Below are 227882 nucleotides of genomic sequence, written 5' to 3' on the forward strand. Positions count from 1 at the left end.
CGCCAACGCTCCGCGTTGACTCCCTCCTCCGCCTTGCGATCCACGGCACCAGACGCCGCTCCCTGATCCGGCCTGATCGACAAGACACCCCCTAGGCGCGCGGGGGCTCCGGTGCGGCCGGCCCCGATACCTTTTCCGCTTCCGTCTTCTCCGCCTTTCTCTCCGGATTTTCCGCCTTCTCCGGCTTCTCCGGCCGCAGTTCCCGCGGGAGCTCGTCCGACGGTTCGCCCAGCGCCGCCACCGCCTCCGCCGCCTTCGGCGCGAGCAGGGGCGAGAAGCGGGGGTTGATCCGCAGCGCCTCGGCCAGATGGCGGCGGGCCGGTCCGTGCAGCTCCAGGGCCCGTTCGATCTCCCCCCGGTGGTACGCGAAGGGCGCGCTCCGCAGCCCTTCGTCCGTGGCCCGCTTCGCGAACTCCAGCGCCTGCTTCGGCTGGCCGGCCCGGTACAGCGCCCACCCCAGCGCGTCCGCCACCGCCACCGAGCGGTGCCCGCGCGCCCATTCCGCCCGCAGCCGCGTGACCGCCGCCGCCGGGTCGCCGTGGTCCGCGTCGAGCAGCCCCAGAGCGACCTCCGCCCGCACCCACGTGCCCGTCCGCAGCCGCTCGTACAGCGCCCGCGCGTCCCCGTCCAGGCCCATCGCCTCGTACAGCTCACCGGCCTCCAGGACGTACTCCGGCAGCGGCAGCCGGGCCAGCGCCGCCCGCCAGTCCCGCAGGGCCTCGTCCGGACGGTCCAGGGCCGCGAGCGCCCGCGCACGCCCCGCGAGCGACGGCCCGTGGTCCCGTACGAGCCGCAGCGCCGCGCCGTACGAGGCAACGGCCTCCGCCGCCTCGCCCCGCTCCCACGCCAGGTCCCCGAGCCGCGCGTGTGACGCGGCCTTCTCCGCGTCCGTCTCCGCCAGCGCCACCGCGTCCAGCGCCGCCGCGTCGGCGTCCTCGCGCCAGCCCCGGTTCCGGTACGTCTGCGCGGCACGCGCGCGCACGACCGCGCCCGCGTGCAGCTCGCCCAGCTTCTCCGTCGCCTTCCCTGCGGCCTCGTAGTCGCCGAGGCCGTTGTACGCGTCGATCAGGACCGGATACGCGGGCCAGCGCCCCGGCGCCGCCTTCCGTACCCGCTCGCCCCACTCCTTGGCGGACCGCCAGTCGCCACGCGCCCCCGCGAGGGCCCCGAGACCCAGCTGCGCGTCGACGTTGCCCCGGGCGGCGGGCCGTTCGGCCAGGGAGCGCTTCAGCGCCCGCTCGGCCCTCGGGTAGTCCCGTACGTCACCGATCCGCGTCCCGCGCTCCGTGTACGCCGCGCCGAGCGCCGCCCAGGACGCGTCGTCGTCGGGGTGGGCCCGCAGCCACGTCTCGCGGTCGGTGATCAGCGCCGCCAGATCCGGCAGCGCGGCCTGCGCGCCGGCGTGCGCCGCGATCGTCGCCCGCTCCGCCGGACCGGGCGGGCGCGGCGGCCCCTGGCCGACGAGCTCGGGGACGTACAGCAGGGCCGTCGCCGCGAGGACCGCGCCCACACCTGCCGCCAGGACCGTCCTCGACACGTTCTGGGTCTTCATGGCGCTCACTGTGCGCCCGTACGCGCCTGTACGAAGAGCACACGAAGCGCCCGCCCCGGCGGGTTCACACCGATGGCCCCGGGTGCCACGCTGGAGGCATGGACGATCTTCTGACGCGGCTGCGCGCCGGGCTCCCGGCCGAGGCGCTCCTCACCGACCCGGACGTGACGGCCTCCTACTCCCGCGACATGGCGAGCTTCTGCGCGGCCGGCACCCCCGCGGCCGTCGTGCTCCCCCGCACCGTCGAACAGGTCCAGCACGTCATGCGGACCGCGACCGAACTCCGTGTCCCCGTCGTCCCCCAGGGAGCCCGCACGGGCCTGTCCGGCGGCGCCAACGCCTCCGACGGCTGCATCGTGCTCTCCCTGGTGAAGATGGACCGCATCCTGGAGATCAACCCGGTCGACCGCATCGCCGTCGTCGAACCGGGCGTCGTCAACGCCGTGCTGTCACGGGCCGTCGCCGAACACGGCCTGTACTACCCGCCGGACCCCTCCAGCTGGGAGACGTGCACCATCGGCGGGAACATCGGCACCGCCTCCGGAGGTCTGTGCTGCGTGAAGTACGGCGTCACCGCGGAGTACGTCCTCGGCCTCGACGTCGTCCTCGCCGACGGCCGGCTCCTGACCACCGGCCGCCGCACCGCCAAGGGCGTCGCCGGATATGACCTGACCAGGCTCTTCGTCGGCTCCGAGGGCAGCCTCGGCATCGTCGTCGGGGCGGTCCTCGCGCTCCGGCCGCAGCCCCCTGCGCAGCTCGCGCTCGCCGCCGAGTTCCCCTCCGCGGCCGCCGCCTGCGAGGCCGTCTGCGCGATCATGGAGCGCGGCCACACCCCGTCGCTGCTCGAACTCATGGACCGCACCACCGTCCAGGCCGTCAACAAGCTGGCGCGCATGGGTCTGCCCGACACCACGGAGTCGCTTCTCCTGTGTGCCTTCGACAGCCCGGACCCGGCCGCCGATCTGGCCGCCGTCGGGGAGCTGTGCACGGCCGCGGGCGCCACCGAGGTCGTGCCGGCCGCGGACGTCGCCGAGTCCGAACTCCTCCTCCAGGCACGCCGGCTCTCCCTCACGGCCCTGGAGACGATCAGGCCCGCGACGATGATCGACGACGTGTGCGTGCCGCGGACGAAGCTGGCCGCGATGCTGGAGGGCACGTCGGCGATCGCGGAGAAGTACGACCTGACCATCGGCGTCTGCGCGCACGCGGGGGACGGCAACACCCATCCCGTCGTCTGCTTCGACCACGCCGACGAGGACGAGTCGCGGCGGGCGCGGGAGTCCTTCGACGAGATCATGGCGCTCGGGCTCGCCCTCGGCGGCACGATCACCGGCGAGCACGGCGTGGGCGTCCTCAAGAAGGAGTGGCTGGCCAGGGAGTTGGGTCCGGTCGGCGTCGAGCTCCAGCGCGGGATCAAGCACACCTTCGACCCCCTGGGGCTGCTCAACCCCGGAAAGCTGTTCTGAGAGCTCCGGTACGAGGGTGAGGTAGGGCACCCGGCTCACAGCTCGCCGTCCTGCGACTCGTCCGACGGCCACGGGTCGCGCAGCCACAGCTCGTCGGTGATCACGGTGGTCGCCAGGAGTTCGGCGAGCCCGTCCTCCATGCCGAGCCGCTCGGACTCGGTGCCCGGCGGCACCGCGCGCAGGGTCCGCTCCAGCCAGGCGGACACCTGCGCGGAGGGGGCTTCGAGCAGGGCGTCGCCGTCGGGGGAGGAGAGCGCCATCAGGACGACGCTGCGGCCGTCGACCTTCGTCGGCCAGATGCGGACGTCGCCGTGGCCGCACGCCCGGAAGACGCCCTCGACGAGCAGCTCGCGCGCGAAGGTCCAGTTGACCGGGTGGTCCGTGCCGACGTGGAAGGTGATGTGGACGGCGTACGGGTCGTCGGTGCGGTAGGCAAGGCGGGCGGGGACGGGAACGGCGCGCTCGGGGGAGAGCACCAGCTTGAGCTCCAGCTCGCGCTCGACGGTGGTGTTGTCGGTGTTCTGCATGGTCGGACGTCCTCTCGCGATGGGCCCCGAACGGGCCTTCACCTGGAGAGAGCGGGGTCCACGCCGTTCATTACGCGACTTCGGGAAGTTTTTTTCGGAAAGTTTTTGAGGGACCCCACCGACCCCGGAGGTCTCGGCCCGAACATCACGGTGAGTGATCAATTCCGGCCTCTGTCGCCCGAAGGCGGTCTTTCTCGTGGGCTCTTTCTTCCCTCGGGGACGTTCTTCGTTACTGTCCTCCTTGGGCGCGGCATGCCCGGGGGTGCGGCCGTGGGATCAAAGGCGTTGTGACTGAACGGAGTCGGGGCAGTGGCTACTCCTCCTGGAGGCGGCGGAGAGGTACCGCAGGCGGGGTACTACCCGGACCCGTCCATTCCCGGGTACATCCGGTACTGGAACGGGGGCGCCTGGGTGCCCGGTACGAGCCGGCCGGCCCCCAAGGACGGCGAGGGCGCACCGAACCCGCCCGCCGGGGCGGTCCCCGCCGGTCCGATCCTGGCCTCCGGCCCGGCGCCCGCGCCGGTGGTCGCGGAGTACCCGGCGGCGGCGCGGAACCTCGCGCCGGCCCAACACCACGCTCCCGTACCGAGCCAGAACCAGGCCCAGAACCAGGCCCAGCACCAGGCCCAGAACCAGGCTCAGCATCAGGCCCCGAGCGCGGCGCAGCACCAGGCCCACAGCCCGGCTCTGGCCCCGGCGCCCGTCCCGGCGGCCCTTCCCGCGGCTCCCGTGCCGGCGGTCGAGGAGACGGGACCCGTCTTCTTCGACGAGGCGCCGGCGACGCCGGAGCCCTCCTCGGCCTGGCAGGCGGACACCTCCCGGCAGACCGGCTTCGGCGGCGACCGCGACCAGAAGGTCGCCTGGGGCGCGCCCCAGGCGCAGCCGGAGGCCCAGGCCCCGGCTCAAGCCCCGGCGGCCCAGGCCCCGGCCCAGGCCCTGCCGCAGCGGCAGGCCCCTGCCGTCCCCGACCCCCGCAGCCCGGCCGAGTGGCCCGTGGCGGGCGCGGGCGAGCCGGTCGAGCCCCGCGCCGCCGCGCCGGCTCCCGCGCCCGCTCCGGCCCCCGCCCCGGCGGCGGACCCCCGGTCGGCCGGGGGAGCCGCGCGCCTCGGCGGCATGCCCGTCACCCCCGCACCCGCGCCCGCCCCCGTGCCGCAGCCGCAGCCGGCCCCCGAGCCCGTGGCCCAGGCGCCCGCCCCCGCCCCCTCCACACCCTCCTGGGCCCAGCAGCCCCAGCGCCAGGCTCAACCCCAGCCCCGACCTCAGCCCCAGCCCCAGCCCCAGGCGCAACAGGAGCCGCAGCAGCCGGTCCTGCCGTGGAAGCCGCCGGTCGAGGACGTGTTCCAGCAGGCGGCCCGCGCCCAGGCCTCCGCCCGCCCCGCGGGTCTCGGCAGGCGCCTGCTGGCCCGGCTGATCGACACCCTCGTCCTGGGCGCGCTCGTCGGCGCCGCGGCCGTCCCCTTCGTGACCGCAGCCCTCGACCACATCGACGGCAAGATCGAGGCGGCCAAGCAGTCCGGCACCACCGTCCAGGTCTGGCTCCTGGACTCGACGACCTCCGTGCAGTTCGGCATCGCGCTCGCTTCGCTGTTCGTCATCGGCGTCCTGTACGAGGCGCTGCCCACCGCCAAGTGGGGGCGCACCCTGGGCAAGAAGCTGTGCGGGCTCGAGGTGCGGGACATCGAGTCGCACCAGCCGCCGCGGTTCGGCGCGGCCCTGCGGCGCTGGCTCGTCTACAGCGTCCTGGGCCTCCTGGTCATCGGCGTCCTCAACGTCCTGTGGTGCCTCTTCGACCGGCCCTGGCGCCAGTGCTGGCACGACAAGGCGGCCCGCACCTTCGTCGCCCGCTAGAGGGCGTCCAGGGCGTCCGGGGCCGGCCAGTTCGAGCCGGTCGGTCCGTTGGTCCGCCGGTCCGCCGGTCCGCCGGTTCAGGGCCGGTCGGCGGAGGCGGTCCCCCGAACGGGCGATGATTCCTTGCGGGGTGGTCGCCCCCGGGATGCACTGCCCCCATGAGCACCGACCAGCCGCCGTCCGGCCAGCCGCCCGAGGAGGACCCGTTCCTCAAGAGGCCGCAGGAGCCCAACCCGCCCTCCGCCGGCCAGCCACCGCCCGACGGAACGCCCCCGCCGGGCCGGCCGCCGGGCGGACCGCCCCCGTCCGGACCGCCCCCGGGCGGACCCCCTCCGTCGGGCCCGCCCCCGGGCGGTCCCCCGCCCGGGAACCCCTACGGCTCCCCGCCCGGTTCCCCGTACGACAACATGCCGCCGCCCCCGCCTCCGTACGGGAGCGGTTACGGCGGTGGCTACGGCGGGACCGATCCGCTCTCCGGGATGCCGCCGCTCGCCGAGTCCGGCCGGCGCATCCTGGCCCGCCTGATCGACTGGCTGATCGTCGCGGTGCCGCTGGCGCTCATCGGCATCCCATTCGACGTCTACAAGCGCGTGACCGACGACGGCAACGACTTCGGCGACACGGTCAACAGCTTCAACGGCGGCAGCCAGCTGGTCTTCCAGCTCCTCACGATCGTCGCGTTCGTCGCCTACGACACCGTGATGGTGGCCAAGGGCGGCCAGACGCTCGGCAAGAAGCTGCTGAAGCTCCGGGTCGCGATGCTCAACGACGGCTCGACGCCCCCGATGAACCAGTCGCTGCTGCGGGCCGTCGTGCTGTGGGTGCCCGCGCTGGTCTGCTGCGCCTGCCTGTGGCCGTTGCTCCTGCTGATCCTCATCCTGGTCGACAAGCCCTACAAGCAGGGTCTGCACGACAAGGCGGCGAAGACGGTGGTGGTCGTCACCGCGCAGTAGAACCCGTCCGGTACGAGTACGGACGAACCGTCACGAACCGATCCGGGTATCGGCGCCCGCGCCCACGCGCGCGGCCGGTATCCGGATCTCTTCGTTCCCGAGGGCGGCGGGAGCGGTCGGAACCGGCGCCGCGGAGGTCTTGACGGGTCTCGTCCGTACCGGCATCGTCACCGCCACGAGCACGCCCAGCAGCAGGCCCGCGGCGCAGATCACCGCGATCCCGAGGGTCGTCGTCGTACGGGAGAGCAACAGCAGGGCGACGGTCGCGAGGACGACGGTGGCCGAACCGTAGGCGAGCTGTGCGGCGTTCGGTCGCTGCATGACAGGTACCGCCCCCTCAGGACATCGGTTCGACTCTATGACGGTGGATGCCCGGAGGGAACCAGTGGTAAGCGTGACCTAACCCACCGTGCCGGTGCACGGGGGGCGCACAGAGTCACGCAAACCCCCGTCGTCCGCCGCGATGCGCCCGTTGGATGCCCGATTATCGGAAATCCGCTCCCACATAGTGCAGTTGGTCTGTGCAAGTCAAGATCTGTCTTTTCTTGCGCCACTCCGGTCAAATGTCGTCACTTGTGACGCGCGACCCCCGCCGGCCGGACTCCCCACCTCGGTCCGGGTGCGTGGGCGCCGGGGAGGACTACATCAAGTGACCAACAGACGACGGGCGATCAGAGCGTCCGCAGTCGTCGTGGCGCTCGCGGCCACCGCCGCCACCGCCTCGACTTTCTCCACCGCCTGGGCCGACAGCAACGGAAACGTGTCGCCGGCCGGCATCCAGACCGTCGACAAGACGACGGTCGACCACGACCTCGACGGTCCGTTCAGCAAGCAGCAGGAGCAGCAGCGCAAGGCTGCCCTGGAGCAGGTGCTGAGCGGCGAGGCCAAGGTCGAGAGCCGCGGCGGCTCGAAGGTGGTCAAGCTCGACAGCAAGAAGTACGTCGAGCTGGGCCGCGAGAAGACCGACAAGATCTTCACGATCCTCGTCGAGTTCGGCGACAAGGTGGACAACACCACCCTCGTCGACCGTGACGACGACGACACGACCGAGCTGAAGCCGAAGTACGGCGGCGAGCCCGGCCCCCTGCACAACGCCATAGCCGAGCCGGACCGTGCGAACGACAACTCCACGGCCTGGCAGGCGGACTTCAACCAGAAGCACTTCCAGGACCTGTACTTCGGCACCGGCAAGGACGCCAAGGGACAGCCCAAGCAGTCGCTGAAGACCTACTACGAGAAGACCTCGTCCGGCCGTTACTCGGTCGACGGCACGGTCTCCGACTGGGTCAAGGTCGATTACAACGAGGCCCGTTACGGCTCGAACTGGTGCGGCGACACCAACTGCTCCAACGTCTGGGACACCGTCCGTGACGGCGTCACCGCCTGGGCCGCCGCCCAGAAGGCCGCCGGCAAGACCGACGCCCAGATCAAGGCCGAGCTGGCGCAGTACGACCAGTGGGACCGCTACGACTTCGACGCCGACGGCAACTTCAACGAGCCCGACGGCTACATCGACCACTTCCAGATCGTCCACGCGGGCGAGGACGAGTCGGCCGGTGGCGGCGCCGAGGGCACCAACGCGCTGTGGGCCCACCGCTGGTACGCGTACGGCACCAACGCGGGCAAGACCGGTCCGGCGAACAACAAGTCCGGTGGCACGCAGATCGGCGACACCGGCATCTGGGTCGGCGACTACACGATGCAGCCGGAGAACGGCGGCCTCGGCGTCTTCGCGCACGAGTACGGCCACGACCTCGGTCTGCCGGACCACTACGACACCTCGGGCGGCGAGAACTCGACCGGGTTCTGGACCCTGATGTCGTCCGGTTCCTGGCTCGGCCAGGGCAAGGACGCCATCGGCGACCTGCCCGGCGACATGACCGCCTGGGACAAGCTCCAGCTCGGCTGGCTGAACTACGCCAAGGTCAACGACTGGCAGCGTGGCACCAAGACCACCCACAAGCTGGGCGTCTCGGAGTACAACACCAAGAACCCGCAGGCGCTCGTCGTCGAGCTGCCGAAGAAGTCCGTCCCCACCGATGTCGTGGCCCCCGCCGAGGGTGCCACCCAGTGGTGGAGCAACATGGGCGACGACCTCAAGAACACCCTGACCCGGCCGGTCGACCTGACCGGCAAGTCCTCGGCCTCCCTGGAACTCCAGGGCTGGTGGGACATCGAGAAGGGGTACGACTTCCTCTACGCCGAGGTCTCGACCGACGGCGGCGCCAACTGGACCGCCCTCGACGGCACCGCCGACGGCGTGGCGCTCCCGCGCGACGCGGCCGGCTCCCCGTCGCTGACGGACGTCTCCGGTGCGCACAAGAAGCTCGTCTACGGCCTCGACGCCTACGCGGGCAAGAAGTTCGACCTCCGCTTCCGCTACCAGACGGACGGCGGCGCGGGCGGCAAGGGCTTCACCGCCGACGCCATCACCCTCGCCGCGGACGGTGCCAACGTCTTCTCGGACAACGCCGAGAACGGTGACAACGGCTGGGTCTCGAAGGGCTTCTCGCGCATCGGGAAGGGCTTCAGCAAGGACTACGAGCAGTACTACATCGCGGAGAACCGCCAGTACGTCTCGTACGACGCGACCCTCAAGGTCGGCCCGTACAACTTCGGTTTCACGGGTGACAAGTCCAGCTGGGTCGAGCACTACCCGTACCAGAACGGTCTGCTCATCTGGAAGTGGGACCTGTCCCAGAAGGACAACAACACCTCGAAGCACCCGGGCGTGGGTCGGATCCTCCCGATCGACGCGCACCCGAGCCCGCTGAAGTGGTCCGACGGCACGCTGATGCGCAACCGCGTCCAGGCGTACGACTCTCCCTTCAGCCTCTCCCGCACCGACGGCTTCCAGCTGCACAAGGCGGGCGTGGGCACGTGGGTTCCGTCGCAGGCCGGCAACCCGGTCTTCGACGACCGCAAGGGCACCTACTGGTACCCGGAGACCGAGCGGGCCGGTGTGAAGGTAACTGACACCAACACCAAGATCCAGGTCGTCAAGGAGCCGAAGAACGGCCAGACGATCACGGTTCAGGTTGGCCCGTCGACCAAGTAGTCGATAAAACTGCAGGTCAAAGCACGATCGGCCGTCGCCCCCTAGCGGGCGGCGGCCGATCGTGTTTAGGTGCGTCTGACGCAGTTCTTATTGACATCTGATCCACGGGGGAGTGGTTCCGCATGCCCAACGGAGGGTTCTGCAAGCTGCCGGGAGGCAGTGTGGTCGTCGCGATAGGGCTGCCCAGCCCGGCCCGCGACGGGGCCTCGGTACGTTTCCTGGTCCACGCCGCCAACCGTGCCCGCGCCCTGACCCGGCTGCGGAACCTCGGCCTGCGCGCGGTCTACCTCCGCGGCAACAGCGAGCCGCCCACCCCGGACGAGATCACGGCCGTCCTGCACCACCCCGACGGCCTGCTCTGGAGATCCGCCCCGGGCGCCGCCCAGGAACTCTGGCACCCGGTCCGCACCCTCCCGAAGGAGCCCGCGGCGTAGGCCGCCCGGCGGATCAAGGTCAGGACAGAGCCCGGCGCACCGCAGGACAGGGCCTGACGCACCACACGACAGGGCCCGGTGCGGCGCTCACACCACCGGTTCGCCCGTCAGCTCCACGCCGGCCGCCCGCAGCTCCTCCAGGGCCTTCTCCGTCGTCGCCTTCGCGACCCCGGCCGTCAGATCGAGCAGCACGAGGGTCCGGAAGCCCTCCCGCACCGCGTCCAGGGCCGTCGCCCGGACGCAGTGGTCGGTGGCGATACCCACCACGTCGACCTCGGTGACGTCCCGCTCCCGCAGCCACCCCGCGAGCGTCCGCCCGTTCTCGTCGAGACCCTCGAAGCCGCTGTACGCCGCGTCGTAGGCGCCCTTGTCGAAGACGGAGTCGATCGCCCCGCTGGCGACGGCCGGCGCGAAGTTCGGATGGAAGCCGACCCCCTCCGTACCGGCCACGCAGTGCACCGGCCAGGAGGACACGTAGTCCGGCTCCTCGCCCTCCGGCGCGAAGTGCGCGCCCGGGTCGACGTGGTGGTCCCGGGTGGCCACGACGTACCGGTAGGAGGAGCCCGCCGTCTGGCCGACCAGGTCGGTGATGGCGGCGGCGACGTCCGCGCCGCCCGTCACCGCGAGGCTGCCGCCCTCGCAGAAGTCGTTCTGAACGTCCACAACGATCAATGCGCGGTGCATGGCGGGTGTCCTTAGCGCGTCGGATAGGGGTGGCTTCGAGCCTAGAGACTTCCCTCTCCGCAGGGGAGGGGAAGCCCCAAGGCTTCCAGGGCCTGTCCGGCGGATCACGGCCGGGGCCGCGGGGTCCGATCCGCCCGACAGGCCCTAGACGTACTCCGTCGGCAGCACCGGCTCGCCGCGCGAGAGCTGGATCGCCGACATCGGCAGCCCGGCGCGGGCCGCGATGTGGCGGGACCTGGCGGCCTCCAGCGGCTCCCGGGCCACGACCTCGCCGCCCTTGACCAGCTCGACCAGGAGCTGGTGGTCCATGAGCTCCGGCGGGACCGGTCCGGTGCCCACGACCTCCGTCTCGGCGATCCCGGACGCGTCGGGCCGCCGGGCCGCCCACTTGCGTCCGCCGACCGAGGCCTTGCCGCCCATGGACTTCTTCGCGACCGGCACCAGGGGCGCCTTCGGGTCGGCCGAGCGGGCCCGGGCGACCAGCTTGTAGACCATGGAGCAGGTCGGGTGGCCGCTGCCGGTGACCAGCTGCGTGCCCACCCCGTACGCGTCGACCGGCGCCGCCGCGAGCGAGGCGATGGCGTACTCGTCGAGGTCCGAGGTGACGACGATCCTCGTGTCCCGGGCGCCCAGCTCGTCGAGCTGCGCCCGCACCCGGTGCGCGACGAGCAGCAGGTCGCCCGAGTCGATGCGGACGGCTCCCAGCTCGGGCCCCGCCACCTCGACGGCGGTACGGACGGCCTCGGTCACGTCGTACGTGTCGACGAGCAGGGTCGTACCCCGTCCGAGGGTCTCGACCTGCGCCCGGAAGGCGTCCCGCTCGCTGTCGTGGAGCAGGGTGAAGGCGTGGGCGGAGGTGCCGACGGTCGGGATGCCGTAGCGGAAGCCGGCCGCGAGGTCCGAGGTGGAGTCGAAGCCGCCGACGTACGCGGCACGGGAGGCGGCGACGGCCGCCAGCTCGTGGGTGCGCCGGGCGCCCATCTCGATGAGGCGGCGCCCGCCGGCCGCGGCCGACATGCGGGAGGCGGCGGCCGCGATCGCCGAGTCGTGGTTGAGGATGGAGAGGATCACCGTCTCCAGGAGCACGCACTCGGCGAAGGAGCCCTCGACGCGCAGCACGGGCGAGCCGGGGAAGTACACCTCGCCCTCGGGGTAGCCCCAGATGTCCCCGGAGAAGCGGTATTCGGCCAGCCAGGCGAGGGTCGGCTCGTCGACGATGCCGCGCTCGCGCAGGAAGCCGAGGACGGCGGGGTCGAACCGGAAGTTCTCGACGGCGTCCAGGACCCGGCCGACACCCGCGAGGACGCCGTAGCGGCGCCCCTCGGGCAGCCGCCGGGTGAAGACCTCGAAGACCGAGTGCCGGTCGGCGGTGCCGGCCCGCAGGGCCGCCTGGAGCATGGTCAGCTCGTACTGATCGGTGAAGAGCGCGGTCGACGGCACGTCCACCGGCAGCCCAAGGTCCGCAGCGTTCATGTCAGCGATGCTAGCGCAGAAATCGTCAGAGTGACGAATAGGGGGGCGGTACGGGTGACCCGTTTGTGCGATGGGGCCCTCGGGGTGGCAGCATGGGGTGAGTGAGCGTCGCGCCTATTGAGATCGAACGTACGGAATCGGCCGAGGAGGTCTCCGCGGTCGTCGAACCGGACGTGCCCTGGGTGACCCTCGTGCACAACGATCCGGTCAACCTGATGAGCTATGTGACCTACGTCTTCCAGTCGTACTTCGGTTACTCCAAGGGCAAGGCGCACAAACTGATGCTCGACGTGCACGAGAAGGGGAAGGCGGTCGTCTCCGCCGGTACCCGCGAGGAGATGGAACGGGACGTGCAGGCGATGCACGGCTACGGACTGTGGGCGACGCTCTCCCAGGACCGCTTCTGATGGCCGGCCGTTTCGAGGCCCTGCCCGGCGGCGGTGCGGCCGTCGCGCTCGACGAGGTCGAGGTCTCCATCCTCCGCTCCCTCACCGTCCAGCTGATGGAGCTGATCGGCCCCGGCGACGAGCCCGCGGCCGACGCCGACCCGCTGGCCGCGCTCTTCGCCGAGGGCCCGAGCGAGCCCCCGTCCGACCCCGCCCTCCGGCGCCTCTTCCCCGACGCGTACGGGGACGACAGCGAGGAGCTGCGGGCGTCCGCCGCCGACTTCCGCCGCTACACGGAGAACGACCTGCGGGCCCGCAAGCGCGAGGACGCCCTCGTGGTCGTGCGCGCCCTGGACGCGCTCTCCGGCGACGCGATCGGCGAGGGCGGCGTCGTCCTGAAGCTCACGCCGGACGAGTCCCGGGCCTGGCTCGGCTCGCTCAACGACCTCCGGCTGACCATCGGCACCCGTCTGGAGCTCACGGACGAGGAGAGCGAGCAGCTGTACCGGCTGCCGGACTCCGACCCGCGCAAGCCGATGGTGATGGCGTACCTCTGGCTCGGTGCGCTCCAGGAGTCCCTCGTCGAGACCCTGATGTCGTAGTCGCAGTCGATGCGGTGGCCGATGTAGTGGCCGATGCGGTGGCCGCACCCTCGGGCGTGCGGGATGTTCGCTCAGCGGACGCTCAAATCCGGATAACGAATGCGTTATCAGAGCGTCCGCCTTTGCCGTCTTGAGTCCTTTTTGTCCGTCTTTTTCTGTGGCCCACGCCACACGCACCTCCGTCGATCACCCCCCACCCCGTGATAAATCTTCACGACCACTCGGGCACGCCACCCATGTTCCCGAGGGCGCTTCGACCGGCTGACCGCCGGTGGCACTCCATTCCACATCCGGGGGGATCAGGACCTGATCCGCGGCAGACGCACTCGCAGTCGCGCGGATCAGCATGGAGAAAGGCGCACCACCATGACCTCAGTGCAGGTCGACAAGCAGCACGACGGCAATGAGGCCGAGGACTCCGCATCGGGCGAGGGTTACCACCGGGCACTCGGCGCCCGCCAGATCCAGATGATCGCGATCGGCGGCGCCATCGGCACCGGCCTGTTCCTCGGGGCGGGCAAGGGCATCTCCATCGCGGGACCCAGCCTGATCCTCGCGTACGCCGTCGCGGGCCTCGTCATCTTCTTCATCATGCGGGCGCTCGGCGAGCTCCTCATGTACCGCCCGGTCTCGGGCTCCTTCTCCGAGTACGCACGGGAGTTCATCGGTCCGTTCGCGGGCTTCGCGACCGGCTGGACGTACTGGCTCTTCTGGGTCGTCACCGGCATCACCGAGGTCACCGCCGCCGCGACCTACATGACGTACTGGTGGGACATCCCCCAGTGGCTCTCCGCGCTCGTCTTCACCGTGATCCTCTACGGCGCCAACCTGATCTCCGTGAAGCTCTTCGGTGAGCTGGAGTTCTGGTTCTCCATGGTCAAGGTCACCGCGATCGTCGGCATGATCCTGATCTGCGCCGGCATCCTCACCCTCGGCTTCTCCGACGCCGGCGACACCGCCTCCGTCACCCACCTGTGGGACCTCGGCGGCTTCTTCGCCGGCAAGGACGGCATCTTCTCGACCCTGATGACCCTCCAGATGGTCATGTTCGCCTTCCTCGCCGTCGAGCTCGTCGGCGTCACCGCGGGCGAGTCCAAGGACCCGAAGACGGTCCTGCCCAAGGCGATCAACACCGTCCCGTGGCGCATCGCGGTCTTCTACGTCGGCGCGCTGATCATGATCCTGTCGGTCGTCCCCTGGACCGAGTTCAAGCCGGGCGTCAGCCCGTTCGTCGCCGCCTTCGAGAAGATGGGCCTCGGCGTCGGCGCCGCCATCGTCAACTTCGTCGTCCTGACCGCGGCCCTGTCCTCCTGCAACTCGGGCATGTACTCCACCGGCCGCATGCTGCGCGACCTCGCGCTCAACGGCCAGGGCCCGAAGGCCTTCACCAAGCTGACCAGGTCCGGCACCCCGCTGATCGGCACCACGGTCTCGGCCGCGCTCATGATGGTCGGCGTCTGGATCAACTACCAGTGGCCCGGCGAGGCGTTCAACTACGTCGTCTCCTTCGCCACCATCTCCGGCATGTGGGCCTGGATCGTCATCCTGATCTGTCAGATCCGCTACCGCCTCAAGGCCGACCGGGGCGAGCTCCCGCAGTCGCCGTTCAAGGCGCCGGGCGGCATCTGGTTCAGCGTCTTCTCGCTCGCCTTCATCGCCATGGTCGTCGTGACCATGGGCATGGACAAGGACAACCGGGTCGCCCTCTACGGCGCGCCGGTGTGGGGCCTGATCCTCGCCGTCTCGTACCTGGTCCTGAAGGCCCGCAACCCCGAGGGCGCCGCCTTCGCCAAGCGCTCCTGACCGACCCCTGTCCAGCATCCGGGCCGTCCCGTACCACTCCTCGGTACGGGACGGCCCGTCTGCTTATCCTGTCGGCATGCTGACCATCACCCGGGCCCTGTACGACCAGATCGTGGAACACTCCCGCGCGGACCACCCCGACGAGGCCTGCGGCGTGGTCGCGGGCCCGGCCGGCACCGGCCGCCCCGAGCGCTTCATCCCGATGCTGAACGCCGCCCGCTCGCCCACCTTCTACGAGTTCGACTCCGCGGACCTGCTCAAGCTCTACCGCGACATGGACGACCGGGACGAGGAGCCCGTCATCGTCTACCACTCGCACACCGCCACCGAGGCCTACCCGTCCCGCACGGACATCTCGTACGCGAACGAGCCGCAGGCCCACTACGTCCTCGTCTCCACCGCCGACACCGACGGCGCGGGCCCCTTCCAGTTCCGCTCCTTCACGATCGTCGAGGGCGTCGTGACCGAGGAGGACGTCGAGATCGTCGAGGCCTACGCGTAGGCCTTGCCCCCCGTCGTACGGAAACGGGCCAGGTAGGCGGAGGGCGTCACCCCGAAGTGCCGGGCGAACGCCCTCCGCAGGCTCTCGTCGCTGCCGAGCCCGCTCCGCGCCGCCGCCCCCGTCACGCTCGCCCCGCCCTCCAGCAGCATCCGCGCCGCCTCCACCCGTACGCGCTCCACGTACGCCGCCGGGGTCGCCCCGATCTGCTCCCGGAACAGCCGGGCCAGATGCCGGGCGCTGACCCCCGCCCGCCGGGCCAGCGCCGACGCGCTGTGGTCCGCCGCCGGATCCGCCGCCACCGCGTCCAGGAGCGGACGGACCACCGGATGCCCGGTCGGGGGCGTGCGCGAGGCCGCCGAGAACTGCGACTGCCCGCCCGGCCGCTGGAGGAAGACCACCAGGTCCCGCGCCACCGCACGGGCCTCCGCCGGCCCCCGGTCCTCCTCCACCAGGGCCAGACACAGGTCGATCCCGGCCGTCACCCCCGCCGAGGTCCACACCTCGCCGTCCCGCACGTGGATCGCGTCCGCCGTCACCTCCACGTCCGGATACCGCCGGGCCAGCCCCGCCGCGTGCTCCCAGTGCGTCGTCGCCCGCCGCCCGGCCAGCAGCCCCGCCGCCCCGAGCGCGAACGCGCCCGTACAGACGGACGCCACCCGCCGCGAGCGCGCCGCCAGGGCCGCCACCGTCGGCGCCAGCGCCGTACACAGCTCCACGTCCACCGCCCCCGGCACGATCAGCGTGTCCGCGCCCGACGCCTCCCCGGCCGCGAGGTCGGCACCGATCCGCAGCCCGCACGAGGTACGGACGTCCCGCCCACCGGGCGAGCACACCCGCACCTCGTAGCCCGCCCCCGCCGCCCCCGCCGCTCCCGCCGTGGAGAACACCTCAAGGGGAGCGGAGACGTCGAGGAGCCGGACCCCGTCGAAGGCGAGCACCAGCACAGAGTGGAGAGTCATGTGTCCGATTCTGTGGGATGCCTGTCCGTGAGGACATGGCGAGGGTACGGGCCGGGCGGCGAGGCTGGTCCGCATGAACGCACTCGCGCTGATCCCCGACAGCAAGCTCGCCACCGCCGCCACCGCACTCGTCCGCGACACCGCGAGCGAGCTCGTCTACCACCACTCCCGCCGCGTCTACCTCTTCGGAGCCCTCCGGGGCCGCGCCCTCGGCCTCGCCTTCGACCCCGAACTCCTCTACGTCGGCGCGATGTTCCACGACCTCGGCCTCGGCGAGGTCCACCGGTCCAGCGGCCGCCGCTTCGAGGTCGACGGCGCCGAGGAGGCCGCCGCCTTCCTGCGCGCACAGGGCGCCGACGAGGACGCCGTCCGCCGCGTCTGGACCGCGATCGCCCTCCACACCACCCCCGGGATCCCGGAGTTCATGGAACCCGAGGTCGCGCTCGTCACCGCCGGCGTCGAGTACGACGTCCTCGGCATCGGCTACGACGACCCCGCCGCCGTCACACCCCAGGACCGGGCCGCGATCGTCGCCGCCCACCCTCGCCCCGACTTCAAGCGCCGCATCCTGGAGGCCTTCGCCGAAGGCATCGCCCCCAAGCCCGACACCACCTTCGGCAACGTCAAGGCCGACGTCCTGCGCCACTACGTCCCCGGCTTCACGCCCGGCGACTTCGTGGAGACCATCCGGAACTCCGCCTGGCCCGAGTGACGGACGACCCGGGTGAGAGACTGGCCCGGACCAACGGGCGGCAGGACCCAGGAAGCCGGTGTGAATCCGGCACGGTCCCGCCACTGTGACCGGCGCCCTCGGGCGCCGGGAGCCAGGAACTGACCTGCCGCCTCCACCACCGATCGGGGACGTGGAAATCCCCGGAGGAGGCTCGAACCGTCATGTCCCGGCCCCGCCGCACCCTGCTGCCCGCGCTCGCGCTCGTCCCGCTCCTCGCCGCCTGCTCGGCCCCGGCGGAGCAGACCTCCTCGGCGAAGCCCGCCCCGGGATTCCCGTACACCGTCGACAACTGCGGCGTGAAGACCACCTACCAGGCCCCGCCGAAGCGCGTCGTCACCATGAACCAGCACGTCACCGAGGTGATGCTCGCCCTGGGCCTGGAGAAGTCGCTCGTCGGCACCGCCTACCTCGACGACGCGGTCCTCCCCGCCTACAAGAAGGCCTACGACGCCGTCCCCGTCCTCGCGAAGGAGTACCCCTCCAAGGAGGCCCTGCTCGCCGCCAACCCCGACTTCGTGTACGGCGGTTACGCCTCCGCCTTCGACGCCAAGGACGGCCGTAGCCGCGACGACCTCAAGCGCACCGGCATCGCGACCCGCCTCAACACCGAGTACTGCCCGACCGGTTCGACCTCGATCGACGACCTCTACCGCGAAGTCCGGGAGATCGGAAGGACCTTCGGCGTCGCCGACCGCGCCGAGACCTGGACCCGCGGGGCGCGCACGACCGTGACCGCCACGGAGAAGCGCCTCAAGGGCACCCCGCCGGTCTCCGTCTTCGTCTACGACAGCGGCGACAAGACCGCGTTCACGGCGGGCGGCAAGGGCATCGGCAACGAGCTCATCACCCGGGCCGGCGGCCGGAACGTCTTCGCCGACCTCGACAAGTCCTTCGGCGACGCCACCTGGGAACAGGTCGTGGACCGGAAGCCCGAGGTCATCGTCATCTACGACTACGGCTCCACCACCGTCGAGCAGAAGAAGAAGCGGCTCCTCGACGACCCCGCCCTCAAGGACGTGCCCGCCGTCAAGAACCGCCGGTTCGCCGTCATGCCGCTCTCCGACACCGTCCTCGGCGTCCGCGTCCCCGCCGCCGTCGACAAGCTCGCCGCCCAGCTCCACCCGGCCCGGTGACCACGACCCTCGACAGGGCCGAGGAGAAGACCGACGCGAAGGCTGCGCAGACCTCCGGGACGTCCGCCTCCGGGACGTCGCGGTACGTCCTCGTCGTCGCCGGACTCGCCCTGGCCCTCGCCCTCGCCGGGCTCGCCTCCCTCGCCCTCGGCTCCGTCCGCATCCCGCCCGGCCAGGTGCTCGACGCCCTGACCGGGCGGGCGGCCCCCTCCCCGTACCGCACGATCGTCCTCGACGTCCGGCTGCCCCGGGTCCTCCTCGGCGTCGTCGTCGGCGCCGGGCTCGCCGTCGTCGGCGCCGTCCTCCAGGCCCTCGTCAACAACCGGCTCGCCGACCCCTTCCTCCTCGGGATCTCCTCCGGCGCCTCCGCCGGAGCCGTCCTCGTGCTCGTCCTCGGCGTCGGGGGAGGGGTGACGACCACGATCGCCCTGCCCGGCGGCGCCTTCGCCGGCGCCCTCGTCGCCCTCGTCCTCGTCTACGGGCTCGCGCGCCGCGGCGGGACCATGACCGGCGCCCGGCTCGTCCTCGCCGGGGTCGCCGTCTCGTACGTCCTCTCCGCCCTCGCCACCCTGCTCCTCGTCGTCGCCGGGCGGCCCGAACAGTTCCAGGAAGCCCTCTTCTGGTCGCTCGGCGGCCTCGGCAGCGCCCGCTGGGACACCCTCGCCCTGCCCGCCGCCGTCCTCGTCCTCGGCGTCGGCGCCCTCCTCACCCTCTCCCGCCCCCTCGACCTCCTCCTCGTCGGCGAGGAGGGCGCCACCGTCCTCGGCCTGGACACCGCCCGCTTCCGCGCCGCCGTCTTCGTCCTCGCCTCCCTCGTCACCGCCGTCATGGTCGCGGCCAGCGGCGCCGTCGGCTTCATCGGACTCATGGCCCCGCACGCCGCCCGGCTCGCCGTCGGCGCCCCGCACCGCCGGCTCCTCCCGGTCGCCGCGCTCGGCGGGGCACTCGCCCTCGTCCTCGCCGACCTCGCCGCCCGGACCGTCGCCGCACCCCAGGACATCCCCGTCGGCGTCCTCACCGCACTCACCGGCGGCCCGTTCTTCCTCTGGCTGATGCGCCGCCGTCCGGAAGGGGCACCCCTGTGACCGAAGGAGCACCCCGGTGACCGAACTGCGCCTGGAAGGCCTCTCGTACGAGGAACGCCTCCGCTCCGTCGACCTCACCGTCCGCCCCGGCGAGACCGTCGGCCTCATCGGCCCCAACGGCAGCGGCAAGACCACCCTCCTGCGCTGCGTCTACGGCACCCTCGCCCCCACCGCCGGCCGCGCCACGCTCGACGGCGACGACCTCCACGCCCTCGGCCCCAAGGCCCGCGCCCGCCGCGTCGCCACCGTCCCGCAGGACGGCGGCACCGAGTTCGACCTCACCGTCCGCGAACTCGTCGCCCTCGGCCGCTCCCCGCACAAACGGTTCTGGGAGGGCGACACCGGCGCCGACCGGGAGCGCGCCGGGGCCGCCCTCGCCCGCGTCGGCCTCACGGAGCTCGCCGACCGCCCGTACCCCACCCTCTCCGGCGGCGAACGCCAGCGCGCCCTCGTCGCCCGCGCCCTCGTCCAGGACCCGGCCCTGCTCGTCCTCGACGAGCCCACCAACCACCTGGACATCCGCCACCAGCTCGACGTCCTCCAGCTCGTGCGGACCCTGGGCACCACCAATCTGCTCGCCCTGCACGACCTCAACCTCGCGGGGGCGTACTGCGACCGCCTCTACGTCCTCGAACGTGGCCGGGTCGTCACCGGCGGCACCCCCGCCGAGGTCCTCACCCCCGCCCTCCTCGACGCCGTCTACGGGGTGGACGCCGAGGTCATCCCGCATCCGAGGACCGGCAGCCCGACCGTCGTCTACCTGCACAGTCCGGCAGTCGGTCAGAAACTATCCACCATGTGAGATCACATTCCGGAACCCGGACCGGGAATCGATACGATGAGCCCATGGTTTCCCACGACGTGAGCGAAGAGACTCCGGGCACACCCCTGCTCGTGGCACGCCTGCACGTCGACCTGTGCCGCCTCTCCAGCGCGATGTGTACGTCCCGCGCTGCGCTCTGAGCGACCCACGCGACATCGAGCGCACTCCCGTACGACCCCCCTCCGCGCGGGGGCCCCCGCCACGCGCCGATCACGCCACTTCCGACAGGAGCCCACGTCATGGCCATCGAGGTCCGCATCCCGACCATCCTCCGCACCTACACCGACGGCGAGAAGGCCGTCCAGGGCAGCGGCGACACCCTCGCCCACCTCTTCGCCGACCTGGAGTCCCGCCACACCGGCATCGAGGCCCGCATCGTCGACGACGGCAAGCTCCGCCGCTTCGTCAACGTCTACCTGAACGACGAGGACGTCCGCTTCCTCGACGGCATCGACACCAAGCTCACCGACGGCGACAGCGTCACGATCCTGCCGGCCGTCGCCGGCGGCATGGTCTGATCCACATGCGCTACGACTCCTCGCTGGCGGCGGTCGGCAACACGCCGCTGGTCCGCCTCCCCCGGCTCTCGCCCTCGGACTCCGTCCGCATCTGGGCGAAGCTGGAGGACCGCAACCCGACCGGCTCGGTCAAGGACCGCCCCGCGCTCCACATGATCGAGCGGGCGGAGAAGGACGGCCGGCTCACGCCCGGCTGCACCATCCTGGAGCCGACCAGCGGCAACACCGGCATCTCCCTCGCCATGGCCGCCAAGCTCAAGGGCTACCGCATCGTCTGCGTCATGCCCGAGAACACCAGCGAGGAGCGCCGCCAGCTGCTCGCCATGTGGGGCGCGGAGATCGTCTCGTCCCCCGCGGCGGGCGGATCGAACACGGCGGTACGCGTCGCCAAGGAGATCGCCGCCGAGAACCCGTCCTGGGTGATGCTCTACCAGTACGGCAACCCGGACAACGCGGGCGCCCACTACGCCACCACGGGCCCCGAGATCCTCGCCGACCTCCCCTCGATCACCCACTTCGTCGCCGGCCTCGGCACGACGGGGACGCTCATGGGCGTCGGCCGCTACCTGCGCGAGCACAAGCCGGACGTCAAGATCGTCGCCGCCGAACCGCGGTACGACGACCTCGTCTACGGCCTGCGGAACCTGGACGAGGGCTTCGTACCCGAGCTGTACGACGCCTCCGTCCTCACCACCCGCTTCTCGGTCGGCTCCGCCGACGCGGTCACCCGCACCCGGGAACTCCTCCAGCAGGAGGGCATCTTCGCGGGCGTCTCCACGGGCGCCGCCCTGCACGCGGCCATCGGCGTCGGCAACAAGGCGGTCAAGGCCGGCGAGAGCGCCGACATCGCGTTCGTCGTCGCCGACGGCGGCTGGAAGTACCTGTCGACCGGCCTCTACACGGCCGCGACGACCGAAGAGGCGATCAAGACGGTCCAGGGTCAGCTCTGGGCCTGAGCCTCCTCCGGCTCCATCAGCTACAGCTACATCAGCTACATCCGCTGCATCAGCGCGCCAGATGGCGGACCTGGTCCCATACGACCGGGTCCGCCGTTCCCGCTTTCCGGCGGAAGTCCCGCACCGGAACGTCCCGCAGCTCGTCCGTCTCCAGGAAGCTCGGCCGCCCCTGAGCGTCGCCCACCGCCCCCGGCGGCAGCGCGATCACGCCCGGCCGCTCGTCGTGGTACTTGCTGGTGATCTTGGCGACGAGCACGCTGTCACCGCGGAGCGAGAGCACCAGACACGGCCGGTCCTTCGAACCGGGACCGTCCTCGAAGGGCACGTCCGCCCACCAGATCTCGCCCGCCCGCGGCAGCCGCGACGGAGCCTTCCGCGGCCCGGTCGGCCGGCCCGGCGGCCGGGTCCGCTGCGGCGCCCGGCCCCGCCCCGAGGGCCGCCGGCCCGTGGGCTTGTTCGACGAACTCTTCCGTCCGCCGGCGACCACCACGACCAGCGCGATCACCACGACCGCGACCAGCGCGGGCCACCATGACGTGTCCATACCTCAAGACGGTACCGGCGTGCGACTCACTCCGCCGTGGCGCCCCGCCATCCATCCGAACCGGTGACAGAGCCCGTGAGTTCGCCCACAACGGGCCGCCGCGAAGGAGCGACAGGCCCAGGTGCGCCTTACGCTCGACAGACCGCACAGCCTCCCCCTCCCTCAGCGCGCTTTCCGCACCCGTCCACGGAGGTTCACGCTCCATGAAGCTCACCGTCGTCGGTTGCTCCGGGTCGTTCCCGTCCGCGGATTCGGCCTGTTCGAGCTACCTCGTCGAGGCCGACGGCTTCCGGTTGCTCCTCGACATGGGCAACGGCGCCCTCGGCGAGCTGCAACGACACATCGGTCTGTACGACCTCGACGCGATCTTCCTCAGCCATCTGCACGCGGACCACTGCATCGACATGTGCGGCTACTTCGTCGCCCGCTACTACCGGCACGAGGGCGGACGCTGCGACGCGATTCCCGTCTACGCGCCGGAGGGCGCCGAGCAGCGGCTGACCACGGCGTACGCGGACACCCCCTCGCCCACCTCGATGAGCGAGGTCTTCGACTTCCGCACGCTGAAGTCGGGCACCTTCGAGATCGGCCCGTTCACGGTCCGTACGGAGAAGGTGTGCCACCCGGTCGAGGCGTACGGCATCCGCGTCGAGCACGGCGGCCGTTCGCTCACGTACTCCGGTGACACCGGGGTCTGCGACGCGCTGCACGAGCTCGCCGAGGGCACCGACCTCTTCCTCTGCGAGGCCTCCTTCACCCACGGCAAGGAGGACATCCCGGCGCTCCACCTCAACGGCCGCGAGGCCGGGGCGCAGGCGGCCCGCGCCGATGTGGGCCGGCTGGTCCTCACCCACATCCCGCCGTGGACGGACGGCGAGCAGAACCTGGCGGACGCGCGCGAGGTGTACACGGGCCCGTCGGAGCTGGCGAGACCGGGCGCGGTCTACGAGATCTGAGCACACGGGAAGAGCCCCGGAACCGTACGGTTCCGGGGCTCTTCCGCGTTGCGGGTGAGGATCACGCCTTGGTGAGGTCCTCGAGCTCCTCGTCGGACTCGCGGCCCGGGGTGGGGAGGTTGAACTTGGTGATCGCGAAGCGGAAGACCACGTAGTAGATCGCCGCGAAGACGAGACCGATCGGGATGATCAGCCAGGGCTTGGTCGCGAGGTTCCAGTTGAGCAGGTAGTCGATGCCGCCGGCGGAGAAGGTGAAGCCCGCGTGGACACCGAACGCCCAGGTGACGGCCATCGAGACGGCGGTCAGGACCGCGTGGATCGCGTAGAGGACCGGCGCGATGAACATGAAGGTGAACTCGATCGGCTCGGTGATACCGGTGACGAAGGAGGTCAGCGCGAGGGACACCATCATGCCCATGACGGCCTTGCGGCGCTCGGGGCGAGCGGCGTGGGCGATGGCGATCGCGGCGGCCGGGAGGCCGAACATCATGATCGGGAAGAAGCCGGACATGAAGATTCCGGCGCTCGGGTCACCGGCGAAGAAGCGGTTGAGGTCACCGTGGACGACCTCGCCGGCCGCGTTGGTGAAGTCACCGATCTGGAACCAGGAGACGGTGTTCACGAACTGGTGCATGCCGACCGGGATCAGCGCGCGGTTGATGAGGCCGAAGAGGCCGGCGCCACCGGCGCCGAGGCCGGTCATCCACTCGCCGAAGCTGGAGATGCCCTCACCGATGGGCTCCCAGATCAGGCCGAAGAGGACACCCATGGCGGTGCCGACGAAGGCCATGATGATCGGGACGAGACGGCGGCCGTTGAAGAAGCCGAGCCAGTCGACGAGCTTGGTGCGGTGGAACTTCTGCCACAGGACGGCGGAGATGAGACCCATCAGGATGCCGCCGAGGACACCGGGGTTGTTGAACGTCGCGGCGACGTCGACACCCTTGTTGGCGGTCGTGTTGACGACGGCCTCGGTGATCGGGAAGGCCTTCAGCACGTTGCTGTAGACCAGGAAGCCGACGAGCGCGGCCAGGGCGGTGGAGCCGTCCGCCTTCTTGGCGAAGCCGATGGCGACGCCGATACAGAAGAGCAGGGGCAGGTTGTCGAAGACCGCGCCGCCGGCGGTGGCGAAGACGGAAGCGACCTTGTCCCAGCCGAGACCGTCCTTTCCGAAGACGTCGGCCTGGCCGAGACGGAGCAAGATACCCGCGGCCGGCAGAACGGCGATCGGCAGCTGCAGGCTGCGACCGACCTTCTGCAGGCCCTGGAACAGGCCGGATCCGCGCTTCTTCGCGGGAGCGGCGGCCTGGGCGGTGGCCGTACTCATCAACTTCCTCCAGTAAGGCAAGGCGCCGCCAGGGACAGTGAACACGGGGGGAGGCGACGTCTCGTGGAACGCGGTGGTCTGGACCGCGTGGTCTACACCAATCAGTGGTGTAGACCAGTTTTAGCACGTGAGACTTAGATAAGGAACCTGCGAATTTTGTGTGCTCGGCCATAGCTGGAAATGCACGACATAAGGCCCCCGGACCGTCAGGTCCAGGGGCCTTGTGCAGGGCTTACGAGGGGGGCGAAAGCCCCGAATCGGTCAGGTTCTCCAGGGTGACCGCAGCGCTACTTGACGTTCTCCCGCTCCATCTCGTCCCCGATCTCGTCCGGCTCGCGGCCGGGCGTCTGGAGGTTGAACTTGGTGATCGCGAAACGGAAGATCGCGTAGTACACGACCGCGAAGGCGAGACCGATCGGAATGATCAGCCACGGTTTCGTCGCGAGGCCCCAGTTGATCACGTAGTCGATCAGACCCGCCGAGAAGCTGAAGCCGTCCTTCACGCCGAACGCCCACGTCACCGCCATCGAGACACCCGTCAGCACCGCGTGGATCGCGAACAGGGCCGGCGCGATGAAGAGGAACGAGTACTCCAGCGGCTCCGTGATGCCCGTGACGAACGAGGTCAGCGCCACCGAGAGCATCAGGCCCCCGATCTCCTTGCGGCGGTGCGGCTTCGCACAGTGGGTGATCGCGAGCGCCGCCGCCGGCAGCGCGAACATCATGATCGGGAAGAAGCCCGTCAGGAACTGGCCCGCGTTCGGGTCGCCCGCCAGGAACATGGGGATGTCGCCATGGACCACCGTGCCGTCCGGCTTCTCGTACGTGCCGAACTGGAACCAGATCGGCACGTTCAGGAACTGGTGCAGGCCGATGACGAGCAGCGCACGGTTCGCCACACCGAAGATGCCGGAACCCCAGGCGCCGAGGCCGACCAGCCAGTCGCTGAAGTTCTCCAGGGCGTCACCGATCGGCGGCCAGACCCACAGGCAGAGCGAGGCGAACACGATCGCCACGAACGTCATGATGATCGGGACGAGACGGCGGCCGTTGAAGAAGCCCAGCCAGTCGACCAGCTTCGTCCGGTGGTACCGCTGCCACAGGTACGCGGTCATCAGACCCATGACGATGCCACCGAAGACACCGGGGTTCTGGTACGTGTAGGCGGCGAAGGCCTCCCCGGGCGCCAGGCAGCCGCCGCCGATGTCCCTCGTACCCGGCGGGCAGTCCTTCGGGAACTGACGCAGGACCGTGTAGTAGACGAGGAAGCCGACGACGGCCGCGAGCGCGGTCGAGCCGTCCGACTTCTTCGCCATGCCGATGGCGACACCGACGCAGAACAGCAGCGGCAGACCGAGGTTGCCGTCGAGCAGGGCGCCGCCCGCGCCCGCCATCACCGCGGCGACCTTGTCCCAGCCGAGACCCTCCGCGCCGAAGACGTCCGGCTGGCCGAGCCGGTTGATGATGCCCGCGGCCGGCAGCACCGCGATGGGGAGCTGAAGGCTGCGCCCCATCTTCTGCAGCCCCTGGAAGAGCCCGCCCCACAGGGACTTCTGCGGCCGCGCCGCGGCGCTGTCCGTACTCATCGGCGTCCTCCCTGCCCGGAACATGCCGGGTCCGCATTCCGTTGCACACTGGTGTAGACCAGTTGCGATAGGCTCCGGGAGCCCGCTGAGGACAGGCCGCCGGTGATCGTCATCATTCGGCAGAACGGCGGCACTCGCTCGCGAAGTTGGGCCAACCGTGGGTTACCGTGACAAAGCGGACCACAGGTGCGCCGAGATTCGCGCTCGCGCGAACGGAACGGACAGGGAGAAACACATGGCCAGCAAGGCTGAGAAGATCGTCGCCGGGCTCGGCGGCATCGACAACATCGAAGAGGTCGAGGGCTGCATCACCCGCCTGCGCACCGAGGTCATCAACGCCGACCTCGTCGACGAGGCCGCGCTCAAGGCCGCCGGCGCCCACGGCGTCGTGAAGATGGGCACCGCCATCCAGGTCGTCATCGGCACCGACGCGGACCCGATCGCCGCGGAGATCGAAGACCTGATGTGAGACCTGATGCGAGCGACTGACTCGCATCGACAAGGGCCCGTTCCGGCAGGGGAACGGGCCCTTCGTCATGGGCGAGGCCCTCCGCCGTCTCCGGCTACCCTCGTCCCATGTCTCGTATCGACGGCCGTACCCCCGAACAGCTCCGCCCCGTCACCATCGAACGCGGATGGAGCAAGCACGCCGAGGGCTCCGTCCTCATCTCCTTCGGCGACACCAAGGTCTTCTGCACCGCCTCCGTCACCGAAGGCGTCCCGCGCTGGCGCAAGGGCAGCGGCGAAGGCTGGGTCACCGGCGAGTACTCCATGCTGCCCCGGGCCACCAACACCCGCGGCGACCGCGAGTCCGTCCGCGGCAAGATCGGCGGCCGCACGCACGAGATCTCCCGCCTCATCGGCCGCTCGCTCCGCGCCGTCATCGACTACAAGGCCCTCGGCGAGAACACCGTCGTCCTCGACTGCGACGTCCTCCAGGCCGACGGCGGCACCCGCACCGCCGCCATCACCGGCGCGTACGTCGCCCTCGCCGACGCCGTCGCCTGGGCCCAGGGCAAGAAGCTCGTCAAGGCCGGCCGCCAGCCCCTCGTCGGAACCGTCGGCGCCGTCTCCGTCGGCATCGTCGACGGCGTACCCCTCCTCGACCTCTGCTACGAGGAGGACGTCCGCGCCGACACCGACATGAACGTCGTCTGCACCGGCGACGGCCGCTTCGTCGAGGTCCAGGGCACCGCCGAGGCCGAGCCCTTCGACCGCGAGGAGCTCAACGCGCTCCTCGACCTCGCCTCCGGCGGCTGCGCCGAACTGGCCGAGATCCAGCGCAAGGCGCTCGAAGGAACCCTCTGACCCCTCGCTGCGTCATGACGGGCGGGCACACGGATAAGCTCCGTGCGCCCGCCCGTCGTTCGTCCTACGTACCTGGGGGAGAACCCGCCGTGAAGCGCCGTCTCGCACTCGCCGTGGCCACCGCCGCCGCACTCACCACCGTCCTGAGCGGCTGCGGAGCCCTCGACACCGCCATGGACTGCGTCAAGACCGCCGACGCGATAGCCACGTCGGTCGACAAGCTCAGCCAGGCCGTCTCCAACGCCTCGAACGACCCGACGCAGATCGAGGAGTCCCTGAACTCGATCAGCACCGAGCTCGGCAACCTCAAGGACACCACGGACAACGCCGACCTCAAGAAGGCGGTGGACGACCTCACGAAGGGCGTCGAGTCCGTCCGTACAGCGGTCAAGAACGGCGACACGACCCCGGACATCCAGCCGATCACGGACGGGGCGAGCGAAGTGGCGAAGGTCTGCACCCCGGGCTAGAGGTCCAACGGACCGCGCCAGCCCCGGATAATCGGGGCATGACCCGTCTGATCCTCGCCACCCGCAACGCGGGCAAGATCACCGAACTCCACGCGATCCTCGCCGACGCGGGCCTCGACCTCGAACTCGTCGGCGCGGACGCGTACCCCGACGTGCCCGACGTCAAGGAAACCGGCGTCACCTTCGCCGAGAACGCGCTCCTCAAGGCCCACGCCCTGGCCCGGGCCACCGGCCTCCCGGCGGTCGCCGACGACTCCGGCCTCTGCGTCGACGTCCTCAACGGCGCCCCCGGCATCTTCTCGGCCCGCTGGTCCGGCACCCACGGCAACGACCGCGCCAACCTGGACCTGCTCCTGGCCCAACTGTCCGACATCGACGACTCCCACCGCGCGGCCCACTTCGCCTGCGCGGCGGCCCTGGCCCTCCCGGACGGCACGGAACGAGTCGTCGAGGGCCAGATGCGCGGCACCCTCCGCCACGCCCCGGTCGGCACGAACGGCTTCGGCTACGACCCGATCCTCCAGCCGGACGGCCACGAGGTGACCTGCGCGGAACTGACCCCGGCGGAGAAGAACGCGATCAGCCACCGAGGCAAGGCCTTCCGAGCACTCGTACCGGTGGTTCGGGAGCTGCTGGGCTGAGAACGGTCGGACGAGGGCGCGACACCTAGTGGTGACGCGCCCCTCGTCGGCGTGGGCCCGGTGGGACTCGAACCCACGACATACCGGACCTAAACCGGCACCCTCTGGCCAGCTGGGGTACGGGCCCATCGCCACCACTCTACTGGGCTGATGCGGTCTCCCTTCTGCCTCCCCTGCACCAGGTGCTCGTGACCGCATGGCAGTTGGGGCACAGCAGCCGCAGGTTCTCGCGCCGGTCGTCGCGCCAGTCCCCATTGATGTGGTCGACCTCCAGGGTCATTGGCATGCCGAGCCACGCGGGGCCGACGCCGCATCGAGCGCACTCTTCGGGCACACCGAGTTCGCTCAGAGCGCGGTGCAGCCGCTTGGTGGTCGTCCGGTACGTGTTGTCGTGGTGTACCAGAATGTCTTCCGCGCGTTTGGCGGTCGGACTCGGCTTGCCGCGCTGGTGGGCCTGCCCCAGGAAGTGGGCGGTTGACAGGCCTTCTTCCGTGATCCATCTCCGTAGATTCGCGCGCTGCGTAGCGTTGCCTGTTCGGCCCAGACGTTGCAGAGTCATCCTCACGGAGGTCGACTGCGCGACCGCCTCCCGCAGGTCATGTGCACTCGGGCGGGCGAGTCTCCCGAAGGGCGGGAAGTGTGAGACGTCGATGCCGAAGTGGGTGAAGCGCCTCATGAGGTAGCGGGGGAGTGCGTTGTACGGCTTTGTACCCAGGAAGGCGATCGCCTCGTCGATGTCGGCGCACCGCGCCGCCGCTTCGGTCAGGCGCTCGCGGGTGTACCGCGTGCCGCTCGTCATCGTGTGCGACCCTTGCCCCGGCCTCGGTAGCTGTCCGTCGTCGAGTGGCAGTTGGGGCAGAGTAGCCGCAGGTTCTCGATCTGATTGTTCCGCCAGTTGCCGTCGATGTGATCAACCTCCAGCGGCAGCGGATCGCCCAGCCACTTGGCTTCAATCCCGCACAGGGCACATCGCTCCTCATGGCCGAGCTCCTGGATGGCCCTCCTGAGCCGCCGGCCGGGGATGCGCTGTGCATGAGCCGAGCCGTTCGCGACGAGGATCTCCTCGGCCGTCCGGCGCCGTTGGTTGAATCGCATGTTCCCGGTTCGGACCGAGGGTGTGAAGTGCGAGGTGTCGATCCCGTACGCCTTGATCCGTCGGCTGATGTGGGTGTGCTGCCCGCCGACGACCTCCACCCCGAGGTGCCGCAGCACCTCGGACATGTTCGTCGAGGCGGCCACGGCCTGCGTCAGGACGTCACGCGTCCAACGTGTCCCCTCCTGCTCGAAGTGCGAGATGTCCACCCCCAGCTTCCGCATCCGCTCCCGCACGTACCTTCGCGACGAGCTCTTCGGATCCACCGCCAGCCGCTCCAGCGCCTCCGTCAGCGTCCGCGCTCCCCGCGCCGCCGCTTCGAGGCGCTCCTTCGTGTACGCGCTCGTTCCCATCGGGCCCCCTCCGCTCCGGCCACCAGTTCGTGGCCTCGCACGGAGTAACGAGCCGAATATCGGACGGTTACGCCATATCGCGTACTGTCGCGTCCGGTAAGCGGAACGGGCCGCACCGCCCCGGAAGGCGGTACGGCCCGTTCGGCATCGCAGGGCGAGGGCTCAGATGCCCAGGTCCCTGATGATCTTGGCTACGTGGCCCGTCGCCTTCACGTTGTAGAAGGCGTGCTCGACCAGGCCGTTCTCGTCGACGACGATCGTCGAGCGGATGACGCCCGTCACCGTCTTGCCGTACAGCTTCTTCTCGCCGAAGGCGCCGTACGCCTCCAGGGTCGTCTTCTCCGGGTCGCCGACCAGCGTGACCTTCAGGTTCTCCTTCTCGCGGAACTTCGCGAGCTTCTCCGGCTTGTCGGGGGAGACGCCGATGACGTCGTAGCCCGCACCTGCCAGCAGGTCCAGGTTGTCGGTGAAGTCGCAGGCCTGCTTCGTGCAGCCGGGGGTGAGGGCCGCCGGGTAGAAGTAGACGATGACCTTGCGGCCCTTGTGCTCCGCGAGCGAGACGTCGTTGCCGTCCGCGTCGGGCAGGGTGAAGGCGGGGGCGGTGTCGCCGGTCTGCAGTCGCTCGCTCATGGCTCTCCTCAGGAAAGTGCGCTTACGCGTTCAGAGCCTAATGGGGGTCGCCTAATAGGGGTCGGGGGCGGCCCATCGGCGGTGGAGCTGACAGACTGTCCGTCAACGACCGGATACACGACTACGGAGGCAGCGCGGTGTCGGACGCCAGGACCCCTGCGCAGATCGAGGCGGACATCGTCCGCCGGCGCGAGCAGCTCGCCGTCACTCTCGACGAGATCGGCATTCGGGTGCACCCCAAGACGATCATCGGGGACGCCAAGGCCAAGGTCGCCTCGACGGTCGACCAGACCGCCGGCCGCGCCTTCGTCGCCGTCAACCGGGTCGTCTCGGACGTGAAGGCCCGTTTCACCCATGAGGACGGCGCACCCCGCCTGGAGCGGGTCGTGCCGGTGGCGCTCGTCGCCGTCGCGGTGGTCGGGCTGATCGCCGCGTCCTCCCGCAGGAGCAAGGGATAGCGGTCGATGGCCCCTCCCGGCCGCGGGCGACACGCCCGGGCAGGTAGGTTCGGACCGTGAGCGAGAACACGCACGACAAGCTGCCCATCCGGATGCTCCACGACCGGGTCCTGGTCCGCACCGACTCCCCCGAGGGGGAGCGGCGCTCCGGCGGCGGCATCCTGATCCCGGCGACCGCCGCCGTCGGCCGTCGCCTGTCCTGGGCCGAGGTGGTCGCGGTCGGTCAGAACGTCCGGACCGTCGAGATCGGCGACCGCGTGCTGTACGACCCCGAGGACCGCGCCGAGGTCGAGGTGCGGGGCACCGCGTACGTACTGATGCGGGAGCGGGACCTGCACGCGGTGGCCGCGGACCGGTTCCAGGGCGCTACGGACTCGACCGGGTTGTATCTGTAGACGTAGAGCTGCCGGCCCTGGTGACCATCGTCACCAGGGCCTTTGCATGTTCTTTGCTAGCCTGGAGACACACCCGACGAGACGCGCCGTACCGGGATGACGACAAGACGACGCACCCCCTGTTGTTCCGTCTCGCGGAGGTGTCGTCGTCATGGCCTGGGTTCTTCTCGTGGTCGCGGGTCTGCTCGAAGTCGGCTGGTCGATCGGTATGAAGTACACCGACGGCTTCACGCGGCTCTGGCCCAGCGTGTTCACCGGCGCCGGGATCGTCGCCTCCATGCTGCTGCTCTCGCACGCCGCCAAGACGCTGCCCATCGGTACCGCGTACGGCGTGTGGGTCGGTATCGGCGCGGCCGGTGCGGCGGTGCTCGGCATGGTGGTGCTCGGTGAGCCGGCGACCGCCGCCCGGATCTTCTTCGTCTGTCTGCTGCTCGTCGCGGTGGTGGGTCTGAAGGCGACCTCCGGTCACTGACGAGGGCTGCTGCCGGGCGGGTGGGTACTGCCGGGTGGTTGGGGACTTCCAGGCGGTAGGGGACTGCCGGGCGGTTGGGGGCTGCGGGGCGGCAGGGGGCTGCGGGAGACCGCTGACCCCGGGCCCGCCTCGCCGGTCAGGTAGAGGTCTTCCTCGCCGCCCGAGCCGCCCGGCCCGTCCGGTCCGCCTGGGCCACTTGGGTCACCCGATCCGCCTGGGCCCCCCGGTCCTTCCGGGCCCTCCGGGCCGTCCGGCATCGGCGGTACCGGTGGCAGTGCCTCCGCCCCCGCCATCAGCTGGAGGTCGAAGTCGCGCGGTGGCGTTCCCGCCAGCGCCTCCCGGGTGAACCGGGCCCAGATCTCGGCCGGTGCCCCGCCGCCGTTGATCCGGGGCAGTCCGAGCGCCCCGTACAGCGGTTCCTGCCGGCCCGACTCGGGGTCCTGGCCCATCAGCGCGACGACCGTCGCGAGTTCCGGGGTGTAGCCCGCGAACCAGGCGGCCTTGTCGTCCTCCGCCGTGCCCGTCTTGCCCGCCGCCGGCCGCCCCGCGGCCTGCGCCGCCGTGCCCGTACCCGCTTCGACGACGCTCCGCAGGATCGACGTGGTCGTGTCGGCGGCCTCCCTGGTGACCGCCTGCCCGGCCGGGCGGGACGGCAGGTCCACCGTCTCGCCGCCCTTCGTGACGCCCTCGACGAGCGTGTACGTGCCGTGCCGGCCGTGCGCGGCGAGCGTCGCGTACGCCGAGGCCATGTCGAGGACGCTGGCGGTGGCGGGACCGAGGGCGATGGACGGGGAGGCGGTGAGGTCGGGGGTGGAGCCGGGCAGGCCGAGGGCGATGGCGGTCCGCCGTACGTGCGCGGGGCCGACGTCCACGGCCATCTGGGCGTACACCGCGTTCACCGACAGACCGGTGGCCTCGCCGACGGCGATCTCGCCGTAGCTGGTGTCGTCCTCGTTGGCGGGGTCGTACGGGCTGCCGTTCCAGCCCTCGACCGGGCGCCGGTTGGTCCCGTCGTACAGGGTGTACGGGGTGATCGGCAGGCCGTACTGGGTCTGCGCCCCGCTCTGCACGGCCGCCGTGAAGACGAAGGGCTTGAAGGTGGAGCCGACCTGGTAGTCGCGGCGCGTGGCGTTGTTGACGTACTGCCGGGTGTAGTCGATGCCGCCGTACATCGCGACGACCTTCCCGGTCGCCGGGTCGACGGCGGCCGCCCCGACCCGTACGTAGCGGTCGACGGGGTCGCGTGCCGGGTCGAGCCGGGAGATGACCCGGTCCTCGACGGCCTGCACGAGCGTCTCCTGCTGGGCGCGGTCCAGTGTGGTGGTGATGCGGTAGCCGCCGGCGGCGAGGGTGTTCTCGTCGATGACGTCGTGGCCGGTCAGGTACTCCTCGACGGCCTGGACGAGATAGCCGCGCTGTCCGGAGAGGCCGGTGGCGGGGCGGGCGGTCTGGGGGAGGGGGAAGCGGGCGGCGGCGCGTTCGGCGCGGCCGAGCCAGCCCTCGGTGACCATGCCGTCGAGGACGTAGTTCCAGCGCGCGACGGCCGTGGCCCGGTTCTCGGGGTGGGTGGTGACGTCGTAGGCGCTGGGGGCCTTGAGGAGGGAGGCGAGGTACGCGCCCTCGGCGGTGTCGAGCTGCTCGACGTCCTTGCCGTAGTAGGCGCGGGCGGCGGCCTGGATCCCGTAGGCGTTCCGGCCGAAGTAGCTGGTGTTCAGGTAGCCCTGGAGGATCTCCTCCGCGGTCTTCTCGCGGCCCAGCTTGATCGCGATGAAGAACTCCTTGGCCTTGCGGGTGAGGGTCTGTTCCTGGCCGAGGTAGTAGTTCTTGACGTACTGCTGGGTGATGGTGGAGCCGGACTGGCGGCCCTTGCCGGTGACGGTGTTCCAGGCGGCGCGGACCATGGCCTTGGGGTCGACGGCGCGTGAGGTGTGGAAGTCGCGGTCCTCGGCGGCGAGGACGGCCTGGCGGACGCCGAGGGGGACCTGGTCGAGCCGGACGTTCTCGCGGTTGACCTCGCCGTCGCGGGCGATGGGGCTGCCGTCGCGGTAGAGGTAGACGTTGGACTGGGCGACGGCGGCGGCGTTGGCGGGCGGGATGTCCACCAGGAGGTAGCCGGCGGCGAAGGCTCCGGCGAGGAGCAGGACGCCGAGCAGGCAGAGGCCGAACAGGGTCCGCAGGACGCGCCGGACGCGTCCCGCGCGTCGGGGCCGGTTCGGCGCGGGGGGTGGCGGAGCGGAGAGGGTGGGGTCCCTCGGCTCCCAGCCCGGTCGGGATGGCCGGGGGGTGTCGCTCGTACCGGAGGAAGGGGGCATGGCACCTCATATTGCACGTCATGCGATGAAACTCCTGAATGCGACCCGAATGTGAGGGCAAGGCGGCGAGAAAACCGCTCGCGGTGCGGAGTCGCTCCTCGCTAGGGTCGTGCGCTTCGGCGTTTTTCGGCGCATTGTGCACGTTTCCGGGGAGGAGAGGCATGCTGCGGCTGTACGCGACGGTGGCCGCGGGTGGCTTCCGGCGCCATGCGACCTATCGGGTGGCGACGGCGGCGGGGGTGTTCACCAACACCGTCTTCGGCTTCATCCTGTCGTACACGTACATCGCTCTCTGGGACGAACGGCCGCAGCTCGGCGGCTACTCCATGGACGACGCCCTCGCCTATGTGTGGATCGGACAGGGGCTGATCACCGTCTGCGGGCTGATGGGCGGCGGCTTCGAGGACGAGCTGATCGAGCGGATCAGGACCGGGGACATCGCGGTCGACCTCTACCGCCCCGCCGACCTCCAGACCTGGTGGTTCTCGGCCAACCTGGGCCGGTCGGCCTACCAGCTGCTCGGCCGCGGGGTCGTCCCGATGGCGGTCGGCGCGCTCGTCTTCGACTTCACGCTGCCGTCGGGCCCGGGGACGTGGCTCGCGTTCCTGGTGGCGGTGGCGCTCGGCTCGATCGTCAGTTTCGCGATCTGGTACCTGGTCGCGATGAGCGCGTTCTGGCTGCTCGACGGCCAGGGCGTGGTGCAGGTGGCGTGGCTGGGCGGCCTGTTCTTCTCGGGGATGCTGCTCCCGCTGACCGTCTTCCCGGGCGCGCTGGGCGAGCTGGCGCGGGTGCTGCCGTGGGCGTCGATGCTCCAGGTGCCGGCCGACGTGTACCTGGGGAAGTACGCGGGCGGGCGGGAGCTGGCGGGGGCGTACGCCTTCCAGGGGTGCTGGGCGCTGGTGCTGTTCGGGGCGGGTCGGCTGGTGCAGGCGGCGGCGACGCGGAAGGTGGTGGTGCAGGGTGGCTGAGACGCTCCGCGCGAAGGAGGAGCCCCGGGGCGCGCACCTGGGCGCGCACCTGGGCGGGCCACGACAGGTGCCGGACTCCTGGCGTCCGTACCGGTGGGTGTCGGAGTCCTGGCGTACGTACCGGATGGTGGCCGGGATGTGGATCCGGTCGACGATGACGTACCGCTCCTCCTTCGCCCTGACCCTGGCCACCAGCTTCTGCGTCACCTTCTTCGACTTCGTCGTCATCCTCCTGATGTTCGGTCAGGTGAAGGGCCTGGGCGGCTTCGCCTTCGCGGAGGTCGCGCTGCTGTACGGGACGGCGGGCACGTCCTTCGGGCTGGCGGACCTGACGATGGGCTCGGTCCAGCGGATGGGGAAGCGGGTCAGGGACGGCTCGCTCGACATGTTCCTGATGCGTCCGGCGCCGCTGCTCGCGCAGGTCGCGGCGGACAAGTTCGCGCTGCGCCGGTTCGGCCGGGTCGCCCAGGGCCTGCTGGTCCTGGTGTGGTCGCTCGTCCTGCTGGACGTGGACTGGACGCCGGTGAAGGTGCTGCTCCTGCCGGTGATGCTGCTCTGCGGGGCGGTGATCTTCTCGGCGGTGATGGTGCTGGGCGCGTCCGCGCTGTTCTGGGTGCAGGACGCGGCCGAGGTCACGAGCTCGTTCACGTACGGCGGGAACACGCTGCTCGGGTACCCGCCGACGATTTTCGCGCAGGAGCTGGTGCGGGGGGTCGTGTACGTCGTACCGCTGGCGTTCGTGAACTGGCTGCCCGCGCTGTACGTGCTCGACCGGCCGGCCCCGGCGGGCGTGCCGGGCTGGGCGGTGTTCGCGTCGCCGCTGGTGGCGGCGGTCTGCTGCGGGGTGGCGGGGCTCGCGTGGCGGGCCGGAATCCGTTCGTACCGATCGACAGGAAGCTGAGGCCGTGCCGTTCATCGAGTTGGAGTCACTGGAGAAGACCTTCACGATCCGCCGGAGGACGGGCCTGCTGCGGCGGTCGAAACGCGAGGTCAGGGCGGTCGACGGCATCAGCTTCGGTGTGGAGCGCGGGGAGATGGTCGGCTACATCGGTCCGAACGGGGCCGGGAAGTCGACCACGATCAAGATGCTGACCGGCATCCTCACGCCCAGCGGGGGCCGGCTGCGGGTCGCGGGCATCGACCCGGCGCGGGAGCGGACCCGGCTGGCCCAGCGGATAGGGGTGGTCTTCGGGCAGCGGACGACGCTCTGGTGGGACCTGCCGCTGAAGGACTCGTACCGGCTGATGCACCGCATGTACCGGATCCCCGACGACCGCTTCCGCGAGAACCTCGCTCGCTGCGTGGAGCTCCTGGAGCTGGGCGACCTCCTCGACGTACCCGTCCGGCAGCTCTCCCTCGGGCAGCGGATGCGCGGCGACATCGCGGCGGCCCTGCTGCACGACCCGGAGGTGCTGTACCTGGACGAGCCGACGATCGGTCTGGACGTCGTGTCGAAGGCGAGGGTGCGGGAGTTCCTGAAGGACCTGAACGCGGCGCAGGGCACCACGGTCTTGTTGACCACCCACGACCTGACCGACATCGAGCAGCTGTGCTCGCGGGTGATGGTGATCGACCACGGGAAGCTGATGTACGACGGGCAGCTGGCCGGGCTGCACGCGGTCGGGGAGAGCGAGCGGCTCCTGGTGGTCGACCTGGAGCGGGAGCTGCCGCCGATCGAGGTGCCGGGGGCGCGCTTCGTACGGAGGGAGGGCCCCCGCCAGTGGCTGGCCTTCCCGGCCTCCGCCTCGGCGGCGCCACTGGTGGCGGCGGTGGCGGCGAGGTACCCCCTTCTCGACCTGTCGGTGCGGGAGCCGGACATCGAGGCGGTGATCGCGAAGATGTACGGGGGAACTCGGGAGGGTCGCCGGGAGTCCCTGATGTAGGGACGTAGGAGGTCGAGTCCATTGGTGAGTTTCTCGTACACGGCGGCTGACGAGGAGAAGAGCAGAGGCGTCCGGCGGATGAAAACGCTGGCGACGTCTCTGCTGCTGGCGGTGGCCGTGATCTACGGTCTCGCGACCTGGGCGCGGAGCTCGGGGGCGGGGCCCTGGGCGGGGTACGTGGCAGCGGCGGCGGAGGCGGGCATGGTCGGCGCGCTCGCGGACTGGTTCGCGGTGACGGCGCTCTTCCGCCGGCCCCTGGGACTCCCCATCCCCCACACGGCGATCATCCCGACGAAGAAGGACCAGCTGGGCGCCTCACTGGGCTCGTTCGTGGGCGAGAACTTCCTCTCCGCGGACGTCGTACGGGGAAGGCTCCAGGCCTTCGGCATCGGCAGCCGGCTGGGGGCGTGGCTGGCGGACCCGGCGCACGCGGACCGGGTGACGGCGGAGGCGTCGACGGCGCTGCGGGGGGCACTGACGGTCCTCCGCGACTCGGACGTGCAGGCGGTCGTGGGCGAGGCCATCACGCGCCGGGCGGAGTCGGCGGAGATCGCCCCAGGACTCGGGAAGACCCTCGAAAAGATCGTCGGGGACGGCGCGCACCACCGGGCGGTGGACCTCGTCTGCACCCGCGCGCACGACTGGCTGGTCACGCACGGCGACTCGGTCATGGACGCGGTGCAGGGCGGCGCGCCGGGCTGGACCCCGCGCTTCGTCGACAAGCGCATCGGCGAGCGGGTCTACAAGGAGCTGCTCCGCTTCGTGACGGAGATGCGGGACATGCCGGCGCATCCGGCGCGCGGCGCGATCGACCGCTTCCTGACGGACTTCGCGGCCGACCTCCAGGCGGACACGGACACGCGGGCCCGCGTCGAGCGCCTGAAGGCGGACCTCCTGGCCCGCCCGGAGATCCAGGACATCATCGCCTCGGCATGGTCCTCGATCCGCACCCTCATCATCGCGGCGGCCGACGACGACCGCAGCCAACTCCGCCTGCGCGCACGCACCTCACTGATGTCCCTGGGCAACCGCCTGGCGACGGACCCCCGCCTCCAGCGGAAGGTCGACGGCTGGGCGGAGGACGCGGCGTCGTACGTCGTCACGACGTACCGGGACGAGATCACGTCCCTGATCACGGACACGGTCGCCGGCTGGGACGCCACCCAGACCTCGAAGAAGATCGAGGCGAACATCGGCCGCGACCTCCAGTTCATCCGCATCAACGGCACGGTGGTGGGCGCGCTGGCGGGCCTCTTGATCTATACCTTCAGCCACGCACTGGGAGGCTGAGGGCCTCAGCCCTTCTCACGGGTGACGGCCCAGGAGGCCGCGGCGACACCCCCGGCGACGGAGAATACGGCGGGCCAGGCGCCGATCTTCTTCGCGAGCGGATGCGACCCGGCGAACGCGGCGACGTAGGCGGTGGTGAGCCCGGCGGCCACCTTCCCCCCACCGACCTGCTGCCACTCCCGAGCGGCAAGCGCCCCGGCCCCGGCAAGCACGACCCCACCGAGCGGCCGCTTCTTGGTCCACCGAGCAACGGCATATCCCCCGACGAGTCCGGCGGCGGCTATGGCGGGGGAGGGGATGCGGGGCATGGCGAAGGTCCCTTTCGATCGGTGAGGTATCGGCGCATACGAGCCTAACGAGGAGGCTCGCAGGGCTGAGGGACAGGTCTGCTTCTGGTGGGGCCGCCCTCTTTCCGAGTGTGGCGGCCTCCACCACCGCGTCAAGGGCGCTCCTTCGTCGCGTCGGCTTCGCCGATGGGCTGTGCCCACCCTTGACCCGGCGGCGGAGGCCGCCTTTTCACACTCGGAGGGCGGCCGGGGGCGTGGCCACGCGGGGGCCCGGGTATCGGCCGGGGCTGGACGGCGCCTGACGGGCCGGTGGGTGGGGGCTTGGTTTGCGGTGGGGCAGGGTGGGCTCCCTTGGCTTGGTAGGGGTGCGCGGTTGTTGAATGGGGCGGCCCGGCTTGGCTTAGCGGGGGCAAGGCCGGTGGGTGGTGGGGATTCAGGCCCCGCTGGTCTGTCTTGGTGGGTGGCGGGGTGCTGTCGGCGAGACATTCGTGCACTTTCGCGGCCCGATGAGGGTGAAATGTGCCCTTTGTCGCTTATTTCGAGGGCTGTTACCTGGAGTAGTTGCGGGTTAGGCGTGCCCCTAACCACCGGGAGTGATCAGCGGGGCCTGAATCCCCACCACCCACCGGCCGTGGCCCGCTTAGCTCGGCCCGGCTGCCCCATTCAACGACCGCGCACCCCGAACCGACGGAAGGTGCCCACCCGCCCCAGGCGCGGACCAAGCCCCCACCCACCGGCCTGCCACCCGCTCCCGCTACCCCGGCCCCCGGACCGCCCTCCGAGAGGTTTTTCGCTCCTGGAGCCGCCGGGTCAAGGGTGGGCGCAGCCCATCGCGTAGCGACGCCGAAGGCGCCCTTGACGCGGTGGTGGAAGGTGCGACTCTCGGAAAGAGGGCGGTCCCACCAGAAGCTCACCGGAAACGACCACCCTCAGAGCCCCGCCCGGCATGAAGCCGCTACCTCGCCTCAGCGTTCGGAGGCGTTTCTCCAGTAGTCCGCGAGCATCTCGCCCGGCCAGGTCGGCTGAGTGACGGGCCCACGGGGGAGCATTTCTTGGAACACCGCTACAAGATCGACGACCTCCGTGCCGTCGTCGGCGTCGAGGTCCGCGACGTGCAGGTCACGTCCTTCGACCTTGAGTAGTGTCGGAAAAGACGTGGCGAGCCGTGCCGGGCGCCGATGGTTGTGGTGGACGAAAGTGCCAGTCGCTGGCCATGCGGGGTTGTCGCGGGGGCTGCGTGCGTGAAGCGCGACATCGTCCGGGGAGCCGAGGTTGAAGAACCACGTGACCTGGAGGTGGGAGAATTCCTCGATGCCCTGAAGGGTCTCCACGGGGAATTCCGGCCGCAGACGGATGATCGATTCCACCCCGCCCTTGAAGTCGTCGAGCCGTCCGGTGTGGCCTCCGACTACGTCGGCGATGACCGGCACCTCGATGGACTGTGCAGGCACGGTTTGCCCTTCTTCCTTCTCGGCAACGCCCCTTGTGGGATACGGGACTTCGGCGCTGTCAGGTTACTCGCAGGAGTGCGGCCCGAGCTCGTTCGTCGATAGCGGAGGCGGAGGGGATTCCGCGGTTGCGAAACGGGGACAGGATTGTCCGCATGGTGACGGCCGCTTCCCGAGCTCTGCCGGACTGAACCCCGTCCATCGCGTCCAGGGCCCGGGACCAGGTCGTGCAGGCCGCGTCGATGTTGCCCTGTCCGGCTTGGACCGCACCCATATATCCGAGCGTGACGGCGTGGGTTCGACTGAAGGAGTCGGCCCTACGGTGTCGGACGCTGGTACGGAAGTGGTGCAGCGCACCGTCCAGGTCGCCCAGGGCCCACAGAGTGCGGGCTGTTTCATGTGCGAGGGACGCTTCCTGGAAGAACCAGACCCGATGCGGCTCGTCGTCGCCCGCTGTTGCCCCAGCAAGGTCGGTCTCGGCCTGGTGGATCGCGGCGATGGCGTTGCCTCTCTGACCGTCCACGGCCAACGCTCGCGCACGTACGACACCGATCAAGGCTCTTTCACGCGGGGTGGCGCGGGTGTATCGCTTGCGCTCGATGGAGGCGGTGGCAAGGTCCAGGGCCGCCCTGCCGTGTCCCAGGTCTATGGCCTGATGAGCCATCGCCCGCAGGATGTGCCCCGCGAGGGGAGCGTCGTCGGCTTCGGCGGCCAGCTTGAGCGCGAGGGTGAAGTAGCGTCGCGCGGGCTCGTGCTGGGAGGCGTCGAAACTCATCCAGCCGGCCACGTACACGGCCTCGGCTGCCGCCGAATACAGAGATCGACGCGAGTGCTCATTGCTGAACACTCCGCTGACGTACCTGGCGACATCGTCGACGATGTACTGGTAGAGGGCTGTCCGACCGTCGACGCCGCCGTGCCGTTGATCGCGTCGGGCGAAGAACTCGGTCATCTCGCGAACGGCCCGCACTTCGGTCTCGCCAACCCTTCGGTTCGGGCCGACCGTGCGGGAGCGCGCCCGCTGTGGGGCTTCGTCCCACCATGGCTCCCTGGGTAGGACCAATCCGCCGACGGAGTAGGCGGCGACGCCGGTGAAGAGCCGGCGGCGGTCGCGGTCCATGCTGTTCCTCCCCAAGTCGACCAGAGTCGTCAGCGTGTCGGTGTCCCACTCGGACGGGGTGACCGTATCCGAGCCATGTCCCGCGAGGCCGAGCTCCGCGAGCGTGAGGGGACGCCCCAATCGCCGCGACAGAGTCTCGCGCAGGATGTCGGCCGCCCGGCCCCGGGGTCGGGTACCCGCGACCCACATGGCGATGTGTGAGCGCTTGACGGTGAGGAGTTCATCGATGCCGGCCTCTGCCGCGACACGCACTACCGCGGCAGCCACGACGGGCTGCGACCAGCCGGTCTCTGCGATCACCGCGGCCAGTTCAACGTTCCTGCGCGCCATGCTGCGCCCCTGTTCACAAGAGAACAATCTTTGACGGGTTTGACGGCATCGGAGCCCGAACGGGGATGCCCGCCCACCGCGAATCGCGGTTCGCTGAGAGAACACGAAACCACCAACCGGCTACGGCGGGAGGGCAACTAGTGACTTTCAGCCACGCGGGTGATGACGACGGTGGAGCGGCGGGGATGTCCGCACGCGAGTGGCTCACACCTCCTTCCATCGGGCGCCCTACAGCTGCGGTTGTCACGTCTCGCCCCACGGGGTACCCCGCCTACTCGCAGACGCTCCCGCGTGAGGCGCGGAGCGCGGGAGTCGCTCGCCGGCTGGTCTGCACGGCGCTGACTCTCTGGGGCCTGGATTCGTTGGCTGAGGACGCCACGCTCGTGATGACCGAGCTGGTCTCCAACGCGGTCGACCACAGTCGACTTCCGTCGATCCGCGTGATTGTCTCCCGGCCCTCCGCGCATGGGGTTCGCGTGGGCGTGGTCGACCGCTCCAGGGTTGTCCCGATCCTGAATACGGACCCCAACGGTGACCAAGTCCGGGGGCGAGGTCTGCTTCTGGTCGAGACGCTCACGGAGAGATGGGATACCGAGCTGTACCGGTGGGGCAAGCAGGTCTGGGCCGAGCTGAAGGAGGAGCGGGCGTGAAGGACGGGAAGCCCTGGGTGGGCGATCAGGTACGCGACGAGGTCACCAACCGGAAGGCCATCGTGACCGACGTCCGAGGGGGCTCCGTCTACGTCCTGCGCCACGTTTGGGGCGGGGGCGGCACATGGGAGGCCGAGGACGCCGAGAGACTCACGGTGACAGAGCCCGCTGGAGGTGGCGAGCGGGAGGAGGCGATGTGAACCAGGACGCGTGCATGCTGCGGAAGCCGTGGGAGTTCTCGTTCTTGGCCGAGCCTCAGGAAGTTGCCGCGTTGCGGCGTATCGTGCGGCTTCACCTCAGGGCCTGGGGCTTGCCACGGCAGATCGAGGTGGCTCAACTCTGCGTGAGTGAACTCGTCACGAACGTGATTCGGCACGCGGGTCCGGGGACGCCGGCGGTGCTGATTTTGGCGATGAATGGCACCTACCTGCGGATCGAAATGCGCGATTCGGACAGCCAGTCGCTGCCGGCGCTGATCACCGCTGGTCCTGACTCCGAGTCCGGCTGGGGCATGGCGCTGCTGGACGCGATGGCTGACCGCTGGGGCGTTTCGCTGGGGACGGAAGGAAAGGTGACGTGGTGTGAAATTGCCACCGATCTCAATTCACCCAACGGGCACGGGGGAGGCGCGCGCGTCACACGAGCGGAGGCGATGATCTTGCTCTACGGCGCTGTCGCATCCCCGAGATCAGTCAACGCCAGTCGACTGGCCCTTCCCGTGGCCCAGGACGCGGCGATTGATGTGATCGTGGACCTCCTCCATTGGATGGGAGCCCACGGCTACGACACCGACGATGTACTGGACATGGCCCAGACACGGTTCGAATCCGGCCTGTGAAGGGTGCGCGACTTGACGAGGTGGAGCGAGCGCCGCTCAGCGGGGTGACCTCCTGATCTAGATTCTCCGTATGGGGATTCGAGACTTGCTCAGCGAGGTCGCGAGCACATACGACCGCATGGCTGGTTCGACACGCGATGTGAAGGGTCAGCAGGTCTTGCGGGGGGTAGCGGACCGAACGGATCTGGCTCTCCCGCCGGGGTTCCGGGCCAAGGGGCACGGAGGGCAAACGACTCCGGCCGCGACACCGTGGATCGGCATCTTCGACGAGCGCGGCCAGACCGACCCCAAGAAGGGGTTGTATCTCGCCTACATCTTCAGTGCCGATCTGAAGCACGTGTCTCTGACCTTGCAGCAAGGGATCACCTGGTTGGAGGAGCGATTGGGTAGGGGCACCTCGCGCGAGGTGCACCTTCGTCGACATGCGGCGCGACTCCGCCGCGCTGTGTCGCGACAGGAGCGGCACGGTTGGGTAGACGAGCCGGAACTCCGGGACAAGGCGGCGCGCCCTCGGGCTTATGAGGCGGCCAGTGTCATTGCTAAGTCGTACGACACGGCTGCCCTGCCGAGTGATGTCGCGCTGATGGAGGACTTGCTGGTCGCTATCACGTTGCTGCGACGGGCTGAGGAGGCCGACCGCGTTTGGTGGATGAGCGACGACGCGGATGCGCTGGAGATGTCGTACGACCCTGGTGGCCACGCTCACTCGGTCGCCGATCCTCTTGCCGGCTTCCAACCGAAGAGCAGCGGCGAATACATCGCGCAGATCAAGGCCCGCCAGCAAGTCAAGAAGCGCAGCCATGAGGGGCTGATCGAGGACTTCGGCATCCATATCGCGGAGCGCGGATACGTCCCCATCACGCTAGGGCAGCACCCCAAGGACCTTGTCCTGCGGTGTCCGGGTGCCGGGACAGAGGCGCGTGAGGAATGGCTCATCGAAGCCAAGGTTGTTCGCAACGGAAATCCGACCAAGGCGGTTCGTGAGGCGGTGGGGCAGCTCTTCGAGTATCGGCACTTCCTCTATCAGGGGCACTCTGAGCCCTTCCTCATAGGGCTCTTCTCCGAGGAGATCGGCGCCTACGCCTCGTACCTGGAGGACCATGGAATCGCATCGATATGGCGATCCGATGCTGGGTGGAACGGCTCTTCCAGGGCACGGGACTGGGGTATGACCTCCGAGTAGGTCTGCTGTCAGGCCGTAGCACCCCCGTGGCAGCCCCCGTAGCTGCGCGACGCCCCGCACCAGCAAGCCGCGTCGTGGGCCGGGGGCCAGGCTGTGGCGCGGCCGCGGGCTGCCAGGGTGGTGGCGTATTGGGGGAGGAGGTCGGCGTTGGAGGGACGGGTGGCTTCCGAGGCGGCGAAGGCTTCGTAGGAGGGGACCGTCGCTCGGACGATGCCCAGGTTGGGGGTGCCCGCCTGGGCGAGTTCGCGGAGGGAGGCTTCGATGTCGGTGAGGTGGGCTCTGTACGTGGGGTACTCCGCCTCCAGTTCCGGGTACGCCGTCAGGAGCTCGTCGAGTTCCGCTTCCGGCCAGTGCAGGACCGCCACCGGGAAGGGGCGGGAGAGGGCCGTGCGGTAAGTGCCCAGTTCCGAGCGGAGGCGGGTGATCTCGGCCTGGAGTTCCGCCGGGTCCGAGGAGCCCAGTGACCAGAGGCGCTTCGGGTCGTGGAGTTCGTCCAGGGGGACGGCCGCCGTGTGGAGCCGGTCCGCCAGGGTGTCCCAGTCGTCGTGGGGGAGCGCCAGCATCCTGCGGATCCTGTGGCGGGTCGTGAGGAGCGACTGGGTGGCGTGGGGGAGGTCGTGGGGGGTTGTGGCGAGGAGCGTCGCCGCTTCTGTGAGCGTGGACTCCGCCGCTTCCAGTTCGTCGTGCGCCTCCAGCGTCTCCGCCGTGATCTCCCACGGTGCCGCGTCCGCCGGCTTGGCGCGCCGGACGCCGTCGATGATCGCCCGCGCCTCGGCCTCGTGGCCGTACTCCCAGAGGTTCGCCGCCTTCAGCGCTCTGATCAGGTGCGGGTTCGCGGGGGAGGAGGTCAGGAGCTCGTCGTAGAGGGCCGTCGCCCCCGGGCGGTCGCCCGCCAGTTCCCGGTGGGCCGCGGCCTGGAGGTAGAGCGGTTCCCGGTCTCCCGGGTACTGCGCTGCCGTACGCAGCAGGCGCTCGGCTTCGGTGGTGTGGGCGGCAGGAGTGTCGGGGCGCATACCCTTCACCGTACTGCTGTACGGGCCTGGAGAGTTGGTGCCTCAGCGCTTATCGTGCCCCGCGTGCGGGCCAGGGTGCAGGACAGGGTGCGGGAGCGGGTGCCGGTCGTCGTCCAGGGGCGGGGGCGGCGTCGTCGGGGTGCCCGTGTGCTCTGGGTCTGTGCCGAGGCCGTCGTCACCTGCGGGGTTGTCGTTCTTCTTCTTGTCGTCCATCAGCTCTGGTGGACGAATCAGGAGGCCCGTGCCGAGGCCCGCGAGCAGGTGAGCGCCCTGGAGCGCGAGTGGGAGCGGGAGTGGGAGATCTCTCCCCCGGGGCGTGACGTGGAGCCCGAGGAAGTGGTGGTGGGCGAGGGCGTCGGGGACGTTCGTGGGGGAGGCGTCGGTGACGACGCCGGGGGTTCTTCCGGGGGCGTCGAATCCGAGGCTCCTCCCCGCGCCTCCTCGCCTCGTGCCCCTTCCCCCTCCGACTCCCGCGCCTTCGCCGTTCTCCGTATTCCCCGGATCGGCCTTACCGCGCCCGTCGCCCGCGGCGTCTCCAAGCGTTCTGTCCTCGACAAGGGGTACGTCGGGCACTATCCCGGCACCGCCGGGCCCGGGCTTCCCGGGAACTTCGCGGTTGCCGGGCATCGCAACACCCACGGCGAGCCCTTCCGGTACATCAACCGGCTCCGCGAAGGGGATCGCATCACCGTGCGGACCCGGGAGCGGACGTACACGTACCGCGTCGACCAGGTCCTTCCGCAGACCGCGCCCCGTGACGTCGGGGTCGTCCGCGCCGTTCCGCGGTCGCTCGTCAAGCCGTCCTACGGGTACTCCGCCGCCGGGTCCTACCTCACCCTCACCACCTGCACCCCCGAGTTCAGCAGTGCCTACCGGCTCGTCGTCTGGGCGAAGCTAATCTCGACCGGGTGAACCGGCTGATCAGACGCAGGCCCCAGTTGCTGTGGCTCCTCGTTCCGTACGTGTTGTTCGTCGCCGCGCTGCCGCTGGTGAACTCCGTTCCGCTGTTCGTCCTGTGGCTGTTCGGGGCGACCGTCCTCACGCCGTTCGCCGTCGCCCTCGCCCGGCGAGGGGACCGGCAGGGGGACCGGCGGGAGGGGCGGTCGTGAGTCCTGCGCTCGTCGCCGTCACCGTCTTCGGCGTCTTCATGGTGCTCACCGTTCTCCTCGGGCTTCTCGCCGTGAGGCGGGACACCAGCGGTGGGCTCGACGGGTGGTCGGTCGGCGGGCGTTCGCTCGGGCCCGTTTTCATCTGGGTGTTGATGGCGGGGGAGGGCTATACGAGTTTCAGTTATCTCGGGGCCGCCGGCTGGGGCTACAACTACGGCGCCCCCGTCCTGTACGTCGTCGCCTACATGTCCTGCGGCTACGCCGTCGGTTACGTCGTCGGGCCCATGCTCTGGGGGTACGCCCGCAAGCACGGGCTCGTCTCCCTCAGCGACATCGCCGCCCACCGCTACCGCCGGCCCTGGCTCGGCGCGGCCGTCGCCGTCCTCGCGACCGTGTTCCTCCTGCCGTACATCCAGCTCCAGATCACCGGCATGGGCGTGGTCGTGTCGACGATCTCGTACGGCACGATCGGGCTGGATCTCGCGTACTTCCTGGCCTTCGCCGTCACCACCGGCTTCGTCGTGGTCAGCGGGCTCCGCGGCAGCGCCTGGGTGTCCGTCCTCAAGGACGCGCTCGTGATTCTCACGCTGGGATTTCTTGCCGTGTACGTGCCGCTGCACTACTTCGGCGGGATCGGGGAGTTCTTCGGGCGGCTCGTCGACGAGAAGAGCGAGTGGCTGTCGCTTCCCGGGCACGGCGGCGAGCAGAGCGGGTACGGCGTCGGCTGGTTCGCCTCCACGACCGTCCTCAACTCCCTCACCGTCGTCATCTTCCCGACCACCGTCGCCGGGTACCTCGGTGCCCGTGACGCCGACACCCTCCGGCGCAACGCCGTCTGGCTGCCCGCCTACAACGTCCTTCTCTTCGTTCCCATGCTCCTCGGCATGGCCGCCCTCTTCGTCGTCCCGGGTCTCGTCGGCGCCGAGTCGAACCTCGCCCTCTTCGAGCTCGTCACCGACTCGCTCCCCGCCTGGGCCGTCGGTCTCGTCGGGGTGGCGGCCGCGCTCTCCTCGATCGTCCCGATGGCCGTGTTCATGCTCGTCATCGGCACCATGTGGGGGCGGAGCGTGCTTTCGCTCTCCCCCCGTCTGCGGCGCCGGGAGAAGGGCGCCGCCCAGCTCGTGGTCGTCGTCGCGGGGACGCTCGCCCTCGTCATGACGTACACCGCGCCGAACACCCTCGTCCGTCTCTCCCTCATCTCCTACGAAGGGATGGCGCAGCTCCTGCCGTTGGTGTTGCTGGGGCTGGTGTGGCGGGGGATGACGCTGAGGGGTGGGGTGTGCGGGCTCGGGGTCGGGGTCGCGATCGTCTGCGCGCTCGTCTTCTCCGGGAACGATCCGCTGTGGGGCGTCAACGCCGGGCTGCTCGCCCTCGTCGCCAATCTCGCCGTGGCCGTCTCCGTCAGCCTCCTCGGGCCGCCGGAGACCGGCGACGAGCGGCCCGACGAGGACGTCCTCGCCCTGGAGGAGTTCACGGACGCGGCCGTCGTTCCGGCCGCCTCCCCAGTACGGCGGTGAGCGCGGCGCCGGTCAGGGCCAGGCCCGCCGAGACCAGGAGCGCCGTGTCCGGGCCCGCCGTCGTCAGCGCCAGCGTCAGGGCCACGCCCGCCGCGGAACCGATGTAGCGGGCGGTGTTGTTGGCGCCCGAACCCATCGCCGCCCGCTCCGGCGGTACGGAGTCGACGGCGAGCCGGGGCAGCGCCGCGTTCAGGAGGCCGCTGCCCGCGCCCGCCACGAGGAGGCCGGGGAGGAGGCGCGGCCAGGGGCCCTCCAGGCCGCCGAGCAGGGCGAGGACCCCCGCCGCCGACAGGGTGAAGCCCACGGACAGCTGGTACGCGGCGGACAGCCGGCCCGCGAGGCGGCGCGCCTGGAGGGCCACCACGAACGCGGTGCCCGACCAGAGCACGAACAGTCCGGCCGCTCCCAGCGGCGACATCCCCGCCCCGCTCTGGAGCAGTGCGGGCACCACGCTGAACAGGCCGATCACCGCCAGGCCCGTGAACAGCGCCCCGAGCGTCGACGCCAGGAACGCGGGCCGGCGCAGGAGCGCCAGGTCGATCATGGGCGTACGGCTCCGGTGCTCGACCGCCACGAAGACCGCCGCCAGCGCGACGGAGGCCAGCAGGAGGAGGCCCACCGGTGCGCGCAGCCAGCCGTCCCTGCCGAGCGTGAGCGCGGTGAGCAGCGCCGCCAGGGCCAGGCCGAGGGCGACCGCGCCCGGGATGTCGGGGCGGGTCCGCCGCGCCTTCTTCGCCGTGTCGGGGGCGAGCGTGCGTGCGCCGGCCGCCGCGATCACCAGGGCGGCGAGCCCCAGCGCTTCGTACGCGAGCCGCCAGTCGACCAGGCTCAGCGCGCCCGCGAGCAGCGGGCCGAGCGCGATGCCGCCGCTCACCGACGCCCCCCAGATGCCGGTCGCCCTGATCCGGTCGCGGCCCGAGGGGTACGCGTCGGCCAGCAGGCCCAGGCTGCCCGCGAGGACCGCCGCGCTCGCCGCGCCCTGGGCGATCCGGGCCAGGGTGAAGGCGAGGGTGGAGCCCGCGAAGGCGCCGAGGCCGGTGGTGACGCCCAGGGCGAGGGTGCCGAGGAGGAAGACCCGGCGCCGTCCGTGCGCGTCGGCCAGGCTGCCGGCCACGAGGAGGAGGACGGCGAGGCCGAGCGGGGTGCCGTTGAGGAGCCAGGCCCGGGCCGAGTCCGGGGTCCCGAAGGCGGCCGCCGTGTCGGGGAGGGTGAGCATCGGGGCCGTGTAGTTCATCAGCGCGACGGCCGTGGCGGCGCCGGTGACGGCGAGCGTGGCGGAGGGGCGGGCCGGCCGCGTGCGGGCAGGGGCTCCGGAGGTGGTGGCTAGCTGGGGCATGGCAGGGACCTCCACCCGTCAGTTCAATGAACGAACCTAACCTAGCAGCTAGGTTCGTTCAATGAACCTGCAACGGGTACGATGGTTCCATGGCTCTCGGCAAGGACTACGCCCACCAGCAGTGCTCCATCGCCCGCGCCCTTGAGGTCGTCGGCGAGCGCTGGACCCTCCTCGTCGTCCGCGACGCCTTCTACGGCGTCCGCCGCTACAACGACTTCCTCGTCCACCTCGGCGCCCCCCGCGCCGTCCTCGCCGCCCGCCTCCAGGCCCTCGTCGAGGCCGGCGTCCTCGACCGGCGGCGCTACCAGGAGTCGCCCCCGCGCGACGAGTACGTGCTCACCGAGCGCGGCCTCGCCCTCTGGCCCGTCCTGCGCTCGCTCGGCGCCTGGGGGCGGGCCGAGGTCCCCGGAGCCGTACCGGTGCGCCACTTCCACCACGCCGACTGCGGCACCGAGCTCGGCCCGTACGGCGAATGCCCCGCCTGCCGCCTCCCCGTGCCGCCCGCCGACGTCGAGATGCGGCCCGGCGCCGGGCTCGACCCGGACCCGGGCGATCCGGTCGGCCGCGCCCTGCTGCGGCCTCGCCGACTCCTCGTCCCTGTTGTTCCCGGCGATCCTGCTGATTCCGTCCTTCCCGTCGTTCCCGGCGTTCCTGTTGTTCCCGAGGCCGTCGGGAACTCCTGATCGATCCCGTGCGTCATCTGGGTAGGAAAGCCGAGAGACGTGCGAGAGGGGGTGGCCGATGACGGTCAGGAACGTACTCCTGCGCGTGCTCGCGCCGCTCTTCTTCCTCCTCGCCCTCGCCGGCCTCTTCCTCTCCGACGGCGCCGGCCTCGCCGCCGTCGTCCTCGCCGCGACCACCGTCGTCTGCGCCCTCATCGGCGCCCCCACGGCCCCCGCCGTCCCCGCCACCCGCGTCCGTACGGCGATACGCGACCGTGAGCGGCGTACCGCCTTCCTGCCCCAGCGCGATCCCGACGCCGCAGGCCGCCGCAGACCCCGAGCTCCCGGCCGTCCCCTCCCGACGGCCGCGTAGGGAGCCCACGCCGGAGCCCGACGCACACCGGAAGGTCCTCACGCGGATCCGTCATGCCGAGACCCGAATCTCTCCCGGCACGACGAGACCCCACGGAGGGCTCCCCTTGTCCGTTTTCGCTTCCCTGGTCGAGTGGCTCGCCGACCTGCTCCAGCCGCTCTTCGCCACCACCGCCACGGCCGCCGCGATCGTGCTCTTCACGATGCTCGTACGCCTCGCGGTCCATCCGCTCTCCCGGGCGGCCGCGCGCGGCCAGAAGGCCCGCACCCGGATCGCCCCGCAGCTCGCCGCCCTCCGCAAGAAGCACGCCAAGAACCCCGACCGCCTCCGCAAGGCGACGCTGGAGCTGCACGCCAAGGAGAAGGTCTCGCCCTTCGCCGGGATCCTGCCCAGCCTCCTCCAGGCACCCGCGTTCTTCCTCATGTACCACCTGTTCTCCGGCGACCGGATGGCCGGGCACACCCTCTTCGCCGCCCCGCTCGGCGACCACTGGGCCGACGCCCTCTCCCGCGGAGGCGTGTTCGGCCCGGCGGGGCAGGTCTACCTCGTCCTCTTCGCGATCGTCACCGCCGTCGCCGTCTTCACCTACCGCCGCACGAAGCGGCAGCTCGCCGCCCAGCCCCTCGACCTGGGGCAGCCCACGCCCGGCGCGGGGGCCATCGCCAAGGTGATGCCGCTGCTCTCCTTCGCCACCCTGATCACGGTCGCCGTCGTCCCCCTCGCCGCCGCCCTCTACGTCGTCACCAGCACCACCTGGAGCGCCGTCGAGCGGGCGTTCCTCTTCCGGGACCAGGGGGACCAGGGGGAGCAGGAGGCAGGGAAGGCGGCAGGGAAAGAGGCAGGGAAGAAGGTCGGGAAGAAGGCCTCCGGCGCCGTTACTACTCGCGCGTAAGGGTCCAGTGCGTGAACGGGGTCTTGCAGAGTGACCCGTTCTCTTGGAGGATCGACCAATCCTCCGATGGCCGCACTCCATCGGCCGGGGCACCCTCAGGGCCCTTCCCGGGCCCACCTCGACCACCGGGAGAAGACCATGAAGCTGCTGCGCGTAGGCCCGCCGGGAGCCGAGCGTCCCGCCCTGCTCGACCAGGACGGGGTCCTCCGGGACCTGTCCGCGCTCGTCGACGACATCGACGGCGGGCTGCTCGCCGACGCTTCCGCGCTCGACCGGATCCGCGGCGCGGCCGGGGCCGGTGTGCTGCCCCCGCTCGACGCGACCGGGCTGCGCGTCGGCCCGCCGGTCGGCCGGATCGGCAAGGTCGTGTGCATCGGGCTGAACTACCACGGCCACGCCGCCGAGACCGGCCAGGCCGCCCCGGCCGAGCCGGTCGTCTTCCTCAAGGCCGCCGACACGGTCGTCGGCCCGGACGACACCGTGCTCGTGCCGCGCGGCTCGGTCAAGACGGACTGGGAGGTGGAGCTCGCGATCGTCATCGGCCGCACCGCCCGCTACCTGGAGACCGACGAGCAGGCCCTCGCGCACGTCGCCGGCTACGCGGTCGCCCACGACGTCTCCGAGCGCGAGTGGCAGATCGAGCGCGGCGGCACCTGGGACAAGGGCAAGAACTGCGAGACCTTCAACCCGCTCGGCCCCTGGCTGGTCACCGCCGACGAGGTGCCCGACCCGCAGGCCCTCTCCCTCCGCCTCTGGGTGAACGGCGAGCTCAAGCAGGACGGTCACACCTCCGACCAGATCTTCCCGGTCGCGGAGGTCGTCCGGTACGTCAGCCGGTTCATGACGCTCTACCCGGGCGACATCATCAACACCGGTACGCCCGCGGGCGTCGCCATGGGACAGCCGGAGCCGAAGCCGTACCTGCGCCCCGGCGACGTCGTCGAGCTGGAGGTCGAGGGCCTCGGCCGGCAGCGGCAGGAGCTGAAAGGCGCCTGAGGGCGGCTCGGGAGCGCCTGAGCGTGGCCTGAACGCACTGGCGTGAAATTGGCGGCGTCCCGCGTGGGGCGTCGCCATTTTCGTATCGTTTTTGCATATTGCCCCATATGGAACACGACACGCACGACCGGCGGCCCACCCGGCGCCGCCTCGCCGTCATCGCCGCGGCCACGGTCGGGGCCACCGCCCTGGTCGGCGCGCTGGCCGTCAACGGCTTCGCCGATCCCCTGCCGGGCGGCCTCGGCCCCTGCCTGCCGGGCAACTGCCCGCCCAACGGCTTCCCCGACATCAACAGCGGCGCCGTCATCTATCGCGACAACAACATCAACGTCTTCGTCGGGGGCGACTTCCTCGTCCGCGAGGCCGCGGCCGAGGCCGAGGGCAAGGTCGTCGTCCTCGGCGGCTTCGACCAGAACAAGCGCGCCGGCGTCTCGGGCGTCTACAACGTCGGCATCGTCGGCGCCGGCTCACGCGTCCCGCCCGACGACGGCACCGATTTCCTCACCGTCGGCAAGGACCTGACGGTGGCGTCCGGGCAGCGCCTCCTCGCCGAGGAGGCCGAGGTCAAGGGCGTCGTACGGTACGGGGGCCTGCTCTCCGGGACGGTGAACCCCACCCCGGTCCACGACACCGAGGCCGCCGACCCGTACACCGCCCTCCGGGGGCAGCTCACCGACGCCAGCCAGTGCTACGCCTACGTGAACGGCGCCTCCCGCACCCCCACCGGAACGGCCTCCAACAACGACACCGAGACCGTCTTCACGGGTGACGGCACCTCGGCGCTCCAGGTCTTCAACGCCGACTTCGACCTGGAGTCGGCGAGCGGCGGGCAGCAGGGCATCCGCTTCGCGAACATCCCGGCCGACGCGACCGTCCTCGTCAACGTCCTCGGCGCCGACCGCACCGTCGACACCTACATCGCCGGGCTGCCGGACGGCCTGCGCGACCGCGTCCTGTGGAACTTCCCGGACGCCGCGACGGTCAAGTTCGAGGGGACGGCCCAGTTCGCGGGCAGCGTGCTCATCGGCAACCAGGCCAGCACGGCGACGGTCACGATGCCGGGCACGAACGGCCGCTTCTTCACCACCGGGAACCTGACGCACGCCTCGGAGCCCGACGGCGGCGGTGGCCAGGAGATGCACGCCTACCCGTTCAACGGCGACCTCCCGTCCTGCACGGACCCCACGCCCACCCCGACGCCGACGGACCCGACGCCCACGCCGACGGATCCGACGCCGACCCCGACCGACCCGACGCCGACCCCGACCGACCCGACGCCGACCCCGACCGATCCCACCCCGACCCCGACGGACCCCACACCCACGCCGACCGACCCGACGCCGACCCCGACCGACCCCACGCCGACCCCCACCGATCCCACCCCGACGCCCACCGACCCCACGACCGGCGGCTCGACGGGCGGGGACTCGGGCGGCCACACGAACGGCGGCGGCACGGGCGGCGGTGACACCGGCGGTTACGGCGACTCCGGCGGTTACGGCGACTCCGGCGGCAACCACGGCCCGAACGGCGAACTGCCCGAGACCGGCGCCGGCACCGGGAAGATCGTCATGGGCGCCACCGCCGTCGGTCTTGCCCTCGGCGGCGGGATCCTCGTGACCCTCAGCCGTCGCCGGCGGCGTACGAACTGAGCAGTCGCTCCAGTGCCTCGACGACCAGCGCGTGGTCCTCGGCCTGCGGCAGGCCCGAGACCGTGACCGAGCCGATCACCCCCGCGCCCTCGACCGCGACCGGGAACGCACCGCCATGGGCGGCGTACCGGTCGGGGTCGAGGCGCGAGGACGCCTCGAAGGTCGTCCCCTTGGCGCGGAAGCGTGCGCCGACCAGGAACGAACTCGCGCCGTACCGCTCGACGACCCGCCGCTTCCGGTCGATCCAGGCGTCGTTGTCCGCGCTGGACCCCGGCAGCGCGCAGTGGAACAGCTGCTGCGCCCCGCGCCGGATGTCGATCGCGACGGGCGCCCGCCGCTCCCGGGCCAGTCCGACGAGGAGGGTGCCGAGCGTCCAGGCGTCCTCGTGGGTGAAGCGCGGAAGGACCAGGCGGGCCTCCTGGGCCTCCAGTTCGTGGACCTCGCTGACCTCGCTCACAGCGTCACCGTGATCCCCTCGCGGGCCGACCGCTTCGCCGCCTCCAGGACGTCGAGCGCGGCGGCGGCCTCGTGCGCGGTGACCGGGTTCTCGCCGGTGCCGCGCAGGGCGGCGGCGACGGCCGCGTAGTACGCCGGGTAGGCGCCGGGCAGCGACGGGACCGGGGTGCCGCCGCCGGTCAGCGGGGACTCCCCGGAGCCGAGCCGGCCCCACAGCTCCTCCGGCTCCACGCCCCAGACCGTGCCGGGCACCGGCCGCAGGCCCTCGCGCAGGGCGGCCTCCTGCGGGTCGAGCCCGTACTTCACGAAGCCCGCGCGCTGCCCGAGCACCCGGAAACGGGGGCCGAGCTGGGCGGTGGTGGCGCTCACGTACAGATGGGAGCGGACGCCGCCGGCGTGCGTGACCGCGAGGAAGGTGTCGTCGTCGGCGGCGGCGCCCGGGCGGCGCACGTCCGACTCGGCGTACACCGAGACCGCCGGGCCGAAGAGCACGAGGGCCTGGTCGACGACGTGGCTGCCCAGGTCGTACAGCAGCCCGCCGATCTCCTCGGGCGCGCCCGACTCCCGCCAGCCGCCCTTGGGGCGCGGGCGCCACCGCTCGAAGCGGGACTCGAAGCGCTGGACCTCGCCGAGCGCGTCCTCGTCGAGGAGGCGACGGAGGGTCAGGAAGTCGTTGTCCCAGCGGCGGTTCTGGAAGACCGAGAGCAGCAGGCCGCGCTCCTCGGCGAGGGCGGCGAGGCCGCGCGCCTCGGCGGCGGTCCCGGCGAGCGGCTTGTCGACGACGACCGGGATCCCGGCCTCCAGGGCGGCGGTCGCGACCGCGACGTGCGTCTTGTTGGGGGAGGCGACGACGACGAGGTCGAGCGCGTCCGCGCCCCGCTCCCACAGCTCCTCGGGGGAGGCCGCGACCCGTACGCCCGGGTGGGCGGCGCGGGCCTCGGCGGCCCGCTCCGGATTGCCGGTGGTGACGGCGGCGAGGACGAGGTCCTCGGAGGCGGCGATCAGCGGGGCGTGGAAGACGGAGCCCGCGAGGCCGTAGCCGACGAGTCCGACGCGGAGCGGGTCACGCGGTTCGTGCGGGTCGCGCGGGTCACGCGGGGTACGGGGGGCGGTGCCAGTCATGCGTCTCACTTAAGCAACGCTGTTGCCAAAGTGCAAGCGACCGCGACAATGGGGGCGTGAAGAGGGAGCAGAGGTATGCGAGGGGCCTGGGCGTGGGCGGAGTGAACGTACCGGCGCTGCGCAGCCACAACGCCGCGCTCGTGCTCGACCTGCTGCGCACGGCGGGGGAGACGGGGATCAGCCGCCTGGAACTGGCCGAGAGGGCCGGGCTCACCCCCCAGGCCGTCAGCAAGATCACCGCCAGGCTCCGGGCCGAGGGCCTGGCCGTCGAGGCGGGCCACCGCGCCTCGACGGGCGGCAAGCCCCGCACGGTCCTGCGCCTGGAGCCCTCCGCCGGGTACGCGGTCGGCGTCCACCTCGACCGCGACGAGCTGACGACCCTCCTGACGGACCTCGCGGGCGCGGTCGTGGCCCTGCGCCGCCGCCCGGTCGACCTGGGGGAGGGGGCGGGGCCGGTCCTGGACGCGGTGACGGGAGAGGTACGGGCGCTGCTCGCGGAGGGGGACCCCATTCCGGATGCCGCTCCCGATGCCGCTCCCGGTGTCCTCGGTCCCGCCCTCCGTCCCGTCCTCGGAGTCGGCGTCGCCATGCCGGGCCCCCTGGACCATCGTGCCGGGGTGCCCGGCCGGGTGACCGGCTTCCCCTCCTGGGACGGGTATCCGGTACGGGACGAGCTGGCCCGGCGCCTCGGGCTGCCCGTCGTGCTCGACAAGGACACGAACGCCGCAGCCCTCGGCCTCGCCCTGCGGCCCGGGGCACCCGGCTCCTTCGCCTACGTCCACCTCGGTACGGGGCTCGGCGCCGGTCTCGTCCTCGGCGGCGCGCCGCTGCGCGGGGACAGGACCGGGGCGGGCGAGTTCGGGCACCAGACCGTGCAGCTCGACGGGCCCCCGTGCGACTGCGGCGGGCGCGGCTGCCTGGAGGTCCTCTGCCTGGCGGCGGTCGGGCGCGGCGAACTCGCCGAGGCCGCGCGGATCCTCGGCGCGGGCGCGGCCAACCTCGTACGGCTCCTCGACATCGATCAGGTCCTGCTGGGCGGGCGGGTGGTGCTCGGCGCGCCGGAGGTGTTCGCCGACGGGTCCCGGGAGGTCCTCGCCGGGCTCGGGCTCCCGACGCCGGTCGCCGTGGCCGCGGACCCGGAGGCGGTGGCGGTGGGGGCGGCGTGGCTCATCCTTACTCCGATCTTCGGACAATAGGCTGATCAGGCGGATTGTGCGGGCCGTCCGGGGGCGCGAGCGGTGTCGCTGTCCGGCCCGCCCGCACGGGCGTGGCAGCGTCGCGGCCGACCCGTACGCCCGCGAGCAGCAAAGGCAGCCACCCCATGGCACCCGCCCCCCTGCGCCAGCGCACTGCCCTCGCCGAGACCGTGACCGTGACCCTGGCCGCGACGGCGAGAGCGGCGGTCGCCTCGGCCGTCACCGCGACCGCGACCCTCGCCTTCGCGTCCCCGGCCCTGGCGGCCCCCGTCCTGGCGGCCCTGGCATCCCCGGCCCTGGCGTCCCCAGCCCTCGCGGCCCCGGCCGCGGCGTCCCCCGCGCTCGCGTCCCCCGCGCTCGCGTCCCCCGCCCTCGCGAGCCGGGCGCCGGCGGCCGTGTCCCCCGTGGTCCCACCCCTGACCCTGACGGCCCGTGCCCCGTTGGGGGCGCCGGCCACCGCGGCCCCCGCCCCCAACGCCCCGGCCCCCCGCATCCCCGCCCCCGACCCGCCCACGCCCTCCTGCGGCACGGCCCCGGACGGCGGGTTCCCGCTCGCGACCCGGATCCACGGCGGCCCGGCCGACTATGCAGCCGGCGGCTCCCCCCAGGCCTGGAAGCTCGACCTCGAGAACGTCACCGACGCCTCCTGCACCGGCGTCCACCCCGTCCTCGTCCTCACCGACCGGGACCGCGCCCTCCGGCCGGACCAGATCCGCTTCGAGTTCTACGACGAGGGGTCGGCCCGCTGGCGGCCGGTGGCCTTCGAGGAGACCGAGGAGGCCGAGAACGTCGGCGCGTTCACCGGCTTCGGCGGCTTCGCGGTCCCCGCGGGCCGGAGCCTCACCGTCCCCGTACGGCTCGCGTTCCGCGAGGACGCCGCCCCCGACGAGGTCGTCGTGAGCGCGGCGGTCGTCCAGCGCCGGGGCGCCGACGGCGACTGGATCGGCGCGTCCGGCGACTACCGCCTGACCGTCGGCCCCGTCGCCCCGACCGCATCCGGTACGCCCGAGCCGACCGTGGGCGCGACGGACCCGCCCCCGGCTCCCACGGGCCCCGCGGCCAAGCCTCCGAAGGTCCCGAAGGGCCCGAAGGAACCGAAGGATCCGAAGAGCGGCACCACCACCGGCACGACCCCCGAACTCGCCCACACCGGACGGGAGTCCGACCGGGACGCCCTCCTCCTCGCCCCGTTCGCCGCCGCGCTCGTCCTGCTCGGCACCGCCCTCGTCCGCACCGCCCGCCGCACCGCCCGCCGCACCGCGTCCCCCCACTCCGACCGCCCCCGCCACTCCCGCCACCCCCGGCACCCCTGAGCCACGCTCCGTACACCTCCCCGTTCATCCCCGTCTGCGACGATCCCCAGGTGAACTACCAGACCGCCCCCGCCGACCCCGGCGCCCCCGTCCGTTCCGGCGTTCCCGAGCACGGCAGGGTCCCGAAGTACTACGCCGTGAAGGCGAAACTGGCCCTGCTCGTCGACGAGTTGGGCGAGGGCGGGCTGCTGCCCACCGAGCGCGACCTCGCCGTCCGGTACGAGGTGTCCCGAGAGACCGTCCGCCAGGCGCTGCGCGAACTCCTCCTGGAGGGCAGGGTGCGCCGCCAGGGCCGGGGCACGGTCGTCGCGGGCCCCAAGCTCGAACAGCCCCTCTCGCTCGCCAGCTACACGGAGGGCGTCCGCCGGCAGGGCCGCCGCCCGGGCCGCAGTCTGATCTCCCTCGACCGCTTCCCCTGCCCGGAGGCGCTCGCGCCGGAGATCGGCGCCGAACGCGGCGAGCCCGTCTGGCACATGGAGCGCGTGCTGCTCGCCGACGACGAGCGGGTCGGCCTGGAGAGCACGTACGTCTCCGAGGCCCGCGTCCCGCGCCTGGACGTCGACTTCGACCCGGACTCCTCCTTCTACTCCTACCTCCACGACCACCTCGGCGTGACCTTCGGCGACGCCGACGAGCGGATCGAGACCGTGCTCGCGACCCCGCGCGAGGCCCTGCTCGTCGGCACCCCGCCCGCCCTGCCGATGCTGCTGCTCCACCGCGTCTCCCGGGACACCTCGGGGCGCCCCCTGGAGCGGGTCCGCACGCTCTACCGCGGCGACCGCTTCAGCTTCACCGCGCACCTGGGCCGCCAGGACTGACGCGACCGGCCCGTTCACTCACTCCCCCTCTAAGGTCACAGAAAGGTAACGGGTCTGGTCCAAGCTTGTCGGGCCGTTCACCGTCCCGTTGCCCACCGGATCCGTCCGGGCCACCCGCCCCCACGACCGTTTCGGCCATGAAGGTGATCGTCGTAGGAGCCGGCGTGGTGGGAACCATGCACGCCTGGCACGCAGTGGAACGCGGCCATGAGGTCGTACACATCGAGCGCGAGGCGGAGGCGCGCGGAGCGTCCCTCCGCAACTTCGGCCAGATCTGGGTGAGCGGACGCGCGGGCGGGGAGGAGCTCGACACCGCCCTGCGCGCCCGCGAACTGTGGGAGGGCATCGGGGCCCGCGTCCCCGGCCTCGGCTTCCGAGCCAACGGCTCCCTGACGCCCGTGCGCAACGACCTGGAACTGGCCGTCGCCGAGGCCGCCCTGGCGCGGCCCGACGCCGCCGCCCGCGGCTACAAGCTGCTGACGGCGGACGAGGCCCGCGCGGTCAACCCCGCCCTGCGGGGCGAGTTCCAGGCCGCGCTCTGGTGCGAGCGGGACGCCGCCGTCGAGCCGCGCCTCGCCCAACTCGCCCTCCGGGAGGCCCTGCTGGCCACCGGCAAGTACACCTTCCTGCCGAACCGCGAGGTCCGTGACGTCGTCGCCGCCGACGGGAGCGGGACCGCTGCCGTCCGCGACGACCGGGGCGAGACGCACACCGGCGACGCCGTCGTCCTGTGCACCGGCGCCTGGCTCTCCGGCCTCGTCCGCGAGGTGGCCGGCGAGATACCCGTCCGCCGGGTCCGGCTCCAGATGATGCAGACCGAGCCCCTCGGCGAGCCCCTCACCACCTCCGTCGCCGACGCCGACTCGTTCCGCTACTACCCGGCGTACGCCTCCGAGGCGCTCGACGCCCTCGACGCCGGGCAGCCGCAGGACCCGACCGCCGCCGCCCACAAGATGCAGCTCCTCATGGTGCAGCGGCTCGACGGCGGACTGACCATCGGCGACACCCACGAGTACGAGCACCCCTTCGCCTTCGACACCCTCGAAGACCCCTACGAGCACCTCACCCGGGTCGTCGAGTCCTTCCTCGGCCGCCCGCTGCCGAAGATCAGGCGCCGCTGGGCCGGCGTGTACGCGCAGTGCGTCGACACCAGCAGGGTCGTGCACCGCCAGCAGGTCGGCGACGGCGTGTGGCTGGTGACCGGGCCCGGCGGGCGCGGCATGACCTGCTCGCCGGCCATCGCCGAGACGACCGCGAACGAACTGGGCTGGTGAACACAGTGAACAACCCGAAGCAGCACGACCTCGTCGTCCTCGACATGGCCGGCACGACCGTCGCCGACGGCGGCCTCGTCGAGCGGGCGTTCGCCACCGCCGCCGAGCGCCTCGGCGAGGACCCCGCCACGATGATCGACTACGTCCGCGCCACCATGGGCGAGTCGAAGATCTCCGTCTTCCGCCACCTCTTCGGCGGCGACGAGCACCGCGCCCAGCAGGCCAACCTCGCCTTCGAGGCGGCGTACGGAGAGCTGGTCTCCGGCGGCCTGATCGCACCGATCCCCGGCGCCGCCGAGGCCGTCGCCACGCTGAAGGAGCAGGGCAGGACCGTCGTCCTCACCACCGGCTTCGCCCGGGTCACCCAGGACGCCATCCTCGACGCCCTCGGCTGGCGCGACCTCGTCGGGCTGACCCTCTGCCCGGCCGACGCCGGCGGCCGGGGCCGTCCCTACCCGGACATGGTCCTCGCGGCCCTCCTCCGTACGGGCGCGGTCGAGGACGTCCGGCGGATCGCGGTCGCCGGCGACACCTCGTACGACATGCTCAGCGGCTCCCGCGCGGGCGCGGGCGTCGTGGCGGGCGTGCTGACCGGCGCCCACGGCGAGCCCGCGCTCACGGAGCACGGCGCCACCCACGTCCTCGCCTCGATCGCCGAACTCCCGTCTCTCCTCCGGGAGCTGGAGGCATGAACGGCGGCACGGGCAGGAACAGCGGTATCCGCTTCGACGGCGTCTCCGTCGCGTACGGCGGCACCACCGTCCTCGACTCGCTCGACCTGACCGTCGAACCCGGCGAGGTCATGGCCCTCCTCGGCCCCTCCGGATCCGGCAAGACGACCGCGCTGCGGGCCGTCGCCGGATTCGTCCGGCCGGCCTCCGGGCGGGTGTTCATCGGCGGCCAGGACGTCACCGCCCTCCCGCCGTACAAGCGGGGCATCGGCATGGTCGTCCAGCAGTACGCCCTCTTCCCGCACCTGCGCGTCGACGCCAACGTCGCCTTCGGCCTCAAGGCCCAGAAGGCGCCCAAGGCCGAGATCCCCGCCCGGGTCGCCGAGGCCCTGGAGATGACCGGCATGGCGGCGTACGCGCGCCGCTACCCCCGCGAGCTGTCCGGCGGGCAGCAGCAGCGCGTCGCCATCGCCCGCGCCCTCGCGATCCGGCCGCGCGTCCTCCTCCTCGACGAGCCGCTGTCCGCGCTCGACGCGCAGCTCCGCTCCGGCATGCTGGTCGAACTGGCCCGGCTGCAACGCGAGTTGCCCGACGTGTCGATCCTGTACGTCACCCACGACCAGGTCGAGGCGCTCACCCTCGCCGACCGGATCGCCGTCATGGACAGGGCCCGGCTCCAGGACTGCGGCACCCCGCAGGACCTGTACCGCCGCCCGCGTACGGAGTTCACGGCGTCGTTCGTCGGGAACGCCAACCTGCTGCCGGTGACGGTCGGCGCGGACGGGGTGGCCTTCGCGGGCACCGAACTGAAGGTGCCCACCGACGGGGTGGCCTCCGGTGCGAGCGCCACCCTCTGCGTCCGCCCGCACCTGGTCGGCCTCGGCGACGGGCCGAACGCGCTCCGGGGCCGCATCACCGAGGTCCAGTGGCGCGGCTCCACCCACCGGCTGTACGTCGAGGTCGGCGGCCACCGCGTGAAGGCGGACGTGCGCGAGCTCCGGGAGACCCCGGCGCTCGGCACCGAGGTCGCGCTCCACTTCGCCCCGCAGGACGCGGTGCTGCTCGGCGCGGGGGTGACCGATGGCTAGCGCCGTGCGGATCGCCGCCCCGGCGGCGACGGACGAGGAGACCGGCCGGGACCCGGCGACGGACCAGGAGCCCGGCCGGTCCGCGAGGACGCCCCGCTCGCTGCCCGCCTGGGTCTGGGCGCTGCCGCCCGTCGCCGTCCTCGCGCTCGTCTTCCTCTACCCCCTCGCGCTGGTCGTCCAGGAGTCCCTGGCGCCCGGCGCCTACGCCGACGTCTTCGCCTCCGCGTCCTTCCGCGACGCCCTCGTCACCACCGTGTGGCTCGCCGTCGCCTCCACCGTCGGCTGTCTCGTCCTCGGCTTCGCGCTCGCGCTCGTGATCGCCTTCGTGCCCTTCCCCGGCGGGAAGGCGGTGGCGAAGTTCATCGACGTGTTCCTGTCCTTCCCGTCGTTCCTGATCACGCTCGCCCTGCTGTTCCTCTACGGCACGGTCGGCATGGCCAACGGCGTCTGGACGGACGTCACCGGTGACGCGACCGGCCCCTTCCAGTTCCTGACCACGCCCTGGGGCGTACTCCTCGCCGAGATCACGTACTTCACGCCCTTCGTGATGCGCCCGCTCCTCGCCGCGTTCTCGCAGCTGGAGACCGCCCAGCTGGAGGTGGCGTCCTCCCTCGGGGCGAAGCCGGCCCGCATCATCCGGCAGGTGATCCTGCCCGAGGCGCTGCCCGCGCTCGCCGCCGGCGGCAGCCTCGTCCTCGTCATGTGCCTCAACGAGTTCGGGATCGTCCTCTTCACCGGCGCCAAGGGCGTCACGACCCTCCCGATGCTCGTCTACAGCAAGGCGATCCTCGAATCCGACTACGCCGCCGCCTGTGTCGTCGCCGTCGTCAACGTCGCGCTCTCCGTGGGCCTCTACGTCCTCTACCGGGGGGTGAGCCGCCGTGCTGGTGCATAGCCGTACGGGCAAGTGGACGGCGTGGGCGCTGTTCGCGGTCCTCTTCGTCCCCCTCTTCGCCCTGCCCCTGCTCGTCATCGTCGCCGCCTCCTTCTCCACGCACTGGTCCGGCGCCTTCCCCTCCGGCCCCACCACCGCCCACTACACGGCGGCCGTGCGCGGGGAGTCCCTCCAGGCGCTCACCACCAGCCTGGTCACCGCCGTCACCGCGAGCCTGATCGCCCTGACCCTCGGCACCTGGGCGGCGCTCGCCTCCGCCGCGATGGGCAAGCGGGGCCGCCGCGTCCTCGACGCCCTGTTCATGCTGCCGGTCGCCGTGCCGTCCGTGGTCGTCGGACTCGCCGTCCTCGTGGCCTTCTCGCAGCCGCCGCTGCTCCTCAACGGCACGCGCTGGATCGTGATCCTCGCGCACACCGTGCTCGTCACGGCCTTCGCCCACCAGTCGGTCGCGGCCGCCATCCGCCGCCTCGACCCGATGTACGAGCAGGCGGCGGCCAGCCTCGGCGCCCGCCCCTCGTACGTCCTGCTCCGGGTGCGGCTCCCGCTCCTGCTGCCGTCCCTGAACGCGGCGGCCGGGCTCTGCTTCGCCCTGTCCATGGGCGAGCTGAGCGCCACGATGATGCTCTACCCGCCGGACTGGCTGCCGCTTCCGGTGCTCATCTTCACGTCCACCGACCGGGGTTCGCTCTTCACCGGTTCGGCGCTCGCCGTGGTCCTCATGGCGGCGACCCTGCTGGCCCTCCTCGCGGTCTCCCGCATCCGCACCAAGGCCTCCTTCCGCTAGTCGCGCAGTCGCACCCGTCACACAGTCACGCCTGCCACACAGTCGCACCCGTCACACAGTCGCACCCGTCACACAGCCACGCCCGTCACGCAGTCACGCCCGTCACCAGGAGAGAACGACGTTATGCGTACGTACGCCAAGCCGATCGCCGCCGTCACCGGCGCTCTCGCCCTCGCCTCCACCCTCACCGCCTGCGGAGGTTCCTCCGCCGCCTCCGACGAGAAGACCGTCACCGTCTACAGCGCCGACGGCCTCAAGGGCGAGGCGGGCGACGGCTGGTACGACAAGGTCTTCAAGGACTTCGAGAAGCAGACCGGCATCAAGGTCGAGTACGTCGAGGGCGGCTCCGGCGAGATGGTGCAGCGCGCCCTCCGCGAGAAGAGCAACACCCAGGCCGACGTCCTCGTGACCCTGCCGCCCTTCATCCAGCAGGCCGACTCGAAGGGCCTGCTCCAGGCGTACGAGCCCCAGGGCTCCGACCAGGTCAGCGGCGCCGACAAGTCCGGCGACGGCAAGTGGACCTCGGTCGTCAACAACTACTTCGGCTTCATCCACAACAAGAAGGAGCTGCCGGCCGCCCCCAAGAGCTGGGAGGAGCTGCTCGACGCGAAGTACAAGAACAAGCTCCAGTACTCGACCCCCGGCGTCGCGGGCGACGGCACCGCCGTCCTCATCAAGGCCATGCACGACTTCGGCGGCCAGGAGCCGGCGATGGAGTACCTGAAGAAGCTCCAGGCCAACAACGTCGGCCCGTCCTCCTCCACCTCCAAGCTCGCCCCGAAGGTCGACAAGGGCGAACTGCTCGTCGCCAACGGCGACGTCCAGATGAACTACGCCCAGGCCCGGTCAATGCCGAACCTCGGCATCTGGTTCCCGGCGAAGGGCGCGGGCAAGCCGACCACCTTCGCCCTGCCGTACGCCGCGGGCCTGGTCGACAAGGCCCCGCACGGCGAGAACGGCAAGAAGCTCCTCGACTTCATGCTGAGCGAGCAGGCACAGCGCGAGGTCAGCGCCATCGGCGGCGGCTTCCCGGCCCGCAAGGACGTCAAGCCCACCGACGCCAACGCCATCGAGCTCGCCAAGATCCTCGACGGCGTCGAGATCTTCGAGCCGGACTGGGCGGACATCGACAAGAACCTGAAGACGTACGTCGACGCGTGGAAGTCCGCGACCGGCAGCTGACCGGTAGCCGACCGGCAGCCGACCGGCAGCCAAGAGTTCACCGCACGACCCTGGAAAGCCCCGGCAGATCGCGGAAAGATAACGGGTACGAACCAACGCCCCTGAGAAATCAGGGGCGTTGGCGCGCGTTCGCCCCCTATCGACCCCTGACGGAGGACTACGACATGCCGCTCACCGGCATCTCCCGCCGCACCGTGCTCGCCGCCGCCGGCGCCACCGCGGCCGTCGCCGCCACCGGCGCGCTCACCGCCCCCGCCGCCCACGCGGCCACCACCGCCGCGCCCACGCTCCCCAACGGCACCAGCAAGGACAAGGTGCTCGTCGTCGGCATGGACGGCCTGCGGTACGACAGGATCGACGCCGCCAAGGCCCCGAACCTCAAGTCCCTGATGACGAACGGCACGTTCGGCCGCTCCCTGCTCTACGCGAACCCGATGGCCGCGACCTCCTCCGGCCCCGGCTGGTCCACCATCTCCACCGGAGTCTGGCCCGACAAGCACGGCGTGAAGGACAACACCTTCACCGGCAAGAACTACGGCCAGTACCCCGGCTTCCTCGCCCGCCTGCACCAGATCCGCCCCGAGCTCTCCCTCTTCGCCGCCGTCGACTGGCCCGAGCTGGACACCCACGGCACCGTCACCCCCGGCGCCGACGCCAAGCTCGTCTACAACAACGACTACGCGGTCAACGACCTGGTGATCACCGACGCGACGGAGGACATCCTCCGCAACCAGAACCCCGACGTCCTCTTCGTCTACTTCGGCGAGACCGACGAGATCGGCCACAGCTACGGCGCGGCGCACAGCAAGTACCTCGACGCCATCGACGTCCAGGACGCCTACCTCGGCCGGCTGCTCACCGCGATCAAGGCCCGCCCGGCGTACGCCACGGAGCGCTGGACGGTCATCGTCGCCACCGACCACGGCCACACCGACGGCGGCGGCCACGGCGGCTCCACCATCGAGGAGCGCCGCACCTTCGTCCTCGCGCAGGGCCCCGGCATCGCCGCCGGCGCCCGCCCGATCGACACCCGGCTCGTCGACGTCGCCGCCACCGTCTTCCACCAGCTCGGCATCGTCCCCGACCCGTCCTGGGGCCTCGACGGCAAGCCGGTCCAGCAGCGCTCGACCGACCCCTTCGACGGCCTGTACGGCTCGCTCGCCGGCCGCGTCGACGAGACGGGCATCCCCGCCGGGATCCTCGGCTTCACCCACACCGCGCCCAGCGGCTGGTCCGTCATCAACAACGCCATGGGCACCGGCGGCATGACCGAGTGGCGCGGCTGGTCCTTCGCCACCGACGAGTTCTGGTCCCGCGCCCAGCGCGACCAGTCCCGCGAGCTGAACGTCCGCGCCCGCGGCGTCTTCGCCGTCGCCGACTCCGACGAGTGGGCGGACAAGTCCTTCTCGGGCGCGTACGACACGACCCTCGTGACCCCCGCGTACAGCGTCTCGGGCGCGACGAGGGCCACCCTCGACTTCACGACCTTCTACCGCCAGGAGGGCAGCCAGACGGCCCAGGTCCTGGCGAGCTTCAACGGCGGCACCCCGACCGTCGTCAAGAGCTACACCTCCGACGTGATCTCCCAGCCCCAGTCGCTCACCGTGAACGTCCCCGCCGGGGCGTCCAGCGTGAGCTTCCGCTTCCGCTACACCGGCGCCAACAACTGGTACTGGACGATCGACGGGGTCAAGGTCACGGCTTCCTGATCACCGACGGGGTCAAGGTCACGGCTTCCTGATCACCGACGGGGTCAAGGTCACGGCTTCCTGACTACCCTGGGGGCGTCGCCACAGCGCTGTCGCGGCGCCCCCAGCACACCGCACGTCCCGTGCGTGCATTTGTACGGCAGGAGTCCCGCACCCATGGCAGAGCGCAAGCCGATCGAATCCTGGCTGACCGACATGGACGGCGTCCTCATCCACGAGGGCGTTCCGATCCCCGGCGCCGACGCGTTCATCAAGAAGCTGCGGGAGACCGGGAAGCCCTTCCTGGTCCTCACGAACAACTCGATGTACACGGCCCGCGACCTGCACGCCCGCCTCGCGCGCATGGGCCTCGAAGTCCCCGTCGAGAACATCTGGACCTCGGCCCTCGCCACCGCCAAGTTCCTCGACGACCAGCGCCCCGGCGGCACCGCGTACGTCATCGGCGAGGCCGGCCTCACCACCGCGCTGCACGACATCGGCTACGTCCTCACCGACCACGCCCCCGACTACGTGGTCCTCGGCGAGACCCGGACGTACTCCTTCGAGGCGATGACCAAGGCCGTCCGGCTCATCAACGCCGGCGCCCGCTTCATCTGCACCAACCCCGACGAGACCGGCCCCTCCCTGGAGGGCCCCCTCCCGGCCACCGGCTCCGTCGCCGCGCTCATCACGAAGGCCACCGGCAAGGAGCCGTACTTCGCGGGCAAGCCGAACCCGCTCATGATGCGTACCGGCCTCAACGCCATCGGCGCCCACTCGGAGTCCAGCGCGATGATCGGCGACCGGATGGACACCGACATCCTGGCCGGCCTCGAAGCGGGCATGCAGACCTTCCTGGTGCTGACCGGGCTGACGTCGAAGGCGGAGATCGACCGCTTCCCGTTCCGCCCGTCCAAGATCGTGAACTCGATCGCGGACATCGTCGACCGCGTCTGAGGCCCCGCCCGGCCCCGCTGCGGATGCGAAGAGCGCCGATCCGGGTGACCCTGCCAGTACCAGGAGGTCACGATGCGTTCAGGTCCCATTGCTCTCCGTGCCGCAGGGGCGGCCTTGCTCCTCGTACTGGCACCCACGGCCGGTAGCGCGTACGCCCACGACGGGGTGAAGGTCACCGTCACCCCGTCCACCGCCTCGCCCGGCGCCGACGTGGACGTCCGCGTCCAGGGCTGCAAGGGCACGACCGGTGCCGCGAAGTCCCGGGCGTTCGTCGCCGACGTGGAGCTCACCGGCCGGGACGGCGGGGGCTATCCGCTGTTCGGCGACACCACGGTCAAGTCCGGACTCGAGGACGGTACGTACAAGGTCAGCGTGACCTGCGACGGCCACGACCACCGGGACGTCGGCACGGTGCAGGTCAGGCACCAGCAGCCGACCCACGAGCCGACCCATGAGCCGACCCACCACGCGACCCCGGTCGCCCCGGTCCGCGCGGGCGGCGGCGGCACCGCCGCCTTCGCCGCCCCGGCCGCCCCCGGAGTCGCCCAGACCACGAGCGAGAGCGGCCTCGGCACCCCGTACACCCTGCTCGGCCTCGGCCTGGCCGCGATCGCGGCGGTGGCGGTCGCCTTCCGCAGCTCCCGCCGCCGGACCGCCGGCACCGGTGCGGGCACCGGCACGGGCACGGACTGAGGATGTCGCCCGGAACCCGCCCGGCGGGCACCGGGCGCTTCGTCACCGGCGTGACCTGGGCGCTGCTGCTCCTCGGGCTCTGGCTCTGGGGCCGCGAGGCCACCGAGGGCCCCGGGGGCAGCTCCGCGCCCACCCACGGCGACATCGCCGCCGTCGGCCGGCCGCTCGGCGTGGACCTGCCCCCGGCCCACGCGCCGATCGCCCCCGCCGAGCCCCGGCGCGTGGAGGTCCCGTCCCTCGGCATCGCCGCGCCCGTCGTGGCGCGCGGCCTGGACGGGACGGGCGCGATCGACCCGCCGCCCTTCGAGACGCCCCACACGGTGGGCTGGTTCGGCGCCGGCACCCGGCCGGGTGCCGCCGGGGCGGCCCTGCTCGTCGGCCACGTCGACACGGACACCCGCCCGGCGGTCTTCTACGGCCTGAGCGCGGCCCGCCCCGGCGCGAAGATCCGGGTCACCCGGACGGACGGCACGGTCGCCGAATTCACGGTCGACGACATCCAGGTCTTCCCGCGCGACGACTTCGACGCGACGAAGGTCTACGGCCCCCGCGAGCCCCGCCGCGCCGAACTGCGCCTGATCACCTGCGGCGGCACCTTCGACCGCACGGCCGGCACGTACTCGGCGAACGTGGTCGTCTCGGCGTACCTCACGGGCACGGGGACGGGGACAGCGGCGCCGGGCACCTGAACCCCCGGCGACCGATCCCGGCGACCGGGTCCCGGCCGGTGGCTCGCGTCCCGCGGCGCCACCGGCCGGACCGGTCCTCGACCGCGGGGCTCACGGGCGGCGGGAGGAGCCCGGTGCCGGCCGCGGGAGGTCGGGGTTCCGGAACCGTAGAGGCCCTGCCTCGCCCGGTCCAGAGGGCTGTCGTGTCACGATGACCGCGACCGCTCCGTACGTGCCGAGGGGCCCCGAATGTCCGTATCTCCTTGCGTGCGTCGTGCGGGACTCACCCTCCCGGCCCTCGCGCTCGCGTTCCTCCTCGCCGCCGGCTGTACGAGCCCGGGCCCGGCCACCCCGCCCGCCGCGCGGAGCGACCCGCCCGCCGCCGGTGCCGCCCCCGCGCCCGCCCCCACGCCGTCCGCCCCCGTCCCGTACTGGGTGAACCCCGACGGCAAGGCCGCCCGGCAGATGGCCGCGCACCTCGCAGCCGGCCGTACCGCCGAGGCCGGGCTCCTGCGGCGGATCGCGTCCCGGCCCGTGGCCGAGTGGATCGGCACCGACCGGCCCGAGGCCGAGACCCGTGCGCTCACCGAGGCCGCCACCCGCGCCCGGCGCGAGGCGCTCCTCGTCCTCTACGACATCCCGCACCGCGACTGCGGCCGGCACTCGGCGGGCGGCGCGGCGGACGCCGACGCCTACCGCGCCTGGGTGGACGGGGTCGCCCGCGGCATCGGCGCGCGGCGCGCGACAGTCGTCCTCGAACCGGACGCCGTGACGCACGTCGTCGACGGCTGCACCGAGGAGCAGCACCGCGCGGAGCGGTACGAGCTGCTCGGCGCGGCCGTCCGACGGCTGAAGCAGCAGCCGGCCACCACCGTCTACCTGGACGCGGGCAACGCGGGCTGGGTCGGACCTTCGCAGCTGAGCGGCCCGCTCCAAGAGGCCGGGATCGCCGAGGCCGACGGCTTCGCGGTCAACGTCTCGAACTTCCAGACGACGGCGGCGAGCACCGCCTACGGCCGGCAGCTGTCGGCCCTGGTCGGCGGCAAGCCCTTCGTGATCGACACCAGCAGGAACGGAAACGGCCCCTACGCCGAGGGCGACCCGGCCCAGAACTGGTGCAACCCGCCGGGCCGCGCGCTCGGCGCGCCGCCGACCCGCAGCACCGGGGACCCGCTGGTCGCCGCGCATCTGTGGATCAAGCGGCCGGGCGAGTCGGACGGGGAGTGCCGGGGCGGACCGAGGGCGGGGGAGTGGTTCGACGCGTACGCCCTGGAACTGGCCCGCAACGCCCGGTAGTTCGGGCGGGAAAGCGCCACGGGAACGACCAAGGCCCCCTCACCGATGGTGAGGGGGCCTTGACTCTGCGTGCGCCGCCAGGGACTCGAACCCCGGACCCGCTGATTAAGAGTCAGCTGCTCTAACCAACTGAGCTAGCGGCGCCTGCTGACAGAGAGAACTCTACCCGACCTGGAGGTGTGCTCCTGACCAATACCGGTCGCGCCCGGCCTGTCGGATGGTCGTATCAGGCCGTCGATCCGTCAAAATGCGATTTGTCCAGACAGTTGAGACACTGGCGCCCGAAACGAGGGTCAAAAGATCTTGACGAGTGTGGAGGGGAATCGCATGAGCGTGCCGGTCTTCGAGGAGTTCGAACCCGCGGCCGACTGCGGCTGCCCGGGCTGCGCCCAGCAGCGCCGTGGCCTCGCGCTTGGCCTGCCCGTACGGGCGGGCGGCCACCCGGCCGCGCACGGCGCGCGCCGCGCGCTGGTCCTGGTGACGGCGGCGGGAGTGGTCCTTGGCGGGGGAGGGGCGGGAGTGGCGACGGCCCTCGCCCGCCCGGCGGAGCCGGCCGGCCCGACGGGCCCGTTCACCCCTGCGGACGCGGACCCGGGCGCGGTTGCGGCCCCGGGCGCGGGCGCGGGTGCGGATGCGGGTGTCGGTGCGGGCTTGGGGGCGAGCGCGAGCGCGGGTGCGGGTGCGGGCGTGGAGGTGGAGTCGGCGGTCCTGCGGGAGCGCTCGGCCGCCGCGGACGCCGCCGACGCGGTGACCCCCTGGCCCGGGCCGGAGACCCCGCAGGGCGGGCGGGAGCCGCTGCACGGAGCGCCGGGCCCCGGCTCCCAGCCCTCCCCGAACGCGACGCCGGGCACCGGCACCGGTACGGGCACGGTCGCGACCCCGACGACCAGTCAGATCTCGACGGGCACGCTGCGGCAGACGACCCGGGCCGAGATCATCAACCGCGCCAAGCTGTGGGTGACCGCGCAGGTCCCGTACTCGATGGAGAAGTACTGGTCGGACGGGTACCGCCAGGACTGCTCCGGCTACATCTCCATGGCCTGGAACCTGCGCAGCAACGAGTGGACCGGCAGCCTCGACCGCTTCGCCGAGCGGATCGACCGCACCGAGCTCCAGCCCGGCGACATCCTGCTGTTCCACAACCCGGCCAACCCGACGCGCGGCTCGCACGTCACGATCTTCGGCGGCTGGACCGACTACACCCACACCTCGTACATCGCGTACGAGCAGACCAAGCCGCGCACGCGGAAGCAGGCGACGCCGATGGCGTACTGGGAGAACTCCGACCGGTACGTGGCCTACCGCTACAAGGGCGTGGTGAGCGGCGGCAGCGGGGGCGGCACGACCGGCGGCGGGTCGAATCCGACGACGCCGGCCACGCCGTACCCGGGGACGGCGATGTTCGGCCCGGGCGCCGACAACGCGTACGTCACGCAGCTCGGGAAGCTCCTCATCGAGCGCGGCGGCAAGAAGTACTACAGCAAGGGCGCCGGTCCGAAGTGGGGCGATGCGGACCGGCGGGCGACCCAGGCGTTCCAGCTGGCGCAGGGCTGGAAGGGCAAGGAAGCGGACGGTCTGCCGGGGCCGCAGACGTGGCGGCTGCTCGTGACCGGCACGGGGAAGAGCATCGGCGGATCGGGTGGTTCGGGAGGGTCGAGCACGGATGGGACGGAGTTCCCCGGGCGTGGCTCCTTCCGTCCGGGCCAATCCAACGCATATGTGGAGAAGCTGGGCAAACAACTGGTGAAGCGGGGCTTCGGCAAGCACTACCTGTCGGGACCCGGTCCGCGCTGGACGGAGGCGGACCGCCGCAACGTCGAGGCGTTCCAGCGGGCTCAGGGCTGGCGCGGCGGAGCGGCCGACGGCTACCCGGGCCCGGAGACCTGGCGGCGCTTGTTCCGATGACCCCGAGAGCATGAGGTGGACCCGAATGACCGCATCGACCCCGACCCCCGCGGACTCCGGCGCGGCGGCCTCGCGTGACGCGGCCCGCACGGCCAGACGTCTGACGGACGGCACCCTTCCGCGCACGTCACCCCACCCGGGCGGGGAACCGGTACCGCCCGCCACGGCCACGCCCCCGCACCAGACCCCGACACCACCTGCCCCGGCGGCCACGACCGCGACCGCCGCGCCTCCGAGCCCGACCGTCGCCGACACGCCGACGGCCGACACGCCGACGGCCGCCCCGGCCGACCGGGCCGACCGGATCGCGCCGCACCCGGCCCCCGGCGAGACCGCCGGGCCGTCCGCTCCGGCGGCGAGTGCGCCCGCGCCCGGGGGTGCGCCCTCGGGTGCGCCCTCGGGTACGCCCGCCCCTTCGGCTCCCGAGGCGGCTACGCCGACGGGCGCGCACCCCCTGGGTTCGGTCGCCGGTACGACCACGGGTCCGTCCGCCCCGGCGGCATCTGGGCAAGAGCCGCCGACGAGCGCGGCCGCGGGGGCACCCGCCCCCACCGCACCGAGCGGGGCCTCCCCGGCGGCGGAACAGCCCGCCGCCGAGCGACCCGCCACCGCACGCCCCGTCGACCCGGCGGTCGCCGTGAAGCCGACGGTCGCCGCGACCCCGGCGGTCGCCCTGACCCCGACCGCCGCCCGTACGGCGACCCCCGAGGCCGACCGTCCTTCCACCGGTACGCCGGCGGAGACGCCCGACAGCGCGTCGCCGGCCCCGGTGGCCGCTTCGGCTCCGGTGACCGGGTCGGCTCCGGCGGCCGCTTCGGCTGCCGTGGACACCACGCCCGCCGCCGTGCCCGTGCCCCCGGTCACCGCGAAGGCCACCGCCAAGGTCTCCGTGGTGAAGGAGCGCGTCGACGTGCCCGACTTCGCACGGATCACGGGTGCGCGGGTCGCCGCGCTCGCCGTGCCCGTCGCCGGTGTCGTACGGGTGGCGCGGCGCAAGAACGTGATCGGGGCCGAGACCACCGGCTCCATCCCGGTGCACCTGCTCTTCCGCGACGAGCCGGAGGGCGGCGCCCCCGCGCTCGGCGCGACCGTGGACGACGGAGGCCCCGACACCCTCGCGATGGCCGCGCCCACCGCCCCCGCGAAGAACGGCAAGGCCGCCATCCCGGCACCCGCGAAGACGCAGACGCAGACCGAGAGCCAGAAGAAGCAGGCGCAGCCGCAGGCGAGGACCAAGGGGCAGGCCAAGCCGTGGTCCTCGACCCCGGCTCCGACTCCGGCCCTCCCCCCGGCCCCCACCCGCGAGCAGTCCCGGTCCGCCTCCCGCCCCGCGCCCACCGCCGATCCGGATCTCGTCGAGCGGCCAGGACCGGTGCTGCCCGGCTGGGTCGGTGTGGCCGGCGGCGCCCTCGCGCTCGCCGGATGCGCGGCGCTCGTGTGGTGGACCGGGGCCGTGCCCGCCGAGGCGGCGCGGATGCTGCGGCTGCCGGCCCGCCCGTACCACGGCATCCACCTCGGCCAGTGGGCGCTGCTCGCGCTCGGCGTCGTCGCCACCCTCTTCGCGCTCGGCGGGCTCGGCCGCGGCCGGGTCGGCTACGCCTGGGTCCTGACCCTCTTCGGCGACTACCGCGGCACCGTCCGCCGTACGGGCCTGGTCTGGGTCAGCCCGCTCCTGCTCCGGCGTCGCGTCGACGTCCGGCTCCGGCACTGGCGCAGCGAGCCGCTGCCCGCGGTCGACGCGAAGGGCACGGCCCTGGACGTCGTCGTCCTCGTCGTGTGGCGGGTGCGGGACACCGTCCGCGCCGCGCTGGGGGTCGACGGCCACGAGGAGTACCTGCGCGAGCAGGTGGAGGCGGCGATGGCCCGGGTGCTGTCGCAGCTTCCGGCGGACGCCTTCCACGAGGACGCCCCGACGCTCCGGGACGCGGAGGCGGTCGGCGAGGCCCTGACGCGGATGCTGTCGGCGGAGTGCGCCCCGGTCGGGGTCGACGTCTTCTCGGCGCAGCCGACCCGTATCGAGTACGCCCCGGAGGTCGCGGCGGCGATGCAGAGGCGACGGATCGCGGCGATCGACGCGAAGCACCGGGACAGTGTCCTGACGTCGGTGGTGGACGCGGTGGACGACGTGGTCCACCGGCTGACCAGTCGTGGTCTGGTGGAGCTGGACGACTACGAGCGCAAGGCGCTGGTCAAGGACCTGACGGTGGCGTTCTACACGGGGAGGACGGCGCCGGCGGAGGGGGCCTGAGGGGATGGACATGTTCAACTTCCGTCCATACCTTGGTACTTGGTCCAGACCAAAATGAGTCACCCGAAGCAAACCCGGTAAGACCGCACGCGTGCGCACGGCCCAACGGAACTCCCCCACGTTCTCCTGGAGCGACAGCATGCACATGCGCAAGAAGTCCGTCGGGACGGCGGTGGTGGCGCTCGGCGTCGCCGGCGCCTCCCTCCTCGCCACCGGCAGTGCGGGAAGCCACGGCTACACCGACTCGCCGATCAGCCGTCAGAAGCTCTGCGCCAACGGCACCGTGACCAACTGCGGCTCCATCCAGTGGGAGCCGCAGTCGGTCGAGGGCCTCAAGGGCTTCCCCGCCGCCGGTCCCGCCGACGGCAAGATCTGTTCCGCCGGGCTCACGCAGTTCGCCCAGCTCGACGACCCCCGGGGCGGTGCGTGGCCCGCGACGCAGCTCACGTCCGGGCAGAGCTACAGCTTCCGCTGGCAGTTCACGGCCCGGCACGCCACCAGCAACTTCAAGTACTACATCACCAAGAACGGCTGGGACCCGAGTCAGAAGCTGACCCGGGCCGCGCTCGACCCGCAGCCGTTCCTCACCGTCCCCTACAACAACCAGCAGCCGCCGGCGACCCTCTCGCACTCCGGGACGATCCCGGCGGGCAAGACGGGCCGTCACCTGATCCTGGCGGTGTGGACGATCGCGGACACCGCGAACGCCTTCTACGCCTGCTCGGACGTCAAGTTCTGACGGCCGCGTCCTGACCGTCGCGTTCTGACGGTCGCGTCCTGACCGTTCAGATCTGACGGAACGTCAGTTAAAGTCCGGTCCATGAGGGGTGCGGACACCGTCGCGGAGCTCGTACGGCGCCAATGGGGCGACCGCCGGATCGGCCTGAGGGACGAGCACCACACCCTCAGCCACCACGAGGTCGCCGCGGGCGCCGCCGCGCGGGCCGCACTGCTCGTGGACCTGATGCCACCCCTGCCGGGGCGCGAGCCGCACCTCGGCATCCTGCTCGACAACACGCCGGAGTACCCGCTCTGGCTCAGCGCGGCGGCCCTCGCGGGGGCCGCCGTCGCCGGGATCAACCCCACCCGGCGCGGCGCCGAACTCGCCCGGGACATCCGGCACACCGACTGCCGGATCCTGGTCACCCAGCGCGCCCACCTGCCGCTCCTCGACGGCCTGGCGCTGCCCGGGCTGCGGATCCTCGTCACGGACACCGACGCCTACCGGGAGCTCCTCGCCCCCTACGGGGACGCCCGCCCCGGCGACGCGACCCTCGGTCCCGTACGCCCCGACAGCCGCTTCCTGCTCTCCTTCACCTCCGGTTCGACGGGCGCGCCCAAAGCCGCGCTCTGCAGCCAGGGACGGCTCGCGGCCGCCGGCGCCTCGCTCGTCGCCCACTTCGGCGTACGGGCCGACGACGTCCACTACGTCTGCATGCCGATGTTCCACGGCAACGCGGTGATCGCGGACTGGGCGCCCGCGCTCTCCGCGGGCGCGGGAGTCGCGCTGCGGGCCCGCTTCTCGGCGTCCGGCTTCCTGCCCGACGTACGCCGCTTCGGCGCCACCTACTTCACGTACGTGGGCCGGGCCGTCCAGTACCTGCTCGCGACCCCGCCCGGCCCGGACGACCGTGCGCACGGGCTGCGCCTCGGCTTCGGCACGGAGGCGGGGGCGGTCGACGCGGCCCGGTTCCGGGAGCGGTTCGGGGTCCCGCTCGTCGAGGGGTACGGCTCCTCCGAGGGCGGCGCGGCGATCCAGCGGACCCCGGACACCCCGACCGGGGCGATCGGGCGGGCCGCGCCGGGCGACGACCTGGCCGTCCTGGACGCGGAGACCGGCAAGGAGTGCGCACCGGCCCGCTTCTCGCCCACGGGACGGCTCCTCAACACGGACGAGGCGGTCGGCGAGCTCGTCAACCGGGGCCGCAGCCCCTTCGAGGGCTACTGGCGCAACCCCGAGGCGGAGGCGGTCCGGCTGCGCGGGGGCTGGTACTGGACGGGCGACCTCTTCTACCGGGACGAGGCCGGATTCCTCTACTTCGCGGGCCGCACGGACGACCGCCTGCGGGTCGACAGCGAGAACCTGGCGGCGGCGATGATCGAGAACATCCTCGCCCGCTGGGACCGGGCCGCCGGGGTGGCGGTGTACGCGATACCGGACCCGGTCGCCGGCGACCAGGTCATGGCGGCGCTGGCCCTGCGCGAGGGGGCCGTCTTCGACCCGGCGGAGTTCGCGGACTTCCTCGCCGCGCAGCCGGACCTGGGCACGAAGATGCCGCCGCGCTTCGTCCGCGTGATGGGCGAGCTGCCCCTCACGGCCACCAACAAGATCCACCGCGTGGGCCTGCGCCGGGCGTCCTTCCTCTGCCCCGACCCGGTCTGGTGGCGCCCGACCCCCACCGCCCCGTACGAACCCCTGACCCCCGAGGCGACCGCCGCCCTCCAGGAGGAGTACGCCCGCCACGGCCGCACCCCGGCCTGATCGGCGGGAAGGCCCCGGGGTAGGCCCAGCCCCACCCCCGCCACGCCCCCCAGGCCCATGGCCCCGCCCCCGGTCCCGCGCCTACCGTGGGCGCCCATGGAACCCCGTAACCCCTGGCAGGCGCTCACCCGGTCACGCTTCCCGCTCGGCTCCTGGCCCTGGCGGGCCGCCGGGTACCTCGCGACCGGGGGGATCGTCGGGGGCCTCGCCTGTCTCGTGCTCCTCGTGCTCGGGGTGTTCTCGCTGTTCCTCGTCGGGCTGCCGCTGCTCCTCCTCTCCGGGGTCGCCCTCGGCTCCGTCGAGCGGCTCCGGCTGAGGCTCGTCGACCTGGACCCGGCCCCCGACCCGCACCGCGTCCCCACCGCACCCGGCCTGGCCGCCTGGCTCCGGCTCCGCGCGGGGGAGCAGGCGACCTGGCGGGAGCTCGGGTACGGGCTGCTGCTCGCCACCGTCCTGTGGCCCCTCGACCTCATCGCGCTCGCCGTCGGCGTCGGCCTGCCCGTCGCCCTCCTCAGCGCCCCGTTCCAGCTGGCGGCCGACGGCCACGAGGCCAAGGTCGTCAAGGCGTACCTGGTCACCTCCTACCCCGAGGCCTTCGCCGCCGCCCTCCTCGGCGCCCTCCTCCTCGTCGCCCTCGCCTACCCCCTCGCCGCCGTCGCCGGGGCCCGCGCCGCCCTCGCCCGGGCCCTGCTCGCCCCGCGCGAGACCGACGCGGGGGACGGCGGGATCGGTGAGGTCATCGCCTCCCGCGCCCGGCTCGTCGACGCCTTCGAGGCCGAGCGCCGCCGCATCGAGCGCGACCTCCACGACGGCGCCCAGCAGCGGCTCGTGGCCCTCACCATGACCCTCGGCCTCGCCCGCCTCGACGCCCCGCCGGGACCGCTCGCCGACCAGCTGGCCAAGGCCCACGCGGAGGCCGGGCAGGTCCTGACCGAGCTGCGGGAGCTGATCCACGGCATCCATCCGCAGGTCCTGGCCGACTACGGCCTCGGCGCGGCCCTCGCCGACGCCGCCGACCGCTCGGCCGTCCCCGTCGCCACCGACATCGAGCTGCCCCGGCTGCCCGCCTCCGTGGAGAGCGCCGGCTACTTCGCGGGCTGCGAGGCGCTCGCCAACATCGGCAAGCACAGCGGGGCCGCCCAGGCGAGGATCACCGCCCGGCACGCGGACGGCGTCCTGCGGCTCGACGTCGAGGACGACGGGCGGGGCGCCGCCGACCCGGCCCGGGGCAGCGGGCTCACCGGACTCGCCGACCGGATCGCCGTCCTCGATGGCACACTGACGATCATGAGCCCGCCGGGCGGGCCGACCCTCCTCCGAGTGGAGATCCCGTGCCGATCGCTCCCCGCGCTCCCCGAAAGCTCCGCGTCGTCCTCGCCGAGGACAGCGTCCTCCTCCGCGAGGGACTGATCGGGTTCCTGACGCGTTTCGGCCACGAGGTCGTCGCCGCCGTCGGTGACGCCGACGGCCTGCGCGAGGCGGTCGGCGCCCACGACCCGGACATCGTCGTCACCGACGTCCGGATGCCGCCCGGCTTCCAGGACGAGGGGCTGCGCGCCGCCGTCGCGCTCCGCGCCGAGCGGCCCGGCCTGCCGGTCCTCGTCCTCAGCCAGTACGTGCAGCGCAGCTACGCCGCCGACCTCCTCGACTCGGGCGACGGCACCGGCGTCGGCTACCTCCTGAAGGACCGGGTGGGGCAGGTCGAGGAGTTCGTCGAGGCCCTCACCCAGGTCGCCGACGGCGGTACGGTCGTCGATCCCGAGGTCGTACGGCAGCTGCTGCGCCGCCACCGGGACCCGCTGGAGGCGCTGACCCCGCGCGAGCGGGAGGTCCTCGGCCTGGTCGCGGAGGGGCACTCCAACGGGGAGATCGCCCGCCGGCTCGTGGTGACCGAGGCCGCCGTCGGCAAGCACATCGGGAACATCCTGGCCAAGCTCGACCTGCCGCAGGCCGAGGACACCCACCGCCGCGTCCTCGCCGTCCTCACCTACCTCAGGGCCTGAGGGGCGGGAGGGGCGGGAGGAGCGGGAGTACGCGCACGAGCACGACAAGAAAGCCCCCCGCCGAAGCGAGGGGCTTTCTCTGTCTGTGCGCCGCCAGGGACTCGAACCCCGGACCCGCTGATTAAGAGTCAGCTGCTCTAACCAACTGAGCTAGCGGCGCTTGCTGACAGAGAAAATACTACCTGGTGTTCCGGGGTGCTCGTGACCGCCCCGCCGGAGCACCGTCCGGCGGGTTCGCGCACCTCGGCTAGATCGCCAGCGACAGCACCACCGGAGCGGCCCGCCGGTTGAGCGTGTCCGCCGCGGCGCGCAGCCGGTGGGCGTGCTCGATCGGCAGGGAGAGCGCCAGGCAGCCCACGGCCGAGCCCGCTGTCAGCGGGACGGCGGCGCAGACCGTGCCGACCGCGTACTCCTGGAGGTCCAGCACGGGGACGGTCGCCGGCTGGCTGTCGAGCTTCGAGAAGAGGATCCGCTCGTTGGTGATCGTCCGGGAGGTCAGCCGGGCGATCTTGTGGCGGGCGAGGTGGTCCCGCCGCCCGTTCTGGTCGAGCTGGGTGAGCAGGCACTTGCCGACCGCGCTGGCGTGCGCCGCCGAGCGGAAGTCCACCCACTCGTTGACCTTCGGGGTGCGCGGGCCGTCGGCGAACTGGGTGATCTTCACCTCGCCGTCGATGTACCGGCTGATGTAGACGGCCGCGCCGACGGAGTCGCGCAGTTCGGTCAGGGTCTCCTGGAGCTTGGCCTCCAGCGCTTCGCGGCGGGTCAGGCCGGAACCGAGGAGGACGAGGGAGTCCCCGATGACGTAGGCGCCGTCGGCGACCTGCTCGACGTACCCCTCGCGGCGGAGCATGAGGAGCAGTGACGAGAGGTGGGCGACGGGCAGGCCGGTCTCGCGGGCGATCTGGACGTCCGTCACTCCGCCACCGTGCCGTGAGACCGTCTCGAGGACGCGCAAGGCGTATTGCACCGAGTGGAACGGCGCGGTGGGCTCGGGCTTCAGCGCCACGGTTTCCCCCTACCAGGTTGTGACCGCAAGCTTTCGTACCACGATAGCCGCCAAGGACCGTTTCAGGGGCGGCTGTTGGCGAGAATGATGCGGAGGATCCCCGCCGTACGCTGCGGCGCACCACCCTGGCATATGCCTATGTCATGACTCCTTCAGAGAGTCTCAGGTCAGGGCCGTGCGGGGTCGGGTTCGCGCGCGCGTTCGGGTGGTGAGGACCGGAAGATTTTTTACGGGGAAGCGGACCCGCCCAGGGCCCTTCCGGTGGCCGAGAACGTACGGAATAACCGGAGACCCCCTCCTGTTGTGGATCGGATGCAGTGTCCGCACCAACCGCACGTGTGCCGAGGAGGGTCCCTACGGTGACCGACGCTATTCGAGGAGAGGCGCGGGGAACCGCGCCCGTACCGCTGTCCGTACTGGACCTGGTGACCGTCGGCAGCGGGCGGACCGCGACACAGGCGCTGGCCACCAGCGTCGAGCTGAGCCGGCTCGCCGAGCGGCGCGGCTTCCACCGGCACTGGGTGGCCGAACACCACTCCATGCCCGGTGTCGCCTCCTCGTCCCCGGCCGTGATCCTCGCCCACCTCGCCGCCCACACCCGCCGCATCCGCCTCGGCTCCGGCGGCGTGATGCTGCCCAACCACGCCCCGCTCGTCATCGCCGAGCAGTTCGGCACCCTGGAGGCCTTCGCCCCGGGCCGGATCGACCTCGGACTCGGCCGCGCCCCCGGCACCGACGGCGCCACGGCCGCCGCCCTGCGGCGCACGAACACCCTGAACGAAGGTGCCGACGACTTCCCGGAGCAGCTCGCCGAGCTCACCCGTTTCCTGGACGACGACTTCCCGGACGGGCACCCGTACGCCCGGATCCACGCCGTGCCCGGCCCCGTGCAGGGCCCGAAGGGCCGGCCGCCGGTCTGGCTGCTCGGCTCCTCCGGCTTCAGCGCCCGCCTCGCCGGCCTGCTCGGGCTGCCCTTCGCCTTCGCCCACCACTTCTCCGCCCGCAACACGATCCCGGCGCTCGACCTCTACCGGGACTCCTTCCGGCCCTCGGGGGTCCTCGACGCCCCGTACGCGATGATCGGCGTCTCGGCGTTCGCCGCCGACGAGGCGGCGCGGGCGCGCGGCGAGGTCCTCGCGGGCGCCCTCGCGATGCTGCGCCTGCGCACCGGCAGGCCGGGCCTGGTGCCGACGCCTGAGGAGGCGGAGGCGTACGACTTCAGCCCCGCCGAGCGGGAGTTCGTCGACGGCTGGCTGGCGAACATCGTCTACGGCACCCCGGACGAGGTCCGGACGGGGCTGGACGACCTCCGGAAGCGCACGGGCGCGGACGAGCTGATGATCACGGCCAACGGGCACGGCGGGGAGGTCCGGATCCGGAGCTACGAGCTGATCGCCGACGCGTACGAGCTCCCCGAGCTCCCCGATCTCCCCGCGCCGTCGGACTCCGAGCCGGGGTCGGCCGGGTAAAAAACCCGGGATTCCGCGACCGGTTGGTTCACCCCTGAACCACCCTCGCGGCACCCCTAAGCGAACCTTAAACCGCTCGTCACCCATGGTGGCGGGCGGTTCCGCTTTGTGCTGCACCTCTCTGACAAGGGCTTTCGTGCGCGAATTGGTCTAGTCCTCAATCTGGTTCAGACCATTGACGCGATGTTCATGTGCCGGTTATCACTTCCTCAGCTCCTGTACGGCACCACCCAGTTCTCCCCCACTTCGGAGGCCGCACGTGCACCCCCGTAAGCCCTTGATCGCCGCGCTTCTCAGCTCGGCCCTCGCCGCCGGCGCGCTTGCCGCGACCGTCGGCCTCGGCTCCGCCCAGGCGGCCGACTCGTCGACCACTGCCTCTGCGGGCAACGTGCGCATCGCGTACTACGACCAGTGGAGCGTCTACGGCAACGCGTTCTACCCCAAGCACCTCGACACCCGGGGCATCGCGAGCAAGCTGGACGTCATCAACTACTCGTTCGGCAACATCCACCCCACCAACCTCACCTGTTTCGAGGCCAACAAGGCCGCCGGTGACGACAACAACCCCAACGCGGGTGACGGTGCGGGCGACTCGTACGCCGACTACCAGAAGTCCTTCAGCGCGGCGGACAGCGTCGACGGCGTCGCCGACAAGTGGGACCAGCCGATCGTGGGCGTCTTCAACCAGTTCAAGGAACTGAAGGCGAAGTACCCCCACCTGAAGATCAACATCTCGCTCGGCGGCTGGACCTACTCCAAGTACTTCAGCGACGCGGCGAAGACGGACGCGAGCCGCAAGAAGCTCGTCTCCTCCTGCATCGACCAGTACATCAAGGGCAACCTGCCCGTCGAGGGCGGCTTCGGCGGCGCGGGCACGGCGGCCGGCATCTTCGACGGCATTGACATCGACTGGGAGTACCCGGGCTCCTCCGGCGGCCACCTGGGCAACCACTACGCCCCCGAGGACAAGCAGAACTTCACCCTCCTCCTCGCCGAGTTCCGCAAGCAGCTCGACGAGTACGGCGCGGCCAACGGCGGCAAGAAGTACCTGCTGACCTCGGCCCTCCCGGCCGGCCAGGACAAGATCAAGTACATCGAGACCGACAAGATCGGCCAGTACTTGGACTACGCCAACATCATGACGTACGACATGCACGGCGCCTGGGACGGCGACGGGCCGACGTACCACCAGTCCCCGCTGTACCCCTCGACGAACGACCCGACCGACGTGATCGCGCCGGGCACCGAGAAGTACAGCATCGACTCGGCCATCGACTCCTGGATCGACGGCAACCCGACCTACGGCATCGCGGGCGGCTTCCCCGCCAACAAGCTGACCCTGGGCTACGAGTTCTACTACCGCGGCTGGAAGGGCGTGCCGGCCGGCACGACCAACGGCCTCGCGCAGACCGCGACCGGCGGCTCCAACGTCCGCCCGCTGAGCCAGCAGGCCGGCATCGCGCACTACAAGGAGCTCGGCGGCATCGTCGACAACGCGTCGACGACCTTCTGGGACGACCAGTCGAAGTCCTCGTACTTCTACAAGGACGGCGAGTTCTTCACCGGCCTCAACCAGAAGTCCATCCAGGCCCGCGTGGACTACTCCAAGCAGCGCGGTCTGGCCGGCGCGATGATGTACTCGCTCCTCGGCCTGGACGACAACGCCACCCTCCTGGGCCAGATCAACACCGCGCTCGGCGCCACCACCACCCCGCCGACCACGACGCCGCCGACCACCCCGCCGACGACGCCGCCCACCACCCCGCCCACCACGCCCCCGACCACGCCTCCGACGACGCCGCCCACGGGCTGCGGCTCGGTCCCGGCGTACGTGGCCGGCACGGTCTACAACTCGGGCAACGAGGTCTCCCACAACGGCCGCAAGTACAAGGCCCAGTGGTGGACCCAGAACGAGACGCCGGGCACGACCGGCGAGTGGGGCGTCTGGAAGGACCTCGGCGCCTGCTGAGTGCCTGACCCGCTGAGCACCCCACTCGGCACCCCACGCGGTACCCCACCGCGCACCACCTCATGAGCCACTGCCCCCGCCCGGAATGTCCCTCCGGCCGGGGGCAGTTCCATGCCCTGCGTCCTACGGGGACGGGGGCGAGGGCGGGCGGGGTCGTACGGGTCGGGGTCGTAAGGGTCGGGCGGGGTCAGACCCGCAGGGGCTCCGTGCCGATCAGTTCGGCGATACGGTCCGGGGCCACCGCCCGCGAGTACAGCCAGCCCTGCCCCGTGTCGCAGCCGATCCGGCGCAGCCGGGCGGCCTGCCCCGAGGTCTCGACGCACTCGGCGGTGACCGTGAGCCCGAGCCGGTGCGCGAGCTGGACGAGCGCCTCGACGATCAGCTCGTCGGCCGGGTTGGCGTGTTCCTCGTCCTGGAAGCCGCGGACGAAGGAGCCGTCCAGCTTGAGCACGGAGACCGGCAGCCGGCTCAGATAGGCGAGGTTCGAGTAGCCGGTGCCGAAGTCGTCGATCGCGATCCGCACGCCCATGTCGCTCAGCGCCTGGAGGGCCTGGAGCGGCCGTCCGGCCGAGCCCATCACGGCGGACTCGGTCAGTTCGAGCTGGAGCAGGTGCGGGGCGAGCCCGGTCTCCGCGAGGATCCCGGCGACGTCCGCGACGAGGTCGGAGTCCCAGACCTGACGGACCGCCACGTTGACGCTGACGAAGATCGGGCGCTCGCGCGGATGGTCCTTCTGCCACTGCCGGGCCTGCCGGCAGGCGGTCCGCAGGACCCACCGCCCGAGCTCGACGATGGAGCCGTCCTCCTCGGCGATGCCGATGAACCGATTCGGCGGGAGCGAGCCGAACTGCGGGTGGTTCCAGCGCACCAGCGCCTCCACCCCGCGCACCGCCCCGTCCGCCAGATCCACGAGCGGCTGGTACTCCAGGCCGAACTCCCCGCGCTCCACGGCCGGGCGGAGCGTGGAGGAGAGGGCCTGCCGGGTCATCCGGTGGGCGTTGCGCTCCGGGTCGAAGAGGGTCCAGCGGGCCTTGCCGTCCGCCTTCGCCCAGTACAGCGTGGTGTCGGCGGCCTGCATGAGCGCGGTCGCCGTCGTCCCGTGCGCGGTGCGCTCGACGACGCCGATCGAGGCGGAGACCGCGAGCCGCTGACCGCCCAGGTCGAAGGGGAGCTGGAGCGCGCGGAGCACCGAGCGGGCCAGGTCGGCCAGTTGCTCCGTACCGGTGGAGTCCTCGACGAGGATCGCGAACTCGTCGCCGCCGAGCCGCGCCACGAGGTGGCCGCCGCTGCGGGTGTAGCCGTCGCTGTCCGCGCACTCCGTCAGGCGGGCGGCGACGGCGGCGAGGAGCCGGTCGCCGATCCGGTGGCCGAGGGTGTCGTTGACGGCCTTGAAGCCGTCGAGATCGAGGTAGCAGAGACCGATCCGCCCTGTTCTGCCATACCCGTACGACTCATGTGACTCGTGTGACTCATGCGACTCGTATGACGAGCCGACCGGCGGCGCGCCGTCCGTCGCGACGTCCTGGGCGATCTCCTCGGCGGCGGTCTGGGCGGCGGTCTGGGCGGCGTCCTGGGCGGCGGCCTCCAGCGCGGCCGAGAGCCGCTCGAAGAACAGGGCCCGGTTGGGCAGCCGGGTCACCGGGTCGTGCATCTGGAGGTGGCGCAGCCGCGCCTGGAGCTCGCGCCGGTCGCTGATGTCCGCGATCGACAGGAGGACGCGCCGGCTGTCCGGTACGGGGGAGACGGTGACCTCGGCCCACAGTGAGCGCCCGTCGGGGTGCTTGAGGCGGCGCGTGCAGCGGAAGCGGGAGCGGCGGCCGCGGAGCACCTCGCGGTACGCGTGCCAGGTGCGGCCGTCGGAGGCGAGGTCGACGAGATCGGCGGCGGCCTGCTCGCGGAGCGCCCCGGCCTCGGTCCCGAGGAGGGCGCCGAAGGAGTCGTTGGCCGTGACGACGATGCCGTCCTGGTCGACGACGGCCATGGCGAGCTGCGCGGCCCGGAAGGCGGCGCGGTAGTCCCGGAGTTCGGCGGCCCGGCGGTCGGCGGGGAGCCCGGTCCGGCGGTCGGTCCGGAGCTCGGGGTCGAACTCGGGGCGGCGACCGGACCAGAGGCCGGGCCGGAGGTCGGCGACGTGGCCGGGGTCGTGGCCGGTCTGTTGCGTGGCACAGGGGTCGACGTGACGCTCCGTGACGGCGAGGTCGGTCGGGGTCGTCTCCGGCGGCTCTGGATGCACCGGTCCTTCGGGGGTTTCGCTCACCGCTCGCTCCCGTAGTGCAGTCGGGCCGTTCACATGTGGTCGGGATGGTCGGCCAAGGAAAGTGTGCCGATCATAGAGCCAGCTCGGGGGCCCGTTCCAGCTTCGGGGCCGCCGCGGGGAGCGCCGACCGCTGTGAGGCTCCCCACCGCCACCCCCCGCCTGACCGTTTCTGCACGGGTCTGACACGGGTCGGTGGTGACGTGACCGATTGTGACTTTCCGTGAGGCGATGCCCGCTCGTGTCGCGTCGACCCCGTGGTGCTCCCTCACCCGACCGGGGCAGCGGAAACATGCGAAACGCCGCAAACCATCACAAGGTGGTTGTGGTGTCCCGCCCTATCGATCCGGAGGTCCACGTGAGGGGTCAGCAGCCACCCGGGGGAGTGGAGCGGCCGAGCCTGCGTTCCGGCGCGGCGGCCTTCACCGCGCTCGCCGCGCTCGCCGCCACCGGGCTCGTCGCCGGCCCCGCCGTGGGCGCGCCCGTGGCGAACCCCTGCGTCCTGCCCCGCACCGCGGCCCATCACTCGCTCGGCCTCGACACCTGGAACGGCTCCTATCCGCGTCCCACCCGCACCCTCGACGCGGTCATGATCTTCCTGTCGTTCCCGGACGCCACACCGCTCACCACCCCCGCCGACCTCACCGCCGACCACTTCCCGGCCACCAGCGAGTACTTCGAGCGCGCCTCCTACGGCCGCTTCGCCCTGCGCCCGCACGCCCGGTCCGAGTGGACCCGGATGCCGCGGGAGTCGAGCGCGTACGACATACGGCGCGACTGGGACTCCGGGAAGCGCGCGGCCTATCTGCGCGACGCGGTCGCCGCCGCCGACGCGGACGTCGACTTCTCGCTGTACGACGTCGTCTACCTGGTCGCCGACCCGGACGCGCCCGGCGTGGACTCCGACGCGACGAAGGTCGTCAACCTCGAACGCCCGATGGAGGTCGACGGCACCGAGATCAAGCGGGTCGTCACGGTCTTCGAGCGGCACCCGCCCGACCGGAACGTCCTCGCGCACGAGACCGGCCACGTCTTCGACCTGCCCGACCTCTACCACCGTCCGGCGGACGGCAAGGGCGACTGGGACACCCATGTGGGGGACTGGGACGTCATGGGCAGTCAGTTCGGTCTCGCGCCCGACCTCTTCGGCTGGCACAAGTGGAAGCTGGGCTGGCTCTCCCGCGCCCAGGTGACCTGCGTGCAGGGGCCCGGCCCCCAGCTGGTCAGCCTGGAGCCGACCGACGCCCCGCCCACCGAGAGCGGCGCTCTCGGCACCCGGCTCGCGGTCGTGAGGACCGGCCCGGACAGCGTCCTGGCGATCGAGGCCCGGGGCTCCACCGGCAACGACGCCGACACCTGCACCGAGGGCGTCCTCGTCTACCGGGTGCGCAACGGCGCGGCCTCCGGCGACGGCCCGGTCCAGGTCGTCGACGCCCACCCGCGCACCGAGGCGTGCTGGGACCGCTCCGTCTACCCGCCGCTCGCGGACGCGCCGCTGGAGGAGGGCGAGACGTTCACCGTGCCCGGGACGGGCGTCCGCGTCGAGGTGGCGGACCGTACCGAGGCGGGCGGCTGGACGGTGAAGGTCACCCCGCCGGGAGCGGGCTGACCCGGGAGGTCACGGGAGAACGAAGAAGCCCCCCGCTTCCGCGAGGGGCTTCTTCCGTCTGTGCGCCGCCAGGGACTCGAACCCCGGACCCGCTGATTAAGAGTCAGCTGCTCTAACCAACTGAGCTAGCGGCGCCTGCTGACGTCGTAGACATTAGCACCCGGATCGGCGGGAGGAAAAATCGATACCCGCACGTCGGGGGCGGAGGCGGCCCGGGCGGCCCGCACGCAGGCCCAGAGCATGACCTCGGGCCCGGGCAGCCAGGGGTTCCGCGTGTCGGGCGCCACCAGCCAGCGGGGTCCGGCGGAGTCGGCCGGGGTGAGCGGGGGCACGGTCACCGCGTCCCCGACGCCGTGACAGAGCGGCCGGGGGACGGCGTCGCCCCACTCCTCCCAGTCGAGCAGTGCCGGTAAACGCTGGGCCGTCCCGGGCGCGGCGAACAGCATCATCCGGCCCCGGTGCACGGCGACGGGCCCGGAACCCGGGCCCTCCTCCCACAGGCGGTCCAGCATCCGGCGCCCGAAGACCGGGTCCACGTTGACGACGTCGAAGACCGTCCCGCAGGGCAGCGCCGCCGGCGAGGCCGGGCTCGCCTCCCAGCGGGTGAGCGCGGCCCCTGGCCGGCCCCCGGCGGCCGAGGCGAGCCAGGCCGCCCCGTCGGCGGTCACGCGGGCCGTCTGGTGGCGCCCCTCGTCGCCCTCCCGCAGGAAACGGAAGATGTCGTACGGGGTCTCGTCGCGCAACCAGGTCGTCATGTGATCAGATCTACCGGCCGTGACCATGCGGTTTCCGAGAGTTGCCGGAATCTCGGACAAGAGGGGTGGGCGAGGAGTATCGTGCGCCCCGCATATGCCACGGGACGCCTCCGCCCGGCCTACTCGCGGGCTGCTTCCCGGCCCGCGCCCCCGTCCGCGCCCCAGGTTCGCGCCTGGCGGTTACTCCTCCGCCGAGCGCCCGTTCGACCGGATCAGACCGCGGCCGAACTCGATCATCTTCAGGGCGTAGTCCTCGGTCCACTCCGCCCGCTCGGCGACGTCCGCCGCCGTCAGCCGGTCGAACCGGCGCGGATCCGCCAGCTGCGCCGCCGCGATCGCCTGGAACTCCGTCGCGCGGTCCGTCGCCGCGCGGAACGCGAGCGTCAGCTCCGTCGCCCGGGCCAGCAGTTCACGCGGGTCCTCTATCGACTCCAGGTCGAAGAAATGCTCCGGATCGGCGGTCGCCTCGGCAGGCTCGAAGACCAGCGGTGCCGGCCGAAGCCGTCGCTGTCCGCTCCGCTCAGCGGGTTCCGCCATCGTTCTTCTCCTCCTCGCACAGGCACGGCCCGGGATCCCGGGCCGCTTTCCATTGTCCCGCCCCGCGCAAGAGCGCGAGGCCCCCGCTGCGCGCCCCGGTTCTGCTCCCGGACCCCTGTTTGGCGCCCGGACCCCGCCTTCGGGGCCCGTTCCCCGGAACGGCCCTACGCCGCGCCCGGATCCCACGCCACCCGGTGCTCCGCCAGGTGGGAGAGGACCGCGTGGTTCGCCTCCCAGCCGTCGGGGAACGACACGGCCGCGCCGAGTCGCACCGGCTCCGTCGACGGATGCTCGTCGAGGAGCTCCGAGACGCCCGCGCGGCAGACCACGACGCAGGCGTGCCGGTGCCGGGAGGCGAGCACGCACAGGCGGCCCGTCTCCAGGTGGAAGGCGGTCGCGTCCGGCCGCCCCGACAGCGGATGGAGGACGACGGTGACGTCGTACTCGCGGCCCTGGAGCCGGTTCGCGGTGTCCACCGTCACGCCCGTCACACCGAGGCCCGCGAGCGCCGCCCGGACCGCCGCCGCCTGGTCGCGGTGGGCGGTGCCGACCGCGATCCGGTCGGGCGTCAGGGGCACCGGACGATCGGACCGCTCCGAGACCGCCGCCCCGCCCCGGTCCAGGAGCCGTCGGACGACCAGGGCGACCGCGCCGACCGCCTCCGGATCGGTGCGCGGGGTGGTGCGGGCCGGCAGTTCGAGCAGTCCCCAGCCCGACTCCGCCGCCTCGTCGAGGACCCGGTCGGGACCCGAACCGTCCGACGCCACCCCGAAGGAGAGCGTCCGGTCCCCGGGCCCGGTGCCGCTGCGGAACGGCGTGTACGGGTAGAAGGCGTCCGAGACCAGCGGCGCCGCCGATGCGGGCAGCCGCCACGACACCGGCAGCCGGTGCTGCGGCAGCTCCGGATTGTGCGCGAGCAGCGTGGAGACGGCCGAGGCGGAGGGGTCGTACGAGAGCCCCGCCCACTGCTCCGCTCCCACCACCGAGAAGGGGTCCAGCTGCCCGGGGTCGCCCACGAACAGCGCCCGCTCGAAGAGGCCCGCCACGGAGAGGAGCGCGTCCGAGCGCATCTGGTAGGCCTCGTCGACGATCGCGTGCGCCCACGGCTCGACGTTCTTCACGTGCGCCCACTTGGCGGAGGTGGAGAGCACGACCGGCAGCCCCGTCAGCTCCCCGGGCTTCGCCGACTTCCGTACGTTGGCCAGGTCGTCGAGCGCCTTGTCGTACGGGTCGCTGTCGTTCGAGTGCAGCCGGCCCACCTCCAGGCCGGGCTCCTTCTCGGCGAGCCGCAGCACCAGGTCGTCCACCTGCGCGTTCGTCTGTGCGACGACCATCAGGGGACGCCCGGCGGCGGCCAGTTCGAGTGCGGCCCGGACGACCAGGGTCGACTTCCCGGCGCCCGGCGGGGAGTCCACGACGACACCGCGGGAGGTGCCGTGCAGGGTGTCCGCCAGGATGCCGTCCGTCGCCCGGCCGGCCTCGGCGGACGGATCGAAGCGAGGTTCACCGGTCGTCACGGTCACAGCACGTCCTCGGGGGTCACGGCGTCGGGCAGTTCGACGGCGTCCGTCCGCGGCGGACCGCCGTGCGTCCAGGGCGTCTCCTCCGGGTCCGGCAGCTTCGGCCCGACCCGCTGCTCGTGCTCGAACAGGGTCCAGGCGATCCGCTCGCCCTTCTCCGGCACCGAGCCCGCCGCCGGCTCCTTCGACCGCCCCATCCTGTCGAGGAGCCGCAGGACCAGCGAGCCGTCCTCCTCGTACCGCACGAACTCCGCCGCCTGCGGCTTCCCGTCGAGCGAGCGGAACACCTTCGCCTTCTCCGCCAGGTGCGGCCGGTCCTCCGTGCGGACCGTGAGCAGCGGGCGCGGCGCGGGCCGCTTCGACTCCGTCCACGCCATCGTCACCTCGGCCACCTCCGCCGCGAACGCCTCGCCCGCGAGCCGCCGCCCCGCCAGGACCAGCGGGTCGTCGAGCGCCTCGTGGGCCTCCAGCTGCCCCTGCGCCTGCTCGCGGGCCGCGAGCTTCGAGGCCGCCCCCACGGCGTCGTCCCGGCGCGGCTGCGGCGGCTCACCGGCCGTGATCCGGTCCCGGTGGCCGGTGAACGACCACCGGTCGCGGGTCCAGCGGTCCTCGACCCTGGCGCCCTCCGGCAGCTCCCGCAGCAGGTCGAGCGCCTGCCAGACCGCGTCCCAGGTCGGCTTCAGCTGCGAGGCGACGAGCCGCCGGATCTCCCGCTCGGCCCGGTGCAGCTCGCCGAGGCCCGTGTCGGCCGCCTCGCCGTCCTCGGCCGCGCCGAGCGCCTGCCGGGCCCGGTCGTACCGCTCGATCGCGGGCGCGAGCAGCCTGTTGTCGAAGGCCGGGTCGGTGGCGGGACCGGCCGGCGGGCACAGCAGCTGACCCCGCTCGTCCCGCCCCGCCTCGGCCCGCAGCGCCCCCTCGGGGCCGGTCTCCCCGTCGGACGGGTCGATCCAGGCGAGCAGCGCGCCCAGGTGCTGGTCCTCCAGGGAGGACTGGCCGGTCGCCCAGTGCCGGTTGAGCAGGTCCGTCGCGGCGAGCAGCAGCGAGGACCCGGGGACCCGCGCCCGCTCGCCGAAGTGCGTCAGCCAGCGTCCGAGCAGCGGCACGCGCGGCGGCGCAGGAAACGGCGTCTCCGGGTCCTGCTCGGCCGTCCGCCGGAACCGCGTCGACCGCCCCAGCAGCCGTACGTACTCGATGCCCGCCCGGCTCGGCACGATCAGCTGCGGCGCGTCCGCGCACAGCTCGACCTCGACCTTCACCTTCTTGCCGGTCTCGGGGTCGACCTCGCTCCGCTCCGCCGCCTCGACGGCGTCCGTGAACGCGTCGACGTACGGCAGGACCTCCTCCGCCAGGTCGGCGAGGAACGCGAACCGCAGGTCCCGGTCCCGGGGCTGCGCCACCACCAGGAGCCGCGGCTCCTCGCGGTCGGTGCCGACGAGCGCGCCGAGCGGCGCGCCCGCCTCACCGGCGGTCGTCAGGGGGACGAGGACGAGCGGCCGCGCGGACACGTGCCGGTGGCGGACGGTGGCCAGCGGCTGGGCGCGGCCCGACTCGACGGCCTCCATCCGGGCGAGCGCGGAGATCAGTGACATACGGGAGCCTCCTCGGACCGTGCCGACGCCCGGCCCGAAACCTCCGCGCGCAGGACAGACGCCCGGTCCAGCGCCTCCTGGCGCAGCGCCCGAGCCCGGCGCAGGGCCGCCACCGCCGGGTCGTCCGGGTCGCCGGCCTCGCCGCGCGCCGCCGCCAGGACCGCGCCGACCGTCGTCAGGCCGCCCAGCTCACCCCGTACCGCCCGGCCCAGGGTCTCCACCGCGCCCGCCTCCCGGGCCCGCGCCCGGCAGTGGAAGGCCAGCTCGCAGGCGGCCAGGCACTCCGGCGCGTACGCGTGGGGCACGGACTCCACGGCCTCCGTCAGCTCCGCCGCCGAACACCCCGCCACGTCGAAGGTGACGCCCTCCGGCACGGCGTCCGCGATCTCGTCGATACGGGTCAGCCGGGCGAGCTGCCGCCGGGTCACCGACCGCTGCTTGCGCACGTCGACGACCGAGGCCGTCGGCACGTTCGAGAAGTCCTTCGGGCAGACGAGGACCACCGAGTGCGCGACCCGCGCGCCCTCGGTCACCGCCGCCACCCGTTCGAGCGCGAGCACGTACACGGCGGACTGCCGGGCCGCCGCGCCCACCTTCGACGCGTCGGCCGCGCCGTCGATCATCGGGAAGGACTTGATCTCGACGACCGTCCACCGCCCGTCGGGATCGACCACCACCGCGTCCGGCTCCAGATAGACCGGGGCGCCGGCCACCTCCAGGGCGAGCAGCGGATGGTCGAGCAGCGCCCACGCCCCGGCCGCGGTCGCCTCCCGCAGCGCGAGCGCCGTACGGGCCGTCCGCCCCTGCGGCCCGGCCGCCGCCAGATCGGGCACCGAGACCGCGCCGGGCTCCTCGACGCCGAGCAGCCGCAGCAGCTCACGGCCGCCGTCCGCCTTGACCTTCGCCTCGAAGGAGTTGCCCCGCATGATCGCGAACTGCGACTGGCCGAACGGCGCGGGGGAGCCCAGCTTCGACGCGAGCGCCGCCTTGTCGACCCCGGCGCCGTCGAGCAGCGCCCGACGCCGGCAGCCGGGATTGGCGGCGAGCGCCGCGAGCGCCCGCGCGTCCAGGGCGCGCGGTGCCGTGCCCGGTCCGCGCAGATCGGCCAGCTGATGCCGAAGGGTCGTCTGCGAGGGTCGGGGCAGACCGCTGTCCAGGGATGCGCTCACCCGCGGAAGTCTCGCATCCGCCACTGACAACCGTCCCGAGGTCGCCCGTTCGTCACCCCGAATTCGGGTGGGAGATGATGGGAGAGGCACGTCCGCACACCGTGAACCCCTGGAGAGCCTTCCCATGGCACCGCGCATCCTGCTCGCCCGGCACGGCCAGACCGAGTGGTCTCTTCTCGGCCGGCACACCGGCAGGACCGACATCCCCCTGCTCGACGAGGGCCGGCGCGGCGCGAAGCTGCTCGGCGAGCGGCTCCACCGCGGACCCTGGCGGGGGCTGCCCGACGTGGAGGTGCGCACCAGCCCGCTGGTCCGGGCGAGCGAGACCTGCGAGATCGCCGGCTTCGGCGACCGCGCCGAGCCGTGGGACGCGCTGATGGAGTGGGACTACGGGGCGTACGAAGGGATGACCCCGGCCCAGATCCAGGCCGTCCGCCCCGGCTGGCTGATCTGGCGCGACGCCGTTCCCGAGGGGGAGTCGCTCGCGCAGCTGTCGGCCCGCGCCGACGAGATCGTCGAGTGGGCCCGCTCCGCCGACCGCGACGTCCTGGTCTTCGCCCACGGCCACATCCTGCGGTCGATCGGCGCGCGCTGGCTGGGCGAGGACGTCTCGTTCGCCTCCCGCATCCGCCTCGACCCGACGAGCCTCTCGGCCCTGGGCTGGGCGTACGGCGCGCCGGCGATCGAGCGCTGGAACGACACCGGCCACCTGGAGTAGAGGGCACTGCGGCCCTGGCGGCCAGGCAGCCCCGCCGTCAGTACGCGGCGAGGACCCTGCTCGTCTCCGCGAGCATCCCGCGGATCCGGGCCGAGGCGATGCCTTCGAGGGAGTCCACGACGCGCTTCGCCTCCGCCGCCGCCTCGTCCGGGCGCCCGGCGTGCGCCAGGTCCTTGGCCAGATGGGCGCGGTAGAGCGCGAGGTTCCGGGCGAAGTACGGATTCTGCAGGACCGTGGCCCGGTGGGCGTGGCGGGCGGCGCGGCCCCAGTCGCCGAGGGCCGACCAGCACTGGGCCTCCAGGGCCTCCCGCTCGGGCTCGCCGAAGAACGACATCCACTCGGGGTCGCCGTCGGAGGGCCCCCGGTCGAAGTGCCCGTGGGCGCGGCCGAGGGCCTGCTCGCAGGCGGACCGGTCGCCGAGCCCCGCCCACGCGGCCGCCTCCCGCAGCGAGAGCAGCGAGAGCAGCCGGGCCGAGTCGAGGGGCTGCGCGGCCCGCAGCCCCGCCTGGGCCGCCCGGACGGCCTCCCGGTACTTGCCGGTGTCCCGGGCCAGGAACGAGGTGTTGCAGAAGGCGTGCGCCTCCAGGGCCGCGTTCCCCGAGACCCGCGCGGTGGCGAGGGCCTCCGCGTAGTGCGAGCGCGCGTCCTCGTGGCGGCCCGAGTCGTGGGCGAGCCAGCCGACGGAGAGGGACAGCTCGCCGGCGCCCGCGTGCAGCCGGTCCTCGGTGGAGCGGCGGGTCATCGTTCCCGTGTCGAGCAGCGCGTACGCGGTACGGAGCGGCTGCGCGGCCACCTTGTAGAGCCCGTCGGCGCCGTGCCGGTCGTCGAGCAGACGGATCTGCCGTACGGCCTCCTCGACGGCCCGGACCTCGGCCTCGCCGATCCTGTGGGTGCCGCGGGGGGCGGGGATCGCGACGACGGGGCCGCCGAGTCCCAGCGAGGCGGCCGCCAGGGTGGCGGAGCCGCTCGTCATGAATGCGCGACGCAGCACGTCGCTCTCCTCATCGTTCCGGGTCGTGATCGCGGCGGGAGGCGGAGCCCCGGCCGGGGCGGCCTGCCGCCGGCCGCGTACGGTCTCGCGCGCGGAGAAGCCCAGGTCGGAGAGGCCGAGTCCGGGGAACATGTGCAGGAAGACCCGCTCGTACGCGTAGTTGGGGCAGCGGATCTCGCCCGCTTCCACGCGCCCGATGTAGCGGGCGTCGCACGCGACCTGTTCGCCGATCTCCCGCGCCGCCCGGCGGACAGCCGCGGCGAACTCCGCCGGCGAGTGCTGTCCGCGGAGCCGGCGGAAGGCGAGATTGGGAACTGCCCGTGACATCGCCATGGCCGAGCCCTCTCCTGGTGCTGCCGGGTGGTCCGGCGGCAAGAACGTACCTGCTGTGACCGGATGCGTACGCTGAGTTTGGCTACAAATCGGATATCTCGCCTGCGATCTGCCATGAACTGCCATCCTTTGCAGCGGCATGCCGCCGTAGCCGTTGACGCGCACGGGCGTTGAACCGTAAGGGAGAGACGGAACGTGTCTCCTCTGGAGCGAGGAGGGGTCCCCATGACGGACATCGGTTCGCAGTCGGCCACGTGGCACGCACCCGCCCCGGACGGCGGCGCCCCCCAGCCCCCCGCCGAGCCCTGGGACCTGGTGACCGTGCCGGTCCGGCAGGGCCTGGAGGCCGTCGACATCCTGCGCCGCGGCAGCGCCCCCGCGGTCGGCCCGGTGGTGCACGACGGGGCCTGCGACACCCTCGGCTTCCTCGTCCCGCCGGGCACGGCCGCGGCCTGGGACATGCCGGGCAGCGCGTGTACGCGGACCTCGGGGCGCGGGCTCCGCCTCCCCGAGCTGCCGGAACTGCCCGAACCGACGGGCGACACCCCCCGCCCGGCCGGCTGGCTGCTGCCGCCGGGGGACACCGACCCCGTCACCGACCCGGTCGTGCTGCGCGAGGCGCTCGGCGAGGCGGCCCGGCTCATCGAAGCGGCCGACGGCTGCCACTGAGCCCCCTCGGCGGGCGTACCGGCGGGGTCGTGCCGGAGATGCCCCGATAATGGGGACCGTGGCCAGGAACAAACAGCGTGACCGGGCGGCCTCCGCCGCCTCCGTCGCCGAGACCGTCGACGGCGGGCTCGCCGAACTCATACCCGACCGGGAACGTCCGCGCGCCTGGACGCTGCTCATCGACGGCGCCCCCCAGTCGCACGTCGACCTCGACGACCCGGCCCACCTCTCCTTCGAGTACCAGCGGCGCCTCGGCCACATCGCCGACCTCACCGCCCCGCCGAACCGGCCGCTCCAGGTCGTGCACCTCGGCGGCGGCGCCTTCACCCTCGCCCGGTACGTCGCCGCGACCCGGCCCCGCTCCACCCAGCAGATCGTCGAGCTCGACGGGCCCCTGGTCCAGCTCGTCCGCCGGGAACTGCCCCTCGACGCGGGGGCGCGCATCCGGGTCCGCTCCACAGACGCCCGCGCCGGACTCGCCAAGGTGCAGGACGGCTGGGCGGACCTCGTCATCGCCGACGTGTTCAGCGGGGCCCGCACCCCGGCCCACCTCACCAGCACCGAGTTCCTCGGCGAGGTGCGGCGGGTCCTGAAGCCCGGCGGCTTCTACGCGGCGAACCTCGCCGACGGCCCGCCCCTGACCCATCTGCGCGGCCAGATCGCCACGGCCGCCGCCGTCTTCCCCGAACTCGCGCTGACCGCCGACCCCACGGTGCTGCGCGGCCGCCGCTTCGGCAACGCGGTGCTGCTCGCCTCCGACCGCGAGCTGCCGGTGGCCGAGCTCACCCGCCGGGTCGCCACCGATCCGCACCCGGGCCGGGTGGAGCACGGCCGGGAGCTCGCCGACTTCGCCGGCGGAGCGGCCCCCGTCACCGACGCGAGCGCCAAGCCCTCGCCCGTACCGCCCGCGTCCGTCTTCCGCTGAGCCGGGGGCCGGGGGCCGGGGGCCGGGGCCGGTCAGGTCTGCCGGTCCTCGATCTCCACGCGGGGCGCGCTGTCGTGCCACAGGCAGAAGACCGAGAGCTCGCGGCCGCCCTGGGTGAAGGTGACCCGGATCCACGTCGGCTGCTTCCACACCTGCATCTGCCAGCCGGACGCGGGCGTCGCCGAGACCAGCTCGGCGGACGTCTCGCCGAGGTCGAACGTGACTCGGCCGCCGTCGACCGTGTAGCTCTTCACCGAGGAGGCGGAGGCGGCCGCGCCGGTGGTGGCGGGCGCGGGCGTGGTGGTGGCGGGCGCCGCGGCCGTGGTCTCCGGCCGGCCGGAAGGAGGCGAAGCGGGGGCCGAAGAGGGGGTGGCGGAGGTCGTGCGCCGCTCGCTCGGCGTGGACTTCGGGGACGGCGGCGCCGAGGCCCCGGGGGTCTCGGAACCGTGCGTCGAGGAGGTCAGCGGATCACCGCCGGACACGGCCGACGCGTCCTCGGTGGTGCCGACCGGCAGCGGCAGCGCGCGCGGGGGGTCGTACACCGTGCCGGACAGCACCGTGTGCACTCCCCACCAGGACAGGGTGACCGCCGCGCCGGTGGCGAGCGACCAGGCCAGGGCGTGAACGAGTCCTCTTCGCACCGGCCCATAGTGCACCACCCTGTGAGCAGCGGTACGCGAGGGTGGGCCTGGGGCGTGCCCGGCGGATCATGACCGGGGTCGCCCCTGCTCACCTGTTCCCCCGAATGGCGTACGGTGCGGCCCATGGCAAGTGTGCTCGTGGTCGAGGACGACCAGTTCGTGCGCTCCGCCCTCATCCGCCAGCTCTCCGAGGCCTCCCACACGGTACGGAGCGTCGGTACGGCTCTGGAGGCGTTGCGCGAGGTCGCCCATTTCCGTTTCGACGTGGTCATCCTGGACCTCGGACTGCCCGACCTGGACGGGTCCGAGGCGCTCAAGATGCTGCGCGGAATCACCGACGTACCGGTGATCATCGCGACCGCCCGGGACGACGAGGCCGAGATCGTACGGCTCCTGCACGCCGGTGCGGACGACTACCTCGTGAAGCCCTTCTCGGTGGACCACCTCTCGGCCCGCATGGCGGCCGTCCTGCGCCGGGCGCGGTCCGCCGCCGGCGAGGCGCCCCCCTCCCGGGCCATCCGGGTCGGCGGGCTCACCGTCGACCCGCTGCGCCGTCAGGCGGAGCTGGACGGGGCGCCGTTGGACCTCACCCGGCGCGAGTTCGACCTGCTGGCCTTCCTCGCCGGGCGGCCCGGTGTGGTCGTCCCGCGCAAGGAGCTGCTCGCCGAGGTGTGGCAGCAGTCCTACGGCGACGACCAGACCATCGACGTCCATCTGTCGTGGCTGCGCCGGAAGTTGGGGGAGACGGCCGCCAGGCCCCGCTACCTGCACACCCTGCGCGGCGTGGGCGTGAAACTGGAGCCGCCCCGGGAGCCGCAGCCGTGAGGTGGGCGCTCGTCAAGGTGTCGCTGGCCGTCACCGTCATGGTCGTCGTCGCCTTCGCCGTACCCCTCGGGCTCGTCGTCAAGGAGATGGCCCGCGACCGGGCCTTCTCCAACGCCGAACGGCGGGCCGCCGGGCTCGCCCCCGTCCTCGCGATCACCACCGACCGCCAGGAGCTCGACAAGGCCGTCGCCACCACCGAGGACGGGGCCGCCGGGCGGCTCGCCGTCCACGTGCCCGCCGAGGACTCGGGCGGGACCGCGCTGGAGATCGGCACCCGCAGGGCCGACGCGGAGGAGCTCGCCGCCACCCGCCGGCTCGGCCGGGCCTCCATCGCCGAGGTGCCGGGCGGCTTCGCGCTGCTCCAGCCCACGGCGCTCAGCAGCGGAGAGGTCGCCGTCGTCGAACTCTTCGTCCCCGAGGGCGAGGTCACCAACGGTGTCGCCACCGCCTGGCTGGTCCTCGCGGGGGTCGGCATCGCGCTGATCGTCGGCTCCGTCGCCGTCGCCGACCGGCTCGGCGTCCGCATGGTCCGGCCCGCCCAGCGGCTCGCGGGCGCCGCCCACGACCTCGGCGAGGGCCGGCTCGGCGCGCGCGTGCCCGAGGAGGGCCCGCCGGAGCTCAAGTCGGCGGCCGTCGCCTTCAACTCGATGGCCGACCAGGTCGTCCAGCTCCTGGCCAACGAGCGCGAGCTCGCCGCCGACCTCTCCCACCGGCTCCGCACCCCGCTGACGGTGCTGCGGCTCAACGCGGCCTCGCTCGGCTCGGGTCCGGCCGCCGAGCAGACCCGGGCCGCCGTCGAGCAGCTGGAGCGCGAGGTCGACATCATCATCCGTACGGCCCGGGAGGCGAAGCCGCAGACCCAGGCGACGGGTCCCGGCGCCGGCTGCGACGCCGCCGAGGTGGTCCGCGAGCGGATGGACTTCTGGTCGGCGCTCGCGGAGGACGAGGGACGGCGGGTACGGGTCGCGGGCGTCGAGCGTCCGGTACGCATCCCGGTGGCCCGCCCCGAACTCGTCGCCGCCCTCGACGCCCTCCTCGGCAACGTCTTCCGGCACACCGCCGAGGGCACCGCCTTCTCCATCGACGTCCACAACGGCGACGACGCCGTCATCGTCCTGGTCTCCGACGCGGGCGCCGGCATCGCCGACCCCGCCGCCGCCCTGGCCCGCGGCAACAGCGGGGGCAGGCCCGGCTCGACGGGCCTCGGCCTGGACATCGTGCGACGGATGGCCGAGGCCACCGGCGGAGACGTCGCCATCGGGCACTCCGTGCTCGGCGGCACCGAGGTCCGCGTCTGGATCGGGCTCGACGGGCGCCGCGCGGGCGCCACGACGGGCCGCCGCGGCCACCGCCCGGCCCGCCGCCGCCGCGGCGGCACGGGCACCCGCCGGGCCGCCGACGCCTGAGCGGAACGGGGTGCGCGGGGCCGAACCTTTCGTGGTTCCGATGCCTTCCTTAAGCGGAGCCTAAGAATCCCAACCCCTGGCCGATCGTGGCTATTTGTCCCTTTCCCAGTCGCTAGCGTGCTGCCGCACCCCACCCCCACACCCCGGCACACAGAGGCAGGCACGCGATGGGCACCAGTTCGCACCGGCGCAGGGCGAGCACCAGGACCAAGGTCGTCGGAGCCGTCGTCGCGGCGGCGATCGCCGGCGGCACCGCCTTCGCGCTCGGCGGTACCGCGCAGGCCGCCGCCGTCGGCGCCGCGTACACCCGGACCAGCGCCTGGGCCGGCGGCTACACCGGCCAGTACGTCGTCACCAACGAGACGACCACCACCCAGAACGACTGGACGCTGGAGTTCGACCTCCCGGCGGGGACGGCCATCGGCTCCCTCTGGAACGGCGAGTACACCGTCTCCGGCGGCCACGTCACCGTGCGGCCCGCGAGCTGGAACAAGCGGCTGGCACCCGGCCAGTCCGTCACCGTCGGCTTCGTGACCTCCGCCGCGGGCGCGGCGGGCGATCCGGTCGACTGCCTCATCAACAAGGCCGCGTGCTCCGCCGGAGGCCCCGCCCCCACGCCCAGCGGGCGCCCCACCGAGCAGCCCACCGCGACCGCCTCCCCGCAGCCGACGGCCACGGCCACTGCCACGGCGACCGCTTCCCCCAAGCCGACCGCCACCGCCACGGCGACCGTGAAGCCGACCCCGACGCCGACCCCCACGGCCACGGCCACGGCCACGGTGAAGCCCACCCCGACCCCCACCGCGACGGGCGGCCCCGCCCCCGAGCCCACGGCCGCCAAGTACGCCCCGTACGTCGACACCTCGCTCTACCCGACGTACGACCTGCTCGCGACCGCCGACGCCACCGGCGTGAAGGAGTTCAACCTCGCCTTCATCACCTCCGGCGGCTCCTGCGCCCCGCTCTGGGGCGGGGTCACCGACCTGGCGAACGACAAGGTCGCGGCCCAGATCGGCGCCCTCCGCGCCAAGGGCGGTGACGTCCGCGTCTCCTTCGGCGGCGCCGCCGGCCACGAGCTGGCCCTGAACTGCTCGTCCTCCTCGGCGCTGGCCGCCGCGTACGGCAAGGTCATCGACCAGTACAAGCTCACCAAGGTCGACTTCGACGTCGAGGGCGCGGCCCTGCCGGACACCGCCGCCAACACCCGCCGCTCCCAGGCGATCGCCCAGCTCCAGCAGACCCACCCGGGTCTGAACGTCTCCTTCACCCTGCCGGTCATGCCCGAGGGCCTGACGCAGCCGGGCGTGGCGCTGCTCGCCGACGCGAAGAAGAACGGGGTCCGCGTCGACGCCGTCAACATCATGGCGATGGACTACGGCCCGGCGTACAGCGCGGACATGGGCACGTACGCGATCCAGGCGGCCACCGCCACCCAGGCCCAGGTCAAGGGCGTCCTCGGGCTCTCGGACGCGGCCGCCTGGAAGGCCGTCGCGGTCACCCCGATGATCGGCGTGAACGACGTCGCGAGCGAGGTCTTCCGGGTCGACGACGCCACGCAGCTCGTCGACTTCGCGAAGTCGAAGGGGATCGGCTGGCTCTCGATGTGGTCCTCGACCCGTGACAAGCAGTGCGCGGCCGGCGCCGTGAACTACGCCGACGCCACCTGCTCGTCGATCCTCCAGCAGCCCCTGGCCTTCACGAAGGCCTTCGCCGCCTACAAGTAGCCCGCCGGCCGCAGGCCCCCGCAAGGCCACCCCCGTCAGCCGCCCCCGTCCCCCCACAGCGCGCGCCCCGGCCGAGACACCCCACCCCGGCCGGGGCGCGCTCCCCTTCCCGGAGCCTCAGGCGCGGGAGGCCTTCCACTCCTCCGCGTAGTCGTTGAAGATCGCCCGCAGGTGGTGGCCGATCTTCAGGTAGTCCAGGTCGTCGAGGTTGGCCAGGGAGACGCGGACGGACCACTCGGGGCCGTCGAAGCCGCCGCCGTTGAGGAGGACGACGCTGGTCTGCTCGGCCAGCCGGAACAGCGGGTCCACCGGCTCGTAGTTCTTCTCCAGGAAGGCCGCGAAGTCCTTCCCGTGGACCCGTTCGGCCTCCGCGATCAGGTCGAGCTCGATGTAGTACCCGGCCCGCTTCGGGTCGTCGGCGATCTTCATCTGGGCGCCTTCGAGGAGCAGGTCGAGGCGCTGGCGCACGATGGCCCGGATCTTCTCCTTGTACGCCTGGCCCTCGTCCAGCATGTCGAAGAGGGAGAAGAGCGACATCATCACCTGCTGGGGCAGCGAGAGCCCGGCGGTGTGGTTGAGGGCGACCTGCCGGGAGTCGGCGACGAGCCGGTCGATGAACCGGATCTTCCCGGGCTCCAGGCTCAGCGTCCCGTACCGCTTGTCCAGCCGGTCCTTCTCCGCCTGCGGCAGGTTCGCGATCATCCCGTCGATGACGTTGTCGTCGTGGAGGCCGATGACGCCGAGCCGGTGGCCGGTGCAGCCGTAGTGCTTGGAGTACGAGTACACGAGGAGCGTGTTGCGGGGGAGGTCCGCGGCGAGCGAGCGGAAGCCCTCGACGAACGTGCCGTACACGTCGTCCGTGACGAGCAGCAGGTTCGGGTTCCGCGTGGCGACGATGTCCTTGATCTGGTCCGCGACCCGCCGGCTCAGCGCGAGCGACGGCGGGTTGGACGGGTTGACGAGGCAGACCAGCTTCACCGACGGGTCCGCCAGCTTGGCGACCTCCTCCTCGGGGTAGCGCCACTCGCGCACGCCGGTCTCCGCGAAGAGGCTCGCGTGGACGTTGACGACGTCGAACTCGTACGTGTCGAGCTCGGGGATCTCGATGTACGGGGTGAAGACCGGCACCATCAGGGCGATCTTGTCGCCCTTCTTCAGGATCCCGTTCTTCATGAGGGAGTCGAAGATGTAGCACATGGCGGCCGTGCCGCCCTCGGTCGCGAAGAGCGACAGATTGCCGGCCGGCGGGCGCTTGTCGAACATCTCGTCGTGCACGTAGCCGCGGACGATCTGCTCGGTGTGGGCCAGGATCCGGTCCGGCACCGGGTAGTTGTCGCCGATCGTGCTGTCGGTCAGCTCGTGGACGAAGGCGTCCTTGTCGAAGCCGAAGCGCTCGACGGCGTACGCGACGCAGTCCTGGAGCATCTCGACGCCGGGCAGGTCCGGGTGCTGCCGGACGAAGGTGTCGAAGCGGGTGCCGGAGCCGGCGAGTTCGGGCATGCCGCCGAGGTTGTCGGCGGTCCACACGCGGCGCGACTCGGAGAGCGCGAAGTAGCCGAGCGCGTAGAACGCCTCGCGGGGGCCGGTGGCGACCCAGTTGGGGTTGCCGCGGCCCGCGTTGAGCATCTGGGCCTGCGACTTCTCCTTCTGGCCGGGCTTGTCGGCCTGCGCGGCCTGCGCGATCTGGATGAACTTGTCCTTCAGCTCGAACGGCGAGAGCTGCGCGAAGGACTGGATCTCCTCGCGGGTGAAGGTGGTCTTGGGCACGGCTCGTCCTTACTGGTGAGGGGTTCGCGTCAGTGGTTGAGGATGACGATCACGGCACCCCAGATGGTCAGCAGGACGTTGCCCACCGCGTAGGGGATCGTGTAACCGAGCGTCGGGATCTGCGACTTGGACTGTTCGTTGATCGCGCCGATCGCCGCGGTCGTCGTCTGGCCGCCGGCCAGGACGCCCATCAGGATCGGGAAGCGGATCTTCTGGACGTAGTGGCCGTACAGGAAGCCCACGATCAGCGGGATCACCGTCGCCACCGCGCCCCAGACCAGCAGTCCCCAGCCGGCTGTCGACAGGCCGCTGGTGAAGCTGGGGCCGGCGTTGATGCCGACGACCGCGACGAAGAGGCAGAGGCCGAGGGTGTCCATGAACCACTGGGCGCCGGGCGGCACGTTGCCGTACGTCGGGTACTTGCCGCGGATCCAGCCGAAGACCAGACCCATGATCAGCGCGCCGCCGGAGGTGGAGAGCGAGATCGGCACGCCCGACACGGTGAGCGCCGGGATGCCGATGCAGCCGCCGAGGAAGATGCCGAGGCCCACCCAGAGCATGTCGGTGGCGAAGGAGGTCGGCACGGGCTTGCCGATCGCCTTGCCCGCCGGGTCCACGAGCCGCTTCGGGCCCGTCAGGACGACCGTGTCGCCGCGCTCCAGGGCCGTGGAGAGCCGGTACGGGAACTCCGCGCCCGAGCGGTAGATCTTGTCGATGTACACGCCGACCATGAAGGGCTCGCGCCGCAGGTCGGCGACCGTCTTGCCGAGCTGCGCCTTCTCCGAGGCGACGACGTGCAGCGACTCGGTCTGGTAGCCGAGCAGCTCGACGTCGTCGGTCTCCGGGCCGATGTGGGTCCGGGCGTCGAACTCGACGAGCGAGCCGCGCAGCGCGCTGACGGCCACGACGTCGCCCTCGCGGAGCACCGTCGACTGCGTGTGGTCGATGATCTTCCCGTCGCGCCGCACCCGCGTGAGGTAGATGCGGTGGCCGAGCTCCCGCTGCTGGTTCTCGAAGTCGTCGATCGTCCGGCCGACGAGGTCGGGGCGGTCGATGCGGTACGCGCGGAGGACGACCTCGTAGTAGCCCTCGGCCAGGTCGGGGTCGTCGCCCGGCGCGTCCAGCTCCTTGGCTAGCTGCGCCGACTCGGCGGCCAGGTCCCGCTTGTAGAGCTTGGGCAGGACGTTGGCGAGGAGCATCGCGCAGAGGATCGTGCCGAGCGGGTACGTGACGGCGTAGCCGATCGCGACCAGGTTCTCCTCGTTCTTCATCTGGTCGGCGGAGAGCCCCGGCAGGTTGCCGATGGCGTCCTGGGCGACACCGATGACGGCGGACTGGGTGAGCGCGCCGCCGAGGAGACCGGCCGAGAGCCCGGGGCCGTACCCGAGCATCACGGCGAAGCCCCAGGAGACGAGCAGACCCGTCACACAGACGATGACCGCGTTGAGGACCTGCGGCAGGCCGTCCTTCTTCAGGCCGCGGAAGAACTGCGGGCCGACCTTGTAGCCGAGGGCGAAGAGGAACATCGTGAAGAAGAGGTTCTTCACCGTGCCGTCGATCGTGACCTTGAACTGCGCGCCGAGCAGCAGACCGGCGACCAGACAGCCGGTGACGGCGCCCAGCGCGATCGCCTTGTAGCGGAGCTTGCCGAAGAGGAAGCCGAGCGCGACCGTGATGAAGATCAGCAGCTCGGGGTGGGGCTGGAAGATGTTCCGGTTGAGGAAATCGATCATGGGTTCCTCTCACGCTCCGAGGATGCCGACGAGCAGGGGGCCGGTCAGCGGAAGCAGGAAGTTGGAGAGCGTGTACGTGACCGTGTAGCCGAGCATCGGTACCGAGCTCTGGGCGACCTGGGTGATCGAGGTGATCGCGGGCGTCGAGCACTGCTGGCCCGCGATGGCGCCGATGAGCAGCGGCTTCTCGATCTTCAGGAACTTGCGGCCGACGATCAGCGAGATCGTCGCCGGCACCAGGACCATCGCGATCCCGGCGAACGGCAGCAGCGCCCCGTACTCCTTGAGCAGCGGCCAGGCCTGCGGGCCGGAGATCAGACCCGTACAGGCGATGAAGATCGCGAGGCCCATGTCCTTGAGGGTGGTGGCGGCCTGCGGCGGGAAGGCGCCGAAGGTCTGCGTGCGGGAGCGGAACCAGCCGAAGAGCAGGCCCGAGATGAGGCAGCCGCCGCCCGTGCCGAGCGACAGCGGGACGTCGCCGAACTCGACCACGACCTGCCCGAGGAGCGAACCGCAGACGATGCCGAGGCCCAGGTAGATGAAGTCCGTGGCGTCGTTCTTCACGACCGCGCCGACCTTGGACGCCAGCTTCCCGAGGCCCGAGCGGGAGCCGACCAGGGTGAGCACGTCACCGCGGCCGACGACGGTCTCCGGGGTCGCCGGCAGATGCTGTTCGTTGCGCACCACGTCCGTCACGTACACCCCGCCGGAGGAGAACTCCGGGTGCTCCTTGAAGAGGGTGTCCAGGGACTTGTCGACGATGCTCTTGTCGGTCAGCGAGACCTCGGTGGTGGCGAGCGGGGTGTCCAGGCCGGGGACGGCCGGGGTCTCCGGTCCGATGACCCGCCCCGCCTCGATGATGTTCGCCCGCCGGCCGACCGTCAGCACGAGGTCGGAGAGGGTCAGCTCGAAGTCGGGCGGGGGAGGGGTGAGGACCTTGCTGCCCCGCTTCACCGCCTCGATCGTGACCCGGTCGCCGAGCCGCCGCTCCAGGTCGCCGACCTTGGCGCCGTCCGCGAGGGTGACCAGGAACGTCCGGCCGACCATGCCCGGGAGCGCCTCGCGCTCGTCGGACTCCAGACCGCCGCCGGAGCCGCGCATCTTCTCCCACAGCTCGCGCGAGGCGTCGCGGAGGTTGATCCGCAGCATCATCGGCATGATCTGGCTGGTGTAGATGACGATGGTGACGAGGCCGAAGAGGTAGCAGACCGTGTACGCGGTGGCCACATGGCCCTGGTACTCGCTGATCTGCGCCTGCGTCAGGTCGGAGAGGTTGCCGATGGCCTCCGTGGCCGTACCGACGACCGCGGACTCGGTGGCGGCCCCGGCGAGGATGCCGGCGGCAGTGCCGACGTCGAGGTCGAAGGCCTCGGCGAGGCCGAGGGCGATCCCGACGACGCAGACGACCTCGATGAGGCAGAGGGCGAAGAAGCGCAGGCTCTTCTTGTTGAGGTTGGAGAAGAACTGCGGCCCCGCCATGTAGCCGAGCGAGAAGATGAAGAGCGCGAAGAAGATCGTCTTCACGTCGTCGGAGACGGTGACCTTCGTCCAGGCGCCCACGAGCAGCGAGACGATCAGGGTGCCGCAGATGCCGCCGAGCGTGATGGGACCGACCCGGAGCTTGCCGACGAGGTAGCCGGCCGAGAGGCAGAGGAAGAGGGCGAGTTCGGGATTGTCACGCAGGACTCCCATCCGCCGTCACCTCACCCAAGGGGGGAGAAAAAGTAAGAAGTTCGGACATAAGGGGAAGTTAACAGGGGGTACGGCGGAAGTGGATCACCGCCTCACCCGTCCGGGTGATGGGCGCCTGTTCGAGTGCGCCTCACCCCTTCACCGCACCCCGCATCACCCCGCCCACGATGTGCCGCCCGAACAGCGCGAGGACGACGAGCAGCGGCAGCGTCCCGAGCAGCGCCCCCGCCATCACCACCGACTGGTCGGGCACCGTCCCCCGCCCCAGGCCCGTGAGCGCCACCTGCACCGTCGGGTTCCCCGTCTGCGTCAGGGCGAGGACCGGCCAGAAGAAGTCGTTCCAGGCCGCCACGAACGACAGCATCCCGAGGACCGCCATCGCCGGACGCGCCGCCGGCAGCACCACGTGCCACACCGTCCGCAGGGTCCCCGCCCCGTCCATCCGGGCGGCCTCCAGGACCTCGGACGGCAGCGCCCGCCGCAGGTGCTGGAGCATGAAGAAGACCCCGAAGGCGGAGACGAGCGAGGGCAGGATCACCGCCTGGAGCTCGTCCGTCCAGCGCAGCCGCGCGATCAGCAGATAGAGCGGGACGACCCCCAGTTGGGGCGGGATCAGCATCGTCCCCGCCACGAGCACGAGCAGCGTGCCCCTGAAGCGGAACCGCAGCTTGGCGAAGGCGAACCCGGCGAGCGTCGAGAAGAGCACCGTCCCCGCCGCGACCGCCCCGGCGACCAGCGCGGTGTTCGCCAGCGCCTCGCCCAGCCGGGCGTCGGTCCAGGCGAGCTCCAGGTTCCGGGGCAGGTTCCGCCCGAACCGGAAGGGCGGCGGCGTGGCCGCGAGCCGCGTACCGGTCCGCGAGGCGGCGACCGCCGTCCACAGCAGCGGGAAGACCGAGACGGCGGTGAAGAGCGCGAGCAGCGCGTACGTGCCCCAGCCGGCCCGCTCCGTCCTCACGAGACCCGCCCCCGGCGCCGCCCGAGACCGCCGCGCAGCAGCCGTACGGCCCCGAACAGCGCCACCAGGACGAGCAGCATGGCCCAGGCGATGGCCGCGGCCCGCCCCAGATGGAGGTTCACCCAGCCCTGCTCGTACAGATAGAGCCCGAGGGTCTGGAACTGGTGATCCGCGCCACCGGACGCACCGGCCCCGCTCCCGAACAGCAGCGGCTCGCCGAAGAGCTGGGTCGCGCCGATCGTCGAGACCAGCGCCGTGAAGAGGAGCGCGGGCCGGAGCCCGGGCAGCGTCACGTGCAGGAACTGGCGCCACCGCGACGCCCCGTCGAGCGCCGCCGCCTCGTACAGCTCGCGCGGGACCGTCTGCATCGCCGCCAGATAGATCAGCGCGTTGTAGCCGGTCCAACGCCAGACCACGATCGACGACACCGCGAGCTTCGACGCCCACGGGCCGTTCTGCCAGTCCACCGGGGGCAGCCCGGCCGCCCCCAGGGCCCAGTTGGCCATCCCGTGGTCCCGCCCGTAGAACAGCGCGAAGACGAGGGTCGCGGCGGCGACCGAGGTGGCGTACGGGGCGAGCGCCACGACCCGGAAGACCCCCCGGCCCCGCAGCCGCACGTCGAGGAGGTGCGCGACGCCGAGGGCGAGCAGCAGCTGCGGGACGGTGGAGAGGACGCCGATGACGACGGTGTTCACGAGGGCGTTCCAGAAGAACGCGTCGTCGAGCAGCCGCGCGTAGTTGTGCAGCCCCACCCACTCCGCCTCGGCGGGCGCCGTCAGCTCGACCCGGTGCAGCGAGGTCCAGGCGGTGGCGAGCAGCGGGAACGCCCCGAAGGCCCCGAAGAAGAGAAAGAACGGCGCGACGAGCACGTACGGCGCCCAGCGCGAGCCGACGGGGGTACGCCGGGGGCGACCGCGCACCCCGAGACCCCGGGAGGGGGCGGCGGTGGCGGCGGTGGCGGCTCCGATTCCGGCCTCGGGTCCGGGTCCGGCCTCGGCCCGGTCTCTGGCCCCGGCCCCGGCCCGGTCTCCGGTTTCGGCTCCGGGTCCGGCGGGCCCCGGGCCGGGCGTCGGCGGTGGCGGGTCGGCCGGTCGTCGGGGCTCCGGTGGGTCGGTCGGTTCCGGCGGGTCCGTGGGCGTCTGTGTCTCCGTCACCGCGCCCTCACCGGTCCAGCGCGTTGTCGATCGCCTTCATCGCGGCCCGCCAGGCCGACTCCGGCGGGCGGCCCGTCTGGTCGACCTGGAGCATGCCGACGTCCGCCAGGGTCTGGGCGACGAGGGCGTCCTTCGGGCCGACCGGGGCCCGGGGGACGCCCCGGGCCGCCGCGGCGAAGACCGCGCCGACCGGGGCGTCGCCGAAGTACGGGTGCCGCGCCTCCGCGACCGCCGGGAGCGCGTACGAGGCCGAGGCGCTCGGGAAGCTGCCGCGCCGCTCGAAGAGCACCGCCTGCTGGGCGGGAGCCGTCAGCCAGGCCGCGAGCCGCGCCGCCTCGGCGCGGTGCCGCCCGGCGGACGGCACGACGAGGAACGAGCCGCCCCAGCTGCCCGGCCGGGGCGCCGCCGCCACGTCCCACCGGCCCCGCCCGGCCGGGCCCGCCTTGTCCTGGATGTAGCCGAGCATCCAGGCGGGACAGGCGACCGTGGCGAACGCGCCGTTCGCGAAGGCCTGGTCCCAGCCGGGCGTGAACTGCTGGAGCCGGGCCGTCAGCCCCTGCCGGGCGAACGCGGCGCCGAGGTCCCACGCCTCCCGTACGGCCGGGTTGACCGCCACGATCAGGTCGCCCCGCTCGTCGTAGTACCGGAGCGCCGCGCTGCCCGTGACCGCCGCCATCACCCCGGAGGCGGAGTCCGTGAACGCCGTGCCCTCCGGGGCCCGCTCGCGGTAACGGACCCCGGCAGCCAGGTACTTGCGCCAGTCCCCGGCCCACAGCCGCCCCACCGCGCCCCGCTCGGTCGGCAGTCCGGCGCGGGCGAAGAGGTCCTTGCGGTAGCAGACGGCCTGCGGCCCGATGTCGGTGCCGAGCGCGAGCGTGCGCCCGTCGGGGGCCGTGCCCTGCGCCCACTTCCATGGCAGGAAGGCATCCCGGTCGACGCCCGGCGCCGAGCCGAGCGCGTCCAGCCGGCCCGCCTGCGTGGCGAGGACCTCCGCGATGTTGCCGACCTCGACGGCCTGCACGTCGGCGAGGCCGGAGCCGGCGGTGAGGTGGGTGAGCAGCTGCGGGTAGTAGACGTCGTTGCGGGTGAGGGAGGTCTGCCGGACCGCGACGTCCGGGTTCAGCCGCATGTACGTGTCGTAAAGACCGGCCTCCTGGAGGCCGAACGTGCCGAACACCCCGACGGTGAGCGTGATCCGCCGCCCGCCCCCGTCCACCGGCTCCCGCACCGGGACGCCCGCCGCGGGCGGCGCGGCGGGGTCGGTCGCGCAGCCGCCGGCGAGCGCCACGCCCAGGAGGAGGGCGAGGGCGAGCACGGCGACGGGCCCGTTCCTCCTCCTGCTCCCCATGGGCCCCGACCGTAGTGCGGCCCCGTCCGGGCGGCGGGGGACAGCTCGCCGGGCCGCGCGGAATCCACCCGCCCGCACCACCCTCCCGGCCGTACGCGGCGGGCGCGTCGTCGAACGTCTTCGACGACTCCCGGACCTTGACCGTGTTCTGACCCCGACTCAATAGTGGGAGCGCTCCCACTCATCTTCGACGGGATACCCATGCGCAGAACACGCCACCTCCTCGCGGGCCTCGCCCTGACCGCGGGCCTCCTCACGGCAGCGGCGCCGAACGTCACAGCGGCGTCCGCCTCCGCCAAGCCCACCTCCCCCGAGCCCGCCTCCGCCGCACCCGCCTCCGCCGCCCCCAGCGCCTCGTACACCTGGAAGAACGTCCGTGTCGACGGCGGCGGCTTCGTCCCCGGCATCGTCTTCAACCGGACCGAGAAGGACCTCGTCTACGCCCGCACCGACATCGGCGGCGTCTACCGCTGGAACCAGGCCGGCGCCTCCTGGACCCCGCTCCTCGACTCCGTCGACTGGGACCACTGGGGCCACACCGGAGTCGTCGGCCTCGCCTCCGACACCGTCGACCCCGACCGGCTGTACGCGGCGGTCGGCACGTACACGAACGACTGGGACCCCGGCAACGGCGCCGTCCTCCGCTCCGCCGACCGGGGCGCCACCTGGCAGCGCACCGACCTCCCCTTCAAGCTCGGCGGCAACATGCCGGGCCGCGGCATGGGCGAGCGCCTCGCCGTCGACCCGCACAGGAACAGCGTGCTCTACCTCGGCGCGCCCAGCGGCAACGGCCTGTGGCGCTCCACCGACTCCGGCGTCACCTGGTCGAAGGTCACCACCTTCACCAACCCCGGCGGATACCAGCAGGACCCGACCGACACCAGCGGCTACGACTCCGACGAGCAGGGCATCGTCTGGGTCACCTTCGACGAGTCCACCGGCACCGCCGGCACCGCGACGAAGACGATCTACGTCGGCGTGGGCGACAAGGACAACGCCGTCTACCGTTCCACCGACGCCGGCGTCACCTGGGACCGGCTGCCCGGCCAGCCCACCGGCTACCTCGCCCACAAGGGCGTCCTCGACGCGCGGAACGGCCACCTCTACCTCGCGTACAGCGACAAGGCCGGCCCGTACGACGGCGGCAAGGGCCAGGTCTGGCGGTACGCCACCGCCACCGGCGAGTGGAAGAACATCAGCCCCGTCGCCGAGGCCGACACCTTCCACGGCTTCAGCGGCCTCACCGTCGACCGCCGGAAGCCCGGCACGGTCATGGTCTCCGCCTACAGCGCCTGGTGGCCCGACACCCAGATCTTCCGCTCCACCGACTCCGGCGCCACCTGGACCAGGGCCTGGGACTACACCTCGTACCCGACCCGCGCCGACCGCTACACGATGGACGTCTCCTCCGTCCCCTGGCTGACCTGGGGCGCCACCCCGGCCGCGCCCGAACAGACCCCGAAACTCGGCTGGATGACCGAGGCCCTGGAGATCGACCCCTTCGACTCGAACCGCATGATGTACGGCACGGGCGCCACCATCTACGGCACCCAGGAACTCACCCGGTGGGACACGGGGACGAACTTCACCATCAGGCCCATGGTGAAGGGACTTGAGGAGACCGCCGTCCTCGACCTCGTCTCCCCGCCCTCCGGCGCCCCGCTCATCAGCGCCCTCGGCGACATCGGCGGGTTCCGCCACACGGACCTCGCCACCGTCCCGTCGATGATGTTCACCTCCCCGAACTTCACCTCCACGACCAGCCTCGACTACGCCGAGACGAACCCGAACGCGGTCGTCCGCTCCGGCAACCTCGACGGCGGGCCGCACATCGCCTTCTCCGCCGACAACGGCGCCGACTGGTCCCCGGGACAGGACCCTTCCGGCGTCACCGGCGGCGGCACGGTCGCCGCGTCCGCCGACGGCGGCCGGTACGTGTGGAGCCCGGACGGCACCGGCGTCCACACGGGCACCGGAGGCGCCTGGACCGCCTCCACCGGCATCCCCGCCGGCGCGACCGTCGAGTCCGACCGCGTCGACCCGAAGACCTTCTACGGCGTCAAGGACGGCACCTTCTACGCCAGTACGGACGGCGGCGCGACCTTCACCGCCCGCGCCACCGGCCTCCCGGCCAAGGGCAACGCCCGCTTCAAGGCCGTCCCCGGCAGGAAGGGCGACATCTGGTTCGCCGGCGGCGCCGCCGACTCCGCCTACGGCCTCTGGCACTCCACCGACGGCGGCGCGACCTTCACCCGGGTCTCCGGCGTCGACCAGGCCGACACCGTCGGCTTCGGCAAGGCCGCACCCGGCGCCACGTACCCCGCGCTCTACACGAGCGCGAAGATCGGCGGCGTACGGGGCGTCTTCCGCTCCACCGACGCGGGCGCGAGCTGGGTCCGGATCAACGACGACGCCCACCAGTGGGGCTGGACCGGCGGCACGATCACCGGCGACCCCCGGGTCTACGGCCGCGTGTACGTCTCCACCAACGGACGCGGCATCATCTACGGCGACACCGCGGAGACCGGCGGCGGCACCGACCCCACGGACCCCACCGACCCCACGGACCCCACCGACCCGCCCGCCCCCTCCGGCGCCTGCAAGGTCGCCTACAAGGTCACCCACCAGTGGCAGGGCGGCTTCCAGGCCGACGTCACCCTGACCAACACCTCCACCACCGCCTGGACCGGCTGGGCGCTCGGCTGGGAGTACCTCGCGGGACAGCGCATCGGCCAGATGTGGAACGCGACCCCGACACAGACGGGCACCGGCGGCACCGGTGTGACCACCGTCACCGCCCGGAACGTCGGCTGGAACGGCCCCGTCGCCGTCGGCGCCTCGGTCTCCTTCGGCTTCACGGGCACCTGGACCGGCACCAACCCGCCCCCGACGGTCTTCGCCTGCGGCTAGCGGCACACGAAAACGACCGAGGCCCCGGTTCTTTCGAACCGGGGCCTCGGCCTTCAGGGTGAGTAACGGGACTCGAACCCGCGACATCCTGGACCACAACCAGGTGCTCTACCGTCTGAGCTATACCCACCATGACCGGCGATTTTCTCGGGTTTCCCCGACCGGCCGAGAAGAAGTCTACAGGGTCCTGGGGGGTGCTCGCGCCCGCATTGATTCCGGACGCGAGCGACCCCGTTCGGACGGGTCTACTCCGTCGGCGCGGAGTGGCGCGCGGCGATCCGCTTCGCGGTCTCCGAGTCCGGTCCGGGCTGCGGGACGAAGACCGCCTCCCGGTAGTAGCGCAGCTCCGTGATGGAGTCGCGGATGTCGGCGAGCGCCCGGTGGTTGCCGTTCTTCTCCGGACTGTTGAAGTACGCCCTCGGGTACCAGCGGCGGGCCAGCTCCTTGACCGAGGAGACATCGACGATCCGGTAGTGCAGGTGGCCCTCCAGGGCAGGCATGTCCCGAGCGAGGAAGCCGCGGTCTGTGGAGACCGAGTTCCCGCACAGCGGCGCCTTGCCGGCTTCCTTGACGTGCTCGCGGATGTACGCGAGGACCTGGGCCTCCGCGTCGGCGAGCGTGGTGCCGCCGGCGAGCTCGTCGAGCAGTCCCGAGGCCGTGTGCATCTGGCGCACGATCTCGGGCATGGTCTCCAGGGCCGCGTCCGGCGGGCGGATCACGATGTCCACCCCGTCGCCGAGCACGTTCAGTTCCGAGTCGGTGACCAGTGCGGCCACCTCGATGAGTGCGTCGTCCGTCAGCGAGAGCCCGGTCATCTCGCAGTCGATCCACACCATGCGATCGTTCATGCGTCCACCTTAGGGGGTGTCACCCCCAGGTGCCTTTCCCCCGGGGGAGCGGCCGACGGGCGCCCGGGGGAGGTGTCCCCGGGCGCCCGTCGGTCCTGCGGTGCGCCGCTTGTGGCCGCGCGGGTCATCGTTACGGCGCGCTGCGCTGGCCCGGCAAGGAGGGGCGGCCGGGAGCGTAGGCGTCCGCGTGCGGCTTCCCCTGCTCCAGCGGGGAGACCGGGCGCCGCATGCCGGCGGCGACCTGGGCGGGCACGGCGGAATCGAGCACCACCGTGCCGACCTCACCCTGCGGTCGCCTGGCCCGGTACGCGGCCCGGTAGGCGGCCGGCGAGGAGCCGAGCTGGCGCCGGAAGTGGCCGCGCAGCGCCACCGGCGAGCGGAAGCCGCACCTGCCCGCGACCTCGTCGACCGAGTAGTCGGAGGTCTCGAGCAGCCGCTGCGCCTGGAGCACCCGCTGCGTGATCAGCCACTGGAGCGGGGCGGAGCCCGTCAGCGAGCGGAACCGGCGGTCGAAGGTCCGCCGTGACATGTACGCGCGCGCGGCCAGGGTCTCCACGTCGAACTGCTCGTGGAGGTGCTCCAGCGCCCAGGCGACGACCTCGGCCAGCGGGTCGGCGCCGATCTCCTCTGGTAAAGACCTGTCGAGGTAGCGCTCCTGACCGCCGCTGCGCCGCGGCGGGACGACCAGCCGGCGCGCCAGCGCGCCCGCGGCCTCGGTGCCGTGGTCGGTCCGCACGATGTGCAGACACAGATCGATTCCGGCCGCGGTGCCGGCGGAGGTGAGGACGTCGCCGTCGTCGACGAAGAGCTCCCGCGGGTCCACGTGGACCGACGGGTAGCGCTTGGCGAGCGTCGGCGCGTACATCCAGTGCGTGGTCGCCGGCCGGCCGTCGAGCAGGCCCGCCGCGGCGAGGACGAAGGCCCCCGTGCAGAGGCCGACGATCCGCGCGCCCTCCTCGTGGGCGCGGCGCAGCGCTTCGAGCGCCTCCGGCGGTGGCGGCGAGGTGATCGACCGCCAGGCCGGCACGACGACGGTCCCGGCGCGGCCGATGGCCTCCAGACCGTACGGCGCGGTGAGTTCGAGCCCGCCGGTGGTCCGCAGCGGTCCGTCCTCGCCGGCGCAGACGAGCAGCCGGTAGCGGGGCACGCCGGCGTCCTGCCGGTCGATGCCGAAAACAGAGAGCGGGATGGAGCTCTCGAAGATGGGGCCGCCGCTGAACAGCAGCACCGCGACGACTTCGCGACGGCGGCGCCCGGACAGCTTCCGTGCGACCTCCGGTGCGGTGGAGTCCTGGCTCATGACGCTAAGCCCCCCTCGGTGTTCGCGTCTCCCTGGTCGTGTCGCTCCTGCACGTTTCCCCTCGGTTTTGCACGAGACCCCAGTCTTCGGTACCCATGATCGAATCTACTGTGTCCCGTGGCACCGGCGTGACAAGTTCTCCATCCGGTGGATTGTCGACAAGGCCACTTGGCGCGAAGCGATCGATCGCGAAGCGTTCCACCTGGCGGCCGCCAAGGGAAGGGGCGGCGCCGTGAACGCCCGGTGGGCGTAGGGGGTGGGGCCGTATTCCGGGGCTTCGGGGGCTGTCGGCGCCGGGGTTGGCCAACCGTTCCGCCAAGGACTCGCCGGAGAATGGAAGTTGGCTGAAAACATATGGGTTCGGGTGTGCGAACCTGTCAACTCGAAGGGGGTCGGACGCGTCCCCGGCTCAGTTTCGGTGCCTGGTTCGTACGGTTTCGGCCCGTAGTCCGCGCTCCGAGCGGCGCAGCAGCAGCCGGCACGCCGCCGTCACCGAGACGAGTCCCAGCGCGGTCCCGGCGGCTCCGCCGATCGAGGTGCCGTAGACGACGAGCACCACGGGCACGAGGACGCAGCAGAAGACCGCCCACCGGACGACGTCACCGGCCGCGTCCGAGGTTCCTGTCCCGGCGCCCGTGTCCCGCTCCCTGCCCGGACCCGCCGACGCGGTCGCGGGCGCGATCACGGTCGCGGTCGCGGCGGCGGGGACGGATCCGGTGGAGGTCTGGCCTGCGGCGGTCGATGGTGCGGGCACGGGCGGTCTCCCTACGACGGTGGGCTGGACCTGTGGGGAACGAGGAGTGGAACGTTCCGGTCACTGTGGGCGACGTCCGTTTGGCCCCCGTACGGACGCCTGTAGGGCACAACCGGCATTGCCAGATCGCGAACCCCTCGGGCATGCTCCCTGGGACGCCGTGCGCGAGCGGGGCGTGCGCCGGGGAGTGGCACGGCGGGCTCTGGGCAGGAGAGGAGTGTCGCCGTACCCTTGGGGGTATGGGCTTGGGAAGATGATTCCCGGACACAGCTCCGCCGCCACCCGTTGTTCCGCCCCCTCCTTTCCCCGTCCCTTCCCACGAGGACTCTCTTCGCCGAGACACCGATGGCCGGTCACGAATTCCCCGAACCCGCGGACCGCAAGCGCGTCGCCGACTCCACGGTCGACCCCCTCGCGGTAGAACAGCCACGCCACTCCTGCGACCCGGCCTTCCGGCACGGGGTGGTCGTCGGTTTCGACGGCTCCACGTCCAGTGAGAGAGCCCTCGCGTACGCCATCGGCATGGCCCGCCGCTCCGGGTCCGGCCTGATCATCGTGCATGTGGCCAATCGGCTGCCCACCACGGTGTGGGCCGGCTGCGAGCCGCCGGTCTTCGTCGACGTACCGGATCACCGCACCGAGGTCCTCGGTCTGGAGCTGGCCTGCGCCGAGCACCTCTCCGAGGTGCCGTGGATCCTCGTCGAGCGCGGTGGCGACATCTGTCACGAGCTGGAGGAGGTCGGCCGCGAGTACTCGGCCGACGCGATCGTCGTCGGCTCCACCCACGGGATCGTCGGGCGGATCTTCGGCTCGGTGGCCGGCCGCCTCGCGCGTCGCGCCCAGCGGCCCGTGATCGTCATCCCGTAGGACCCCCTTCGCGGCGGCTCGCTTCCGTGCTCCGATCCCCAACTGGCGTGCACCGGACAATAATTCGGCCTTCCTCAGGTGAATTGTGCGCTTGTGAAGGGTAGATAAGGGTCACCGGATCACAGCAGCTCACGCAGCACGTCTGCACTCCTGAAGGGAGCCCGCCGTGGACAACGAAGTCGCCGCGGGGAACAGCACCTCCACTCTCGGCAACCTCGCACTCGGACTGACCCTGCTGGCCTTCGGGCTGGGCGGGACGGGTGTCATCGACAACGTCGCGGCAGCGGATGCCGCGGGCCTCGCCACCTGGGTCGGCGGGGTGGCGCTCTTCCTCGTCGGACTGCTCGCCCTGCGCGGCGGCAGCACCGGTGAGGGCACGGCGTACGCGGCGCTCGGCGCCTTCTGGTTCACCTGGGGGACCGCCGTCGGCGGCGGGGCCTCGGCGGACGCCGTGGGGCTCTTCATGCTCCTGTGGGCGCTTCTCGCGCTCACGCTGACGATGGCGGCCGCGGGGAGCGGTCTGTTCGGACAGGGCGTGTACGGGCTGCTGTTCGTCGCGCTGCTGCTGATCGGCATCGGCGCGCTGGCCGACAACGGCGGCCTCGCGAAGGCGGGCGGCTGGGTCGCGGCCGTCGCGGGCTTCGCCGCCTGGTACGGCGCCACGGCCGCGGTGGCGGGCTGGCCGACGGCCCTCCGGCGCTCGGCGGGCACGAGCGCCCCGGCCGCGGGGTGACCACGAGCGCCGGCGAGTGAGCCGAAGGGGCGCGCGGCTGTCGAAAGGGAGAGCGCGCGGAGGTCCCGAGGAACGAGGGATCGAGCACGGTCGACCGTCGGCAGTCGCACCAGCGCCCCGGAGGCGAACCGAGCCCCGAAAAAATGAGAACGGTCCCTGTCGCACCTGGGTGTGCGACAGGGACCGTTCTCGTGTCCGGTCGAACCGCCGGGGGACAGGCCCGGCGGTGCGGTGCGGGTCGGGGGGACAGGCCCCGACCGGCTGCTACTCGACCGTGACGGACTTGGCCAGGTTGCGCGGCTTGTCGATGTCGCGGCCCATGGCGAGCGCCGTGTGGTAGGCGAGGAGCTGGAGCGGGATGCCCATCAGGATCGGGTCCAGCTCGTCCTCGTTCTTCGGCACGACGATGGTGTGGTCGGCCTTCGCCTGCGGCTGGTGCGCGACCGCGAGGATGCGGCCGCTGCGGGCCTTGATCTCCTCCAGGGCGGCGCGGTTCTTCTCCAGCAGGTCGTCGTCGGGGACGATCGCGACCGTCGGCAGGGCCGGCTCGATGAGGGCGAGCGGGCCGTGCTTCAGCTCGGAGGCCGGGTACGCCTCGGCGTGGATGTAGGAGATCTCCTTCAGCTTGAGGGAGGCCTCCAGGGCGACGGGGTAGCCGCGCACACGGCCGATGAACATCATCGACTGGGCGCCCGCGTACTCCGCGGCGATCTTCTTGATCTCGTCCTCGGTCTCGAGGATCTCGCTGATCTGCGCGGGCAGCTTGCGCAGGCCCTCGATGATCCGCTTGCCGTCGGTGACGGACAGGTCGCGGATGCGGCCCAGGTGCAGGGCGAGCAGCGCGAAGGCGGTGACCGTGTTGGTGAAGCACTTGGTGGAGACGACGCAGACCTCGGGGCCCGCGTGGACGTACACGCCGCCGTCGGCCTCGCGGGCGATGGCGGAGCCGACGACGTTCACGACGCCGAGGACGCGGGCGCCCTTGCGCTTGAGCTCCTGGACGGCCGCGAGGACGTCGTACGTCTCACCGGACTGGGAGACGGCGATGTAGAGGGTGTCGGGGTCCACGACCGGGTTGCGGTAGCGGAACTCCGAGGCCGGCTCGGCGTCGGCGGGGATGCGGGCCAGGGACTCGATGAGCCCGGCGCCGATGAGGCCGGCGTGGTACGAGGTGCCGCAGCCGAGGATCTTGATGCGGCGGATGGTGCGGGCCTCGCGGGCGTCGAGGTTCAGGCCGCCGAGGTGCACGGTGGAGAAGCGGTCGTCGATCCGGCCGCGCAGCACGCGGTCGACCGCGTCGGGCTGCTCGGAGATCTCCTTGTGCATGTACGTGTCGTGGCCGCCCATGTCGTAGGAGGCGGCCTCCCACTCGACGGTCTCGGGGGTGGCCGTGGTGGTGGTGCCCGAGGTCGTGTACGTACGGAAGTCGTCGGCCTTGAGGGTGGCCATCTCGCCGTCGCCGAGGGTGACGACCTGGCGGGTGTGGGCGATCAGGGCGGCGACGTCGGAGGCGACGAGCATCTCCTTCTCGCCGATGCCGAGGATGACCGGGGAGCCGTTGCGGGCGACGACGATGCGGTCGTTGAAGTCGGCGTGCATCACGGCGATGCCGTAGGTGCCCTCGATGACCTTGAGCGCCTCGCGGACCTTCTCCTCCAGGGTGGTGGCCTGGGAGCGGGCGATGAGGTGGGTGATGACCTCGGTGTCGGTCTCGGAGGCGAAGACGACGCCGTCCGCCTCCAGCTTCGCGCGCAGCTCCTGGGCGTTGTCGACGATGCCGTTGTGGACGACCGCGACCTTGTTCTCGGGGTCCAGGTGCGGGTGCGAGTTCACGTCGCTGGGGGCGCCGTGGGTGGCCCAGCGGGTGTGGGCGATGCCGGTGGTGCCGGAGAAGCGCTTGGGGACGCGGGCTTCCAGGTCACGGACCCGGCCCTTGGCCTTGACCATCTTCAGGCCGGTGGCCTTCGGGCTGGTGATGACCATGCCCGCGGAGTCGTAACCGCGGTACTCCAGACGTGCCAGGCCCTCAAGGAGCAGGGGGGCGACGTCGCGCTTTCCGATGTAACCGACAATTCCGCACATAAAGGTGAAACCCCTCCAGGTTGGTGACAGGTGCTGCTGCTCGGCCGTAGGCGGTTCAGCCGTAGACGATGCGGCGCAGTTGCCGGAGCGAGAGCTCCGGTGGCGCCACGGCCCGGTGCGGCAGCTCCGCCGCGATCCGTTCGAAGATCTCGGCGTTCACGGCCCCGCCGGACTGCAGTTCGCGGTGGCGGCGGCGGACGAACTCCTCGGTCGTCTCGTCGAAGTACGCCAGCACGTCGAGCACCACCCGGGCGGCCTCACCGCGCTGGAGCGCGGTGCTGCGGACCAGATGGTCGACGAGGTCGTCATGCGACGGGCGGCGTTCGAGCACCCGTGAATACTGAGGGGTACCGCGGCCCCTATGCAAGAATCCTGCCCGAAATCGGGCAGGCGTGTCCTGTTCGGGAGCGGAAACGAGGAGATTGGTCCAGACCTTGACCCGGAGTGGGGGTGGCGGTACGCATGGTTGCCGACGGGATATAGAGAACTGAAGAACAACAGGACGTCGGAAGAGCGGGCGTCGGAGCCGTGCCGATCACCCGAAGACGTGTCGATCACCCGAAGGGGACCATGCCCGTGAGTCAGCGCCGAAGGATCCCTCGCCTCATCGGATCACTCCTCCTGGTCGCCACCGCCGGGGTGGGCTGCGGCGAGGCCACCGCCGACACCGGAAGCGCCGACGGCAAGGCCGCCGCCGCCGAACCCGAGGTCCGCCCGCTCGGCCGCATCGTGCCCGTACCCGCCTCCGTCGCCCCCGAGGGCGAGCCGTACACCCTCACCCCCGCCACCCGCATCGGCGTCGACGAGAGCTCCCGCGACTCCCGGGCCGTCGGCCGCTACCTCGCCGGGCTGCTCCGCCCCGCCACCGGCTTCCCGCTCCACATCGTCGACGAGGCCTCCGCCCACGACGGCATCCGCCTCCGTCTCGACCCCGACGACACCGAGCTCGGCGAGGAGGGCTACCGCCTGCACTCCGGCCCCGACGGCGTCACCCTCACGGCCCGCGAGCCCGCCGGCCTCTTCCGCGGCGTCCAGACCCTCCGCCAGCAGCTGCCCGCCGCCGTCGAGCGCGACTCCGTCCAGACCGGCCCCTGGAAGATCGCGGGCGGCACGATCACCGACACCCCGCGCTACGCCTACCGCGGCGCCATGCTCGACGTCGCCCGCCACTTCTTCACCGTCGACGAGGTGAAGCGGTTCATCGACCAGCTCGCCCTCTACAAGATCAACACCCTGCACCTGCACCTCTCCGACGACCAGGGCTGGCGCATCGCCGTCGACTCCTGGCCCCGCCTCACCACCCACGGCGGCTCCACCGAGGTCGGCGGCGGCCCCGGCGGCTTCTACACGAAGGAGGAGTACCAGGAGATCGTGCGGTACGCGGCCTCCCGGTACCAGGAGGTCATCCCCGAGATCGACATGCCGGGCCACACCTTTGCGGCCCTCTCCTCCTACGCCGAGCTGAACTGCGACGGCGTCGCCCCGCCCCTCTACACCGGCGTCAAGGTCGGCCTCAGCTCCCTCTGCGTGCCCAAGGACGTCACGTACGACTTCGTCGACGACGTGATCCGCGAGATCGCCGCCCTCACCCCCGGCCGCTACCTCCACATCGGCGGCGACGAGGCCCACTCCACCAGCCACGCCGACTACGTGACCTTCATGGACAAGGTGCAGCCCGTCGTCGCCAAGTACGGCAAGACGGTCGTCGGCTGGCACCAGCTGACCGGAACGAAGCCCGTCGACGGCGCCCTCGTCCAGTACTGGGGCCTCGACCGCACCCCCGCAGCCGAGAAGGAGCGGGTCGCGGCGGCCGCGCGGAACGGCGCCGGACTGATCCTCTCGCCCGCCGACCGCTCCTACCTCGACATGAAGTACACGAAGGACACCCCGCTCGGCCTCGCCTGGGCCGGCACGGTCGAGGTCCAGCGCTCGTACGACTGGGACCCGGCGACCTACCTGCCGGGCGCCCCGGAGAGCGCCGTCCGCGGCGTCGAGGCCCCGCTCTGGACGGAGACCCTGGCGACGACGGACGACCTCGACGTGATGGCCTTCCCCCGCCTCCCGGGCCTCGCGGAACTGGGCTGGTCCCCGGCGGAGACCCACGACTGGGACACGTACAAGGTCCGCCTCGCGGAACAGTCCTTCCGCTTCGACGCGCTCGGCATCGACTACTACCGCTCGCCGCAGGTGCCCTGGCCGGGGGAGTAGCCGGTCCGCACGCGCGGAACGCCCGGCCGGGGAGACCTGGCCGGGCGTTCCGTGTACGTAGGTGGGTCAGGCGCTGCCGAACCCACTGCCCTTGAGGCCGGCCACGAAGGCCGAGAAGGCGGTGGTGGCGACGCTGAGGGCAGGACCGGCGGGCCGCTTGGAGTCACGGACGGGAACGATGCCGTGGGAGGTGACGAGATGGGTTGCGACCTCGACGCACTGGCCGCCGTTCTCGCTGTAGGAGGACTTGAACCAACGGGGGGAATCGGTCGTCACGGGGTGCCCTTTCGCGCCTGGTTGATCAAGGCCACGGATTCCGCCTGGGAGGGCGCTTCGGCCTGCAGCTGATGGTAGGTCGTCAGCATGGGCAGGACCGAGGCGATTTCGCGGTCCAGATGACCCCGCTGGGCGGACTCGGCATACGACATCAGCGATCGATCAGGCATCGTGAGGATGGTGACCGGCAGGCTGAGCGGCCGCCGAATCCCCATGTCGAACGGGGCGATCTGGAGCACGGTGTTCGGCTGTTCGGCGAACTCGACGAGACGCGCCAACTGGGCTTCCATGACAGCCACCTTGCCGATGGGTCGGCGGATGCAGCCTTCGTCCAGGACGACGAAGATCAGCGGGGGAGAGGCGCGAACCAGCGCGGCCTGCCGTTCCGCGATGACCGTGAGCCGCTCGTGGGCCTGCTCCGTGGTGATGGCTCCCCGCTTGACGGCGCTCTCGGTGATCACGGTCGCGTACTCAGGTGTCTGGAGCAGGCCGGGTATGACGCCCACCTCGTACAGCCGGATCTCCGCTGCCCGGGCCTCGTGCTCCACGTACTCCGGGAAGCCTTCCAGGAGCGCCCCCTGCCGCATGTCGCGCCACTCGCGCTCGAACGAATCGTCTGTTCCCAGAGCGGCGTCCGCACGTCGGGCAAGGCGCAAAGTCGGCATCTTGCGACCAGTTTCGACGGAGGAGAGATGTGTCCCGGAGTACCCCATCCGCGAACCCAACTCTTCCTGGGACCAGCTGCGCTCCTCGCGTAACCGGCGCAGGCGTGCCCCGAACGCCGCCTGTGGAGAGCTCTCAGGATCCAACTCCTTGATATTCAAGGGCTCGTCACCAACTTTCCGTCCTTCCGCGACACGTTGATGCGCTCCTGACTGTAGGTCACGCTAAGCACCCCTGGTAGTGGATCCGCTACGGAGAGGAGTGACCGTGTCCGTACATCAACCCGCCGCCGGCGCGTACGTGGCCGATACCGGCAACGGAACGACCCGGCTCGGCAGGGTGTCGCGCAGTCAGGCCGGGGGTGTCTACCTGCGCCCGCCGGGTGGCGGGGCCGAGTGGATCGCCTTGCCCGAGGACCTGCGTGCGCCCACCGAGGGCGAGTGGTCGACCATCCGCATCCTCACCACCCCCGTACCCCCCACGCTCGTTCTCTCCGCCGACCACGGGCTCCGCCCCCGGCCCGAGCCGGTCCCGGACTGCACCCCGTGCGCGTACCTCGCTCGGTGGTTCGACCTCTACATGGGCACCGGGCCGCAGCACGACGAATCCGCCGCCGTGGACTGCGTGGTGGAGATCCGCAACCACCCGCACGACCCGCCGAAGATGCGGATCGTGAAGCCGTGACGGCGGCGCCGGTGGACGTGTCCGTGACGCGCCGGATCGGGCCGCACCCGCAAGGGGAGGTCGTCGCGACGGCGTACTGCATGGACGGCGAGTGCACTTGGGAGACGCAGCCGACGCCCGAGCCGTCGGGCGTGAACGTCGAATGCCTGGCGCACGCCGTCGCCGCCGGGCACGACACCTTTGCCGTCACGGTCGAGTACGTCGCCCTGGTGACCGGCGCGGTTCGCCCCCGGTGACTCCACCTCGTGGCCGTCACGGCCGTACGGCCAGTCATGGGCCAGTGACCCGCTCCAACTCCCGCTCCAAGTAGGAGTGCTTCGCATTCCAGGGACGACTGCGGCCTCCGGACTCGCATGATCACCACGGTCTTGAAGTGCCCCAGCCTCACTGTCACTCCTGACAGTACATTCCAATGAACACCTCCCCCTTCCACCCTTTCCCTTCTGGGACGTAAGCCAAGTAGTCCAACAGGCACTCCCCGTTCCAGTCGCGGGAGCGCGAATTTGTCAGGTATGGCTTGCCGTCATGGAGCTTCCAGCCCTCGCCCTCGGTGCGAGAAAGTCGGCTGACTTCGTCCGGTGAGGCTCGAACGAAATCTTGCCAGCGCATCCCTAGTGAGGCGAGGTACGCGACGCTGTCGGTCGAGTCCGCAACGAACGACATGTTCGCCGAGAAGCCATCTTTGTCCTCCTTCTCGCAAAACTTAAGGGCAGTGATATCCGGGAGGTGGCCTAGAGAGTATTTCGTTCTCAGTTGCGCCGAGACTTCTCCGGTCGAGCATGATTCCGAATAATTCGACGGCGATGCGGAACATGCTGACGCCAGTAGTCCCATTCCGAGCAAGGAGGCGGCACTACGTATAAGTCGCATCTCGGATCCCCTCACGAACCTTTGCGTCGGCCTTGCGCCCGCCATCCTCGCGCACGCTCCAGTCGCCGGCCCGCCTTTGAAGGTGAGCCCCCCCGGAGCCGCCTGGCCCACCCACGGCGGGAAACGGACGCGAGCCCCGCCGGAGGACCGTGCTCCGGTGGGGCTCGCGTCGGTTCAGGGGTGGGTCAGGCGAAGCGGGCTATCGGGTTGACCAGGTCGCCGACGAGCTGGAGGGCCGCCGACGGGTCCGAGAGGTCGACCATCTGCTTGTTGTTGCGGAGCTGGAGGCGGTTGAGGGCCGACAGGGCGAAGGTCTCCTCGAACATGTCGTACTGCGCGAAGCGGTCCGCCAGTTCCGGCTTCGACGCCTGGTAGGCGTGGGTGCACTCCGCGACCGTCCGCCAGAAGCTCTCCTCGTCCAGGACGCCCTCCGTCGCCAGCGTCGCCGCCAGGAAGCGGAAGAAGCAGTCGAAGACGTCCGTGAAGACCGAGAGGAGCTTCATGTCCTCGGGGATCTCGGCGCGGACGCGCTCCACCGCCGGCGGGAGGACCGCCGTCGGGTCCATGACGACGATCTCCTCGGCGATGTCCTTGAAGATCGCCCGGGAGACCCCGCCCTGCTCGTCCAGGACCAGGATCACGTTCTCGCCGTGCGGCATGAACGCCAGGTCGTAGGCGTAGAAGCTGTGGAGGATCGGGAGGAGGTAGGCGTCCAGGTAGCGGCGGAGCCAGGCCGTCGGTGCGACGCCCGACTCCTTGATCAGGGCGCCCGCGAACGACGCGCCCGCGTGGTCCACGTGGAGGAGCGAGGCCATCGTCGCCAGGCGCTCGCCTTCGGCCAGCGTCGGGACCGGGGACTCGCGCCACAGCGCGGCCAGCATCTTGCGGTACGGGGAGTAGCGGTCGGTCGCGGCCTCGTACTCCATGTGCCGGTAGCCGACGGCCGCCCGCTCGCGGATGATCGAGAAGTCGGCCGCCCGGAAGGTCGCGTCCGACTCGATCAGCGTGTGCAGCCAGTCGTTGATCGCCGGGGTCGCCTCCATGTACGCGGCCGACAGGCCCCGCATGAAGCCCATGTTGAGGACCGAGAGGGCCGTCTTCACGTAGTGCTTCGTCGGGTCCGACGTGTTGAAGAACGTACGGATCGACTGCTGCGCCAGGTACGTGTCGTCGCCCTCGCCCAGGTAGACGAGGCGCTGCTGCGCCACCTCGGCCGCGAAGGTGACGGACAGCTTGTTCCACCACTGCCAGGGGTGGCAGGGCATGAGGAGGTAGTCGGCCGGGTTCAGGCCGCGGGCGGCGAGGGTCGCGGCGAAGGCGTCCACCGTCGCGTCGCCGAGCTCGGCGCGGATGAACGTCTCGTACGCGATGTCCGCGCCGGCCGTGAAGGTCGTGCGGTCGCGCCGCGCCGCCAGCCAGATCAGGTGGATGTCGCTCGCGGCCTCGGGGGCGTACGCGCGGAACTCGTCGACGCCGAAGCCGAGCCGGCCGTTGTTGGCGACGAAGCAGGGGTGGCCCTCGGTCATCCCGGTCTCGATCGCCTGGAAGCCGGCGTGGGTCAGTTCGGCGGAGGTGACCGGGGGCTTGGTCGACTTGTACGCCGTGCCGGCGAGGGTGGAGGAGATCTCCTCCAGGTAGACCGGCAGGATCTCGTCGCTGAGGCCGAGGGCGCCGCGCAGCTCGGTGATGAACTGGAGCGCGTCCAGGGGGAGCTGCTCGTCGCCCCGGTGGCGGCTGATCGAGTCGGGGTAGACCTGCCAGTGGTCGAGCGCGAACCGGTCCGCCGTGAAGCGGTACTCGGTCGTGCCGTCGTCGCCGAGGACCTTGTAGCGGCTCTCGCCCAGCTCCTGCGGGTTGAGGAGCCGCTCGTGGGCGAACTCGGCGAGGCCCTTGCGGATCAGCGCGCGGTTGGCGGTCGCCCAGCGGTCGGGGGTGAGGTGGGCCACCGGGTCGGGGGAGTGGTTGATCGTGCTCATATCGACACCGCCACGGCCGCCTCGAACTGTTCCCGGGTGCAGAAGCTCAGCAGTGCCCTCTTCTCCGGCTTCTGGATCTCGCGCTCCGGCACGAAGCCGACGATCTCGTTGAGGGCGTGGACGGCCTTGTTGGAGACGTCGGGCTCGACGACCACGCGGGCCGTCGCCGGGTCGGCGAACAGCTCCGCCATCACGGCGGTGATCACCTTGCGGGTGAAGCCGTGGACGGGGGTGTCGGTCGGGGCCACGAGGAAGTGCATGCCGACGTCGCCGGGCAGCGGGTCGTAGAGGCCGACCAGCTCCAGGTGGGCGGGGTCGTAGCGCTCCATGAGGACGGCGGGCACCTCGTCGACCAGGCCGATGAAGGCCTGGTGGTGCGGGTGGGCGGCGAACGCCGCGTACTCGCGCTCGACGTCCTCCAGGCTCGCGTCCTGCATCATCCAGAAGGCGGCCTTGGGGTGGGTGACCCAGGCGTGGATCAGCTCCGCGTCCTTGAGGGGATCGAGCGGGCGGAAGCGGACGGTCATATCGCGAACTCCTGGAAAGCGATGGTCTTCTCTACGGGGTAGTACTGGGAGCCCAGCATCTCCCCGATGATGTACGCGTTGCGATACGCCCCCATGCCCAGGTCGGGCGAGGTGATCGAGTGGGTGTGCACGGCCGAGTTCTGCAGGAAGATCCCGCGGCCGGTCGTGTCGATCGCGTAGTTGCGGGCCACGTCGAAGCGGCCCTGGGCGTCCCAGTTGATGCGGTCGCGGACCGGTTCGAGGAAGGCGGGGACGGTGTACTTGTACCCGGTGGCGAGGATCAGGCCCTCGGTCTCCAGGGTGAAGTCCTTCTCTTGCTCCTCCTGGCGGAAGCCGAGCGTGTACGTGCCGCTGGTGTCGTCGTACGCGGCGGCGTGCAGCGCGGAGTTGGTCAGGAGGCGGGTGGGGACGGGGCCGTTCAGGTTCTTCTGGTAGAGCAGGTCGAAGACGGCGTCGATGAGCTCGCCGTCGATGCCCTTGAAGAGGCCCTTCTGCTGGGTCTCCAGGCGGTAGCGGGTCTGCTCGGGGAGCGCGTGGAAGTAGTCCACGTACTCCGGGGAGGTCATCTCCAGGGTGAGCTTCGTGTACTCCAGCGGGAAGAAGCGGGGGGAGCGGGTCACCCAGTTCAGCTTGTAGCCGTGGACGTCGATCTCCGAGAGGAGGTCGTAGTAGATCTCCGCCGCGCTCTGGCCGCTGCCGACCAGGGTGATCGACTTCTTCTTCTGGAGCTCCTCCTTGTTCGGGAGGTAGCGCGAGTTGTGGATGAGGTCGCCGCCGAGGTCCTGGCAGGTCTCGGGGACGTACGGCGGGGTGCCGGTGCCGAGGACGATCCGGCGGGCGCGGAAGGTCTCCCCGGCCTCGGTGGCGACGACGTAGACGTCGTCGGCGGCGTCGAAGGTCACCTCGGCGACGGTCGTCGACCAGCGGACCGAGGTCAGCTTTCCGGCGGCCCAGCGGCAGTAGTCGTTGTACTCGGTCCGCAGCGGGTAGAAGTTCTCGCGGATGTAGAACGAGTACAGCCGGCCCTTCTCCTTCAGGTAGTTGAGGAAGGAGTACGGGGACGTCGGGTCGGCCATGGTGACCAGGTCCGACATGAACGGCGTCTGGAGGTGGGCGCCTTCGAGGAACATCCCCGAGTGCCACTCGAAGTCCGGCTTGGACTCCAGGAAGAGACCGTTCAGGTGGTCGATGGGCTCGGCCAGGCAGGCGAGTCCGAGGTTGAACGGGCCGAGCCCGATGCCGATGAAGTCGTACGTCTCGGGCGTCTCAGGCGTGGACAAGGGTCTCTCCCAGGTACTGCTCGGCGTGGCCGGCGATCAGGTCGAGGACGGCGGCGATGTCGGCCGCGGTCGTCTCGGGGTTGAGCAGGGTGAACTTCAGGTACTGGCGGCCGTCGACCTTGGTGCCGGCGACGACGGCCTCGCCGGAGGCGAAGAGGGCCTTGCGGGCGTAGAGGTTGGCCCGGTCGATCTCGTCGGGCGAGGTCACGGCCTCGGGGACGTAGCGGTAGACGAGGGTGGAGAGCTGCGGCTCGACCACGACGTCGTAGCGCGGGTCGGCGGCGAGCAGCGCGAAGCCCTCCCGGGCCAGGTCGCAGACCTCGTCGAAGAGTTCGCCGACGCCGTCGGCGCCCATCACGCGCAGCGTCATCCAGAGCTTGAGCGCGTCGAAGCGGCGGGTCGTCTGGAGCGACTTGTCGACCTGGTTCGGTATCTGCTCGGCGATCGTGCGGCGCGGGTTGAGGTAGTCCGCGTGGTACGTCGCGTGGCGCAGGGTGGCGCCGTCGCGGACCAGGAGGGCGGAGGAACTCACCGGCTGGAAGAAGGACTTGTGGTAGTCGACGGTGACCGAGTCGGCCCGCTCGATGCCGTCCAGGAGGTGGCGGCGGGTGCGGGAGGCGAGCAGTCCGCAGCCGTAGGCCGCGTCGACGTGCATCCAGGCGCCGTACTCGTCGGCGAGGGCGGCGATCTCGGGCAGCGGGTCGATGGAGCCGAAGTCGGTGGTGCCGGCGGTGGCGACGATCGCCATCGGGACGAGGCCCTCGGCGCGGCAGGCCTCCAGCTCGGCGGCGAGGACGACGGACTGCATGCGCTTGGTCCGGTCGACCGGGATGGAGATGACGGCGTCGGCGCCGAGGCCGAGGAGGGTGGCCGACTTCTGGACGCTGAAGTGGCTGCACTCGGAGGAGAAGACGCGGAGCCTGGAGAGGTCCGTCGTCTTGGCCTCCTCGCGGGCGAGGAGCAGGGCCTGGAGGTTGGACTGCGTACCGCCGCTGGTGAACACGCCGTCGGCGGCGGGGCCGAGGCCGATCCGGCCGGTCGTCCAGTCGATCAGCTTCCGCTCGATGAGGGTGCCGCCGGCGCTCTGGTCCCAGGTGTCGAGCGAGGAGTTGACGGCCGAGAGGACGGCCTCGCCGAGGACGGCGGGGATGACGACCGGGCAGTTGAGGTGGCCCAGGTAGCGGGGGTGGTGGAAGTAGACGGCGTCGCGGAGGTAGACGCTCTCCAGCTCGTCGAGGGCGGCGGAGGAGTCACCGAGCGGCCGGTCGAGGTCCACGGCGTCGATGACGGGGGCCAGTTCGGCGGGCGTGACACCGGTGAACGGGCGGCGCGTCGCGGCGAGTTTGTCCGCCACCCGCTCGACTCCTTCGGTGACGGAGCGCCGGTAGCTCTCCGCCGTGGCGTCGTTGAGCAGGTGGGAGCGCATGTGGGGGCCCTTTCGGGAGGAACGCTGAGGGAAGCCGTGCAAAAGTAAGGTTAGCCTAACCTAATTTTGAAAGCCAAATGACCCCCAACCGGGAAGGGTTGGGGGTCATTTGGGGAAACGGGGGGAGCGGGGGGAGGGGTTGCGGGAGGGCGGGGGAGGGAGGGGTTACGCGTCTTCCTGCGTCTCGTCCGGCACCTCGCGCAGTGCGTCCTCCGACAGGCCCTTGCGCCAGTAGCCGACGAACGTCACCCGGCGGCGGTCGAGTTCGCGCTCGCGCACGAAGTGGCGGCGCAGCGCCTTCACCGCGCCGGACTCGCCCGCGATCCACACGTACGGGGCCTCACCGGGGAGTTCGACCCCGCGCACCGCGTCCACGGCGGACGGCGCCCCCTCCTCCCGTACGAGCCAGGTGACCGTGGCGTCCGCCTCGGTCGCGAGGTCCATGCGGTCGCCGGAGTACGGCACTTCGAGGAACACCTGCGCGCGGGTCTCGGCCGGGAGCCACTCCAGGATCGCCGAGGCGGCCGGCAGGGCCGTCTCGTCCGCCCAGATCAGTACGGAGTCGGCGTCCTCGGGCAGCTGGAAGCGGACGCCCGTGTTCGCGGCGACCGCCGGGCCGAGGACGACCACGCGGTCGCCCGGCGTGGCCTGCGCGGCCCAGCGGCAGGCCGGTCCGCCGTCCTCGTGGATCGCGAAGTCGATGTCCATCTCGTTCGGGTCCGTGCGCTGCTCGCGGACCGTGTACGAGCGCATCACGGCCCGCTCGCCGTCGGGCATCGCCCGCCACGCGCCCAGGATCGCGTACATGTTCGGGTCGTCCAGCGGCGGCAGGACGGGCGCCTCCTGGCCGGGGTGCGGCAGGAAGAGGGAGAGCGACTGGTCGCGGCCCCCGGCGGCGAACCTCTTCAGGTCCTCGCCGGTGAAGGTGACGCGGACCAGCGACGGGCCGAGCCGCCGGGTCCGGTCGACCTGGAGGGAGAAGAACTGGAAGGGGGCGGTCTCGGCGGTCGTCACGGGTCAGGACACCTTCTTCGCGTTCTCCAGGGCCTTCGCCAGGTCCTCCAGGAGCGGGGCGCACTTGGCGTAGGAGTAGACGGGCTCGGTCACGCGCGGGATCACCTGGCCGGCCTTGACGGCGGGCAGCGCGCCCCAGGTCGGCTTGGCCTTCAGCTGCTCGGGCTGGAGGGTGCCGGTGCGGTTGTCGAGCATGATGACGTCGGCCTGGTACTTGTCGACGTTCTCCCAGCTGAGGCCCTCGAACCAGCCGCCCTGGTCCAGCTTGGTCGGGACGACCAGGTTGACGCCGAGCTCCTTGAAGAAGAGCGTGTCGGTCGGGCGGACCGGGGTGGAGACGTAGAAGAGGTCGGGGGAGCCGGAGCCGATCAGGACCTTGATGTCCTTCTTGCTCTTGGCGGCCTTGCGGACGCGCTCGGCGGCGGCCTCGAAGCGGGCCTTGTCGGCCTTGATCTGCGCGGTCTGCACGTCGGCGCCGAGCGAGGCGGCCAGGTCGGCATGGCGCTGGAGGACGGCCGGCATCGACAGGTCCGAGGCCCACAGGGCGACGCTCGGGGCGATCTTGAGGATCTTGTCCTTCTGCTCCGCCGGGACGTACCAGAGGTCGTTCTTCTCCCACATGTCCGTGACGAGGACCTCGGGGTTCAGCTTGAGGTACTCCTCGATCTTGAACTCGCCCCAGACGTTGCCGATGACCGCGACCTTGTCGATGTCGAGGTCGCCCGCCTGGACGTCCGGCTTCCTCGCCTTGGTCTTCGGGTCCTCGACGTAGGTCGGGCCGAAGACGCCGACGACCTCGACGCCGAAGTCGTGCAGGGCGGCGGCGGTGCCGGTGAAGGCGACGATCCGCTTCGGGGTGGCCTTCGCCTTCACGGTCAGGCCGCGGTCGTCCTTGAACTCCCAGGAACCGGACTTGGCCGAGGCGGAGGGGGCCGTCGCGCCGCCGTCCTTCTTCGTGTCGCTGCCGCAGGCGGCGAGCGCGGCGCCGAGCCCGAGGGCACCGCCCGCGGCCAGCAGGCCGCGACGGGTGAGACGGGTGGCGCGGGCGGTGCTGGGCATGGCGGAGTCGCTTTCGGTACGAGCAGGGGTCGGCCGAAGTGGGGCCGAAATGCTGGGCCAAGGTAAGTCGAAGGTAGGTTAGCCTAACCAAACGTCGATCAGTAGGGGTGGGGGCGTGAGGCGTGGATCACGCGAAGGAGCCCGCCGCCCCGGGTGGGGGTGACGGGCTCCTTCGGTGCGTCGGTGGATCAGGCCGGAAGGCCCAACTCCCGCGCGATCAGCATGCGCTGGACCTCGCTCGTGCCCTCGCCGATCTCCAGGATCTTCGAGTCGCGCCACATGCGGGCCACCGGGTACTCGTTCATGAAGCCGTAGCCGCCGTGGATCTGGGTCGCCTCACGGGCGTTGTCCACCGCCACCGTGGAGGAGTACAGCTTCGCGATCGCCGCCTCCTTCTTGAACGGCTCGCCGAGGACGAGCCGCGAGGCCGCGTCCCGCCAGCCGATCCGGGACATGTGAGCCTTCGTCTCCATGTCGGCGATCTTGAACTGGATCGCCTGGTTGTCGGCGATCGGCCGGCCGAAGGCGTGGCGCTCGTGCGCGTACTTCACCGACTCGTCCACACAACCCTGCGCGAGCCCGGTGGCGAGCGCCGCGATCGCGACCCGGCCCTCGTCCAGGATCCGCAGGAACTGCGCGTAACCGCGGCCCTCTTCGCCGAGCAGGTTCTCCACGGGGACGCGGACGTCGGAGAAGGAGAGCTCCCGGGTGTCCGAGGCGTTCCAGCCGACCTTCGAGTACGGGGCGGCGACCGTGAAGCCCGGCGTGCCGGACGGGACGATGATCGAGGAGATCAGCGGGCGGCCGTCGGGCTTGCGGCCGGTGACCGCCGTGACCGTCACCAGACCCGTGATGTCCGTACCGGAGTTGGTGATGAAGCACTTCGAACCGTTGATGACCCAGTGGTCGCCGTCCCGGACGGCCGTGGTGCGGGTGCCGCCGGCGTCGCTGCCCGCGCCCGGCTCCGTCAGACCGAAGGCGCCCAGCATCTCGCCGCTGGTCAGCTTCGGCAGCCACTCCCGCTTCTGCTCCTCCGTGCCGAAACGGAAGACCGGCATGGCGCCGAGGGAGACGCCCGCCTCCAGCGTGATGGCGACGGAGGAGTCGACCCGGGCGAGCTCCTCCAGGGCGATGCCGAGCGCGAGGTAGTCACCGCCCATGCCGCCGTACTCCTCGGGGAACGGCAGCCCGAACAGGCCCATGCGGCCCATCTCGGCGACGATCTCGTACGGGAACTCGTGCCGCTCGTAGTAGTCGCCGATCTTCGGGGCGACGACGTCGTGCGCGAAGGCCTCGACGGTACGGCGGAGTTCCTCGTGCTCTTCGGTGAGCCGGTGGTCGAGGGACATGGGTTTCGTCACTCCTTGTGGGAGAGGGCGCGGACGGTACGGGAAGGGCTGGGCCGGCCCAGCTGTTCGGCCATCCACCCGCTCGTGGCGGTGAGGGCGGCCAGATCGACCCCGGTCTCGATGCCGAGACCGTCGAGCATCCACACGAGGTCCTCGGTGGCGAGATTGCCGGTCGCGCTCTTCGCGTACGGGCAGCCGCCGAGGCCGCCGGCGGAGGCGTCGACCGTGGTCACCCCGTGCCGCAGCGCGGTGAGGGTGTTGGACAGGGCCTGTCCGTAGGTGTCGTGGAAGTGCACGGCGATACGGGAGGCGGGGACCCCGGCCTCGTCGAGCGCGGCCAGGAGCGCCTGGACGTGGCCCGGGGTGGCGACACCGATGGTGTCGCCCAGGCTCAGCTCGTCGCAGCCCATCTCGGCGAGGGCCTTCGTGACGCGGACGACCTGCTCGATCGGGACGGCGCCCTCCCAGGGGTCGCCGAAGCACATCGACAGATAGCCGCGGACCTTGAGCCCCGCCTCTATGGCGCGGGTGACCGTCGGCGCGAAGAGCGCGAGCGCCTCGTCGACGGTCCGGTTGAGGTTGGCCTTCGCGAAGGACTCCGTCGCGGAGGCGAAGACCGCGATCTCCCGCGCCCCGAGCGCGAGGGCCCGGTCGAGACCGCGCTCGTTCGGCACGAGGACCGGGAGGCGGACGGGCAGGTCGCGGACGAGCGGGAACAGCTCCTCGGCGTCCGCCAGTTGGGGCACCCACTTCGGGTGCACGAAGCTGGTCGCCTCGACCGTGTCCAGGCCGGCGGCGGCGAGCCGCCGGATGAACTCGGCCTTCACGGCGGTCGGGACGGCCGACTTCTCGTTCTGCAGCCCGTCGCGGGCCCCGACCTCGTGGATCCGCACCCGGGCGGGCAGAGCGGGGTCGCGCACGGTCATGGGCAGACCCAGGCCCGTGGTCATGATTCCTCCCGGGGGGCGACGACGGCCAGGATCTGGTCCATGGCGACGGTGGAACCGGGCGTGACGTCGAGCTCGGTGACGGTGCCGGCGTGCGGGGCGGAGATGACGTGCTCCATCTTCATCGCCTCGACGACGAGCAGGCTCTGCCCGGCCTCGACCTCGTCCCCGACGGCCACCTTGACGACGGTGACGGTACCGGGCATCGGCGCGGCGAGCGTGTCCGCCCCACCGTGCCGGGCCCCGCTGAGCGCGGCCTCGACGGGGTCGTGGTCGAGCACGTGCCAGGAATCGCCGTCCCGGCCGAGCCAGTTGCCGCTGCGGTGGAAGTGATGGGTGAGCCCGTCGAGCGTGACCGTCACGGCGGTGTCCGTGACCCGGGCGCCGCCCGGCGCCTCGACCGTCACGGGTTCGAGTCCCGGGACGCGTACGGGGAAGGGCAGCGGGGCCGGACGCCCGCCGAGCCGCCAGCCGCTCGGGACCGAGAAGGGGTCCGCCCAGCCGTCCCGGGGCGCCGGGGTCAGCTCCGCCAGCCGTACGGCCGCCGCCGCCGCGTACACCTCTTCCGGGACGCCCGACGGGACCAGGCTTTCCGCTTCCCGTTCCACCAAGCCCGTGTCCAGGGCACCGGAGACGACGTCCGGGTGGGCCAGCAGCCTCCGCAGGAAGCCCGCGTTCGTGGGGACGCCGAGGGTGACCGTGTCGGCGAGGGCCGCGCGCAGCCGGCGCAGGGCCGTGGGGCGGTCCGGGGCGTGGACGATGACCTTCGACAGCATCGGGTCGTACAGGGACGAGACCTCCGTGCCCTGCGACAGGCCCGAGTCCGTACGGACGCCCTGTCCCTGCGGTTCGTTCAGGGCGAGCACCGTGCCACCCGAGGGGAGGAAGCCCCGCGAGGGGTCCTCCGCGCAGATGCGGGCCTCGATCGCCCAGCCGGTCAGCGTGATGTCCGACTGCGCGAACGGGAGCGGCTCGCCCGCGGCGACCCGCAGCTGCCACTCCACCAGGTCGACGCCGGTGATCAGCTCCGTCACCGGGTGCTCGACCTGGAGGCGGGTGTTCATCTCCATGAAGTAGTACGCCGACGGGTCGACGCCCGGGACGATGAACTCGACCGTGCCCGCGCCCACATAGCCGCAGGAGCGCGCCGCCTCGACGGCCGCCGCGCCCATCGACGCCCGGACCTCCGGGGTGAGGAGCACGGACGGCGCCTCTTCGATGATCTTCTGGTGGCGGCGCTGGAGCGAGCACTCGCGCTCGCCCAGGTGGATCACGTTCCCGTGGGTGTCCGCGAGGACCTGGATCTCGATGTGCCGCGGCCGGTCGATCCACCGCTCCACGAGCAGCGTGTCGTCACCGAACGAGGCCCGTGCCTCCCGGCGGGCCGCCGCGATCTCCTCCTCCAGGACCGCCAGGTCCCGGACGAGCCGCATGCCCTTGCCGCCGCCGCCGGCGGACGGCTTGAGGAGGACGGGTGCGCCCAGCTCGCGGGCCGCCTCGACCAGTTCGGGGTCGGCCGCGCCGGGGACGACGGGCACGCCCGCCGCCTTGACGGTCTCCTTCGCCCGGATCTTGTCGCCCATCAGGGCGATCGCCTCGGCGGTCGGGCCGATGAAGACCAGACCCGCGTCGGCGCACGCCCGCGCGAAGCCGGCGTTCTCCGCGAGGAAGCCGTACCCCGGGTGCACGGCCTGCGCCCCGGTGCGGGCGGCGGCGTCGAGGAGGGCGGGGACGGACAGGTACGACTCGGCGGCCGGCGGCGGACCGATCCGTACCGCCGTGTCCGCCTCCCGTACGTGCCGGGCGTCGGCGTCCGCGTCGCTGTAGACGGCCACCGACCGCACGCCCATCTCCCGCAGGGTGCGGATGACGCGGACGGCGATCTCTCCTCGGTTGGCCACCAGCACGGTGTCGAACATGCTGCGCATCTCTTGGGAGCCCTTCACATCCGGAAGACGCCGAACTGGGGGTCACCCAGCGGCGCGTTGGCACAGGCGGTCAGGGCGAGGCCGAGGACCTGCCGGGTCTCCAGCGGGTCGATGACCCCGTCGTCCCAGAGCCGGGCGCTCGCGTAGTAGGCGCTGCCCTGGGTCTCGTACTGCTCGCGGATCGGAGCCTTGAAGGCCTCCTCGTCCTCCGCGCTCCACTCGTCGCCGAGCTGGTCCCGCTTGACCGTCGCGAGGACGGACGCGGCCTGCTCGCCGCCCATGACGGAGATCTTGGCGTTGGGCCACATCCACAGGAAGCGCGGCGAGTACGCCCGGCCGCACATCGAGTAGTTGCCCGCGCCGTACGAACCGCCGACGACGACCGTCAGCTTCGGGACCCGGGTGGTGGCCACGGCCGTGACCATCTTGGCGCCGTGCTTGGCGATGCCGCCGTGCTCGTACGCCTTGCCGACCATGAAGCCGGTGATGTTCTGGAGGAAGACGAGCGGGATCCCGCGCTGGTCGCACAGCTCGATGAAGTGCGCGCCCTTCTGGGCGGACTCGGCGAACAGGATGCCGTTGTTGGCGACGATCCCGACCGGGTGGCCGTGGATGCGGGCGAAGCCGGTGATCAGCGTCTGCCCGTACTCGGACTTGAACTCCTGGAAGCGGGAGCCGTCCACGACCCGGGCGATCACCTCGCGCACGTCGTACGGGGTGCGGGAGTCCACCGGCACCGCGCCGTACAGCCCGGCGGGGTCGACCTTCGGCTCCTCGGGCCGCTCGACCGACCAGGGGAGCGGGCCGCGCTCGGGGAGCGTCGCGACGATGTTCCGGACGATCCGCAGGGCGTGCGCGTCGTCCTCCGCGAGGTGGTCGGTGACGCCGGAGATCCGCGAGTGGACCTCGCCGCCGCCGAGCTCCTCCGCCGTGACGACCTCGCCGGTCGCCGCCTTCACCAGCGGCGGACCGCCCAGGAAGATCGTGCCCTGGTTCCGTACGATCACGGCCTCGTCGCTCATCGCCGGGACGTACGCGCCGCCCGCCGTGCACGAGCCGAGGACCGCCGCGATCTGCGGGATGCCGGCGCCCGACATCCGGGCCTGGTTGTAGAAGATCCGCCCGAAGTGCTCCCGGTCGGGGAAGACCTCGTCCTGCATGGGCAGGAACGCGCCGCCGGAGTCGACCAGGTAGAGGCAGGGGAGACGGTTCTCCAGCGCCACCTCCTGGGCGCGCAGGTGCTTCTTCACGGTCATCGGGTAGTACGTGCCGCCCTTGACCGTGGCGTCGTTCGCGACGATCACGCACTCGCGGCCCGAGACCCGGCCGATGCCGGCGATGACGCCGGCGGCCGGGGCCTGGTCGCCGTACATCCCGTTCGCCGCGAGCGGGGCCAGCTCCAGGAACGGAGAGCCCGGGTCGAGGAGCGTGTCCACGCGGTCCCGCGGCAGCAGCTTCCCGCGCGCCGTGTGCCGGGCGCGGGACTTCTCACCGCCCCCCAGCGCGGCGGCGGCGAGCTTGGCGCGCAGGGTCGCGGCCAGCTCGTGGTGCGCTGCCTCGTTGGCCTGCCAGGCCGCGGACGCGGGATCCGCCGCGCTCGTCAGCACAGGTGCCTGCTGCATCCCTCGAGCTCCCTTGCTCGGTTAATGAGCGTTAACGTATGCCGCTCAGGTTAACGACCGCTAACCGGGTTGTCTAGAATCGATCGCATGACCACGACCGCCAGGACCACCGCACCGACGCGACGCGAGCAGATCCTCAAAGAGGCCGCCCGCCTGTTCGCCGAGCGCGGCTTCCACGGCGTGGGCGTGGACGAGATAGGAGCGGCCGTCGGCATCAGCGGCCCCGGGCTCTACCGCCACTTCCCCGGCAAGGACGCGATGCTCGCCGAGCTGCTCGTCGGGATCAGCGAGCGGCTCCTCACCGGCGGGCGCATCCGGGTCGGCGAGACCACCGGCGACCCGGAGGCCGTCCTCGCCTCCCTCGTCGACGGGCACATCGACTTCGCCCTCGACGACCGGCCGCTGATCACGCTCCACGACCGGGAGCTCGACCGGCTCAAGGACGAGGACCGCAAGCGGGTGCGGCAGCTCCAGCGCCAGTACGTGGAGCTGTGGGTGCCGGTGGTGCGGGAGCTGTACCCGGCCGTCGGCGAGGCCGAGGTGCGGACCACCGTCCACGCCGTCTTCGGGCTCCTGAACTCGACCCCGCACCTGGCCGCACTCGGGCGCGAACCGATGGAGGCGCTGCTGCGCCGGCTGGCGCACGGGGCGTTCGGAGCGCTGGGGGCCGAGTAGGGCGCGACGGGGTCCGGGGTCCGTAGTCCGGGACGGGCTGCTCGTCACAGAGCGCACTCGGACAGAATGAACCCCATGCCGATACTCAGCCGCCCCGCCCTTGTCGAGCACCTCGTCCGCACCCGGATCGCCGGAGACGTGGCCACGCCGCGCGACAACAACCTGTCCCACTACAGAAAGCTCGCCAACGGCGACCGGCACTACTGGCTCGGTCTGGAGCTGGGCGACCGCTGGGCCGACGAGCAGGACGTGCTCGCCGTGATGGCCGAGCGGTGCGGGGTCGTCGACGACCCGGCCCACCGGACCGGCCAGGACACCATCGACCCCGAGCTGACCGTCGACGGCCTCGACCGGATGGCCGCCCGCCTCCGCAAGGCCGCCGCCGGCAAGGAGCGGGTCCTCTTCGCGACCGGTCACCCGGGCGCGCTCATCGACGTCCACAGCCGGGTCGCCGCCGCGCTGCGCGCCCAGGGCTGCGACATCGTCCGCATCCCCGGCGGGCTGATCGCCGACGAGGGGTACGTCGTGCAGTTCGCCGACGTCGCCGTCTTCGAGCGCGGTGCCACCCTCTGGCACACCCACTCCCCGGAGCCGATGAACGCGATCCTCGACGCGCTCGGCGAGGAGGGCCGTCCCGACCTGGTCATCGCGGACCACGGCTGGGCCGGGCGCGCGGGCCAGCGTGGCATCGACTCCGTCGGTTACGCGGACTGCAACGACCCCGCCCTCTTCATCGGGGAGGCCGAGGGCACGATGCAGGTCACGATCCCGCTCGACGACCACGTCGTCGACCCCCGCTTCTACGAGCCGATGACGGCGTACACGCTGGACGCCTCAGGCCTGCTCTGAGGGATCCGAGGGCCTGGCCCGGAGCTGGCCCAGGCCCGGCGTCGGGTCCAGGTACACCCGGCGGATCGACGGGAAGCGCTCGCGGAGCTGGGCCTCGGCGTCCTCGCAGGTCCATTCGATCTGTTCCGCCGAGGCCACGTCCCGGAAGTCGATCTTCGCGGCGATCAGGACCTCGGAGGGCCCCTGGATGAGGGTCGTCAGCTCGACGACGTCCACGATGTGCGGGACGGTGAGCAGTTCCTCGCGGACCGCGTCCCGCAGGGACCGGGGGAGCGGGCGGCCGATGAGGAGTTCGGCGTTGGAGCGGCCGAGGACCCAGGCCACGTACACGAGCAGGAAGCCGATGAGGATCGAGGCGACGCCGTCCCAGACGCCGGAGCCGGTGATCTGGCCGCCGAGGAGGCTGCCCGCCGCCAGCATCAGTCCGGCGAGGGCGGCGGAGTCCTCCATGACCACCGCCTTGACGGTGGTGTCCGCGGTGTACCGGAGGTAGCGGCCGAGCGGGGTCTTCATCCGCTCCGCCTCGGCCTGGACCTGCTTGATCCCGGTCCGCAGGGAGTAGCCCTCCAGGAGGAAGGCGACGCCGAGGACGATGTAGGAGACGAGCGGGTCGCCGAGCTCCTCGCCGTGGACGAGGGTGTGGATGCCGTCGTAGATGGAGAAGACCGCGCCGCCGACGAAGGTCGCGACGGCCGCCAGCATCGCCCACACGTACCGTTCGCCCGCGTATCCGACGGGATGCTCCTCGTCGGCCGGTTTGTCGCTCCGCTTGAGCGCGGTGAGCAGCATGCCCTCGGTGACGGTGTCGGCGACCGAGTGGGCCGCCTCCGACAGCATCGCGCTCGATCCGCTGATGATGCCGGCGACGGCCTTGGCGACGGCGATCCCGAGGTTCGCCGCCGCCGCCACGATCACCGTGACGGTGCTCTCGCCGTTCCCCGGGCTCTCGCCGGTGCCCGCGTGCTCGCCGTTTCCCGCGCGCTCGCCGGTCCCCGTGCTTTCGCCGTTATCCGCCATGACCGGACGGTATGTCCGATCATCAGCGCGGAACGCGAACGACACCCTCCTGGATGACGGAGATGGCCAGCTTCCCGTCCTGCGTCCAGATCCGGGCCTGGCCGAGTCCGCGTCCGCCGGAGGCGGAGGGCGACTCCTGGTCGTAGAGCAGCCATTCGTCGGCCCGGAAGGGCCGGTGGAACCACATGGCGTGGTCGAGGGAGGCCCCGACCACGTCCCCGACGGCCCAGCCGCCCCGCCCGTGCGCGAGCAGGACGGAGTCGAGCAGCGTCATGTCGGAGACGTACGTCGCCAGGCAGACGTGCAGCAGGTGGTCGTCGGCCAGCTTGCCGTTCGTACGGAACCACACCTGCGAGCGCGGCTCGCGCGGTTCCCCGACGGAGCCCCAGGGCGGGGTGTCGGCGTACCGCAGGTCCACCGCCGCCCGCGCCTCGACCAGCCGTTCCGCGACCTCCGCCGGCAGGTGCCGGGGAAGCATCTCGGCGGCCGTCGGCAGCGACTCCGGGTCCGGCGCGGCCGGCATGTCCGCCTGGTGGTCGAGCCCCTCCTCGTACGCCTGGAAGGAGGCGGAGAGGTGGAAGATCGGCTGGCCGTGCTGGACGGCGACGACCCGGCGGGTGGTGAAGGAGCGGCCGTCGCGGATGCGGTCGACCGTGTAGACGATCGGCGCGCCCGGGTCCCCGGGGCGCAGGAAGTACGCGTGCAGGGAGTGTGCGAGCCGGTCCTCGGGCACGGTGCGGCCCGCCGCCACCAGCGCCTGGGCGGCCACCTGGCCGCCGAAGACGCGGGGGACGAGCGCGGAGCGGGACTCCCCGCGGAAGATGTCCCGCTCGATCCGCTCCAGGTCGAGCAGATCGAGCAGGGCATCCAGTGCGTCGTGCGGTTCGGGCACCTGGACTACAGGCCCATCGACTTCGCGATGATCGACTTCATGATCTCGCTGGTGCCGCCGTAGATGCGGTTGACGCGGTTGTCGGCGTACAGGCGGGCGATCGGGTACTCGTTCATGTAGCCGTAGCCGCCGTGCAGCTGGAGGCAGCGGTCGATGACGCGGTGCGCGACCTCGGTGCAGAAGAGCTTGGCGCTCGCGGCCTCGGCCGGGGACAGCTCGCCGGCGTCCAGGGCCTCCAGGGCGCGGTCGGCGACGGCCTCGGCCGCGTCCACCTCGGCCTGGCAGGCGGCCAGCTCGAACTTGGTGTTCTGGAAGTGCGCGACCGGCTTGCCGAAGACGGTGCGGTCCTGCACGTAGTCCTTGGCGAAGCGGACGGCGGCCTTGGCCTGGGCGTAGGCGCCGAAGGCGATGCCCCAGCGCTCGGAGGCCAGGTTGTGGCCGAGGTAGGAGAAGCCCTTGCCCTCCTCGCCCATCAGGTCCTCGACCGGCACCTTGACGTCGACGAAGGCCAGCTCGGCCGTGTCGGAGGTGCGCAGGCCCAGCTTGTCCAGCTTGCGGCCGATGGAGTAGCCCTCGGACTTGGTGTCCACGGCGAAGAGGGAGATGCCGAAGCGGCGGTCCTCGGCCGACGGGGCGGACGTCCGGGCGCAGACGATCACGCGGTCGGCGTGGACGCCACCGGTGATGAAGGTCTTCGAGCCGTTGAGGACGTAGTGCGTGCCGTCCTCGGAGAGCTTGGCGGTGGTCTTCATGCCCGCGACGTCGGAGCCGGTGCCCGGCTCGGTCATCGCCAGCGCCCACATCTCCTCGCCGGTGACGAACTTCGGCAGGTAGCGCTTCTTCTGCTCGTCGGTGGAGAGCATCTTGATGTAGGGGAGGGCGAGCAGCACGTGCACGCCGGAGCCGCCGAAGGCCACGCCCGCGCGCGAGGTCTCCTCGTACAGGACGGCCTCGAACTTGTGGGTGTCCAGGCCCGCGCCGCCGAACTCCTCGGGCACGTTGATGCCGAAGATGCCCAGCTCGCCGAGCTTGTCGTAGAACTCGCGCGGCGCCTGGCCCGCCGCGAACCACTCGTCGTAGACGGGGACGACCTCGGCCTCGATGAAGGCGCGGATGGTCTCCCGGAACGCCTCGTGGTCCTCGTTGAATACGGTACGGCGCACGGTGCGACTCCTCCGGTGTGCGGGCGGGCCCAGTTGTCTAAGCGCTTGCTCAGTCTGTCGTCAACGAAGTTACCCAGCGGTCACCCACCCTGTCCAGACTCCTCGCCTGTGATCCAGGCCCGCCCCACGGAGTCGTACCCGTACACGGGCCGCCCCTTCGCCCCGCTCGTCCGAAAGGGTGCGCCGTCCTCGTCCCCGATCCGGACCGTGCCCCGGCGCCCCTCCGAGCTCCACTCCAGCTCCAGGTACCAGCGGCAGTCGCACCCCGCCGCCCCCGCCGAGACCAGCAGCTCCTCCGGCTCGGCGGCGCTGACCGCGTACGGGAAGGAGACCGCCGGGAGCGTCCGGCCCTCCTCCCCGGAGGCGTCGTACCCGTCCAGCGCCCGCGCCACCGGCCGCGGCCGGTCCAGGTCCACCTCGAAGAGGCGCGGCGTCACCGCCCCGCCGCACCCGTCGTCCATCCGGTACGCCGCCCACGGCAGCGGCGCGCCCCGCTCCACCACCCGCACGTGCAGCGCCTGGAGCACCACCGCCGCCGCGCCCTTCCCCTGCACCGACACCCGCACCAGGGTCTCCCCGCCGTGCACGGCCCCCCGCGCCGCCGCCCAGCTCCGCGCGTCGGCCGCCTCCGGCGGGGGAGGGGGCGTCCGCTCCACGAGGTAGGTGTGCCCGCACCCGTTCTTCCAGAGGTGCGAGGCGACCGTCCACGTCAGCGGCGCCGGTGGTTCGGCGGCCCGCTCCGGGGTCTTCCCGGGCAGGAGTACGGCTCCGAGCGTCACCGTCCCCACGACCGCCAGCGCCCCGCCGACCACGCCCACCCACCCCCACCGGCGCCTCCGCCGCTCGGACGGGAGGCCCGGCACGCGCGCGTGCACGGGTTCCAGCTCGGGCCCGGGCGCAGGCTCGGGGTCCGGGTCGGGCGCAGGCTCCGGGGCCGGGTCGGACTCCGGCGCCGGGTCGGACTCCGGCTCCGCGGCCGGCTCGGGCTCCGGTGCCGGCTTCGGTTCCGGGCCGGGCGCGGGCTCCGCGTCGGGCTCCGGCACCGGAGGGCGACGGGTGCGGTCCGCGCGGCCCCAGGCCACCTCCAGGGCCCGCCGCTCCTCCTCGCCCGCCCCGCACAGCAGGGCGAGGCGGTCGACCACGGCGAACTCCTCCGGGACGGTCGCGCCCGAGCAGTAGCGGTGGAGGGTGGACGCGCCGACGCTCAGGCGCCGGCCCAGCGCCTCGTAACTGCGCCCGTCCCGCGCCTTCAGCGCGCGCACGAGCCGCGCGAACTCCTCGACGGCGGCGTCCTTCGGCATTCCATCCCCCTCGCCCCTGCGTCCCACGCTTTATGTCCTTGCACGTCAGCGGGGGTGGGATGGTTCCGGGACGGGTGGAGGGCGCGCCACCGTTGCCCGGGGCGGGCGGGGCCCCGACGCTGGTGGAAGCACTGACCGAACGACCCGACGGGGGATTCACCACCATGAACAAGCTCCGTACCGCACTCGCCGCCACCGCCGCTGCCGCCCTGGGCCTCGCCGCCCTCGCCACGGGCCCGGCGCAGGCCGCCGCCCAGCCCGCCTTCCTCGCCGCCTCCCAGATGCCGCCGTCGTCGACGCCGTGGACCGCCACCCAGGTCTTCACCGGCGTCCCGGAGAACGGCGGCGCCCTCTGCGCCCCGTACAAGATCCCGGCGCAGAACACCCGCTACCGCGAGTTCAGCACCGAGCTCGACACCAACGGCGTCCAGATCACCACCGTCGCCCGCACCGAGGCCGACGCCGTGAAGCTGGTCGACACCCTCCGCAAGGCCCTCGCCGGCTGCGGGCCCCTGCTGGAGCGGCAGAACCCGGGCCTCCACGCCGTCAGCGCCTCCCACGGCAAGCTCGCCGTCGAGGAGGGCGCCTGGGTCTACAGCCTGGACACCGCCGACCCGCAGATCGGCATCACCGACATCCACCTCTTCTCCGTCGGCCGCGACGGCCGCACCGTCACCCTCGTCCGCTGGGGTCAGATGGGCGACTTCAAGGACGCCCCGCTGACCGCCTTCCGCACGACGACGAAGACCGCCGTCAACAAGCTCTACTGACCCGGGGGCTCCCCCAAGGGCTCACCACGGCTCCGCGGCGGCGAGGCCGGAACCCGGGCGCGCCGCTGTCGTGCCCGCGGATCCGGTTCCGGGCTACACCGTGCCGAGGGCGAACCACAGCTCCATCCGGACGTCCGGGTCGTCCAGGTCCCGCTCCAGGAGCGCGGCGCAGCGGGTGATCCGCTGCCGGACGGTGTTGCGGTGGATGTCCATCGCCGCCGCCGTCCGGTCCCAGCTGCCGTGCAGGGACAGCCAGACGCGCAGGGTCTCTCCGAGCGGTTCCGTCAGAGGGGCGAGCAGCGCGCGGGCGTGGGCGGCGGCCTCGTCCGGGTCCACCAGGGCGGCGATGCCACCCGGGCGGTGCCGGGCCAGGGGCGTCCGGGTGGCCTCCGCCCGGCGCAGGGCCCGGGCCGCCTGCGCGTCGGCGGCGGCGAGCTCCGCCGCCTCGGCGGGCGCACCGACCCCGAGGGTCCAGCCGGGCTGGACGGTCACGGGGGCGGAGGCGGGCAGCAGCAGTCGCACGGTCACGGGGGTGCCGTGGGAAGGGCCGCTGCCCGCCTCCTCCGACGGGGCGGCCTCCACCAGCGGTGTGCCCAGGGCCGCCGCGAGCGCCGTCGCCGCGAACGGGGTGCCGTCGCCGCCGCGGGCGTGGACCACCGTCCAGGGCCCCGCGCCCAGCGCCCCCGCGACCTCCTCCGGGGCCGCGCCCAGGAGGAGCCGCACCAGGGCCCCGTCCCGTACCGTCACGTCCGCGCCCCGGTGCGGGGCCGTCAGGAGCGACAGCAGCACCACGGCGACGCCCGCGATCGTGTGGTCGCCGGGATCGCGCCGCTCCGCCGCCACCCCGAGCGTCAGCCCGTCCCCGCCGCCCAGCGCGTACGCGGCGAGCCGGAGTCCGCCGCCGTCCCCGCTCGCCGAGGCGGGACCGCCGGGTCGCGGCCCGAGGACCCCCACCAGCCCGCGCAGCGCCCGCGCCGCCTCGTCCGGGATCGCCCGGCCCGCCGCCGTCGACTCCGTACCGTCCGCCCCGAACAGCACCGCCCGCCCGCCCAGCCGGGACGCCAGCGCGCCGAGCACCGCCGGGACCGGGGCGGGCCGGGCCGCGGCCGTCGCCAGGGACTGCTGCGCCTCCGTCACCCGGCGCAGCTCGTGCAGCCGGGCCTCCGCCATGAGCCGCCACAGCGCCCGGGCCACCGCCGTGAACGGGGTCTTCGGCGGCACCTCGACCAGCGGGAGGCCGTGCCGGGCGCAGGCCTCGACGAGCTCCGCCGGGACCGTGTCGTAGACGGGCGTCACCCCGAAACCGAGCGCCGCCGCCCCCGCCTCCACCACGCGGGAGACGTAGTGCGCCGGGTCGGTGAGCAGGACGCCGGCCGTCATGAGCAGCTCGCCGCCGAGGAGGTACGGATACGGGTCGGCCATCTCCGAGGTGTGCACCCAGTGGAGCGGGACGTCCTCGGACCCGGTGAGCAGCCGGAGCCCGAGGTCCCGGCGGGCGAGCAGCGCGGCCAGCGGGACCGGTGGCGCCGGGGGAGTGGAGGCCGGATCCACAGGGGGCGTGGGAGTCGTCGGGGGCATGGACGTCATGGGCCTTTCGTACATCCCCCGCCCGGACAGTGGAGGAAACGTACACTTCTTCGTCGCATTCCGGCCACCTACTGTCGTGACATCCCAGAGCCGCGGGTACGGGCGGATGTCCCCGCGATCAGCACCTGGGTCATTCCCCCGCACGACACGCCACCGAGGTTCGCGAAGGAGGGCCGCATGGCCGTCGACTACACAGTGATCGCCCTGTATCTGGCCGGCATGCTGGCGATGGGCTGGTGGGGCATGCGCCGCGCCAAGTCCAAGAGCGAGTTCCTGGTCGCGGGCCGCCGCCTCGGGCCCTGGATGTACTCCGGGACGATGGCCGCCATCGTCCTCGGCGGCGCCTCCACCATCGGCGGTGTCGGGCTCGGCTACAAGTACGGCCTCTCGGGCGCCTGGATGGTCTTCGCCATCGGCCTCGGCCTGCTCGCCCTCTCCGTCTTCTTCTCCGCCCGGATCGCGCGGCTGAAGGTCTACACCGTCTCCGAGATGCTCGACCTGCGCTACGGCGGCCGGGCCGGCGTCATCTCGGGCGTCGTCATGTGGGCGTACACGCTGATGCTCGCGGTCACCTCGACCATCGCCTACGCCACGATCTTCGACGTCCTCTTCGACCTCCCCCGGACGCTCGCGATCATCCTCGGCGGCACCATCGTCGTCGCCTACTCGACGCTCGGCGGCATGTGGTCGATCACCATCACCGACATGGTCCAGTTCGTGGTGAAGACCATCGGCGTGCTGCTCCTGCTCCTGCCGATCGCCGTCGTCAAGGCCGGCGGCTTCGCCGAGATGAAGGCCGCGCTGCCCACCTCGTACTTCGAGCCCCTCGGCATCGGCGGCGAGACGATCTTCACGTACGTGCTGATCTACACCTTCGGCATGCTCATCGGCCAGGACATCTGGCAGCGGGTCTTCACCGCCCGCACCGACAAGGTCGCCAAGTGGGGCGGCACCGTCGCCGGCACCTACTGTCTGCTGTACGCGCTGGCCGGCGCCGTCATCGGGACCGCGGCCAAGGTGCTCTACCCGAACCTGCCCAGCGCCGACGACGCCTTCGCCACCATCGTCAAGGACGAGCTGCCGATGGGCGTCCGGGGCCTCGTCCTCGCCGCCGCGCTCGCCGCCGTCATGTCCACCTCCTCGGGCGCGCTCATCGCCTGCGCCACCGTCGCCAACAACGACATCTGGTCGCGGCTGCGCGGCACCGCGACCGCGGACAAGGACGACCACGACGAAGTGAAGGGCAACCGCCTCTTCATCCTGATCATGGGCGTCGCGGTCATCGTCATCGCCATCGCCCTGAACGACGTCGTGCAGGCCCTCACCGTCGCCTACAACCTGCTGGTCGGCGGGCTCCTCGTGCCGATCCTCGGCGGCCTGCTCTGGCGCCGCGGCACCGTCCAGGGCGCCCTCGCGGCGGTCACCGTCGGCGGTCTCGCCGTCATTGGCCTGATGTGGACTTACGGAATCCTGGCAAATGAGCCTGTTTACTATGGTTTGTTGGCCTCGCTCGCCGCGTATGTGATCGTTTCCCTGGCGACCCGCCCGACGGACGCGGCCGTGCTCGCGAACTGGCGAGCCCGGCTCGCGGGCCAGGACACCACCGGAGCACCCGAGCCGGAGGCCGGGCCCGTCCCGGTGGCCGCGACCGGCTGAACCACCCGCACCACCGGACGAGACCCGTCCGGACGACACCCGCCACACCCAGGAGGACCCGCCATGAGCAGCAGCGACCAGAACACCCCGCGCGGCCCGATCGACTCGTCCCGCACGCCGCGGTACGCCGGTCCCGCGACGTTCGCCCGGCTGCCGCGACTCGACGAGGTCGGCACCACCGACATCGCCGTGGTCGGCGTCCCCTTCGACAGCGGCGTCTCCTACCGCCCCGGCGCCCGCTTCGGCGGCAACGCCATCCGCGAGGCCTCCCGCCTCCTGCGCCCCTACAACCCGGCGCAGGACGCCTCCCCCTTCGCCCTCGCCCAGGTCGCGGACGCCGGTGACATCGCCGCCAACCCGTTCAACATCAACGAGGCCGTCGAGACCATCGAGGCCGCCGCCGACGACCTCCTCGGCACCGGCGCCCGCATGATGACCCTCGGCGGCGACCACACCATCGCGCTGCCGCTGCTGCGCTCCGTCGCCAAGAAGCACGGCCCCGTCGCCCTGCTCCACTTCGACGCGCACCTCGACACCTGGGACACGTACTTCGGCGCCGAGTACACCCACGGCACGCCGTTCCGCCGGGCCGTCGAGGAAGGCATCCTCGACACCGAGGCGCTCTCCCACGTCGGCACCCGCGGCCCCCTCTACGGCAAGCAGGACCTCACCGACGACGAGAAGATGGGCTTCGGCATCGTCACCTCGGCCGACATCTACCGCCGCGGCGCCGACGAGGTCGCCGACCAGCTCCGCCAGCGCATCGGCAACCGCCCGCTGTACATCTCCATCGACATCGACTGCCTCGACCCGGCCCACGCGCCCGGCACCGGCACCCCCGAGGCCGGCGGCATGACCTCCCGCGAGCTCCTGGAGATCCTCCGCGGCCTCTCCTCCTGCAACCTGGTCTCCGCCGACGTCGTCGAGGTCGCCCCGGCCTACGACCACGCCGAGATCACCGCGGTCGCCGCGTCGCACACGGCGTACGAACTCACGACGATCATGTCCCGCCAGATCGCGGCGAGCCGCGAAGCGAAGTAACGTCCCGCCCGGCCCGGCGCCCGCCGACGGCAGGCGCCGGGCCGGGCCGCCGGGCCGCACCGCACCGACCACGCCACGCCACGCCGCAAGGGGACCGTCCATGACCCACGACCACGACCTGGTCCTGCGCCCGACCGCCGCGCAGACCGAGGCCGCGCTCAACCCGCCCGCCGGGCGCAACGGCGGCGACCTCGTCGTCGAGACCCTCACCGGCCTCGGCGCGACCACCGTCTTCGGCCTCCCCGGCCAGCACGCGCTCGGCATGTTCGACGCCCTGCGCCGCTCCGCCCTGCGGTACGTCGGCCTCCGCGTCGAGAACAACGCCGGCTTCGCCGCCGACGCCTACGGCCGGATCACCGGCGAGGCCGCCCCGCTGCTGCTCTCCACCGGACCCGGCGCGCTCATGTCGCTCGCCGCGCTCCAGGAGGCCGCCGCCGCGTCCGCCCCGGTCCTCGCGATCGGCAGCCAGATCCCGGTCGCCGGGCTCGGCGGCGGCCGGCACGGCTACCTCCACGAGCTGCGCGACCAGCAGGCCTCCTTCCGGGACGTCGTGAAGTCCGTCCACACGGTCCGTACGCAGTCCCAGATCCCGTCCGCGATCGCCGCGGCCTGGGAATCGGCGCTCACCGCCCCGCACGGGCCCGTCTGGGTCGAGATCCCGCAGGACGTGCTCCTCGCCGAGACGACCCTGCCGGTCGTGACGGCGATGGACGCGACCCCCGAGGACGTCGTCCCGCGCCCCGAGCTCACCGCCGTCGCGGCCGACCTGCTGGCGAAGGCCGCCCGGCCCGTGATCATCGCGGGCGGCGGAGTCGTACGCTCCGACGCGGCCGGCAAGCTCCTCGCGCTCGCCGAGCGGATCGACGCGCCCGTCGTCACCACCTTCGGCGGCAAGGGCGCCTTCCCCTGGGAGCACCCGCTCTCGCTCCAGTCCTGGCTGGAGGACCGGCACACCACCGACTTCCTGGAGGACGCCGACGTCCTCCTCGTCGTCGGCTCGGGCCTCGGCGAGCTGTCCTCGAACTACCACACCTTCGCCCCGCGCGGCCGGGTGATCCAGATCGAGGCCGACGCGGGCAAGCTGGAGTCGAACCACCCGGCGCTCGGCATCCACGCGGACGCCCGGCTCGCCCTCCAGGCGCTCCTGGAGACGGTCGACGAGCGCACGGACCCGACCGCCCCCGAGCGGGTCTCGGCCGTCCTGGCCAAGGTGCGGGACCGGATCGCCGCCCAGGACCTCGGTCTGGAGCAGCGGATCGTCGCCGCGGTGCGCGAGGCGCTCCCGGACCGGGCCCCCAGCTTCTGGGACATGACGATCCTCGCGTACTGGGCGTGGTCGGCCTTCGACGCCCGGCACCCGAACACCATGCACTCCGCCCAGGGCGCCGGCGGCCTCGGCTACGGCTTCCCCGCCGCCCTCGGCGCGGCCGCCGCGGACTCCTCGCAGCCGGTCCTCGCGGTCTCCGGCGACGGCGGCGCGATGTACTCGATCGCGGAGCTGGCCACGGCGAAGCAGTACGACCTCGACGTGACCTGGCTGATCGTCGACGACGGCGGCTACGGCATCCTGCGCGAGTACATGACGGGCGCGTTCGGCGAGGCCACGGGCACCGAGCTCACCCGCCCGGACTTCGTCGCCCTCGCCGAGTCCTTCGGCGTCCCGGCGGCGACGACGACCCCGGAAACGCTGACGACCGACCTGACGAAGGCCCTGGCGACCCCGGGCCCGTCGGTGGTCGTGCTCCCGGCCCTCCTGAGGATGTTCGAACCGACGCACCTCTGACCGACGTCCCGCCCGAACCGCCCCGCCGCCCTCGCCCGGGTGGCGGGGCGGCGGCGTTCCCGGCCCGTCCCCGTCCCCGGATGCTGCTCGCTCCGTCGTCCCTCGGTGCGACTCATTCCCTATCACTCGCTCGGTTTGTTGCAGCGGGATGAAATCGCAGCCCAGGCGTGTTGGGCCTTCCGGTAGAGCAGGACGAACGGGAGGCCACTCGTGGCGGCGGTCGGGCAGAAACAGGCGGGCGAGCGGCAGCAGGGATGGGCGCGCAGGCTGGCCGGGTACGCGTGGCACTACAAGGCCAACGTGGTGCTCGCGCTCGGCTCGTCGCTCGTCGGCATGGCCGTGCTCGCCCTCGTACCGCTCGTCACCAAGGTGATCATCGACGACGTCGTCGGGACGAAGACCCGGGACCTCGGCGTCTGGACCGGGCTCCTCATAGGCGCCGCCGTCCTCGTGTACGTCCTCACGTACGTCCGCCGCTACTACGGCGGCCGTCTCGCCCTCGACGTCCAGCACGACCTCCGTACCGACATGTACGGGACCATCACCCGGCTCGACGGGCGGCGGCAGGACGAGCTGTCCACCGGGCAGGTCGTCGGGCGGGCCACCAGCGACCTGCAACTCATCCAGGGCCTTCTCTTCATGCTCCCGATGACGATCGGGAACGTCCTGCTCTTCGTCATCTCGCTGGCCGTCATGGCCTGGCTCTCCCTCCCCCTCACGCTCGTCGCGCTCGCCGTCGCCCCCGCCCTCTGGTTCATCGCCAAGCGCAGCCGCACCCGCCTCCACCCCGCCACCTGGCACGCGCAGCAGCAGGCCGCGGTCGTCGCGGGCGTCGTCGACGGGTCCGTGACCGGCGTCCGGGTCGTCAAGGGCTTCGGCCAGGAGGACCAGGAGACCGGCAAGATCCGGGAGGCCGGGCGCAAGCTCTTCGCCGGCCGGCTGCGCACGATCAGGCTGAACTCGAAGTACACCCCCGCCCTCCAGGCCGTGCCCGCCCTCGGCCAGGTCGCCGTCCTCGCCCTCGGCGGCTGGCTCGCCTACAAGGGCCAGATCACCCTCGGCACCTTCGTCGCCTTCTCCGCCTACCTGGCGTCCCTCGTCGGCCCGGTCCGGATGCTCGCCATGGTCCTCACCGTCGGCCAGCAGGCCCGCGCGGGCGTCGAGCGGGTCCTCGACCTCGTCGACACCGAGCCGGTGATCCAGGACGGCACGAAGGAGCTCCCGGCCGACGCGCCGGCCACCGTCGAGTTCGACGACGTCTCCTTCTCGTACCAGGACGGGCGCCCCGTCCTCGACGGCTTCTCCCTGGACATCCGCTCCGGCGAGACCGTCGCCGTCGTCGGCGCCTCCGGCTCCGGCAAGTCCACCGTCTCGCTCCTCCTGCCCCGCTTCTACGACGTCACCCACGGCGCGGTCCTCGTCGGCGGCCACGACGTCCGCGAGCTCACCCTCGACTCCCTGCGGGCCGCGATCGGCCTCGTCCCCGAGGACTCGTTCCTCTTCTCCGACACGGTCCGCGCCAACATCGCGTACGGCGCCCCGGACGCCACCCAGGAGCAGATCGAGACCGCCGCCCGCGCCGCCCAGGCCGACCGGTTCATCGCCGAGCTGCCCGAGGGGTACGACACCAAGGTCGGCGAGCACGGCCTCACCCTCTCCGGCGGCCAGCGCCAGCGCGTCGCGCTCGCCCGCGCGATCCTCATGGACCCCCGGCTCCTCCTCCTCGACGACGCCACCTCCGCCGTCGACGCCAAGGTCGAGCACGAGATCCACGAGGCCCTGAAGGCGGTCATGGCGGGCCGTACGACCCTGCTCATCGCCCACCGCCGCTCCACCCTCGGCCTCGCCGACCGCATCGCCGTCCTCGACGACGGCCGGCTCTCCGACATCGGCACCCACGAGGAGCTGGAGGAGCGCTCCGCGCTCTACCGCCGTCTCCTCACCGACCCCGACGAGCTCGGCGCCGTCTCGCCCGGGCACGTGACCCCGGCCGAGCTCCCCGAGGACGCCACGCTGCGGGCCGAGCTCGACGCCGAGTTCGACGCGGAGCGCGGCATCACCCCGGCCCTGTGGGTACGGGACGGCCGCGCCGACGAGGAGAGCCCGGCCCCCGGAGCCACCCCCGAGCTGCTCGCCGCCGTCGAGGCCCTGCCGCCCGCCACCGACACCCCCGGGATCGACGAGGCCCGCGCGGTCTCCCCGGAGGACGCGTACGGCCTGCGCCGGCTGCTCCGCGGCTTCGGCGTCCCGCTGCTCATCAGCCTCGGCCTGGTCGCCCTCGACGCGGGCGCCGGCCTGCTGCTGCCGGTCCTGATCCGGCACGGCATCGACGAGGGCGTGAACCGGCTCGCGATCGGCGCCGTCTGGGCGGCCTCCGCGCTCGCCCTGGTCACCGTGCTCGTGCAGTGGGTCGCGCAGACCGCCGAGACCCGGATGACGGGCCGCACCGGCGAGCGGGTCCTCTACGCCCTGCGCCTGAAGATCTTCGCCCAGCTCCAGCGCCTCGGCCTGGACTACTACGAGCGCGAGCTCACCGGCCGGATCATGACCCGCATGACCACGGACGTGGACGCGCTCTCCACGTTCCTGCAGACGGGTCTGGTCACCGCCTTCGTCTCGGTCGTGACCTTCTTCGGGATCATGGTCGCGCTGCTCGTGCTCGACCTCCAGCTGGCCCTGGTCGTCTTCGCGACCCTGCCGGTCCTCGCCGTCGCCACGTACTTCTTCCGCCGGTCGAGCGTGAAGGCGTACGAGCTGGCGCGCGAGCGGATCAGCGTCGTCAACGCCGACCTCCAGGAGTCGGTCGTCGGGCTGCGGATCGTGCAGGCCTTCCGCCGCGAGCGCTCGGGCGCGGAGCGGTTCGCCGCCCGCAGCGACGAGTACCGCGAGGCGCGCGTCCGCGGCCAGTGGCTGATCTCGATCTACTTCCCGTTCGTGACGCTGCTGTCCTCGGTGGCCGCCGCGGGCGTCATGATCGTCGGCGCGAACCGTATCGACGGCGGCACCCTCACCACCGGCGCGCTCGTCGCCTACCTCCTCTACATCGACCTCTTCTTCGCCCCCGTGCAGCAGCTCTCGCAGGTCTTCGACGGCTACCAGCAGGCCGCCGTCTCGCTGAAGCGGATGCAGGAGCTGCTCCAGGAGCCGACGTCGACGGCCGCCGCCGACGCGCCCCGGGACGTGCGGTCGCTGCGCGGCGAGATCGCGTTCGAGGACGTGTCCTTCGCGTACGGGGGCGAGGAAGAGGCCCTCACCGGCATCGACCTGCGCATCCCGGCCGGGCAGACCGTCGCCTTCGTCGGCGAGACCGGCGCGGGCAAGTCGACCCTGGTCAAGCTGGTCGCGCGGTTCTACGACCCGACGGGCGGCCGGGTCACCGCCGACGGCACCGACCTGCGGGACCTGGACCTCACCGCGTACCGCCACCGGCTCGGGGTCGTCCCCCAGGAGGCGTACCTCTTCCCCGGGACGGTCCGCGACGCCATCGCCTACGGCCGCCCCGAGGCGACCGACGCGGAGGTCGAGGCGGCGGCCCGCGCGGTCGGCGCGCACGACATGATCGCCACGCTCGACGGCGGCTACCTCCACGAGGTCGCCGAGCGGGGCCGCAACCTCTCCGCCGGCCAGCGCCAGCTCATCGCGCTCGCCCGCGCCGAGCTCGTCGACCCGGACGTCCTGCTCCTCGACGAGGCCACGGCCGCCCTCGACCTGGCCACCGAGGCCCAGGTCAACCAGGCCACCGACCGGCTCGCGGGCCGCCGGACGACGCTCGTCGTCGCCCACCGCCTGACCACGGCGGCCCGCGCGGACCGGGTGGTCGTGATGGACCACGGCCGGGTCGCCGAGGACGGCACCCACGACGAACTGCTCGCCCTGGGCGGCCGGTACGCGTCGCTGTGGAGCGCCTTCATCGGGGAGGCGGAGGAACCGGAGCCCGAGCGGGTGTGAGCACGGGCGGGCGGGCGCGGGTGAGTACGGGCGGGCGTGCGGGTGTGAGCACCGGCGGACGGGCGGGTGTGAGTACGGGTAGGCGTGCGGCGGGCGTGCGCGGGTGAGTGCGGGCCGTCCGCCCGGCTGAGTATCCGAGCGGATTCCCGTCCTCCGCCCCGCAGGCTTGGACGAGGGCATGCGCCCCGACCCCCGCCCCCGCGCCGAGGCCGTCTTCCCGCTGTTCGTCCTGACGACGTTCGCGTCAGCACGCGGAGGCAACCATTCCGGTGGCTCGTGCGTCGTACGCCCGTACGCCTGAATCTCCGTACGTCCGTACGGAGACTCGCTCGGGAGGGGACCGCATGCTCACGGACATGCCGACGGACGCGACACCCGCACCACACCGCCGACGGCTGCTCGCGCGCGTCCTCGTCCCGTTCCTCGCCGCCCTCGCGCTGCTCCTGACCCCCTGGCCCGGACCGGGCGGCGGCGCCACCGCCGAGGCCGTCTCCGTCTGCACCGGCCGCCCGGCCAAGACCTACCGCTTCGCCACCGGCGAGCTGCGCCTCTACCGGACCCGTCACTACGCCTGCGCCGTCACCGTCGCCAAGCGGCCCGGCGCCGCCCGTCCGATGACCGTCTCCCTCCAGCCGCGCGGCGGCCGTCCCGCCGTCAAGGCCGGACGGTTCGGCCGGCAGACCGGCCCGGTCACCGTCCACGCCCTCAACCGCTGCGTCCGCGCCTACGGTTCGGTGGCCGGACAGGGCAGGTCCACGGGCTGGATCCTGTGCTGACGCCGACCCGTTTCCCCTGCTGACGCCGGGTCTTTCCTCTGCTGAAGCACAGGAAAGTCCAAGAGTAAGGACCAACAAGGTCTGGCGGTCCACACGTTGCCCCCGCTAGGTTCGCGACACCGTTGTGAACCAAGGGGAGGACGAATGCGCAAGTCGCTCAGAGGGCTGGTGTCGCTCGCGGTGCTCATAGGCACCGTCGGCACCGCGGGCGTGGCCACCGCGGCGGACACGGAGGCCAACAGCCCCACCGCCGTCGCCGACTCGCAGAGCACGGACATCAAGGACCGCATCCTGGCGATCCCCGGGATGAGCCTGATCGAGGAGAAGCCCTACGCCGGCTACCGCTACTTCGTCCTGGACTACGTCCAGCCGATCGACCACAAGCGCCCGTGGGCGGGCACCTTCAAGCAGCGGCTCTCCGTCCTCCACAAGGACACGAGCCGTCCCACCGTCTTCCGCACCAGCGGCTACGGCCTGAGCACCACTCCCAGCCGCGCCGAGCCGACCCGGATCATCGACGGCAACCAGATCTCCATGGAGTACCGCTTCTTCACGCCGTCCCGCCCGCAGCCGGCCGACTGGTCCAAGCTCGACATCTGGCAGGCGGCCAGCGACCAGCACCGGATCTACACCGCGCTGAAGAAGATCTACCAGGAGAACTGGCTCTCCACCGGCGCCTCGAAGGGCGGCATGACCGCCACCTACTACGAGCGCTTCTACCCGCGTGACATGGACGGCGTCGTCGCGTACGTCGCCCCGAACGACGTGGTGAACAACGAGGACTCGGCCTACGACCGCTTCTTCGCGAACGTCGGCACCAAGGCCTGCCGCGACCGCCTGAACAACATGCAGCGCGAGGCCCTCGTCCGCCGCGAGCCGCTGCAGAAGAAGTTCAAGGAGAAGTCCGAGGCCGACGGCGCCACCTTCAACACCATCGGCACCGTCGACAAGGCCTACGAGGCCGTCGTCCTCGACTTCGTCTGGGGCTTCTGGCAGTACTACGGCGAGGACGTCTGCGACCAGATCCCGGACGCGGCGACCGCGAGCGACGACGCCGTCTACGAGACGATCGACGCCTACTCCGGCTGGGCCGCCTACACCGACCAGGGCCTGGACTACTACACGCCGTACTACTACCAGGCGGCCACCCAGCTCGGCTCGCCCAGCATCAAGCAGCCGCACCTCGGGGGCCTCAGCCGCTACGGCTACCAGCCGGCCCGCAACTTCGTGCCGAGCTCCATCCCGATGAAGTTCCAGCCGCAGGTCATGCGGGACGTCGACAACTGGGTCCGCAGGAACGCGAACCAGATGCTCTTCGTCTACGGCGGCAACGACCCGTGGGGCTCCGAGCCGTTCCACCTCGGCAAGGGCGCGCGCGACAGCTACGTCTACACGGCGCCTGGCGCGAACCACGGCGCCAACGTCGCCGGGCTCGTCGACGCCGAGCGCGAGAACGCCACCGCCCGCATCCTGGCCTGGGCCGGCGTCTCCGCCCCGGCCGTCGAGGCGGCGCAGCCCCTGGCGCGCTTCGACGCCCGCCTCGACAAGGCGGTCGACGAGGACGTGACGCGGGAGCACGGGCTGCGCCCGTAACTCCCCAGTACGCGTGGGTGTGCCCGGCGGTCCTCGGAGGACCGCCGGGCACACCCGTATCGCGTGTCAGCTGTACGAGAGACCGTGGCCGACCGGGTACAGCACCCGGGTCGGGTCGTCCGCGCTCTGCACCGGGACGGGCAGCCGCCCCTTCGGCCGCGCCCGCCCGGCCAGGACCCGGACCGCGGCGCGGAGTTCGACGTCGGTCCAGGAGTAGGCGGCGAGGGTCGCCCGCTGGCCGCTGATCCGGGCGATGTCGTACGGGTTGCGGATCGCGATCGTCACGACGGGCACACCGCTCGCGACGAGCCGCGCGACGAGCGTGCGCTGCGGGCTGGTCGCGGTGATGTTGTACGTGCCCACGACGACGACGTCCTGCCCGGCCGCCGCCGCCACCGCCTCCTCGATCCTCGCGGCCGTCGGGGTGATCCCGGTGGAGAGCGCCGTCGCGGTGAACCCGAGCTCCCCGAGGGCCGTGGCCAGGGTCGTGGTGGGCGGCCCGGTCGTGCCGGACGGCGAGGCGGGGTCGGCGCCGACGACGAGGACCTTGCCGTGGCCGGCGGGGCTCAGCGGCAGGAAGCCGCCCTCGTTGAGGAGCAGGGTCGTGGTCTGCTCGGCGATCCGGTCGGCCCGGTCGAGGTGCGCCCGGGTGCCGACCACCCGGTCGACGCCCGCGCGGGTCACGTACGGCTGCCGGAAGAGGCCCAGCTTCGCCTTGAGCCGCAGGATCCGCAGGATCGATTCGTCGAGCCGGCTCTCCGTCAGCTCGCCGCCCTTGACCGCCGCCAGGACCGCCTTCCAGGCGACGTCCAGGTTCGGCGGGTTGAGCAGCTGGTCCACCCCTGCCTTGAGCGCCAGGACCGGGACGCGCTCGTCGCCGTACTTGGTGCGCACGCCCTCCATGCCGAGCGAGTCGGTGACCACCACGCCGTCGTAGCCGAGCTGTTCGCGCAGGATGCCGGTGAGGATGGGCCGGGAGAGGGTCGCCGGGTCCTCGCTGGGGTCGAGCGCGGGCACCACGATGTGCGCCGTCATGATCGAGTCGATCCCGGCGGCGATCGCCGACGCGAAGGGCGGCGCGTCGAGCTCGGCCCACTGGGCCCGGGTGTGGGTGATCGTCGGCAGGCCGTAGTGGCTGTCGACGGCGGTGTCGCCGTGGCCCGGGAAGTGCTTGGAGGTGGCCGCGACCCCGGCCCGCTGGTAGCCCTTGACCTGGGCGGCGACCAGACCGGCGACCGCCTGGGGGTCGGAGCCGAAGGAACGGACGCCGATCACCGGGTTGGCCGGGTTGACGTTGACGTCGGCGACCGGGGCGTAGTTCTGCCGGATGCCGACGGCGGCGAGCTCGGCGCCCGCGATCTGCGCGGCCTTCCGGGCGTCCGCGAGCGAGCCGCCCGCGCCGAGGGCCATCGCCCCGGGCACCAGGGTGGCCGGCTCGCCGACCCGGCAGACGATGCCGTGCTCCTGGTCGGTCGAGATGAGCAGGGGGACCGGGGTCGGCTGCGCGAGACCGGCCTGCTGGATGCCGTTGGAGAGCTCGGCGATCTGCTGCGGGTCGCGGGTGTTGTGGGCCCAGGAGAAGTAGATGACGCCACCGACGTGATAGCGCTCGACCAGCTCGGCGGCGGTGCGGACGCCGATCTCCTTGACGTTGGCGTCGATGTCGGCCTGGTCGGGGGCGGTCGCGGAGTGGCCGTACACCCGCATGACGAAGAGCTGGCCGACCTTCTCCTCCAGGGACATCCGATCGATGATTCGCTGGAGCTTCTTGTCGTCGTGCCGCTCCTGCGCGGCGTGGGCCACCGGGGCGGTGACTCCGGTGACGGCGGCTGCGGCGGCTGCGGCGGTCACCGTGAGAAGGGTGCGTCGGGAGGGGGCGGGGGCGCGGTGGTGCACTGATGCTCCTTCCGGCCGTGCGAGGTTGAAGGAAACTTCCAAGGTGTCACGGATAGCCCGAAAGTAACTGCCAGGTCAAGGATCCGCGCAGGAATCGCCTCGGGCCCCGGCCGACTACGCGCCCGCGACGGACGTGACGGACGTGACGGAGGGCCAGAGCTCCTGGAGCGTACGGACCGTCTCCCGGATCGCCGGGCGCCGCGCCGCCCCCGTCCTCCACATGGCGTGCAGCCGGCGCGTCGGCACCGGGTCGAGGTGGACCGGCGTCACCTCCGGCGGCAGCCCGCCGCGGCCGAGCCGCGGGACGAGCGCGATGCCCAGACCGGCCGCCACCAGGGCGACCTGGGTGTGGTTCTCCTCCGCCTGATGGGCGATCAGCGGCTCGTACCCCGTCGCCCGCAGCGTCCGGGTCAGCCAGGTGTGGCAGACCGTGCCCGGCGGCTGCGAGATCCACCGCTCGTCCGCCAGCTCCTCCCGCCGCACCGACTTCCGGCCCGCCAGCGGGTGGTCCCGGTGGACGAGGATGTCGCACAGGTCGTCGCCGACGGCCGCCCGCTCGACCCCCGGCGGGGCCGGCAGCGGGGCGATGTCCCAGTCGTGCACCACGGCCAGATCGATCACGCCCCGCGCCACCAGGTCGATCGAGAGGTGCGGGTCCACCTCCGACAGGCGGGCGTCGAGACCGGGGTGGCGCCGGGCCAGCTCCGCGAGCGCCCGGGGCATCAGACCGCGCGCCGCGCTCGCGAAACAGCCGATCGTCAGACGCCCGGACGGCAGACCGCGCCGCTCCTCGATCCGCACCTCGGCCTCCTCCACGAGGGCGAGCAACTGCTGCGCTGTGTCGGCGAGTTGATGGGCCTCGTCGGTGAGGCGGATGCCGCGGCCGCTGCGTTCGAGCAGGGTCGTACGGGTCTCGCGCTCCAGCTTCGCGATCTGCTGCGAGACCGCCGACGGGGTGTAGCCGAGGGCGGAGGCGGCGGCGCCGACGCTGCCGTGGACGGCGACGGCGTGGAGGGCGCGCAGACGGCCGAGATCGAGCACGGGGGGCTCCCGTCGGAGTGGGTTCGGGTGCAGTGGATGAAGTGTTGCTTCATCCCACCATGAAGGAACCCGTGCTGGTGCTACACGGTCGCCGGCGCGATGCTCGACACATGAGCCCCGCCCCCTCGCGCTCCTCAGCCCCCACCCTCCCCTCAGCCTCCGCCCTCCCCACCCTCCCCTCCGTCCCCACCCGTCTCGCCCCGGCCCACCTCGCCCTCGCCGCCCTCGTCGCGGCCGTCTGGGGCGTCAACTTCGTCGTCATCGAGATCGGCCTCGACCACTTCCCGCCGCTGCTCTTCTCCGCCCTCCGCTTCCTCGCCGCCGCCCTGCCGGCCGTCTTCCTCGTCGGCCGCCCCACCGTCGCCTGGAAGTGGATCGTGGGCGTCGGACTCGTCCTGGGCGTGGCCAAGTTCGGGCTGCTCTTCACCGGCATGGACCTCGGCGCCCCGGCCGGACTCTCGTCCCTGGTCCTCCAAGTCCAGGCGGTCTTCACCGCGCTCTTCGCCTTCGCGGCCCTCGGCGAGCGCCCCGGCCGGCTCAAGGTGGCGGGCATGGCGGTCGCCCTCGCGGGCATCGGCGTCGCGGCGGTCGACGAGGGCGCGTTCGACGGTGCGGCGGGGGCGCTCACGGGCTTCGCCCTGGTGGTCGCGGCGGCGGCCTGCTGGGGCGTCTCCAACGTCCTGACCCGCAAGGCCTCCCCGCCCGACGCCCTCAACTTCATGGTGTGGGTCAGCACCGTGCCCGTCCTGCCGCTGCTCGCCCTCTCCCTCCTCCTGGAGGGACCGGAGCGCGACCTCGCGGCCCTGCGCGGACTCGACTGGACGGGCGTCGGCGTCATCCTCTACGTCGCCTGGATCACGACCGTCTTCGGCTTCGGTGCCTGGGGGTGGCTGCTCCGCCGCCACCCGGCCTCCTCCGTCGCGCCCTTCTCGCTCCTCGTCCCCGTCTTCGGCATGTCCTCGGCCGCCCTGTTCCTGGGAGAGGGAGTGAGCCCGCTCCGCTGGTGCGCGGCGGCGCTGCTGGTCGGGGGAGTGGCGCTGACCTCCTTCGCACCGGGAGCGCGCCGGACGCCGCCGCCCCGTAATTCCCTGGCGGCACGGGAGCCCGTGACCGTATCGTCGTCCGGTCCCACCTGCGAGGAAAGGCCCGTATGACCTTCGAGCACATCACCGTCGACACCCCCGAGCCCGCGCCCGGCGCCGTCCTGCTCGCCGGCATCCCGGGCAGCGGCAAGTCGACCGTCGCGGCGGCCCTCGCGGCCCGCTTCGCCCGCTCCGCGCACATCGAGGTCGACCACCTCCAGGAGCTGATCGTCCAGGGCTGCCGCTGGCCCAGCCCGGACGGCGACCCGGAGGCGGACCGCCAGATCCTGCTGCGCGCCCGCAACGGCTGCCTCCTCGCGGACAGCTTCGCCGCGGCCGGCTTCCTGCCGGTCCTCGACGACGTGGTCGTACGCCGCTCCCACCTGGACTTCTACCGCGCCCACACGAAGACGGCGAAGCTCCACGTGGTCATCCTGGCCCCGGGCCCGGACAAGGCCTGGGAACGCAACAACGCCCGCCACAAGAAGCTCACCACGAACTGGGCTTTCCTCGACGAGGCCATGCGCGAGGAACTCTCCGGCGAGGGCGTCTGGATCGACAACGCGGACCAGACGATCGAGGAGACGGTCGAAGCGGTCCTGACGGCGACGGGCCTGACGCCGGAGAACTAGGTCAGCTCTCGGAGCGGGGGAATCCGTCGGTCTTCACGACGATCTCCCGCCCTTCGAGGGGGAGGACCAGGTCTTCGCCGAAGGCGATCTGCTCCTGGTCCATGTAGGCGCCGGTACGCGTGGGGTTCCGGTGGATGGTGCAGGTGCTGTCCGACGGGTCGATGATCACGTAGAGCGGGATGGCGCATTCGGCGTACATCCGGAACTTCTTGTCGAAGTCATTGTCCCGCGTGCTCTTCGAGACGACCTCGAGCACGGCCTCCAGGCTGTGCCACTCGTAGCGCCCCCGACTGTTCAGCTCGGAGCCGGGGGCGACGATGGCGAGATCAGGGGCGTAGCCGTACAGGCTGGACGGGAAGTCGATCATGACGTCCGAGAGGATCTCGCCCTCGTCGGCCAGCTGTTGATCGATCTGGGGTGCCGCGTCGATGACGACGTCTGACTGCTGCTCGGTGCGCGGCGTCAGGATGATCTTCCCGTCCGTGATCTCCACGCGGTATCCACCGGGCAGGTTCACGCCGTCCAGCACTTCCCAGGCGCTGAGTGCGTTCATCATCGGTGGTGCCATGGGGCCTCCGCGTTTCGGTACGTCTCACGATACTGACCCGCTACCCCCGCGGCCGGGCCGTCGACCCCCTGAGCACCAGCTCCCCCGGGACGTTCACGGGACCCCCCGCCGGAGGCTCCTCCGCGCCCATGGCCAGGCGGCCCGCCCGTACGCCCGCGTCGTGCAGGGGCAGGCGGACGGTCGTGAGGGCCGGGACCGCGTCCACCGAGAAGGGCAGGTCGTCGAAGCCCGCCACCGAGACGTCGTCCGGGATGGACAGGCCCCGCTCCCGCAGGGCCGCGCAGACGCCGAGCGCCACCGTGTCGTTGGCGGCGACGACCGCCGTCAAGTCCGGGTCGCGGACGAGGAGTTCGGCGGTCGCCTCGTAGCCGGACCGGCGGTCGTACGGGCCGTGGACCGTCGGCCCCTCGGCGACCCCCGCCGCCGCGAGCGCCGCCCGGTGGCCTTCGAGCCGGTGCCGGGTCGTCGTCCGGTCGGCCGGGCCCGCCACGTATCCGATGCGCCGGTGTCCGAGGTCGAGCAGGTGCTCGGTCAGGCGCTGCGCGCCGGTGCGGTTGTCGAAGACGAGCGCCGCCGTGTTCGCGTCGCCCGGCACCGGCGGCCGCCCGCACAGCACCACCCGGGTCCCCGCCTCCGCGAGTTTGGCCAGTTTGCCCGCCGTCGCCGCCAGGTGCCCGGGGTCCTCCAGCGAGCCGCCCATGAGGATCACGGCCGCGGCCCGCTGCCGCTGGAGCAGGGTGAGGTAGGTCAGTTCGCGCGCGGGGGAGCCGCCGGTGTTGCAGACGACGGCGAGCTTCTCGCCCCCGGCCCGCCCCGACGCGACCTCTCCGATCGCGCTCTGCGCCGCGCTCGCCATGATCCCGAAGAAGGGGTCGGCGATGTCGTTGACCAGCACGCCGACCAGGTCGGACGTGGCGGCGGCCAGGGAGCTCGCGGGGCCGTTGAGGACGTAGTCCAGCTCGTCCACCGCCCGCAGGACCCGCTCGCGGGTCGAGGCGGCGACCGGGTAGTTGCCGTTGAGGACCCGGGACACGGTCGCGGGGGAGACCCGGGCGCGGGCGGCCACGTCCGCCAGGGTGACGGTCATCGTGTGCGTTACCTCCGAGGCCCTTGTCCGGCGTGATGTCGGCAGGTTAGCTTCCTCCCAGACAGAAAGCGCTTTCTATCGAGGCGCGGAATTGCCGGGAGAGGAAGATTTCGTGACACGCAGGACAGTCCGCATCGCCATGAACGGCGTCACCGGGCGCATGGGCTACCGCCAGCACCTCGTCCGCTCGATCCTCGCGCTGCGCGAGCAGGGCGGACTCGACCTCGGCAACGGCGAGATCCTCTGGCCCGAGCCCGTCCTCGTCGGCCGCCGCGAACACGCCCTGCGCGCGCTCGCCGAGCGCCACGGCCTCACCGAGTGGTCCACCGACCTCGACGCCGTCCTCGCCGACGACACCGTCGACATCTACTTCGACGCCCAGGTCACCTCCGCCCGCGTCGACGCCCTCACCAAGGCCATCGACGCCGGAAAGCACATCTACACCGAGAAGCCCACCGCCGCCGACCTCGCCGGCGCCCTGGAGCTCGCCCGGCTCGCCGAGGCGAAGGGCATCAAGCACGGCGTCGTCCAGGACAAGCTCTTCCTCCCCGGCCTGCTCAAGCTCAAGCGGCTCATCGACGGCGGCTTCTTCGGCGAGATCCTGTCCGTGCGCGGCGAGTTCGGTTACTGGGTCTTCGAGGGCGACTGGCAGGACGCCCAGCGCCCCAGCTGGAACTACCGCTCGGAGGACGGCGGCGGCATCGTCGTCGACATGTTCCCGCACTGGGAGTACGTGCTCCACGAGCTCTTCGGCCGGGTCACGAGCGTCGCCGCGCACGTCGCCACCCACGTCCCGCAGCGCTGGGACGAGCAGGGCAAGCCGTACGCCGCGACCGCCGACGACGCCGCGTACGGCATCTTCCAGCTGGAGGGCGGCGCCGTCGCCCAGATCAACTCCTCCTGGACGGTCCGCGTCAACCGCGACGAGCTCGTCGAGTTCCAGGTCGACGGCACCCACGGCTCCGCCGTCGCCGGACTCCGCAACTGCCGCGTCCAGCACCGCTCGGCCACCCCGAAGCCCGTCTGGAACCCCGACATCCCGGTCACCGAGTCCTTCCGCGACCAGTGGCAGGAGGTCCCCGACAACACCGAGTTCGACAACGGATTCAAGACCCAGTGGGAGCTCTTCCTGCGGCACGTCACCCTCGGCGAGCCGTACCACTGGGACCTGCTCGCCGGCGCCCGCGGCGTCCAGCTCGCCGAGCTGGGACTGAGGTCGGCCGCCGAGGGCCGCCGCCTCGACGTCCCGGAGGTCTCCCTGTGATCCGCCTCCCGCAGGCGGGCGGAGGCGTACGGGAGCACACGCCCCGCACGGAGCCCCTCGCCGTCCCCACGGGCGGCGCCCTGGTCTCCCGTACGGTCTTCTCCGCCGCGCACGTCGTCGCCGACCCGTACGCCGACACCACCCCCGACTCGCCCGCCGCCGTCGACTGGGACGCCACCCTCGCCTTCCGCCGCCACCTCTGGTCCCACGGCCTCGGGGTCGCGGAGGCCATGGACACCGCCCAGCGCGGCATGGGCCTCGACTGGGCCGGGGCCGCCGAGCTGATCCGCCGCTCCGCCGCCGAGGCGAAGGCCGTCGGCGGCCGCATCGCCTGCGGCGTCGGCACCGACCAGCTCACCGCACCCGCCGACCTCCTGACCGTCCGGCAGGCCTACGAGGAGCAGCTCGCCCTCGTCGAGGAGACCGGCTCCCAGGCCATCCTGATGGCCTCCCGGGCCCTCGCCGCCGCGGCGGCGACCCCGGACGACTACCTCGACACGTACGGCCACCTCCTCCGCCAGGCGAGCGAACCGGTGGTCCTGCACTGGCTCGGCCCGATGTTCGACCCGGCCCTGGAGGGCTACTGGGGCTCGGCGGACCTCGACGCCGCCACCGAGACCTTCCTCGACGTGATCGCCGCCCACCCCGACAAGGTCGACGGCATCAAGGTCTCCCTCCTCGACGCCCGGCGCGAGGTCGAGCTGCGCCGCCGCCTCCCGGAGGGCGTCCGCTGCTACACGGGCGACGACTTCCACTACCCGGAGCTCATCGCCGGCGACGAACAGGGCTTCAGCCACGCCCTGCTGGGCATCTTCGACCCCCTCGCCCCGCTCGCGGCCGAGGCGGTCCGGACCCTCGACACCGGCGACGTCGCGGGCTTCCGCAAGCTCCTCGACCCGACCGTCGAGCTCTCCCGGCACCTCTTCGCCGCCCCGACCCGCTTCTACAAGACGGGCGTCGTCCTCCTCGCCTGGCTCGCCGGCCACCAGGAGCACTTCACGATGGTCGGCGGCCTCCAGTCCGCCCGCTCGCTCCCGCACCTCGCCCGGGCCTACGAACTCGCCGACGGACTCGGCCTGTTCCCCGACCCGGCGCTCGCCGAGGCCCGCATGCGCTCCCTGCTCACCGTGTACGGAGTACCGCAGTGAACCTCGACCGCTTCAGCATCAACCAGATGACCGTCAAGCAGCTCGCCCTGCCCGAACTGGTCGCGGAGTGCGTCCGGCTCGGCGTCCCGGGCGTCGGCCTGTGGCGCGAACCCGTCCAGGAGTACGGGGTCGAGGCGGCGGCCGCTCTCGTACGGGACGCGGGCCTCGCCGTCACCACCCTCTGCCGGGGCGGGTTCTTCACCGCGGACGGCTGGGAGGCGGAGAACCGCGCCGCCATCGACGAGGCCGTGACGCTCGGCACCGACACCCTCGTCCTGGTCTCCGGCGGCCTCACCCCCGCCTGTCCCGACCTGCCCTCCGCGCGGGCCCGGATCGCCGAGGCCATCGGGGCACTCGCCCCGTACGCGGGGGAGCGCGGCGTCCGCCTCGCCATCGAGCCGCTGCACCCGATGTACGCCTCCGACCGCTGCGCGGTCTCCACGCTCGATCAGGCCCTGGACATCGCGGAGCGGTTCCCGGCCGAGCAGGTGGGCGTCACCGTCGACACGTACCACCTCTGGTGGGACGACCGGGCCCCGGCCGCGGTGGAACGCGCGGGCGCGGCGGGCCGCGTCCACTCCTTCCAGCTCGCCGACTGGACGACCCCGCTGCCGGCCGGAGTCCTCAACGGCCGGGGCCAGTTGGGCACGGGCGCGATCGACCTCCGGGCCTGGGCGGACCTCGTGGAGAAGGCCGGCTACACCGGCCCGGTCGAGGTGGAACTCTTCAACGACGAACTGTGGGCACGGGACGGCGTCGAGGTCCTGGAGGAGACCCTGGAACGCTTCCTGGCGGTCTGAGAGTGCCGCGAACGGTACGGCTTGCCTGAGGCTTCGAGGCCGGCGGCTACTTCTTGCCGCCGCCGCCCAGCAGGTCGCCCAGGCCGTCGCCGCCCTTCTTCGCGGCGGCGCGCTTGGTGAGGGCGGCGACGATGACCGGGACCAGGATGTCGACTGCGCGGTCGACCGTCGCGGGCGGCAGGCCGGTGCGCTTGGCGACCGCGCTCGCCGCCGGGCGGGCGAGCTTGGCGAGCACCCCGGCCATCAGGCCCCCGGCCGCCAGGCCGCCGAGCGTGGCGACGCCCTGGAGCGGTGGCTCGGCCGACGCGACCTCGTCGACGGCGGCCCGGACCTCGTCCGCGCTGGCCGGCTCGGCCGCCGCCCGGCGCAGCTCGCCGGAGAGCTCCGTGACCGAACTGTCCACGAGCTCCTGGGCCCCGGTGGCGTCGGTCCCGAGCAGCCCGGCGATCTCCTGGAGCCGGTCGTCGCCGAGCTCGGTCAGGACGTCGTCCTGGAAGGAAGGTTCACTCATGCCGGAAACGCTAGGCGGGGAGCGGTGGGACGGCACGTCGGGAGAATCTCCGTTGCCGCACTGCCGGACGGACGTCACGATGAGGGCCATGACAACGGAGATACGGCGCGTCAATCCGGAAGGCCTGCACCCGACCCCCGGATACCACCACGTCACGGTCGTGGAGACGGGCCGTACGGCCTACCTGGCCGGGCAGTGCCCCCTGGGGCCGGACGGCACGCTCGTCGGGGACGACGTGGACGGACAGGTCGACCAGATCGTGGCCAACGCCCTGGCCGCGCTGGCGGCCGTCGGTGCGACGCCGGACCGGGTCGTCAAGTCCGTGATCTACGTCGTGAGCGACGAGCGGCCGGTACTCGCCGCCGTCTGGGCACGGCTCAACGCGTCCGCCCTCGGGCCCGCCTTCACCACGGCGAGCACGCTGCTCGGGGTCGCGCAGCTCGGATTCCCCGGACAGCGGGTCGAACTGGACCTCACCGCGGCGCTCTGAGCTTCCCGGCACCCCGGGACGCGAGTTGTCCACAGGGCGTCCCGGGTGTCCGAGGCCTTCGCTACGGTCGGTGCATGTCGAACGAGGGTCGCGGTCCGGCAGTGCTCGAAGGGGTGCTGGAGCGGATCACCTATGCCAACGAGGAGAGCGGGTACACGGTCGCCCGCGTCGACACCGGGCGCGGCGCCGGCGACCTCCTCACGGTCGTCGGTGCGCTGCTCGGCGCCCAGCCGGGGGAGTCGCTGCGGATGGAGGGCCGCTGGGGGTCCCACCCGCAGTACGGCAAGCAGTTCACCGTCGACAACTACACGACGATCCTCCCGGCGACGATCCAGGGCATCCGCCGCTATCTCGGCTCCGGTCTCGTGAAGGGCATCGGCCCGGTCTTCGCCGACCGCATCACGCAGCACTTCGGGCTCGACACCCTCGACATCCTCGAAGAGTCCCCCGCGCGTCTGATCGAGGTCCCGGGTCTGGGCCCCAAGCGCACCGGGAACATCACGGCGGCCTGGGAGGAGCAGAAGGCGATCAAGGAGGTCATGGTCTTCCTCCAGGGAGTGGGCGTCTCCACCTCCATCGCGGTCCGGATCTACAAGAAGTACGGGGACGCCTCCATCTCCGTCGTGAAGAACCAGCCCTACCGGCTCGCCGCCGACGTGTGGGGGATCGGCTTCCTCACCGCCGACCGCATCGCGCAGGCCGTCGGCATCCCGCACGACAGCCCCGACCGGGTGAAGGCCGGCCTCCAGTACGCCCTGTCGCAATCCACCGACCAGGGCCACTGCTTCCTGCCCGAGGAGCGGCTGATCGCCGACGCCGTCAAGCTCCTCCAGGTCGACACGGGGCTCGTCATCGAGTGCCTGGCCGAGCTCGCGGAGGACCCCGAGGGGGTCGTACGGGAGTCGGTGCCCGGCCCCGAGGGGGCGCCGGTCACCGCCGTGTACCTGGTGCCCTTCCACCGCGCCGAGCTGTCGCTCGCGGGGCAGCTCGGCCGGCTCCTGCGGACCGGCGAGGACCGCATGCCCGCCTTCCGGGACGTGGCCTGGGACAAGGCGCTGGCCTGGCTCGCCGAGCGCACCGGGGCCACGCTCGCGCCCGAGCAGGAGGAGGCGGTCCGGCTCGCCCTGACCTGCAAGGTCGCGGTCCTCACCGGCGGCCCCGGCTGCGGCAAGTCCTTCACGGTCCGCTCGATCGTGGAGCTGGCCCGGGCCAAGAAGGCCAAGGTCGTCCTCGCCGCGCCCACCGGCCGGGCCGCCAAGCGGCTCGCCGAGCTGACCGGCGCCGAGGCCTCCACCGTCCACCGGCTCCTGGAGCTCAAACCGGGCGGGGACGCGGCCTACGACCGGGACCGGCCGCTCGACGCCGACCTGGTCGTCGTCGACGAGGCCTCCATGCTCGACCTGCTCCTGGCGAACAAGCTGGTCAAGGCCGTGGCACCCGGTGCCCACCTGCTCCTCGTGGGGGACGTCGACCAGCTCCCCTCGGTCGGCGCGGGCGAGGTCCTCGGCGACCTGCTGGCCCCCGGCAGCCCCGTACCCGCCGTGCGGCTGACCCGGATCTTCCGGCAGGCCCAGCAGTCCGGGGTCGTCACGAACGCGCACCGGATCAACTCCGGCACGCCGCCCCTCACCCAGGGCCTGCCGGACTTCTTCCTCTTCGTCGAGGAGGAGACCGAGGACGCCGCGCGGGTCGCCGTGGAGGTCGCGGCCCGCCGCATTCCGGCCAAGTTCGGCCTCGACCCGCGCCGGGACGTCCAGGTCCTGGCCCCCATGCACCGGGGCCCGGCGGGCGCGGGTTCGCTCAACGGACTGCTCCAGCAGGCGATCACCCCGGCCCGCCCCGACCTGCCCGAGAAGCGGTTCGGCGGCCGGGTCTTCCGGGTCGGCGACAAGGTCACCCAGATCAGGAACAACTACGACAAGGGGGCGAACGGCGTCTTCAACGGCACGGTCGGCGTCGTCACCGCCCTGGACGCCGTCGAGCAGCGGCTGACCGTGCGCACGGACGAGGACGAGGAGGTGCCGTACGACTTCGACGAGCTGGACGAACTCGCCCACGCGTACGCGGTCACCATCCACCGCTCGCAGGGAAGCGAGTATCCGGCGGTGGTGATCCCCGTCACCATGAGCGCCTGGATGATGCTCCAGCGGAATCTGCTCTACACGGCCGTGACGAGGGCCAAGAAGCTGGTCGTCCTGGTCGGCTCGCGCCGGGCGATAGCCCAGGCGGTCCGCACGGTGTCGGCGGGCAGGCGCTTTACCGCACTGTCCCATCGCCTCACAGGTGGAGCTCCGGTGTGAAAGATCACGGAGGTCTACCGGAACCGGGGCGAAGGGGGCAGGATATGAAGGTTGGCGGCACTGAGTGCCGCCGATTGGCCCAATGGTCGACCCCGAGTGCACTCTCCTGAGCCAAATGGGGGATGGTAGAGACAGTCAGGGCACCTCGAAGAAGAGGCACTACGTCGGTGAGGGATGACGTGAGCGACAACTCTGTAGTACTGCGGTACGCGGACGGTGAATACACCTACCCGGTGGTCGAGAGCACCGTCGGCGACAAGGGCTTCGATATCGGGAAACTCCGAGCCCAGACCGGTCTGGTCACCCTGGACAGCGGATACGGCAACACCGCCGCCTATAAATCCGCGATCACCTACCTCGATGGTGAGCAGGGGATCCTGCGGTACCGCGGCTACCCCATCGAGCAGCTGGCCGAGCGCTCCACCTTCCTTGAGGTGGCGTACCTGCTGATCAACGGTGAGCTGCCCAAGGTCGACGAGCTGTCGACCTTCAAGAACGAGATCACGCAGCACACGCTCGTCCACGAGGACGTCAAGAACTTCTTCCGCGGTTTCCCGCGGGACGCCCACCCGATGGCGATGCTGTCGTCGGTGGTCTCCGCGCTGTCCACCTTCTACCAGGACAGCCACAACCCGTTCGACGAGAAGCAGCGCCACCTCTCCACGATCCGGCTGCTCGCCAAGCTTCCGACGATCGCGGCGTACGCGTACAAGAAGTCGATCGGCCACCCCTTCGTCTACCCGCGCAACGACCTCGGGTACGTCGAGAACTTCCTGCGCATGACCTTCTCGGTCCCGGCGCAGGAGTACGACCTGGACCCGGTCGTCGTCGCCGCGCTCGAAAAGCTGCTGATCCTGCACGCGGACCACGAGCAGAACTGTTCGACGTCCACCGTGCGTCTGGTCGGCTCCTCGCAGGCGAACATGTTCGCCTCGATCTCCGCCGGCATCTCGGCCCTGTGGGGCCCGCTGCACGGTGGCGCCAACCAGTCGGTCCTGGAGATGCTGGAAGGCATCCAGGCCAACGGCGGCGATGTCGACTCCTTCATCCGCAAGGTGAAGAACAAGGAGGACGGCGTCCGCCTGATGGGCTTCGGCCACCGGGTGTACAAGTCCTTCGACCCGCGCGCCAAGATCATCAAGGCGGCGGCGCACGATGTCCTCTCGGCGCTCGGCAAGGACGACGCGCTGCTCGACATCGCGCTCAAGCTGGAGGAGCACGCGCTCTCGGACGAGTACTTCGTCTCGCGCAACCTCTACCCGAACGTGGACTTCTACACGGGCCTGATCTACCGCGCCATGGGCTTCCCGACCGAGATGTTCACCGTGCTCTTCGCGCTCGGCCGGCTTCCCGGCTGGATCGCCCAGTGGCACGAGATGATCAAGGAGCCGGGCTCCCGCATCGGCCGCCCGCGCCAGATCTACACGGGCGAGGTCCTCCGCGACTTCGTCCCGGTCGAGGCCCGCTAGTTCCTCACGGGACCTGACCTGCGCCTCGGCGAGTGAGCCGAAGGGGCGCGGTCGGTTTCGAGATGACGAACGCGCGGAGGCCCGACGAAGGAGGGTCGAGCACGATCGTCATCTCGAAACCGACTGGAGCGCCCCGGAGGCGAACCGAGCCTTAAAAGAAAGCAGGAAGCGCCCCGCCGCCGATCCCCCCACGGGTCGACGGTCGGGGCGCTTCCCATATCCCCCGGTGCGGATTCCCCCCACGGGATCCGGGCCGGGCGTCTGCCGGCGTCAGCAGTAGCTGCGCGGTCGGGCGCGGGGCGGTCTGCCGGGGTACGTACGGGAGGGCCGCTCAAAGCTCCCCGGTGCACGTGCCCCGGCCAACGCTTGCCTAGGAACGTCCCCCAAGACATTCCATGAACGTCCCCCAAGACGTTCTCGGCATCGCCCACTTAGACTCGCGAACAGCCCAGATGGTTACCCCCCAATATCTGTGATCTAGATCTCTTTGTGAAGGTCCTGTGCGTCACGTGTAGGTCAATTCACGTGAAGCGCCGCAGTCGCAGGCTGTTGGATACGACGAAGACGGACGAAAAGGCCATCGCGGCCCCCGCGATCATCGGGTTGAGCAGTCCGGCCGCCGCCAGGGGCAGGGCGGCGACGTTGTAGCCGAAGGCCCAGCCGAGGTTGCCCTTGATCGTCGCCAGGGTGCGGCGGGAGAGCCGGATGGCGTCCGCCGCGACGCGCAGGTCGCCGCGGACCAGCGTCAGGTCGCTCGCCTCGATGGCCGCGTCCGTGCCCGTCCCCATCGCCAGGCCGAGGTCCGCGGTGGCGAGGGCGGCGGCGTCGTTGACCCCGTCGCCGACCATCGCGACCGTCCTGCCCTCCTCCTGGAGCCGCCGGATCACCCCGGCCTTCTCCTCGGGGAGCACCTCGGTGATCACCTCGTCGATGCCGACCTCCGCCGCGACGGCCTCCGCGACCGCCCGGTGGTCCCCGGTGAGCAGGATCGGGTGGAGTCCCAGGCCGCGCAGCCGGGCGACCGCCTCGGCGCTGGTGTCCTTGACGGTGTCGGCGACGGTCAGGGTGCCGCGGGCGACCCCGTCCCAGGCGACGTGGACGGCGCCGGGCTCCGCGGCGGCGGGCGCCTCGACGCCCTCGGCCGTGAGGAGGGCGGCGCGGCCGACGAGGACGAGCCGGCCGTCGACGGAGCCGCGGACGCCGAGCCCGGGGACGTTCTCGAAGGTCTTCGGTACGGGGAGCTCGCCGCACCGCTCGGCGGCGCCGGCCGCGACCGCGCGGGCGACCGGGTGCTCGGAGGAGTGCTCCAGGGCGCCCGCGAGGCGCAGCAGCTCGGTCTCGTCGGTGCCCGAGGTGCCGTAACCGCCGCCGTACACGTGCACGCCGGTCAGCCGCATCCGGCCGGTGGTGACCGTCCCCGTCTTGTCGAGGACGACGGTGTCGACGCGGCGGGTGGACTCCAGGACCTCGGGGCCCTTGATCAGGATGCCGAGCTGGGCGCCGCGTCCCGTGCCGACCATCAGCGCGGTCGGGGTCGCGAGGCCCAGCGCGCAGGGGCAGGCGATGATCAGGACGGCGACGGCGGCGGTGAACGAGGCGGTCGGGTCGTCCGTGAGCAGGAGCCAGGTGACGAGGGTGCCGAGCGCGATGAGCAGCACGACCGGGACGAAGACGGCGGAGATCCGGTCGGCGAGCCGCTGCACCTCGGCCTTGCCGTTCTGGGCGTCCTCGACGAGCTTCGCCATGCGGGCGAGCCGGGTGTCGGCGCCGACGGCGGCGGCCCGGACGACGAGCCGGCCCGAGACGTTGACGCAGCCGCCGGTCACCTCGGAGCCCTCGGTGACGTCCAGCGGCATCGATTCGCCGGTGAGGAGGGAGGCGTCGACGGCCGACGCGCCCGCGGTGACGGTGCCGTCGGTGGCGATCTTCTCCCCGGGGCGTACGACGAAGAGGTCGCCGGCCCGCAGCTCGGTGACCGGGATCCGTACTTCCGTGCTTCCGCGCAGGACGGCGACGTCCTTGGCGCCGAGCTCCATCAGGGCCCGCAGCGCGGCGCCCGCCTTCCGCTTGGCGCGGGCCTCCAGGTAGCGGCCGAGCAGGATGAAGGTGATGACCCCGGCCGCGACCTCCAGGTAGATGGTGGAGGCGCCCTGGGAGCGGTCCACGGTGAGGTCGAAGCCGTGGCGCATGCCGGGCATGCCGGCGTCGCCGAGGAAGAGGGCCCAGAGCGACCAGCCGTAGGCGGCGAGGGTGCCGACCGAGACGAGGGTGTCCATGGTGGCGGCGCCGTGCCGGAGGTTGGTCCAGGCGGCCCGGTGGAAGGGCAGCCCGCCCCAGACGACGACGGGGGAGGCGAGGGTGAGCGAGAGCCACTGCCAGTTGTCGAACTGGAGCGAGGGGACCATGGCGAGCAGGATCACGGGCGCGGCGAGGACGGCGGAGACGGTCAGCCGCTGCCGGAGGGAGGCGAGTTCGGGGTCCTCCCGGGGGGCCTCGTCGGGCTCGGGCTCGGGCTCCGGCGGCAGGGGTTCCTCGGCGGTGTAGCCGGTCTTGACGACGGTGGCGATCAGGTCGCCGACCGGGAGCTCCGGGGGATGTTCGACGCGTGCCTTCTCGGTGGCGTAGTTGACCGTCGCGGTCACCCCGTCCATCCGGTTGAGCTTCTTCTCGACGCGGGCCGCGCAGGAGGCACAGGTCATGCCACCGATCGTCAGCTCGGTGATCGTGGACGTCATGAGTGCTTCCCAACGAGAGCAGGGCCGTACCCGGTAACGGTACGGCCCTGCGCGGTGTTGACGAGGAGGGGTCGGTCAGACGAGTTCGTAGCCGGCCTCGTCGACGGCGGCGCGCACGGCCTCCACGTCGAGCGGGGCGTCGGAGACGACGGTGACCTCACCGGTCTTGGCGACGGCGGTGACCGAGGAGACGCCGGGGATCTCGGAGATCTCGCCGGAGACCGCGCCCTCGCAGTGGCCGCAGGTCATGCCCTTGACCTGGTAGACGGTGGTGAGTTCGGTCTTCGTCTCGGCGGACATGGCGCGCTCCTTCGGGGTTCAGGTCCTTACACAACCAGGTTATACCCCTAGGGGGTATAAATTCCACTCCTGTCCCGGTCGCGCCGCGCGAGTGATCTCAGCCAGGCGAGTCCCGCCAGGGTCACCAGGACGAGCCCGCCCACCGAGAAGAGGGTGAAGAGGTGCTCCTGCTGCGAGGTGGGCTGCGGGAGGTACCCCTGGGCGAAGAGCGAGCGGTCGAGGTCGGTGGTGGTCATGCGCAGCACCAGCCAGAGCGCGATGCCGTGCATGGAGTCCCAGAGCGCGTGCAGCACCGCGACCCCGAGGTACGTGCCGATGACGGGCCCCGCGAAGCGGAAGCGGCCGTCGGGGCGGCGGTAGGCGAGCAGGACCGCGCCGGCGATCGCCGTCCACAGGCCGTGGCCGAAGGGGGCGAGCACCCCGCGCAGGATCTCGGTCTCCAGGAGGGAGCGCAGGTCGATGCCGTCCATGGTGACGGCGGCGTTGAAGGCGTACCCGGCGCTCTCGAAGGCGGCGAAGCCGAAGCCGACCGTGCCGCCGAGGACGAGTCCGGCGCGGATGCCGCGCAGCCGCGGATAGCGGCGTACGACGAACATCAGGGCCGCCAGCTTCACGGCCTCCTCGATCAGCCCGACCCCCAGGAACATCCAGAGGGAGGGGTGGAGCAGGTAGTACTCCATGACGGAGGCGCCGAGAACGCCGAGGATGCCGCCGGTGAGGAAGCAGCCGAGGATCACCGGCACGCCGAAGTCCTGGCCGTGCCGCTCGTACGCCCAGAGCACGAAGACCGCCGGGACGAGGAAGCTGCCGAGCAGGATGAGGGTGGGGAGCAGGGTGGTGTTCTCGGTGGCGTACGTGACGACCGCCGTCAGGATCCAGAGCGCCAGGCCGCCCCACAGGCAGCGCTTCCACAGTCCGGGGCGGGGCTGCGGGGTGGGCGGGGCCGCCGGCGGCGGGGGCGTCTGTGTGGTGGGTGGGTACTCGTGCACCGGAAGACCTCCAAGTCCCTCCGCCGACAGGTCATCTGACCGGAGCTTATGGTAAATACCCGTTATGTCGCATTCGGGGACCACGCTCATCCTGATCATGGCGATCGCCGTCCTGGCGCCGCTGCTCGCCTACGGAGTGGGACGCCGGATCCCCGTACCCCTGGTCATCTTCGAGATCCTGCTCGGCATCCTCATCGGCCCCGACGTGCTCGGCTGGGCCCACCCCGACGCGCTGATCGACGGCCTCTCGGAGCTCGGCCTCACCATGCTGATCTTCCTCGCGGGGTACGAGATCGAGTTCGGCAAGGTCCGCGGCGACACCCTCAAGCGCGCCGTCTGGGCCTGGGTCGCCGCCCTCGCGCTGGGGCTCGGCACCGGGATCCTGCTGGGCGGCGGCTATGCCAAGGGCGTCTTCATCGGGGTGGCGCTGACCAGCACCGCGCTCGGCACCGTCCTGCCCGTGCTGCGGGACGCGGGCGAGCTCCACGGCCGGTTCGGCTCGGTCGTCATGGCCTTCGGCGCGGTGGGCGAGTTCGGCCCGATCATCGCGATGGCGCTGCTGCTCAGCGGCCGCGCCGCCGCCGAGTCGACCGTGCTCCTCGCGGTCTTCGCCGCGCTCACGGCCGCCGCCGTCTTCTGGGCGCTGCGCCCGCGCCCGCCGTGGTTCTCCCGGATCATCGCCAAGACCCTGCACAGCAGCGGCCAGTTCGCCGTCCGCTTCGTCTTCCTGCTGCTCGCCCTGATGCTGGGGGCCTCGACGGCGCTCGGGCTCGACGTGCTGCTCGGCGCTTTCGCGGCCGGGCTCATCACCCGGCTCGTGCTGACCGGGGCCGCGCCCCAGGCGGGCCCGGAGATCCTGGAGAAGATCGAGGCCGTCGGCTTCGGCTTCCTCGTCCCGGTCTTCTTCGTCGTCACCGGGATCGAGTTCGACCTGGACTCGCTGCTCTCCGGCGGCCGGACCCTGCTCCTGCTCCCGGTCTTCCTGCTGCTCTTCCTGGTCGTGCGCGGCGGGCCGATCTGGTTCCTCGCCCCGCGCGACCTCGACCGCAAGGACCGGGGCGGGCTCGTCCTCTACGGCTCCACGGCGCTGCCGCTCGTCGTCGCGATCACGACCATCGGCGTGGACGACCACGAGCTGACGGCGGGCGACGCGGCGGCGCTCGTCGGGGCCGGCATGGCCTCCGTCCTCGTCTTCCCGCTGCTCGCGCTGAAGCTGCGGGCGCGGGCGGGGGAGAAGGCGCTGCCCTCCGAGGCGGTCAGGGGTTCCGAGGCGTGGTGAGCCCGGCGCGGGTGGCGACGGCGGCGTCGCCGATGACCGGGTCGAGGTAGCGCAGGAGGACGAGCTTCAGCTCGGCGACGGTGGCGTCCCGCTCGGGCCCCTCGGGGGCGGCGAGGACCAGGGCGAGGCCGCCCTTGAAGACCGCGAAGGCCATGTCGGCGATCCGGACGCACTCCTCGGTCGGGCGGCCCGGGAGGTAGTGCGTGATCAGGAGGCGGACCCGCTCGATCAGCGAGGCGTGCAGGGCGTCGTGCTCCTCCGCGATCCGGCCGGGGATCTCGGAGCCGTGCATCAGGGCGAGGAAGACGGGGTTGGCGCAGTTGAACTCGATCAGCGGGTCGACGATCGCGTCGAGCAGCAGGGGCAGCGGCAGGGACAGGTTCTCCGGGGTGAAGACCTGGCCGTGGGCCTCGCGCATCTCGTGCATGAGGCGGCCGCCGAGCTCTATGGCGATGGCTTCCTTGTTCGGGAAGTACTGGTAGAGCGTGCCGGGCGAGACGTGTGCCTCGCGGGCGATCGCGTTGGTGCTGGCCGCCGTGTAGCCGTTCGCGCAGAAGACGTTCGCGGCGGCCTGGAGCAGCTGCGTGATGCGGCGCTCGCCGCGCGCCTGATGGCGGCGCGGCTTCGGTTCCTCGGACATCTCGGGCTTCTCGCGCTTCTCGGACATGGCTGTCCCCAGCTCTCCTCGCGACACGTTTGACAAATGCGAGAGGTCGCTCGCATTCTTGGAAAACGCGAGTGATCACTCGTGTTTGTCATTCTATGGCAATGGGCGACCCATGTGACCTGCCGGGAAGCGCGCACATGGGTCAGGTGAAGGGGACACCGCGTCATGGCCGAAGTCAAGAAATCCACACCCGGTGGGGGTACGGGCGGCGGGTGGACGCGGTTCGTCACCGCCCGGCCGCGCCTCACGCTCCTCGTGGCGCTCGTGCTCACCGCCCTCACCGTCCTGGCGGGCGGCGGCGTCGCCGACCGGATGGGCAGCGGCGGCTGGGAGGACCCGGCCGCCGAGTCCACGTACGCGACGGAGGCGCTGGCCCGGGAGTTCCCCGGCTCGCAGCCGAACCTGCTCCTCCTCCTCGACACCAAGCCCGACACCGAGCTCGACACCGAGGAGACCGGGACCGCCGGAGACGCCGGGACCGCCGGGACCGCCGCGGTCGACGCGCCGGCCGTCGCCGCCGAGGCCCGGAAGCTCGCCGAGCGCCTCGACGCCGAGCCGGGCGTCGACGGCGTCGGCTCCTACTGGTCCAGCGGCTCGCCCGCCCTCCGCTCCGAGGACGGCCGGCAGGCGGTGATCGCCGCCCGGATCGACGGCGACGAGAAGGACGCCGGCGCCGTCCTCGAACGGATCGCCCCCGAATACCGGGGCACGCACGGCCCCGTCGAGGTCACCCTCGGCGGCGGCCTCGCCGTCCGCCACGAGATGCAGGTGATCATCCAGGAGGACCTGCTGCGGGCCGAGCTCATCGCCCTGCCCCTCACCCTCGTCCTCCTCGTCATGGTCTTCGGCAGCGCCGTCGCCGCCCTCCTTCCGCTCGGCGTCGGCATCGTCGCCATCCTCGGCACCAACGCCGTCCTGCGCGGCATCACCGAGTTCACGGACGTCTCGGTCTTCGCACAGAACCTGACGACCGCCCTCGGCCTCGGACTCGCGATCGACTACGCCCTGTTCGTCGTCCGCCGCTACCGCGAGGAGCTCGCCGCCGGCGCCGACACGTACACCGCCGTCCGCACCACCCTGCGCACGGCGGGGCGGACCGTGCTGTTCTCCGCGCTGACCGTCGCCGTCTCGCTCTCCGCGATGCTCGTCTTCCCGCAGTACTTCCTGCGCTCCTTCGCCTATGCCGGGATAGCCGTCGTCGTCCTCGCCGCGACCGCCGCGCTCACCCTGCTCCCGGCGGCCCTCGTCCTGCTCGGCGACCGGGTCAACGCCCTGGACCTGCGGCGCCTCCTCCGGCGCGGCCGGCCGCCCCGCGAGGACGCCGCCGACGGATCCGGCTGGGCCCGGGCCGCCGACCTCGTGATGCGCCGCGCGCCGGTCTTCGCCGTCGCCACCGCGGCCGGCCTCGTCCTCCTCGGACTGCCCTTCCTCGGCGTGAAGTTCGGCACCGCCGACGACCGCCAGCTCCCCGTCACCGCGTCCTCCCGGGTCGTCCAGGACCAGCTCCGCGACGGCTTCCCCGGCGACCCCGCCGGCGCGATCACCGTCCTCGCCGAGGGGCGGGCCACCCCCGCCCAGTACGCGGCCTACCGCGAGCGGATCGCCGCCCTCGACGGCGTCGGCCGGGCCGACGGCCCCGTCACCGCGGGCGGCGGCGGCCACGCCTACTTCACCGTCGTGCCCGAGGGCGAGACCGTCGGCCCCGGAGCCCAGCGGGTCGTGAGCGAACTCCGGGCCGCACCCGCGCCCTTCGACACCGCCGTCACCGGACAGGCCGCCGTCCTCGTCGACTCCAAGGACGCCCTCGCCGAGCGGCTGCCCTGGGCGGCGGCGATCGTCGTCCTCGCCACCCTGCTCCTCGTCTTCCTGCTCACCGGCAGCGTCCTGATCCCCGTCCAGGCGGTCGTCCTCAACGCCCTCAGCCTCACGGCGATGTTCGGCGCGGTCGTCTGGGTCTTCCAGGAGGGCCACCTCGCCGGGCTCCTCGGCTTCACCCCCACCGGCGACATCGAGACCACGCTGCCCGTCCTCATGTTCTGCGTGGCCTTCGGGCTCTCCATGGACTACGGCGTCTTCCTGCTCTCCCGCGTCAAGGAGGAGTACGACGCCACCGGCGACCACGAGCACTCCGTCCGCTTCGGGCTGCGCCGCACCGGCGGCCTGATCACCGCCGCCGCCGTGATCCTCGCCGTCGTCATGATCGCGATCGGCACCTCACGGGTCACCAACACCAAGATGCTCGGCCTCGGCGTCGCCCTCGCCGTCCTCATGGACGCGATGGTGGTCCGCAGCCTCCTCGTCCCCGCCGTGATGAAGCTGACCGGCCGCCTCACCTGGTGGGCCCCGGGGCCGCTGCGCCGCTTCCACGACCGCTTCGGCGTCAGCGAGTCGGACGGCCCCGCGCCGCTGCCGGCTCCGGTCGCCGCGGAGGCGGCCGAGGAGCGGCGCGAGAGCGCGGCCGCGCCTCGCTGATCACCTGACGGCAGGACGGCCGGCCGGACAGCAGGACGCCGGGCCCCGGAACACTCCGGGACCCGGCGTCCTCGCCCGTCAGGTGCGGACGACAGGCCTCAGTCGCGGCGGGCCCGGTTGCCGGGACGGCTGGCGACCCAGGCGCGGATCGTGTCCGCGTACCAGTAGGGCTTGCCCGACTCGACCTGGTCGGGGGCCGGCAGGAGACCGTGCTTCCGGTACGAGCGCACGGTGTCCGGCTGGACGCGGATGTGCGCGGCGATGTCCTTGTACGACCAGAGCCTCTTGTCCGTCATGCCTGGTACCTCCCTGCGCACCGCGCAGCGGCGGCAGGGGGTGCCGTTCGGGGGCGCTGCGGGCGGGCGTTGGTGATCACTGAGCCTGTGCCCGTTGAACGACCCCTGCCGACAGGAGGAGAGCGGCTGTCGAGCGCCTGTGACGGAAGACCCGCGTAACGGAGACACGCGTGACGGAGCGAGGACCTGTGTGACGGAAGTGATGCATGCGGACGACGGTGTGTCTGCGTGCGTCACCCCTGGTCACACGGGTATGCGCCGGTCACACGCCGCAGGAGCGCAGGAAGCGCCGGGTGCGCAGCGCGATCGGGTACGGAGTGTCCGGCTCGCACGGGTACATGTCCTGCTCGACGATCGCGAAGAGGTCCACGTCCAGGGCCTGCGCGGCGGCGAGCACCGGCTCCAGGGCGGGCACCCCGGACGGCGGTTCGCACATCACGCCCCGCGCCACCGCCGGGCCGAACGGCACCTCCTCGGCCACCACTCGCGCCAGGACCTCCGGATCGACCTGCTTGAGGTGGAGGTAGCCGATCCGTTCCCCGTAACTCTCGATCAGCTTGACGCTGTCCCCGCCCGCGTACGCGTAGTGCCCGGTGTCCAGGCAGAGCGCGACGGCCTCCGGATCGGTGGCGTCGAGGAAGCGCGTCACGCTCTCCTCGCCGTCGAGATGGGTGTCGGCGTGCGGATGGACGACGAGCCGCAGCCCGTACCTCTCCCGCACCTCCCGTCCCAGACGTTCCGTCAGCCGGGTCAGATCCCGCCACTGCTCCGCCGTGAGCGTGCGCTCCTCCAGGACCTCGCCCGTCCGGTCGTCCCGCCAGAACGACGGGATGACGACGAGATGGCCGGCGCCCACGGCCTGGGCGAGCGCGGCGTTCTCGGCGACGTGCGCCCAGGTGCGGTCCCAGACGGCCGGGCCGTGGTGCAGCCCGGTGAAGACCGTCCCCGCCGAGACCCGCAGCCCGCGCCGCGCGGTCTCCTCGATGAGGACGGCGGGATCGGTGGGCAGATAGCCGTACGGCCCGAGCTCGATCCATCCGTAGCCCGCGCCGGACACCTCGTCGAGGAAGCGCTGCCAGGGCACCTGCCGCGGATCGTCGGGGAACCACACCCCCCAGGAGTCCGGGGCGGATCCGACGCGGATACGGGACGGCGACTGCGACGGGGACAGGGACGGGGACTGCGCCGGGGACGGGGGCAACGACGGCTTCGACGGCTTCGTCATGTCTGCCACCTTGGCCGGGGCCCGAGAGGAGCGTCAAGCGGGCAGGCGGACACGCGGACAGGGCGTCCGAATGTCCGGACATGTCGTTGACACGCCTCCGGGCGGCCGACTAGACCTGAGGGCGGGGCCGCAGGCGAAAGAGGGGCGCGTGGAGACGGAGCCGTACGACCTGATCACCATGGGGCGCCTCGGCGTGGACCTGTACCCGCTCCAGAGCGGCGTCGGGCTCGACCGCGTCGAGACGTATCGCAGGTTCCTCGGCGGCTCCCCGGCCAACGTCGCCGTCGCCGCCGCCCGGCTCGGCCGCCGTACCGCGCTCGTCTCCCGCACCGGCGCCGACCCCTTCGGCACCGCGCTCCACCACGACCTCAAGCGCTTCGGCGTGGACGACCGCTGGGTGACCGAGGTCGCGGCCTACCCCACCCCCGTCACCTTCTGCGAACTCTTCCCGCCCGACGACTTCCCGCTCCACTTCTACCGCCACCCCAAGGCCCCCGACCTGGAGATCCACCCGCACGAGCTCGACCTCGACGCGATCCGCGCCGCCCGGGTCTTCTGGGCGACCGGCACCGGCCTGTGCGCCGAACCGAGCCGCGCCGCGACCTTGGAGGCGCTGCGCGCCCGGGCCGGCCGCGAGGTGACGGTCCTCGACCTGGACTGGCGGCCCGTCTTCTGGTCGGACCCGGCCGAGGCCCGCCCGTACTACGCCGAGGCCCTGCGCCACGCGAGCGTCGCCGTCGGCAACCTCGACGAGTGCGAGGTCGCGACCGGCGAGCGCGAACCGCACGCCGCCGCCCGCGCCCTGCTCGCCACCGGCGCGGTCCGGCTCGCCGTCGTCAAGCAGGGCCCCCGGGGCGTCCTCGCGCTCGCCGCCGACGGCACGTCCGCCGAGGTGCCGCCGCTGCCGGTGGACGTCGTCAACGGGCTCGGCGCGGGCGACGCGTTCGGCGGGGCGCTCGTCCACGGCCTCCTCGCCGGCTGGGACCTCGAACGGACCCTGCGCCACGCCAACGCCGCCGGCGCGATCGTCGCGGGCCGCCTCGCCTGCTCCTCCGCCATGCCGTACGCGGAGGAGATCGCCGAGGCGCTCGCGGCGGGCACGGGAACGATCCCGGAGAAGGGGTAGGGATCCCGCCATGAACTCCGGCCCTTCTCACCCCTCCGGCCCCTCCGGCCCTTCTCACCCCTCCGGTTCCGCTTACCCCACCGGTCCCTCGCGCCCCGAGCGCCTCCACCTGCCCGCCGGGTCCGCCGCCCACGGGCCGTACGCGCTCCGCATCGACCCCGAAGGGGCCGGCTGGGAGCACTCCGCCCTCCGGATCCTCACCCTCGGGCCGGGGGAGAACCACTCCTTCGAGAGCGGGGATTCCGAATGGATCGTGCTTCCCCTCTCCGGTGCCTGTAGCGTGCGCGTCGACGGCGACGTGCTCGAACTCCGGGGCCGCGACGACGTGTTCGCGGGAGTGACCGACTTCGCCTACGTACCGCGCGGAGCCCACGCCCAGATCGCCTCCGGCGCGGGAGGCCGCTTCGCTTTGGCAGGAGCGAAGTGCGAGCGACGACTCCCCGCCCGCTACGGCTCCGCGCCGGAGGTTCCCGTCGAGACGCGCGGCAGCGGCAACCGCGCCCGCCAGGTGCGGAACTTCGCCGCCGCCGGCGCCTTCGACTGCGACCGGCTGATCGCCGTCGAGGTCGTCACCCCCGGCGGCAACTGGTCGTCCTACCCGCCGCACAAGCACGACGAGCACCGCCCGGGCGCCGAGTCCCTCCTCGAAGAGATCTACTACTACGAGATCGCCGGCCCGCACGGCCTCGCCTACCAGCGGATCTCGCCCTCCCGGCCCGGCGGCGCCGAGCTCCTCGCCGAGGTCGGGGACGGCGACGCCGTGCTCGTACCGGACGGCTGGCACGGGCCGTCGATCGCCCAGCCGGGTCACGACCTCTACTACCTCAACGTCATGGCGGGCCCCGGAGCCGAACGGGAGTGGAAGATCTCCTTCCATCCGGACCACACGGAGGGATACGCATGAGCATCCGGCTGACCGTCGCCCAGGCGCTCGTCCGCTTCCTCGCCGCCCAGTACACGGAGCGCGACGGGGCCCGGCAGCGGCTGATCGCCGCCACCTGGGGCATCTTCGGCCACGGGAACGTCGCCGGGATCGGCCAGGCGCTGGTCGAAGAGGAGTCGATGCCCTTCCACCAGGGCCGCAACGAGCAGGCCATGGTCCATGCCGCCGTCGGCTACGCCCGCCAGTCGAACCGGCTCTCCGCGCACGCCGTCACCACCTCCATCGGCCCCGGCGCCACCAACCTCGTCACCGGCGCCGCCCTCGCCACGATCAACCACCTGCCGGTCCTGCTCCTCCCCGGCGACACCTTCGCCACCCGCCCCGCCGACCCCGTCCTCCAGCAGCTCCAACTCCCGTACGCCGGCGACGTCTCGGTCAACGACTGCCTGCGCCCCGTCTCGCGGTACTTCGACCGGATCGGCCGCCCCGAGGCGCTGATCCCGGCCGCGCTCGCCGCCATGCGGACCCTCGCCGACCCCGCCGAGACCGGCGCCGTCACCCTCGCGCTGCCCCAGGACGTCCAGGCGGAGGCGTACGACTGGCCGGCGGAGTTCTTCGCCGAGCGGGTCTGGCGGGTGCGCCGCCCCTCCCCGGACGAGGACGAACTGGACGCGGCGGTCGCGGCGATCGGCGCGGCCACCCGTCCGCTGATCGTCGCCGGCGGCGGCGTCCGGTACAGCGGGGCCGAGGAGGCGCTCCACGACTTCGCCGCGCTGACCGGCATCCCGGTCGCCTCCACCCAGGCCGGCAAGGGGTCGCTGCCGCACGGCCACCCCCAGGACGTCGGCGGCGTCGGCCACACCGGCACCGCCGTCGCCGACCACCTGGCCCGCACCGCCGACGTGGTCATCGGCGTCGGCACCCGCTGGACCGACTTCACCACCGCCTCGGGAACGCTCTTCGGCCACCCCTCCGTACGGTTCGTCAACCTCAACGTCGCCGCCTTCGACTCCCACAAGATGGCCGCCCTGCCGCTCGTGGCGGACGCCCGCGAGGGCCTGGAACAGCTCCACACGCTCCTGGAGCCGCACCACGTCGCCGCGCACTACGTGCACGAGTACGCCGAGGAGCGACTCCGCTGGCAGAACCGCGTCGACGCCGCCTACGCCGTCCCCGACGAGGACGCCCGGCCCACCCAGGCCCAGGTCCTCGGCGTACTCGACACTCTGGTCGACGGCAGCGACATCCTGATCAACGCCGCAGGCTCGCTCCCCGGCGACCTCCACAAGCTCTGGCGGCCCCGCTCCACGGACCAGTACCACGTCGAATACGGCTACTCCTGCATGGGCTACGAGATCCCCGCGGCCCTCGGCGTCCTGCTCGCCGCGCCCGGCCGGCCCGTCTGGGCGCTCGTCGGCGACGGTACCTATCTCATGAATCCCACCGAAATCGTCACCGCCGTGCAGGAACGACTGCCCCTGCGTCTTGTCATCCTGCAGAACCACGGATACGCCTCCATCGGCGGCCTCTCGGAGGCGGTCGGCGGCGAGCGGTACGGCACCGACTACCGCCACCGGGACGCGGAGGGCGGTTTCACCGGAGCGCCGCTCCCCGTCGACCTCGGGGCCAACGCCGCCTCCCTCGGCATGCGCGTGCTGCGCCCCCGCACCGTGCGTGACCTGCGAGAAGCCCTCGCGGACGCGCGGAAGGCGACGGTTCCCACATGTGTCTACGTCGAGACCGAAACGGCAGACACAGTGTCGGGCCCGCCCCCGGCCCAGGCGTGGTGGGATGTGCCCGTGGCCGAGACGTCGACCCGCCCGTCGGCGGTCAAGGCCCGCGAGGAGTACGACCGGCACGTCACCGCCCGACGCCGCCATCTCTGAAGGAGCATTTCGTCATGACGAACACCGTCAAGACTGTCAACCACTGGATCGGTGGCAAGGCCGTCGAGGGCACGTCGGGCAACTGGGGCCCGGTCACCGACCCGGCCACCGGCGCCGTGACCACCCGTGTCGCGCTCGCCTCCGTCGAGGAGGTGGACGCCGCCGTCGCCGCCGCCAAGGACGCCTTCGCGACCTGGGGCACCTCGTCCCTCGCGCAGCGCACCACGATCCTCTTCAAGTTCCGCGCGCTGCTCGACGCCAACCGCGACGCGATCGCCGAGCTGATCGTCGCCGAGCACGGCAAGGTCCACTCCGACGCGCTCGGCGAGGTCGCCCGCGGCCTGGAGATCGTCGACCTGGCCTGCGGCATCACCGTCCAGCTCAAGGGCGAGCTCTCCACCCAGGTGTCGAACCGCGTGGACGTGGCCTCGATCCGCCAGCCGGTGGGCGTCGTCGCGGGCATCACGCCCTTCAACTTCCCGGCCATGGTGCCGATGTGGATGTTCCCGATCGCCATCGCGACCGGCAACACCTTCATCCTCAAGCCGAGCGAGAAGGACCCGTCGCCGGCCCTGAAGATCGCCGAGCTGCTCGCCGAGGCGGGCCTCCCGGACGGTGTCTTCAACGTCCTGAACGGCGACAAGGTCTCCGTCGACCGCCTCCTGGAGCACCCGGACGTCTCCGCGATCTCCTTCGTGGGCTCGACCCCGATCGCCCGCCACATCCACACCACCGCCTCCGCCAACGGCAAGCGCGTCCAGGCGCTCGGCGGCGCGAAGAACCACATGCTGGTCCTCCCGGACGCCGACCTCGACGCGGCGGCCGACGCGGCCGTCTCGGCGGCGTACGGCTCCGCCGGCGAGCGCTGCATGGCGATCTCCGCGGTCGTGGCCGTCGGCTCCATCGGCGACCAGCTCGTCGACAAGATCCGCGAGCGCGCCGAGAAGATCAAGATCGGCCCCGGCAACGACCCGACCTCCGAGATGGGCCCGCTCATCACGGCCGTCCACCGCGACAAGGTCGCCTCGTACGTCACCGGCGCGGCTGCCGAGGGCTGCGAGGTCGTCCTCGACGGCACCGGCTACACGGTCGAGGGCCACGAGGACGGCCACTGGATCGGCCTGTCCCTCCTGGACCACGTGCCGACGACGGCCGCCGCCTACCAGGACGAGATCTTCGGCCCGGTGCTCTGCGTGCTGCGCGCCGACACGTACGAGGAGGGCCTCGCCCTCATCAACGGCTCGCGCTTCGGCAACGGCACCGCGATCTTCACCCGTGACGGCGGCGCGGCCCGCCGCTTCCAGATGGAGGTCGAGGCCGGCATGGTCGGCGTCAACGTGCCGATCCCGGTGCCGGTGGGCTACCACTCCTTCGGTGGCTGGAAGGACTCGCTCTTCGGCGACCACCACATCTACGGCAACGACGGCGTGCACTTCTACACGCGCGGCAAGGTCGTCACCACCCGCTGGCCGGACCCGTCCGACGCCCCGTCCGGCGTGGACCTGGGCTTCCCCCGCAACCACTGACCTGCCGGTCGTGGCCGTGACGAGCGGCTCCTGACGAACGGCCCCCGGTGTGCGTACCGCCGCACACCGGGGGCCGTTCGGCCGTCCGCGTCCCGGGCGCGTACTGCGTCCGGTGTACGGGGTGCCCCTCCGTACGACCCGAGGAGGTCGGGCGCCTCCCCCTCCGGACCGGAGTGCCGCACGAGTCGGCCCGCATAGGCTCGACCCATGCGACTCCGACTTCCCCGGTGGGCCGCGGTCACCGCCGTCCTCGCCGTCCTCGCGGGTGCCGGCACCTGGACCGCCGTCGCCTCGGACGAACCGCCGCCCGTGCACCGCGCGGACAAGGCGCTCGACATCGACGGCGTACGGCTCGACACCTCGTACTTCACGAGCGGCGGAGGGGAACGGCGCCCCGCCGTCCTCCTCGGCCACGGCTTCGGCGGCTCCAAGAACGACGTCCGCGCCCAGGCCGAGCAGCTCGCCCGCGACGGCTACGCCGTCCTCACCTGGTCCGCCCGCGGCTTCGGCGACTCCACCGGGGAGATCGGCCTCAACGACCCCGACCACGAGGTCGCGGACGTCCGGAAGCTGATCGACTGGCTCGCGGCCCGCCCCGAGGTCCTCCTCGACAAGGCCGGCGACCCGCGCGTCGGCGTCACCGGCGCCTCCTACGGCGGCGCGATCTCCCTGCTCGCCGCCGGACACGACCCGCGCGTCGACGCCGTCGCCCCCCAGATCACCTACTGGAACCTCGCCGACGCCCTCTTCCCGAACGGCGTCTTCAAGAAGCTCTGGGCCGGGATCTTCTTCTCGGCGGGAGACCAGTCCGGCCCGGGCCGCCCCGGCGCGACCGCCCCCGCCGCGAACGCCTGTGGCCGCTTCACCCCCGAGCTCTGCTCCCTCTACCAGCGCGTCGCCGTCAGCGGAAAGCCCGACGCCGCCGCCCGCGCCCTCCTCGAAGCCCGCAGCCCCTCCGCCGTCGGCGACCGCGTCAAGGTGCCCGCGCTCATCGTCCAGGGCCAGTCCGACTCCCTCTTCACCCTCGCCCAGTCCGACGCCATGGCCCGCACGATCGGCGCCAACGGCGCCCCCGTCGCCGTCGACTGGATCGCCGGCGGCCACGACGGCGGCGACCGCGAGACCGAGCGCGTCGAGCAGCGGATCAGCACCTGGTTCGACCGCTGGCTGAAGCGCGACACCTCCGCCGACACCGGCCCCGCCTTCCGGGTCAGCCGCACCGGCGGCGTCGACTCCACCGACGGACAGGCCACCCTGCGCGCCGCGACCGCCGACCGCTACCCGGGCCTCACCGCCGCCACCGGGGCCACCGAGAGCATGGCCCTCGCCGGGCCCCCGCAGACCTTCGCCAACCCGGCCGGCGCCGCACCGCCCGCCATCTCCGCCGTCCCCGGCCTCGGCGGCGGCCTCTCCGGCCTCTCCTCCCTCGGCGTCGGCCTCTCCCTCGACTTCCCCGGCCAGTACGCCCGCTTCGACGCGAAGCCGCAGGCCGAGGCCGTCCGGATCACCGGCACCCCGACCGTCCGCGTCAAGGTCACCTCCACCGCGGCCGACGGCTCCGCCGTCCTCTTCGCCAAGGTGTACGACGTCGGGCCCGACGGCCGGCAGCAGGTGCTGCCCTCCCAGCTCGTCACCCCCGTCCGCGTCGAGGACGCCAAGGCCGGCCGCGGCGTCGCCCTGACCCTGCCCGCGATCGACCATGAGGTGGAGGCCGGGCACCGGCTGCGGCTCGTCCTCGCCGCCACCGACCTCGGCTACGCCTCCCCGACCGTCCCCGCCGGCTACACCGTCGCCGTCGAGGGCCCGCTGACCGTCCCGACCGCGCCCGGCCTCGACACCCAGGCCGCCGCCCTGCCCTGGTGGGTCTGGGGCCTGCCGCTCCTCGGCCTCGCCGCCGCTGCGGCCCTCCTCCTGACCGCCCGCCGCCGCACCACCGCCCCCGCGCCGGACCCGGAACTCACCTCCGTACCCCTCCAGATCACCGGTCTCTCCAAGAAGTACGCGGGCGGCGACCGGTACAGCGTCAAGGACCTCTCCTTCCGCGTCGAACAGGGCCAGGTCCTCGGCCTCCTCGGCCCGAACGGCGCCGGAAAGACCACCACCCTGCGCATGCTGATGGGCCTCATCCGGCCCGACGAGGGCGAGATCCGGGTCTTCGGCCAGGCCATCCGCCCCGGCGCCCCGGTCCTCTCCCGGGTCGGCTCCTTCGTCGAGGGCGCCGGCTTCCTGCCGCACCTCTCCGGCCGGGAGAACCTGGATCTGTACTGGAAGGCCACCGGCCGTCCCGCCGAAGACGCCCATGTGGACGACGCCCTGCGGATCGCGAACCTGGGCAGCGCCCTCGAACGCGCCGTACGCACCTACTCGCAGGGCATGCGGCAGCGCCTCGCCATCGCCCAGGCCATGCTCGGCCTGCCGGACCTGCTCATCCTCGACGAGCCGACGAACGGCCTCGACCCGCCGCAGATCCGCGAGATGCGCGAGGTGATGATCCGGTACGCGGCCGAGGGCCGGACCGTCATCGTCTCCAGCCACCTCCTCGCGGAGGTCGAGCAGTCCTGCACCCATCTCGTCGTCATGGACCGGGGCCGGCTCGTCCAGGCCGGACCGGTCGCCGAGATCACCGGCTCCGGCGACACCCTGCTCGTGACGCTGGCCGGGGACGTCGACGACCCGCTCGTCGAGAAGATCGGCGCCCTCCCGGGCGTCGACTCCGCCGCCCGCGCCGACGGCGGGCTCCTCGTCGTCCTCGACGGCACCGACACGACCACCCTCATCGGCGACCTCGTCCGCCTCGACGTACCGCTGACCGGGGTCGGACCGCACCGGCGCCTGGAAGACGCGTTCCTGACCCTGATCGGAGGAGGATCCGCATGAGCGCGCCGACCACCACCACGGCCACCGCGACCCCGGCGGACGTCCCCGCCCCCGGCTACCGGGCCGGACGCACCCTGCCGCTGCGCGTGGAAGCCCTGCGCCAGTGGAAGCGGCGCCGCACCCTGATCATGGGCGGGATCCTCGTCGCCCTGCCCTTCGTGCTGATCGCCGCCTTCGCGATCGGCGGCGCCGGGGACGGCGACCGCAACGGCCGGATCACCCTCATGGACACGGCGACGGCCTCCGGCGCCAACTTCGCGGCGACCTGCCTCTTCGTCTCGGCCGGCTTCCTCCTCGTCGTGCCCGTCGCGCTGTTCTGCGGCGACACCGTCGCCTCCGAGGCGAGCTGGTCCTCGCTGCGCTACCTCCTCGCCGCGCCCGTGCCCCGCTCCCGGCTCCTCGCCTCGAAGCTGGCGGTGGCCCTCGGCTACAGCGCGGCCGCGATGGTCCTGCTGCCGCTCGTGGCCCTGGCCGCGGGCACCGTCGCCTACGGCTGGGGGCCGCTCCAGCTGCCTACCGGCGGCTCCGTGCCCGCCATGGACGCGGTGCTCCGGATCGGTGTCGCCGTCGCGTTCGTCTTCGTCTCCCAACTGGTCACCGCCGGGCTCGCCTTCTGGCTCTCCACCCGCACCGACGCGCCGCTCGGCGCGGTGGGCGGCGCCGTCGGCCTGACCATCGTCGGCAACGTCCTGGACGCCGTCACGGCACTCGGCGACTGGCGCGACTTCCTGCCCGCGCACTGGCAGTTCGCCTGGATCGACGCGCTCCAGCCGCAGCTGGAGTGGGGCGGCATGATCAAGGGAGCGGCGATCTCGGTGACGTACGCCGTGGTCCTCTTCGCCCTGGCCTTCCGCGGCTTCGCCCGCAAGGACATCGTGTCGTAGCCGCGGCTACACCCACCCCCTCCGAGCCGCTTCCGCACCCGCGCGGAAGCGGCTCGTCGTGCCGAGGGCCGCCATCAGCTCGCCGACCCGGCGGCTGTACGTCCGCGCCGACATGCCGAGCCGGGCCGCCGCCGTCTCGTCCGTGAGCCCCGACAGGAGCGCGTCGAGGACCGGCCGCAGCTGCGGCGCGAGATCCCGCGGCGGGGGAGCGGGCGGCGGTACGTACGTCAGCTCCTCGGCCGCCGCCCAGCAGGCGTGGTGCGTCCGGACGAGGGCCTGCACCACCACCGGGTCGCGGATCAGCAGCAGCCCGTTGTAGAGCAGTTCCAGATCGAGCGGGATCGCCGCCACCGTCCGGTCCACGACGATCAGCTTGAACGGGATCGCGTCCGCGAGCCGGGCCCGGCCGGGGATCCGGAGCCCGTCCTCCAGCCGGGGCAGGGCGTGCCGCGGCACGATCCGCCGGACCTCCTCGGCCCGCTCCGCCGCGGCCCGCATGCACGCTCCCGCCAGCTCCAGGAACGGCCCGGGGATCGCGCAGCCCGCGGAGGCGACGGGATCGTCGAAGGTCAGCAGCTCGTGCCGGGTGGAAGCGGCCAGCCCGGCGAGCGCGGCACTGATGCGCCGCGCGCCCCGGACCGGGCGCCCCGCGGGCCGCTGTCCCTCGGTCGCGGCCCGGTTCATCGCCGAACGGGCGAGCATCACGGAGCCCGCGCTCTCTGCCACCGCTGACCACCCCCGCCCGATCGATGTCCACTCCATGTACGCATGTGACTGCACACGGTGACAACCCCTGTTGAGAAGGATGGCGAATCCATGCCACCCTCGTCCGCCCCTGTCGCCGTTGCCACATCGAGATCCATCCGCAACTCCTTCGACTGCTCCGCCCGGCCGCTTCGTTCGTCACATTCACAAGTGCCGTACGAAGAGGGGGAGATCGCATGAGTCGACAGAACGCGGCGGCGAACGGGCGCCGCAGGGCCCGGTTCGGCGCCACGATCGCGGGGCTGCTCGTCGCCGGACTGGCCGTCGGCGGCTGCGGCGCGTCGGGCGTGACGGCCGACAAGGCGTCACGCGCCGAGGGCGGCCGCACCGCACCGGGCGCCTCCGGCGGCGGGGCCGCGCAACCGGGGTACGTCGCCCCCGGGACGGCGACCCCCGGGGCCGACGCGGCCGCGCCCGGGGAGGGCGAGCAGCGCATCAGGCCCCCCGCCCCCGACTACCTCTCCACCTTCGCCCTCGACGTGGACACCGCCTCGTACGGCTACGCCCGCCGCACCCTCGCCGAGGGCCGGCTGCCCGACCCGTCGACCGTGCGCCCCGAGGAGTTCGTCAACAGCTTCCGCCCCGACTACCCGCGCCCGGCGGACAACGGCTTCGGCGTGAGCCTCGACGGCGCCCGCACCGGCCGGGACGGCTGGTCCCTGGTCCGGGTGGGGCTCGCCACCCGCGGCGCGGACCGGAGCGGCGAACGCCCGCCCGCCGCCCTGACCTTCGTCGTCGACATCTCCGGCTCGATGGCCGAGCCCGGCCGCCTCGACCTCGTCAAGGAGTCCCTCGGGCTCCTCGCCGGCGAGCTCCGCGACGACGACTCGATGGCCCTCGTCACCTTCAGCGACGAGGCCGAGACCCGGCTGCCCATGACCCGCGTCGGAGAGTCCCGCGCCCGGATCCGCCAGGTCGTGGAGTCCCTGGCGACGACCTCGTCCACCAACGTCGAGGCCGGTGTCCGCACCGGCTACGACGTCGCCGTCGAGGGCCGCCGCGAGGGCGCCACCAACCGGGTCGTGCTGCTCTCCGACGCCCTCGCCAACACCGGCGAGACCGACGCGGACGGGATCCTCGCCCGCATCGACGAGGAGCGCAGGGCCCACGGGATCACGCTCTTCGGCGTCGGCGTCGGCAGTGAGTACGGCGACGACTTCATGGAGCGCCTCGCCGACAAGGGCGACGGCCACACGACGTACGTCTCCACCCCCGAGCAGGCCCGGAGGGTCTTCGTCGACCAGCTGCCCGCCCATGTCGAGCTGCGCGCCCGCGACGCCAAGGCGCAGGTCGCCTTCGACCGGCGGACCGTCGAGAGCTTCCGGCTGATCGGGTACGAGAACCGGGAGGTCGCCGACGAGGACTTCCGGAACGACCGGGTGGACGGCGGCGAGGTCGGCGCCGGGCACACCGTCACCGCGCTGTACGTGGTGAAGACCCGGCCCGGGGCGACGGGCCGCGTCGCCACCGCCACGGTCCGCTGGCTCGACCCGGCGACCCGGGCGCCGCACGAGCGGTCCGGCACGGTCGCCGTCGAGGCGCTCGCCGCGGGGCTGTGGGACGGCGGCCACGAGAGCCTCCAGCTGACCGCGATCACCGCCTACTTCGCGGACGCGCTGCGCGGCGGCGGCCTGCCGGGCGACCCCGGGCTCGGCGCGCTCGCGGAGCGGGCGGAGGCGATCGCGGGACGGTCGGGGTCTGCGGTGGTCCGGGAGCTCGCCGAGGCGGTCCGGCAGGCCGAGCGGCTGCGCGGGCCGGCCGCGGAGCCGGGCGACGGCGCCTCCCGGGAGGGCGAGCTGAGGTCGGGCGACCCGTACAGCTGAGGTCGGGTGCCCGTACCGCTGAGTCGGGGCGGCCCGTACAGCCGAGCCGGGCGACCCGTACAGCCGAGTCGGGGCGACCCGTACAGCTGGGTCAGGGCGGCCCGTGCGACCCGTACGGCCGAAGTCGGTTGACCCGTACAGTTGTTGTCGTGTGACCCGTACTGTCGACGCGCGGGGCGGGTGGCGGGCCAGAATGGCCGCATGGCCACCCTGCTGCTCGCTCTCGCCGTCGGATTCACCGGTCTCTACGCCGGTTTCCTGCTCATCTTCCAGACCGGGATCATGCCCGCCCTCGCCCGTCTGACGGACGCGGAGTTCGTCACGGCGATGCGCCGGATCAACGAATGCGTCCCGAGGGCCGTGTTCCTGCTGGTCTTCCTCGGGGTCGTCGCGTTCCCCGCCGCCGCGTTCCTCGTCCCGGTCGACGGGCGTACGGACACCCAGAAGTGGCTGCTGCTTGCGGGGCTCGTGTGCGCGGCCCTCAACCACCTGGTCACCGTCGCCGGGAACGTCCCGCTGAACGTGGCCCTCGCCTCCTCGGAGCGCCCGGGAGGAGCGGCCGGCGAGGACCCGGCGGCGGTACGGGCCGCCTTCGAGAAGCGGTGGAACGGATTCCACCGGGTGCGTACGGCCCTGATCGTCGTCGCGTTCGGCCTCGTCATCGCCGCCGCCGTGCTGTGAACCGTACCCACCGGGCGGTTTCTGGCGCGAAATCGCGGTTGAGGACCCCTCCCGCGTCCGTAAGGACCCCGGGAAAGCGTACCCCCGAGTCCTGAAACAGCCTTTCGGGGGCCAAAGGTCTAAGCCAGTGACGAAAACCTGACGCCGAAATATCCCCTCAAATGGGGTGAAGCACCCCGATATCACGGGTCAGGTTTCCGTACCCTCCGGTTTCTTATTGACATGCCTACGGGGGTCTTTTCTAATCAACGAGGGTCATCCCGCGCACAGACACCGCACAGGCACTGAGGGGGCAAGGTGGACGTCCGGATTCTGGGGGGACTGTCGGTTCGGGAGAACGGCGTGTCGATCACCCCGACGGCAGCCGCACCGCGGCAGCTGCTCGCCCTGCTCACCGCCAGCGCCGACCAGGTCGTCCCCGTGACGGTCCTGACCGAGGAGCTCTGGCCCTCCGGCGCCCCGCGCGGCGCCCGGGCCGAACTCCAGTCCCACATAGCGGAGCTGCGGACGCTCATCGCGAGCGCGCTGCGCGGCGCCGATCCGGCGGAGCCCCGTCCGGGCTGGTCCGACCGGCGCACCGCCGACGCGATCCTCGTCTCCCAGCCCGGCGGCTACCGCCTCGACACCGGCGGCGGCGTGCTCGACGTCTGGCAGTTCGAGCGCGCCGCGGGCGCCGGATACCGGGCCATGGAGGCGGGCGACCTCACGCGCGCCGCGCTCCGGCTCGGCGAGGCGCTCGCCCTGTGGCGCGGCGAGCCGTACGCGGGCGTGGCGGCGGGCCCCCGGCTCCGCCGCGAGATCGAGCGCCTCGAAACGTCCCGCCTCAGCGTGCTCGACCAGTGGGTCGAGGCGCAGCTGGGCCTGGGGCACCACGCCGAGCTGGTCTCCGAACTCTCCGGACTAGTCGCCCGCTACCGCACCAACGAACCCCTGCACGCCCACTACATGGTCGCCCTGCTGCGCTGCGGCCACCACGACGAGGCGCTCGCCGCGTACGAGCGGCTGCGCGCGGCCCTCGCGGCCGAGAGCGGCATGGAGCCCTCGGCGCGCCTGCGCCGGCTGCACCGCTCGGTCCTGGCCGTGCGGAACACCGCGGGCCGCTCCGTCTTCGGCGCCCAGGCACCCGCCCGGCCGCCCTCCCGGATCCCCGCCCACATGGCCGCGCACCTGCCGGCCCATGTGCCCGCCCAGTACAGCCCGGTGCGGGCCCGTCCCGTCCCCGTCGGCTCGCTCGTCTGAGGGGCGGCCGGGACTCGGGGGGCGTCGTCGGGAACGAAGTACGTCAGGTCGCCGTTGTGGACGTGCGGCACGCCGAGGTTGACCGACTCCCGAAGCCGAATTAATTTCGGCGGGTGGGATGGGTTTCCACCGAGGTGCCCTATTTCGCTCTACTACGGGGGTGGAGGCCATGACCTCGCACGGCGCGGACGCAGCCGGCAGTGCCGACGCGCTGCTCACGGTCCTCGAACTGCTCGCCGGACGGGCCCCGGCCGCCCGCTTCGAGGCACTCCTCGACGAGGCCCGCCTGACCGGACTCTCCGGCGAGGGGCTCGACCGCCTGGAGCGGGCCGTGAAGCTCGCCGACGAGGTCCGCTCCGGACGCGAGGACGACGCGCGCCGCGAGGCCGGACTCGCCGCCCTCACCGACACCGCGCGCGACCTGACCTTCTCGTACGACCTCGACAGCCTGCTCCGCGTCATCACGCGCCGCGCCCGCCGGCTCCTCGGCCTCGACATGGCGTTCGTGACGCTCCGGGGACAGCACGGCAGCTGCTACGTCCACACCACCGAGGGCGCCCGCGCCGGACTCGACCCCGGCTCCGGCCGGCCGGCCGGACCCCGCCTCGCCCCCGGCTTCAAGATCGCCGAGGGGTACGGACTCGGCGGCGCCGTCCAGCTCCACGGCGAGCCCGTCTGGACCGCCGACTACCTCGCCGACGAGCGGTTCGCCCCCTCGGGCTCCCTCGACGCCGGCGTCCACGCCCCGGCCTTCGACGAGGCCGCCGAGGCCGCCGTCCGGGCCGAAGGGCTGCACGCCATCATGGCCGCGCCACTGCGCAGCGGCGACGCGGTGATCGGCGTGCTGTACGGGGCGGACCGGCGCGTCCGCGACCACACCTCCGAGGAGCTCGCCCTCCTCGCCGCGCTCGCCGACCTCGCCGCCCTCGCCGTCGAGAAGGCCGGACTCCTCGACCGGACCCGCGCCGAGGTCTCCGAACTGGAGCGGGACAGCTCCCGCGTGCGCACCAGCCTCACCCGGATGCGGCACGTCAGCGAGGCCCACAGCCGCATCATGAACCTCGTCCTCGCGGGCGGCGACCTGGGGAACGTGGCCAAGGCCGCCGGGGACGCCCTCGACGCGACCGTCCTCATCCGCGACCAGGGCGGCCGCGTCCTCGCCGGCGCGGAAATCCCCGGCCTCGACGAGGAGGCCGTCGCCAAGGCCTCGCTCGACGCGCACGCCCGCCGCCGCCCGGTCCTCGCCGACGACGACACCTGGGTCGCCCCGGTCATCGCGGGCTCCGAGGACCTCGGCGGCCTCGTGATCCGCGCCGCGAGCGGGCTCACCGGCGAGGACGAGCGGCTCCTCGAACTCGCCGCCCAGTCCGTCGCCTTCCTCCTCCTGATGCGGCGCTCCACGGCCGTCGCCGAAGGGCCCGTACGCGACGAGCTCCTCGACGACCTCATCGCCGACCCGCCGCACGCGCCGCAGCAGATCGCGCAGCGGGCCCGCCGTCTCGGCGTCGACCTGCGCCGACCGCACGTCCTCGTGCTCGCCCGGCCCGAGGGCGGCGAGCAGGGCCGGGCGGTCGTGTGGGCGTCCTCGTACGCGTACCGCCTCTCCGGTCTGAAGACCGTGCAGGGCGGCTGCATCGTGCTGCTGCTCCCGGGGATCGACGCGTCCGCCGCCGCCAAGGCCGTCGCCGCCGAGCTGTCCCCGCTGCTCGGCCACCCCGTCTCCGTCGCCGCCGCGGGACCCGCCATGAGCCCGGACGGCATCGGCCGGATGCACCTGGAGGCCGGGCGGTGCCTCGACGCGATGAGCGCTCTGGGCGCCACCGGTTCGGCCGCGTCCGTGCACGACCTGGGCTTCCTCGGGATGCTGCTCTCCGACGACCACGACGTGGAGGGCTTCGTCGAGGGGGCGATCGGGCCCGTACTCGACTACGACGCCGAGCGGTTCACCGACCTCACGCGCACCCTGGAGGCGTACTTCGCCTCCGGCGGCAGCCCGACCAACGCGGCCGAGGCGCTGCACGTCCACCCCAACACGGTCTCGCGCCGACTCGAACGGATCGGCGAACTCCTCGGCCCGGAGTGGCAGAAGCCGGGCCAGGTCCTGGAGGTCCAGCTCGCCCTGCGTCTCCAGCGCACCCGCGAGGTCCTCTCCCGGGGCCGGGCCGCCACCGACACCCCCTAAGGGGGGTGCCGGTCGCGTGATCTTCCGTCAGCTCGCCGAGCGTCGCGACGCGTAGCCGGAGTCGTAGGCCGCGTCCCAGTCCGAGGAGGCCAGGAGCGTCGCCGCGTGGGCGGCCGAGGCCAGCGTGATGTGACGGTGCCAGCCGCGGAACGAGCGGCCCACGAAGTCCCGCAGCCCCGCCCCCTCGCCGACCTCCACGAAGTCCCGCTCCACCCGGCGCGCGAGCTTGGTCAGCCGCAGCAGGGAGCCGACGGGGGAGTTGGTCAGATCGCTGATCCACACCCGGGCCGGGGCCCGCCGCGGGTCGTCCCACTCGCCGAGCAGCACCAGGGGACGCATCCGCTCCCCGCCCGGCGTGGGCAGCGCGACCCGGACGGCCGTCGCGAGCGACGTCCGCGAGGTCCGCACACCGGCCACCGTGTCCACCCAGCTCACCGGCCTGCGCAGCCCCTTGAGCGACTCCAGGATCTGGACCGCGGAGAGCGGCCCCGCGCCGAAGCCCGGCAGCGAACGGTCCGCGATCGCCAGCCGCGAACCCGGGCCGATCCGCGCCACGACCGGCACCCCGGCCCCGGCGAGCCGGGTGAGCGCCGCGCGGCCCGCGCCGCCTCGGATGTCGAGGAGCACCGGCTTGCGGGTGACGTCCTGCCAGCGGGCGGTGTCGAGCGCCGCGGCGACCGCGCACTCCTCCAGGGTCTCCTCGCCGGCCTCCTGGGGAACCTCCGCGCGGTCGCGCCGCGTCCGGTCGTTGACCCAGGGGTCCGGCAGGAACAGCCGCCAGTTGACGGGGACGCTCAGCTCGTCGCTCGCGAACCACACCCCGAACGCCTGCTGGCCGTGGAAGACCTGACCGCGCTCCGGGTCGAACCGCCGGTCCACGCCCACCGAGTGCTCCCCGGCCTTCGGGATCGGCATCGGCCGGACCACCCAGGCCTGCGGGCAGCTGTTCCGCTCCAGGAACCGGGCGAGCGAGGCCCGCATGGGCTGCCAGTCCCAGGTCGAGCTGGAGACGAAGTGGTGCAGGCTCTGCTCGGCGGCCGGCCCGCCTATCTGCGCGGCGATGTTCCGGATCGACTTGCGGCCCTGCGCGGTGAGCAGGCCGTGCAGGTACTGCTCGGCCTTCAGGCGCTGGTCGCGGCGCGGGAAGCCGGAGAAGAGCGCGGAACACAGCTCGGCGTAGGCCTCCTCGCCCGAACCGGCCGCACCGACGGGCGAGGCGAGGCTCGAGGGCACCGGCAAGGACGAGACGGCCCCGGTGGTGGCCCTGCGCTTGGTTGCGACGGATGTACTCACGACACTCCTGCCCGAAGGTTGCGCAGCTCCCTCCCGCTGCTCCACCACCGTCGCCCGTCCCCGCCCACGGGGACGAGGTGTACCCGGCACCCGAATCGGCCGCCGAATGGTGGCCGGACCACCTCCCCCTACATCACCCCAGGTCACAGCCGTCTCCATGGCATGGTTCCGGACACCTGGCGCGATGGTCCGGAATACCCCGCGGGGGGATCTGACAGACTCACAGGCCCCGCTTTGACCCGTCGCGTTGCGTGGCCGGACCATCGCAGAGCGAGGCTGCACGGGCCGGCTCCCGGTTAATGCCCCAGGCCGGGGACCGCGCCTGTGCGCCTCGCCTCGACTTCCTCCGCGCCCCGGCCCCGTACCCTTCGGGGCATGGGAACGCGCGGTGAGCTGCCGGTCGTCGGGGCCGTCGCCGCCGGCGGCGCCCTCGGCGCGGTCGCCCGCTACGGCGCCTCGCTGGTGTGGCCGACCCCGCCCCACGCCTTCCCCTGGACGACCTTCACGGTGAACGCGGTGGGCTGCGCGACGCTCGGCGTCCTCATGGTGCTGCTGACCGAGACCCGCATCCGCGTGGCTCCCCATCCGCTGCTCCGCCCCTTTCTGGGCACCGGCTTCTGCGGAGGCTTCACCACCTTCTCGACGTACGCGCTCGACACCCAGCGGCTGCTGGCCGCGGGCGACGCCACCCGAGGCCTCCTCTACATGGGGGCGACCGTGCTCACCGCCCTCGCCGCCGTCTGGGCGGGGGTCGCCGTCACCCGGGCGGTCGCACCGGTGCGGGTGACGCCCGCGTGAACTGGCTCCTGGTCGTGGCGGGCGCCGCCGTCGGCGCGCCCTTGCGCCATCTCACCGACCGGCTGGCGAAGGCCCGCTTCGGCCTCGGCCTTCCCTGGGGCACGTTCGCCGTGAACGTCGTCGGCTCGTTCGTGCTCGGGCTGCTCACCGGCGTCTCCTCGGAGCGGCTGCACCTGCTGCTCGGCACCGGTCTGTGCGGCGCCCTCACCACGTACTCGACCTTCTCGTACGAGACGCTGAAGCTGTACGAGGGCGGGGCGAAGGGGTACGCGGTGCTGAACGTGGCGGGGAGCCTGGCCGCCGGACTCGGAGCCGTATGGCTGGGAGTCGAGACGGCCAGGCCGTGGTGATCCCTACCCGGTGATCCCTAAGTGGTGGTCCCTACGTGGTGGTCCCTACGCGGTGATCCAGTCGCTGGTCGCGATCACCGGCCGCACGCCGTCACGGTGGATGGTGCCCTCGATCAGGCCGTACATCCGGTCGGCCGCGAAGTACACCTCGTTGTCGTTCTTCAGGCCGAACGGCTCCAGGTCCACGAGGAAGTGGTGCTTGTTCGGCAGGTTGAGCCGGACCTCGTTGACCGTGGAGACGTGGTCCAGGACCCGGTCGGCCATCGCGTGCAGGGTCTGCTGGAGCGAGTAGCTGTACGTCTCCGCGAACGCCTCCAGCATGTGGCGCCGCACCTTGTCGTACGAGCGGTCCCAGTCGTGCTCCGCGTCCTCCGCCGCCGGGGCCGAGTTCGCCCAGCGCGCGGTCACCTTGGTGGCGAGGATCCGGTCGTACGCCTCCTGGAGCGTCGTGTACTCGTCCTTGATGAAGCCGTGGAACTCGGAGTTCGTCGAGTTCATCACCGTCAGGTCCTTGAGGCCCGAGAGGACCTGGAGCCCGCTGGTCCCCGAGTAGGTGATCTGCGCGGTGCGGACCTCCTGACCCTTGCGCACGAAGGAGTGCTGCTCCTTGCGCGTGGGGACGGAGATCCGCTCCCAGGCGTACTCCTCGATCCGGATCTGCGCCTCGTGGATCACGGGCTGCGAGGTCACGAAGTGCCGGGCGAGGAGGATGCCGAAGGCCTCGGGGGAGGCCACGCCGTGCTTCTTGGCGAAGGCGTAGACGGTGTTCTTGGTGGTGTCGGTCGGCAGGCAGTTGCCGTTGTCGCCGGTCAGGTGGACCTCGCGGTACTCGCCGCGCAGCGCCACCGACACGTTCAGGTCGCGGATCTCGTGCCAGGCGCCGTCGTTGCCCTTGCGGGTGACCGTCACGATGCGGTTCTCGGCCTTGCCGTACTGGTTCTGTGCCAGGACGTGCTTGCTCATGTGCTGCTCAGCTCCTGCGGGTACGTGGATACGGATATCCCGTACGCCCGGCGTCCGGCGAACCGTCGTCCCGAAGGTCCGCCCCCCGCCGTCCGGCCCGTGAACGGCGGACCGCCCCGGGACTGACGAGCATCCCGGTCCGTAGGTGGTGTCGGCTCGAAGATATGTGCAGTCCCGGCCACTGGCAATGGCGGCCGAGTCAGCGGGTGGGGAACACCTTCGTCTCGACCACCGGCAGGCCCTTGGCCCACCAGTGGTCGTAGCGCCGGTAGACCAGCGGATCCCGGCCCGCCAGGAACGCCCCGAGGGCCGCGGCCTCCCCGGCCAGCTCCTCCCAGACCGGCGCGGGCAGCGGCCGGAACGCCGAGGCCTCGATCCCGCCGTCGACGGCCCGCCAGACCCCGGCGACGTGTCCGTCGACGAGCAGCGTCGGCAGGACGTCGCCGTTCACCCGGATCACGGACTTGCGGTACTCGGGCGGGATGACGCGGCCGCGGTCGGCGTACGCCAGCAGGATGCTGTCCCACATGGCCATCAGCCGGGGCGGGGCGGGCACGTCCTCGTCGGGCCGGGCCGCCCCCGGCACGTCGTACAGCTCCGTCCCGTCGGGGCCCGCCAGGCACTCGACCCGGTCGCCGAGTGCCGCCAACGCCTCGCGCACCCGGCCCCGTTGCGCCATGGAGAACTGCGCGACGTCCGCCCCGGAAGCCGGGCCGAACCCCTCCAGATAGCGGCGGACGAGCACCGCGAGGCCCGCGGCGACCGCGTCCGGATCCCTGTGCTCGGGAAGGGTGCTCGCGGTGACGAAGGACTGCGCCGTGCCGTACGACCACGGCGGCCCCGTCGGGGCGTGCCACAGCGGCGCGTACTGCCGGATCATCCGCCAGACCACGGACTCCACCGGTCCGCCGCGGCCCTCCTCCAGCCGGCGCAGCATCTCGGCGCCGGTCCGCGCCCGCTCGGCGTACGCGAGGAGCCCGGGCAGCAGCGCGTCGGCGTCGGCCGGTGTGAACCCCGCCGCCCTGAACCGGTGGTCGCCGAGCCGCGAACCGCGCAGCGTCGGCTCCATGCCCTCGCGGAACGCCCGGTAGTCCTCGACGTGCACCATGTGCAGCGTCAGCCGCATCAGGGTCGACCGCACCGCCCGGAACCCGTCCACGGCGCCGTCGAGCCGCCCCGCGTCGAAACCCGCGACCCGGTTCCACAGCGCCACGTACGGCGAACCAGGCTGCTGCGCCTGGAGGGCGACCACCCGCCGCAGGGCCTCCCCGACGTCGACCGGGGCCCGGTCGAGGAGCAACTGGCGTGCGAGGGTGGAGCGGTTGAGGGCGCGCGCGGTGATCACCATGGCCCGATTCTCGCTCCCGAACGTTCGAGACACGTACTGTCTCGAACATGGGATCGACCTCGACAGCTCCGATACACATACGGAAGCCGCCGGCCGTCCACCCGGTGTCGACGCCGCGGTCGGCACCGTCCGTGTCCCCGCGCAGGCGGGGGGCAGCCCTCACCCTGCTCTGCTTCCTCGTCTGCTTCGGGCTCGGGATGCAGTCCTGGACGGCCCTGCGGCTCACGGGGTTCGACCTCGGGATATTCGACCAGGCGGTGCGCGCGTACGCGCACTTCGAGCTGCCGAGATCGCCGATCAAGAACGTGCACCACGAGTTCCCGCCCGCCTTCTCGCTGCTCGGCGACCACTTCACGCCGGCGCTCGCGCTCCTCGCGCCGCTGTACTGGGTGTGGGACGACCCGCGGGTTCTCCTCTTCGCGCAGGCCGCGCTGTTCGCGGCCGGTGTGCCGGTGGTCCGGCGCATCGCCCGTCACTGCTTCCGGGGCGCCGGTCAGGGCGCCGACCGGGGCGCCGACCGGGGCGCCGACCCGCTGGTCGTCCGCAGGGCGGCCGACCTCGGCGGGCTGGTGTACGCGGTGGGCTGGCCGCTCCTCAACTCCTCCTACAACGGTTTCCACGAGGTGGCCTTCGCGGTGCCGTTCACCCTCCTGATGCTGGAACGGGGACTGGCCCGCCGGTACGCGGCGGCGGCCTGCTGGGCGCTCCTTCTGTGCGCGACGAAGGAGGACATGGGCCTGGTGGCCGGTGCGTTCGGCCTGGTCCTGGCGGTACGCGCGCACCGCGCGGGCGACCGCGCGGGCCGGGCCACGGGCGCCGCGCTGGCCCTCGCCGGGCCCCTCGTATCGGCCGCCGCCATCACCTGGTTCCTCCCGGCGATGGGCGGCCCGGACGGCTACTACTGGTCGTACGGAAGCCTCGGCGCCGACCCGGGCGCCGCACTGGCCCACGTCCTGACGGCCCCGTGGGTGCTGCTCCAGGTCTCCGTCACCCCCTTCGTCAAAGTCGCCATGCTGGCCTGGATCCTGGGCACGCTCGCCCTGCTGCCGCTCGGCTCGCCGACCTTCCTGCTCGCCGTGCCCCTCCTCGCGGAGCGGGTGCTCTCGGACAATCCGAACCACTGGCCGGTGATCAACCACTACGACGCGTTCCTGTGGCCGATCCTGGTCACGGCGTCCCTGGAGACACTCGCCCGCCTCCACAAGAACCGTACGGTGGCGCGGAGATGGGCGCTCACAGCGGTCGCGCTCTCCTCGGCGGCGGCCGTCACGCTCGGCCTCGGTCTCCTCGTCCGCCCGGACCAGTGGACACCCAGCCCGGACAAGCGACCTCTCGCCACGGCCGCGGAACTCATCCCGGACGGCGCGACGGTGGAGGCGGACAACACCATCGCCCCGCGCCTGACGGCCCGTTCACACGTGGTCATCGCCGACGCGACGCCGCGGGGCGCGGACTGGGTGCTCCTCCGCGTGGAACACAGGACGTTCCCCTTCGCGTCGACGGACGACCAGAGCGCGCGCGTCGAACTCCTCCTGGACCACGGCTACACGGAGGTCTGGCGCCACGACGGCACGGTCCTGCTCCACCGCACCACCCGGACCCCGATCCCCGGCCTCCGCGTCCCCGGCCCGGACAGCACCCCGGTCCGTGAGGCCGTCCCGGACGACGTGGGCACGAACCTGCTGCTGCGCTAGGGGCGTCAGGCGCGAGGGTGGGTGTCGCGGCGGATTCGCCGATGGCGGAGGCCGGGGTGTCGCCGCCGTTTCGCCGACGGCGGAGGCCGGGGTGTCGCCGCCGGTTCACCGACCCCACGCCCGGCCGTCACGCGCCCCTCACCCTCCCTCGTGACGATCAGCGGCATGACCTTCACCTCCCGGGCCGCGCGCCCGGCCGCCGCCGGTTCCGCTCTCGCCCTCGCCGTCGCCGTCGCGCTCCTCGCCCCGACCTCGCCGGCGTACGCCGCCGCCAACGCCGTACCGACGTACGAGGTGAAGATCAACCTCACCGCGGCGGCGCTGGACTCGGCCTACGCCCCGAGCGCGGCGGTCAAGTCGGCGTTCGGCATCACCGGCTCCGCCAAGGCCCGTTCGTACAGCTACTACGACACCGACGGCCTGGCGCTCGACGCCCAGGGGTGGAGCGTCCGCCTCCGCCACAAGAGCGGATCCTCCTTCGAGGAGACGTACAAGAAGCGGTTCCCCGTCACGAACGGCGACATCAACGCCGCCCTCACCACGGCCAACGCCGCCGGGTTCTCCAGCAGCGACACCAACTACAAGGCCGAGGTCGACTGGGGCTACGCCAAGCAGACCCTCAGCTTCAGCAACGAGAAGAGCCACAGCGCGAGCGGCTACTCGGGCACGGCGCTGCCGACGAGCACGACCGGCCGCACCTGGCTCGTCAACGACATCCCCGGCAAGCTGGAGGACTGGAGCAGCGCCGACTGGGGCAAGAACACGCTCCAGGTCTCCCGCGCGCACGGGCCGGTGACCGCGAAGGTGTACGGCGGCGCCTGGGGCCCCTCGGACGACGCGAGCATCGAGGTGCTGCCGGTCGTCGGAGTGGGCGGCACGGGCACGGAGTACGTCGTCGAGCTGTCGTTCAAGACGGACTCGTACGCCGACGCGGCCGCGCTGCACGAGGACGCCATCGCCGTCGCCGAGACGAACGGCTGGCTCCACCACGGCGACATCCTCAAGACGCAGCTGATCCTCGACCGCTACTGACCGGAGCCGGCACCGCCACCGCCTTCGGCTGCCGCAGACGCGCGTTCACCCAGGACTCACCCGTTCGCCGTGAACACGTAGCCGGGCGTTGCGCGCGGAACCGCACGATGAGCCCGCGCTCACCCGCCCGTACGTGTCCAAGGAGTTCAGATTGAATCCGCGTCTCCTGCGCCGGCCCGCCGCCGTCGTGCTTCCCGTCTCCGCCGCCCTCGCGCTCTCGGTGGTGGTGGGGACGGCCGACGCGACGCCGGCGCACCACGGCTCCACCGCGCGGGTCGTCTCCGCCTCGACCCTGCCCGACCTCCCGCTCGCCGCCTTCAGCAACGGCCTGCTGCCGGGCAGCGTCCAGGACGACCGGGGCGTCGACCTGGGCGGCATCGGCAGCGACCTGTACCCGGCCGAACGACCCGGTGAGTACTGGACGGTGACCGACCGCGGCCCCAACGGCCAGATAGCCGTCGGCAAGGACAAGCGCCGCACGTTCCCCGTGCCCGGTTTCGACCCGGCGATCGTGAAGATCCGGGCGGTCGGCGGCCGCGTCCAGGTCCTGAAGGCCCTGCCGCTCACCACCGCCTCCGGCGCCCCCGTGACCGGCCTGCCCAACCAGCCCGGCCGCGACGAGGCCCCGTACACGTACGACGCCTCCACCCCGCTCCCGTACAACCCGAACGGCCTGGACACCGAGGGCATCGTGCGGGACCGGGACGGCAGCTTCTGGCTCGTGGACGAGTACGGCCCCTCGCTCGTGCACGTCTCCGCGAAGGGCCGGGTGCTCGCGCGCCACGTCCCGAAGGGCCTCGGCCTCACCGGCGCCGACTACCCGGTGATCGAGTCGCTCCCGTCGATCTTCCTCCAGCGCAAGGTCAACCGAGGCTTCGAGGGCCTCGCGCTGCTGCCCGGCGGCGACCTGGTCATGGCCCTGCAGAGCCCGCTGCTCAACCCCGACAAGGTCGCGGGCGAGAACTCCCGCACCACGCGTCTGCTGCGCTTCTCGACGCGTACGCACGAGGTCACCGCCGAGTACGCCTACCGCTTCGACCCGGTCGAGGTCGTCGAGCCCGGCCAGACCAAGACCTCCGAGCTCAAGATCTCCGCCCTCGTCGCCCTCGGCCGCGACCGCCTCCTCGTCCAGGAGCGCACCGACAAGGCCTCCCGCGTGTACGAGGTGAACCTCCGCCGCGGCACGGACATCCTCGACACCACCTGGGACACGGCCGCCGGCCCGACCCTTGAGCAGCTCGACGACGCGGCGTCGGCGGAGGTCCCGGTCCTCGCCAAGCGCCTGGTCGTCGACCTGAACACCGTCGAGGGAGTCCCCGGCAAGATCGAGGGCATCGCCCTGGAAGGCCGCTCGACCCTCGTCCTGCTCAACGACAACGACTTCGGCATGACGGACGGCCCCGCGGCCTTCGACACGGCGGGCCGCCTGGTCGACAGCGACGTGGAGACGACCCTGGTCCGCGTCCGCCTGCCGCACCCGGTCCGCTGAAGACCGAGGTCCGCTGACGACCGAGGGCCCGATCCCGACCGCCCTGACCGTCCGGTCGGGGCGTTCGGGCTCGGGCCCGCTCACGCGCGTCGCCGCCTACTCGGGCAGCGGGCGGTCGTCGATGACGTTCTTCATGACGAGGGTGGAGGCCAGGCGCTGGACCCCGGGCAGCCGGGAGAGCTCACGGTCGAAGAGCTGCTGGTAGGCGGCCAGGTCGGTGGTGGCGACCCGGAGGAGGTAGTCGGGTTCGCCGAAGAGACGCTGGGCCTGGATGACCTGGGGGATGGCCGTGATGGCCGTCTCGAACGTGGTGACGGTGTCGGGGTTCTCCCAGCGCAGGGTGACGAAGACGAGGGCCTCGAAGTTCAGACCGACGGCGGCCGGGTCGACGAGGGCGCGGTAGCCGCGGATGGCGCCCTCGCGTTCGAGGTCGCGCAGGCGACGGTGGCAGGGGGAGACGCTCAGCCGCACGCGCGCGGCCAGCTCGGTGATGGTCAGACGGCCGTCCAGCTGTAGCTCGGTAAGAATCTTCCGGTCCATGGCATCCATGAAGAAAATTCTCCCTCACTTACCCCCTTGTCGGGATAATTAAGCAAACACTTTCGGGCATATCCGCCCTAGCCTTCCCTCTCGGAGCAAGGAACGTGAGAGGGAACGATCGATGGACACGACGACACTGGCGGCCTTCCTGGTGGTGGACCTGCTGCTGGTGTTCACGCCGGGCGCGGACTGGGCCTACGCGATCTCCGCAGGCCTGCGCGACCGGTCGGTCGTCCCCGCCGTCACGGGGCTGGTCGTCGGCCACACGGCGTACGCGCTGGTGGCCGTCGCGGGCCTGGCGGTGCTCGTGGCGAGCTCCCCGATGGCGGTCACCGCCCTCACCGTGGCGGGCGCCTGCTACCTGCTGTGGCTGGGCTGGGGCGTTCTGCGGCTGCCGGCCGTGCCGACGGCCGCCGGAGAGACCGCGGACGCCTCCCGCGTACAGGTCATGCTCAGGGGCGCCGGGATCAGCGGCCTGAACCCGAAGGCGCTGCTGCTGTACTTCTCGCTGTTCCCGCAGTTCATCGACACCGCCGACGGCTGGCCGGTGGCCGCGCAGACGGGGCTGCTCAGCATGCTGCACCTGACCGCGTGCGCCGTCGTCTACCTCGCCGTCGGCGTCCTGGCCCGCACCGTCCTCAAGACCCGGCCCTCGGCGGCCCGAGCCGTCACCAGGGCCTCCGGCGCCATGATGATCGCCATCGGCGGCTTCCTCCTGCTGGAACGCCTGACCGGCTGACGCACCGATGCAAAAAGACCCTCCCGAAGGAGGGTCTTCCGTCGTGCGCCCCCGGCAGGACTCGAACCTGCGGCCAAGTGCTTAGAAGGCACCTGCTCTATCCACTGAGCTACGGGGGCCGGGTGGTGGCCGTGTGGCGTGGAGGCCCTGGTGGGTGGGGTGTGGCCTGCCGGGACAAGGATAGGGCTCCGATCGCCTTGGCCCGGTTGCTTCACCTGCGTGGCACGATGTGGAGGTTCGGTGAAGCGGAACGATAATCGCAGGCAGGTGCGATTCGCGCAGCGGTTTTCACGCCGCTCGGGGCGGGTGTTGTGCACTCGTTATGCCTGCGGTCCCGGTCGCCCTTCTCTTCTCTCGGCGCGTAGGGCGCCTATACGCTTCAAAAACACTCATAAATTGGGCATTCTTCGCATGTGGTGACCTTGGACGAACGGCCTCAGCTGATCGACGCACTCTCCGCCCTGCGCGACCGTGTCGCCGCCGTGCGTCTCCCACTCCCTCTCCCCGGCGCCTCACGCGCCCGGCAGACCCGGGCCGAGCTCCTCGCTCAGCTCGACGACTATCTGGTGCCCCGCCTGAAGGATCCCGACGCCCCCCTCCTCGCCGTCGTCGGCGGTTCCACCGGGGCCGGGAAGTCCACGCTCGTCAACTCCCTTGTGGGGCGGCGCGTCAGCGAGTCGGGGGTGCTCAGGCCCACCACCCGTACCCCCGTACTCGTCTGCCACCCCGAGGACCACCACTGGTTCGCCGGAATGCGCGTCCTCCCGCAGCTCACCCGCGTCTGGCTGCCCCAGGCCGACGAGGAGCACTCCACCGAGGAGCCGCCCGAGGAGAACGCCCTGCGGGTCGAGACCGCCGCCTCCCTGCCCCGGGGGCTCGCCCTGCTCGACGCGCCCGACATCGACTCCCTCGTCGTCGAGAACCGACTCCTCGCCGCCGAGTTGATCTGCGCCGCCGACATCTGGGTGATGGTCACCACGGCCTCGCGGTACGCCGACGCCGTCCCCTGGCACCTGCTCCGTACCGCGAAGGAGTACGACGCCACCCTCGTCACCGTCCTCGACCGCGTCCCGCACCAGGTCATCGGCGAGGTCTCCCGCCAGTACGAGGCGCTCCTCGACAAGGCGGGCCTCGGCGACGTGCCGCGCTTCACCATTCCCGAGCTGCCCGAGTCCACGGACGGCGGCAGCGGGCTCCTGCCCGACAGTGCCGTCGCCCCGCTGCGCGCCTGGCTCGCCCACCGCGCCGTGGACCCCGCCGCCCGGCAGCAGGCCGTCGACCGGACCGCCACCGGGGTCATCACCTCCCTCGACGCCCGGCTGCCCGAACTCGCCGGCGCGGTCGCCGCCCAGTACGCCTCCGCCGTCCGGCTCGGCGGCGCCGTCGAGGCCGCCTACCGCGAGCAGGGCAAGCGGGTGCGGCAGCAGCTGGGCCGTGGCGCCGTCCTCGCCGGGGACGCCCGCACCCGCTGGCGCGGCTACCCCCGCGACAGCACCGCCGACGAACTCCTCGACGCCCTCGCCGAGTCCCTCGCCGCCCTCCTGCACTGCGCGGTAGCCGCCGCCGAGGAGCGCGTACGCGACGCCTGGCAGCGCGACCCCGCCGCCGAGGCCCTGGGCCCGCCGCGCACCGGCGGCGACCGGGAGGCGGGGGAGCGGATCGGCGTGGAGGTACGCCGCTGGCGCCGCGTACTCGAAGAACTGGCCGAGGAGGAGGTGCGGAACGTCGAGCGACCCCCCGGGTCCCGAGCCTCCCGCGCCTCCCGCACCGCCGTCCCCGAGGCCGACACCGTCGCCGCGCTCCTCGCCGCCTCCCTGCTCGGCGGCCGGCGCGCCCGGGCCGCCGGCGACCGCCTCGCCGAACTCCTCGGCGCCCAGGCCGCCCTGCGCCTGCGCGACAAGGGCGGCGAGCTGGTCCTCTCGTCCGTCGACCGTGTCCTGCACACCGAGCGCGACCGGCGCCTCGCGCCCCTCGACGGGCTCGACGTGACCCCCGAGCCGCAGGCGGAGCTCATCGCCGCGCTCTCCGTACTGCAGAAGGAGAAGTGACGTGGTCGACGACGAGCGCGGCGGTACCGGTGGCCGGGAGCGGTGGGACGACGGACTGATCGCCCGGCGTGCGAGCGAGAGGGCCGCCGTCGTGGGGGAGGCGGAGCGCGAGGCTCCCGAGGAGGACTCGCTGCCGCTGCTCGGCGGGAACTACGGCGGGCCCCTCCGTACCCGCCTCGACGCCCTCCACGAGCTCGTCGGGCTCTCCCGCACCCGCGTCGAGAGCGAGGCCCTCGCCGAGGCCGGGCGCGTCCTCGACGAGGCCGCCGCCCGCCAGCGCCTCTCCTCCCGGCACACCGTGATCGCCCTCGCCGGCGCCACCGGCAGCGGCAAGTCCACCCTCTTCAACGCCCTCGCCGGCGTCCCCGTCTCCGAGACCGGCCTGCGCCGCCCCACCACCTCCGCGCCCATCGCCCTCAGCTGGTCCGAGGGCGCCGCCGGACTCCTCGACCGGCTCGCCGTCCCCAGCCGGCTGCGCCGCCGCCCCCTCGCCGGCGGCGCCGCCGACGCCGACCTCCAGGGCCTCGTCCTCGTCGACCTCCCCGACCACGACTCGGCCGTCACCGCCCACCGCGACCAGGTCGACCGGGTCCTCGGCCTCGTCGACGCCGTCATCTGGGTCGTCGACCCCGAGAAGTACGCGGACGCCGCCCTCCACGAGCGCTACCTCCGCCCCCTCGCCGGGCACGCCGAGGTCACCTTCGTCGTCCTCAACCAGATCGACCGCCTCGGCACCGAGGCCGCCGACCTCGTCCTCGACGACCTGCGCCGCCTCCTCGACGAGGACGGCGTGGCACTCGGCGAGCACGGCGAACCCGGCGCCACCGTCCTCGCCGTCTCCGCGCTGAGCGGCGAGGGCGTCCCCGAACTGCGCGAACTCGTCGGCCGCTTCGTCCAGGACCGCACCGCCCCCGAACGCCGGCTCGCCGCCGACATCGACGCCGCCGCCGTCCGGCTGCGCCCCGCCTACCTCGCCGAGGGCCGCTCCGGCCTCGACGAGCGCGCCCGGGGGGACTTCGCGGACCGGCTCGCGGTCGCCGTCGGCGCCCAGGCCGCCGGGGAGGCCGCCGAGCGGGTCTGGCGCCGGGGAGCCATCCGGGCCTGCGGTACGCCCTGGCTGCGGCTCTACCGCTGGTACGAGCGGATGCGCGCGCACGGCTCCACCGATCCGCGCCCCGACTCGCCCGTCGAGGACGAACTGACGGCGCGCCAGCGCGTCGAGCAGGCGGTACGGATCGTCGCCGACGAGGCCTCGCGCGGGCTCCCCACTCCCTGGGCGCAGGCCGTGCGGGAGGCGGCGGCGCGCGGGGCCGAGGGGCTGCCGGAGGCCCTGGACGAGCTGACGGCGAGCATGGGCGACCCGGCCGCCCGGCCGCCCCGGCCCGCTTGGTGGCCGGCCGCCGTCCTCGCGCAGGCCGTGATGACGCTCCTGCAGATCTTCGGCGCGCTGTGGCTGGTGGGCCAGATCGTCGGTGTCGTGGAGCCGGGGCTCCTGCCGCCGGTGCTCGTGATGCTCGGCGGCATCGTCGGCGGGCCGCTCGTCGAATGGGCCTGCGAGGGCGCCGTGAAGGGCCCCGCCCGGCGGTACGGGCAGGAGGCCGAGCGCCGGCTGCGGGAGGCGGCCGCGGCCTGCGGCCGGGCCCGGGTGCTCGACCCGGTGGCGGCGGAGCTGATGCGCTACCGGGAGGTGCGCGAGCAGTACGCGACGGTGGTCGGCACCCGTGCCTCGGCGCGGGTGGTCGGCGGGCTCCGGTCCGGAGCGTCGCGGCTCGGGGCGACGAGGGCGGGCGTGCGGGGGAGGTAGCGCCCGCACGCGCCCATGTCGGGCTTTTCCCCTTTCGGGTGGGGGAGTTGTCCACAAGCGTCGGGCTGTCCACAGGCTCCGGCGGGATGTTCCCCACCGCCCCCACCATGGTGCCGACCGAGAGAAACGCACAGGTGGGGGCGGAACCATGAACGACACGACCGTGACGCTCGTCGGCAACGTGGCGACGGCGGTGGAGTACCGGGAGACGGCCGGGGGCGGGGTGGCGCGGTTCCGCTTCGCGGTGACCGCGCGACGCTGGGACCGGGAGCGGGGGCTCTGGTCCGACGGGAAAACGAGCTTCTACACGGTGTCGGCCTGGCGGTCGCTCGGGGCCAATCTCGCGGCCTCGGTCTCCGTCGGGGAACCGCTCGTGGTGCACGGCCGGTTGAAGGTGCGGGAGGACGAGCGCGACGGGCAGCGCAAGACCTTCGTGGACGTGGACGCGGTGGCCGTGGGGCACGATCTGACGCGGGGGACGGCGGCCTTCCGGCGTGCGGCGAGGGTGGAGCCGGGGTCCCGGCCGGAGCCGGGATCACGACCGGAGCCGGAACCGACCCTCGTCCGGCTGCCCGATCCGGAGCCCGGCCAGGGGCCCGGTCAGGGGCCCGGTCCGGGGCTCGAACAGGACCCTTGGACGGAGGCCACGAAGCGGTTGGTGACGGCCCCCTGACCATGTGTTGTGGGGATTTGTCGACCAACTCGCCGGAGGCATAACGATTCTGAGACGGAATGGTTATCTGAACGTATGGCCGGGCACCGGGGGGTTCCGCATCCATAGGATTCCCGGGTACTCATGTGGCACTTGAGCCCATCGAGTCGGTGAGTCTGCTGGCGTGCGCTCCCCCCATGCGAATAGACCATGTTCGCGGAGCGGCCCGCCCGGAGGGGAAAGCAATGTTTTCAGTTCGTGGGCGTGGCGCTGCCCGCCTGGCCGCCGCGACCCTGGTCTCCGGCCTTGTCGCGGCCGGTGCGATAGCCACCGCCGCTCCGGCGATGGCCGATGAGCCCGCGGGGACGGGCGGTGTCACGGCCAAGCTCGGCGGCCTGACGTCCGACGTCGGCGGTGTCCAGATCACCGAGAAGAACGGCGACAAGTGGTCCGTTCAGGGTGGTCTCTTCAAGATGGAGGTCGGGGGCGGCGGCACGCTGTTCACGTACTGCATCGACCTCCGCACCCCGGCGAAGCACGACTTCGACTACAAGGAAGTCGGCTGGGGCGAGTCCTCCCTGCACGACAACGAGAACGCCGGCAAGATCCTCTGGATCCTGGAGAACGGCTACCCGGAGCTTTCCGCCGAGACCCTCGGCGGCAAGGTCGGCGTCGACCTCTCCAAGAAGGAGGCCGCGGCCGGCACCCAGGCCGCGATCTGGACCCTCTCCGACGACGTCACCGCGACGCCGAAGGACGAGGACGCCCAGAAGCTGACCGAGTACCTGCTGAAGGAGGCCAAGCAGCTCGAGGAGCCCAAGGCCTCCCTGAGCCTCTCGCCCTCCTCCGTCGCGGGCAAGGCCGGTGAGCGCCTCGGCCCGATCACGGTCTCCACGAACTCCGAGATCGCCAAGATCGCGGCCTCCGCGGGCGCCCCGGCCGGTGTCTCGGTCGTGGACAAGGACGGCAAGCCCGTCTCCGAGGCCAAGAACGGCGACCAGATCTTCTTCGACGTTCCCGCCGGCACCGCCGACGGCACCGCCGAGCTGACCGCCGAGGCCACCACCAAGGTCCAGCTGGGCCGCGCCTTCGTCTCCATCGACGGCCCCTCGCAGACCCTGATCCTGGCCGGCTCCAGCGACTCCACCGTCGCCGCCAAGGCCTCCGCGACCTGGGCGAAGACGGGTGCCGTCCCGGCCGTCACGGTCGCGAAGGACTGCGCCAAGGGCGGCCTGGAGATCATCGCCTCCAACAAGGGCGACGAGGACTGGACCTTCGACCTGAAGGGCACCTCGTACACGATCGCCGCCGGTGAGACGAAGACCGTGACGGTCCCGGTCGCCGAGGACGAGGCGTACAAGTTCACGATCACCGGTCCGAACGGCTTCGAGGAGACCTTCGAGGGCGTCCTGGACTGCAAGACGGCCACCCCCGGCCCGAAGCCGTCGGAGACCCCCACCACGGAGCCTTCGACCGAGCCGTCGGAGACCCCCTCCACGCAGCCCTCGACGGAGACCCCGTCGGCCGCTCCGTCGACCACGGCCCCGACCGGTGACACCGCCGGCACGACCGGCACCACCGGTGGCGGCGACCTCGCCGAGACCGGCAGCTCCAACGCCACCCCGATGATCGCCGGCATCGCCGCCGCGCTCGTCGTGATCGGTGGAGCCGCGGTCTTCATCCTCCGCAAGAAGAAGGCCGCCGGTCACTGACGGCGACGTCCGGTACCTGACCGCACGGAGTGATCCGCGTCACACGCGCTTCACTCCGTGAGGTACCGCAGGACCAGCGCACGGCCCTCGTACGGCCCCGGCTCGCATCCGCGTCCGGGCCCGTCCGGGGGCCGTCGCACGTCCGGGACCTCCTCAGCCCCTCGGAGGCCCCACCCGGAACCCCGTCCGGGCCCCACACGGAACCCGGCCCGAGCCCCGCCCGGGCCGCTCCCGCACGCCTTCCCCCGCCCCGTCTCCGCGCCCTCTCCGCCCTCGCGCCGGTCTTACCGGTTTCCGCCTGAGGGTGGCGGTCAGGCAAGATGGGGTGTATCTGCCCACTCACTCTTCGCCGGACGGTTTCTCTTGGCTGAGTTCATCTACACCATGCGCAAGGCGCGTAAAGCGCACGGCGACAAGGTGATTCTCGACGACGTCTTCCTGAACTTCCTGCCCGGCGCCAAGATCGGTGTGGTGGGCCCGAACGGTGCCGGTAAGTCCACCGTTCTGAAGATCATGGCCGGGATCGAGCAGCCGTCCAACGGTGACGCGTTCCTCTCGCCCGGCTACAGCGTCGGCATCCTCATGCAGGAGCCGAAGCTCGACGAGTCGAAGACCGTCCTGGAGAACGTGCAGGACGGCGCCGCCGAGCAGATGGGCAAGCTCAAGCGCTTCAACGAGGTGGCCGAGCTCATGGCCACCGACTACAGCGACGCGCTGATGGAGGAGATGGGCAAGCTCCAGGAGGACCTGGACCACTCCAACGCCTGGGACCTCGACGCCCAGCTGGAGCAGGCCATGGACGCCCTGGGCTGCCCGCCCAGCGACTGGCCGGTCACCAACCTCTCCGGTGGCGAGAAGCGCCGTGTCGCGCTCTGCAAGCTGCTCATCGAGGCCCCGGACCTGCTCCTCCTCGACGAGCCCACCAACCACCTCGACGCCGAGTCGGTGAACTGGCTGGAGCAGCACCTCTCGAAGTACGCGGGCGCCGTGGTGGCCGTCACCCACGACCGTTACTTCCTGAACAACGTCGCCGAGTGGATCCTGGAGCTCGACCGCGGTCGCGCGATCCCCTACGAGGGCAACTACTCCACCTACCTCGACAAGAAGGCCACCCGCCTCAAGGTCGAGGGCAAGAAGGACGAGAAGCGCGCCAAGCGCCTCAAGGAAGAGCTGGAGTGGGTGCGGTCCAACGCCAAGGGGCGTCAGACCAAGTCCAAGGCCCGTCTCGCCCGCTACGAGGAGATGGCGGCCGAGGCCGACAAGATGCGGAAGCTGGACTTCGAGGAGATCCAGATCCCGCCGGGCCCGCGCCTGGGCTCCATCGTCGTCGAGGTCGAGAACCTCTCCAAGGCCTTCGGCGACAAGGTCCTCATCGACGACCTGAGCTTCACCCTGCCCCGTAACGGCATCGTCGGTGTCATCGGCCCGAACGGCGCCGGCAAGACCACGCTGTTCAAGATGATCCAGGGTCTGGAGACCCCGGACTCCGGCTCCATCAAGGTCGGCGAGACCGTCAAGATCTCGTACGTCGACCAGAGCCGCGCCAACATCGACCCCAAGAAGACGCTGTGGGCCGTCGTCTCCGACGAGCTGGACTACATCAACGTCGGCCACGTCGAGATGCCGTCCCGCGCGTACGTCAGCGCCTTCGGCTTCAAGGGTCCGGACCAGCAGAAGCCCGCGGGCGTGCTGTCCGGTGGTGAGCGCAACCGCCTCAACCTGGCGCTCACCCTCAAGGAGGGCGGCAACCTGCTGCTCCTCGACGAGCCCACCAACGACCTCGACGTCGAGACCCTGTCGTCGCTGGAGAACGCCCTCCTGGAGTTCCCCGGCGCCGCGGTCGTGATCTCCCACGACCGGTGGTTCCTGGACCGCGTCGCGACGCACATCCTCGCGTACGAGGGCGAGTCGAAGTGGTACTGGTTCGAGGGCAACTTCGAGTCGTACGAGAAGAACAAGATCGAGCGCCTGGGCGCCGAGGCGGCCCGTCCGCACCGTGCCACGTACAAGAAGCTGACCCGAGGCTGAGGTCAGTGACCAGGCACATCTACAGCTGTCCCCTGCGCTGGTCGGACATGGACGCCTTCGGGCACGTCAACAACGTCGTCTTCCTGCGGTACCTGGAAGAGGCGCGCATCGACTTCATGTTCCGGCTGGCGCCGGGGGACGGTTCCCCCTCGTTCTCCGGCGGGTCCGTCGTGGCCCGGCACGAGATCGACTACAAGCGGCCGCTGGTCCACCGGCACGAGCCGGTGACCATCGAGTCGTGGGTCACGAAGATAGGCGCGGCGTCGCTGACGATCGCCTACGAGGTCAAGGACGCGGACGTCGTGTACGTCCGGGCGTCCACGGTCGTCGTGCCCTTCGACCTGGAGGCGCAGCGTCCTCGGAGGATCACCTCCGAGGAGCGCGAGTTCCTCCAGGAGTACGTCGACGACGGGATGACGTCCGCCGCATGACCGTGCTCGCGCCGCTGCACTTCGCCGACGCCCGGGAGGCGGCGGCCCTCGCCGCCTTCCTGGGCCGGCTGGTCCACTACGACCGGGCCGCGGCCGTCCGCCTCCAGGCGGGCGGCGGGGCGCTGGCCGTCTTCGGACGGCCGGCTTCCTTCGAGGTCCTCGCCATCCGTACGGCCCGGCTCGTCGACGCCGTCGACCTGGACGTCACCGTCTCCGCCGGCGAACTCCTCGAAGGCATCGAGGAGTCGGCCGGCAAGGCCGTCGTCCCGGACTCCGTCACCGGGCCGCCCTGGGCGGGCGTGCTGCCGCCCCGGGCCGGCTGGGAGCCGGTCGCCGGACTCCCGTCCGCCGCCGAGATGCGGGGCGCGGTCGCCGCGGCCGTCGCCGAATTCCGTTCGCGGGACGAGGAGTTGCCCGAGGAGCGGCGGACCAGGGCCGAGCGCGACCGCATCGGCCGCGAGATCTGGTCCCGGACCCTCGGCACCACCGGGCTGCCCCTGCGGGCCGTGCACGCCGCCCAGTCGCTGGGCTTCCTGCCGCCCGCCCCGGAGTCCGCGCCGGACGCGCCGGTCGCCCCGGTCGCGCTCTTCGCCTCCGGGCCGTGGCTCCGGCTGCGTACCCCGTACGGCTCGATCGCCCTCCGTACGGCGCCGATGTCCCTCACGGTCACCCCCGGGTGACCACGGACGCCGAGGTGGACGTCGAGGTCGACGGGGCCCTCACCGGGGACGAGCTCAACGGCCTCTTCCACGCCGCCTGGCCCGGGCACCAGGACACCGACTTCGGTCCCGTCCTCGCCCGCAGCCTGCTCCGCGTCACCGCCCGCCGCGCCGGGCGGCTCGTCGGGTACGTGAACGTCGTCGGGGACGGCGGCGTCCACGCCTTCCTCCTCGACACCACCGTCCACCCGGACGAGCGCCGCGCCGGGCTCGGCGTCACCCTCGTACGGGCCGCCGCCGGCGCGGCCCGCGCGCGCGGCGCGCACTGGCTGCACGTCGACTACGAGCCCCACCTCACCGGCTTCCACGAGCGGTGCGGCTTCCGGCCCACGGCCGCCGGACTCATCGCGCTGAACGACCTCTAGGAACATCGCCGCCCGATCCCGGCGGTCTCGGTGATCCCGACGGCCTGGACATCCCCCGCCGGTATGGACATCCCCCGACGGCCTGGACATCCCCCGGGGAGGGACGTCCCGACGCCCTCCCCGGTTTCGTCGTCCGTCAGCTCTCCGCGTCGTCCGGCCAGACCCCGATGTGGTCCTGCTCCAGCTCCAGCGCCACCCGGTGCTCCATCCCGAGCGCCTGCGTGTAGTCAGCCGGGAGCTGGAGCCGGCCCGCGCGGTCGAGCATCGCGTACTCCCGTGCCACCAGGGACTCCTGGCCCAGCTCGTCGACCTCGGTGCGGCGCAGCACCTCCGAGGAGGTGCGGCCGTCGCGGATGGCGACCGTGCGGCGGACCTCGGAGGCGACCGCCTGGTCGTGGGTGACGATGACGATCGTCGTGCCCAGCTCCTCGTTGGCGCGGCGGAAGGCCGCGAAGACCTGCTCGCCGGTGGCCGAGTCCAGCTCGCCGGTCGGCTCGTCGGCGAGCAGGACGGCGGGGTTGTTGGCGAGGGCGACCGCGATGGCCACCCGCTGCTGCTGACCGCCGGAGAGCTGGTGCGGCCGCCGGTCCCGGGCGTCCGCGATGCCCAGCATCGCGAGGAGTTCCTCGGCCCGCTCGGCCTTCCGCTTCGTCCGGCCGCCCCGCAACTGCATGGGCAGCGCCACGTTCTGGGCGGCCGTCAGGTACGGGAGGAGGTTGCGCGCGGTCTGCTGCCAGACGAAGCCGACGACCTCGCGGCGGTAGCGCAGCCGCGCCTTGCCGTCCATCGAGAGCAGGTCGCACCCGGCGACGCTCGCGGAGCCGGCCGTCGGCACGTCGAGGCCCGCCAGGATGTTCATCAGCGTCGACTTGCCGGAGCCCGAGGCCCCGACGAGCGCCATCAGCTCGCCCTCCTTCACCAGGAGGTCGAGCCCCTGGAGCGCCTGTACCTCCACCCCGTCCGTGGTGAAGATCCGGACCAGCCGGTCGCAGGCGATGAGCGCGTCGTGCCCGTACGAGGGCCGGTCGCGCCGTGCCGTCGCCCGCTTCTCCAGCTCCTCCAGCGTGGTGCCCGAAGCGGCGGTGGGGAGAGTCGTATCGGTCTTCGTCATCGTGCGTCTCCTGCCCTCAGTTCCTTGATCGAGCCCCTGCGTCCCGCCCACCAGGCCTGCCCGGCCGCCGCCAGTCCCGTCAGGAGGACGACGCCGAGCGCGGGCAGGACCAGGGACCAGGGATCCGCCCGCAGCGGGGCGCTGTCCAGCGTCGCGAAGCCCGGTGCCGTCGCGAGCGCGAGCCGGAACAGGTCGATGCCCGGGGCGAGCAGCGGCACCGTCGCCCAGCCGACGAGCATGCCGCCGAGCGCGGCGAGCACCGCCTGCGGCAGCGCTTCCAGGCCGAGGAGCCGCCGCCCCTGCTTCCGGGTCAGGCCCATCGTCCGCAGGCGCGCGAGGAGCGTGTTCCGCTCCGGCGCGCTCTGCATCAGGGAGAGCAGCACCGCCACGATCGCGTAGCCGGCGCCCGCGCCGATCGCCGCCGCGTAGATCCGCTCGGCGCCCGTCTGGAGCGGCGAGTCCACGTAGGTGGAGCGGAGCTCGCTGCGGAGCGCCACGAACAGGTCGCCCGACTTCGCCTTCACCGTGGCGCGCAGGGCCGTCCCGTCCACAGAGCTTCCCGTGACGAGCAGCGCGGTGGGCCTCGGGTGGGTCAGGTCGGCGGCGTTCACGACGAGGAAGTCCTCGCCGGTCAGGGCCGGGGTGGTCGTCCGGACCGCGACGACCTTCACCCGGAACACGCCGGCCGCCGCCACGATCTCCAGCGGCTCGCTGCCGAGCCGCTCGGCGATCGCGGGTGAGGCGATCGCGGGCAGCACCCGCTCGGTGTCCGCGACGGCGTCCTTGCCGCCCTTTCCGGTCGAAGCGAGCAGCTTCGCCGGGAACGGGCCGAAGTCGGTCCGCTCCGCGAGGCGGGCGTACGAGCCGGGCTCGACGCCCACGAGCGGCGCGCTCATCGGCTGGGCGGCGGTGCCCTGCAAGGACGGCATCGCCACCCCGTACTCGACTTGGATCGGGGCCAGGTCCCGTACGCCCGCCGTGTCGCGCACCGCCTCGGTGAGCCCGGGCGGCAGCGGCGTCCACTCGACCGAGCCGTCGACGCGGGCGTCCGCGCCGGTCGCGAGGAGCGCGGCCCGGTCGCGGGCGTCGGCGACCCCGGCGAGGACCGAGCCGCCGAACGCGGCCGTGGTCAGCGCGAGGACCAGCGCGAGGAGCGGCAGCGCGCCCGTCGAGGACGAGCGTCCGGCCCTGGCCAGGGCCAGCGGGCCGACCGCTCCGCGCAGTCGGCGGGCGGGCCGGGCCAGCCACCGCAGGGGCAGCGGATAGATCCGTACGAGGACGAGCGCGGCGATCACGCCGACGAGCACCGGGGCGGCGCTCACCAGGTAGTCCCCGGAGTCGCCGGTGCCGCGCAGCCGCAGCGAGGCGACGGCGCCCACGGCGAGGACGAGCAGGGTGAGCTCGGCGACCGTGCGGCGGCGGGAGGGCCGGGCGGTGAGCAGGTCGTCGCGGCCGCCGTGCAGACGCGGGCGGCGGTGCATGACGACGGCCCGCAGCGGCAGGACGAGCATCGCGAGGAGTGCGACGAGGGCGGCGGCGAGGAGGGAGGGGCCGAGGGGGAGTCCGGTGGCGGCCTCGGCCGCGGCGCCCGCGTCGGCGGCGGGACCGCCCGTCACCTCCGGGGGCCGTACGGTCCACACCGCCAGGGCCAGGCCGAGCGCGGCGGCCGGCACGGCCACCGCGGCGGTCTCGCCGAGCAGGCGCAGCCCGATGCCGGTCAGCGAGGCGCCGCGCGAGCGCAGCAGCGCCAGTTCGCTGTCCCGGCGGGCGGCGAAGAGGCCTCCGGTCATCGCGACGACGACGGCCGCGACCGCGCCGATGCCGAAGACGGCGACGGCCACGACGGGGTCGATCGCCTCGCGCATCGAGCGGAAGGAGTCGACGATCTCGTCGAGCTTGGTGGTGAGCGCGCCGGTGTTCCCCATGACCTGGCGCATCGAGACCAGGTCGGGTCCGGCGCTCGCCGAGCCGAGCGCGGCGTCGAGCCGGTCGACGTCCCTCGCGGTGAGGTGACCCGCCGTGGGCATGTACCGCCAGTAGGCCTCCGGCTCACCGGTGGTGGAGAGGGTCACGGGTGCCGAGGCGGGGGAGAGGAGCAGTGCCCCCTGCCAGTAGTACTTCACCTCGTCGCCGACGATCGGGGTGAGCGCCGGGGTGTGCAGCAGCGGCTCCACCGCCCAGTACGCGGACTCGATGCCGCGCGGCTCCACGATGCCGGTGACCGTCACGCCGACGGGCTCCGCGTTCACCACGCCGGGCACGTGCACGACCGAACCGGGCTTGATGCCGAGGGACTTCGCGGTCGCCGCGGTGACCACGGCCTCCGGGGCGCGCGCCGATCCGGCGGGCATTCTGCCCTTCCGTACCGTCGCGTGGGCGGTCAGGTCGGACGGGGAGGAGAGCACGAGCTCGGGGGACAGGCCGTCGGGCCGGGGCAGCCACTTGTCGAGCCCGTCGATCCGCTTGATCGTACGGACGCCGTGGACGGTCTGCTTCGGGTCGGTCCGCAGCGGCTCGGGGAGCAGGGAGCGCAGCGTGTCCCGCTTGTTCAGGAGGACGGAGGGGGCCAGGGCGGCCTCGCGCTCGGCGAGCGGCCCTCCCAGGCCGCCGGGCTGGGTCAGTTCGATGATGCTGTTGCGGGGCTCCGCGGCCTCGATCTCGTGCCGCAGTCCCTCCGTCTCGTACGCGTCGACGGCGCGCGGGAGCGCGGCGGCGAGGTAGACGGTGACCAGGACGAGGAGCGCCAGGGAGCCGGCGGCCCAGGGCGCGGTCCGCAGCCGGGTCCGCACCCAGGGCGCCACGGCGCGGGCGGGCCTGCCGGACCCGGGGGCCCTGCCGGATCCGGGGGCGCTGCCGGACCCGGGGGCCCTGGCGGACCGGGCTGCCTTGTCGGACCGGGGCATGTCGGTGTTCTCCCTGTTCTCGTTCTCCCTGCGTGCGGCGGTCATCAGTTCTCCCCCTGGTGGCGCAGGGTCACGACCGGGTCGGTGCGGCGCAGGGCGATCGCCGCGACGATCGCCAGCGGCAGTGCGGCGACGCCGGTGACGAGCAGCGCCACCTGGCCCAGGGGCAGCTCCACCAGGACCGGGGGCACGGGCCGGGTGGCCTGGCCGGTGAGGACGACGAGGGGGACGACGGCCCGGGCCAGGACCGTGCCGAGCCCGATGCCGACGAGCAGGCCGACGGCGATGAGTACGCCCTGCTCGGCGGCGATCAGCCGGGCGAGGCGGCGCTGCGGGGTGCCGAGCGCCCGCAACACCCCGAACTCGGCGGACCGTTCCCGCATCGAACCGGCCGAGCCGACGGCGAAGCCGACCGCGGCGAGGGCGGCGGCGGCCGCCGCCACGGCCATCAGGGCGGCGTTGGGTCCGGCGCCGAGCGGGTCGCCGAGCAGGTCGGCGGCGGTCTCGTCGCGTACGAGGATCTGCTCGGGGTCCGCGCTCGGGCGGGCCCGCAGGGCCGCGGCGACCTCGTCCGACCGGTCGGGTGCGACGGTCAGCCACCACTCGCTCGCGGGGACGCTCGCGGTCTCGTCGCTCGCCAGATAGCGGTTGACCGAGGCCAGGTCGACGAGGATCGAGCCGCCGTCCTCAGGAGTGGCGACGGGCGTGGTGGCGGAGGCCCCCTGGGCGCCCGGGCCGGTGGTCGGCAGCTCCTTGACCACCCGGGCGATGGTGATGCCGACCGGCTTGCCGCCGAGGGTGATCTCCAGCTTGTCCCCGGGCTTGGCGCCGGTCGCGGCCAGGTAGGTCTCCGTGACCACGGCCGGCAGCCGGGCGGGCGCCTTCGGCCCGGGGGCGGTCAGCCGGACGGTGTACTCCTCGGTCACGAAGAACCTGCCCCCCACCTCCTTGCCGCTGATCGCGTACGCGACGGAGTACGGCGCGGGGCGGCCGCCGGGTCCCGCGGAGCCGGGACGGCCGGTCGCCTGGACGGTGAGATCAGGTGTGCCGTTCAGCGTCTGCTCGGCGGCGTAGGCCCAGTCGGCGAGGATCCGTCCCGGCGCGTGCGTCCGCTCGGTGCCGTCAGGACCGACGGTGGTGAAGCGCTCGACGTTCAGGGTCAGCGGGTGCTTCTCGCCGTCGTCGACCTCGCCGATGAGCTCCAGGCCGGTGAGGGTGAGCAGGCCGCCGGAGCCCTTGCTGCCCGCGGTGTCCGCGCCGCCCGTGGCGCCGGGCCCGCCGGCGAGGGCGCCGAGGTCGAGGGTCAGCCGGTGCGTGCGGCCGTCGGAGGGCAGCGAGCCCACGGCCAGCCGGTACGGGATGCCGTTCGGGTCCTCCAGGACGACCGTGACCCGGGCCTCTGAGGTGCGGGCCGCCGCGACGGTGCGCAGGTCGATGCCGAGCGTCCGGGTGCCGGCGGGCAGGGGGAGCCCGGGGCGGGTCCCGGCCTCGGGGGCGAGCGGGGCGAAGAGGGAGTCGGTGGAGGAGGTGCCAGCGAGGTCGGGGCGGAGCAGCAGCCCGCCCGCGGCCGTGCGGGTGTCGACGGCCAGGACGGTCGCGTTCTTCCCGGCGACGTCCGTCGAGGCGCGGTGCACCGGGGCCACGGCCGTGACACCGGGCAGGCCGGCGAGGAGCTCGGTCTGGGTCGGCTCGCCGGGGCCGGCGGCGAGCACGCGGACGTCCGCGCCGGCCCGGAAGTCGGCCTGGTCCCGCTGCGAACGCTCCCACGAGTTGCTCTGCCCGATGGCCAGCATGCCCATCGCCACGGCGAGGACGAGCAGGAGCACCGGGCCCGCGCCGCGCAGCGGCCGGCGGCTGAACTGCCAGCCGGCGAGGGCGGCGGAGAGACCGCGCCCGCTCGCGGCCCGCCGCTCGGCCAGCTTGGCGGCGGGCGGCAGCAGACGCAGGGTCAGGACGGTGCCGGCGAGCAGGGCGAGGGCGGGCGCGGCGACGAGCACCGGGTCCACGGAGCCCCCGCCGGCCTCGCCCGACCCGAGGGTCGCGCCGGTGGCGGAGGGCCGCTGCAACTGCCAGTACGCGACGGCGGCGATGGCGAGCAGACCGATGTCCGCCCCGGCCCGTACGGGGGCGGGCAGGGTGCCCGAGCGGGTCTTGCGCAGGGAGACGGCGGCGCCGTCCCCGGCGGCGAGCGCGGGAGCCACGACGGCCGCCGCGCAGCACAGCGCCACGGCGATCGCGACCAGCCACACCTGGAGGTACGGCGTCGTGTCGAGCTTCACCCCGAGCGAGGAGAGCGCGGACCGCTCGGCGAAGAGCCGGGTCAGCGGGCCGGTCAGGAGCGGGGCGGCGATCGCCGCGGGCAGCGCGAGCAGCAGCGCCTCGACGGCGGCGAGCCCGGTGATCCGGCGCCGCGAACCGCCGCGGGCCCGCAGCAGCGCCGTCTCTCCGGAACGCTCGGTGCTGAGCAGCCGGGCCACGAGCAGCAGCGCGTACGCGGCGAGCAGCACCAGCTGCACGGCCACGATCAGGAGGGTCGAGCGGGAGACCGTCAGCGCGCGCTGGGTCTGCTCCAGGACGGTCGGGAGCGCGGTGGCCGCGGCGATCGTCGTCCCGAAGGGCTCGGTGGCGGAGGCCAGCTCCTTCGGCGCCTCGGTCGCCGAGACGCGCAGGGCGTCCATCCCGTCGGTGGTGAGGCCGCTGAAGTCGGCGGTGCCGAGCCAGGACGTGTCCCCGGCGCTGAGCGCTCCGGAGGCGGGGACGGCCGGGTCGACGAAGAGCGGTCCGTACGTCGTGAAGGCGACCGTCCGCACGCCGCGGCCGCCGGCCGGGTCGAGCTGCCAGTACAGGTCGGCGGTGTCGATGGGCTTGTAGACGCCGGTGATCCGGGTCTTCACCACCTTGCCCTCGGCGAGCCGGTCGCCGAGGGCGAGCACGGTCCCCGGCGTGATCCGGAGGCGCCGGGCGGCCTCCTCGGGGATCGCCGACTCGACGACGCCGCCGGTGCGGGCGGCCGAGGGCCAGGCGCCCCGGACGAGCGAGAGCCGCGAGCGGTCGAGGGCGGCGAAGCGGGTGAGGTCAGGATCGCCCTTGCGGGCGGCGGGTGGCTGAAGACCGCGGGGGAGTGCGTACGGCCCGGAGCGTTCGAGGCGCCGTACGGTCACCGGCAGCCCGTCGAAGGTCTTCCGTGCCCCGTCCCGCACGGCCTCCTCGGCACTCGCCCGCTTCGCGGCGTCGACCTGTCCGGTCACGAGCAGCGACGCGGCGGGCGCGGACCGCCCCTGGAGCCCCGCCTGGAGCGCCGCGTCCCCGATGGACGAGGAGAAGGCGGCGAGCGTGGCCAGCACGGTGGTGGTCAGCAGTACGGCGAGCAGCGCCGCGGCCAGCAACAGCCGGTGAGCCCTGACACGCAGGAATACGAACCCCGTCACCCATCCCCCTGGAACCCTGAAACAGCCTGCGTGCGCGGAGCGCCGCCGAAAGTTCTCCGTAAGCCCACCGAGTCCCCCCGGACTTCCTCTGGACTCTTTCAGAGTGCAGGGGCGGCTGGAAACCGCTTACGGACCGACCTTGATGGGATCGTGACCGTTAATCGGCGTTCCGTCTCCGGAATGTGTCCGTCCAGGGGGGGCGGTGGTGGTGTGGGGTGGTGAAGGTCCGTCAGCCGGCCGTGTTCACCATCGAGGCCGCCGCGTAGGTGAGGTAGCGCCACAGCTCCGCCTCGTGCTCGGGGGCGAGCTCGAGGTCGTCCAGGGCGGCGCGCATGTGGCGGAGCCAGGCGTCGTGGGCCTCCTGGTCCACGGTGAACGGGGCGTGGCGCATGCGGAGGCGGGGGTGACCGCGGTGGTCGCTGTACGTGCGGGGGCCGCCCCAGTACTGCATCAGGAAGAGGGCGAGGCGCTCCTCCGCCGGGCCGAGGTCCTCCTCGGGGTACATCGGGCGCAGCAGCGGGTCGGCCGCGACGCCCTCGTAGAAGCGGTGGACCAGGCGGCGGAAGGTCTCCTCGCCGCCGACCTGCTCGTAGAAGGTCTGCTCCTGCGTCGTTTCCCCGGGAATCTCGTTCACCGTTCCATCGTCTCAGATGACCGGACCGAGGACCGGAGGCTTAGGACCTCCCCGGCGACCGCTCGCCCGGAGGCCCGGCGACCGCTCGCCCGGAGACCTGGGACGGCTCACCGGAGACCCGGCGACCGCTCGCCGGAGGCCTCCGGTGGCGGGAGAGTGGAGGCATGGGTGAGCCGTGGGGCGAGTCCGCCGGGGCCGGTGCGCGGGAGCGACATGCGCTCGTGCGGGAGATCGAGGGGTACGGCCTGCTGTCCGACCCCGCCTGGCGGGCCGCCTTCACCGAGGTCCCGCGCCACCTCTTCGTCCCCTCGTACTACGTCTCCGGGACCGGCGGCTACGAACGGCTCTGGGCCGGCGACCCCGACCCCGCGCGACGGGCGCGCTGGCTGCACGGGGCCTACGCGGACACGGCGATCGCCACCCGCGTACGCGACGGGGAACTGGTCTCCTCCGCCAGCCAGCCCTCCCTGATGGCGCTCATGCTCCAGGCCCTGGACGTGCGCGACGGGGACGACGTCCTGGAGATCGGCGCCGGGTCCGGCTACCACGCGGCCCTGCTCTGCCACCGGCTCGGCGAGGAGCACGTCACCACCGTCGACCTGGAGGAGGAGATCGCCGAGTCCGCCAGGACCCATCTCGCCGCCGCCGGGTACCGACCCGCGGTGCTCGCCGCCGACGGCGCCCGCGGCTGCGCCGAGCACGCCCCCTACGACCGGATCGTCGCGACCTGCGCGGTGCCCGCCGTCCCGTTCCCCTGGATCGCCCAGTGCCGGCCCGGCGCCCTGGTCCTCGCCCCGCTCTCCACCGGCCTCGTCCTGCTGCGCGTGCGCGACGGTACGCACGCGGAGGGGCGGTTCCTGGAGACCTCGGCGTACTTCGTGGCGCTGCGGGGCGCCGCCGCCCACGTCCCGGAGCGCCAGGGCCCGCGCCACGGCCCCGCCGGGGACGAACGCTTCGGCTTCCTGTGGGGTCTCGTCGCCGAGGTCCTGGACAGACGCGAAGCGCTCTCGCTCTGGCTGCGCGAGGGGCAGCCGGAGCGGGAGCGCTTCGGGGTGACGGTCAGCGGCGACCGGCAGTGGGCCTGGCTGGACGAGCCCGGAGGCCCGTACGCCTGGCCCCTGCCCGTGGCCTGACGGCGCCGGCTTCAGGGCCTGTCGTGCGGATCAGGGCCGACAGCCCTAGCCGCGCCGGATCGTGATCGTCGTCCAGGCGCCGACGTGGACGCGGTCGCCCTCCTGGAGCTGGACGGGGACGTACGGCTGGATCGGCTCCTCGCCGCCGTTGATCGTGGTGCCGTTGGTGGAGTTCTGGTCCACCACCGCCCACGAGCCGTCCGGCTGCTGCACGAGCACGGCGTGCTGGTGCGAGACGCCCGGGTCCTCCGGCGGCACCGACAGGTCGATGTCGGGGGACTCGCCGGTGGAGTGCCGGCGGCGGCCGATGGAGATCTGGTTGCCCTGGAGCGGCAGGTGCTTGTCCGGCGAGTACGCGGGCAGGTTGAGGCCCGAGGCCTCAGGCCCGCTGCGGTGCATCATCGCCATGAAGTACTCGCGGTCCGGGCCGATGACCGCGGTCCAGCCCAGGGGCGGCTGCGGCGGCTGGAACTGCTGCTGCGGAGGCTGCTGGTGCTGCGGGGGCTGCTGCTGGTGGTGCTGCTGCTGGTGGTGCTGCTGGTGCTGCTGCTGAGGGGGCGGCGGCGGAGCCTGGTGGAACTGCTGCTGCGGCGGCGCCTGGTGCGGTGGCGGCTGCGGGGGCTGCGGCTGCGACGGCGGCGACAGGACCCAGTCGTCGTCCGCGCGCGGCTGCGGCGGCGCGGGCGGGACCGGCGCCTGGACCGGGGCCTGGTGCGGCGGCGGACCCTGGAGGTACCCGGGCGGCGCCGGCGGCTGCTGCTGCATCGGCTGCTGCTGCATCGGCGGGCGCTGCGGCGGGGCCTGGTGGTGCGTGGGCTCGGCGCCCAGCGGCTCGGCCGGACGGTTCACCTGGGAGGGCCGCGAGCCCTGGTACCCGAAGGGGTCCGGCTGCTGCGGCTGCGGAGGCTGCTGCTGCTGCGGCGGGGGCGGCGGCGGGGACTGGAAGCCGGGCGGCAGGTTCAGACCGGGCGGCGGCCCGGACTGCTGCGGCGCCAGCGGCGTGTACGAGGTCGCCGTGTTCGTGAGGAAGTTCCAGCGGCATTCCTCGCAGAACGGCGCCATGTGCTCACGCGGGGTACGGCACTGCGGGCAGAGCTCCGCCTGCGCGGTCGCGTTCGAGTCGCCGCCGGGGCCGAAGCCTCCGGGGCCGGGGTATCCGTACGCGGGCGGCGGCGGGGGAGGCGGCGGTACGGCACCCGCAGGCGCGCCCGCCCCGGCCATGCGATGGCCGCAGACCTCGCACCAGTCGTCGGAGACCGACTGGTGTCCGTTCGGGCAGGTCGGCATGTCGGCGCTTCCCCCTCTCGTCGTCCGGCCCGGCGGGCCGGGCTACCTCTACCTCTTGACGCGAACGGTCTTGGTGGAGCGGGTCTCGAGTGTCATCTCGTCCGCTTCCGCGACCTTCGCCTTCAAACGCACAGTACCCGTCGCCGCGTCGACGACGTCGACCACCTTCGAAAGGAGTTTCGCCGTATCCGCGTTGCCGGAGGCCGCCGCGAGCTGGACGGCGCGGCCCAGTTTGGCCGTCGCGCCGTCGTGATCGCCCGATTTGCGGGCATCGAGCCCCTGCTGGATGACGTCCGCGAGCTCCGCCTGCCCCGTGTAGTGCGCGACCTGCGGGTTGATCGACGTGGACATCGCCAGGTCGTCCGTCCACACGGCCCGTACCAGTCCTTGAGACAGCGGCCGGGGGTCGCCGCCCGCCGGGTCCGGGGCGATCAGGGAGACCCGGGCGGCGAGCATCTCCTGGCCGATCGCGGCCTGCGGGACGCGCACGCTCACGTGGTAGTCGCGGGACTCGTCGCCCCACGAGCCCGTCGGGTAGTCGCCGGCGCGCGGCCCGGCCTCGGTGCGCCGGCCGGTCAGGTCCTCGACCGCCGGCGCCACCTGCTTCACGTACCCGATCTCCACGCCGACCGGCGTCCACAGGCGCAGTACGACGTCCGCCACGCCCTTGCCCATGGCCTGCTCCATCATCACCGTGAAGTCGGCGGCGAGACCGGCCGGGTCGGCGACGATGTCGGCCGTGCCGAGGAGCGCCGAGGCGATCCCGGTGACCTCCTTGACCTCCCAGTCGGTGCCGACCCCGCGCGCGTCACAGGTGAACCGGCCCGCGGAGGCGTCCAGCGCGGCCCGCAGCTCCTCGGGCGACTCGTGCTCGTTGCGGCCGTCGGTGAGGAGGATGCCGTGCCGGATGGCGAGGTCGGCGGAGGAGAGCAGCCGGTCCGCGAGGCGCAGCCAGGTGCCGATCGCCGTGCCGCCGCCGGCGGACAGGCTCCGCAGCGCCTCCTTGGCCTCGGCCCGGGTCCGGGAGTCGGCGACGGCGAGCCGGCCGTTCCCCGGGTAGACCTCCTTGGCCACGTGCGTGCCGGCGACGACGGCGAAGGACGTGCCGTCGCGCAGGGTGTCGACGGCGGCGGCGGTCGCCTCACGGGCGCCGCGCATCTTGGTGGCGGGGTAGTCCATCGAGCCGGAGCAGTCGACCATGATCACGACGCCGGCCGAGCCGCCGCCCGCGGGGCCCCCGAACCCGCCGCTGGTGCCGCCGCCGGTGGACGTGACCGTGACGATGGCGCTGACCTCGCGCCCGCCCTCCGGGAGGAACTCGTTCTGGTACACGTCCACGGAGAACTGCGGCACGGTCGGCTTGGAGAAGTTCGCCATCTGTTTCGGCTCCTCGGGCGACAACAGGGAAGGGAGAAAAGGGGGGTGGGGGGATCGGCGGCCGCTCAGGCGGATCCTGCCCCGGGGGGAGAGACGGTGAACGGCAGCAGCGCCACCGTGATGTTGTCGTGGCCTCCGCCGTCGAGGGCGTGGCCGACCAGGACCTGCGCGGCGCCCAGCGGGCGGCCCGCCGCGTCCGGCGGGACGATCCTCGCCATGTCCTCGGCGCCCTCCGCGTAGTTCCAGAGCCCGTCGGTGCAGACCACGACGATCCCGGAGCGGTCCGGCTTGAACGCGGCCGTGTGCGGGTCCAGTTCGTACGCGTCGGCGCCCAGCCAGCCGGTGATCGCGTGGGCGCGCTCGTCCGCGTACGCCTCGGCCTCGCTCATCAGGCCCGCCGCGACCATCTGGGCGGCCCAGGAG

General features: G+C 72.3%; 198 protein-coding genes, 6 tRNA genes, 1 pseudogene and 2 riboswitches (1 of these 207 running past the window's edge). Of the genes and pseudogenes, 119 read left to right on the plus strand and 86 right to left on the minus strand.

Annotation, left to right across the window (positions count from 1 at the left end; genetic code table 11):
• Nucleotides 1-91: 91 nt before the first annotated feature.
• Complete coding sequence (locus tag ACZ6K0_RS13685) at nt 92-1552, minus strand: tetratricopeptide repeat protein (RefSeq protein ID WP_469233820.1); 1461 nt, start codon at nt 1550-1552, stop codon at nt 92-94.
• Nucleotides 1553-1650: 98 nt separating this feature from the next.
• On the opposite strand from ACZ6K0_RS13685, the gene ACZ6K0_RS13690 reads away from it, so the two are divergent.
• Complete coding sequence (locus tag ACZ6K0_RS13690) at nt 1651-3018, plus strand: FAD-binding oxidoreductase (protein ID WP_376405396.1); 1368 nt, start codon at nt 1651-1653, stop codon at nt 3016-3018.
• A 35-nt stretch (nt 3019-3053) separates the two neighbouring features.
• On the opposite strand, the gene ACZ6K0_RS13695 is transcribed toward ACZ6K0_RS13690, so the two are convergent.
• The gene (locus tag ACZ6K0_RS13695) at nt 3054-3545 is read right to left on the minus strand and encodes an SsgA family sporulation/cell division regulator (RefSeq protein WP_376405398.1); all 492 of its coding nucleotides are present in this window, start codon (nt 3543-3545) and stop codon (nt 3054-3056) included.
• Between the two features lie 309 nt (nt 3546-3854).
• On the opposite strand from ACZ6K0_RS13695, the gene ACZ6K0_RS13700 reads away from it, so the two are divergent.
• On the plus strand, nt 3855-5393 hold the full coding sequence (locus ACZ6K0_RS13700) for an RDD family protein (protein WP_469233818.1): 1539 nt from the start codon (nt 3855-3857) through the stop codon (nt 5391-5393).
• Between the two features lie 158 nt (nt 5394-5551).
• Nucleotides 5552-6346: an RDD family protein gene (locus ACZ6K0_RS13705; protein ID WP_376405402.1), complete on the plus strand. Its 795-nt coding sequence runs from the start codon at nt 5552-5554 to the stop codon at nt 6344-6346.
• 30 nt (nt 6347-6376) lie between these two features.
• Here ACZ6K0_RS13705 and ACZ6K0_RS13710 read toward each other — a convergent pair whose 3' ends face one another.
• Complete coding sequence (locus ACZ6K0_RS13710; RefSeq protein WP_376405404.1) at nt 6377-6667, minus strand: hypothetical protein; 291 nt, start codon at nt 6665-6667, stop codon at nt 6377-6379.
• 328 nt (nt 6668-6995) lie between these two features.
• On the opposite strand from ACZ6K0_RS13710, the gene ACZ6K0_RS13715 reads away from it, so the two are divergent.
• Nucleotides 6996-9404: an immune inhibitor A domain-containing protein gene (locus ACZ6K0_RS13715; RefSeq protein ID WP_376405406.1), complete on the plus strand. Its 2409-nt coding sequence runs from the start codon at nt 6996-6998 to the stop codon at nt 9402-9404.
• Between the two features lie 122 nt (nt 9405-9526).
• Nucleotides 9527-9838, plus strand: a complete 312-nt coding sequence (locus tag ACZ6K0_RS13720) for a hypothetical protein (RefSeq protein WP_024756391.1) — start codon at nt 9527-9529, stop codon at nt 9836-9838.
• Nucleotides 9839-9925: 87 nt separating this feature from the next.
• Here ACZ6K0_RS13720 and ACZ6K0_RS13725 read toward each other — a convergent pair whose 3' ends face one another.
• Complete coding sequence (locus tag ACZ6K0_RS13725; protein ID WP_376405410.1) at nt 9926-10522, minus strand: nicotinamidase; 597 nt, start codon at nt 10520-10522, stop codon at nt 9926-9928.
• A 144-nt stretch (nt 10523-10666) separates the two neighbouring features.
• Nucleotides 10667-11995 carry a nicotinate phosphoribosyltransferase gene (locus ACZ6K0_RS13730; RefSeq protein ID WP_469233815.1) on the minus strand — a complete coding sequence of 443 codons (1329 nt, stop codon included), beginning with the start codon at nt 11993-11995 and terminating at the stop codon, nt 10667-10669.
• Nucleotides 11996-12096: 101 nt separating this feature from the next.
• Between ACZ6K0_RS13730 and clpS the strand changes: the two genes are divergently transcribed.
• From clpS to ACZ6K0_RS13750, 4 genes are all read left to right on the plus strand, one after another.
• Nucleotides 12097-12402: an ATP-dependent Clp protease adapter ClpS gene (gene clpS / locus ACZ6K0_RS13735; RefSeq protein ID WP_024756388.1), complete on the plus strand. Its 306-nt coding sequence runs from the start codon at nt 12097-12099 to the stop codon at nt 12400-12402.
• Nucleotides 12402-12983 carry a DUF2017 domain-containing protein gene (locus ACZ6K0_RS13740; RefSeq protein ID WP_469233814.1) on the plus strand — a complete coding sequence of 194 codons (582 nt, stop codon included), beginning with the start codon at nt 12402-12404 and terminating at the stop codon, nt 12981-12983. The genes clpS and ACZ6K0_RS13740 overlap by 1 nt, the downstream gene beginning before the upstream one ends.
• 366 nt (nt 12984-13349) lie before the next feature.
• On the plus strand, nt 13350-14786 hold the full coding sequence (locus ACZ6K0_RS13745) for an amino acid permease (protein ID WP_376405418.1): 1437 nt from the start codon (nt 13350-13352) through the stop codon (nt 14784-14786).
• A 76-nt stretch (nt 14787-14862) separates the two neighbouring features.
• Nucleotides 14863-15288 (plus strand): M67 family metallopeptidase, encoded by a 426-nt coding sequence (locus tag ACZ6K0_RS13750; RefSeq protein ID WP_376405420.1) that lies wholly within the window; start codon nt 14863-14865, stop codon nt 15286-15288.
• Here ACZ6K0_RS13750 and ACZ6K0_RS13755 read toward each other — a convergent pair.
• Nucleotides 15279-16247, minus strand: coding sequence for a GlxA family transcriptional regulator (locus ACZ6K0_RS13755; protein ID WP_469233812.1), 969 nt, complete (start codon nt 16245-16247; stop codon nt 15279-15281). The two genes, ACZ6K0_RS13750 and ACZ6K0_RS13755, sit on opposite strands and share 10 nt — an antisense overlap.
• Nucleotides 16248-16320: 73 nt before the next feature.
• Between ACZ6K0_RS13755 and ACZ6K0_RS13760 the strand changes: the two genes are divergently transcribed.
• The 7 genes from ACZ6K0_RS13760 (at nt 16321) to ACZ6K0_RS13790 (ending at nt 21495) form a co-directional block, all read left to right on the plus strand.
• The gene (locus ACZ6K0_RS13760; RefSeq protein ID WP_469233810.1) at nt 16321-16959 is read left to right on the plus strand and encodes an HD domain-containing protein; all 639 of its coding nucleotides are present in this window, start codon (nt 16321-16323) and stop codon (nt 16957-16959) included.
• Nucleotides 16960-17007: 48 nt separating this feature from the next.
• Nucleotides 17008-17081: riboswitch (cobalamin riboswitch) on the plus strand.
• A gap of 60 nt (nt 17082-17141) precedes the next feature.
• Complete coding sequence (locus ACZ6K0_RS13765) at nt 17142-18113, plus strand: ABC transporter substrate-binding protein (protein ID WP_469233808.1); 972 nt, start codon at nt 17142-17144, stop codon at nt 18111-18113.
• Between the two features lie 110 nt (nt 18114-18223).
• Nucleotides 18224-19198, plus strand: a complete 975-nt coding sequence (locus ACZ6K0_RS13770) for a FecCD family ABC transporter permease (RefSeq protein ID WP_376405754.1) — start codon at nt 18224-18226, stop codon at nt 19196-19198.
• Between the two features lie 16 nt (nt 19199-19214).
• Nucleotides 19215-20000 (plus strand): ABC transporter ATP-binding protein, encoded by a 786-nt coding sequence (locus tag ACZ6K0_RS13775; protein WP_376405428.1) that lies wholly within the window; start codon nt 19215-19217, stop codon nt 19998-20000.
• Nucleotides 20001-20044: 44 nt separating this feature from the next.
• Entirely contained in the window at nt 20045-20161 is a 117-nt protein-coding gene (locus tag ACZ6K0_RS13780) for a putative leader peptide (protein ID WP_329623224.1), read from the plus strand.
• 99 nt (nt 20162-20260) lie between these two features.
• On the plus strand, nt 20261-20539 hold the full coding sequence (locus ACZ6K0_RS13785; RefSeq protein WP_351809977.1) for a MoaD/ThiS family protein: 279 nt from the start codon (nt 20261-20263) through the stop codon (nt 20537-20539).
• 5 nt (nt 20540-20544) lie between these two features.
• A complete protein-coding gene (locus ACZ6K0_RS13790) occupies nt 20545-21495 on the plus strand; it encodes a PLP-dependent cysteine synthase family protein (RefSeq protein ID WP_376405432.1) in 951 nt (316 codons plus the stop codon).
• Between the two features lie 49 nt (nt 21496-21544).
• On the opposite strand, the gene ACZ6K0_RS13795 is transcribed toward ACZ6K0_RS13790, so the two are convergent.
• Nucleotides 21545-22039 (minus strand): type II toxin-antitoxin system PemK/MazF family toxin, encoded by a 495-nt coding sequence (locus ACZ6K0_RS13795; protein WP_376405434.1) that lies wholly within the window; start codon nt 22037-22039, stop codon nt 21545-21547.
• Nucleotides 22040-22242: 203 nt separating this feature from the next.
• Here ACZ6K0_RS13795 and ACZ6K0_RS13800 point away from each other — a divergent pair, with 203 nt between their 5' ends.
• Nucleotides 22243-22995 carry an MBL fold metallo-hydrolase gene (locus ACZ6K0_RS13800; RefSeq protein WP_376405436.1) on the plus strand — a complete coding sequence of 251 codons (753 nt, stop codon included), beginning with the start codon at nt 22243-22245 and terminating at the stop codon, nt 22993-22995.
• A gap of 61 nt (nt 22996-23056) precedes the next feature.
• Here ACZ6K0_RS13800 and ACZ6K0_RS13805 read toward each other — a convergent pair whose 3' ends face one another.
• Nucleotides 23057-24322, minus strand: a complete 1266-nt coding sequence (locus ACZ6K0_RS13805) for a PTS transporter subunit EIIC (protein WP_376405438.1) — start codon at nt 24320-24322, stop codon at nt 23057-23059.
• A gap of 287 nt (nt 24323-24609) precedes the next feature.
• A complete protein-coding gene (locus ACZ6K0_RS13810; protein WP_376405440.1) occupies nt 24610-25908 on the minus strand; it encodes a PTS transporter subunit EIIC in 1299 nt (432 codons plus the stop codon).
• Nucleotides 25909-26104: 196 nt separating this feature from the next.
• Here ACZ6K0_RS13810 and ACZ6K0_RS13815 point away from each other — a divergent pair, with 196 nt between their 5' ends.
• The 4 genes from ACZ6K0_RS13815 to rdgB all read left to right on the plus strand — a co-directional run bounded on the left by ACZ6K0_RS13815 (nt 26105) and on the right by rdgB (nt 28327).
• Nucleotides 26105-26377, plus strand: coding sequence for a PTS sugar transporter subunit IIB (locus ACZ6K0_RS13815; RefSeq protein ID WP_376405756.1), 273 nt, complete (start codon nt 26105-26107; stop codon nt 26375-26377).
• A 107-nt stretch (nt 26378-26484) separates the two neighbouring features.
• Entirely contained in the window at nt 26485-27216 is a 732-nt protein-coding gene (rph, locus tag ACZ6K0_RS13820; protein ID WP_376405442.1) for a ribonuclease PH, read from the plus strand.
• A gap of 89 nt (nt 27217-27305) precedes the next feature.
• On the plus strand, nt 27306-27686 hold the full coding sequence (locus tag ACZ6K0_RS13825) for a hypothetical protein (RefSeq protein WP_376405444.1): 381 nt from the start codon (nt 27306-27308) through the stop codon (nt 27684-27686).
• Between the two features lie 38 nt (nt 27687-27724).
• Nucleotides 27725-28327 (plus strand): RdgB/HAM1 family non-canonical purine NTP pyrophosphatase, encoded by a 603-nt coding sequence (gene rdgB, locus ACZ6K0_RS13830; RefSeq protein ID WP_469233805.1) that lies wholly within the window; start codon nt 27725-27727, stop codon nt 28325-28327.
• 52 nt (nt 28328-28379) lie between these two features.
• Here rdgB and ACZ6K0_RS13835 read toward each other — a convergent pair.
• From ACZ6K0_RS13835 to bcp, 4 genes are all read right to left on the minus strand, one after another.
• Nucleotides 28380-28454, minus strand: a tRNA-Leu gene (locus tag ACZ6K0_RS13835).
• A gap of 12 nt (nt 28455-28466) precedes the next feature.
• On the minus strand, nt 28467-29126 hold the full coding sequence (locus ACZ6K0_RS13840; protein WP_469233804.1) for an HNH endonuclease signature motif containing protein: 660 nt from the start codon (nt 29124-29126) through the stop codon (nt 28467-28469).
• The gene (locus ACZ6K0_RS13845) at nt 29123-29773 is read right to left on the minus strand and encodes an HNH endonuclease signature motif containing protein (protein WP_469233802.1); all 651 of its coding nucleotides are present in this window, start codon (nt 29771-29773) and stop codon (nt 29123-29125) included. The genes ACZ6K0_RS13840 and ACZ6K0_RS13845 overlap by 4 nt, the downstream gene beginning before the upstream one ends.
• 162 nt (nt 29774-29935) lie before the next feature.
• Nucleotides 29936-30403 carry a thioredoxin-dependent thiol peroxidase gene (gene bcp, locus ACZ6K0_RS13850; protein ID WP_376405451.1) on the minus strand — a complete coding sequence of 156 codons (468 nt, stop codon included), beginning with the start codon at nt 30401-30403 and terminating at the stop codon, nt 29936-29938.
• Between the two features lie 137 nt (nt 30404-30540).
• Between bcp and ACZ6K0_RS13855 the strand changes: the two genes are divergently transcribed.
• The 3 genes from ACZ6K0_RS13855 (at nt 30541) to ACZ6K0_RS13865 (ending at nt 31728) form a co-directional block, all read left to right on the plus strand.
• Nucleotides 30541-30861 carry a DUF3618 domain-containing protein gene (locus ACZ6K0_RS13855; protein ID WP_329623236.1) on the plus strand — a complete coding sequence of 107 codons (321 nt, stop codon included), beginning with the start codon at nt 30541-30543 and terminating at the stop codon, nt 30859-30861.
• 56 nt (nt 30862-30917) lie between these two features.
• The gene (locus ACZ6K0_RS13860) at nt 30918-31256 is read left to right on the plus strand and encodes a GroES family chaperonin (RefSeq protein ID WP_317595701.1); all 339 of its coding nucleotides are present in this window, start codon (nt 30918-30920) and stop codon (nt 31254-31256) included.
• Nucleotides 31257-31310: 54 nt separating this feature from the next.
• Nucleotides 31311-31373: riboswitch (guanidine-III (ykkC-III) riboswitch) on the plus strand.
• A 34-nt stretch (nt 31374-31407) separates the two neighbouring features.
• Entirely contained in the window at nt 31408-31728 is a 321-nt protein-coding gene (locus ACZ6K0_RS13865; RefSeq protein ID WP_028811654.1) for a DMT family transporter, read from the plus strand.
• Here the strand turns inward: ACZ6K0_RS13865 and ACZ6K0_RS13870 are convergent.
• Complete coding sequence (locus tag ACZ6K0_RS13870; protein WP_469233800.1) at nt 31722-34040, minus strand: transglycosylase domain-containing protein; 2319 nt, start codon at nt 34038-34040, stop codon at nt 31722-31724. The two genes, ACZ6K0_RS13865 and ACZ6K0_RS13870, sit on opposite strands and share 7 nt — an antisense overlap.
• A gap of 164 nt (nt 34041-34204) precedes the next feature.
• Between ACZ6K0_RS13870 and ACZ6K0_RS13875 the strand changes: the two genes are divergently transcribed.
• The 4 genes and pseudogenes from ACZ6K0_RS13875 to ACZ6K0_RS13890 all read left to right on the plus strand — a co-directional run.
• Entirely contained in the window at nt 34205-35008 is an 804-nt protein-coding gene (locus ACZ6K0_RS13875) for an ABC transporter permease (RefSeq protein WP_376405758.1), read from the plus strand.
• Between the two features lie 124 nt (nt 35009-35132).
• Nucleotides 35133-35909, plus strand: a complete 777-nt coding sequence (locus ACZ6K0_RS13880) for an ABC transporter permease (RefSeq protein WP_469233839.1) — start codon at nt 35133-35135, stop codon at nt 35907-35909.
• Between the two features lie 4 nt (nt 35910-35913).
• On the plus strand, nt 35914-36891 hold the full coding sequence (locus ACZ6K0_RS13885) for an ABC transporter ATP-binding protein (protein ID WP_469233799.1): 978 nt from the start codon (nt 35914-35916) through the stop codon (nt 36889-36891).
• A 21-nt stretch (nt 36892-36912) separates the two neighbouring features.
• A pseudogene (locus ACZ6K0_RS13890) lies at nt 36913-38181 on the plus strand (DUF445 domain-containing protein); the annotation flags it as partial.
• A 5-nt stretch (nt 38182-38186) separates the two neighbouring features.
• On the opposite strand, the gene ACZ6K0_RS13895 reads toward ACZ6K0_RS13890, so the two are convergent.
• From ACZ6K0_RS13895 to ACZ6K0_RS13905, 3 genes are all read right to left on the minus strand, one after another.
• Nucleotides 38187-38489: a hypothetical protein gene (locus ACZ6K0_RS13895; RefSeq protein WP_469233797.1), complete on the minus strand. Its 303-nt coding sequence runs from the start codon at nt 38487-38489 to the stop codon at nt 38187-38189.
• Between the two features lie 944 nt (nt 38490-39433).
• Nucleotides 39434-39919: a TrmO family methyltransferase domain-containing protein gene (locus ACZ6K0_RS13900; RefSeq protein ID WP_469233795.1), complete on the minus strand. Its 486-nt coding sequence runs from the start codon at nt 39917-39919 to the stop codon at nt 39434-39436.
• A 58-nt stretch (nt 39920-39977) separates the two neighbouring features.
• Nucleotides 39978-41366 (minus strand): tetratricopeptide repeat protein, encoded by a 1389-nt coding sequence (locus ACZ6K0_RS13905; protein ID WP_469233794.1) that lies wholly within the window; start codon nt 41364-41366, stop codon nt 39978-39980.
• Between the two features lie 185 nt (nt 41367-41551).
• On the opposite strand from ACZ6K0_RS13905, the gene ACZ6K0_RS13910 reads away from it, so the two are divergent.
• The 4 genes from ACZ6K0_RS13910 to ACZ6K0_RS13925 all read left to right on the plus strand — a co-directional run bounded on the left by ACZ6K0_RS13910 (nt 41552) and on the right by ACZ6K0_RS13925 (nt 44037).
• Entirely contained in the window at nt 41552-42016 is a 465-nt protein-coding gene (locus tag ACZ6K0_RS13910; protein ID WP_469576048.1) for an ATP-binding protein, read from the plus strand.
• Nucleotides 42013-42216: a hypothetical protein gene (locus tag ACZ6K0_RS13915; RefSeq protein WP_469233790.1), complete on the plus strand. Its 204-nt coding sequence runs from the start codon at nt 42013-42015 to the stop codon at nt 42214-42216. The genes ACZ6K0_RS13910 and ACZ6K0_RS13915 overlap by 4 nt, the downstream gene beginning before the upstream one ends.
• On the plus strand, nt 42213-42854 hold the full coding sequence (locus ACZ6K0_RS13920) for an ATP-binding protein (RefSeq protein WP_469233788.1): 642 nt from the start codon (nt 42213-42215) through the stop codon (nt 42852-42854). The genes ACZ6K0_RS13915 and ACZ6K0_RS13920 overlap by 4 nt, the downstream gene beginning before the upstream one ends.
• A gap of 70 nt (nt 42855-42924) precedes the next feature.
• Nucleotides 42925-44037 (plus strand): MrcB family domain-containing protein, encoded by a 1113-nt coding sequence (locus ACZ6K0_RS13925; RefSeq protein WP_469233786.1) that lies wholly within the window; start codon nt 42925-42927, stop codon nt 44035-44037.
• A gap of 8 nt (nt 44038-44045) precedes the next feature.
• Here ACZ6K0_RS13925 and ACZ6K0_RS13930 read toward each other — a convergent pair whose 3' ends face one another.
• The gene (locus tag ACZ6K0_RS13930; protein ID WP_469233784.1) at nt 44046-45050 is read right to left on the minus strand and encodes a hypothetical protein; all 1005 of its coding nucleotides are present in this window, start codon (nt 45048-45050) and stop codon (nt 44046-44048) included.
• Nucleotides 45051-45113: 63 nt separating this feature from the next.
• Between ACZ6K0_RS13930 and ACZ6K0_RS13935 the strand changes: the two genes are divergently transcribed.
• Genes ACZ6K0_RS13935 through ACZ6K0_RS13945 form a run of 3 tightly spaced genes read left to right on the plus strand, consistent with a single transcriptional unit; the run spans nt 45114 to nt 47676 of the window.
• A complete protein-coding gene (locus ACZ6K0_RS13935; protein ID WP_469233782.1) occupies nt 45114-45962 on the plus strand; it encodes a class E sortase in 849 nt (282 codons plus the stop codon).
• A gap of 5 nt (nt 45963-45967) precedes the next feature.
• Nucleotides 45968-46159 (plus strand): hypothetical protein, encoded by a 192-nt coding sequence (locus ACZ6K0_RS13940; RefSeq protein ID WP_376405760.1) that lies wholly within the window; start codon nt 45968-45970, stop codon nt 46157-46159.
• A 38-nt stretch (nt 46160-46197) separates the two neighbouring features.
• Nucleotides 46198-47676: a sodium:solute symporter family protein gene (locus ACZ6K0_RS13945; RefSeq protein WP_469233837.1), complete on the plus strand. Its 1479-nt coding sequence runs from the start codon at nt 46198-46200 to the stop codon at nt 47674-47676.
• Here the strand turns inward: ACZ6K0_RS13945 and ACZ6K0_RS13950 are convergent.
• A complete protein-coding gene (locus tag ACZ6K0_RS13950) occupies nt 47630-49012 on the minus strand; it encodes an MFS transporter (RefSeq protein WP_376405485.1) in 1383 nt (460 codons plus the stop codon). The genes ACZ6K0_RS13945 and ACZ6K0_RS13950 overlap by 47 nt on opposite strands.
• A gap of 89 nt (nt 49013-49101) precedes the next feature.
• On the opposite strand from ACZ6K0_RS13950, the gene ACZ6K0_RS13955 reads away from it, so the two are divergent.
• The 5 genes from ACZ6K0_RS13955 (at nt 49102) to ACZ6K0_RS13975 (ending at nt 53587) form a co-directional block, all read left to right on the plus strand.
• Nucleotides 49102-49695, plus strand: a complete 594-nt coding sequence (locus ACZ6K0_RS13955) for a winged helix-turn-helix transcriptional regulator (RefSeq protein ID WP_469233780.1) — start codon at nt 49102-49104, stop codon at nt 49693-49695.
• Nucleotides 49696-49753: 58 nt separating this feature from the next.
• Nucleotides 49754-50047 (plus strand): DUF6412 domain-containing protein, encoded by a 294-nt coding sequence (locus tag ACZ6K0_RS13960; protein ID WP_376405489.1) that lies wholly within the window; start codon nt 49754-49756, stop codon nt 50045-50047.
• Nucleotides 50048-50153: 106 nt separating this feature from the next.
• Nucleotides 50154-50939: a YidC/Oxa1 family membrane protein insertase gene (locus tag ACZ6K0_RS13965; protein ID WP_469233778.1), complete on the plus strand. Its 786-nt coding sequence runs from the start codon at nt 50154-50156 to the stop codon at nt 50937-50939.
• Nucleotides 50940-51077: 138 nt separating this feature from the next.
• Entirely contained in the window at nt 51078-51935 is an 858-nt protein-coding gene (locus tag ACZ6K0_RS13970) for a fumarylacetoacetate hydrolase family protein (protein ID WP_376405764.1), read from the plus strand.
• Between the two features lie 107 nt (nt 51936-52042).
• Nucleotides 52043-53587 (plus strand): choice-of-anchor A family protein, encoded by a 1545-nt coding sequence (locus tag ACZ6K0_RS13975; protein WP_469233776.1) that lies wholly within the window; start codon nt 52043-52045, stop codon nt 53585-53587.
• Here ACZ6K0_RS13975 and ACZ6K0_RS13980 read toward each other — a convergent pair.
• Both ACZ6K0_RS13980 and ACZ6K0_RS13985 read right to left on the minus strand, forming a co-directional pair.
• Nucleotides 53559-54044: a heme-degrading domain-containing protein gene (locus ACZ6K0_RS13980; protein WP_376405495.1), complete on the minus strand. Its 486-nt coding sequence runs from the start codon at nt 54042-54044 to the stop codon at nt 53559-53561. The genes ACZ6K0_RS13975 and ACZ6K0_RS13980 overlap by 29 nt on opposite strands.
• Complete coding sequence (locus ACZ6K0_RS13985) at nt 54041-55165, minus strand: Gfo/Idh/MocA family oxidoreductase (RefSeq protein WP_469233775.1); 1125 nt, start codon at nt 55163-55165, stop codon at nt 54041-54043. Before ACZ6K0_RS13985 ends, ACZ6K0_RS13980 begins: the two co-directional genes overlap by 4 nt.
• A 101-nt stretch (nt 55166-55266) precedes the next feature.
• Here ACZ6K0_RS13985 and ACZ6K0_RS13990 point away from each other — a divergent pair, with 101 nt between their 5' ends.
• From ACZ6K0_RS13990 to ACZ6K0_RS14055, 14 genes are all read left to right on the plus strand, one after another.
• On the plus strand, nt 55267-56361 hold the full coding sequence (locus ACZ6K0_RS13990; protein ID WP_469233834.1) for an ROK family transcriptional regulator: 1095 nt from the start codon (nt 55267-55269) through the stop codon (nt 56359-56361).
• Between the two features lie 125 nt (nt 56362-56486).
• Nucleotides 56487-57674 (plus strand): hypothetical protein, encoded by a 1188-nt coding sequence (locus ACZ6K0_RS13995; protein ID WP_469233774.1) that lies wholly within the window; start codon nt 56487-56489, stop codon nt 57672-57674.
• 50 nt (nt 57675-57724) lie between these two features.
• On the plus strand, nt 57725-58492 hold the full coding sequence (locus ACZ6K0_RS14000) for a GntR family transcriptional regulator (RefSeq protein WP_469233772.1): 768 nt from the start codon (nt 57725-57727) through the stop codon (nt 58490-58492).
• A 137-nt stretch (nt 58493-58629) separates the two neighbouring features.
• Entirely contained in the window at nt 58630-59766 is a 1137-nt protein-coding gene (locus tag ACZ6K0_RS14005) for a TIGR03364 family FAD-dependent oxidoreductase (protein WP_469233770.1), read from the plus strand.
• Complete coding sequence (locus ACZ6K0_RS14010; protein ID WP_376405505.1) at nt 59763-60458, plus strand: phosphonatase-like hydrolase; 696 nt, start codon at nt 59763-59765, stop codon at nt 60456-60458. Before ACZ6K0_RS14005 ends, ACZ6K0_RS14010 begins: the two co-directional genes overlap by 4 nt.
• Nucleotides 60455-61525, plus strand: coding sequence for an ABC transporter ATP-binding protein (locus ACZ6K0_RS14015; RefSeq protein ID WP_469233768.1), 1071 nt, complete (start codon nt 60455-60457; stop codon nt 61523-61525). Before ACZ6K0_RS14010 ends, ACZ6K0_RS14015 begins: the two co-directional genes overlap by 4 nt.
• Nucleotides 61518-62420 (plus strand): 2-aminoethylphosphonate ABC transporter permease subunit, encoded by a 903-nt coding sequence (locus ACZ6K0_RS14020; RefSeq protein ID WP_469233767.1) that lies wholly within the window; start codon nt 61518-61520, stop codon nt 62418-62420. Before ACZ6K0_RS14015 ends, ACZ6K0_RS14020 begins: the two co-directional genes overlap by 8 nt.
• Nucleotides 62407-63204 carry an ABC transporter permease gene (locus ACZ6K0_RS14025; protein WP_376405511.1) on the plus strand — a complete coding sequence of 266 codons (798 nt, stop codon included), beginning with the start codon at nt 62407-62409 and terminating at the stop codon, nt 63202-63204. Before ACZ6K0_RS14020 ends, ACZ6K0_RS14025 begins: the two co-directional genes overlap by 14 nt.
• 123 nt (nt 63205-63327) lie before the next feature.
• Nucleotides 63328-64386 carry a 2-aminoethylphosphonate ABC transporter substrate-binding protein gene (locus ACZ6K0_RS14030; protein ID WP_376405513.1) on the plus strand — a complete coding sequence of 353 codons (1059 nt, stop codon included), beginning with the start codon at nt 63328-63330 and terminating at the stop codon, nt 64384-64386.
• Between the two features lie 164 nt (nt 64387-64550).
• Nucleotides 64551-66095, plus strand: coding sequence for an alkaline phosphatase family protein (locus tag ACZ6K0_RS14035; RefSeq protein ID WP_469233765.1), 1545 nt, complete (start codon nt 64551-64553; stop codon nt 66093-66095).
• Nucleotides 66096-66251: 156 nt separating this feature from the next.
• Entirely contained in the window at nt 66252-67031 is a 780-nt protein-coding gene (locus tag ACZ6K0_RS14040; protein ID WP_376405517.1) for an HAD-IIA family hydrolase, read from the plus strand.
• A gap of 114 nt (nt 67032-67145) precedes the next feature.
• Nucleotides 67146-67724, plus strand: a complete 579-nt coding sequence (locus ACZ6K0_RS14045; protein ID WP_469233763.1) for a hypothetical protein — start codon at nt 67146-67148, stop codon at nt 67722-67724.
• Between the two features lie 2 nt (nt 67725-67726).
• Nucleotides 67727-68413 (plus strand): class F sortase, encoded by a 687-nt coding sequence (locus ACZ6K0_RS14050; RefSeq protein WP_469233761.1) that lies wholly within the window; start codon nt 67727-67729, stop codon nt 68411-68413.
• A gap of 228 nt (nt 68414-68641) precedes the next feature.
• A complete protein-coding gene (locus ACZ6K0_RS14055) occupies nt 68642-69688 on the plus strand; it encodes a glycoside hydrolase family 6 protein (protein ID WP_469233760.1) in 1047 nt (348 codons plus the stop codon).
• Between the two features lie 70 nt (nt 69689-69758).
• Here ACZ6K0_RS14055 and ACZ6K0_RS14060 read toward each other — a convergent pair.
• Nucleotides 69759-69832: transfer RNA gene (locus tag ACZ6K0_RS14060), tRNA-Lys, on the minus strand.
• Nucleotides 69833-70015: 183 nt separating this feature from the next.
• Here ACZ6K0_RS14060 and ACZ6K0_RS14065 point away from each other — a divergent pair.
• From ACZ6K0_RS14065 to ACZ6K0_RS14090, 6 genes are all read left to right on the plus strand, one after another.
• Nucleotides 70016-71593, plus strand: coding sequence for a peptidoglycan-binding protein (locus ACZ6K0_RS14065; protein WP_469233758.1), 1578 nt, complete (start codon nt 70016-70018; stop codon nt 71591-71593).
• 25 nt (nt 71594-71618) lie between these two features.
• Nucleotides 71619-73841, plus strand: coding sequence for an SPFH domain-containing protein (locus tag ACZ6K0_RS14070; protein WP_469233756.1), 2223 nt, complete (start codon nt 71619-71621; stop codon nt 73839-73841).
• Between the two features lie 145 nt (nt 73842-73986).
• The gene (locus ACZ6K0_RS14075) at nt 73987-74580 is read left to right on the plus strand and encodes a lytic polysaccharide monooxygenase auxiliary activity family 9 protein (RefSeq protein WP_376405768.1); all 594 of its coding nucleotides are present in this window, start codon (nt 73987-73989) and stop codon (nt 74578-74580) included.
• 81 nt (nt 74581-74661) lie between these two features.
• Nucleotides 74662-76323 (plus strand): AMP-binding protein, encoded by a 1662-nt coding sequence (locus ACZ6K0_RS14080; RefSeq protein ID WP_469233754.1) that lies wholly within the window; start codon nt 74662-74664, stop codon nt 76321-76323.
• A gap of 96 nt (nt 76324-76419) precedes the next feature.
• A complete protein-coding gene (locus tag ACZ6K0_RS14085; protein ID WP_376405530.1) occupies nt 76420-77733 on the plus strand; it encodes a sensor histidine kinase in 1314 nt (437 codons plus the stop codon).
• Nucleotides 77655-78326 carry a response regulator gene (locus ACZ6K0_RS14090; RefSeq protein ID WP_376405532.1) on the plus strand — a complete coding sequence of 224 codons (672 nt, stop codon included), beginning with the start codon at nt 77655-77657 and terminating at the stop codon, nt 78324-78326. The genes ACZ6K0_RS14085 and ACZ6K0_RS14090 overlap by 79 nt, the downstream gene beginning before the upstream one ends.
• 86 nt (nt 78327-78412) lie before the next feature.
• Here the strand turns inward: ACZ6K0_RS14090 and ACZ6K0_RS14095 are convergent.
• Nucleotides 78413-78486, minus strand: a tRNA-Lys gene (locus ACZ6K0_RS14095).
• A gap of 87 nt (nt 78487-78573) precedes the next feature.
• Nucleotides 78574-79332: an IclR family transcriptional regulator gene (locus tag ACZ6K0_RS14100; RefSeq protein WP_024758909.1), complete on the minus strand. Its 759-nt coding sequence runs from the start codon at nt 79330-79332 to the stop codon at nt 78574-78576.
• A gap of 359 nt (nt 79333-79691) precedes the next feature.
• On the opposite strand from ACZ6K0_RS14100, the gene ACZ6K0_RS14105 reads away from it, so the two are divergent.
• Entirely contained in the window at nt 79692-80801 is a 1110-nt protein-coding gene (locus ACZ6K0_RS14105; RefSeq protein ID WP_469233751.1) for an LLM class flavin-dependent oxidoreductase, read from the plus strand.
• Nucleotides 80802-81060: 259 nt separating this feature from the next.
• Nucleotides 81061-82770, plus strand: coding sequence for a glycosyl hydrolase family 18 protein (locus tag ACZ6K0_RS14110; RefSeq protein ID WP_376405537.1), 1710 nt, complete (start codon nt 81061-81063; stop codon nt 82768-82770).
• 187 nt (nt 82771-82957) lie between these two features.
• Here the strand turns inward: ACZ6K0_RS14110 and ACZ6K0_RS14115 are convergent, their stop codons facing one another.
• Nucleotides 82958-85027 (minus strand): putative bifunctional diguanylate cyclase/phosphodiesterase, encoded by a 2070-nt coding sequence (locus ACZ6K0_RS14115; protein ID WP_469233749.1) that lies wholly within the window; start codon nt 85025-85027, stop codon nt 82958-82960.
• Between the two features lie 355 nt (nt 85028-85382).
• On the opposite strand from ACZ6K0_RS14115, the gene ACZ6K0_RS14120 reads away from it, so the two are divergent.
• Nucleotides 85383-86633 (plus strand): M6 family metalloprotease domain-containing protein, encoded by a 1251-nt coding sequence (locus ACZ6K0_RS14120; protein ID WP_469233748.1) that lies wholly within the window; start codon nt 85383-85385, stop codon nt 86631-86633.
• 61 nt (nt 86634-86694) lie between these two features.
• On the opposite strand, the gene ACZ6K0_RS14125 is transcribed toward ACZ6K0_RS14120, so the two are convergent.
• The 6 genes from ACZ6K0_RS14125 to ACZ6K0_RS14150 all read right to left on the minus strand — a co-directional run bounded on the left by ACZ6K0_RS14125 (nt 86695) and on the right by ACZ6K0_RS14150 (nt 92203).
• Nucleotides 86695-86768 (minus strand) — tRNA-Lys (locus ACZ6K0_RS14125).
• Complete coding sequence (locus ACZ6K0_RS14130) at nt 86759-87388, minus strand: hypothetical protein (RefSeq protein ID WP_376405543.1); 630 nt, start codon at nt 87386-87388, stop codon at nt 86759-86761. Before ACZ6K0_RS14130 ends, ACZ6K0_RS14125 begins: the two co-directional genes overlap by 10 nt.
• 180 nt (nt 87389-87568) lie before the next feature.
• Entirely contained in the window at nt 87569-87925 is a 357-nt protein-coding gene (locus ACZ6K0_RS14135; RefSeq protein WP_469233747.1) for a hypothetical protein, read from the minus strand.
• 164 nt (nt 87926-88089) lie between these two features.
• Entirely contained in the window at nt 88090-89448 is a 1359-nt protein-coding gene (locus ACZ6K0_RS14140) for an AAA domain-containing protein (RefSeq protein ID WP_376405547.1), read from the minus strand.
• Entirely contained in the window at nt 89445-91034 is a 1590-nt protein-coding gene (locus ACZ6K0_RS14145) for a hypothetical protein (RefSeq protein WP_469233744.1), read from the minus strand. Before ACZ6K0_RS14145 ends, ACZ6K0_RS14140 begins: the two co-directional genes overlap by 4 nt.
• Nucleotides 91025-92203 carry a hypothetical protein gene (locus ACZ6K0_RS14150; RefSeq protein ID WP_469233742.1) on the minus strand — a complete coding sequence of 393 codons (1179 nt, stop codon included), beginning with the start codon at nt 92201-92203 and terminating at the stop codon, nt 91025-91027. The genes ACZ6K0_RS14145 and ACZ6K0_RS14150 overlap by 10 nt, the downstream gene beginning before the upstream one ends.
• 124 nt (nt 92204-92327) lie before the next feature.
• Between ACZ6K0_RS14150 and ACZ6K0_RS14155 the strand changes: the two genes are divergently transcribed.
• Entirely contained in the window at nt 92328-92921 is a 594-nt protein-coding gene (locus ACZ6K0_RS14155) for a histidine phosphatase family protein (protein ID WP_376405553.1), read from the plus strand.
• Nucleotides 92922-92958: 37 nt separating this feature from the next.
• Here the strand turns inward: ACZ6K0_RS14155 and ACZ6K0_RS14160 are convergent, their stop codons facing one another.
• Entirely contained in the window at nt 92959-94245 is a 1287-nt protein-coding gene (locus ACZ6K0_RS14160; RefSeq protein WP_376405555.1) for a tetratricopeptide repeat protein, read from the minus strand.
• A 225-nt stretch (nt 94246-94470) separates the two neighbouring features.
• Here ACZ6K0_RS14160 and ACZ6K0_RS14165 point away from each other — a divergent pair, with 225 nt between their 5' ends.
• Together ACZ6K0_RS14165 and ACZ6K0_RS14170 are read left to right on the plus strand one after the other, a co-directional pair.
• Nucleotides 94471-94914: a hypothetical protein gene (locus ACZ6K0_RS14165; RefSeq protein WP_469233740.1), complete on the plus strand. Its 444-nt coding sequence runs from the start codon at nt 94471-94473 to the stop codon at nt 94912-94914.
• Between the two features lie 49 nt (nt 94915-94963).
• Nucleotides 94964-95839 carry a spermidine synthase gene (locus tag ACZ6K0_RS14170; protein ID WP_376405559.1) on the plus strand — a complete coding sequence of 292 codons (876 nt, stop codon included), beginning with the start codon at nt 94964-94966 and terminating at the stop codon, nt 95837-95839.
• Nucleotides 95840-95871: 32 nt separating this feature from the next.
• Here the strand turns inward: ACZ6K0_RS14170 and ACZ6K0_RS14175 are convergent, their stop codons facing one another.
• A complete protein-coding gene (locus ACZ6K0_RS14175) occupies nt 95872-96480 on the minus strand; it encodes a hypothetical protein (RefSeq protein WP_376405561.1) in 609 nt (202 codons plus the stop codon).
• A gap of 123 nt (nt 96481-96603) precedes the next feature.
• On the opposite strand from ACZ6K0_RS14175, the gene ACZ6K0_RS14180 reads away from it, so the two are divergent.
• The 3 genes from ACZ6K0_RS14180 (at nt 96604) to ACZ6K0_RS14190 (ending at nt 100435) form a co-directional block, all read left to right on the plus strand.
• Nucleotides 96604-97305, plus strand: coding sequence for a response regulator transcription factor (locus tag ACZ6K0_RS14180; RefSeq protein WP_376405563.1), 702 nt, complete (start codon nt 96604-96606; stop codon nt 97303-97305).
• A complete protein-coding gene (locus tag ACZ6K0_RS14185) occupies nt 97302-98711 on the plus strand; it encodes a sensor histidine kinase (protein WP_376405565.1) in 1410 nt (469 codons plus the stop codon). Before ACZ6K0_RS14180 ends, ACZ6K0_RS14185 begins: the two co-directional genes overlap by 4 nt.
• A gap of 167 nt (nt 98712-98878) precedes the next feature.
• Entirely contained in the window at nt 98879-100435 is a 1557-nt protein-coding gene (locus ACZ6K0_RS14190; protein WP_469233734.1) for a glycoside hydrolase family 18 protein, read from the plus strand.
• Nucleotides 100436-100552: 117 nt separating this feature from the next.
• Here ACZ6K0_RS14190 and ACZ6K0_RS14195 read toward each other — a convergent pair whose 3' ends face one another.
• The 6 genes from ACZ6K0_RS14195 to ACZ6K0_RS14220 form a co-directional block, all read right to left on the minus strand.
• Nucleotides 100553-102202: a bifunctional aspartate transaminase/aspartate 4-decarboxylase gene (locus ACZ6K0_RS14195; RefSeq protein ID WP_376405570.1), complete on the minus strand. Its 1650-nt coding sequence runs from the start codon at nt 102200-102202 to the stop codon at nt 100553-100555.
• Nucleotides 102203-102231: 29 nt separating this feature from the next.
• Nucleotides 102232-103935 carry an aspartate-alanine antiporter gene (aspT, locus tag ACZ6K0_RS14200; RefSeq protein ID WP_469233732.1) on the minus strand — a complete coding sequence of 568 codons (1704 nt, stop codon included), beginning with the start codon at nt 103933-103935 and terminating at the stop codon, nt 102232-102234.
• 9 nt (nt 103936-103944) lie between these two features.
• A complete protein-coding gene (gene aspT, locus ACZ6K0_RS14205) occupies nt 103945-105627 on the minus strand; it encodes an aspartate-alanine antiporter (protein WP_376405574.1) in 1683 nt (560 codons plus the stop codon).
• Nucleotides 105628-105757: 130 nt separating this feature from the next.
• Nucleotides 105758-106582: a carbohydrate ABC transporter permease gene (locus ACZ6K0_RS14210; RefSeq protein WP_376405576.1), complete on the minus strand. Its 825-nt coding sequence runs from the start codon at nt 106580-106582 to the stop codon at nt 105758-105760.
• Nucleotides 106579-107550: a carbohydrate ABC transporter permease gene (locus ACZ6K0_RS14215; RefSeq protein WP_469233832.1), complete on the minus strand. Its 972-nt coding sequence runs from the start codon at nt 107548-107550 to the stop codon at nt 106579-106581. The genes ACZ6K0_RS14210 and ACZ6K0_RS14215 overlap by 4 nt, the downstream gene beginning before the upstream one ends.
• Before the next feature lie 193 nt (nt 107551-107743).
• Nucleotides 107744-109084, minus strand: a complete 1341-nt coding sequence (locus tag ACZ6K0_RS14220) for an ABC transporter substrate-binding protein (RefSeq protein ID WP_469233729.1) — start codon at nt 109082-109084, stop codon at nt 107744-107746.
• Nucleotides 109085-109285: 201 nt separating this feature from the next.
• Here ACZ6K0_RS14220 and ACZ6K0_RS14225 point away from each other — a divergent pair, with 201 nt between their 5' ends.
• Nucleotides 109286-111994, plus strand: coding sequence for a cellulose binding domain-containing protein (locus ACZ6K0_RS14225; RefSeq protein WP_469233727.1), 2709 nt, complete (start codon nt 109286-109288; stop codon nt 111992-111994).
• A 57-nt stretch (nt 111995-112051) separates the two neighbouring features.
• Here ACZ6K0_RS14225 and ACZ6K0_RS14230 read toward each other — a convergent pair.
• The 4 genes from ACZ6K0_RS14230 to ACZ6K0_RS14245 all read right to left on the minus strand — a co-directional run bounded on the left by ACZ6K0_RS14230 (nt 112052) and on the right by ACZ6K0_RS14245 (nt 114896).
• Nucleotides 112052-112124: transfer RNA gene (locus tag ACZ6K0_RS14230), tRNA-His, on the minus strand.
• 115 nt (nt 112125-112239) lie between these two features.
• The gene (gene orn, locus ACZ6K0_RS14235; RefSeq protein ID WP_376405582.1) at nt 112240-112842 is read right to left on the minus strand and encodes an oligoribonuclease; all 603 of its coding nucleotides are present in this window, start codon (nt 112840-112842) and stop codon (nt 112240-112242) included.
• A 130-nt stretch (nt 112843-112972) separates the two neighbouring features.
• Entirely contained in the window at nt 112973-114142 is a 1170-nt protein-coding gene (locus ACZ6K0_RS14240) for a helix-turn-helix domain-containing protein (protein WP_469233725.1), read from the minus strand.
• Nucleotides 114143-114551: 409 nt separating this feature from the next.
• On the minus strand, nt 114552-114896 hold the full coding sequence (locus tag ACZ6K0_RS14245) for a hypothetical protein (protein ID WP_376405586.1): 345 nt from the start codon (nt 114894-114896) through the stop codon (nt 114552-114554).
• A gap of 345 nt (nt 114897-115241) precedes the next feature.
• Here ACZ6K0_RS14245 and ACZ6K0_RS14250 point away from each other — a divergent pair, with 345 nt between their 5' ends.
• The gene (locus tag ACZ6K0_RS14250; protein ID WP_024758120.1) at nt 115242-115763 is read left to right on the plus strand and encodes a universal stress protein; all 522 of its coding nucleotides are present in this window, start codon (nt 115242-115244) and stop codon (nt 115761-115763) included.
• A 166-nt stretch (nt 115764-115929) separates the two neighbouring features.
• Nucleotides 115930-116496 (plus strand): GPR1/FUN34/YaaH family transporter, encoded by a 567-nt coding sequence (locus ACZ6K0_RS14255; protein WP_376405589.1) that lies wholly within the window; start codon nt 115930-115932, stop codon nt 116494-116496.
• A gap of 264 nt (nt 116497-116760) precedes the next feature.
• Here ACZ6K0_RS14255 and glmS read toward each other — a convergent pair whose 3' ends face one another.
• Complete coding sequence (gene glmS, locus ACZ6K0_RS14260; RefSeq protein ID WP_376405591.1) at nt 116761-118578, minus strand: glutamine--fructose-6-phosphate transaminase (isomerizing); 1818 nt, start codon at nt 118576-118578, stop codon at nt 116761-116763.
• A 55-nt stretch (nt 118579-118633) separates the two neighbouring features.
• A complete protein-coding gene (locus ACZ6K0_RS14265) occupies nt 118634-118909 on the minus strand; it encodes a hypothetical protein (protein WP_024758123.1) in 276 nt (91 codons plus the stop codon).
• A 239-nt stretch (nt 118910-119148) separates the two neighbouring features.
• On the opposite strand from ACZ6K0_RS14265, the gene ACZ6K0_RS14270 reads away from it, so the two are divergent.
• Complete coding sequence (locus ACZ6K0_RS14270; protein WP_469233723.1) at nt 119149-120786, plus strand: beta-N-acetylhexosaminidase; 1638 nt, start codon at nt 119149-119151, stop codon at nt 120784-120786.
• A 66-nt stretch (nt 120787-120852) separates the two neighbouring features.
• Here ACZ6K0_RS14270 and ACZ6K0_RS14275 read toward each other — a convergent pair whose 3' ends face one another.
• Entirely contained in the window at nt 120853-121062 is a 210-nt protein-coding gene (locus ACZ6K0_RS14275; protein ID WP_469233721.1) for a DUF397 domain-containing protein, read from the minus strand.
• Nucleotides 121059-121886, minus strand: coding sequence for a helix-turn-helix domain-containing protein (locus ACZ6K0_RS14280; protein WP_469233719.1), 828 nt, complete (start codon nt 121884-121886; stop codon nt 121059-121061). Before ACZ6K0_RS14280 ends, ACZ6K0_RS14275 begins: the two co-directional genes overlap by 4 nt.
• A gap of 106 nt (nt 121887-121992) precedes the next feature.
• On the opposite strand from ACZ6K0_RS14280, the gene ACZ6K0_RS14285 reads away from it, so the two are divergent.
• A complete protein-coding gene (locus tag ACZ6K0_RS14285) occupies nt 121993-122409 on the plus strand; it encodes a hypothetical protein (RefSeq protein ID WP_469233718.1) in 417 nt (138 codons plus the stop codon).
• A complete protein-coding gene (locus ACZ6K0_RS14290; protein ID WP_469233716.1) occupies nt 122406-122645 on the plus strand; it encodes a hypothetical protein in 240 nt (79 codons plus the stop codon). The genes ACZ6K0_RS14285 and ACZ6K0_RS14290 overlap by 4 nt, the downstream gene beginning before the upstream one ends.
• An 819-nt stretch (nt 122646-123464) precedes the next feature.
• On the opposite strand, the gene ACZ6K0_RS14295 is transcribed toward ACZ6K0_RS14290, so the two are convergent.
• From ACZ6K0_RS14295 to ACZ6K0_RS14340, 10 genes are all read right to left on the minus strand, one after another.
• On the minus strand, nt 123465-125255 hold the full coding sequence (locus ACZ6K0_RS14295) for an IucA/IucC family protein (protein ID WP_469233714.1): 1791 nt from the start codon (nt 125253-125255) through the stop codon (nt 123465-123467).
• On the minus strand, nt 125252-125782 hold the full coding sequence (locus ACZ6K0_RS14300) for a GNAT family N-acetyltransferase (protein WP_469233712.1): 531 nt from the start codon (nt 125780-125782) through the stop codon (nt 125252-125254). The genes ACZ6K0_RS14295 and ACZ6K0_RS14300 overlap by 4 nt, the downstream gene beginning before the upstream one ends.
• A complete protein-coding gene (locus tag ACZ6K0_RS14305; protein WP_469233710.1) occupies nt 125779-127062 on the minus strand; it encodes a lysine N(6)-hydroxylase/L-ornithine N(5)-oxygenase family protein in 1284 nt (427 codons plus the stop codon). The genes ACZ6K0_RS14300 and ACZ6K0_RS14305 overlap by 4 nt, the downstream gene beginning before the upstream one ends.
• Nucleotides 127049-128488, minus strand: coding sequence for a pyridoxal phosphate-dependent decarboxylase family protein (locus ACZ6K0_RS14310; RefSeq protein ID WP_376405603.1), 1440 nt, complete (start codon nt 128486-128488; stop codon nt 127049-127051). Before ACZ6K0_RS14310 ends, ACZ6K0_RS14305 begins: the two co-directional genes overlap by 14 nt.
• Before the next feature lie 165 nt (nt 128489-128653).
• On the minus strand, nt 128654-129502 hold the full coding sequence (locus tag ACZ6K0_RS14315; RefSeq protein ID WP_469233708.1) for a siderophore-interacting protein: 849 nt from the start codon (nt 129500-129502) through the stop codon (nt 128654-128656).
• Nucleotides 129503-129505: 3 nt separating this feature from the next.
• Nucleotides 129506-130561, minus strand: a complete 1056-nt coding sequence (locus tag ACZ6K0_RS14320; RefSeq protein ID WP_469233707.1) for an ABC transporter substrate-binding protein — start codon at nt 130559-130561, stop codon at nt 129506-129508.
• A 188-nt stretch (nt 130562-130749) separates the two neighbouring features.
• Nucleotides 130750-131910 carry an acyl-CoA dehydrogenase family protein gene (locus ACZ6K0_RS14325; protein WP_376405610.1) on the minus strand — a complete coding sequence of 387 codons (1161 nt, stop codon included), beginning with the start codon at nt 131908-131910 and terminating at the stop codon, nt 130750-130752.
• A gap of 8 nt (nt 131911-131918) precedes the next feature.
• Nucleotides 131919-132860 carry a hydroxymethylglutaryl-CoA lyase gene (locus ACZ6K0_RS14330; protein WP_376405612.1) on the minus strand — a complete coding sequence of 314 codons (942 nt, stop codon included), beginning with the start codon at nt 132858-132860 and terminating at the stop codon, nt 131919-131921.
• Nucleotides 132857-134785, minus strand: coding sequence for an ATP-binding protein (locus ACZ6K0_RS14335; protein ID WP_376405614.1), 1929 nt, complete (start codon nt 134783-134785; stop codon nt 132857-132859). The genes ACZ6K0_RS14330 and ACZ6K0_RS14335 overlap by 4 nt, the downstream gene beginning before the upstream one ends.
• A gap of 14 nt (nt 134786-134799) precedes the next feature.
• Complete coding sequence (locus tag ACZ6K0_RS14340) at nt 134800-136407, minus strand: carboxyl transferase domain-containing protein (RefSeq protein WP_376405616.1); 1608 nt, start codon at nt 136405-136407, stop codon at nt 134800-134802.
• A gap of 87 nt (nt 136408-136494) precedes the next feature.
• Between ACZ6K0_RS14340 and ACZ6K0_RS14345 the strand changes: the two genes are divergently transcribed.
• Together ACZ6K0_RS14345 and ACZ6K0_RS14350 are read left to right on the plus strand one after the other, a co-directional pair.
• The gene (locus ACZ6K0_RS14345) at nt 136495-137082 is read left to right on the plus strand and encodes an SACE_7040 family transcriptional regulator (RefSeq protein ID WP_376405618.1); all 588 of its coding nucleotides are present in this window, start codon (nt 136495-136497) and stop codon (nt 137080-137082) included.
• Between the two features lie 75 nt (nt 137083-137157).
• On the plus strand, nt 137158-137931 hold the full coding sequence (locus ACZ6K0_RS14350; RefSeq protein ID WP_376405620.1) for a phosphatase: 774 nt from the start codon (nt 137158-137160) through the stop codon (nt 137929-137931).
• Here the strand turns inward: ACZ6K0_RS14350 and ACZ6K0_RS14355 are convergent.
• The 4 genes from ACZ6K0_RS14355 to ACZ6K0_RS14370 all read right to left on the minus strand — a co-directional run bounded on the left by ACZ6K0_RS14355 (nt 137917) and on the right by ACZ6K0_RS14370 (nt 142304).
• A complete protein-coding gene (locus ACZ6K0_RS14355; protein ID WP_469233702.1) occupies nt 137917-138948 on the minus strand; it encodes a cation diffusion facilitator family transporter in 1032 nt (343 codons plus the stop codon). The two genes, ACZ6K0_RS14350 and ACZ6K0_RS14355, sit on opposite strands and share 15 nt — an antisense overlap.
• 22 nt (nt 138949-138970) lie before the next feature.
• On the minus strand, nt 138971-139840 hold the full coding sequence (gene tesB, locus ACZ6K0_RS14360) for an acyl-CoA thioesterase II (RefSeq protein WP_376405624.1): 870 nt from the start codon (nt 139838-139840) through the stop codon (nt 138971-138973).
• A 5-nt stretch (nt 139841-139845) separates the two neighbouring features.
• Nucleotides 139846-141003 carry an acyl-CoA dehydrogenase family protein gene (locus ACZ6K0_RS14365; RefSeq protein WP_376405626.1) on the minus strand — a complete coding sequence of 386 codons (1158 nt, stop codon included), beginning with the start codon at nt 141001-141003 and terminating at the stop codon, nt 139846-139848.
• A gap of 80 nt (nt 141004-141083) precedes the next feature.
• Nucleotides 141084-142304, minus strand: a complete 1221-nt coding sequence (locus ACZ6K0_RS14370) for a helix-turn-helix domain-containing protein (protein WP_469233700.1) — start codon at nt 142302-142304, stop codon at nt 141084-141086.
• 164 nt (nt 142305-142468) lie between these two features.
• Here ACZ6K0_RS14370 and ACZ6K0_RS14375 point away from each other — a divergent pair, with 164 nt between their 5' ends.
• The gene (locus ACZ6K0_RS14375) at nt 142469-143074 is read left to right on the plus strand and encodes a hypothetical protein (RefSeq protein WP_469233698.1); all 606 of its coding nucleotides are present in this window, start codon (nt 142469-142471) and stop codon (nt 143072-143074) included.
• A 93-nt stretch (nt 143075-143167) separates the two neighbouring features.
• Here the strand turns inward: ACZ6K0_RS14375 and ACZ6K0_RS14380 are convergent, their stop codons facing one another.
• On the minus strand, nt 143168-144652 hold the full coding sequence (locus tag ACZ6K0_RS14380; RefSeq protein WP_469233830.1) for a PucR family transcriptional regulator: 1485 nt from the start codon (nt 144650-144652) through the stop codon (nt 143168-143170).
• Nucleotides 144653-144838: 186 nt separating this feature from the next.
• Here ACZ6K0_RS14380 and ACZ6K0_RS14385 point away from each other — a divergent pair, with 186 nt between their 5' ends.
• The 6 genes from ACZ6K0_RS14385 to ACZ6K0_RS14410 all read left to right on the plus strand — a co-directional run bounded on the left by ACZ6K0_RS14385 (nt 144839) and on the right by ACZ6K0_RS14410 (nt 155458).
• Nucleotides 144839-146317 (plus strand): sodium:solute symporter family protein, encoded by a 1479-nt coding sequence (locus tag ACZ6K0_RS14385; protein ID WP_376405632.1) that lies wholly within the window; start codon nt 144839-144841, stop codon nt 146315-146317.
• A 63-nt stretch (nt 146318-146380) separates the two neighbouring features.
• On the plus strand, nt 146381-147358 hold the full coding sequence (speB, locus tag ACZ6K0_RS14390; protein ID WP_376405634.1) for an agmatinase: 978 nt from the start codon (nt 146381-146383) through the stop codon (nt 147356-147358).
• Nucleotides 147359-147458: 100 nt separating this feature from the next.
• Nucleotides 147459-149141: a thiamine pyrophosphate-binding protein gene (locus ACZ6K0_RS14395; RefSeq protein ID WP_469233695.1), complete on the plus strand. Its 1683-nt coding sequence runs from the start codon at nt 147459-147461 to the stop codon at nt 149139-149141.
• Between the two features lie 210 nt (nt 149142-149351).
• Nucleotides 149352-153089, plus strand: coding sequence for an ABC transporter ATP-binding protein (locus tag ACZ6K0_RS14400; RefSeq protein ID WP_376405638.1), 3738 nt, complete (start codon nt 149352-149354; stop codon nt 153087-153089).
• A gap of 344 nt (nt 153090-153433) precedes the next feature.
• Nucleotides 153434-153865, plus strand: coding sequence for a hypothetical protein (locus tag ACZ6K0_RS14405; RefSeq protein WP_376405640.1), 432 nt, complete (start codon nt 153434-153436; stop codon nt 153863-153865).
• A gap of 144 nt (nt 153866-154009) precedes the next feature.
• Nucleotides 154010-155458, plus strand: coding sequence for an aminopeptidase (locus tag ACZ6K0_RS14410; RefSeq protein WP_376405642.1), 1449 nt, complete (start codon nt 154010-154012; stop codon nt 155456-155458).
• Nucleotides 155459-155524: 66 nt separating this feature from the next.
• Here ACZ6K0_RS14410 and ACZ6K0_RS14415 read toward each other — a convergent pair whose 3' ends face one another.
• Both ACZ6K0_RS14415 and ACZ6K0_RS14420 read right to left on the minus strand, forming a co-directional pair.
• Nucleotides 155525-157354, minus strand: coding sequence for a glycoside hydrolase family 3 protein (locus ACZ6K0_RS14415; RefSeq protein WP_469233692.1), 1830 nt, complete (start codon nt 157352-157354; stop codon nt 155525-155527).
• A gap of 114 nt (nt 157355-157468) precedes the next feature.
• Complete coding sequence (locus tag ACZ6K0_RS14420) at nt 157469-158395, minus strand: LysR family transcriptional regulator (RefSeq protein ID WP_469233691.1); 927 nt, start codon at nt 158393-158395, stop codon at nt 157469-157471.
• A 110-nt stretch (nt 158396-158505) separates the two neighbouring features.
• Between ACZ6K0_RS14420 and ACZ6K0_RS14425 the strand changes: the two genes are divergently transcribed.
• Nucleotides 158506-159549 (plus strand): EamA family transporter, encoded by a 1044-nt coding sequence (locus ACZ6K0_RS14425; RefSeq protein WP_469233689.1) that lies wholly within the window; start codon nt 158506-158508, stop codon nt 159547-159549.
• The gene (locus tag ACZ6K0_RS14430; RefSeq protein WP_469233687.1) at nt 159546-160109 is read left to right on the plus strand and encodes a zeta toxin family protein; all 564 of its coding nucleotides are present in this window, start codon (nt 159546-159548) and stop codon (nt 160107-160109) included. Before ACZ6K0_RS14425 ends, ACZ6K0_RS14430 begins: the two co-directional genes overlap by 4 nt.
• Nucleotide 160110: 1 nt before the next feature.
• On the opposite strand, the gene ACZ6K0_RS14435 is transcribed toward ACZ6K0_RS14430, so the two are convergent.
• Together ACZ6K0_RS14435 and ACZ6K0_RS14440 are read right to left on the minus strand one after the other, a co-directional pair.
• Nucleotides 160111-160677 carry a Uma2 family endonuclease gene (locus tag ACZ6K0_RS14435; RefSeq protein WP_469233685.1) on the minus strand — a complete coding sequence of 189 codons (567 nt, stop codon included), beginning with the start codon at nt 160675-160677 and terminating at the stop codon, nt 160111-160113.
• A gap of 40 nt (nt 160678-160717) precedes the next feature.
• Nucleotides 160718-161764 carry a LacI family DNA-binding transcriptional regulator gene (locus tag ACZ6K0_RS14440; protein ID WP_469233683.1) on the minus strand — a complete coding sequence of 349 codons (1047 nt, stop codon included), beginning with the start codon at nt 161762-161764 and terminating at the stop codon, nt 160718-160720.
• A gap of 112 nt (nt 161765-161876) precedes the next feature.
• Here ACZ6K0_RS14440 and ACZ6K0_RS14445 point away from each other — a divergent pair, with 112 nt between their 5' ends.
• From ACZ6K0_RS14445 to ACZ6K0_RS14455, 3 genes are read left to right on the plus strand one after another with little or no spacing between them, the layout of a single operon-like run.
• Nucleotides 161877-163028 carry a Gfo/Idh/MocA family protein gene (locus ACZ6K0_RS14445; RefSeq protein ID WP_469233681.1) on the plus strand — a complete coding sequence of 384 codons (1152 nt, stop codon included), beginning with the start codon at nt 161877-161879 and terminating at the stop codon, nt 163026-163028.
• Nucleotides 163025-164176 carry a dihydrodipicolinate synthase family protein gene (locus ACZ6K0_RS14450; protein WP_469233679.1) on the plus strand — a complete coding sequence of 384 codons (1152 nt, stop codon included), beginning with the start codon at nt 163025-163027 and terminating at the stop codon, nt 164174-164176. Before ACZ6K0_RS14445 ends, ACZ6K0_RS14450 begins: the two co-directional genes overlap by 4 nt.
• A 26-nt stretch (nt 164177-164202) precedes the next feature.
• Nucleotides 164203-164976: a sugar phosphate isomerase/epimerase family protein gene (locus ACZ6K0_RS14455; RefSeq protein ID WP_376405774.1), complete on the plus strand. Its 774-nt coding sequence runs from the start codon at nt 164203-164205 to the stop codon at nt 164974-164976.
• Between the two features lie 46 nt (nt 164977-165022).
• Here ACZ6K0_RS14455 and ACZ6K0_RS14460 read toward each other — a convergent pair whose 3' ends face one another.
• The gene (locus tag ACZ6K0_RS14460) at nt 165023-165487 is read right to left on the minus strand and encodes a DUF937 domain-containing protein (protein ID WP_469233677.1); all 465 of its coding nucleotides are present in this window, start codon (nt 165485-165487) and stop codon (nt 165023-165025) included.
• An 88-nt stretch (nt 165488-165575) separates the two neighbouring features.
• Here ACZ6K0_RS14460 and ACZ6K0_RS14465 point away from each other — a divergent pair, with 88 nt between their 5' ends.
• From ACZ6K0_RS14465 to ACZ6K0_RS14475, 3 genes are all read left to right on the plus strand, one after another.
• Nucleotides 165576-165977: a RidA family protein gene (locus ACZ6K0_RS14465; RefSeq protein ID WP_469233675.1), complete on the plus strand. Its 402-nt coding sequence runs from the start codon at nt 165576-165578 to the stop codon at nt 165975-165977.
• Between the two features lie 74 nt (nt 165978-166051).
• On the plus strand, nt 166052-168277 hold the full coding sequence (recD2, locus tag ACZ6K0_RS14470; RefSeq protein WP_469233673.1) for an SF1B family DNA helicase RecD2: 2226 nt from the start codon (nt 166052-166054) through the stop codon (nt 168275-168277).
• A gap of 179 nt (nt 168278-168456) precedes the next feature.
• Nucleotides 168457-169746: a citrate synthase gene (locus ACZ6K0_RS14475; protein WP_351809704.1), complete on the plus strand. Its 1290-nt coding sequence runs from the start codon at nt 168457-168459 to the stop codon at nt 169744-169746.
• A gap of 521 nt (nt 169747-170267) precedes the next feature.
• On the opposite strand, the gene ACZ6K0_RS14480 is transcribed toward ACZ6K0_RS14475, so the two are convergent.
• The 3 genes from ACZ6K0_RS14480 to ACZ6K0_RS14490 all read right to left on the minus strand — a co-directional run bounded on the left by ACZ6K0_RS14480 (nt 170268) and on the right by ACZ6K0_RS14490 (nt 173770).
• Nucleotides 170268-172481 carry a heavy metal translocating P-type ATPase gene (locus tag ACZ6K0_RS14480; RefSeq protein WP_469233671.1) on the minus strand — a complete coding sequence of 738 codons (2214 nt, stop codon included), beginning with the start codon at nt 172479-172481 and terminating at the stop codon, nt 170268-170270.
• A 75-nt stretch (nt 172482-172556) separates the two neighbouring features.
• On the minus strand, nt 172557-172781 hold the full coding sequence (locus ACZ6K0_RS14485; protein WP_376405670.1) for a heavy-metal-associated domain-containing protein: 225 nt from the start codon (nt 172779-172781) through the stop codon (nt 172557-172559).
• 47 nt (nt 172782-172828) lie between these two features.
• Entirely contained in the window at nt 172829-173770 is a 942-nt protein-coding gene (locus ACZ6K0_RS14490) for a PrsW family intramembrane metalloprotease (protein WP_376405672.1), read from the minus strand.
• Between the two features lie 64 nt (nt 173771-173834).
• Here ACZ6K0_RS14490 and ACZ6K0_RS14495 point away from each other — a divergent pair, with 64 nt between their 5' ends.
• The gene (locus ACZ6K0_RS14495) at nt 173835-175049 is read left to right on the plus strand and encodes a cation:proton antiporter (protein WP_469233668.1); all 1215 of its coding nucleotides are present in this window, start codon (nt 173835-173837) and stop codon (nt 175047-175049) included.
• Here the strand turns inward: ACZ6K0_RS14495 and ACZ6K0_RS14500 are convergent.
• The gene (locus ACZ6K0_RS14500; protein ID WP_376405676.1) at nt 175027-175716 is read right to left on the minus strand and encodes a TetR/AcrR family transcriptional regulator; all 690 of its coding nucleotides are present in this window, start codon (nt 175714-175716) and stop codon (nt 175027-175029) included. The two genes, ACZ6K0_RS14495 and ACZ6K0_RS14500, sit on opposite strands and share 23 nt — an antisense overlap.
• Nucleotides 175717-175881: 165 nt before the next feature.
• Here ACZ6K0_RS14500 and ACZ6K0_RS14505 point away from each other — a divergent pair, with 165 nt between their 5' ends.
• Complete coding sequence (locus tag ACZ6K0_RS14505) at nt 175882-178188, plus strand: MMPL family transporter (protein WP_469233665.1); 2307 nt, start codon at nt 175882-175884, stop codon at nt 178186-178188.
• A 98-nt stretch (nt 178189-178286) separates the two neighbouring features.
• Here the strand turns inward: ACZ6K0_RS14505 and ACZ6K0_RS14510 are convergent, their stop codons facing one another.
• Both ACZ6K0_RS14510 and ACZ6K0_RS14515 read right to left on the minus strand, forming a co-directional pair.
• Entirely contained in the window at nt 178287-178484 is a 198-nt protein-coding gene (locus tag ACZ6K0_RS14510; protein WP_376405680.1) for a helix-turn-helix transcriptional regulator, read from the minus strand.
• A gap of 262 nt (nt 178485-178746) precedes the next feature.
• On the minus strand, nt 178747-179655 hold the full coding sequence (locus tag ACZ6K0_RS14515) for a sugar phosphate isomerase/epimerase family protein (RefSeq protein WP_469233828.1): 909 nt from the start codon (nt 179653-179655) through the stop codon (nt 178747-178749).
• Between the two features lie 232 nt (nt 179656-179887).
• Between ACZ6K0_RS14515 and iolC the strand changes: the two genes are divergently transcribed.
• The 6 genes from iolC (at nt 179888) to ACZ6K0_RS14545 (ending at nt 188891) form a co-directional block, all read left to right on the plus strand.
• The gene (gene iolC, locus ACZ6K0_RS14520; protein ID WP_469233827.1) at nt 179888-180835 is read left to right on the plus strand and encodes a 5-dehydro-2-deoxygluconokinase; all 948 of its coding nucleotides are present in this window, start codon (nt 179888-179890) and stop codon (nt 180833-180835) included.
• 10 nt (nt 180836-180845) lie between these two features.
• A complete protein-coding gene (iolB, locus tag ACZ6K0_RS14525) occupies nt 180846-181739 on the plus strand; it encodes a 5-deoxy-glucuronate isomerase (RefSeq protein WP_469233663.1) in 894 nt (297 codons plus the stop codon).
• Nucleotides 181736-183604: a 3D-(3,5/4)-trihydroxycyclohexane-1,2-dione acylhydrolase (decyclizing) gene (gene iolD / locus ACZ6K0_RS14530; protein ID WP_469233661.1), complete on the plus strand. Its 1869-nt coding sequence runs from the start codon at nt 181736-181738 to the stop codon at nt 183602-183604. Before iolB ends, iolD begins: the two co-directional genes overlap by 4 nt.
• A 14-nt stretch (nt 183605-183618) precedes the next feature.
• The gene (gene mmsA / locus ACZ6K0_RS14535; protein WP_376405688.1) at nt 183619-185130 is read left to right on the plus strand and encodes a CoA-acylating methylmalonate-semialdehyde dehydrogenase; all 1512 of its coding nucleotides are present in this window, start codon (nt 183619-183621) and stop codon (nt 185128-185130) included.
• Nucleotides 185131-185337: 207 nt separating this feature from the next.
• Entirely contained in the window at nt 185338-188007 is a 2670-nt protein-coding gene (locus tag ACZ6K0_RS14540; protein WP_469233658.1) for a CocE/NonD family hydrolase, read from the plus strand.
• Nucleotides 188004-188891 (plus strand): ABC transporter permease, encoded by an 888-nt coding sequence (locus ACZ6K0_RS14545; RefSeq protein ID WP_469233656.1) that lies wholly within the window; start codon nt 188004-188006, stop codon nt 188889-188891. Before ACZ6K0_RS14540 ends, ACZ6K0_RS14545 begins: the two co-directional genes overlap by 4 nt.
• Before the next feature lie 6 nt (nt 188892-188897).
• Here ACZ6K0_RS14545 and ACZ6K0_RS14550 read toward each other — a convergent pair whose 3' ends face one another.
• Entirely contained in the window at nt 188898-189617 is a 720-nt protein-coding gene (locus tag ACZ6K0_RS14550) for a helix-turn-helix domain-containing protein (protein WP_376405694.1), read from the minus strand.
• A gap of 215 nt (nt 189618-189832) precedes the next feature.
• On the opposite strand from ACZ6K0_RS14550, the gene ACZ6K0_RS14555 reads away from it, so the two are divergent.
• From ACZ6K0_RS14555 to ACZ6K0_RS14570, 4 genes are all read left to right on the plus strand, one after another.
• Entirely contained in the window at nt 189833-191479 is a 1647-nt protein-coding gene (locus tag ACZ6K0_RS14555; RefSeq protein ID WP_469233654.1) for a vWA domain-containing protein, read from the plus strand.
• Between the two features lie 201 nt (nt 191480-191680).
• Nucleotides 191681-192160, plus strand: coding sequence for an anthrone oxygenase family protein (locus tag ACZ6K0_RS14560; RefSeq protein WP_376405698.1), 480 nt, complete (start codon nt 191681-191683; stop codon nt 192158-192160).
• Between the two features lie 297 nt (nt 192161-192457).
• Complete coding sequence (locus tag ACZ6K0_RS14565; protein WP_469233652.1) at nt 192458-193399, plus strand: AfsR/SARP family transcriptional regulator; 942 nt, start codon at nt 192458-192460, stop codon at nt 193397-193399.
• A gap of 169 nt (nt 193400-193568) precedes the next feature.
• Nucleotides 193569-195581 (plus strand): helix-turn-helix domain-containing protein, encoded by a 2013-nt coding sequence (locus ACZ6K0_RS14570; protein WP_469233650.1) that lies wholly within the window; start codon nt 193569-193571, stop codon nt 195579-195581.
• Between the two features lie 27 nt (nt 195582-195608).
• Here the strand turns inward: ACZ6K0_RS14570 and ACZ6K0_RS14575 are convergent, their stop codons facing one another.
• Nucleotides 195609-196874 carry an IS701 family transposase gene (locus ACZ6K0_RS14575; RefSeq protein WP_376405704.1) on the minus strand — a complete coding sequence of 422 codons (1266 nt, stop codon included), beginning with the start codon at nt 196872-196874 and terminating at the stop codon, nt 195609-195611.
• A gap of 375 nt (nt 196875-197249) precedes the next feature.
• Here ACZ6K0_RS14575 and crcB (ACZ6K0_RS14580) point away from each other — a divergent pair, with 375 nt between their 5' ends.
• A complete protein-coding gene (gene crcB, locus ACZ6K0_RS14580; RefSeq protein WP_376405706.1) occupies nt 197250-197672 on the plus strand; it encodes a fluoride efflux transporter CrcB in 423 nt (140 codons plus the stop codon).
• Nucleotides 197669-198022 carry a fluoride efflux transporter CrcB gene (gene crcB, locus ACZ6K0_RS14585; protein ID WP_376405708.1) on the plus strand — a complete coding sequence of 118 codons (354 nt, stop codon included), beginning with the start codon at nt 197669-197671 and terminating at the stop codon, nt 198020-198022. Before crcB (ACZ6K0_RS14580) ends, crcB (ACZ6K0_RS14585) begins: the two co-directional genes overlap by 4 nt.
• A 45-nt stretch (nt 198023-198067) precedes the next feature.
• Here the strand turns inward: crcB (ACZ6K0_RS14585) and pucL are convergent, their stop codons facing one another.
• Nucleotides 198068-198985 carry a factor-independent urate hydroxylase gene (gene pucL, locus ACZ6K0_RS14590; RefSeq protein ID WP_376405711.1) on the minus strand — a complete coding sequence of 306 codons (918 nt, stop codon included), beginning with the start codon at nt 198983-198985 and terminating at the stop codon, nt 198068-198070.
• Between the two features lie 199 nt (nt 198986-199184).
• Nucleotides 199185-200333: a winged helix DNA-binding domain-containing protein gene (locus ACZ6K0_RS14595; RefSeq protein WP_469233646.1), complete on the minus strand. Its 1149-nt coding sequence runs from the start codon at nt 200331-200333 to the stop codon at nt 199185-199187.
• A gap of 131 nt (nt 200334-200464) precedes the next feature.
• Between ACZ6K0_RS14595 and ACZ6K0_RS14600 the strand changes: the two genes are divergently transcribed.
• The 3 genes from ACZ6K0_RS14600 to ACZ6K0_RS14610 all read left to right on the plus strand — a co-directional run bounded on the left by ACZ6K0_RS14600 (nt 200465) and on the right by ACZ6K0_RS14610 (nt 204548).
• Complete coding sequence (locus ACZ6K0_RS14600) at nt 200465-202027, plus strand: DUF2079 domain-containing protein (protein ID WP_469233643.1); 1563 nt, start codon at nt 200465-200467, stop codon at nt 202025-202027.
• 165 nt (nt 202028-202192) lie between these two features.
• Entirely contained in the window at nt 202193-203059 is an 867-nt protein-coding gene (locus tag ACZ6K0_RS14605; RefSeq protein WP_469233642.1) for a hypothetical protein, read from the plus strand.
• Nucleotides 203060-203210: 151 nt separating this feature from the next.
• The gene (locus ACZ6K0_RS14610) at nt 203211-204548 is read left to right on the plus strand and encodes an esterase-like activity of phytase family protein (RefSeq protein ID WP_469233640.1); all 1338 of its coding nucleotides are present in this window, start codon (nt 203211-203213) and stop codon (nt 204546-204548) included.
• Nucleotides 204549-204644: 96 nt separating this feature from the next.
• On the opposite strand, the gene ACZ6K0_RS14615 is transcribed toward ACZ6K0_RS14610, so the two are convergent.
• Entirely contained in the window at nt 204645-205097 is a 453-nt protein-coding gene (locus ACZ6K0_RS14615; protein ID WP_469233638.1) for an Lrp/AsnC family transcriptional regulator, read from the minus strand.
• A gap of 112 nt (nt 205098-205209) precedes the next feature.
• Between ACZ6K0_RS14615 and ACZ6K0_RS14620 the strand changes: the two genes are divergently transcribed.
• Nucleotides 205210-205827, plus strand: a complete 618-nt coding sequence (locus tag ACZ6K0_RS14620; protein WP_469233636.1) for a LysE family translocator — start codon at nt 205210-205212, stop codon at nt 205825-205827.
• A 46-nt stretch (nt 205828-205873) separates the two neighbouring features.
• On the opposite strand, the gene ACZ6K0_RS14625 is transcribed toward ACZ6K0_RS14620, so the two are convergent.
• Nucleotides 205874-205946, minus strand: a tRNA-Arg gene (locus ACZ6K0_RS14625).
• Nucleotides 205947-206249: 303 nt separating this feature from the next.
• Here ACZ6K0_RS14625 and ACZ6K0_RS14630 point away from each other — a divergent pair.
• The 8 genes from ACZ6K0_RS14630 to ACZ6K0_RS14665 all read left to right on the plus strand — a co-directional run bounded on the left by ACZ6K0_RS14630 (nt 206250) and on the right by ACZ6K0_RS14665 (nt 215586).
• The gene (locus ACZ6K0_RS14630; protein ID WP_469233634.1) at nt 206250-207875 is read left to right on the plus strand and encodes a dynamin family protein; all 1626 of its coding nucleotides are present in this window, start codon (nt 206250-206252) and stop codon (nt 207873-207875) included.
• A gap of 1 nt (nt 207876) precedes the next feature.
• Nucleotides 207877-209679, plus strand: a complete 1803-nt coding sequence (locus tag ACZ6K0_RS14635) for a GTPase (protein WP_469233632.1) — start codon at nt 207877-207879, stop codon at nt 209677-209679.
• A gap of 148 nt (nt 209680-209827) precedes the next feature.
• Nucleotides 209828-210352 carry a single-stranded DNA-binding protein gene (locus ACZ6K0_RS14640; RefSeq protein WP_469233630.1) on the plus strand — a complete coding sequence of 175 codons (525 nt, stop codon included), beginning with the start codon at nt 209828-209830 and terminating at the stop codon, nt 210350-210352.
• A gap of 224 nt (nt 210353-210576) precedes the next feature.
• Complete coding sequence (locus ACZ6K0_RS14645) at nt 210577-212043, plus strand: Cys-Gln thioester bond-forming surface protein (protein WP_376405731.1); 1467 nt, start codon at nt 210577-210579, stop codon at nt 212041-212043.
• A gap of 363 nt (nt 212044-212406) precedes the next feature.
• A complete protein-coding gene (gene ettA / locus ACZ6K0_RS14650; protein ID WP_376405733.1) occupies nt 212407-214071 on the plus strand; it encodes an energy-dependent translational throttle protein EttA in 1665 nt (554 codons plus the stop codon).
• Between the two features lie 5 nt (nt 214072-214076).
• Nucleotides 214077-214502: an acyl-CoA thioesterase gene (locus ACZ6K0_RS14655; RefSeq protein ID WP_317595234.1), complete on the plus strand. Its 426-nt coding sequence runs from the start codon at nt 214077-214079 to the stop codon at nt 214500-214502.
• Entirely contained in the window at nt 214499-215182 is a 684-nt protein-coding gene (locus ACZ6K0_RS14660; RefSeq protein ID WP_376405736.1) for a DUF8010 domain-containing protein, read from the plus strand. The genes ACZ6K0_RS14655 and ACZ6K0_RS14660 overlap by 4 nt, the downstream gene beginning before the upstream one ends.
• Complete coding sequence (locus tag ACZ6K0_RS14665; protein WP_376405738.1) at nt 215179-215586, plus strand: GNAT family N-acetyltransferase; 408 nt, start codon at nt 215179-215181, stop codon at nt 215584-215586. Before ACZ6K0_RS14660 ends, ACZ6K0_RS14665 begins: the two co-directional genes overlap by 4 nt.
• 136 nt (nt 215587-215722) lie before the next feature.
• Here the strand turns inward: ACZ6K0_RS14665 and ACZ6K0_RS14670 are convergent, their stop codons facing one another.
• The 4 genes from ACZ6K0_RS14670 to ACZ6K0_RS14685 all read right to left on the minus strand — a co-directional run bounded on the left by ACZ6K0_RS14670 (nt 215723) and on the right by ACZ6K0_RS14685 (nt 223662).
• Entirely contained in the window at nt 215723-216697 is a 975-nt protein-coding gene (locus ACZ6K0_RS14670; protein ID WP_469233627.1) for an ABC transporter ATP-binding protein, read from the minus strand.
• The gene (locus ACZ6K0_RS14675) at nt 216694-219645 is read right to left on the minus strand and encodes an FtsX-like permease family protein (RefSeq protein ID WP_469233626.1); all 2952 of its coding nucleotides are present in this window, start codon (nt 219643-219645) and stop codon (nt 216694-216696) included. Before ACZ6K0_RS14675 ends, ACZ6K0_RS14670 begins: the two co-directional genes overlap by 4 nt.
• Nucleotides 219645-223028: an ABC transporter permease gene (locus ACZ6K0_RS14680; RefSeq protein ID WP_469233624.1), complete on the minus strand. Its 3384-nt coding sequence runs from the start codon at nt 223026-223028 to the stop codon at nt 219645-219647. The genes ACZ6K0_RS14675 and ACZ6K0_RS14680 overlap by 1 nt, the downstream gene beginning before the upstream one ends.
• Nucleotides 223029-223257: 229 nt before the next feature.
• Nucleotides 223258-223662: a globin gene (locus tag ACZ6K0_RS14685; protein ID WP_376405746.1), complete on the minus strand. Its 405-nt coding sequence runs from the start codon at nt 223660-223662 to the stop codon at nt 223258-223260.
• A gap of 164 nt (nt 223663-223826) precedes the next feature.
• Here ACZ6K0_RS14685 and ACZ6K0_RS14690 point away from each other — a divergent pair, with 164 nt between their 5' ends.
• Complete coding sequence (locus tag ACZ6K0_RS14690) at nt 223827-224795, plus strand: methyltransferase domain-containing protein (protein WP_469233622.1); 969 nt, start codon at nt 223827-223829, stop codon at nt 224793-224795.
• A gap of 45 nt (nt 224796-224840) precedes the next feature.
• Here the strand turns inward: ACZ6K0_RS14690 and ACZ6K0_RS14695 are convergent, their stop codons facing one another.
• The 3 genes from ACZ6K0_RS14695 to ACZ6K0_RS14705 form a co-directional block, all read right to left on the minus strand.
• Nucleotides 224841-226082: an FHA domain-containing protein gene (locus ACZ6K0_RS14695; protein WP_469233620.1), complete on the minus strand. Its 1242-nt coding sequence runs from the start codon at nt 226080-226082 to the stop codon at nt 224841-224843.
• A gap of 48 nt (nt 226083-226130) precedes the next feature.
• Complete coding sequence (locus ACZ6K0_RS14700; protein WP_469233618.1) at nt 226131-227459, minus strand: vWA domain-containing protein; 1329 nt, start codon at nt 227457-227459, stop codon at nt 226131-226133.
• Nucleotides 227460-227524: 65 nt separating this feature from the next.
• Nucleotides 227525-227882, minus strand: the end of a protein-coding gene (locus ACZ6K0_RS14705; protein ID WP_469233616.1) for a PP2C family serine/threonine-protein phosphatase. 1037 nt of this gene lie beyond the right edge of the window; only the last 358 of its 1395 coding nucleotides appear in the window; the start codon falls outside the window, past its right edge — the gene reads right to left on this strand; the stop codon is at nt 227525-227527.

The sequence above is a fragment of the Streptomyces sp. NPDC042346 genome (assembly GCF_055581845.1).

Excerpts from the sequence above, each read along its gene's own strand:
- ACZ6K0_RS14270 (WP_469233723.1), top strand. The coding sequence starts at position 119,149 with ATGCCCGTGAGTCAGCGCCGAAGGATCCCTCGCCTCATCGGATCACTC.
- ACZ6K0_RS13880 (WP_469233839.1), top strand. The coding sequence starts at position 35,133 with ATGGTGGCCGGGATGTGGATCCGGTCGACGATGACGTACCGCTCCTCC.
- ACZ6K0_RS14480 (WP_469233671.1), bottom strand. The coding sequence starts at position 172,481 with ATGACGTCCACGATCACCGAGCTGACGATCGGTGGCATGACCTGTGCC.
- iolC (WP_469233827.1), top strand. The coding sequence starts at position 179,888 with ATGGGGCGCCTCGGCGTGGACCTGTACCCGCTCCAGAGCGGCGTCGGG.
- iolB (WP_469233663.1), top strand. The coding sequence starts at position 180,846 with ATGAACTCCGGCCCTTCTCACCCCTCCGGCCCCTCCGGCCCTTCTCAC.
- ACZ6K0_RS14495 (WP_469233668.1), top strand. The coding sequence starts at position 173,835 with ATGTCGCATTCGGGGACCACGCTCATCCTGATCATGGCGATCGCCGTC.
- ACZ6K0_RS14385 (WP_376405632.1), top strand. The coding sequence starts at position 144,839 with ATGGCCGTCGACTACACAGTGATCGCCCTGTATCTGGCCGGCATGCTG.
- ACZ6K0_RS14570 (WP_469233650.1), top strand. The coding sequence starts at position 193,569 with ATGACCTCGCACGGCGCGGACGCAGCCGGCAGTGCCGACGCGCTGCTC.
- aspT (WP_376405574.1), bottom strand. The coding sequence starts at position 105,627 with ATGGGAGTCCTGCGTGACAATCCCGAACTCGCCCTCTTCCTCTGCCTC.
- ACZ6K0_RS13790 (WP_376405432.1), top strand. The coding sequence starts at position 20,545 with ATGCGCTACGACTCCTCGCTGGCGGCGGTCGGCAACACGCCGCTGGTC.
- ACZ6K0_RS14065 (WP_469233758.1), top strand. The coding sequence starts at position 70,016 with ATGAGCGTGCCGGTCTTCGAGGAGTTCGAACCCGCGGCCGACTGCGGC.
- ACZ6K0_RS14500 (WP_376405676.1), bottom strand. The coding sequence starts at position 175,716 with ATGTCCGAGAAGCGCGAGAAGCCCGAGATGTCCGAGGAACCGAAGCCG.
- ACZ6K0_RS14430 (WP_469233687.1), top strand. The coding sequence starts at position 159,546 with ATGACCTTCGAGCACATCACCGTCGACACCCCCGAGCCCGCGCCCGGC.
- ACZ6K0_RS14375 (WP_469233698.1), top strand. The coding sequence starts at position 142,469 with ATGAACAAGCTCCGTACCGCACTCGCCGCCACCGCCGCTGCCGCCCTG.
- ACZ6K0_RS14225 (WP_469233727.1), top strand. The coding sequence starts at position 109,286 with ATGCGCAGAACACGCCACCTCCTCGCGGGCCTCGCCCTGACCGCGGGC.
- ACZ6K0_RS13865 (WP_028811654.1), top strand. The coding sequence starts at position 31,408 with ATGGCCTGGGTTCTTCTCGTGGTCGCGGGTCTGCTCGAAGTCGGCTGG.
- ACZ6K0_RS14250 (WP_024758120.1), top strand. The coding sequence starts at position 115,242 with ATGGCCGGTCACGAATTCCCCGAACCCGCGGACCGCAAGCGCGTCGCC.
- ACZ6K0_RS14015 (WP_469233768.1), top strand. The coding sequence starts at position 60,455 with ATGAACGGCGGCACGGGCAGGAACAGCGGTATCCGCTTCGACGGCGTC.
- ACZ6K0_RS14545 (WP_469233656.1), top strand. The coding sequence starts at position 188,004 with ATGAGCGCGCCGACCACCACCACGGCCACCGCGACCCCGGCGGACGTC.
- ACZ6K0_RS14700 (WP_469233618.1), bottom strand. The coding sequence starts at position 227,459 with ATGGCGAACTTCTCCAAGCCGACCGTGCCGCAGTTCTCCGTGGACGTG.
- ACZ6K0_RS13985 (WP_469233775.1), bottom strand. The coding sequence starts at position 55,165 with ATGACTGGCACCGCCCCCCGTACCCCGCGTGACCCGCGCGACCCGCAC.
- ACZ6K0_RS13730 (WP_469233815.1), bottom strand. The coding sequence starts at position 11,995 with ATGAACGCTGCGGACCTTGGGCTGCCGGTGGACGTGCCGTCGACCGCG.
- ACZ6K0_RS13710 (WP_376405404.1), bottom strand. The coding sequence starts at position 6,667 with ATGCAGCGACCGAACGCCGCACAGCTCGCCTACGGTTCGGCCACCGTC.
- ACZ6K0_RS14055 (WP_469233760.1), top strand. The coding sequence starts at position 68,642 with ATGTCCGTATCTCCTTGCGTGCGTCGTGCGGGACTCACCCTCCCGGCC.
- ACZ6K0_RS13805 (WP_376405438.1), bottom strand. The coding sequence starts at position 24,322 with ATGAGTACGGCCACCGCCCAGGCCGCCGCTCCCGCGAAGAAGCGCGGA.
- ACZ6K0_RS14240 (WP_469233725.1), bottom strand. The coding sequence starts at position 114,142 with ATGAGCCAGGACTCCACCGCACCGGAGGTCGCACGGAAGCTGTCCGGG.
- ACZ6K0_RS14505 (WP_469233665.1), top strand. The coding sequence starts at position 175,882 with ATGGCCGAAGTCAAGAAATCCACACCCGGTGGGGGTACGGGCGGCGGG.
- ACZ6K0_RS13765 (WP_469233808.1), top strand. The coding sequence starts at position 17,142 with ATGTCCCGGCCCCGCCGCACCCTGCTGCCCGCGCTCGCGCTCGTCCCG.
- ACZ6K0_RS13905 (WP_469233794.1), bottom strand. The coding sequence starts at position 41,366 with ATGGCGCGCAGGAACGTTGAACTGGCCGCGGTGATCGCAGAGACCGGC.
- ACZ6K0_RS14180 (WP_376405563.1), top strand. The coding sequence starts at position 96,604 with ATGGCAAGTGTGCTCGTGGTCGAGGACGACCAGTTCGTGCGCTCCGCC.
- ACZ6K0_RS14460 (WP_469233677.1), bottom strand. The coding sequence starts at position 165,487 with ATGAGTGAACCTTCCTTCCAGGACGACGTCCTGACCGAGCTCGGCGAC.
- ACZ6K0_RS13760 (WP_469233810.1), top strand. The coding sequence starts at position 16,321 with ATGAACGCACTCGCGCTGATCCCCGACAGCAAGCTCGCCACCGCCGCC.
- ACZ6K0_RS13750 (WP_376405420.1), top strand. The coding sequence starts at position 14,863 with ATGCTGACCATCACCCGGGCCCTGTACGACCAGATCGTGGAACACTCC.
- ACZ6K0_RS14035 (WP_469233765.1), top strand. The coding sequence starts at position 64,551 with ATGCCGCTCACCGGCATCTCCCGCCGCACCGTGCTCGCCGCCGCCGGC.
- ACZ6K0_RS13740 (WP_469233814.1), top strand. The coding sequence starts at position 12,402 with ATGGCCGGCCGTTTCGAGGCCCTGCCCGGCGGCGGTGCGGCCGTCGCG.
- ACZ6K0_RS14330 (WP_376405612.1), bottom strand. The coding sequence starts at position 132,860 with ATGACCACGGGCCTGGGTCTGCCCATGACCGTGCGCGACCCCGCTCTG.
- ACZ6K0_RS14335 (WP_376405614.1), bottom strand. The coding sequence starts at position 134,785 with ATGCGCAGCATGTTCGACACCGTGCTGGTGGCCAACCGAGGAGAGATC.
- ACZ6K0_RS14165 (WP_469233740.1), top strand. The coding sequence starts at position 94,471 with ATGACGGACATCGGTTCGCAGTCGGCCACGTGGCACGCACCCGCCCCG.
- ACZ6K0_RS13975 (WP_469233776.1), top strand. The coding sequence starts at position 52,043 with ATGGAACACGACACGCACGACCGGCGGCCCACCCGGCGCCGCCTCGCC.
- ACZ6K0_RS13800 (WP_376405436.1), top strand. The coding sequence starts at position 22,243 with ATGAAGCTCACCGTCGTCGGTTGCTCCGGGTCGTTCCCGTCCGCGGAT.
- ACZ6K0_RS13930 (WP_469233784.1), bottom strand. The coding sequence starts at position 45,050 with ATGCGCCCCGACACTCCTGCCGCCCACACCACCGAAGCCGAGCGCCTG.
- ACZ6K0_RS13960 (WP_376405489.1), top strand. The coding sequence starts at position 49,754 with ATGACGGTCAGGAACGTACTCCTGCGCGTGCTCGCGCCGCTCTTCTTC.
- ACZ6K0_RS14615 (WP_469233638.1), bottom strand. The coding sequence starts at position 205,097 with ATGGATGCCATGGACCGGAAGATTCTTACCGAGCTACAGCTGGACGGC.
- ACZ6K0_RS14130 (WP_376405543.1), bottom strand. The coding sequence starts at position 87,388 with ATGACGACCTGGTTGCGCGACGAGACCCCGTACGACATCTTCCGTTTC.
- ACZ6K0_RS14425 (WP_469233689.1), top strand. The coding sequence starts at position 158,506 with ATGAGCCCCGCCCCCTCGCGCTCCTCAGCCCCCACCCTCCCCTCAGCC.
- rdgB (WP_469233805.1), top strand. The coding sequence starts at position 27,725 with ATGACCCGTCTGATCCTCGCCACCCGCAACGCGGGCAAGATCACCGAA.
- ACZ6K0_RS13840 (WP_469233804.1), bottom strand. The coding sequence starts at position 29,126 with ATGACGAGCGGCACGCGGTACACCCGCGAGCGCCTGACCGAAGCGGCG.
- ACZ6K0_RS13925 (WP_469233786.1), top strand. The coding sequence starts at position 42,925 with ATGGGGATTCGAGACTTGCTCAGCGAGGTCGCGAGCACATACGACCGC.
- ACZ6K0_RS14675 (WP_469233626.1), bottom strand. The coding sequence starts at position 219,645 with ATGACCGCCGCACGCAGGGAGAACGAGAACAGGGAGAACACCGACATG.
- ACZ6K0_RS14325 (WP_376405610.1), bottom strand. The coding sequence starts at position 131,910 with ATGTCCCTCGACCACCGGCTCACCGAAGAGCACGAGGAACTCCGCCGT.
- ACZ6K0_RS14135 (WP_469233747.1), bottom strand. The coding sequence starts at position 87,925 with ATGGCGGAACCCGCTGAGCGGAGCGGACAGCGACGGCTTCGGCCGGCA.
- ACZ6K0_RS13695 (WP_376405398.1), bottom strand. The coding sequence starts at position 3,545 with ATGCAGAACACCGACAACACCACCGTCGAGCGCGAGCTGGAGCTCAAG.
- ACZ6K0_RS13785 (WP_351809977.1), top strand. The coding sequence starts at position 20,261 with ATGGCCATCGAGGTCCGCATCCCGACCATCCTCCGCACCTACACCGAC.
- ACZ6K0_RS14465 (WP_469233675.1), top strand. The coding sequence starts at position 165,576 with ATGACAACGGAGATACGGCGCGTCAATCCGGAAGGCCTGCACCCGACC.
- ACZ6K0_RS14310 (WP_376405603.1), bottom strand. The coding sequence starts at position 128,488 with ATGCGCTCCCACCTGCTCAACGACGCCACGGCGGAGAGCTACCGGCGC.
- ACZ6K0_RS14645 (WP_376405731.1), top strand. The coding sequence starts at position 210,577 with ATGTTTTCAGTTCGTGGGCGTGGCGCTGCCCGCCTGGCCGCCGCGACC.
- ACZ6K0_RS14085 (WP_376405530.1), top strand. The coding sequence starts at position 76,420 with ATGGAACCCCGTAACCCCTGGCAGGCGCTCACCCGGTCACGCTTCCCG.
- ACZ6K0_RS14170 (WP_376405559.1), top strand. The coding sequence starts at position 94,964 with ATGGGGACCGTGGCCAGGAACAAACAGCGTGACCGGGCGGCCTCCGCC.
- ACZ6K0_RS14030 (WP_376405513.1), top strand. The coding sequence starts at position 63,328 with ATGCGTACGTACGCCAAGCCGATCGCCGCCGTCACCGGCGCTCTCGCC.
- glmS (WP_376405591.1), bottom strand. The coding sequence starts at position 118,578 with ATGTGCGGAATTGTCGGTTACATCGGAAAGCGCGACGTCGCCCCCCTG.
- ACZ6K0_RS14560 (WP_376405698.1), top strand. The coding sequence starts at position 191,681 with ATGGCCACCCTGCTGCTCGCTCTCGCCGTCGGATTCACCGGTCTCTAC.
- ACZ6K0_RS14620 (WP_469233636.1), top strand. The coding sequence starts at position 205,210 with ATGGACACGACGACACTGGCGGCCTTCCTGGTGGTGGACCTGCTGCTG.
- ACZ6K0_RS13945 (WP_469233837.1), top strand. The coding sequence starts at position 46,198 with ATGGTGCTCACCGTTCTCCTCGGGCTTCTCGCCGTGAGGCGGGACACC.
- ACZ6K0_RS14355 (WP_469233702.1), bottom strand. The coding sequence starts at position 138,948 with ATGGCGGATAACGGCGAAAGCACGGGGACCGGCGAGCGCGCGGGAAAC.
- ACZ6K0_RS13780 (WP_329623224.1), top strand. The coding sequence starts at position 20,045 with ATGGTTTCCCACGACGTGAGCGAAGAGACTCCGGGCACACCCCTGCTC.
- orn (WP_376405582.1), bottom strand. The coding sequence starts at position 112,842 with ATGAACGATCGCATGGTGTGGATCGACTGCGAGATGACCGGGCTCTCG.
- ACZ6K0_RS13895 (WP_469233797.1), bottom strand. The coding sequence starts at position 38,489 with ATGCCCCGCATCCCCTCCCCCGCCATAGCCGCCGCCGGACTCGTCGGG.
- ACZ6K0_RS14695 (WP_469233620.1), bottom strand. The coding sequence starts at position 226,082 with ATGCCGACCTGCCCGAACGGACACCAGTCGGTCTCCGACGACTGGTGC.
- ACZ6K0_RS14485 (WP_376405670.1), bottom strand. The coding sequence starts at position 172,781 with ATGTCCGCCGAGACGAAGACCGAACTCACCACCGTCTACCAGGTCAAG.
- ACZ6K0_RS14350 (WP_376405620.1), top strand. The coding sequence starts at position 137,158 with ATGCCGATACTCAGCCGCCCCGCCCTTGTCGAGCACCTCGTCCGCACC.
- ACZ6K0_RS13995 (WP_469233774.1), top strand. The coding sequence starts at position 56,487 with ATGGCACCCGCCCCCCTGCGCCAGCGCACTGCCCTCGCCGAGACCGTG.
- ACZ6K0_RS14510 (WP_376405680.1), bottom strand. The coding sequence starts at position 178,484 with ATGACGGACAAGAGGCTCTGGTCGTACAAGGACATCGCCGCGCACATC.
- ACZ6K0_RS14020 (WP_469233767.1), top strand. The coding sequence starts at position 61,518 with ATGGCTAGCGCCGTGCGGATCGCCGCCCCGGCGGCGACGGACGAGGAG.
- pucL (WP_376405711.1), bottom strand. The coding sequence starts at position 198,985 with ATGAGCAAGCACGTCCTGGCACAGAACCAGTACGGCAAGGCCGAGAAC.
- ACZ6K0_RS14395 (WP_469233695.1), top strand. The coding sequence starts at position 147,459 with ATGACCCACGACCACGACCTGGTCCTGCGCCCGACCGCCGCGCAGACC.
- ACZ6K0_RS14640 (WP_469233630.1), top strand. The coding sequence starts at position 209,828 with ATGAACGACACGACCGTGACGCTCGTCGGCAACGTGGCGACGGCGGTG.
- ACZ6K0_RS14555 (WP_469233654.1), top strand. The coding sequence starts at position 189,833 with ATGAGTCGACAGAACGCGGCGGCGAACGGGCGCCGCAGGGCCCGGTTC.
- ACZ6K0_RS13910 (WP_469576048.1), top strand. The coding sequence starts at position 41,552 with ATGTCCGCACGCGAGTGGCTCACACCTCCTTCCATCGGGCGCCCTACA.
- ACZ6K0_RS14405 (WP_376405640.1), top strand. The coding sequence starts at position 153,434 with ATGCTCACGGACATGCCGACGGACGCGACACCCGCACCACACCGCCGA.
- rph (WP_376405442.1), top strand. The coding sequence starts at position 26,485 with ATGTCTCGTATCGACGGCCGTACCCCCGAACAGCTCCGCCCCGTCACC.
- ACZ6K0_RS13705 (WP_376405402.1), top strand. The coding sequence starts at position 5,552 with ATGAGCACCGACCAGCCGCCGTCCGGCCAGCCGCCCGAGGAGGACCCG.
- ACZ6K0_RS14455 (WP_376405774.1), top strand. The coding sequence starts at position 164,203 with ATGACCGTCAAGCAGCTCGCCCTGCCCGAACTGGTCGCGGAGTGCGTC.
- ACZ6K0_RS13970 (WP_376405764.1), top strand. The coding sequence starts at position 51,078 with ATGAAGCTGCTGCGCGTAGGCCCGCCGGGAGCCGAGCGTCCCGCCCTG.
- ACZ6K0_RS14040 (WP_376405517.1), top strand. The coding sequence starts at position 66,252 with ATGGCAGAGCGCAAGCCGATCGAATCCTGGCTGACCGACATGGACGGC.
- ACZ6K0_RS13845 (WP_469233802.1), bottom strand. The coding sequence starts at position 29,773 with ATGGGAACGAGCGCGTACACGAAGGAGCGCCTCGAAGCGGCGGCGCGG.
- ACZ6K0_RS14540 (WP_469233658.1), top strand. The coding sequence starts at position 185,338 with ATGCGACTCCGACTTCCCCGGTGGGCCGCGGTCACCGCCGTCCTCGCC.
- ACZ6K0_RS13870 (WP_469233800.1), bottom strand. The coding sequence starts at position 34,040 with ATGCCCCCTTCCTCCGGTACGAGCGACACCCCCCGGCCATCCCGACCG.
- ACZ6K0_RS14370 (WP_469233700.1), bottom strand. The coding sequence starts at position 142,304 with ATGCCGAAGGACGCCGCCGTCGAGGAGTTCGCGCGGCTCGTGCGCGCG.
- bcp (WP_376405451.1), bottom strand. The coding sequence starts at position 30,403 with ATGAGCGAGCGACTGCAGACCGGCGACACCGCCCCCGCCTTCACCCTG.
- ACZ6K0_RS13810 (WP_376405440.1), bottom strand. The coding sequence starts at position 25,908 with ATGAGTACGGACAGCGCCGCGGCGCGGCCGCAGAAGTCCCTGTGGGGC.
- ACZ6K0_RS14410 (WP_376405642.1), top strand. The coding sequence starts at position 154,010 with ATGCGCAAGTCGCTCAGAGGGCTGGTGTCGCTCGCGGTGCTCATAGGC.
- ACZ6K0_RS14070 (WP_469233756.1), top strand. The coding sequence starts at position 71,619 with ATGACCGCATCGACCCCGACCCCCGCGGACTCCGGCGCGGCGGCCTCG.
- ACZ6K0_RS13720 (WP_024756391.1), top strand. The coding sequence starts at position 9,527 with ATGCCCAACGGAGGGTTCTGCAAGCTGCCGGGAGGCAGTGTGGTCGTC.
- ACZ6K0_RS13955 (WP_469233780.1), top strand. The coding sequence starts at position 49,102 with ATGGCTCTCGGCAAGGACTACGCCCACCAGCAGTGCTCCATCGCCCGC.
- ACZ6K0_RS14190 (WP_469233734.1), top strand. The coding sequence starts at position 98,879 with ATGGGCACCAGTTCGCACCGGCGCAGGGCGAGCACCAGGACCAAGGTC.
- ACZ6K0_RS14660 (WP_376405736.1), top strand. The coding sequence starts at position 214,499 with ATGACCGTGCTCGCGCCGCTGCACTTCGCCGACGCCCGGGAGGCGGCG.
- recD2 (WP_469233673.1), top strand. The coding sequence starts at position 166,052 with ATGTCGAACGAGGGTCGCGGTCCGGCAGTGCTCGAAGGGGTGCTGGAG.
- aspT (WP_469233732.1), bottom strand. The coding sequence starts at position 103,935 with ATGATCGATTTCCTCAACCGGAACATCTTCCAGCCCCACCCCGAGCTG.
- mmsA (WP_376405688.1), top strand. The coding sequence starts at position 183,619 with ATGACGAACACCGTCAAGACTGTCAACCACTGGATCGGTGGCAAGGCC.
- iolD (WP_469233661.1), top strand. The coding sequence starts at position 181,736 with ATGAGCATCCGGCTGACCGTCGCCCAGGCGCTCGTCCGCTTCCTCGCC.
- ACZ6K0_RS14670 (WP_469233627.1), bottom strand. The coding sequence starts at position 216,697 with ATGACGAAGACCGATACGACTCTCCCCACCGCCGCTTCGGGCACCACG.
- ACZ6K0_RS14300 (WP_469233712.1), bottom strand. The coding sequence starts at position 125,782 with ATGACCGTCCGCTTCCGCCCGCTCGATCCCCTCAAGGACGCGGAGCTG.
- ACZ6K0_RS14380 (WP_469233830.1), bottom strand. The coding sequence starts at position 144,652 with ATGCCCCCGACGACTCCCACGCCCCCTGTGGATCCGGCCTCCACTCCC.
- ACZ6K0_RS14160 (WP_376405555.1), bottom strand. The coding sequence starts at position 94,245 with ATGGCGATGTCACGGGCAGTTCCCAATCTCGCCTTCCGCCGGCTCCGC.
- ACZ6K0_RS14080 (WP_469233754.1), top strand. The coding sequence starts at position 74,662 with ATGAGGGGTGCGGACACCGTCGCGGAGCTCGTACGGCGCCAATGGGGC.
- ACZ6K0_RS13755 (WP_469233812.1), bottom strand. The coding sequence starts at position 16,247 with ATGACTCTCCACTCTGTGCTGGTGCTCGCCTTCGACGGGGTCCGGCTC.
- ACZ6K0_RS14345 (WP_376405618.1), top strand. The coding sequence starts at position 136,495 with ATGACCACGACCGCCAGGACCACCGCACCGACGCGACGCGAGCAGATC.
- ACZ6K0_RS14075 (WP_376405768.1), top strand. The coding sequence starts at position 73,987 with ATGCGCAAGAAGTCCGTCGGGACGGCGGTGGTGGCGCTCGGCGTCGCC.
- ACZ6K0_RS14220 (WP_469233729.1), bottom strand. The coding sequence starts at position 109,084 with ATGGGGAGCAGGAGGAGGAACGGGCCCGTCGCCGTGCTCGCCCTCGCC.
- ACZ6K0_RS14320 (WP_469233707.1), bottom strand. The coding sequence starts at position 130,561 with ATGCCCAGCACCGCCCGCGCCACCCGTCTCACCCGTCGCGGCCTGCTG.
- ACZ6K0_RS13725 (WP_376405410.1), bottom strand. The coding sequence starts at position 10,522 with ATGCACCGCGCATTGATCGTTGTGGACGTTCAGAACGACTTCTGCGAG.
- ACZ6K0_RS14295 (WP_469233714.1), bottom strand. The coding sequence starts at position 125,255 with ATGAGCACGATCAACCACTCCCCCGACCCGGTGGCCCACCTCACCCCC.
- ACZ6K0_RS13685 (WP_469233820.1), bottom strand. The coding sequence starts at position 1,552 with ATGAAGACCCAGAACGTGTCGAGGACGGTCCTGGCGGCAGGTGTGGGC.
- ACZ6K0_RS14440 (WP_469233683.1), bottom strand. The coding sequence starts at position 161,764 with ATGACCGTCACCCTGGCGGACGTGGCCGCCCGCGCCCGGGTCTCCCCC.
- ACZ6K0_RS14155 (WP_376405553.1), top strand. The coding sequence starts at position 92,328 with ATGGCACCGCGCATCCTGCTCGCCCGGCACGGCCAGACCGAGTGGTCT.
- ACZ6K0_RS14690 (WP_469233622.1), top strand. The coding sequence starts at position 223,827 with ATGGGTGAGCCGTGGGGCGAGTCCGCCGGGGCCGGTGCGCGGGAGCGA.
- speB (WP_376405634.1), top strand. The coding sequence starts at position 146,381 with ATGAGCAGCAGCGACCAGAACACCCCGCGCGGCCCGATCGACTCGTCC.
- ACZ6K0_RS13690 (WP_376405396.1), top strand. The coding sequence starts at position 1,651 with ATGGACGATCTTCTGACGCGGCTGCGCGCCGGGCTCCCGGCCGAGGCG.
- ACZ6K0_RS13795 (WP_376405434.1), bottom strand. The coding sequence starts at position 22,039 with ATGGACACGTCATGGTGGCCCGCGCTGGTCGCGGTCGTGGTGATCGCG.
- ACZ6K0_RS14435 (WP_469233685.1), bottom strand. The coding sequence starts at position 160,677 with ATGGCACCACCGATGATGAACGCACTCAGCGCCTGGGAAGTGCTGGAC.
- crcB (WP_376405706.1), top strand. The coding sequence starts at position 197,250 with ATGGGAACGCGCGGTGAGCTGCCGGTCGTCGGGGCCGTCGCCGCCGGC.
- ACZ6K0_RS14340 (WP_376405616.1), bottom strand. The coding sequence starts at position 136,407 with ATGCAGCAGGCACCTGTGCTGACGAGCGCGGCGGATCCCGCGTCCGCG.
- ACZ6K0_RS14605 (WP_469233642.1), top strand. The coding sequence starts at position 202,193 with ATGACCTTCACCTCCCGGGCCGCGCGCCCGGCCGCCGCCGGTTCCGCT.
- ACZ6K0_RS14595 (WP_469233646.1), bottom strand. The coding sequence starts at position 200,333 with ATGGTGATCACCGCGCGCGCCCTCAACCGCTCCACCCTCGCACGCCAG.
- ACZ6K0_RS13950 (WP_376405485.1), bottom strand. The coding sequence starts at position 49,012 with ATGCCCCAGCTAGCCACCACCTCCGGAGCCCCTGCCCGCACGCGGCCG.
- ACZ6K0_RS14145 (WP_469233744.1), bottom strand. The coding sequence starts at position 91,034 with ATGTCACTGATCTCCGCGCTCGCCCGGATGGAGGCCGTCGAGTCGGGC.
- ACZ6K0_RS13745 (WP_376405418.1), top strand. The coding sequence starts at position 13,350 with ATGACCTCAGTGCAGGTCGACAAGCAGCACGACGGCAATGAGGCCGAG.
- ACZ6K0_RS14005 (WP_469233770.1), top strand. The coding sequence starts at position 58,630 with ATGAAGGTGATCGTCGTAGGAGCCGGCGTGGTGGGAACCATGCACGCC.
- ACZ6K0_RS14050 (WP_469233761.1), top strand. The coding sequence starts at position 67,727 with ATGTCGCCCGGAACCCGCCCGGCGGGCACCGGGCGCTTCGTCACCGGC.